260 protein-coding genes, 2 other RNA genes, 4 pseudogenes and 3 riboswitches (2 of these 269 cut by a window edge) are annotated in these 223568 nt (G+C 45.8%); of the genes and pseudogenes, 55 read left to right on the top strand and 211 right to left on the bottom strand.

Going from position 1 to position 223568, the window contains the following annotated elements; translation table 11 throughout:
- Positions 1 to 658: the 5' portion of an MBL fold metallo-hydrolase gene (locus tag AC2CGA_RS01540; protein ID WP_024085465.1), read on the bottom strand. 62 nt of this gene lie to the left of the window's left edge; only the first 658 of its 720 coding nucleotides appear in the window; its start codon is at positions 656 to 658; its stop codon lies off the left edge, out of view.
- Positions 659 to 882: 224 nt separating this feature from the next.
- Between AC2CGA_RS01540 and AC2CGA_RS01535 the strand changes: the two genes are divergently transcribed.
- Positions 883 to 1404: a CcdC protein domain-containing protein gene (locus AC2CGA_RS01535; protein WP_003153804.1), complete on the top strand. Its 522-nt coding sequence runs from the start codon at positions 883 to 885 to the stop codon at positions 1402 to 1404.
- A 29-nt stretch (positions 1405 to 1433) separates the two neighbouring features.
- Here the strand turns inward: AC2CGA_RS01535 and czrA are convergent, their stop codons facing one another.
- Positions 1434 to 1766 (bottom strand): Zn(II)-responsive metalloregulatory transcriptional repressor CzrA, encoded by a 333-nt coding sequence (gene czrA / locus AC2CGA_RS01530; protein ID WP_003153803.1) that lies wholly within the window; start codon positions 1764 to 1766, stop codon positions 1434 to 1436.
- Positions 1767 to 1957: 191 nt separating this feature from the next.
- On the opposite strand from czrA, the gene AC2CGA_RS01525 reads away from it, so the two are divergent.
- Entirely contained in the window at positions 1958 to 2623 is a 666-nt protein-coding gene (locus AC2CGA_RS01525; protein WP_003153802.1) for a lysozyme family protein, read from the top strand.
- A 64-nt stretch (positions 2624 to 2687) separates the two neighbouring features.
- On the opposite strand, the gene AC2CGA_RS01520 is transcribed toward AC2CGA_RS01525, so the two are convergent.
- Together AC2CGA_RS01520 and AC2CGA_RS01515 are read right to left on the bottom strand one after the other, a co-directional pair.
- Positions 2688 to 3224 carry a DUF420 domain-containing protein gene (locus tag AC2CGA_RS01520; RefSeq protein ID WP_003153801.1) on the bottom strand — a complete coding sequence of 179 codons (537 nt, stop codon included), beginning with the start codon at positions 3222 to 3224 and terminating at the stop codon, positions 2688 to 2690.
- Positions 3225 to 3368: 144 nt separating this feature from the next.
- Positions 3369 to 4151 carry a VLRF1 family aeRF1-type release factor gene (locus AC2CGA_RS01515; protein ID WP_003153800.1) on the bottom strand — a complete coding sequence of 261 codons (783 nt, stop codon included), beginning with the start codon at positions 4149 to 4151 and terminating at the stop codon, positions 3369 to 3371.
- 188 nt (positions 4152 to 4339) lie between these two features.
- Here AC2CGA_RS01515 and AC2CGA_RS01510 point away from each other — a divergent pair, with 188 nt between their 5' ends.
- Positions 4340 to 4843 (top strand): N-acetyltransferase, encoded by a 504-nt coding sequence (locus AC2CGA_RS01510; RefSeq protein WP_014305189.1) that lies wholly within the window; start codon positions 4340 to 4342, stop codon positions 4841 to 4843.
- A 64-nt stretch (positions 4844 to 4907) separates the two neighbouring features.
- Positions 4908 to 5885, top strand: a complete 978-nt coding sequence (locus AC2CGA_RS01505; protein WP_014305190.1) for a S66 family peptidase — start codon at positions 4908 to 4910, stop codon at positions 5883 to 5885.
- A gap of 31 nt (positions 5886 to 5916) precedes the next feature.
- Here AC2CGA_RS01505 and AC2CGA_RS01500 read toward each other — a convergent pair whose 3' ends face one another.
- From AC2CGA_RS01500 to gerPC, 7 genes are all read right to left on the bottom strand, one after another.
- On the bottom strand, positions 5917 to 6309 hold the full coding sequence (locus AC2CGA_RS01500) for a hypothetical protein (protein ID WP_031306618.1): 393 nt from the start codon (positions 6307 to 6309) through the stop codon (positions 5917 to 5919).
- A gap of 158 nt (positions 6310 to 6467) precedes the next feature.
- Positions 6468 to 7340, bottom strand: a complete 873-nt coding sequence (locus tag AC2CGA_RS01495; RefSeq protein WP_003153795.1) for a 3D domain-containing protein — start codon at positions 7338 to 7340, stop codon at positions 6468 to 6470.
- Positions 7341 to 7575: 235 nt separating this feature from the next.
- Entirely contained in the window at positions 7576 to 9354 is a 1779-nt protein-coding gene (gene recQ / locus AC2CGA_RS01490; protein ID WP_003153793.1) for a DNA helicase RecQ, read from the bottom strand.
- A gap of 107 nt (positions 9355 to 9461) precedes the next feature.
- Positions 9462 to 9647: non-coding RNA, 6S RNA (ssrS, locus tag AC2CGA_RS01485), on the bottom strand.
- A 214-nt stretch (positions 9648 to 9861) separates the two neighbouring features.
- Positions 9862 to 10488 carry an FMN-dependent NADH-azoreductase gene (locus tag AC2CGA_RS01480; RefSeq protein WP_003153791.1) on the bottom strand — a complete coding sequence of 209 codons (627 nt, stop codon included), beginning with the start codon at positions 10486 to 10488 and terminating at the stop codon, positions 9862 to 9864.
- Between the two features lie 144 nt (positions 10489 to 10632).
- On the bottom strand, positions 10633 to 11124 hold the full coding sequence (locus tag AC2CGA_RS01475) for a TraR/DksA family transcriptional regulator (RefSeq protein ID WP_003153790.1): 492 nt from the start codon (positions 11122 to 11124) through the stop codon (positions 10633 to 10635).
- An 83-nt stretch (positions 11125 to 11207) separates the two neighbouring features.
- Positions 11208 to 11588 (bottom strand): spore germination protein GerPC, encoded by a 381-nt coding sequence (gerPC, locus tag AC2CGA_RS01470; protein WP_044053333.1) that lies wholly within the window; start codon positions 11586 to 11588, stop codon positions 11208 to 11210.
- 92 nt (positions 11589 to 11680) lie between these two features.
- On the opposite strand from gerPC, the gene AC2CGA_RS01465 reads away from it, so the two are divergent.
- Positions 11681 to 11914 carry a hypothetical protein gene (locus AC2CGA_RS01465; RefSeq protein ID WP_014305194.1) on the top strand — a complete coding sequence of 78 codons (234 nt, stop codon included), beginning with the start codon at positions 11681 to 11683 and terminating at the stop codon, positions 11912 to 11914.
- On the opposite strand, the gene AC2CGA_RS01460 is transcribed toward AC2CGA_RS01465, so the two are convergent.
- Positions 11901 to 12383 carry an Hsp20/alpha crystallin family protein gene (locus AC2CGA_RS01460; RefSeq protein ID WP_003153787.1) on the bottom strand — a complete coding sequence of 161 codons (483 nt, stop codon included), beginning with the start codon at positions 12381 to 12383 and terminating at the stop codon, positions 11901 to 11903. The genes AC2CGA_RS01465 and AC2CGA_RS01460 overlap by 14 nt on opposite strands.
- Before the next feature lie 70 nt (positions 12384 to 12453).
- Here AC2CGA_RS01460 and AC2CGA_RS01455 point away from each other — a divergent pair, with 70 nt between their 5' ends.
- The gene (locus AC2CGA_RS01455) at positions 12454 to 12726 is read left to right on the top strand and encodes a hypothetical protein (RefSeq protein WP_003153786.1); all 273 of its coding nucleotides are present in this window, start codon (positions 12454 to 12456) and stop codon (positions 12724 to 12726) included.
- The gene (locus tag AC2CGA_RS01450; protein WP_003153785.1) at positions 12723 to 12956 is read left to right on the top strand and encodes a hypothetical protein; all 234 of its coding nucleotides are present in this window, start codon (positions 12723 to 12725) and stop codon (positions 12954 to 12956) included. The genes AC2CGA_RS01455 and AC2CGA_RS01450 overlap by 4 nt, the downstream gene beginning before the upstream one ends.
- 44 nt (positions 12957 to 13000) lie before the next feature.
- Here the strand turns inward: AC2CGA_RS01450 and AC2CGA_RS01445 are convergent, their stop codons facing one another.
- The 3 genes from AC2CGA_RS01445 to AC2CGA_RS01435 form a co-directional block, all read right to left on the bottom strand.
- Positions 13001 to 13345: a PH domain-containing protein gene (locus AC2CGA_RS01445; RefSeq protein WP_003153783.1), complete on the bottom strand. Its 345-nt coding sequence runs from the start codon at positions 13343 to 13345 to the stop codon at positions 13001 to 13003.
- Between the two features lie 292 nt (positions 13346 to 13637).
- Positions 13638 to 13778 carry a DUF4025 domain-containing protein gene (locus AC2CGA_RS01440; protein WP_003153781.1) on the bottom strand — a complete coding sequence of 47 codons (141 nt, stop codon included), beginning with the start codon at positions 13776 to 13778 and terminating at the stop codon, positions 13638 to 13640.
- Positions 13779 to 13843: 65 nt separating this feature from the next.
- Positions 13844 to 14047, bottom strand: coding sequence for a DUF6501 family protein (locus tag AC2CGA_RS01435; protein WP_025852320.1), 204 nt, complete (start codon positions 14045 to 14047; stop codon positions 13844 to 13846).
- A 182-nt stretch (positions 14048 to 14229) separates the two neighbouring features.
- Between AC2CGA_RS01435 and AC2CGA_RS01430 the strand changes: the two genes are divergently transcribed.
- From AC2CGA_RS01430 to AC2CGA_RS01420, 3 genes are all read left to right on the top strand, one after another.
- On the top strand, positions 14230 to 15717 hold the full coding sequence (locus tag AC2CGA_RS01430) for an aldehyde dehydrogenase family protein (protein ID WP_003153776.1): 1488 nt from the start codon (positions 14230 to 14232) through the stop codon (positions 15715 to 15717).
- A gap of 96 nt (positions 15718 to 15813) precedes the next feature.
- Entirely contained in the window at positions 15814 to 17697 is a 1884-nt protein-coding gene (locus AC2CGA_RS01425; protein WP_484480100.1) for a terpene cyclase/mutase family protein, read from the top strand.
- A complete protein-coding gene (locus tag AC2CGA_RS01420; protein WP_044053335.1) occupies positions 17694 to 18539 on the top strand; it encodes a superoxide dismutase in 846 nt (281 codons plus the stop codon). The genes AC2CGA_RS01425 and AC2CGA_RS01420 overlap by 4 nt, the downstream gene beginning before the upstream one ends.
- Positions 18540 to 18579: 40 nt before the next feature.
- Here the strand turns inward: AC2CGA_RS01420 and AC2CGA_RS01415 are convergent, their stop codons facing one another.
- Positions 18580 to 19917 carry a sodium-dependent transporter gene (locus AC2CGA_RS01415; RefSeq protein ID WP_003153770.1) on the bottom strand — a complete coding sequence of 446 codons (1338 nt, stop codon included), beginning with the start codon at positions 19915 to 19917 and terminating at the stop codon, positions 18580 to 18582.
- Positions 19918 to 20120: 203 nt separating this feature from the next.
- Here AC2CGA_RS01415 and AC2CGA_RS01410 point away from each other — a divergent pair, with 203 nt between their 5' ends.
- Positions 20121 to 21089, top strand: a complete 969-nt coding sequence (locus AC2CGA_RS01410) for a bile acid:sodium symporter family transporter (protein ID WP_057080762.1) — start codon at positions 20121 to 20123, stop codon at positions 21087 to 21089.
- Positions 21090 to 21116: 27 nt separating this feature from the next.
- On the opposite strand, the gene AC2CGA_RS01405 is transcribed toward AC2CGA_RS01410, so the two are convergent.
- The 9 genes from AC2CGA_RS01405 to cdaS all read right to left on the bottom strand — a co-directional run bounded on the left by AC2CGA_RS01405 (position 21117) and on the right by cdaS (position 33347).
- Positions 21117 to 21863, bottom strand: a complete 747-nt coding sequence (locus AC2CGA_RS01405; RefSeq protein ID WP_003153765.1) for an MBL fold metallo-hydrolase — start codon at positions 21861 to 21863, stop codon at positions 21117 to 21119.
- 72 nt (positions 21864 to 21935) lie between these two features.
- Entirely contained in the window at positions 21936 to 23183 is a 1248-nt protein-coding gene (odhB, locus tag AC2CGA_RS01400; protein WP_003153764.1) for a 2-oxoglutarate dehydrogenase complex dihydrolipoyllysine-residue succinyltransferase, read from the bottom strand.
- Between the two features lie 15 nt (positions 23184 to 23198).
- The gene (sucA, locus tag AC2CGA_RS01395; protein WP_057080765.1) at positions 23199 to 26033 is read right to left on the bottom strand and encodes a 2-oxoglutarate dehydrogenase E1 component; all 2835 of its coding nucleotides are present in this window, start codon (positions 26031 to 26033) and stop codon (positions 23199 to 23201) included.
- A gap of 227 nt (positions 26034 to 26260) precedes the next feature.
- Complete coding sequence (locus AC2CGA_RS01390; protein ID WP_069473454.1) at positions 26261 to 28177, bottom strand: vWA domain-containing protein; 1917 nt, start codon at positions 28175 to 28177, stop codon at positions 26261 to 26263.
- Positions 28178 to 28187: 10 nt separating this feature from the next.
- Positions 28188 to 29078, bottom strand: coding sequence for an AAA family ATPase (locus tag AC2CGA_RS01385; protein ID WP_003153758.1), 891 nt, complete (start codon positions 29076 to 29078; stop codon positions 28188 to 28190).
- 77 nt (positions 29079 to 29155) lie between these two features.
- Positions 29156 to 29746: a superoxide dismutase family protein gene (locus AC2CGA_RS01380; RefSeq protein ID WP_014305201.1), complete on the bottom strand. Its 591-nt coding sequence runs from the start codon at positions 29744 to 29746 to the stop codon at positions 29156 to 29158.
- Between the two features lie 83 nt (positions 29747 to 29829).
- Positions 29830 to 31071, bottom strand: a complete 1242-nt coding sequence (locus AC2CGA_RS01375; RefSeq protein ID WP_032857909.1) for a C40 family peptidase — start codon at positions 31069 to 31071, stop codon at positions 29830 to 29832.
- A 319-nt stretch (positions 31072 to 31390) separates the two neighbouring features.
- Positions 31391 to 32602: a macrolide family glycosyltransferase gene (locus tag AC2CGA_RS01370; protein ID WP_024085478.1), complete on the bottom strand. Its 1212-nt coding sequence runs from the start codon at positions 32600 to 32602 to the stop codon at positions 31391 to 31393.
- 118 nt (positions 32603 to 32720) lie between these two features.
- Positions 32721 to 33347 carry a sporulation-specific diadenylate cyclase CdaS gene (gene cdaS, locus AC2CGA_RS01365; RefSeq protein ID WP_014305204.1) on the bottom strand — a complete coding sequence of 209 codons (627 nt, stop codon included), beginning with the start codon at positions 33345 to 33347 and terminating at the stop codon, positions 32721 to 32723.
- 276 nt (positions 33348 to 33623) lie between these two features.
- On the opposite strand from cdaS, the gene AC2CGA_RS01360 reads away from it, so the two are divergent.
- Positions 33624 to 34985 (top strand): MATE family efflux transporter, encoded by a 1362-nt coding sequence (locus AC2CGA_RS01360; RefSeq protein WP_015388110.1) that lies wholly within the window; start codon positions 33624 to 33626, stop codon positions 34983 to 34985.
- Positions 34986 to 34998: 13 nt separating this feature from the next.
- Positions 34999 to 35847 (top strand): STAS domain-containing protein, encoded by an 849-nt coding sequence (locus AC2CGA_RS01355; protein WP_003153745.1) that lies wholly within the window; start codon positions 34999 to 35001, stop codon positions 35845 to 35847.
- 26 nt (positions 35848 to 35873) lie between these two features.
- On the opposite strand, the gene bshB2 is transcribed toward AC2CGA_RS01355, so the two are convergent.
- The 4 genes from bshB2 to rarD all read right to left on the bottom strand — a co-directional run bounded on the left by bshB2 (position 35874) and on the right by rarD (position 38146).
- A complete protein-coding gene (gene bshB2 / locus AC2CGA_RS01350) occupies positions 35874 to 36539 on the bottom strand; it encodes a bacillithiol biosynthesis deacetylase BshB2 (protein ID WP_003153744.1) in 666 nt (221 codons plus the stop codon).
- A gap of 17 nt (positions 36540 to 36556) precedes the next feature.
- Positions 36557 to 36907, bottom strand: coding sequence for a YojF family protein (locus tag AC2CGA_RS01345; protein WP_003153743.1), 351 nt, complete (start codon positions 36905 to 36907; stop codon positions 36557 to 36559).
- Positions 36904 to 37182 carry a hypothetical protein gene (locus tag AC2CGA_RS01340; RefSeq protein ID WP_014305206.1) on the bottom strand — a complete coding sequence of 93 codons (279 nt, stop codon included), beginning with the start codon at positions 37180 to 37182 and terminating at the stop codon, positions 36904 to 36906. The genes AC2CGA_RS01345 and AC2CGA_RS01340 overlap by 4 nt, the downstream gene beginning before the upstream one ends.
- Before the next feature lie 67 nt (positions 37183 to 37249).
- A complete protein-coding gene (gene rarD, locus AC2CGA_RS01335) occupies positions 37250 to 38146 on the bottom strand; it encodes an EamA family transporter RarD (RefSeq protein WP_003153740.1) in 897 nt (298 codons plus the stop codon).
- Between the two features lie 97 nt (positions 38147 to 38243).
- On the opposite strand from rarD, the gene AC2CGA_RS01330 reads away from it, so the two are divergent.
- Positions 38244 to 38708 carry a hypothetical protein gene (locus AC2CGA_RS01330; RefSeq protein WP_014305207.1) on the top strand — a complete coding sequence of 155 codons (465 nt, stop codon included), beginning with the start codon at positions 38244 to 38246 and terminating at the stop codon, positions 38706 to 38708.
- Positions 38709 to 38741: 33 nt separating this feature from the next.
- On the opposite strand, the gene AC2CGA_RS01325 is transcribed toward AC2CGA_RS01330, so the two are convergent.
- Complete coding sequence (locus AC2CGA_RS01325) at positions 38742 to 38981, bottom strand: hypothetical protein (RefSeq protein ID WP_003153736.1); 240 nt, start codon at positions 38979 to 38981, stop codon at positions 38742 to 38744.
- A gap of 201 nt (positions 38982 to 39182) precedes the next feature.
- Between AC2CGA_RS01325 and AC2CGA_RS01320 the strand changes: the two genes are divergently transcribed.
- Together AC2CGA_RS01320 and AC2CGA_RS01315 are read left to right on the top strand one after the other, a co-directional pair.
- Positions 39183 to 39572: a tautomerase family protein gene (locus AC2CGA_RS01320; protein ID WP_025852442.1), complete on the top strand. Its 390-nt coding sequence runs from the start codon at positions 39183 to 39185 to the stop codon at positions 39570 to 39572.
- A 54-nt stretch (positions 39573 to 39626) separates the two neighbouring features.
- Positions 39627 to 39995 carry a hypothetical protein gene (locus tag AC2CGA_RS01315; RefSeq protein ID WP_014305208.1) on the top strand — a complete coding sequence of 123 codons (369 nt, stop codon included), beginning with the start codon at positions 39627 to 39629 and terminating at the stop codon, positions 39993 to 39995.
- A 39-nt stretch (positions 39996 to 40034) separates the two neighbouring features.
- On the opposite strand, the gene yodB is transcribed toward AC2CGA_RS01315, so the two are convergent.
- Positions 40035 to 40376, bottom strand: coding sequence for a transcriptional regulator YodB (gene yodB / locus AC2CGA_RS01310; protein ID WP_003153729.1), 342 nt, complete (start codon positions 40374 to 40376; stop codon positions 40035 to 40037).
- 129 nt (positions 40377 to 40505) lie between these two features.
- Here yodB and AC2CGA_RS01305 point away from each other — a divergent pair, with 129 nt between their 5' ends.
- Positions 40506 to 41114: a nitroreductase family protein gene (locus AC2CGA_RS01305; RefSeq protein ID WP_003153727.1), complete on the top strand. Its 609-nt coding sequence runs from the start codon at positions 40506 to 40508 to the stop codon at positions 41112 to 41114.
- Between the two features lie 43 nt (positions 41115 to 41157).
- Here the strand turns inward: AC2CGA_RS01305 and AC2CGA_RS01300 are convergent, their stop codons facing one another.
- Together AC2CGA_RS01300 and AC2CGA_RS01295 are read right to left on the bottom strand one after the other, a co-directional pair.
- Positions 41158 to 41760, bottom strand: coding sequence for an alpha/beta hydrolase (locus AC2CGA_RS01300; RefSeq protein WP_032868766.1), 603 nt, complete (start codon positions 41758 to 41760; stop codon positions 41158 to 41160).
- 2 nt (positions 41761 to 41762) lie between these two features.
- A complete protein-coding gene (locus AC2CGA_RS01295) occupies positions 41763 to 42686 on the bottom strand; it encodes a ring-cleaving dioxygenase (RefSeq protein ID WP_139885605.1) in 924 nt (307 codons plus the stop codon).
- A gap of 185 nt (positions 42687 to 42871) precedes the next feature.
- On the opposite strand from AC2CGA_RS01295, the gene AC2CGA_RS01290 reads away from it, so the two are divergent.
- A complete protein-coding gene (locus AC2CGA_RS01290; RefSeq protein ID WP_003153716.1) occupies positions 42872 to 43072 on the top strand; it encodes a DUF3311 domain-containing protein in 201 nt (66 codons plus the stop codon).
- Positions 43072 to 44562 carry a sodium:solute symporter family protein gene (locus AC2CGA_RS01285; protein WP_015388101.1) on the top strand — a complete coding sequence of 497 codons (1491 nt, stop codon included), beginning with the start codon at positions 43072 to 43074 and terminating at the stop codon, positions 44560 to 44562. Before AC2CGA_RS01290 ends, AC2CGA_RS01285 begins: the two co-directional genes overlap by 1 nt.
- Positions 44563 to 44596: 34 nt before the next feature.
- Here AC2CGA_RS01285 and AC2CGA_RS01280 read toward each other — a convergent pair whose 3' ends face one another.
- Together AC2CGA_RS01280 and bglA are read right to left on the bottom strand one after the other, a co-directional pair.
- Positions 44597 to 46075: a glycoside hydrolase family 30 protein gene (locus tag AC2CGA_RS01280; RefSeq protein WP_058906119.1), complete on the bottom strand. Its 1479-nt coding sequence runs from the start codon at positions 46073 to 46075 to the stop codon at positions 44597 to 44599.
- Between the two features lie 147 nt (positions 46076 to 46222).
- Positions 46223 to 47665: a 6-phospho-beta-glucosidase BglA gene (bglA, locus tag AC2CGA_RS01275; RefSeq protein WP_003153708.1), complete on the bottom strand. Its 1443-nt coding sequence runs from the start codon at positions 47663 to 47665 to the stop codon at positions 46223 to 46225.
- 248 nt (positions 47666 to 47913) lie between these two features.
- On the opposite strand from bglA, the gene AC2CGA_RS01270 reads away from it, so the two are divergent.
- Positions 47914 to 48639 carry a GntR family transcriptional regulator gene (locus AC2CGA_RS01270; protein WP_003153707.1) on the top strand — a complete coding sequence of 242 codons (726 nt, stop codon included), beginning with the start codon at positions 47914 to 47916 and terminating at the stop codon, positions 48637 to 48639.
- Positions 48640 to 48699: 60 nt separating this feature from the next.
- On the opposite strand, the gene ctpA is transcribed toward AC2CGA_RS01270, so the two are convergent.
- On the bottom strand, positions 48700 to 50103 hold the full coding sequence (gene ctpA, locus AC2CGA_RS01265; protein ID WP_003153706.1) for a carboxy-terminal processing protease CtpA: 1404 nt from the start codon (positions 50101 to 50103) through the stop codon (positions 48700 to 48702).
- Between the two features lie 146 nt (positions 50104 to 50249).
- Here ctpA and AC2CGA_RS01260 point away from each other — a divergent pair, with 146 nt between their 5' ends.
- Positions 50250 to 50951: a class I SAM-dependent methyltransferase gene (locus tag AC2CGA_RS01260; protein ID WP_003153705.1), complete on the top strand. Its 702-nt coding sequence runs from the start codon at positions 50250 to 50252 to the stop codon at positions 50949 to 50951.
- Between the two features lie 92 nt (positions 50952 to 51043).
- Positions 51044 to 51298: a hypothetical protein gene (locus AC2CGA_RS01255; RefSeq protein WP_003153704.1), complete on the top strand. Its 255-nt coding sequence runs from the start codon at positions 51044 to 51046 to the stop codon at positions 51296 to 51298.
- 43 nt (positions 51299 to 51341) lie between these two features.
- Here AC2CGA_RS01255 and AC2CGA_RS01250 read toward each other — a convergent pair whose 3' ends face one another.
- Together AC2CGA_RS01250 and deoD are read right to left on the bottom strand one after the other, a co-directional pair.
- Positions 51342 to 52160: a M15 family metallopeptidase gene (locus AC2CGA_RS01250; RefSeq protein ID WP_003153703.1), complete on the bottom strand. Its 819-nt coding sequence runs from the start codon at positions 52158 to 52160 to the stop codon at positions 51342 to 51344.
- 83 nt (positions 52161 to 52243) lie between these two features.
- Entirely contained in the window at positions 52244 to 52942 is a 699-nt protein-coding gene (gene deoD, locus AC2CGA_RS01245) for a purine-nucleoside phosphorylase (protein ID WP_003153702.1), read from the bottom strand.
- 137 nt (positions 52943 to 53079) lie between these two features.
- On the opposite strand from deoD, the gene AC2CGA_RS01240 reads away from it, so the two are divergent.
- Positions 53080 to 53205: a hypothetical protein gene (locus AC2CGA_RS01240; protein ID WP_003153701.1), complete on the top strand. Its 126-nt coding sequence runs from the start codon at positions 53080 to 53082 to the stop codon at positions 53203 to 53205.
- Between the two features lie 54 nt (positions 53206 to 53259).
- On the opposite strand, the gene AC2CGA_RS01235 is transcribed toward AC2CGA_RS01240, so the two are convergent.
- From AC2CGA_RS01235 to AC2CGA_RS01225, 3 genes are all read right to left on the bottom strand, one after another.
- Complete coding sequence (locus AC2CGA_RS01235) at positions 53260 to 53580, bottom strand: YodL domain-containing protein (RefSeq protein WP_003153700.1); 321 nt, start codon at positions 53578 to 53580, stop codon at positions 53260 to 53262.
- A gap of 59 nt (positions 53581 to 53639) precedes the next feature.
- Complete coding sequence (locus tag AC2CGA_RS01230) at positions 53640 to 54251, bottom strand: phosphatase PAP2 family protein (protein ID WP_139885603.1); 612 nt, start codon at positions 54249 to 54251, stop codon at positions 53640 to 53642.
- 73 nt (positions 54252 to 54324) lie between these two features.
- Complete coding sequence (locus AC2CGA_RS01225; RefSeq protein WP_003153696.1) at positions 54325 to 54498, bottom strand: YozD family protein; 174 nt, start codon at positions 54496 to 54498, stop codon at positions 54325 to 54327.
- A 118-nt stretch (positions 54499 to 54616) separates the two neighbouring features.
- On the opposite strand from AC2CGA_RS01225, the gene AC2CGA_RS01220 reads away from it, so the two are divergent.
- Entirely contained in the window at positions 54617 to 54760 is a 144-nt protein-coding gene (locus AC2CGA_RS01220; RefSeq protein WP_012117771.1) for a hypothetical protein, read from the top strand.
- On the opposite strand, the gene AC2CGA_RS01215 is transcribed toward AC2CGA_RS01220, so the two are convergent.
- The 15 genes and pseudogenes from AC2CGA_RS01215 to cgeC all read right to left on the bottom strand — a co-directional run bounded on the left by AC2CGA_RS01215 (position 54757) and on the right by cgeC (position 66452).
- The gene (locus AC2CGA_RS01215; protein WP_003153690.1) at positions 54757 to 55437 is read right to left on the bottom strand and encodes a hypothetical protein; all 681 of its coding nucleotides are present in this window, start codon (positions 55435 to 55437) and stop codon (positions 54757 to 54759) included. The genes AC2CGA_RS01220 and AC2CGA_RS01215 overlap by 4 nt on opposite strands.
- Before the next feature lie 145 nt (positions 55438 to 55582).
- Complete coding sequence (locus tag AC2CGA_RS01210) at positions 55583 to 55942, bottom strand: VOC family protein (RefSeq protein WP_014305220.1); 360 nt, start codon at positions 55940 to 55942, stop codon at positions 55583 to 55585.
- 253 nt (positions 55943 to 56195) lie between these two features.
- Positions 56196 to 56420 carry a YozE family protein gene (locus tag AC2CGA_RS01205; protein ID WP_003153684.1) on the bottom strand — a complete coding sequence of 75 codons (225 nt, stop codon included), beginning with the start codon at positions 56418 to 56420 and terminating at the stop codon, positions 56196 to 56198.
- Positions 56421 to 56494: 74 nt separating this feature from the next.
- Positions 56495 to 56773 carry a YokU family protein gene (locus AC2CGA_RS01200; RefSeq protein WP_014305221.1) on the bottom strand — a complete coding sequence of 93 codons (279 nt, stop codon included), beginning with the start codon at positions 56771 to 56773 and terminating at the stop codon, positions 56495 to 56497.
- On the bottom strand, positions 56770 to 58191 hold the full coding sequence (gene kamA / locus AC2CGA_RS01195) for a lysine 2,3-aminomutase (RefSeq protein ID WP_139885602.1): 1422 nt from the start codon (positions 58189 to 58191) through the stop codon (positions 56770 to 56772). Before kamA ends, AC2CGA_RS01200 begins: the two co-directional genes overlap by 4 nt.
- A complete protein-coding gene (ablB, locus tag AC2CGA_RS01190; RefSeq protein ID WP_139885601.1) occupies positions 58188 to 59060 on the bottom strand; it encodes a putative beta-lysine N-acetyltransferase in 873 nt (290 codons plus the stop codon). The genes kamA and ablB overlap by 4 nt, the downstream gene beginning before the upstream one ends.
- Positions 59023 to 60324, bottom strand: coding sequence for a peptidase (locus AC2CGA_RS01185; protein ID WP_014305223.1), 1302 nt, complete (start codon positions 60322 to 60324; stop codon positions 59023 to 59025). The genes ablB and AC2CGA_RS01185 overlap by 38 nt, the downstream gene beginning before the upstream one ends.
- A complete protein-coding gene (locus tag AC2CGA_RS01180; protein WP_007612023.1) occupies positions 60296 to 60991 on the bottom strand; it encodes a 3-oxoacid CoA-transferase subunit B in 696 nt (231 codons plus the stop codon). Before AC2CGA_RS01180 ends, AC2CGA_RS01185 begins: the two co-directional genes overlap by 29 nt.
- On the bottom strand, positions 60976 to 61665 hold the full coding sequence (locus AC2CGA_RS01175; RefSeq protein WP_003153673.1) for a CoA transferase subunit A: 690 nt from the start codon (positions 61663 to 61665) through the stop codon (positions 60976 to 60978). Before AC2CGA_RS01175 ends, AC2CGA_RS01180 begins: the two co-directional genes overlap by 16 nt.
- Positions 61666 to 61671: 6 nt before the next feature.
- On the bottom strand, positions 61672 to 63003 hold the full coding sequence (locus tag AC2CGA_RS01170) for an aspartate aminotransferase family protein (RefSeq protein ID WP_024085487.1): 1332 nt from the start codon (positions 63001 to 63003) through the stop codon (positions 61672 to 61674).
- 260 nt (positions 63004 to 63263) lie between these two features.
- A pseudogene (locus AC2CGA_RS01165) lies at positions 63264 to 63638 on the bottom strand (AraC family transcriptional regulator).
- A 136-nt stretch (positions 63639 to 63774) separates the two neighbouring features.
- The gene (locus AC2CGA_RS01160; RefSeq protein WP_014418145.1) at positions 63775 to 63921 is read right to left on the bottom strand and encodes a YjcZ family sporulation protein; all 147 of its coding nucleotides are present in this window, start codon (positions 63919 to 63921) and stop codon (positions 63775 to 63777) included.
- A gap of 78 nt (positions 63922 to 63999) precedes the next feature.
- Positions 64000 to 64779 (bottom strand): GNAT family N-acetyltransferase, encoded by a 780-nt coding sequence (locus tag AC2CGA_RS01155; protein WP_014305227.1) that lies wholly within the window; start codon positions 64777 to 64779, stop codon positions 64000 to 64002.
- Between the two features lie 38 nt (positions 64780 to 64817).
- The gene (locus AC2CGA_RS01150) at positions 64818 to 66089 is read right to left on the bottom strand and encodes a glycosyltransferase family 2 protein (RefSeq protein ID WP_024085490.1); all 1272 of its coding nucleotides are present in this window, start codon (positions 66087 to 66089) and stop codon (positions 64818 to 64820) included.
- 63 nt (positions 66090 to 66152) lie between these two features.
- On the bottom strand, positions 66153 to 66452 hold the full coding sequence (gene cgeC / locus AC2CGA_RS01145; protein ID WP_003153667.1) for a spore maturation protein CgeC: 300 nt from the start codon (positions 66450 to 66452) through the stop codon (positions 66153 to 66155).
- A 209-nt stretch (positions 66453 to 66661) separates the two neighbouring features.
- Between cgeC and AC2CGA_RS01140 the strand changes: the two genes are divergently transcribed.
- Together AC2CGA_RS01140 and AC2CGA_RS01135 are read left to right on the top strand one after the other, a co-directional pair.
- Entirely contained in the window at positions 66662 to 67093 is a 432-nt protein-coding gene (locus AC2CGA_RS01140; RefSeq protein WP_014305229.1) for a hypothetical protein, read from the top strand.
- A 6-nt stretch (positions 67094 to 67099) separates the two neighbouring features.
- Positions 67100 to 68056, top strand: coding sequence for a CgeB family protein (locus AC2CGA_RS01135; protein WP_014305230.1), 957 nt, complete (start codon positions 67100 to 67102; stop codon positions 68054 to 68056).
- Positions 68057 to 68105: 49 nt separating this feature from the next.
- On the opposite strand, the gene phyC is transcribed toward AC2CGA_RS01135, so the two are convergent.
- A complete protein-coding gene (gene phyC / locus AC2CGA_RS01130) occupies positions 68106 to 69257 on the bottom strand; it encodes a 3-phytase (RefSeq protein WP_014305231.1) in 1152 nt (383 codons plus the stop codon).
- 314 nt (positions 69258 to 69571) lie between these two features.
- On the opposite strand from phyC, the gene AC2CGA_RS01125 reads away from it, so the two are divergent.
- Positions 69572 to 70597, top strand: coding sequence for an SDR family NAD(P)-dependent oxidoreductase (locus tag AC2CGA_RS01125; protein WP_484480099.1), 1026 nt, complete (start codon positions 69572 to 69574; stop codon positions 70595 to 70597).
- A gap of 40 nt (positions 70598 to 70637) precedes the next feature.
- Here the strand turns inward: AC2CGA_RS01125 and msrB are convergent, their stop codons facing one another.
- Positions 70638 to 71072, bottom strand: a complete 435-nt coding sequence (gene msrB / locus AC2CGA_RS01120; RefSeq protein WP_007409536.1) for a peptide-methionine (R)-S-oxide reductase MsrB — start codon at positions 71070 to 71072, stop codon at positions 70638 to 70640.
- Position 71073: 1 nt separating this feature from the next.
- Positions 71074 to 71607 carry a peptide-methionine (S)-S-oxide reductase MsrA gene (msrA, locus tag AC2CGA_RS01115; RefSeq protein ID WP_003153641.1) on the bottom strand — a complete coding sequence of 178 codons (534 nt, stop codon included), beginning with the start codon at positions 71605 to 71607 and terminating at the stop codon, positions 71074 to 71076.
- Positions 71608 to 71735: 128 nt separating this feature from the next.
- On the opposite strand from msrA, the gene AC2CGA_RS01110 reads away from it, so the two are divergent.
- On the top strand, positions 71736 to 72161 hold the full coding sequence (locus AC2CGA_RS01110) for a MarR family transcriptional regulator (protein ID WP_003153639.1): 426 nt from the start codon (positions 71736 to 71738) through the stop codon (positions 72159 to 72161).
- A 50-nt stretch (positions 72162 to 72211) separates the two neighbouring features.
- On the opposite strand, the gene AC2CGA_RS01105 is transcribed toward AC2CGA_RS01110, so the two are convergent.
- The 5 genes from AC2CGA_RS01105 to ilvA form a co-directional block, all read right to left on the bottom strand.
- Complete coding sequence (locus tag AC2CGA_RS01105) at positions 72212 to 72775, bottom strand: YpmS family protein (RefSeq protein WP_003153637.1); 564 nt, start codon at positions 72773 to 72775, stop codon at positions 72212 to 72214.
- A 9-nt stretch (positions 72776 to 72784) separates the two neighbouring features.
- Positions 72785 to 73540: an SGNH/GDSL hydrolase family protein gene (locus AC2CGA_RS01100; protein ID WP_014305255.1), complete on the bottom strand. Its 756-nt coding sequence runs from the start codon at positions 73538 to 73540 to the stop codon at positions 72785 to 72787.
- Positions 73541 to 73617: 77 nt separating this feature from the next.
- The gene (locus AC2CGA_RS01095) at positions 73618 to 74199 is read right to left on the bottom strand and encodes an SCO family protein (RefSeq protein WP_032861527.1); all 582 of its coding nucleotides are present in this window, start codon (positions 74197 to 74199) and stop codon (positions 73618 to 73620) included.
- Positions 74200 to 74297: 98 nt separating this feature from the next.
- A complete protein-coding gene (locus AC2CGA_RS01090) occupies positions 74298 to 74549 on the bottom strand; it encodes a DUF2535 family protein (protein WP_015388089.1) in 252 nt (83 codons plus the stop codon).
- Between the two features lie 92 nt (positions 74550 to 74641).
- Complete coding sequence (gene ilvA / locus AC2CGA_RS01085; RefSeq protein ID WP_063174280.1) at positions 74642 to 75910, bottom strand: threonine ammonia-lyase IlvA; 1269 nt, start codon at positions 75908 to 75910, stop codon at positions 74642 to 74644.
- A gap of 184 nt (positions 75911 to 76094) precedes the next feature.
- Here ilvA and AC2CGA_RS01080 point away from each other — a divergent pair, with 184 nt between their 5' ends.
- Together AC2CGA_RS01080 and trhA are read left to right on the top strand one after the other, a co-directional pair.
- Positions 76095 to 77087 (top strand): sigma-54-dependent transcriptional regulator, encoded by a 993-nt coding sequence (locus tag AC2CGA_RS01080; protein WP_139885598.1) that lies wholly within the window; start codon positions 76095 to 76097, stop codon positions 77085 to 77087.
- A gap of 16 nt (positions 77088 to 77103) precedes the next feature.
- On the top strand, positions 77104 to 77742 hold the full coding sequence (gene trhA / locus AC2CGA_RS01075; RefSeq protein ID WP_139885597.1) for a PAQR family membrane homeostasis protein TrhA: 639 nt from the start codon (positions 77104 to 77106) through the stop codon (positions 77740 to 77742).
- A gap of 41 nt (positions 77743 to 77783) precedes the next feature.
- Here the strand turns inward: trhA and AC2CGA_RS01070 are convergent, their stop codons facing one another.
- The 10 genes from AC2CGA_RS01070 to AC2CGA_RS01025 all read right to left on the bottom strand — a co-directional run bounded on the left by AC2CGA_RS01070 (position 77784) and on the right by AC2CGA_RS01025 (position 86236).
- On the bottom strand, positions 77784 to 78407 hold the full coding sequence (locus tag AC2CGA_RS01070) for a lysophospholipid acyltransferase family protein (protein ID WP_014305260.1): 624 nt from the start codon (positions 78405 to 78407) through the stop codon (positions 77784 to 77786).
- Positions 78408 to 78422: 15 nt separating this feature from the next.
- Positions 78423 to 78908: a dihydrofolate reductase gene (locus tag AC2CGA_RS01065; protein ID WP_012117807.1), complete on the bottom strand. Its 486-nt coding sequence runs from the start codon at positions 78906 to 78908 to the stop codon at positions 78423 to 78425.
- Positions 78905 to 79699 (bottom strand): thymidylate synthase, encoded by a 795-nt coding sequence (locus tag AC2CGA_RS01060; protein ID WP_003153622.1) that lies wholly within the window; start codon positions 79697 to 79699, stop codon positions 78905 to 78907. Before AC2CGA_RS01060 ends, AC2CGA_RS01065 begins: the two co-directional genes overlap by 4 nt.
- Before the next feature lie 99 nt (positions 79700 to 79798).
- The gene (locus tag AC2CGA_RS01055) at positions 79799 to 80407 is read right to left on the bottom strand and encodes a YpjP family protein (protein WP_003153621.1); all 609 of its coding nucleotides are present in this window, start codon (positions 80405 to 80407) and stop codon (positions 79799 to 79801) included.
- A gap of 263 nt (positions 80408 to 80670) precedes the next feature.
- Positions 80671 to 81441: a class I SAM-dependent methyltransferase gene (locus AC2CGA_RS01050; protein ID WP_007409525.1), complete on the bottom strand. Its 771-nt coding sequence runs from the start codon at positions 81439 to 81441 to the stop codon at positions 80671 to 80673.
- Positions 81442 to 81480: 39 nt separating this feature from the next.
- Positions 81481 to 81915, bottom strand: coding sequence for a BrxA/BrxB family bacilliredoxin (locus AC2CGA_RS01045; protein WP_003153619.1), 435 nt, complete (start codon positions 81913 to 81915; stop codon positions 81481 to 81483).
- Positions 81916 to 81996: 81 nt separating this feature from the next.
- A complete protein-coding gene (ilvD, locus tag AC2CGA_RS01040; RefSeq protein WP_007409524.1) occupies positions 81997 to 83673 on the bottom strand; it encodes a dihydroxy-acid dehydratase in 1677 nt (558 codons plus the stop codon).
- A 261-nt stretch (positions 83674 to 83934) separates the two neighbouring features.
- Positions 83935 to 85065 (bottom strand): conserved virulence factor C family protein, encoded by a 1131-nt coding sequence (locus AC2CGA_RS01035; RefSeq protein ID WP_003153614.1) that lies wholly within the window; start codon positions 85063 to 85065, stop codon positions 83935 to 83937.
- Positions 85066 to 85133: 68 nt separating this feature from the next.
- Positions 85134 to 85742 carry an HD domain-containing protein gene (locus AC2CGA_RS01030; protein ID WP_003153612.1) on the bottom strand — a complete coding sequence of 203 codons (609 nt, stop codon included), beginning with the start codon at positions 85740 to 85742 and terminating at the stop codon, positions 85134 to 85136.
- Positions 85743 to 85753: 11 nt separating this feature from the next.
- Positions 85754 to 86236 (bottom strand): glutathione peroxidase, encoded by a 483-nt coding sequence (locus tag AC2CGA_RS01025; RefSeq protein ID WP_014305264.1) that lies wholly within the window; start codon positions 86234 to 86236, stop codon positions 85754 to 85756.
- A gap of 229 nt (positions 86237 to 86465) precedes the next feature.
- Between AC2CGA_RS01025 and metA the strand changes: the two genes are divergently transcribed.
- From metA to cspD, 4 genes and pseudogenes are all read left to right on the top strand, one after another.
- On the top strand, positions 86466 to 87371 hold the full coding sequence (metA, locus tag AC2CGA_RS01020) for a homoserine O-acetyltransferase MetA (RefSeq protein WP_003153608.1): 906 nt from the start codon (positions 86466 to 86468) through the stop codon (positions 87369 to 87371).
- A 224-nt stretch (positions 87372 to 87595) separates the two neighbouring features.
- Entirely contained in the window at positions 87596 to 88738 is a 1143-nt protein-coding gene (locus AC2CGA_RS01015; RefSeq protein WP_139885596.1) for a diglucosyl diacylglycerol synthase, read from the top strand.
- Between the two features lie 94 nt (positions 88739 to 88832).
- A pseudogene (locus AC2CGA_RS01010) lies at positions 88833 to 88944 on the top strand (hypothetical protein); the annotation flags it as partial.
- A 15-nt stretch (positions 88945 to 88959) separates the two neighbouring features.
- A complete protein-coding gene (gene cspD, locus AC2CGA_RS01005) occupies positions 88960 to 89160 on the top strand; it encodes a cold-shock protein CspD (protein WP_003153604.1) in 201 nt (66 codons plus the stop codon).
- 51 nt (positions 89161 to 89211) lie between these two features.
- Here the strand turns inward: cspD and AC2CGA_RS01000 are convergent, their stop codons facing one another.
- Positions 89212 to 89394, bottom strand: a complete 183-nt coding sequence (locus AC2CGA_RS01000) for a hypothetical protein (protein WP_003153585.1) — start codon at positions 89392 to 89394, stop codon at positions 89212 to 89214.
- Between the two features lie 161 nt (positions 89395 to 89555).
- Here AC2CGA_RS01000 and AC2CGA_RS00995 point away from each other — a divergent pair, with 161 nt between their 5' ends.
- A complete protein-coding gene (locus tag AC2CGA_RS00995; RefSeq protein WP_007409519.1) occupies positions 89556 to 89813 on the top strand; it encodes a DUF2564 family protein in 258 nt (85 codons plus the stop codon).
- A 26-nt stretch (positions 89814 to 89839) separates the two neighbouring features.
- On the opposite strand, the gene AC2CGA_RS00990 is transcribed toward AC2CGA_RS00995, so the two are convergent.
- Positions 89840 to 90022 carry a zinc-finger domain-containing protein gene (locus tag AC2CGA_RS00990; RefSeq protein ID WP_003153581.1) on the bottom strand — a complete coding sequence of 61 codons (183 nt, stop codon included), beginning with the start codon at positions 90020 to 90022 and terminating at the stop codon, positions 89840 to 89842.
- A gap of 2 nt (positions 90023 to 90024) precedes the next feature.
- Positions 90025 to 90696 carry a ribonuclease H family protein gene (locus tag AC2CGA_RS00985; RefSeq protein WP_024085518.1) on the bottom strand — a complete coding sequence of 224 codons (672 nt, stop codon included), beginning with the start codon at positions 90694 to 90696 and terminating at the stop codon, positions 90025 to 90027.
- 81 nt (positions 90697 to 90777) lie between these two features.
- On the opposite strand from AC2CGA_RS00985, the gene AC2CGA_RS00980 reads away from it, so the two are divergent.
- Genes AC2CGA_RS00980 through sspL form a run of 3 tightly spaced genes read left to right on the top strand, consistent with a single transcriptional unit; the run spans position 90778 to position 92037 of the window.
- Positions 90778 to 91458 (top strand): queuosine precursor transporter, encoded by a 681-nt coding sequence (locus tag AC2CGA_RS00980; protein ID WP_003153578.1) that lies wholly within the window; start codon positions 90778 to 90780, stop codon positions 91456 to 91458.
- A 6-nt stretch (positions 91459 to 91464) separates the two neighbouring features.
- Positions 91465 to 91857, top strand: a complete 393-nt coding sequence (locus tag AC2CGA_RS00975) for a reverse transcriptase-like protein (protein WP_139885612.1) — start codon at positions 91465 to 91467, stop codon at positions 91855 to 91857.
- A 51-nt stretch (positions 91858 to 91908) separates the two neighbouring features.
- Positions 91909 to 92037 (top strand): small, acid-soluble spore protein L, encoded by a 129-nt coding sequence (sspL, locus tag AC2CGA_RS00970; protein ID WP_003153575.1) that lies wholly within the window; start codon positions 91909 to 91911, stop codon positions 92035 to 92037.
- A 5-nt stretch (positions 92038 to 92042) separates the two neighbouring features.
- On the opposite strand, the gene AC2CGA_RS00965 is transcribed toward sspL, so the two are convergent.
- The 7 genes from AC2CGA_RS00965 to AC2CGA_RS00935 form a co-directional block, all read right to left on the bottom strand.
- Entirely contained in the window at positions 92043 to 92930 is an 888-nt protein-coding gene (locus AC2CGA_RS00965) for a 5'-3' exonuclease (RefSeq protein WP_003153572.1), read from the bottom strand.
- A 95-nt stretch (positions 92931 to 93025) separates the two neighbouring features.
- Positions 93026 to 93169: a hypothetical protein gene (locus tag AC2CGA_RS00960; protein WP_003153570.1), complete on the bottom strand. Its 144-nt coding sequence runs from the start codon at positions 93167 to 93169 to the stop codon at positions 93026 to 93028.
- Positions 93170 to 93245: 76 nt separating this feature from the next.
- Entirely contained in the window at positions 93246 to 93503 is a 258-nt protein-coding gene (locus tag AC2CGA_RS00955) for a YpbS family protein (protein WP_003153568.1), read from the bottom strand.
- A 67-nt stretch (positions 93504 to 93570) separates the two neighbouring features.
- Positions 93571 to 97152 carry a dynamin GTPase gene (dynA, locus tag AC2CGA_RS00950; RefSeq protein WP_484480098.1) on the bottom strand — a complete coding sequence of 1194 codons (3582 nt, stop codon included), beginning with the start codon at positions 97150 to 97152 and terminating at the stop codon, positions 93571 to 93573.
- Positions 97153 to 97334: 182 nt separating this feature from the next.
- Complete coding sequence (fbpC, locus tag AC2CGA_RS00945) at positions 97335 to 97430, bottom strand: Fur-regulated basic protein FbpC (RefSeq protein ID WP_025284905.1); 96 nt, start codon at positions 97428 to 97430, stop codon at positions 97335 to 97337.
- 72 nt (positions 97431 to 97502) lie between these two features.
- On the bottom strand, positions 97503 to 98009 hold the full coding sequence (locus AC2CGA_RS00940; RefSeq protein WP_003153565.1) for an isoprenylcysteine carboxyl methyltransferase family protein: 507 nt from the start codon (positions 98007 to 98009) through the stop codon (positions 97503 to 97505).
- Entirely contained in the window at positions 98009 to 99109 is a 1101-nt protein-coding gene (locus AC2CGA_RS00935) for a type III polyketide synthase (protein ID WP_139885593.1), read from the bottom strand. Before AC2CGA_RS00935 ends, AC2CGA_RS00940 begins: the two co-directional genes overlap by 1 nt.
- 165 nt (positions 99110 to 99274) lie before the next feature.
- On the opposite strand from AC2CGA_RS00935, the gene AC2CGA_RS00930 reads away from it, so the two are divergent.
- Positions 99275 to 99883, top strand: coding sequence for a GNAT family N-acetyltransferase (locus AC2CGA_RS00930; RefSeq protein WP_057080439.1), 609 nt, complete (start codon positions 99275 to 99277; stop codon positions 99881 to 99883).
- A 29-nt stretch (positions 99884 to 99912) separates the two neighbouring features.
- On the opposite strand, the gene AC2CGA_RS00925 is transcribed toward AC2CGA_RS00930, so the two are convergent.
- Positions 99913 to 100221, bottom strand: coding sequence for an MGMT family protein (locus AC2CGA_RS00925; RefSeq protein WP_014305272.1), 309 nt, complete (start codon positions 100219 to 100221; stop codon positions 99913 to 99915).
- Positions 100222 to 100433: 212 nt separating this feature from the next.
- Between AC2CGA_RS00925 and AC2CGA_RS00920 the strand changes: the two genes are divergently transcribed.
- Both AC2CGA_RS00920 and AC2CGA_RS00915 read left to right on the top strand, forming a co-directional pair.
- Positions 100434 to 100697 carry a hypothetical protein gene (locus AC2CGA_RS00920; RefSeq protein ID WP_003153557.1) on the top strand — a complete coding sequence of 88 codons (264 nt, stop codon included), beginning with the start codon at positions 100434 to 100436 and terminating at the stop codon, positions 100695 to 100697.
- A 345-nt stretch (positions 100698 to 101042) separates the two neighbouring features.
- A pseudogene (locus AC2CGA_RS00915) lies at positions 101043 to 101613 on the top strand (DUF421 domain-containing protein).
- A 203-nt stretch (positions 101614 to 101816) separates the two neighbouring features.
- Here the strand turns inward: AC2CGA_RS00915 and AC2CGA_RS00910 are convergent.
- On the bottom strand, positions 101817 to 102383 hold the full coding sequence (locus AC2CGA_RS00910; RefSeq protein ID WP_069448833.1) for a cysteine hydrolase family protein: 567 nt from the start codon (positions 102381 to 102383) through the stop codon (positions 101817 to 101819).
- 352 nt (positions 102384 to 102735) lie between these two features.
- On the opposite strand from AC2CGA_RS00910, the gene AC2CGA_RS00905 reads away from it, so the two are divergent.
- Positions 102736 to 103011, top strand: coding sequence for a hypothetical protein (locus tag AC2CGA_RS00905; RefSeq protein ID WP_003153555.1), 276 nt, complete (start codon positions 102736 to 102738; stop codon positions 103009 to 103011).
- Between the two features lie 392 nt (positions 103012 to 103403).
- On the opposite strand, the gene pbuX is transcribed toward AC2CGA_RS00905, so the two are convergent.
- The 5 genes from pbuX to AC2CGA_RS00880 form a co-directional block, all read right to left on the bottom strand.
- Positions 103404 to 104708, bottom strand: a complete 1305-nt coding sequence (pbuX, locus tag AC2CGA_RS00900; RefSeq protein WP_003153554.1) for a xanthine permease PbuX — start codon at positions 104706 to 104708, stop codon at positions 103404 to 103406.
- The gene (xpt, locus tag AC2CGA_RS00895) at positions 104705 to 105289 is read right to left on the bottom strand and encodes a xanthine phosphoribosyltransferase (RefSeq protein WP_003153553.1); all 585 of its coding nucleotides are present in this window, start codon (positions 105287 to 105289) and stop codon (positions 104705 to 104707) included. The genes pbuX and xpt overlap by 4 nt, the downstream gene beginning before the upstream one ends.
- A 99-nt stretch (positions 105290 to 105388) precedes the next feature.
- Positions 105389 to 105488, bottom strand: a riboswitch (purine riboswitch).
- Between the two features lie 133 nt (positions 105489 to 105621).
- On the bottom strand, positions 105622 to 107124 hold the full coding sequence (locus AC2CGA_RS00890) for a carboxypeptidase M32 (protein ID WP_003153552.1): 1503 nt from the start codon (positions 107122 to 107124) through the stop codon (positions 105622 to 105624).
- 111 nt (positions 107125 to 107235) lie between these two features.
- Positions 107236 to 109155, bottom strand: coding sequence for an ATP-dependent DNA helicase (locus AC2CGA_RS00885; protein WP_003153551.1), 1920 nt, complete (start codon positions 109153 to 109155; stop codon positions 107236 to 107238).
- 103 nt (positions 109156 to 109258) lie between these two features.
- Complete coding sequence (locus tag AC2CGA_RS00880; protein ID WP_003153550.1) at positions 109259 to 109450, bottom strand: hypothetical protein; 192 nt, start codon at positions 109448 to 109450, stop codon at positions 109259 to 109261.
- A gap of 166 nt (positions 109451 to 109616) precedes the next feature.
- Between AC2CGA_RS00880 and AC2CGA_RS00875 the strand changes: the two genes are divergently transcribed.
- The gene (locus AC2CGA_RS00875; RefSeq protein ID WP_003153548.1) at positions 109617 to 109769 is read left to right on the top strand and encodes a YpzG family protein; all 153 of its coding nucleotides are present in this window, start codon (positions 109617 to 109619) and stop codon (positions 109767 to 109769) included.
- An 84-nt stretch (positions 109770 to 109853) separates the two neighbouring features.
- Here AC2CGA_RS00875 and AC2CGA_RS00870 read toward each other — a convergent pair whose 3' ends face one another.
- The 10 genes and pseudogenes from AC2CGA_RS00870 to AC2CGA_RS00825 all read right to left on the bottom strand — a co-directional run bounded on the left by AC2CGA_RS00870 (position 109854) and on the right by AC2CGA_RS00825 (position 118008).
- Positions 109854 to 110300 carry a hypothetical protein gene (locus AC2CGA_RS00870; protein WP_003153543.1) on the bottom strand — a complete coding sequence of 149 codons (447 nt, stop codon included), beginning with the start codon at positions 110298 to 110300 and terminating at the stop codon, positions 109854 to 109856.
- A gap of 351 nt (positions 110301 to 110651) precedes the next feature.
- Complete coding sequence (locus AC2CGA_RS00865) at positions 110652 to 111800, bottom strand: THUMP domain-containing class I SAM-dependent RNA methyltransferase (protein WP_139885590.1); 1149 nt, start codon at positions 111798 to 111800, stop codon at positions 110652 to 110654.
- Positions 111801 to 111896: 96 nt separating this feature from the next.
- Positions 111897 to 112278: RNase P RNA component class B (rnpB, locus tag AC2CGA_RS00860), an RNA gene on the bottom strand.
- 55 nt (positions 112279 to 112333) lie between these two features.
- Positions 112334 to 112633, bottom strand: coding sequence for a cell division regulator GpsB (gpsB, locus tag AC2CGA_RS00855; protein WP_003153541.1), 300 nt, complete (start codon positions 112631 to 112633; stop codon positions 112334 to 112336).
- Positions 112634 to 112712: 79 nt separating this feature from the next.
- Positions 112713 to 113261, bottom strand: a complete 549-nt coding sequence (locus AC2CGA_RS00850; protein ID WP_014305282.1) for an SLOG family protein — start codon at positions 113259 to 113261, stop codon at positions 112713 to 112715.
- 88 nt (positions 113262 to 113349) lie between these two features.
- On the bottom strand, positions 113350 to 113586 hold the full coding sequence (gene cotD, locus AC2CGA_RS00845; protein WP_003153539.1) for a spore coat protein CotD: 237 nt from the start codon (positions 113584 to 113586) through the stop codon (positions 113350 to 113352).
- An 83-nt stretch (positions 113587 to 113669) separates the two neighbouring features.
- A pseudogene (locus tag AC2CGA_RS00840) lies at positions 113670 to 113777 on the bottom strand (hypothetical protein); the annotation flags it as partial.
- Between the two features lie 121 nt (positions 113778 to 113898).
- Positions 113899 to 115137 (bottom strand): ribonuclease H-like domain-containing protein, encoded by a 1239-nt coding sequence (locus tag AC2CGA_RS00835; protein WP_139885589.1) that lies wholly within the window; start codon positions 115135 to 115137, stop codon positions 113899 to 113901.
- 19 nt (positions 115138 to 115156) lie between these two features.
- The gene (locus AC2CGA_RS00830) at positions 115157 to 117403 is read right to left on the bottom strand and encodes a DEAD/DEAH box helicase (RefSeq protein WP_003153537.1); all 2247 of its coding nucleotides are present in this window, start codon (positions 117401 to 117403) and stop codon (positions 115157 to 115159) included.
- 98 nt (positions 117404 to 117501) lie between these two features.
- Positions 117502 to 118008, bottom strand: coding sequence for a PTS sugar transporter subunit IIA (locus tag AC2CGA_RS00825; RefSeq protein WP_003153536.1), 507 nt, complete (start codon positions 118006 to 118008; stop codon positions 117502 to 117504).
- 138 nt (positions 118009 to 118146) lie between these two features.
- Here AC2CGA_RS00825 and AC2CGA_RS00820 point away from each other — a divergent pair, with 138 nt between their 5' ends.
- Positions 118147 to 118560: an alpha-crystallin domain-containing protein gene (locus AC2CGA_RS00820; protein WP_003153535.1), complete on the top strand. Its 414-nt coding sequence runs from the start codon at positions 118147 to 118149 to the stop codon at positions 118558 to 118560.
- Between the two features lie 29 nt (positions 118561 to 118589).
- On the opposite strand, the gene AC2CGA_RS00815 is transcribed toward AC2CGA_RS00820, so the two are convergent.
- Complete coding sequence (locus AC2CGA_RS00815) at positions 118590 to 119024, bottom strand: YppG family protein (protein ID WP_003153534.1); 435 nt, start codon at positions 119022 to 119024, stop codon at positions 118590 to 118592.
- A gap of 186 nt (positions 119025 to 119210) precedes the next feature.
- On the opposite strand from AC2CGA_RS00815, the gene AC2CGA_RS00810 reads away from it, so the two are divergent.
- Positions 119211 to 119393, top strand: coding sequence for a YppF family protein (locus AC2CGA_RS00810; RefSeq protein ID WP_003153532.1), 183 nt, complete (start codon positions 119211 to 119213; stop codon positions 119391 to 119393).
- A 38-nt stretch (positions 119394 to 119431) separates the two neighbouring features.
- Here the strand turns inward: AC2CGA_RS00810 and AC2CGA_RS00805 are convergent, their stop codons facing one another.
- Positions 119432 to 119800 (bottom strand): YppE family protein, encoded by a 369-nt coding sequence (locus tag AC2CGA_RS00805; RefSeq protein WP_003153529.1) that lies wholly within the window; start codon positions 119798 to 119800, stop codon positions 119432 to 119434.
- Between the two features lie 45 nt (positions 119801 to 119845).
- Entirely contained in the window at positions 119846 to 120091 is a 246-nt protein-coding gene (locus AC2CGA_RS00800; protein ID WP_349686269.1) for a DUF5446 family protein, read from the bottom strand.
- A gap of 205 nt (positions 120092 to 120296) precedes the next feature.
- Between AC2CGA_RS00800 and sspM the strand changes: the two genes are divergently transcribed.
- Positions 120297 to 120401: an acid-soluble spore protein SspM gene (sspM, locus tag AC2CGA_RS00795; RefSeq protein WP_003153525.1), complete on the top strand. Its 105-nt coding sequence runs from the start codon at positions 120297 to 120299 to the stop codon at positions 120399 to 120401.
- A gap of 43 nt (positions 120402 to 120444) precedes the next feature.
- On the opposite strand, the gene AC2CGA_RS00790 is transcribed toward sspM, so the two are convergent.
- A complete protein-coding gene (locus tag AC2CGA_RS00790) occupies positions 120445 to 121407 on the bottom strand; it encodes a DUF2515 domain-containing protein (protein WP_014305287.1) in 963 nt (320 codons plus the stop codon).
- Positions 121408 to 121448: 41 nt separating this feature from the next.
- Between AC2CGA_RS00790 and recU the strand changes: the two genes are divergently transcribed.
- Positions 121449 to 122057 (top strand): Holliday junction resolvase RecU, encoded by a 609-nt coding sequence (gene recU, locus AC2CGA_RS00785; RefSeq protein WP_003153521.1) that lies wholly within the window; start codon positions 121449 to 121451, stop codon positions 122055 to 122057.
- A gap of 38 nt (positions 122058 to 122095) precedes the next feature.
- Positions 122096 to 124879 (top strand): PBP1A family penicillin-binding protein, encoded by a 2784-nt coding sequence (locus AC2CGA_RS00780; RefSeq protein ID WP_284622484.1) that lies wholly within the window; start codon positions 122096 to 122098, stop codon positions 124877 to 124879.
- 76 nt (positions 124880 to 124955) lie between these two features.
- On the opposite strand, the gene AC2CGA_RS00775 is transcribed toward AC2CGA_RS00780, so the two are convergent.
- The 18 genes from AC2CGA_RS00775 to AC2CGA_RS00690 form a co-directional block, all read right to left on the bottom strand.
- Positions 124956 to 125447: a YpoC family protein gene (locus AC2CGA_RS00775; RefSeq protein WP_046559838.1), complete on the bottom strand. Its 492-nt coding sequence runs from the start codon at positions 125445 to 125447 to the stop codon at positions 124956 to 124958.
- The gene (gene nth, locus AC2CGA_RS00770) at positions 125444 to 126103 is read right to left on the bottom strand and encodes an endonuclease III (RefSeq protein ID WP_003153517.1); all 660 of its coding nucleotides are present in this window, start codon (positions 126101 to 126103) and stop codon (positions 125444 to 125446) included. The genes AC2CGA_RS00775 and nth overlap by 4 nt, the downstream gene beginning before the upstream one ends.
- A gap of 18 nt (positions 126104 to 126121) precedes the next feature.
- The gene (gene dnaD, locus AC2CGA_RS00765) at positions 126122 to 126820 is read right to left on the bottom strand and encodes a DNA replication protein DnaD (RefSeq protein ID WP_003153516.1); all 699 of its coding nucleotides are present in this window, start codon (positions 126818 to 126820) and stop codon (positions 126122 to 126124) included.
- 94 nt (positions 126821 to 126914) lie between these two features.
- Complete coding sequence (gene asnS / locus AC2CGA_RS00760) at positions 126915 to 128207, bottom strand: asparagine--tRNA ligase (RefSeq protein WP_003153515.1); 1293 nt, start codon at positions 128205 to 128207, stop codon at positions 126915 to 126917.
- Between the two features lie 134 nt (positions 128208 to 128341).
- Positions 128342 to 129523: a pyridoxal phosphate-dependent aminotransferase gene (locus AC2CGA_RS00755; protein WP_058906141.1), complete on the bottom strand. Its 1182-nt coding sequence runs from the start codon at positions 129521 to 129523 to the stop codon at positions 128342 to 128344.
- Between the two features lie 22 nt (positions 129524 to 129545).
- The gene (gene tseB / locus AC2CGA_RS00750) at positions 129546 to 130031 is read right to left on the bottom strand and encodes a cell wall elongation/penicillin-binding protein regulator TseB (protein WP_014305291.1); all 486 of its coding nucleotides are present in this window, start codon (positions 130029 to 130031) and stop codon (positions 129546 to 129548) included.
- Between the two features lie 9 nt (positions 130032 to 130040).
- Positions 130041 to 130211 carry a YpmA family protein gene (locus tag AC2CGA_RS00745; RefSeq protein ID WP_003153512.1) on the bottom strand — a complete coding sequence of 57 codons (171 nt, stop codon included), beginning with the start codon at positions 130209 to 130211 and terminating at the stop codon, positions 130041 to 130043.
- Positions 130212 to 130358: 147 nt separating this feature from the next.
- Positions 130359 to 133145 (bottom strand): ATP-dependent DNA helicase DinG, encoded by a 2787-nt coding sequence (gene dinG, locus AC2CGA_RS00740; protein ID WP_139885588.1) that lies wholly within the window; start codon positions 133143 to 133145, stop codon positions 130359 to 130361.
- A gap of 121 nt (positions 133146 to 133266) precedes the next feature.
- Positions 133267 to 133650: an aspartate 1-decarboxylase gene (gene panD / locus AC2CGA_RS00735; RefSeq protein WP_003153510.1), complete on the bottom strand. Its 384-nt coding sequence runs from the start codon at positions 133648 to 133650 to the stop codon at positions 133267 to 133269.
- 1 nt (position 133651) lies between these two features.
- Positions 133652 to 134512, bottom strand: coding sequence for a pantoate--beta-alanine ligase (gene panC, locus AC2CGA_RS00730; protein ID WP_025852668.1), 861 nt, complete (start codon positions 134510 to 134512; stop codon positions 133652 to 133654).
- A gap of 3 nt (positions 134513 to 134515) precedes the next feature.
- Entirely contained in the window at positions 134516 to 135349 is an 834-nt protein-coding gene (gene panB / locus AC2CGA_RS00725) for a 3-methyl-2-oxobutanoate hydroxymethyltransferase (RefSeq protein ID WP_032857093.1), read from the bottom strand.
- Between the two features lie 244 nt (positions 135350 to 135593).
- On the bottom strand, positions 135594 to 136571 hold the full coding sequence (locus AC2CGA_RS00720; RefSeq protein ID WP_003153505.1) for a bifunctional biotin--[acetyl-CoA-carboxylase] synthetase/biotin operon repressor: 978 nt from the start codon (positions 136569 to 136571) through the stop codon (positions 135594 to 135596).
- On the bottom strand, positions 136556 to 137746 hold the full coding sequence (locus AC2CGA_RS00715; protein ID WP_003153504.1) for a CCA tRNA nucleotidyltransferase: 1191 nt from the start codon (positions 137744 to 137746) through the stop codon (positions 136556 to 136558). Before AC2CGA_RS00715 ends, AC2CGA_RS00720 begins: the two co-directional genes overlap by 16 nt.
- A gap of 4 nt (positions 137747 to 137750) precedes the next feature.
- Positions 137751 to 138884 (bottom strand): N-acetyl-alpha-D-glucosaminyl L-malate synthase BshA, encoded by a 1134-nt coding sequence (gene bshA, locus AC2CGA_RS00710; protein ID WP_014305295.1) that lies wholly within the window; start codon positions 138882 to 138884, stop codon positions 137751 to 137753.
- Complete coding sequence (gene bshB1, locus AC2CGA_RS00705; protein ID WP_003153501.1) at positions 138881 to 139594, bottom strand: bacillithiol biosynthesis deacetylase BshB1; 714 nt, start codon at positions 139592 to 139594, stop codon at positions 138881 to 138883. The genes bshA and bshB1 overlap by 4 nt, the downstream gene beginning before the upstream one ends.
- Positions 139587 to 140000: a methylglyoxal synthase gene (gene mgsA, locus AC2CGA_RS00700; RefSeq protein WP_003153499.1), complete on the bottom strand. Its 414-nt coding sequence runs from the start codon at positions 139998 to 140000 to the stop codon at positions 139587 to 139589. The genes bshB1 and mgsA overlap by 8 nt, the downstream gene beginning before the upstream one ends.
- 23 nt (positions 140001 to 140023) lie before the next feature.
- Positions 140024 to 140827, bottom strand: a complete 804-nt coding sequence (gene dapB / locus AC2CGA_RS00695) for a 4-hydroxy-tetrahydrodipicolinate reductase (RefSeq protein ID WP_003153497.1) — start codon at positions 140825 to 140827, stop codon at positions 140024 to 140026.
- 8 nt (positions 140828 to 140835) lie between these two features.
- On the bottom strand, positions 140836 to 141171 hold the full coding sequence (locus AC2CGA_RS00690; protein WP_003153495.1) for a nucleotide pyrophosphohydrolase: 336 nt from the start codon (positions 141169 to 141171) through the stop codon (positions 140836 to 140838).
- 142 nt (positions 141172 to 141313) lie between these two features.
- Here AC2CGA_RS00690 and AC2CGA_RS00685 point away from each other — a divergent pair, with 142 nt between their 5' ends.
- A complete protein-coding gene (locus tag AC2CGA_RS00685) occupies positions 141314 to 142186 on the top strand; it encodes a YitT family protein (protein ID WP_003153493.1) in 873 nt (290 codons plus the stop codon).
- A gap of 23 nt (positions 142187 to 142209) precedes the next feature.
- Here AC2CGA_RS00685 and AC2CGA_RS00680 read toward each other — a convergent pair whose 3' ends face one another.
- From AC2CGA_RS00680 to AC2CGA_RS00510, 35 genes are all read right to left on the bottom strand, one after another.
- Positions 142210 to 143385: an oxalate decarboxylase family bicupin gene (locus AC2CGA_RS00680; RefSeq protein WP_015388073.1), complete on the bottom strand. Its 1176-nt coding sequence runs from the start codon at positions 143383 to 143385 to the stop codon at positions 142210 to 142212.
- Between the two features lie 29 nt (positions 143386 to 143414).
- Positions 143415 to 144197, bottom strand: coding sequence for a sporulation protein YpjB (gene ypjB / locus AC2CGA_RS00675; RefSeq protein WP_014305298.1), 783 nt, complete (start codon positions 144195 to 144197; stop codon positions 143415 to 143417).
- A gap of 67 nt (positions 144198 to 144264) precedes the next feature.
- Entirely contained in the window at positions 144265 to 144858 is a 594-nt protein-coding gene (gene lhaT, locus AC2CGA_RS00670; RefSeq protein ID WP_024085533.1) for a lipoprotein heptaprenylglyceryl N-acetyltransferase LhaT, read from the bottom strand.
- Positions 144859 to 144964: 106 nt separating this feature from the next.
- On the bottom strand, positions 144965 to 145732 hold the full coding sequence (locus AC2CGA_RS00665) for a menaquinol-cytochrome c reductase cytochrome b/c subunit (RefSeq protein WP_003153486.1): 768 nt from the start codon (positions 145730 to 145732) through the stop codon (positions 144965 to 144967).
- 31 nt (positions 145733 to 145763) lie between these two features.
- Positions 145764 to 146438 carry a menaquinol-cytochrome c reductase cytochrome b subunit gene (qcrB, locus tag AC2CGA_RS00660; protein ID WP_003153485.1) on the bottom strand — a complete coding sequence of 225 codons (675 nt, stop codon included), beginning with the start codon at positions 146436 to 146438 and terminating at the stop codon, positions 145764 to 145766.
- Position 146439: 1 nt separating this feature from the next.
- Positions 146440 to 146943 carry a Rieske (2Fe-2S) protein gene (locus AC2CGA_RS00655; RefSeq protein WP_003153484.1) on the bottom strand — a complete coding sequence of 168 codons (504 nt, stop codon included), beginning with the start codon at positions 146941 to 146943 and terminating at the stop codon, positions 146440 to 146442.
- 137 nt (positions 146944 to 147080) lie between these two features.
- On the bottom strand, positions 147081 to 147527 hold the full coding sequence (locus tag AC2CGA_RS00650) for a YpiF family protein (RefSeq protein WP_003153483.1): 447 nt from the start codon (positions 147525 to 147527) through the stop codon (positions 147081 to 147083).
- Positions 147528 to 147581: 54 nt separating this feature from the next.
- Positions 147582 to 148121 (bottom strand): ReoY family proteolytic degradation factor, encoded by a 540-nt coding sequence (locus tag AC2CGA_RS00645; protein ID WP_003153482.1) that lies wholly within the window; start codon positions 148119 to 148121, stop codon positions 147582 to 147584.
- A gap of 73 nt (positions 148122 to 148194) precedes the next feature.
- On the bottom strand, positions 148195 to 149466 hold the full coding sequence (locus tag AC2CGA_RS00640) for a tetratricopeptide repeat protein (RefSeq protein ID WP_003153480.1): 1272 nt from the start codon (positions 149464 to 149466) through the stop codon (positions 148195 to 148197).
- A 318-nt stretch (positions 149467 to 149784) separates the two neighbouring features.
- Positions 149785 to 151071 carry a 3-phosphoshikimate 1-carboxyvinyltransferase gene (gene aroA, locus AC2CGA_RS00635; protein ID WP_003153479.1) on the bottom strand — a complete coding sequence of 429 codons (1287 nt, stop codon included), beginning with the start codon at positions 151069 to 151071 and terminating at the stop codon, positions 149785 to 149787.
- An 11-nt stretch (positions 151072 to 151082) separates the two neighbouring features.
- Complete coding sequence (locus tag AC2CGA_RS00630) at positions 151083 to 152198, bottom strand: prephenate dehydrogenase (RefSeq protein WP_024085534.1); 1116 nt, start codon at positions 152196 to 152198, stop codon at positions 151083 to 151085.
- Between the two features lie 51 nt (positions 152199 to 152249).
- A complete protein-coding gene (gene hisC / locus AC2CGA_RS00625; protein ID WP_139885587.1) occupies positions 152250 to 153332 on the bottom strand; it encodes a histidinol-phosphate transaminase in 1083 nt (360 codons plus the stop codon).
- Positions 153333 to 153343: 11 nt separating this feature from the next.
- Positions 153344 to 154141: a tryptophan synthase subunit alpha gene (trpA, locus tag AC2CGA_RS00620; RefSeq protein ID WP_007612229.1), complete on the bottom strand. Its 798-nt coding sequence runs from the start codon at positions 154139 to 154141 to the stop codon at positions 153344 to 153346.
- Entirely contained in the window at positions 154134 to 155336 is a 1203-nt protein-coding gene (gene trpB, locus AC2CGA_RS00615; protein ID WP_014305305.1) for a tryptophan synthase subunit beta, read from the bottom strand. The genes trpA and trpB overlap by 8 nt, the downstream gene beginning before the upstream one ends.
- The gene (locus AC2CGA_RS00610) at positions 155317 to 155970 is read right to left on the bottom strand and encodes a phosphoribosylanthranilate isomerase (RefSeq protein ID WP_014305306.1); all 654 of its coding nucleotides are present in this window, start codon (positions 155968 to 155970) and stop codon (positions 155317 to 155319) included. Before AC2CGA_RS00610 ends, trpB begins: the two co-directional genes overlap by 20 nt.
- Before the next feature lie 4 nt (positions 155971 to 155974).
- Positions 155975 to 156727 carry an indole-3-glycerol phosphate synthase TrpC gene (trpC, locus tag AC2CGA_RS00605; protein WP_139885585.1) on the bottom strand — a complete coding sequence of 251 codons (753 nt, stop codon included), beginning with the start codon at positions 156725 to 156727 and terminating at the stop codon, positions 155975 to 155977.
- Positions 156720 to 157736: an anthranilate phosphoribosyltransferase gene (gene trpD / locus AC2CGA_RS00600; protein WP_043867246.1), complete on the bottom strand. Its 1017-nt coding sequence runs from the start codon at positions 157734 to 157736 to the stop codon at positions 156720 to 156722. The genes trpC and trpD overlap by 8 nt, the downstream gene beginning before the upstream one ends.
- Positions 157708 to 159255 (bottom strand): anthranilate synthase component I, encoded by a 1548-nt coding sequence (trpE, locus tag AC2CGA_RS00595; protein ID WP_014305309.1) that lies wholly within the window; start codon positions 159253 to 159255, stop codon positions 157708 to 157710. The genes trpD and trpE overlap by 29 nt, the downstream gene beginning before the upstream one ends.
- A gap of 223 nt (positions 159256 to 159478) precedes the next feature.
- Positions 159479 to 159862 (bottom strand): chorismate mutase, encoded by a 384-nt coding sequence (gene aroH / locus AC2CGA_RS00590; RefSeq protein ID WP_003153463.1) that lies wholly within the window; start codon positions 159860 to 159862, stop codon positions 159479 to 159481.
- Positions 159859 to 160947 (bottom strand): 3-dehydroquinate synthase, encoded by a 1089-nt coding sequence (gene aroB, locus AC2CGA_RS00585; RefSeq protein WP_044053373.1) that lies wholly within the window; start codon positions 160945 to 160947, stop codon positions 159859 to 159861. Before aroB ends, aroH begins: the two co-directional genes overlap by 4 nt.
- Positions 160947 to 162119: a chorismate synthase gene (gene aroC, locus AC2CGA_RS00580; RefSeq protein WP_003153459.1), complete on the bottom strand. Its 1173-nt coding sequence runs from the start codon at positions 162117 to 162119 to the stop codon at positions 160947 to 160949. The genes aroB and aroC overlap by 1 nt, the downstream gene beginning before the upstream one ends.
- Positions 162120 to 162190: 71 nt before the next feature.
- Positions 162191 to 162961 (bottom strand): protein-glutamate O-methyltransferase, encoded by a 771-nt coding sequence (locus AC2CGA_RS00575; protein WP_003153457.1) that lies wholly within the window; start codon positions 162959 to 162961, stop codon positions 162191 to 162193.
- 189 nt (positions 162962 to 163150) lie between these two features.
- Positions 163151 to 163597 carry a nucleoside-diphosphate kinase gene (gene ndk / locus AC2CGA_RS00570; RefSeq protein ID WP_003153455.1) on the bottom strand — a complete coding sequence of 149 codons (447 nt, stop codon included), beginning with the start codon at positions 163595 to 163597 and terminating at the stop codon, positions 163151 to 163153.
- Positions 163598 to 163717: 120 nt separating this feature from the next.
- Positions 163718 to 164680, bottom strand: coding sequence for a heptaprenyl diphosphate synthase component II (gene hepT, locus AC2CGA_RS00565; protein WP_003153454.1), 963 nt, complete (start codon positions 164678 to 164680; stop codon positions 163718 to 163720).
- A gap of 28 nt (positions 164681 to 164708) precedes the next feature.
- Positions 164709 to 165410, bottom strand: coding sequence for a demethylmenaquinone methyltransferase (gene menG, locus AC2CGA_RS00560; RefSeq protein WP_003153453.1), 702 nt, complete (start codon positions 165408 to 165410; stop codon positions 164709 to 164711).
- 5 nt (positions 165411 to 165415) lie between these two features.
- Positions 165416 to 166171: a heptaprenyl diphosphate synthase component 1 gene (gene hepS / locus AC2CGA_RS00555; protein ID WP_007409455.1), complete on the bottom strand. Its 756-nt coding sequence runs from the start codon at positions 166169 to 166171 to the stop codon at positions 165416 to 165418.
- 156 nt (positions 166172 to 166327) lie between these two features.
- The gene (gene mtrB, locus AC2CGA_RS00550; protein ID WP_003153449.1) at positions 166328 to 166555 is read right to left on the bottom strand and encodes a trp RNA-binding attenuation protein MtrB; all 228 of its coding nucleotides are present in this window, start codon (positions 166553 to 166555) and stop codon (positions 166328 to 166330) included.
- A 20-nt stretch (positions 166556 to 166575) separates the two neighbouring features.
- Positions 166576 to 167148: a GTP cyclohydrolase I FolE gene (gene folE, locus AC2CGA_RS00545; protein ID WP_003153448.1), complete on the bottom strand. Its 573-nt coding sequence runs from the start codon at positions 167146 to 167148 to the stop codon at positions 166576 to 166578.
- Positions 167149 to 167334: 186 nt separating this feature from the next.
- Entirely contained in the window at positions 167335 to 167613 is a 279-nt protein-coding gene (gene hbs / locus AC2CGA_RS00540) for a non-specific DNA-binding protein Hbs (protein ID WP_003153447.1), read from the bottom strand.
- Positions 167614 to 167987: 374 nt separating this feature from the next.
- The gene (gene spoIVA / locus AC2CGA_RS00535) at positions 167988 to 169466 is read right to left on the bottom strand and encodes a stage IV sporulation protein A (protein ID WP_003153438.1); all 1479 of its coding nucleotides are present in this window, start codon (positions 169464 to 169466) and stop codon (positions 167988 to 167990) included.
- Positions 169467 to 169651: 185 nt separating this feature from the next.
- Positions 169652 to 170386, bottom strand: a complete 735-nt coding sequence (locus AC2CGA_RS00530; RefSeq protein ID WP_015388066.1) for a hypothetical protein — start codon at positions 170384 to 170386, stop codon at positions 169652 to 169654.
- Between the two features lie 19 nt (positions 170387 to 170405).
- The gene (locus AC2CGA_RS00525; protein WP_044053375.1) at positions 170406 to 170609 is read right to left on the bottom strand and encodes a DUF2768 domain-containing protein; all 204 of its coding nucleotides are present in this window, start codon (positions 170607 to 170609) and stop codon (positions 170406 to 170408) included.
- 318 nt (positions 170610 to 170927) lie between these two features.
- Positions 170928 to 171965, bottom strand: coding sequence for an NAD(P)H-dependent glycerol-3-phosphate dehydrogenase (locus AC2CGA_RS00520; RefSeq protein WP_003153434.1), 1038 nt, complete (start codon positions 171963 to 171965; stop codon positions 170928 to 170930).
- Positions 171966 to 171982: 17 nt separating this feature from the next.
- Positions 171983 to 173293, bottom strand: coding sequence for a ribosome biogenesis GTPase Der (der, locus tag AC2CGA_RS00515; RefSeq protein ID WP_003153433.1), 1311 nt, complete (start codon positions 173291 to 173293; stop codon positions 171983 to 171985).
- A 192-nt stretch (positions 173294 to 173485) separates the two neighbouring features.
- Complete coding sequence (locus tag AC2CGA_RS00510) at positions 173486 to 174088, bottom strand: YphA family membrane protein (protein ID WP_003153431.1); 603 nt, start codon at positions 174086 to 174088, stop codon at positions 173486 to 173488.
- 76 nt (positions 174089 to 174164) lie between these two features.
- On the opposite strand from AC2CGA_RS00510, the gene AC2CGA_RS00505 reads away from it, so the two are divergent.
- Positions 174165 to 174296 carry a YpzI family protein gene (locus tag AC2CGA_RS00505; protein ID WP_003153429.1) on the top strand — a complete coding sequence of 44 codons (132 nt, stop codon included), beginning with the start codon at positions 174165 to 174167 and terminating at the stop codon, positions 174294 to 174296.
- Between the two features lie 34 nt (positions 174297 to 174330).
- On the opposite strand, the gene fni is transcribed toward AC2CGA_RS00505, so the two are convergent.
- The 17 genes from fni to AC2CGA_RS00420 all read right to left on the bottom strand — a co-directional run bounded on the left by fni (position 174331) and on the right by AC2CGA_RS00420 (position 190171).
- The gene (fni, locus tag AC2CGA_RS00500; RefSeq protein WP_015388064.1) at positions 174331 to 175380 is read right to left on the bottom strand and encodes a type 2 isopentenyl-diphosphate Delta-isomerase; all 1050 of its coding nucleotides are present in this window, start codon (positions 175378 to 175380) and stop codon (positions 174331 to 174333) included.
- Positions 175381 to 175394: 14 nt separating this feature from the next.
- Entirely contained in the window at positions 175395 to 176543 is a 1149-nt protein-coding gene (gene rpsA, locus AC2CGA_RS00495) for a 30S ribosomal protein S1 (RefSeq protein ID WP_003153426.1), read from the bottom strand.
- A 227-nt stretch (positions 176544 to 176770) separates the two neighbouring features.
- A complete protein-coding gene (gene cmk, locus AC2CGA_RS00490) occupies positions 176771 to 177445 on the bottom strand; it encodes a (d)CMP kinase (RefSeq protein ID WP_014305316.1) in 675 nt (224 codons plus the stop codon).
- Positions 177446 to 177523: 78 nt separating this feature from the next.
- Entirely contained in the window at positions 177524 to 177700 is a 177-nt protein-coding gene (locus AC2CGA_RS00485) for a YpfB family protein (RefSeq protein ID WP_003153420.1), read from the bottom strand.
- A gap of 46 nt (positions 177701 to 177746) precedes the next feature.
- Positions 177747 to 178403, bottom strand: a complete 657-nt coding sequence (locus AC2CGA_RS00480) for a flagellar brake protein (protein WP_015388063.1) — start codon at positions 178401 to 178403, stop codon at positions 177747 to 177749.
- Positions 178404 to 178489: 86 nt separating this feature from the next.
- Positions 178490 to 179839 carry a germination protein YpeB gene (ypeB, locus tag AC2CGA_RS00475; protein ID WP_015388062.1) on the bottom strand — a complete coding sequence of 450 codons (1350 nt, stop codon included), beginning with the start codon at positions 179837 to 179839 and terminating at the stop codon, positions 178490 to 178492.
- A gap of 24 nt (positions 179840 to 179863) precedes the next feature.
- Complete coding sequence (gene sleB / locus AC2CGA_RS00470) at positions 179864 to 180733, bottom strand: spore cortex-lytic enzyme (protein WP_015388061.1); 870 nt, start codon at positions 180731 to 180733, stop codon at positions 179864 to 179866.
- A 132-nt stretch (positions 180734 to 180865) separates the two neighbouring features.
- Entirely contained in the window at positions 180866 to 181522 is a 657-nt protein-coding gene (gene prsW / locus AC2CGA_RS00465; RefSeq protein WP_003153415.1) for a glutamic-type intramembrane protease PrsW, read from the bottom strand.
- Positions 181523 to 181617: 95 nt separating this feature from the next.
- Positions 181618 to 182601, bottom strand: a complete 984-nt coding sequence (locus tag AC2CGA_RS00460) for a YpdA family putative bacillithiol disulfide reductase (RefSeq protein ID WP_003153414.1) — start codon at positions 182599 to 182601, stop codon at positions 181618 to 181620.
- A gap of 105 nt (positions 182602 to 182706) precedes the next feature.
- Complete coding sequence (gene gudB, locus AC2CGA_RS00455) at positions 182707 to 183981, bottom strand: NAD-specific glutamate dehydrogenase (RefSeq protein WP_003153413.1); 1275 nt, start codon at positions 183979 to 183981, stop codon at positions 182707 to 182709.
- Positions 183982 to 184141: 160 nt separating this feature from the next.
- The gene (locus tag AC2CGA_RS00450) at positions 184142 to 184726 is read right to left on the bottom strand and encodes a genetic competence negative regulator (protein ID WP_003153412.1); all 585 of its coding nucleotides are present in this window, start codon (positions 184724 to 184726) and stop codon (positions 184142 to 184144) included.
- Positions 184727 to 184877: 151 nt separating this feature from the next.
- Positions 184878 to 185666, bottom strand: coding sequence for a metallophosphoesterase (locus tag AC2CGA_RS00445; protein WP_015388059.1), 789 nt, complete (start codon positions 185664 to 185666; stop codon positions 184878 to 184880).
- Positions 185667 to 185752: 86 nt separating this feature from the next.
- Positions 185753 to 186211, bottom strand: coding sequence for a YpbF family protein (locus AC2CGA_RS00440; RefSeq protein WP_007409443.1), 459 nt, complete (start codon positions 186209 to 186211; stop codon positions 185753 to 185755).
- A gap of 68 nt (positions 186212 to 186279) precedes the next feature.
- Positions 186280 to 187050: a LysM peptidoglycan-binding domain-containing protein gene (locus tag AC2CGA_RS00435; RefSeq protein WP_109567745.1), complete on the bottom strand. Its 771-nt coding sequence runs from the start codon at positions 187048 to 187050 to the stop codon at positions 186280 to 186282.
- Complete coding sequence (locus AC2CGA_RS00430; protein ID WP_014305323.1) at positions 187028 to 187615, bottom strand: CPBP family intramembrane glutamic endopeptidase; 588 nt, start codon at positions 187613 to 187615, stop codon at positions 187028 to 187030. Before AC2CGA_RS00430 ends, AC2CGA_RS00435 begins: the two co-directional genes overlap by 23 nt.
- A gap of 14 nt (positions 187616 to 187629) precedes the next feature.
- The gene (locus AC2CGA_RS00425; protein ID WP_003153405.1) at positions 187630 to 189120 is read right to left on the bottom strand and encodes a RecQ family ATP-dependent DNA helicase; all 1491 of its coding nucleotides are present in this window, start codon (positions 189118 to 189120) and stop codon (positions 187630 to 187632) included.
- The gene (locus AC2CGA_RS00420) at positions 189113 to 190171 is read right to left on the bottom strand and encodes a YpbB family protein (RefSeq protein ID WP_014305325.1); all 1059 of its coding nucleotides are present in this window, start codon (positions 190169 to 190171) and stop codon (positions 189113 to 189115) included. Before AC2CGA_RS00420 ends, AC2CGA_RS00425 begins: the two co-directional genes overlap by 8 nt.
- Before the next feature lie 268 nt (positions 190172 to 190439).
- On the opposite strand from AC2CGA_RS00420, the gene AC2CGA_RS00415 reads away from it, so the two are divergent.
- On the top strand, positions 190440 to 190688 hold the full coding sequence (locus tag AC2CGA_RS00415) for a ferredoxin (protein ID WP_003153403.1): 249 nt from the start codon (positions 190440 to 190442) through the stop codon (positions 190686 to 190688).
- Positions 190689 to 190827: 139 nt separating this feature from the next.
- Here AC2CGA_RS00415 and fmnP read toward each other — a convergent pair whose 3' ends face one another.
- Positions 190828 to 191400, bottom strand: a complete 573-nt coding sequence (fmnP, locus tag AC2CGA_RS00410) for a riboflavin transporter FmnP (RefSeq protein ID WP_484480097.1) — start codon at positions 191398 to 191400, stop codon at positions 190828 to 190830.
- A gap of 147 nt (positions 191401 to 191547) precedes the next feature.
- A riboswitch (FMN riboswitch) is annotated at positions 191548 to 191682 on the bottom strand.
- A 206-nt stretch (positions 191683 to 191888) separates the two neighbouring features.
- Between fmnP and serA the strand changes: the two genes are divergently transcribed.
- Positions 191889 to 193466, top strand: a complete 1578-nt coding sequence (gene serA, locus AC2CGA_RS00405) for a phosphoglycerate dehydrogenase (protein ID WP_003153401.1) — start codon at positions 191889 to 191891, stop codon at positions 193464 to 193466.
- Between the two features lie 46 nt (positions 193467 to 193512).
- On the opposite strand, the gene AC2CGA_RS00400 is transcribed toward serA, so the two are convergent.
- From AC2CGA_RS00400 to AC2CGA_RS00335, 14 genes are all read right to left on the bottom strand, one after another.
- Positions 193513 to 194613, bottom strand: a complete 1101-nt coding sequence (locus AC2CGA_RS00400) for a hypothetical protein (protein WP_014305327.1) — start codon at positions 194611 to 194613, stop codon at positions 193513 to 193515.
- Positions 194549 to 195133 (bottom strand): RNA polymerase sigma factor SigX, encoded by a 585-nt coding sequence (sigX, locus tag AC2CGA_RS00395; RefSeq protein WP_003153399.1) that lies wholly within the window; start codon positions 195131 to 195133, stop codon positions 194549 to 194551. The genes AC2CGA_RS00400 and sigX overlap by 65 nt, the downstream gene beginning before the upstream one ends.
- A gap of 190 nt (positions 195134 to 195323) precedes the next feature.
- A complete protein-coding gene (locus AC2CGA_RS00390; RefSeq protein ID WP_003153398.1) occupies positions 195324 to 197105 on the bottom strand; it encodes an ATP-binding protein in 1782 nt (593 codons plus the stop codon).
- Positions 197102 to 197824, bottom strand: coding sequence for a DNA-binding response regulator ResD (gene resD / locus AC2CGA_RS00385; protein WP_003153397.1), 723 nt, complete (start codon positions 197822 to 197824; stop codon positions 197102 to 197104). Before resD ends, AC2CGA_RS00390 begins: the two co-directional genes overlap by 4 nt.
- An 81-nt stretch (positions 197825 to 197905) precedes the next feature.
- Positions 197906 to 199081 (bottom strand): c-type cytochrome biogenesis protein CcsB, encoded by a 1176-nt coding sequence (gene ccsB, locus AC2CGA_RS00380; RefSeq protein WP_003153395.1) that lies wholly within the window; start codon positions 199079 to 199081, stop codon positions 197906 to 197908.
- A gap of 18 nt (positions 199082 to 199099) precedes the next feature.
- On the bottom strand, positions 199100 to 200728 hold the full coding sequence (gene resB / locus AC2CGA_RS00375) for a cytochrome c biogenesis protein ResB (RefSeq protein ID WP_003153393.1): 1629 nt from the start codon (positions 200726 to 200728) through the stop codon (positions 199100 to 199102).
- Positions 200725 to 201264, bottom strand: coding sequence for a thiol-disulfide oxidoreductase ResA (gene resA / locus AC2CGA_RS00370; protein WP_003153391.1), 540 nt, complete (start codon positions 201262 to 201264; stop codon positions 200725 to 200727). The genes resB and resA overlap by 4 nt, the downstream gene beginning before the upstream one ends.
- 84 nt (positions 201265 to 201348) lie before the next feature.
- Positions 201349 to 202083, bottom strand: coding sequence for a 23S rRNA pseudouridine(2605) synthase RluB (rluB, locus tag AC2CGA_RS00365; protein ID WP_015388055.1), 735 nt, complete (start codon positions 202081 to 202083; stop codon positions 201349 to 201351).
- A 93-nt stretch (positions 202084 to 202176) separates the two neighbouring features.
- Positions 202177 to 202713 carry a spore maturation protein SpmB gene (gene spmB / locus AC2CGA_RS00360; RefSeq protein WP_003153387.1) on the bottom strand — a complete coding sequence of 179 codons (537 nt, stop codon included), beginning with the start codon at positions 202711 to 202713 and terminating at the stop codon, positions 202177 to 202179.
- Positions 202714 to 202717: 4 nt separating this feature from the next.
- The gene (locus tag AC2CGA_RS00355) at positions 202718 to 203308 is read right to left on the bottom strand and encodes a nucleoside recognition domain-containing protein (protein WP_003153385.1); all 591 of its coding nucleotides are present in this window, start codon (positions 203306 to 203308) and stop codon (positions 202718 to 202720) included.
- Positions 203296 to 204447: a D-alanyl-D-alanine carboxypeptidase family protein gene (locus tag AC2CGA_RS00350; RefSeq protein WP_139885583.1), complete on the bottom strand. Its 1152-nt coding sequence runs from the start codon at positions 204445 to 204447 to the stop codon at positions 203296 to 203298. Before AC2CGA_RS00350 ends, AC2CGA_RS00355 begins: the two co-directional genes overlap by 13 nt.
- A 112-nt stretch (positions 204448 to 204559) precedes the next feature.
- Complete coding sequence (locus AC2CGA_RS00345) at positions 204560 to 205045, bottom strand: DUF3907 family protein (protein ID WP_046559849.1); 486 nt, start codon at positions 205043 to 205045, stop codon at positions 204560 to 204562.
- Positions 205046 to 205134: 89 nt separating this feature from the next.
- A complete protein-coding gene (gene scpB, locus AC2CGA_RS00340; protein WP_003153378.1) occupies positions 205135 to 205728 on the bottom strand; it encodes an SMC-Scp complex subunit ScpB in 594 nt (197 codons plus the stop codon).
- A complete protein-coding gene (locus AC2CGA_RS00335; protein ID WP_003153377.1) occupies positions 205718 to 206473 on the bottom strand; it encodes a segregation/condensation protein A in 756 nt (251 codons plus the stop codon). The genes scpB and AC2CGA_RS00335 overlap by 11 nt, the downstream gene beginning before the upstream one ends.
- Before the next feature lie 207 nt (positions 206474 to 206680).
- Between AC2CGA_RS00335 and AC2CGA_RS00330 the strand changes: the two genes are divergently transcribed.
- Both AC2CGA_RS00330 and AC2CGA_RS00325 read left to right on the top strand, forming a co-directional pair.
- The gene (locus tag AC2CGA_RS00330; RefSeq protein WP_003153376.1) at positions 206681 to 206770 is read left to right on the top strand and encodes a YjcZ family sporulation protein; all 90 of its coding nucleotides are present in this window, start codon (positions 206681 to 206683) and stop codon (positions 206768 to 206770) included.
- 87 nt (positions 206771 to 206857) lie between these two features.
- A complete protein-coding gene (locus AC2CGA_RS00325) occupies positions 206858 to 207379 on the top strand; it encodes a DUF309 domain-containing protein (protein WP_003153375.1) in 522 nt (173 codons plus the stop codon).
- A gap of 65 nt (positions 207380 to 207444) precedes the next feature.
- On the opposite strand, the gene ribT is transcribed toward AC2CGA_RS00325, so the two are convergent.
- The 9 genes from ribT to AC2CGA_RS00280 form a co-directional block, all read right to left on the bottom strand.
- On the bottom strand, positions 207445 to 207819 hold the full coding sequence (ribT, locus tag AC2CGA_RS00320) for a GNAT family N-acetyltransferase RibT (RefSeq protein WP_003153373.1): 375 nt from the start codon (positions 207817 to 207819) through the stop codon (positions 207445 to 207447).
- Positions 207820 to 207935: 116 nt separating this feature from the next.
- Complete coding sequence (gene ribH, locus AC2CGA_RS00315) at positions 207936 to 208400, bottom strand: 6,7-dimethyl-8-ribityllumazine synthase (protein WP_003153372.1); 465 nt, start codon at positions 208398 to 208400, stop codon at positions 207936 to 207938.
- 32 nt (positions 208401 to 208432) lie between these two features.
- On the bottom strand, positions 208433 to 209629 hold the full coding sequence (locus AC2CGA_RS00310) for a bifunctional 3,4-dihydroxy-2-butanone-4-phosphate synthase/GTP cyclohydrolase II (protein WP_003153371.1): 1197 nt from the start codon (positions 209627 to 209629) through the stop codon (positions 208433 to 208435).
- 14 nt (positions 209630 to 209643) lie between these two features.
- The gene (ribE, locus tag AC2CGA_RS00305) at positions 209644 to 210291 is read right to left on the bottom strand and encodes a riboflavin synthase (RefSeq protein ID WP_003153370.1); all 648 of its coding nucleotides are present in this window, start codon (positions 210289 to 210291) and stop codon (positions 209644 to 209646) included.
- On the bottom strand, positions 210272 to 211387 hold the full coding sequence (gene ribD / locus AC2CGA_RS00300) for a bifunctional diaminohydroxyphosphoribosylaminopyrimidine deaminase/5-amino-6-(5-phosphoribosylamino)uracil reductase RibD (RefSeq protein ID WP_014305330.1): 1116 nt from the start codon (positions 211385 to 211387) through the stop codon (positions 210272 to 210274). The genes ribE and ribD overlap by 20 nt, the downstream gene beginning before the upstream one ends.
- Before the next feature lie 131 nt (positions 211388 to 211518).
- A riboswitch (FMN riboswitch) is annotated at positions 211519 to 211665 on the bottom strand.
- Between the two features lie 119 nt (positions 211666 to 211784).
- Complete coding sequence (locus AC2CGA_RS00295) at positions 211785 to 212129, bottom strand: hypothetical protein (protein ID WP_057080508.1); 345 nt, start codon at positions 212127 to 212129, stop codon at positions 211785 to 211787.
- A 247-nt stretch (positions 212130 to 212376) separates the two neighbouring features.
- Positions 212377 to 212952, bottom strand: coding sequence for a signal peptidase I (gene lepB / locus AC2CGA_RS00290; RefSeq protein ID WP_032861567.1), 576 nt, complete (start codon positions 212950 to 212952; stop codon positions 212377 to 212379).
- A gap of 80 nt (positions 212953 to 213032) precedes the next feature.
- Positions 213033 to 213524: a CcdC protein domain-containing protein gene (locus AC2CGA_RS00285; protein WP_003153364.1), complete on the bottom strand. Its 492-nt coding sequence runs from the start codon at positions 213522 to 213524 to the stop codon at positions 213033 to 213035.
- 150 nt (positions 213525 to 213674) lie between these two features.
- Positions 213675 to 214106, bottom strand: coding sequence for a peptidylprolyl isomerase (locus tag AC2CGA_RS00280; RefSeq protein ID WP_003153363.1), 432 nt, complete (start codon positions 214104 to 214106; stop codon positions 213675 to 213677).
- Between the two features lie 284 nt (positions 214107 to 214390).
- On the opposite strand from AC2CGA_RS00280, the gene AC2CGA_RS00275 reads away from it, so the two are divergent.
- A complete protein-coding gene (locus AC2CGA_RS00275; protein ID WP_003153362.1) occupies positions 214391 to 215290 on the top strand; it encodes a DUF1002 domain-containing protein in 900 nt (299 codons plus the stop codon).
- A gap of 44 nt (positions 215291 to 215334) precedes the next feature.
- Here the strand turns inward: AC2CGA_RS00275 and lysA are convergent, their stop codons facing one another.
- From lysA to AC2CGA_RS00215, 12 genes are all read right to left on the bottom strand, one after another.
- Entirely contained in the window at positions 215335 to 216654 is a 1320-nt protein-coding gene (lysA, locus tag AC2CGA_RS00270) for a diaminopimelate decarboxylase (protein ID WP_014305333.1), read from the bottom strand.
- A 124-nt stretch (positions 216655 to 216778) separates the two neighbouring features.
- Complete coding sequence (locus tag AC2CGA_RS00265) at positions 216779 to 218260, bottom strand: spore germination protein (protein ID WP_003153360.1); 1482 nt, start codon at positions 218258 to 218260, stop codon at positions 216779 to 216781.
- Positions 218214 to 218822, bottom strand: a complete 609-nt coding sequence (gene spoVAEA, locus AC2CGA_RS00260) for a stage V sporulation protein SpoVABEA (protein WP_024085547.1) — start codon at positions 218820 to 218822, stop codon at positions 218214 to 218216. Before spoVAEA ends, AC2CGA_RS00265 begins: the two co-directional genes overlap by 47 nt.
- A gap of 3 nt (positions 218823 to 218825) precedes the next feature.
- Entirely contained in the window at positions 218826 to 219176 is a 351-nt protein-coding gene (spoVAE, locus tag AC2CGA_RS00255) for a stage V sporulation protein AE (RefSeq protein ID WP_003153356.1), read from the bottom strand.
- The gene (gene spoVAD, locus AC2CGA_RS00250; protein WP_003153355.1) at positions 219177 to 220193 is read right to left on the bottom strand and encodes a stage V sporulation protein AD; all 1017 of its coding nucleotides are present in this window, start codon (positions 220191 to 220193) and stop codon (positions 219177 to 219179) included. It abuts the gene before it with no gap.
- An 11-nt stretch (positions 220194 to 220204) separates the two neighbouring features.
- Positions 220205 to 220657 carry a stage V sporulation protein AC gene (spoVAC, locus tag AC2CGA_RS00245; protein ID WP_003153353.1) on the bottom strand — a complete coding sequence of 151 codons (453 nt, stop codon included), beginning with the start codon at positions 220655 to 220657 and terminating at the stop codon, positions 220205 to 220207.
- A 12-nt stretch (positions 220658 to 220669) separates the two neighbouring features.
- A complete protein-coding gene (locus tag AC2CGA_RS00240) occupies positions 220670 to 221095 on the bottom strand; it encodes a stage V sporulation protein AB (RefSeq protein ID WP_003153350.1) in 426 nt (141 codons plus the stop codon).
- On the bottom strand, positions 221085 to 221705 hold the full coding sequence (locus AC2CGA_RS00235; RefSeq protein ID WP_014305337.1) for a stage V sporulation protein AA: 621 nt from the start codon (positions 221703 to 221705) through the stop codon (positions 221085 to 221087). Before AC2CGA_RS00235 ends, AC2CGA_RS00240 begins: the two co-directional genes overlap by 11 nt.
- A 126-nt stretch (positions 221706 to 221831) precedes the next feature.
- Positions 221832 to 222599 (bottom strand): RNA polymerase sporulation sigma factor SigF, encoded by a 768-nt coding sequence (sigF, locus tag AC2CGA_RS00230; RefSeq protein WP_003153348.1) that lies wholly within the window; start codon positions 222597 to 222599, stop codon positions 221832 to 221834.
- A gap of 11 nt (positions 222600 to 222610) precedes the next feature.
- Positions 222611 to 223051: an anti-sigma F factor gene (spoIIAB, locus tag AC2CGA_RS00225; protein ID WP_003153347.1), complete on the bottom strand. Its 441-nt coding sequence runs from the start codon at positions 223049 to 223051 to the stop codon at positions 222611 to 222613.
- Positions 223048 to 223401, bottom strand: a complete 354-nt coding sequence (gene spoIIAA, locus AC2CGA_RS00220) for an anti-sigma F factor antagonist (RefSeq protein WP_003153343.1) — start codon at positions 223399 to 223401, stop codon at positions 223048 to 223050. Before spoIIAA ends, spoIIAB begins: the two co-directional genes overlap by 4 nt.
- Before the next feature lie 95 nt (positions 223402 to 223496).
- A protein-coding gene (locus AC2CGA_RS00215) for a D-alanyl-D-alanine carboxypeptidase family protein (protein WP_003153342.1) crosses the window boundary here: on the bottom strand, positions 223497 to 223568 show its 3' end. It continues 1098 nt past the right edge of the window; the window shows 72 of its 1170 coding nt (coding positions 1099-1170); its start codon lies off the right edge, out of view; it ends in the stop codon at positions 223497 to 223499.

Below are 223568 nucleotides of genomic sequence, written 5' to 3'. Positions count from 1 at the left end.
CGGGATTGCAGAGAACATTTCCATGTCCGGCGGCCAGACTGCTTGGTTGATGAGCGATAAGCGTTCTTGCTGTTTTTACAGCTTCTTCTTTATTCCACGTAGCAAAAGCCGGAAACGGAAATTTCCATTTCAGCTTCCCTGAAACAGCAAGGCCGCCCCGTACTTGAAAGGCATCTCCGACGATCAGCATATCATTTCTCATATCTTTAAAAGCGAGGCTTCCCGGCGTATGACCGGGAGCGGGAATGACAAGTAAAGATCCGATCTGCTCGCCGCCTTTCAGCAGGCGATCAGGTTCGGTCTGAACATTTTTCGGCACTCCCCCCTTTATCGGCGTTTGTGCTTCATGCTCAAATAATGAAGTGTCACCTTTCAGCAAGAAAGAATCCCGCTCAGAAATACAGACGGAGGCATCCGGAAATTCCGCAGCTAATGAGTCAAGCGAACCGATGTGATCCCCGTGCGCGTGGGTGAGTAATATGTCATTCAGCGGCTTCCCAAGCTGCCGCAATGCTTGTTTGATTCCTTTATGACTGTTAGGCAGTCCGGCGTCAATCAGGGTTACTCCTACTTCTTCTTCGACCAAATAACAATTCACCGGGAAAAGCGCTGGAAAAAAAGTCAGCTGCCAAACCCTTCCGTATTGTAAGATTCTCATCAACATCCCCCTAAAACTAATATCGTTAGTTTTATTATAACTAATACCGTTAGTTTATCAAGAGTTTTCTGTTTAAATCCTGAAAAAGGCGCGGGCGCTTCTCTTATGCAAAAAAAAGAAACGCGCATACTGTGATAAAAGATGCTTTCAGCCTGCGAATAAATCAGACTACTAAAACCAGCCGGATAAGCATACACTACTCAACGGAGGGGGAGTTTCACACCATGCATATCACACTTCAAAGCATCTGCCCTGTCTTAATGATTGCCTTTTTTCTGTATAAAAAGGTGAAACGGTCCGTCGGCTTTCAGCCTTTGAAACCCCGCTGGCTTTATACAAGAATGATTTTGTTTTCATTGCTGGCCGCAGCTCTGGCGTTTTTCAGCATCACACACCCGGCTTTATACGGCCATCTTATATTCGGCACTTTTTGCGGCTGGCTTCTGGTCCTGTTTGCCAAACGGAATATTTCTTTTGAAGAACGCCGCGGAAAAATGTATTTTCGCACTCACCTGTGGATTGAACTTATTCTATTAACATTTTTCCTATCGAGATTTGTTTATCGCGTTATTGAAATTTACCGGGTCACAGCGGACTTTACCCATCCGGAGGCATACAGCCAAACGGTCGGGGCCGATCCGCTGACCATCAGTATCTTTTATTTCATCGCAGTTTATTACAGCGGCTTCTCTTTTTATGTTTTAAAAACGAGCAGAGACCAAACCAATAACAGTCAGTACGGCTGACATCCCTGTCTAAAAAGCAGGGATGTTTTTTAATCGTGCCGCGTATGGTGAATCATTTGCTGAAGCACATCTAACACATGTTCATCCTCAGGAGAATAATAGATGGATGTTCCTTCTCTGCGTGATTTGACGAGGCGCAGATTTTTAAGAAAACGCAGCTGATGAGAAACGGTAGACTGCAGCAAATTCAGCTTTTCTGCGATATCATTTACCGCGTGTTCACCCTGTGACAGCAAATGGAGAATTCTGATTCTGGTCGGATCAGACAGCGCCTTAAAAGTCTGGGCAACCAAAAATAAAGTTTCCTCATCTAAATCGACAGCGGGGTCATTCGTCTTTCCGGATTCGTGAAATTCAGTCATATACCTCACCCTTCTTTTCTCAAGTAGCCCAATTATACCAAATGTCAATTGATGCAGGTACATCCTGCGCCTGACAAAAGAACCGTTATTTTAAATTTATGTTTCAAATACGGGTTTCCGCTTGGTTTCGCGCATTCATCTGTGTCATAATGAAAAAGTCATAATGCTCCTGAAATTGAGGGTGAAACACAGTGGAGAAAAAGAAAAAAGGCTGTTTCGCTGCCGCGGGTCTTATGATGATATGTGTTTTTGTCATGGTTTCCTTCTTCCTCATTCTGTTATTTTCAAATAATGAATGGCTCAAAAGCCTTCCGTTTGATGTCAAACCGATCGTGCTTGAACGGCTGACAGATTACAAACCGCTTGTTGAAGACGAGCTGGATGAAAAAGGACTCACCAAATATACATCGCTTGTACTCGGCATGATATATCAGGAGTCAAAAGGAAGAGGAAATGATCCCATGCAGTCTTCAGAATCTCTGGGTTTAAAGCGAAATGAGATTAAAAACCCTCAAACCAGTATCAAACAGGGAATCAAACAATTCACTCTCATGTACCAAACAGGCAAGAAAAAAGGCGTAGACTTGGATACGATTATACAAAGCTACAACATGGGAGCCGGCTATATTGATTTTGTGGCTGAACATGGAGGATCGCATACTGAGGAACTGGCAAAACAATACTCCGAGCAGCAGGTCAAAAAGAATCCGAAACTTTACACTTGCGGAGGGAACAAAGACAATTTCCGTTATCCCTACTGCTATGGTGATTACACGTACGCAGAAAAAGTAAAAGCAAAAACAAAAACCGTTGAACAATCCTTAAATGTAACAACACTTGAAACGCTTGAAGAGTAAAAGGCGCCCTGATGAGGCGCCTTTTTCCATCAATAGAAAAAAGCCGCGCAGAGCACGGCTTTTTTTAATAATACGGTGAGATCATTAAGTATACAATGACACCCGTCAGACTGACATACAGCCAGAGCGGCATCGTCCATCTCGCGATTTTTTTGTGGCGCTCCACCTGCATGCTGAATCCTCTGATCAGCGTAAACAGCGCAAGCGGCACGATAACGGCGGAAAGACAGATGTGCGTAATCAAAATAAAGAAATAAATCCCCCGAATGATGCCGTGGCCGCCGAATAAAGTATTCTCAGCTATCGAGTGGTACACGACATAGCAGATCAAAAACAGCAGAGTCGTCGTAAACGCCGCCAAAATAAAGCGTTTATGCGCTTGAATATTTTTTTGCTTAATCATAAAGAGCGCTGCCAGCAAAAAGATAAAAGTAAAGCTGTTAAAAATAGCATTTAACATCGGCAGAATATGAATATTGGCAATGCTGACCTGTCCCGATTTCGGCATAAAAAACAGCACCGCAATTAACCCGTTGATCAAAACGGTCAATGTCAGCACGATACCGGTATAACTTTTAGGTTTGTTTTCTGTCTGATTCATCTTATGACCTCTCTCAATTTTACTGACTATCCAAATGGTATGAGAATTCAGCTTTGATGTCAACGGTTTCGTCCGCTTCGTCAGAAATTAGACAAACTTAAGCCCTAAAAAGACCGGGTGTTTGAGACCCGGCCTTTCGTCATATTATGCTTCCTTCAACAGTTCTTCTATCACTTTATGTTCGTTTTCATTCAACAGATTTTTTGGAATGATCCGATCTATCGGTTTATTCATATGCTGATCGAGAATATCGGCTGTTTCTTTGTCCCCTGCGATTACGAGACGCTCCCATTGGTGTGAAGCGGCCTTTTGATCAAGGTTTGAAGCCAATCGTTTATACAGCCTGTTTTGGTTTTCTTCGACATGGACTTTGGCGGCGTCTTCGTCCATTGATGCGGAGCTTCCGCTTACATCCTGCGGTTTCCACGATTCATTGATGACGTCGTATTGATAATGCTCCACCCCTTCAATTTTTCCGAGTACTGTTTCTATGATCTTCACTTCATTCTGCTGGGTGAGAATAAAAGCCGTGCTTGGAAATTGTTCACGGAGAAGTTCTAATTGATCAAGGACAGCCGTTTCTTCCCAATAAAATCGTGTTTCGACAGGCACCTGCAATTCAATCGTCTCCCAGACACCGCCTTCCCCCGATGCAAAAAATACGAGGCTTCGCGGCATCTCTTTACCAAGCCCATCGATATATTGATAGACACGTTCCATGATGCGGACGAGAGATTTTTCTTCTTCCGGATCACTTACAGACAGATACTCTTTTAATCTCCGAAAACCGGTTTTCAAGGCGATTTTCCACTCTCCCCCCTGCTGATCCGGATTTCTCATATCCGTATTTACATATAAGGAAAGCATTTTATCAGGAGATTCCGTCATTACGTACTTCAATTTGCCGATGAGTGAGTCAATTGCCATTATAGATTCCTCCTTTTTCCGCTGCTCACTGTTCCTTTCCCTATCTGCACCGCCTTAAAAACGTCAATCCACATATAAACGGCAGACTTTTCTAAAAAAGTTTTTGCAAAACCCATTTACAAACCAAGACATCATTTACTACAATGGATACTTGTGTTTGACTAAGACTTTTACGCTGTGAAAGGAGTATGATTTTGTTTACTGCAGAAGAAAGAGATCAGAAAGAGCTGGAAAAAGAGCTTCATAAACTTGAATTTCAGATTTTCAGAATGCGGGAAAATCTGATAGATGTATCAAAAGACGCGCGAGTGCTTGGTATTGATCAATCGAACAATGATGATTGGATCATTGTTTCCTCGATTGATGATGGCCAAACATGTAAGATTATGCTGACTGATTGTGAATCAGCCTACCGGGGAAGAGGCTGTTTTTCACTGATCGCTTCTTATTATGACAATGCCATTCATATCGGGGATATTAAAGGCCCGCCGAACCACGGCTACGGCTCGATCTGCATGAAATTTTTAAAACATATCGCCAGAGAGCAGAATATCCCGAAAGTGACGGGCGACATCGCTAAGCGTGATTGGGATCATGTCGACCGGCTCGTTCATTTTTATGAAAAGCATCAATTTGATGTCTGGATTGACAATGATACGCAATCAGGCGGCATTAAATGGGTCGACCTGTAAAAAATGATAGATAAACCCTCGTTAATATGGTGTAATAGATTAAACCATTTAAGGAGGGTTTTTTTTGTATCCGGAAAAATTGAAAAAAGGCGACGGCATCCGTATTGTGTCTCCGGCCACAAGCATGTCCGCTATGTCAGATGAAAATATAAATGCCGCGAAGACAAAATTGGAGGAGCTGGGCTTTTGTGTCTCTTTTTCAGAGAATGCGAAAGAAATAAATGAATTTCATTCATCATCGATTGAATCGCGTGTACGGGATCTGCACGAAGCTTTCGCTGATCCTGACATCAAAGCGATTTTGACGACACTCGGCGGCTTCCAATCAAATCAGCTGCTCCGCTACCTTGATTATGAAAACATCAAGCGGCATCCGAAAATCCTTTGCGGCTATTCAGATATTACCGCTCTCGGCCATGCCATATATCAAAAAACCGGCCTTATTACATATTCCGGTCCCCATTTTTCTTCATTTGCCATGAAAAAAGGGCTGGACTATACGATTGACTCTTTCTTGGCCTGCTGTGCTTCTGACAACCCGTATGAGGTAAAACCTTCATCCGAGTGGAGTGATGATAAATGGTATTTGAACCAGGAGGACAGACGTTTTTATCGGAATCCGGGACCGCTCGTTATTCAGCCCGGATATGCGGAAGGAACACTGATCGGAGGAAATCTATGCACGCTGAATCTTCTGCAGGGCACCGAATACTTTCCGGAGATGGAACAAGTGATTCTGTTTATAGAAGATGATCATATGTCGGACATTCATATGTTTGACCGGGATTTGCAGTCACTCATCCATCTTCCCGCTTTTTCAGCCGTGAAGGGAATTGTCATCGGACGTTTCCAGCATGCTTCAAATGTGTCTGAGGAGGCTCTGCGTGCCGTCATCCGTACAAAAGAAGAACTGTCATCCATGCCTGTTATCGCAAATGCTGATTTCGGCCATACCTCCCCTTTGATGACATTCCCGATCGGAGGAGCATGCAGGATAGAAGCCGGCTCAGAAGGCGGACGGATATGGATCGATCGGCATTAATACATAAAGACGGGAAAACCGCCCCGTCTTTTTATTTTGACGCCTTATGCCGCGGCGTGCGAGGAGCGATCATAATTCGTCCGCCAGCCGCTGCCGTTACCCATACGGAAGCTCCTTCATAAAAACGGCTGATCTCTTCATTATATACGGCGTGTGTCAGTTCACGTTTATCATGCGTTCCGTCTTGGTTTTTTACGTTTAAAATAAGTACAAGCTCGTGCCTGCCATTCTTCATCACGCCAGTACGTCTCACCTTTTCAATAACGGCTGGCCTTCCTCTCCCTCTGTCAAGCGCCTGAAACAGCCTGACAGCAGGCATAGACAGTCCGATAACGAGCACAATGGCGAAAGCGGTGCATATACCTGCTTGAAACACCGGTGATTCCGTGGAGGCATTCCATAAACATATACATTCCGGCTCCATCAGATTCATCCCTTCCGATTCTTTTTTCACATCCATTCCTTATTATATTAGAGAAACGCTTTTTCTTTTTCCGCATATAACGATTATATACAGTCAAAAAAGGGAAGAAAAAAAGAACACAAAGCATTTCGCCTTGTGTTCTTCATCTCTATATGAAACTAGTCTAATACTTTAACATTTACTGTTCTGACGCCCCAGTTGTTAGCGTCACTTTTCTTTGCAACAAATACGTCAATTTTATTTCCTTTAATTGCGCCGCCTGTATCTGCTGCTGTTGCCACTCCGTAACCTTCAACATAAACCTTAGAGCCAAGCGGAATGACACTAGGGTCTACCGCGATGACTTTTGCATCAGGGTTTTTGTTTAAGTCAACACCGGTTGCCGTTACACCGGAAATGCCGCCGTCGTTAGCAGAGTAAGCAGTTGCAGTCATTGTCAGCTGCTTTTTAGGCTCTTGTTGGTTTGTATTTGATTGAACAGGCTGCTGTTTTGCTTCGACAGCCTTCGCTTCTTGTTTAGGTTGTTGTTGTTCTTGAACAGGTTCTTGTTTAGGCTGCTCGTTTTTGACAGCTTCTTGTTTCGGCTGTTCTGTCTCAGCAGCTGGTTTTTGTTCAGTTTGCGGCTGGCTGGCTTCTTGAGCCGGCTGTGCAGCCTGAGCCTGACCTTTCACATTTAACGTTGTGCCTGCGTAAATTATATCTGATTGCAAGTTATTCAAGCTTTTCAGATTGCCGACTGATGTTCCGAATTTCTGAGCAATTTTCCAGAGGCTGTCGCCCTGCTTCACTGTGTACTGCCCAGATGTGGTTGTTTCTACTGAAGAAATAGTCAGTTTCTCTCCTTCAATGATTAAATCAGAAGATAACTGATTCCATTCTTTTAAGTCCTTTAGGTTCACTCCGTTTTTTTGCGAGATCCCCCAGAGCGTGTCACCCTTTTGCACCGTGATTTCTTTAGCAGAAGCGTGAGCTCCAAATGCAGTTGTTGAAATTGCTGCAACTGCGACAAAGGACATAATCGTCTTCTTCATAAGTAAATCCTCCCTTGTTAGCTTTTTATTGGCGGCTAACAGGTGATATCGTAACATATGAAAATGTCAGTTCAATAACAAAACGATTTGAATTAGATTACAGTTCCTTTACATGAAACATTTCTCTCGCTTGGTAAGTCTTGCTGAAACCTTGATACAGCAAGGGTTTTCAAGCTTCTGATTTTTCCGGCGCCCATGAAAAACACAATGTGCAAATTTCTAAAAAAACTTTTTTTCACTCTGTTTCTCTTACATAATTTCGGATTTCTTCTAAAAAAACCGCTCCGTATTTCAATCTTTTTTGTTCCCCGACCCCTTTTACGGAAAGAAGATCCTGATCTGTTTTCGGAAGTTTCGCCGACATTTCTTTTAACGTCTGGTCTGAGAACACGACAAATGGAGGCACACCCTGTTCAGCTGCAATCTCTTTGCGGAGACGCCGGAGAAGCTCAAATAATTCATCATTTTCGGTAACGGCGGCGGCCTGTAAGGCTTCTTTTCTCGCGACTGCGCTTTTTCCAAGCAGAACGTCCCTGCCTTTTTGGGTGACCATAAGCGTGGGAAATGTGCCGTCCGCCATTCTGATATATTCATCTGAAATAAGAAATTCGATAAAATCACTGATTTCCGCTGCGGATTGATGCTTCATAATGCCGTAAGTGGACAGGCTGCTGAAGCCGTTTTCCAGCACTTTTTTATTTTTTGACCCGCTAAGCACCTGCGCCACCATCGTTTTTCCGAAGCGCTCATTCATTCTGATGATGCAAGACAATACCATCTGCGCTTCTTTTGTGACGTCATGGGCGGTCCTTGTATCAGTGCAATTGCCGCACGCTTCGCAAGCTTCCGCCTCATTCTCGCCGAAATACTTCAGAATAAACCGCTGCAGGCAATCTTCCGTATGACAGTAATCCACCATCTGTCTCAGTTTTTTGAGATCCTGCTTTTGTTTTTCTTCTCCGGCGGCCGATTGGTCTATTAAAAAACGCTGCACCATAATATCCTGCGGCGAAAATAAGAGCACACACTCGCTGTTAAGACCGTCGCGCCCGGCCCGTCCGGCTTCCTGGTAATAGCTCTCCATATCTTTCGGAATCTGCGCGTGTAAAACAAACCTGATGTTGCTCTTATCGATTCCCATTCCGAAAGCGGACGTAGCTACCATCACTTGTATCTGATCGTTAAGAAAACGCTCCTGCTGGTCTTTTCTGTCATCATCCGCCAATCCGCCGTGATAACGGCCGGCATTGATGCCGCTGCGTTTTAATTTCTCATATAAACGGTCGGTTTCTTTTCTTGTCGCTGTATATATAATGCCGGCTTCGTGTTTATTTTTTTCGAGGTACCGCTCGATAAACCGGTCTTTGTTTTCGCCCTTTACTACTTTAAACGTTAAATTCTCTCTGGCAAAACCGGTATATACAGTTTGTTCTTTCTTAATATGAAGCTGCTTGCAGATGTCATCATGAACCTCAGGCGTAGCCGTCGCCGTTAAGGCGATGATGACGGGCGGTTCTTTTAATTCATTAAAAAGGATTTCGATATTCCGGTAACTCGGCCTGAAATCATGTCCCCATTGCGATATACAGTGAGCTTCGTCAATGGCGACAAGAGGAACCGTAATATTCTGCAGGATGTGAATGAATTCAGAAGAAGTCAAACGCTCCGGTGTGATGTAAAAGAGCCGGTAAGCCCCTTGTTTCAAACCGGTCAGGCGCTCATGAATGTCACGGCTTGTCTGGGTGCTGTTAATATAAGCTGCCGCGATACCCGCTTCTTCAAGCGCGTCGACTTGATCTTTCATTAAGGAAATAAGAGGGGAAATAACGATTGTGGTTCCTTCAAACAGCAGTGCGGGAATCTGATAGCAGATTGATTTTCCGCCCCCCGTCGGCATAATGCAGACCGTGTTTTTTCTCTCCTCTGCAACTGATTGTATCGCCTGCTTTTGGCCCGCGCGAAGACTGTCGTAGCCAAAATAATGCGCCAGAAGGGATTGGGCTTTATCCAGCATATGTTGTAAAACCTCACTTTGTCTTTGATTCTTTCATTTTATCATACTGATAAAGTACGCTGCTCAAGGGCAATTCAAAATAAAAAGCCATCTCCGCAAGGGAAATGGCTTTCGCTACGTATGCCGTACGCAAGTAAGAAAGTTTTAAACCACCACTCCTCAAAGTGGGTGTTTGCAGAAGCGTTCCTGTCGTCCTCTGCAATGGAGGCATGACATTCCGGCTTCGATATAAAACTCCCTATTACAGCTTAAAGGTTAAAACTTAATTAACAATACGAACAATGTAGCTTCTCTTATATCCTACACCATCAGTCGTATTTTGGCAAGAGGGTTAATTCTTTTACAGAAAACCTTTTTTCTTTGTGAAAAATGCTTTATTCTACATAAAAATTGTTTTTTCGACAAAATATCAATATATCAATATAAGATTGAATCGAAAGCTGCCGCCAGTTTCTTCTATAATAGAAAAAACTCTCACACCCTGTAGGGGCGCAAGAGTTATGGCAATTAGAATTTTGCAGCCAGATCTTTCGCTTCTTGCAGTCCTTTTTCAATGATCGCTTGAGCGTTATCCGGTGCAGCATTATGACCTTCAACGACAACAGTGTGAAGATCTTGGACACCCCAGAAACCGAGAACGGTTTTCATGAAGTTTAATGACATTTCAAGAGATGCCATCGGTCCTTCAGAATATACGCCGCCGCGTGCGTTTAAGAGCGCTACTTTTTTATCTCCCATCAGACCTTTAGGGCCTTCAGGCGTGTATGTGAAAGTAACCCCTGCGCGAGACAGGTAATCAACATAAGTATGAAGCACAGCAGGCACTGTGAAGTTCCAAAGCGGGAATGCAAACACGACTTTGTCAGCTTTGACAAATTGATTTAAGTAAATGTCAGCAGTTGACGCTTGTTTTTTCTCTTCGTCTGTCATTTCAATTCCTTTTGAAGCTTTGAATGTTCCGTTAATCATATCTCTTCCGAGGTAAGGAAGGTTTTCTTTATGAAGATCAAGTTCGATCACTTCATCATTCGGATTGTTTTCTTTATAAGCAGCCAGAAACGCTTCGTATAATTTTACGGACACGCCTTCTTCAGCCGTACGGTCGCTTGATTTTACAAATAATACTTGAGACATTCTAAATTCCTCCCGGTAATCTTTTAATATTTACTTACAAATAGTATGTTACTTTCTTTTTTATATAAAGTCAATGATTTTATTTCGATTCTGAGATTTTTTATGGAATAAAAAAACAGGTACATATGAATGTACCTGCTGCTATTATTGTGAATCCTGCTCGCGATCCAGGATTTCGTAAGTTTGTGAGCTTTTTTGATCAACGGTTTCTTTATTTGAGAGGTCTTTCACCTGCTCGTGAAATTCCCTTTCATATGACGGAGCGTCTGTTTTCACATCCCCTTCTGTTTCTCGCTGCGCTTCGACGGTCATTCTGGCGTACGGTACGGCTTCAAGTCTTTCATAAGGAATTTCTTTTCCCGTTTTCTCGCAAATCCCGTATGTTCCTTTATCCATTCGTTCAAGCGCGGCGTTCACCTCATCTAAAAGATTCTGATCGACACCGTCCAGCGTCTGATTCGTGACCCTGTCCAAATAAATGCTTCCGTGATCAGCTAAGTGATTATCTACTCCGTTCGACAGTTCTCCTGTGTCTTCGCTCATTGAATGATTTTCTTTTGATTCTCCCTGAAGACTTTCCTTTAAATCGATTAATTTATGATAAAGGCTGTCCTGCTGTTCTTTTGATAATGACATATTCATCATCTCCTTTTTCGTCTGTATTCTTCGCTGCATCTGTTAATACATACCCTCGAAAAAGGAGGATGAAACAATGGGGGTCAATGCTTTCTCCCCCTGATGGTGACATTGGGTGTCTGCTGCTTTGTCTGTCTTTTTTCTTTCGCAGCATCATTTTGCGGGTTGTCCCGACTTTCTTCAGCGCAGGCTTGTTTGAGCCTGTGCGCCGGTGTATGGTAAGTGGCGCCGATATTCAGCATACCGCTCAGCTCTTCTATACTCAGCTGTTCAAAATCAATATTGTATTCAACCTTGTCCACTTTGACGTGCTCAATATGGACATATGTTTTTTCCCCTTCAACCGTTTGCGGCTCAAAATGACACTTATCCTGAAGCTCATCAAGCTGTTGTTCCACTTTCTTAAGCCGGTCTAATTCTTCTTCACACACTTTTTTGAACATCTCTTTCATTATTTTTTTCAAAGAAAATCACTTCTTTCCCCGTCACTCTTGGAAAGTTCTATGCGTCCCGTATTGCGAATATATAAACATGATATACAAAAAGGAGGCGAATCATGATGTTTTTTCCATCCGTTATCAACTTTGAGTATATAAAAATGAACGGAATCAGCGGCGGAGCGGCTTTTAACACCGGCTCTTCCGTTATGGTGAGAAACACAGCAGCCAATAAAAGAAATGAAGGGTACGGTGAACAAAACGGTGATTGCACCGTTGTCGCCATCCCTATCATGAGTATCGATGATTCAGATCTGATAGATGGCACAGCGAACAAGATCAGCCTTCGATAATGATCTGGCTTGCATCCCCCAGATGTTTAGCAATCGATATATATAAAATCCCGTCTTTGAATACCGCCTGCATTCCCTTCGTACCTTGAGCGGAATGCGGAAGATCGAGTTTTTTTTCAAAATCGCCGTATTTTCCGGTCTTCTGTTTAAAATCCTGTTCATTGAAAAAGGATTTTCTCGTGCCTTTTACGACAATATATTCTCCATAGGACAAAAGCTGAACATCTTGTTTCCGGTAGCCGGGCAGATACAGCAAAAATTGGAGCTCATCATGGGTTTCCACAATATCTATAAGAGGAAAAGCATCCTCATTTCTTCTCATTTGCCCATCTCCCTGTTGAAAGGGAAAATGAGAATGGCCGTTTTGAAATGATTTCAGTTGTTCATCATCAAAAACGTTTTTCCAAAAGTCGCCGCCGGACATGTTTTGCGCCATTTCCATCCATTGCTTCATCTTATCGAAATCCATTTTTATCGCCCCCTGTCTAAGCATACGGTCATAACAGCCGGCATACACCTGTATTAAAGGAGGTTTGCCTGTGGTTCAACCAACTCCATATATCAATATTAATATTTTCATGTTGAAAATTAATTCCTTTGAAAATGCTTCAGCGGTGAATGTCGGACAAAATTTACTGGCGGAATGGCAGAATTCTGATAAAAAGAATCAGGGATACGGACAGAACTTCGGAGATGCAAGCGGCTTCATCGGCACGAACGGCAAAGTGGATGACCGGGATCAAATTGATTCTCCATCAACCTTTGAGTCTGCATGCGACAAAATCCCTGCCGGAAAAGGAGGCCCATTATGATGTTTTCGCCGGTTTTGGTAAATGTAGGAGGCTTTAAAGTAAATGCGGTCGACCGCGGTTCTTCCATTACGATCGGCCCGTATCAGCAAATCGATTATTTTTTATCCAATAAGATCAACTACGGATTCGGTGAAGAAAATGGTGATTTGGCGCCGATTTATATTCCCATCAGTTCTATCGCTGATCCGGATCTCATTGATTCGAACTCCGGAAAAACAAGCATTATATAATAAAAAGGCCATCCGCATGCATTCGGATGGCTTTTATGTGATATTTAACTGCATAAGTATTTTGTTAAGATGGCTTGAACCTCAGTCAAGTCCGTTTCTTTTGCAAATTCCAATTCGAAAGTTTTTCCCCTTGTCATTAATACAAGCCCGGTATCGGGATCAAACATTCCCGCTTCTTGAATGGCGAAGCTTTCAATTGTTTTATATGGAAGAAATACGCGCACTTTCTTTTTGGAGAACATTTTATTATCAAAGAAAATCACTCGTTTATTCGTAAAGCATATTTGGTCAACCCGCAGTTTATAAATCGTTTCGATCCGTTCTCCCTCAACGAGCAAAGCCTCCAGCTTTTTTGTGTCGGTTGATCTGCTGACAGAAAAAATTCCCAATGAAGAACCCCACTTTCTGCTTCTATACTATTGTTTTATTACAATCATAAAAAATAAGTTCTTTATCCCTATATAAGAATACGACATAGACGGCATTTAAACCATTACGAACAGATTACATTTTTAGAACGTTCATCAAAAAAGCCCTTCGCGAAAGGTGCCGCTGTTATGAAGTAATACGATTCAGCGGAAGAAAAGGTTTCAAGAAAACGGTATTTTTTTCGAAAAGTCAGTTTTTTATTTTCGCCATAAAAAACCGCGGCTTCTCCAATGCCGCGGTTTCAACAAAACATCAACGATCCGTATCTTCAATTGTTCCTTCTTTATAGGTATCTGAAATTTGTTCCATCGTCGTGTCGGTGCCTTCTTCAGGTTGCACTTGCTGAAGCTGATCTGATGTTTTATTTTGTTTGTCTTGCTCTGTTTTTTTCATTTTGCAGCCACCCTTTATATGTAGTCTTTTTTAGTATGGCTCAGGCAAAATAAATTCATTCAGCTTTAAACTTCTTCAAAATACGCTTTGTAGAAGCCTCCGACTTTGTTTGTATTGTCTGCAACAAAAATGAATTCTTCTGTTTCATTTTTGACTTCATACTCTTTACCCGGCGTCAGCACATTTTTGACAATGTATTTTTTCGCATCTGTATGTACGCATTTGACCTTTTTGACGCTTTCTTTTGTCTGCCAATTATTATGAATCATTTATAAAACTCCTTTTCTTAATCGATAAGCTTATTGTAGCCGTTTTTTCTTGTGAATTGCAATAACGGTTATCGATTGATTTTACCGGGGGTGTTATTATAGAATGACTGTATGCGCTTACTTTGCGCGGACATCAAGATGCTCAAAACAGACCATAAAAAATTTCGGGAGGTTTGTTACGAATGAGTTCTTTAACGATGCAGATCACAAAAAGGCTGGAAACATTTTTACAGGGTACGAAGAAACTTTATATTGACGGAAAATTTGTTCCGAGCGCTTCAGGATCAACATTTGTCACACCGAATCCGGCAACCGGAGAAACGCTGATGACGCTTTACGAGGCACAGACAGAAGACATTGACAGTGCAGTGAAAGCGGCACGCAAAGCCTTTGATCACGGCGAATGGCGCACTATGCCGGCCGCTTCCAGAAGCAGGCTGATGTATAAGCTTGCCGATTTAATGGAAGAGCACAAAACGGAACTCGCGCAGCTTGAAACACTTGATAACGGAAAACCGATTAATGAAACGACGAATGGGGATATCCCGCTCGCAATTGAGCATATGCGTTATTATGCCGGGTGGTCTACAAAGATAACCGGACAAACGATTCCGGTCGCCGGCTCATATTTTAATTACACCCGCCATGAGCCTGTCGGCGTCGTGGGGCAGATCATCCCTTGGAACTTTCCGCTCCTTATGGCGATGTGGAAAATGGGCGCCGCCCTTGCCACAGGCTGCACAATCGTTTTGAAACCGGCGGAGCAGACACCGCTGACCGCCCTCTATTTAGCGGAATTAATAGATCAGGCGGGCTTCCCTGACGGCGTCATCAATATTGTCCCAGGGTTCGGCGAGACGGCCGGGGAAGCGCTGACCAACCATGACGATGTCGATAAACTCGCTTTTACCGGTTCTACAGAAATCGGCAAAAAAATCATGGAAAAAGCCGCAAAAAAAATTAAACGCGTGACACTGGAGCTTGGCGGAAAGTCACCTAACATCATTTTGCCAGACGCCAATTTGAAGAAAGCCATTCCCGGCGCTTTAAACGGGGTCATGTTTAATCAGGGGCAAGTATGCTGCGCAGGCTCCCGTGTCTTCATTCACAAAGACAAATATGATGAGGTCGTCAGCGAAATGGTTTCATATGCGAAATCGCTTCAGCAAGGCGCCGGCCTTCACCAAGATACACAAATCGGCCCGCTCGTCAGCCAGGAACAGCATGAGCGCGTGCTTTCATATATTGAAAAAGGAAAAGCGGAAGGAGCCAAAGCTGTCGCGGGCGGCAGCTGCCCGTTTGAAGAAGGGTATTTTGTCTCCCCGACTGTATTTGCGGATGTGGATGACAGCATGACCATCGCAAAAGAAGAAATTTTCGGCCCGGTCTTAGCCGCCATTCCGTATGATACGGTTGATGAAGTCATTGAACGGGCGAACCGCTCGGAATACGGTCTTGCAGCCGGACTTTGGACTGAAAATGTGAAAAACGCTCATTACATTGCTGACCGTCTCCAAGCCGGCACCGTTTGGGTCAACTGCTACAATGTTTTCGATGCGGCATCTCCTTTCGGCGGCTATAAGCAATCCGGCCTCGGGCGGGAAATGGGCTCTTACGCGCTGAATAATTATACAGAAGTGAAAAGCGTCTGGATCAACCTGGAAGATTAAATCAAACAAGAAACTGCTGCCTGTCAGCAGTTTCTTTCTTTTGTCATGCCGCCTTTTACATATGAATATATATGCTTCTGAAGGAGTTGAGCGAGTGTGAGCACAATTCATGAAAACGTCAGAAGCCGCCAAAAGAAAACCATCTCCCTATTAAGAGAAACGCAAAATGCGGACGGCTCATGGTCATTTTGTTTTGAAGGTCCGATTTTGACAAACGCCTTTCTGATCCTCCTTCTCACTTCTCTTGGAGACAATGATAAAGAACTGATCGCTGAGCTTGCAGAAGGCATTCGCGCTAAACAGCGCCCGGACGGAACTTTTGCCAACTATCCTGATGACCGGAAAGGAAATGTGACCGCTACTGTACAGGGCTATGCCGGCTTGCTGGCTTCCGGTTTATATAGCCGTTCTGAGGCGCATATGATTCAGGCTGAACGCTGTATCATCTCAAATGGCGGCTTGCGCAACGTACACTTCATGACAAAGTGGATGCTTGCGGCAAACGGCCTTTACCCATGGCCCGCGCTGCATCTGCCATTATCTTTCTTAGTCATTCCCCCATCCTTCCCGCTGCATTTTTACCAGTTCAGTACATACGCTCGTATTCATTTCGTACCGATGGCCGTGACGCTTAACAAAAGATTTTCGCTGAAAAATCCCAATGTTCCGTCTCTCGCGCATTTAGATCGGCATATGACTAAAAATCCGTTTACATGGCTTCGTTCCGATCATGATGAGAACAGAGACCTCTCTTCTCTTTTCGCGCACTGGAAGCGGCTTTTGCAGATTCCTGCCGCTTTTCACCAGCTCGGTCTGCGTACGGCCAAAACGTATATGCTTGACCGGATTGAAGAAGACGGCACATTATACAGCTATGCGAGTGCCACTATTTTTATGGTGTACGGCCTGCTCGCTCTCGGTGTATCGCGCCACTCCCCCGTTATCAGAAAAGCGCTTGCCGGCACGAAAGCTTTGCTCACGTCTTGCAGCGATATACCGTACCTGGAAAATTCAACGTCGACCGTTTGGGATACGGCGCTTCTCAGCTATGCGCTTATGAAAAGCGGCATCTCAGATAACGATCAAATGATAACCGGAGCCGCCCGGTTTCTGCGTGAACGGCAGCAGACGAAAGTCGCTGATTGGGCCGTTCACAACCCGCATGCTGAACCGGGAGGATGGGGTTTTTCAAACATTAATACAAATAATCCTGATTGTGATGACACAGCCGCAGTGCTCAAAGCCATCCCGCGAAAACGTTATCCCGCCTCATGGGAACGCGGACTGAGCTGGCTTTTGTCCATGCAAAACAGTGACGGCGGCTTCTCTGCTTTTGAGAAAAATGTCAATCATCCGCTGGTCCGCCTGCTGCCGCTGGAATCGGCTGAGGAAGCTGCCATCGATCCTTCAACAAGCGACTTAACCGGACGGGTGCTGCACTGTTTAGGAGAAGCGGGGCTTTCTCCTGATCACCCTCAGATTGAAAAGGCCGTCCAATGGCTGATCCGCCATCAAGAAGAGGACGGATCGTGGTACGGCAGATGGGGTGTCTGCTATATTTACGGCACATGGGCAGCGCTGACAGGGATGAAGGCTTGCGGCGTGAGCCAAAACCACCCGGCCGTGAAAAAAGCGATCCGCTGGCTGAAGTCCATTCAAAACGAGGACGGAAGCTGGGGAGAATCCTGTAAAAGCGCAGAAGTCAAAACCTATGTTCCGCTTTCTTACGGGACGCTTGTACAGACGGCTTGGGCGGCCGAAGCTTTGCTGCAATACGAAAAACCTCATCATCAAGCCGTCACAAAAGGCATATCTTTTCTTATTGAAAACCGGCATTACGAAGGAGACGCTTTCAGCTATCCGACCGGAATCGGCCTGCCGAAACAGTTTTACATCAGGTATCACAGCTACCCGTATGTGTTTTCTTTGCTTGCGCTCAGCACTTTTATGAAAGTGAGTGAAAAGGAGGAAGAAAAATGAAACGGCACGCTTATCAAACCGAAATGCTGAATTGGTGTGAAACCTTGAAGGAACAAGTCATACAGCAAGGTCGGTTCGATCGCTTCGCGGCACAAATCGACCGGATTTTTCACACCCTTCAGGATGATGGATTAACGGAGGCGGAATGGTACGAACAGGCATCAGCACTTTACCGGGACATTACCGAACCGGAAGAGCCGGATGAGCGCAGAGCCTATGTGCCGATCGGCAAGCATGTCCTCCCTAAACTGCCATACAGTTATTCCGCACTGGAACCGTATATTTCAAGAGAGATTATGAAACTCCACCATACTAAACACCATCAGAGCTATGTTGACGGTCTGAATAAAGCAGAACTGGAGCTCAAAAAAGCGAGACAAACGAAACAGTACGACTTAGTGGCGCATTGGGAGCGGCAATTGGCGTTTCACGGTGCCGGCCATTATTTGCACAGTATTTTTTGGTTTTCCATGAATCCAAACGGAAAAAGACGGCCGACGGGTGCGCTCTTTCAAATGATTGATGTGTCATTCGGAAGCTATTCCGCTTTTAAAGAGCAATTTTCTCAAGCAGCAAAAAAAGTCGAAGGAGTCGGCTGGGCTATCCTTGTCTGGGCGCCGCGCTCCGGGCGGCTGGAGATTTTGGCCGCTGAGAAGCATCAGCTCTACAGCCAATGGGACGTCATTCCTTTGCTTCCGCTGGATGTATGGGAACACGCCTATTATTTACAATATAAAAACGACCGCGCGGCTTACGTGGATCAATGGTGGAATGTCGTTGATTGGCGGGAGGCGGAGAAACGGTTCGAGCAAGCGCACCGCGTGATGTGGCCGCTTTATTAAAAAAGGCCCCCGTCTTGAACGGGGGCCTGCTTCTTTTGGTCTAAAAAATACCAAGCACGTGCAGAAAAACGATAATAATGGCTACAGGAGCCACATAACGGATTAATAGGAGCCAGACTGCAAACCATTTTCGTTTTATACCGGAACCGCTTTTCAGTTCGTCAAACAGCATCTGTTTCGGAATTTTCAGCGGTACGAACACGGCAATTAAAAGCGCGCCCAACGGCATTAAGACATTGCTGACCAGAAAATCCGCAGCGTCAAAAATACTGCGGTGAAAAATAGAAACATCACTCAAAATGCCGTACGACAGCGCCGAAGGGACCCCGACAATAAATATAGCAAGTCCCCCGATCCATGCATACCGCTTCCGTTTTGCCGAATCGCCTTTTGACAAAACAGCAACTAAAATTTCAAGCATTGAAAAAGCCGATGTCAGCGTCGCAAATAAAAACAGCAGCAAAAAGGCGAGTAAAAACACGATGCCCAACGGCATTTGGTTAAAGACGGTCGGCAGCACGTTAAATAAAAGCTGCGGACCTTGATCCGGCTTGAGACCGAATGCAAATACCGCCGGAAAAATCGCCACTCCCGCCATCACGGCAACAAGGACATTTAATACCGTCACCGATACGGCGGATTGAACAATATTTTCTTCTTTTTCTAAATATGCGCTGTATGTAACCATTACGGACACTCCGACGCTTAACGAGAAAAATGATTGACCCATCGCATATAAAATGGTATTGGCATCCATCGCGCCAAAATCAGGCATGAAGAAGAATTTTAATCCCTTCGCTGCATCATGCAGCGTAACGGAGCGGATCATTAAAAGAATAAACAGAATAAACAGAGCCGGCATCAGCACCTGGCTTACCTTTTCGATGCCGCTGCTCACCCCTTTTGCCACAACTAAAATCGTCAGCACGATAAACAGCAGCTGACCGAAAACCGCTGCATAAGGGTTTGAAATGGTATCGATAAATAACGTATCAAATCCCGAAGAAAGCGTTAAACCGCCTGTAAAGCCTTTTATAATGTAGATTAATATCCATCCCCCCACTACGCTGTAGAAGGATAATAGAATAAAACACGTAATGATTCCGAGATATCCGATCCAGTGCCACTTTTTCCCCGGCGCCAGCGCCTTATAGGATTCAACGGCGTTTTTTTGTGTTTTTCTGCCGATAATAAATTCAGCAAGCAAAAGCGGCAGTCCGATTAAAACAGTAAATAAAATAAAAACAAGCAGAAAAGCGCCGCCTCCGCTGGTTCCCGCTACGTAAGGGAACTTCCATATTGCGCCGAGCCCGATTGCAGAGCCGGCCGTAGCTAAAATAAATCCCAGCTTAGATGACCATTGATTAGCTTCTTTCACTTCAGCACTCCCAATTCATTTCAGTATAAAAATCAATTGTAAGAATATATGTCTGAATAGTCAAGAAGATATTAGTTTACATAATAATTTTATCGAAAACTTATATTTAATATTGAATTATTCAGAATATTATTTATAATGGAGTACAGAAAAGTCAGTCATATTTTCTGACTGATTGATTGGATGTAAAAGGAGCTGTGTTTATGGAATGGCTGAAAAAAATAAGCGGGTTTGCGGGCCAAACCTTTGGCTTGTGGGTTATCGTCTTTGCCGGTTTGGGATTCGCCTGCCCTGATTTGTTTTCTTGGATCAGTTCTTATATGACGATTTTCCTTGGTATTATTATGTTTGGGATGGGGCTTACTCTTCAAGCAGACGATTTTAAAGAATTAATCAGAAAGCCTTGGCATGTCGTGATCGGAGTCGCTGCCCAGTTTACGATTATGCCGCTTGCGGCTTTCTGTTTATCAGTCGGGCTCCGCCTCCCCGCAGAACTCGCCGCGGGCGTCATTCTGGTCGGATGCTGTCCGGGCGGTACGGCATCAAATGTCATGACGTTTTTGGCGAAAGGCAATACGGCGCTTTCTGTTGCGGTCACCACGATCTCAACATTGCTTGCTCCTATTGTAACGCCGGCACTTATTATGCTGTTTGCGAAAGAGTGGCTTCCCGTTTCTTTCGGTTCACTGTTTGTTTCCATTATGCAAGCCGTGCTTTTGCCGATCGTCCTCGGGGTGATTGTGAAGCTGTTCTTCAAAAAACAGGTCGGACAAGCCGTGCACGCACTTCCTCTCGTATCGGTAATCGGCATCGTAGCGATTGTATCCTCTGTCGTCAGCGTAAATCGTGAGCATCTGCTTCAATCCGGACTGCTGATTGTGTCTGTCGTCATCTTACATAACGGAATCGGATATTTGTTAGGATTCCTGACTGCAAAGCTGTTCAGAATGGATTATGCTTCACAAAAAGCGATTGCGATAGAAGTCGGAATGCAAAACTCCGGACTGGGCGCAGCGCTTGCGACAGCGCATTTCTCCCCTTTGTCAGCCGTGCCGAGCGCAATTTTCAGCATATGGCACAATCTGTCGGGGTCTGTTCTTGCCACCTACTGGTCTAAGAAAAAAGAGAAAAACAGCGCCGAAGAAGAAACGGCAAAGATTCCGTTTTCATAACTGAACAAGGATAGGCTGCCGCCGCTCCTATCCTTGATTATTCTGCAGATCACGAAACAGGCGCAAAAGCGCTTTTTTTACATCCCCCTGAAATAAACCTCCATGATAACAAATCAATTGGCGGATATCGTAATCAAGCAGCCGCTGCACAGATCGGACCGCATCATCCATATGTAACGTATAGTCAGGATTAGCAAGTTTCAGCTTTCCGTCTTCAATGACGACCGCATCACCTGTGATCATTGTTTTTTCGGCAGGCAGATAAAGACTGATATGGCCGGGTGTATGACCCGGCGTGGCTACAACGCGAATGCCTCCGCACCAAGGCAGCAGCTCACCGTCAGTAACTGTCCGGTGAACTGGAGCCGATTCGACTGATTGAAGCGAGCAAATGAACTGTTTTGCATAAGGCTTTGCATCCTCTGGCAATGAACTAAACGTTGATTCAGCCTGCTCAAGCCGTAAAGATTTTTTAGAGCCGTCAATATACGGCGCTTCACGCTCATGTACTGTCACGCTGATATCCGGGTGCAAACGATGTAATGCAGCGAGTGAGCCGATATGGTCTATGTCGTGATGCGTTACAATGATTTTTGTCAATGAATGAAGCGACATTCCATGCCGGGCAGCAGCATGTTGAAGATGGTTTGTAAAACCGGGATATCCGCAGTCTATTAATATCGTGTCATGTTCGTCTTGCAGAAGAACCGGAGTGATAGAATGCAATTCTTCATTATATTCAAATTCGATCTCAAGCGGATAACAGCTTTTCATATAAATTCTCCCCTTCGCTCAATAAAAAAGTACACTGCTTGTAAGGGCAGTGTACTTTTTGTCTGTTTCAAATTATCCTTCCAGCAGCAGCTGTTCCGGATCTTCAAGCAGGTTTTTAATGGTGACAAGGAACCCGACCGCTTCTTTACCATCTACAATTCTGTGATCATATGATAAAGCGATGTACATCATCGGACGGTTTTCAGAGCGCTCCGCATCAATTGCTACTGGGCGCAGCTGAATTTTGTGCATACCTAAGATCCCGACCTGAGGGCTGTTTAGGATCGGTGTTGACATAAGCGATCCGAATGTACCTCCGTTTGTGATCGTGAAGGAGCCTCCTTGCAGCTCACCTAATGTTAATTTATTGTTTCGCGCTTTCTTCGCAAGTTCGCCGATCTCTCTTTCAATGCCGGCAAACGTCAGGCGGTCAGCGTCACGTACGACTGGAACGACAAGCCCTTCTTCAGCCGCGACAGCGATACCGATGTCATAGAATTTTTTCACGATCAGCTCATCGCCTTGAATTTCAGCGTTAAGGAGCGGGAATTTTTTCAATGCAGCCACGACGGCTTTTGTAAAGAACGACATGAAACCGAGTTTTACATCGTTTTGCTCAAGGAATTGGTCTTTACGGCGTTTTCTTAGATTCATAACGGCCGTCATGTCAACTTCGTTAAATGTAGTCAGCATCGCAGAAGTCTGCTGCACTTCAACCAATCGTTTCGCGATCGTCTGTCTGCGGCGGGACATTTTTTGCACTTCGACAGGTTTGTCAAAGCTTTGCTGTGTTTTTTGAGCCTGCTGTTTCGGCTGTGCCGCAGGTTTTGAAGCCGGTTTTTCATAAGCTTCCACATCTTGTTTGCGCACGCGGCCAAGCGGGTCCCCCGTCGGAATTTGTGATAGATCAATCCCTTTTTCCCTTGCCAGCTTGCGTGCAGCCGGAGACGCTACCGTTCTGGATTTCGCTTCTGATTGTGCTTCCTGGCTGACTTCTTGTGCAGCAGGTTCAGCTTTTGCTTCCTCTTTCGTTTGTTCATTGGCTGGAGCACTTTCTGAAGGGGCGGGTGCAGAACTTTCGCCAGCGCCTTCTGTAATGGTACCGATAATTTCTCCTACTTGGACGGTATCACCCGAATCTTTCAATACCTCTTTTAGAACACCCGATTCTTCTGCTGTCAATTCAACATTTACTTTGTCCGTCTCCAGTTCAAGCAAGTACTCACCCTGTTCTACATAATCACCGGGCTGCTTTAACCATTGGGCTATCGTTCCTTCTGAGATTGATTCTGCTAATTCAGGTACCTTAATTTCCGCCATTTTTACATTTCCCCCTTAGTTTTTGCGAGTCAAGCTATCAGATACAATGCGTTCCTGTTCTTTTTTGTGGACTGTCGGATCTCCTTCTGCGGGACTGGATCGTCTTCTTCGGCCGATGTATTGGACATTTACTCCTTTTGGCGCAATTTCCGTCAGATACGGGCTGATATAACTCCATGCCCCCATGTTCTGCGGCTCTTCCTGAACCCAAACGATCTCTTGCAGGTTCGGCAGTTTGGCGAAAAGCTCCTTCGTATCTTTTGCCGGGAACGGATACAGCTGTTCGATTCTGGCAATATGAAGCCAATCCTTATCGCCTTCCATTTTGTTGAAGTGATCGCTGATATCAATTGACACTTTTCCGCTTGATAATACGACGCGAGTCACTTTTTCGTAAGCATGGGAAAGACCGGACTGCTCATAGACAGGCTTGAATCGGCTTTCGCTCAGTTCCTGCACTTCAGATACCGTATTCGGGTTGCGCAGCAGGCTCTTCGGCGTCATGATCACAAGCGGGCGGATTTCCTCACGAAGCAGCATTTTCGCTTGTCTTCTTAAAATGTGGAAATACTGAGCCGCACTTGTCAGGTTGGCCACCGTCCAGTTGTTTTCCGCCGCCAGCTGCAGGAACCGCTCGACGCGGCCGCTGGAGTGTTCAGGGCCCTGTCCTTCGTAACCGTGAGGCAGCAGCATGACCAGCCCTGATTTTTGTCCCCATTTTGCCCGTCCTGCAGATATGAATTGATCAAAATAGACTTGAGCCGCATTGGCAAAGTCCCCGTACTGCGCCTCCCACAACACAAGCGTTTCAGGCGAATACACGTTGTATCCATATTCAAAGCCGAGAACCGATCCTTCAGAGAGCGGGCTGTTATGCACCGTAAATGAAGAAGCGCAGTCGTCTAAGTGATGGAGAGCAACAAATTCTTCTCCTGTTTCGCTGTCATGCAGCACAAGGTTTCTTTGAGCGAACGTTCCGCGCTCTGAATCCTGCCCGGTCAGCCGGATCGGCGTGCCGTCTTTCAAAATGGAAGCAAACGCAAGCGATTCAGCCAATGACCATTCAACTTTACGGTCATCATCAAACGCTTTTGCACGTCTTTCCAGGATTCTTTTCAGCTTGCCGAACACGTTAAAGGATTCCGGCCAGTTGATAAGTTCGCCGTTCAGCTTGCGGAGAACATCAAAATCAATGGCTGTGTCAACGTCTGGAAAACCGTTGGACACAGGCTCCGGCAATTCAATTTCCCGTACGGCGTCTTCTTTTTTGGCGGGCACCTTTTTATAGGCGTCTTCAATTCTTTTTGTCACTGCCGTTTCGATGTTTTGCGCTTTTTCCTCGCTGATCAGTCCTTCACTTACGAGTTTTTCCGCAAAGATCCGCTTGACAGTCGGGTGTTTTCTGACGGCATCATACAGCATCGGCTGTGTCGTTGACGGCTCATCCATTTCATTGTGGCCGTATCGTCTGTACCCGATTAAATCGATTAAGAAATCTTTATTGAACCGCTTCCGGTATTCAACCGCAAATTTAACGGCTGACAGGCATGCTTCCGGATCATCCGCGTTGACGTGAACGATCGGAATTTCATAGCCCTTCGCCAAATCACTGGCATATTTTGTGGATCGTGATTCATCGCTTTCAGTTGTAAAGCCGATCATATTATTGGCGATGATATGAATGGCCCCGCCCACCTGATAGCCTTTCAGTGAGCTTAAGTTCAGCGTCTCGGCGACAATGCCTTCTCCCGGGAACGCTGCGTCACCGTGAATTAAAATGGCGAGCGATTTTGTTTCGTCTTGAACCGGGTACCCCTTTTGCGTTCTTGTTTCCTGTGCCGCCCGCGTGCTTCCTTCCACAATCGGATTGATGAATTCCAAGTGGCTCGGGTTATTTGCAAGCGTAATCCGCGCGCTTTTGGTTTCAGCATCCTGAAGCTGTCTGTCTGCACCGAGGTGGTATTTAACATCGCCCGTCCAGCCGTAGCTGATGCCGGTCGATCCTTCAGACGGCACAAGGTCTTTATTCGGCGCGTGCTGGAATTCTGAGAAAATAATCTCATACGGTTTGCCGAGCACATGCGCAAGCACATTTAAACGGCCTCTGTGCGCCATCCCGATATTGACATTGGTTGTGCCCGCCTTCACAGACTGGGCGATAATGTCGTCAAGAACCGGCACAAGCGCGTCTAATCCCTCAATTGAGAAACGCTTCTGACCGACGAATGTCCGGTGTAAAAATTGTTCAAATCCTTCTACTTCCGTCAGTCTTTCTAAAACGGCTGACAGTTTTTCCGGTGAATTTTTCCGGAACAGTTCGCCGGATTCGACCATTTTTGTAATCCATGCGCGCTCTTCGAAATCATGCACATGGTCAAACTCGAAAGAGATGGTTCTTTTATAGGTATTGCGTAAATGCTGGATGGCTTCTAAGCCGTTTGTTATATTGGCAGGTGCGTCTTTACAGATGACAGACGCGGGTATTGCTTTCATTTCTTCTTCTGTAAGCCCGTACTCGGATAACGGAAAGAGCTCGCTCTTTTTCGGATCCTTTCTGAGCGGATTGACGGAAGCGTTCAGATGGCCATAGGTTCGAATATCTTCTGCAAGTTTAACTGCTGCTGCGATCTTTTGAATCAGATCTGCGGTGACGCGTCCCTGTTCCTTTGTTTCCGATGCCTCTTTTATTTGGCTTGGCGGAGCGCCGAGTTCGTCAAACATGTCTTTCAGATCCGGATCAATGCTGTCTGGATCTTCAGCATATTGGTCGTACAGCTCCAGTGCGTAGCCGAGGTTCGGTCCGTAAAAATCTTCCCAATTCATTCTTTGTTTCATATTATTTTGAAACATTTGAATATTACCCCCAACCTAGATAATCAAGTGATCAATTCACTATCTTGAAATAACTTTTGAACGCTGTGCCCAAAATTATGTAATAAAAACGCTTCCAAGGATATTTTACCACTGATTGCGTTTGGATTCTACCTTGATTGTTCACAAAATAGTAAAAAAAACAGATCAATACCGAAAAAATTAAATCATTTTAAAATAAAAAGCGAAAAAGCATAGGAAAAAGCCTATCCTATGCTTTTATGAAGCAGTTTTTTCAAGAGCGGATACAGCACATCGGGCAGCTGATCGACATCCGGAACAAAAATACTGTACTTTCCGTACATATCCTGAATGGTTTTCATCTGGGATTCTTCTATCGCAGTATTGGACAGAAAAACATTTATGACTTCTATCCCTTTTTTTCTCGCTTCGATGACAGCCTCGCTCGTATCGACGATGCCGTTTTGTTCGTATCCGAATGCTGCCGGCTCTCCGTCTGAAAACACGATTAAAAATTTTTGCGCCTCACTCCGCCGCATCAGCTGTTTCGTCATTTGTCTGATGGCGTATCCGTCTCTGTTATCTTCTTCGGGCGCAAGCTGCATGATCAGCGGACCCGCCGCCTGCAGCAGGGACTCTTCAAACGGAATGACGGTATTGAAGAAATTCGGCTGGCTCGTTTCGGTCGCTTCGTTTGTATCCTCCCAAAATCCGACGATTTGATGCGGTACGGACACTGATTTCAAGGCCTCATGAAAAAGAACGATCCCTCTTTTTGTTTCATCCATTTTGTCGAACATGCTGGCCGAACAGTCGACAAGCAATGTAAAAACGGCGTCAATGTCTGAAGACGGGTCCTGCTTTTTATAGAAAAGGCGCGGGTTCCGTTCCGTAAAATAGCGGATCAGTTTGCGATTCAGCCGGCCTGCGTGAAGGTCGGTCCGCGGGAGCGTTTTTTTGTGCTCAAGTGTTTTTTGTATCATCTGCTTCAGGCGTTTTTGATATGATTCTATCGTTTTTGCCTGTTCTTTATAAGACTGCTCCTCTTCAGGAGACGCTTGATGAGGCGTTTGATAAACCGGGAAGGCAAATTTGTTTTCTTTTCCGTCAGCCAGCCCGGCGCCCTCATGTTCATCCTGAATGGATTCAAGCGCTTCCAGTTTGGAGTAATCCTCTCTTTTCGTCTGACGTGCGGAACCTTGAACGGAGCCGAGCGCCTGGTCACCGTCATCGCCTTCTCTGGCCGCGTCTTTCCCAAGATCTGATTTCGCGCCGTGCTCAATATCAAATTGAAGGAAGCTTTTTGACGGCGCTTCGGTTTCCCGGTGCCACGTATTCATTTTCTCTTCAAGGATTTCTTCATCTCCGTCGGAAGACTCAGGGAGCGTGAGATCGTCACTTAACGAAGGCGCTTTTTTTACGCTTTCGAATAAAGGCTCTTCAGCCGCTTTTTCGTAATCAAGTTCCGGCAGAAAAAAGTATGTGTTCAGCATATCTTTCTCAAGCACTTCATCAAGGCCTTCCATGAGGTCTTCCGTTATTGTTGCGATTTGTTCCGTAGAATCCGCCTCATACACCCGGATGAGCTGACGTTCAATATACGGTATCATCATATCAATATTTTCATGCATGGAAGGAATGCCTTCTAGCGGAGACTCAGCCGTCAGCTTGACAAACATCGCGCAATACAAAGCGTCGGTGAAAATGCTCCGTTCTAAATTCAATGTCAGCTGCGTCGTGAAATATTTCCTGTACATCTCTCTCCGCTTCTGAAAAACACGTTTCGTTCCCGGCCGTTCTTTTTTGATCAGCTCTTCAATTCTGATATCCTCAAGCAGCATAAACAGCTGCTTGGCAAAGCTTTGGCGGGTGAAGTGCCGGTGAACGTCATTTAAAAACCCCGCAAATACCCGAAATGAGCTGCTGCGTGTTCCGACAGCGCGCAAATACACATCGCTTTTCAGGCCGGCTTCCATATCCCCGGCTGATCGGTCTTTCCAAAAGTGGCTCATGTAAATTTTCTTTTCAAAGGGATTGTAGTAAGACTGCACGCCGTATTCCACTTCAACTTCACTGCTTCTGGTCAGTGTTTTGGCCAGATCAGTCAGCATCATGAACAAAAACGAATCAATCGTGCTGTCGTTAAATTTGATAAACTTCATTGTATATCCCTCATTCGAACAGCGTTTCTGCAATATTTCTGACAGCGGCTTTTTCCCTGTCGTCGTCAAGTTTTTCCACGATGCCTCTTTCAATCGCCCGTTTCGGCGGGATGTATGCAGCCAAGTCGCACGTATCAATGAGAGCCCTGATGGACGCCGCTTCTTCTGACACTTGTCCGTTATGCGCTTGTGCGATTAAATCAGAAGACAGCGTCATAAAGCGCTCAATTAATTTCTCATCTTTTAAGACAGACTGAGAGGTCAGCACCTGTTTCAGGAGGCTTCCTTTAATATACGGAACATCAATGATGACAAAACGGTTTTTAAGGGCTTCGTTCAGCGGAACGGTGCCGACGTAGCCTTCATTAATCGCGGCGATAACACCGAATCCTTCGCTTGCCTTAATCACTTCTCCTGTAAAGGGATTTGTCATCATTTTTCTGTAATCAAGCACGCCGTTTAGAATCGGAAGGGTTTCAGGCTTTGCCATATTGATTTCATCAATGTATAAAAAATGTCCCTCGTTCATTGCGGTTGTTACAGGTCCGGGAACGAATTCAATTGTCGCCTGCCCCTGTTCATTTTCAATCGTTTTATAGCCGACAAGCGCTTCTGCATCGAGGTCTACGGAGCAGTTGACGCTGTGCATCGGTTTATGAAAATAGTTCGAAAGCGTTTCCGCCAATTTTGTTTTTCCCGAACCCGTCGGTCCTTTTAATAAGATATTTTTTCCCATTGTCAAAGCGATGACGGCATCGAATACAATCGCTTTATCTTCGGCCTCATAGCCTGATGATCCGATTAAATCCCGGAATTCTTGGGAAACGGGATGATTTTGATAAGCCTGCAGTTTGTTTTGTATATCTTCCGGAAGTGATAGGTGCTGTAATTCTGAAGTCATAGGTGATGTTTCCTTTCCATTTGTATTCCATAACCGAGTATACTAAAAAAGCCCTTGTATACTCAATACAAAAGGGCTCATTCCCTGCGGGCGCTTTTTGTCAGGGGAGCGCAGGCGATTCTGGCTCCGGAATTTCCGCTCGGGTTTGTTAAATAATCGTCCGTATGTTCATGAATGACGAACGCGCTTCCGTCCCGGTCGAGCAGGCTGAGTCTGCTCCCTTCTTTTAATGAAGTTTGCGGCGCGTTCATAATGACATCCACTTTACCGTCAGCCCCCACTTCAAGATTGGGGAGATCTCCGGCGTGATGACCCATCGGATTGTTGAAGCCGTGTTCTTTGTTCAAAGGGTTGAACGGACCGCCGGCTGATTCGAAATCAGGTGCCTGACATGTCCCTTTTTCATAAATATGAAATCCGAGAGAAGCGCCGGGCGGCAGATGTCCCGCTGATATATGAATGTCTGATCCTTCATCATCAGATTCCCTCACTTCGATATATCCGATCGTTTTTCCGTTTTGATTGATGAGTCCGGCATGCTCACGGTATGCAGATGCTTCCAATGCGCGGCTTTCCCCATGTTTTTTGGGCGGAACAGGAGCGGGTCTCGCCCCGCAGCCGCAAAGCGTAATTGATGCGAGCATGAGAAAAAGCAAGAGACGATTCATGTTTCCTCCCCCTTATTTTTTTACCCATCAGTCTTGTCAAAACGTGAAAATGGTAAACAAAAAAAGCCCCGAAAGGCTTTTTTTTAAAAATAACTGCGCGCTCCTAAATAAGCTTTTTTCCAATATGGATTGCTTAAGTTTGAAATTTCAACCCCGGAGGAGCTTGCGTGAATAAAATCTCCTCCGCCTAAATACATTCCCATATGAGAAGGGCCCGCTTTATATGTCGTAAAGAAGACAAAGTCGCCTGCTGACGGCTGGCTGATATGTTTCATCGTATTCCAATATCCAGCCGTGCTCAGACGTGAAACAGAGCTTACCTTATTTAAAAGGTAATAGATGTAACCGCTGCAATCGAAGCCCGCAGGCGTATTGCCTCCCCAGCGGTAAGGCACGCCGACATGTTTTTTCGCCTCGCCTATCATTCTGTCAATCTTTGACCCTGTCACCGGAGGTTCGGGAGTATTTGGCTTGTTTGGCTTTGCCGGTTTGTTACCCGGCTGCCGCACAGGATCTTCTGTTTTTCCCGTTCCGTTAATCAACAGAACCTGTCCGATTTGAAGCACATCAGTTGTCAGTTTATTTTTTTCTCTGATGAGCTGAGCGGTGATGCCGAACCGATTAGCAATTTTCCAGAGGGAATCGCCTGCTTTTACTTTGTAAGTGGATGGCTTCTCAGAAGGGTTTGAATGAGATGGCGGTTTTGTGCCGCTGTTTCCGTTATGTGAAGAACCTTTGATCTTTAATACTTGATTCGGATACAGCATGTCTGATGTTAATTGATTCAGCTTTTTCAGTTCGGCGATGGTGATGCCGGTTTGATTGGCGATTTTCCACAGCGAGTCACCCGGCTTCACAGTGTAAGTCCCTGATGCGCCTTTATCAGGCTTTGTCTGTCTGCCGCCTCCGTCCGTGCCGCCGGCAGACCCTTTAATTTTCAGTTTTTGGCCCGGATAGATGACATCTGAACTCAAACGGTTCAGGCTTCTCAGTTCAGAAACGCTCATTCGGTATTTTTTAGCGATCACCCATAATGAGTCTCCGTATGTAACTGTGTAAGCACCAGTGTTTCGTTTTCCTTTTTGCCCCGTTTTATGTGTGCCGCTGCCGTCGGGAATGTGCAGCCGCTGTCCTGGGTGGAGTATCGTTGATTTCAGTTTATTTTCCGCCTGCAGGGCTGAAATACTTGTATGATATTGCCGGGAAAGCTTCCAAAGAGAGTCGCCGCTTTTTACTTGAATGGTTTTTGCTTCAGCGGGATGCACGGCGAAGGTTGAAGTCATTACTGCAGATACAGCCAGTCCGGCTGCGATTTTTTTCTTCATATAACGAAAAACCTCCTATTTATCATTGCTGAAAGGGACGTTCCTTTTCTTTGGACGCCTCCTGTTATGCAGGATTCATTCAGAAGTCGACATTAATTCCGATTCATTTGTCTTAGATCATCACCAATGCCACACATTTTACATAAATTGAGAACATTTCACAAAAGACTTTGGAATCATTTTCATAACATGGCTTTTTTCCGCGACATTCCACCTTTCTTGTCTGTTTTTCATACAATTCTCTTCACGGCGTGAAAATCCTCCCGAAAAACAAACAAAAAAAAGCCCGCTTCCTATAAAGGAAGCGGGTGACGGCTGATTACAGAACCCGGGTCTCGGCAGTTTTCACGTCTTCTGCTATCAATTCCGCTGCACGCTGTGCTCCGCCGGCCGCTTTCAGGGATTCTCCGATTTCAGAAGCTTTTGTCTGATATTCAGGATTTTCGCTCAATTCTTTTATTGCTTCAGTGAGCAGTTCCGCTGTTACATCTTCTTTTTTAAACATCTTGCCCGCGCCCGTGTTTTCCACTTGGCTTCCGACGGCGAACTGATCTGCTCCCATCGGAATGACGATCATCGGGGTTTTGTAGTAAAGCCCTTCGCTCGTACTGTTCATTCCGCCGTGAGTGATAAATAAGTCCGCTCTCTTCAGGATCTCAAGCTGCGGAACATAAGGCTTTACAATAACATTCTCAGGAATTTCATCAAGCTCCGCCGGATCAAGATGTTTGCCGATTGACATGACGGCTTTTCCGTTAAAGTTCCTGACCGCTTTTAAGCATTTATTAAACAATTCCTTCTGATTGTTAAAAATCGTGCCCATTGAAATAAACAGGACTTTTTCTCCTTCAAGCTGGTCAAACGGGAAATCCTGAGCCGCCGGCCTTTCAGTTATGGACGGACCGACAAAGAGATAAGAATCGCCAAACTCTTCTTCTTTCGGCTGAAACGCTCTTGAAGTAAATACGATGGTTTTTCTGCCGTCATTTGAGAAAATATCATACGGCGTTTTAATGTCTGCGCTGAATTCTTCATTAAGCCGGCTGACCGCTTCGGTATAGGCCGGATAATGAGATGATTCCTCTGATATAAGGTTTGTATTTGAAAACACTTCTTTAATAAATGCTTCATTCATTGCAAATGTTGTGCAAAGTGAATATGCCGGCAGTTTCAGCTTATTTCTCACAAGCCTTCCTGCCAGAAAATGATGATCATAAAGGATGTAGTCGTATGATTCATCTTTTACTTCCTCAAGAATACGGAGTGCGGCTTTTTCGGAAGTCTCAATCATTAACAGTAAAAACTCGGTAGCATCCCGCTGTTCATCACCCGTTGCGTTTTTTCCGAATTCATCTTTTCGGAAATCTTCACATTCACGGAATTCCGCTCCGCTTGACGCGATTTTGTGCTCATATTCCTTCACGCCGTAATATACGACATGTTCCCCTTTTGCCTTCAGTTCTTTTACGACGCCTAAAGACGGATTGATATGGCCTTCTCCCGGAAAGCCGATCATCAATACATTTGCCATCTTTCCACTCCCTATTCTTTTAAATTTTATGTATATTTAAACGATAACACCAATACAGAAAAAGGTAAAGATGTTCACCTTATTAATATTAAATGGGTACAATATTCCCATTTTCTTATTATTTCGTATGAAGCGCCCGCGGCGAAACAAGCGGATACAGTCCGCCGTCTTTAGCAAAAGACATTTTTCCCGTTTCTTCTGAAACAACGAGCACGAGTGCATCAGTCACGGCCGAAAGTCCCATCGCGGCCCTGTGGCGCGTCCCGTATTTGAGATCGACATGTTTTGTTGTGAGCGGAAGCACATTGGCTGCTGATACAACCCGGTTTTCTCTGACCAATACGGCTCCGTCATGAAGCGGATTGCCGGGATAAAAAATACTCTCAATTAAAGCTGAACTGATCTCGGCATGCAGGCTGGTCCCTTTTTGTATCATTCCGTCCAGCGGATCTGCACGTTCAATCACAATCAGCGCTCCGTGCTTTTCTTCCGCCAGATGCTGCACGGCCCTCGCCAGCTCTGTATAGGAAGGCGTAAAATGTTCGATATATGACTGCAGGTAAAACGACGAAGCGACAGCCTGCATTTCCTGAAACGTATGTCCCAGTTCATCTAATTCGCAAAGAAGGCATTGGTCTTTTTCATCCAATGTCCGCAGTATCATTCCGGCATCCTCGGTAATTTGTTTCAAGTACGTTTGAACGGCAGCCGTAAACGCGCTTTCCGTCATTTGAGTGTGGCGCATGTCACATCATCTCCTTTCCTTTATTTTCTGCATCGCGCGCATGGATATGCGCCGCTGTGTACACCATAATCATGAAAGGAGGAGACATCATATGGAATTCGCACGGCTGATGCAATATATCTGCACCTTTTTAGGGGTCATTTCACTTTCATTCATTTATGCCAAGATGTTTAAAAAGCCGAAACCGGACAAAAAAGAGTAGGCCGGCTTTCATTGCTTTTTATACATAAAATGTTATAATTTCTCTCGTTAAAATAAAGAAACGGGGAACCTAAATTGAGAGAAACGAACACGATCGGCCAAAAGGTCAGACAGCTGTTACATATCTTCATTCCGATTTTAATCACACAGGCGGGCCTTGCCCTGATCACCTTTTTGGACACGGTGATGTCAGGGAAAGTGAGCGCCGCCGATTTAGCCGGTGTTGCAATCGGTTCAAGCCTGTGGACGCCGGTGTATACGGGCCTTGCAGGAATATTAATGGCCGTTACGCCCGTTGTTTCGCAGCTGTTTGGAGCCGGCAGACAAAAGGAAGTGCCGTTTTCCGTCATCCAGGCCGTTTATGTAGCGGCCATTCTCAGTGCGGCGGTTATCCTGGTCGGCTTTTTCACCGTTGATATGATCTTGGGACATTTGGGCCTGGAACCTCGTGTCCGGACGATCGCCAAACACTTTTTAGGCTTTTTATCCCTCGGTATTTTTCCTTTGTTTGTGTACGCCGTTTTGCGCTCGTTCATTGACGCACTCGGCAAAACGCGAGTCACGATGCTTATTACGCTTTGCTCATTGCCTATTAATTTTGTTTTAAATTATGTATTTATTTTCGGGAAATTCAACATGCCGGCATTGGGCGGAGTCGGTGCGGGGCTCGCTTCCGCCCTGACTTACTGGTGTATTTGCGCCGTCAGCTTTTTTATCGTCTTCAGATTTGAGCCGTTTGCCGGGTACTCTGTATTTCGGAAACTGTACCGTTTTTCTCCGTCTGAATGCAGAAAACTTTTGAAAATCGGTTTGCCTATCGGTTTTGCGGTATTTTTTGAAACGAGCATTTTTGCGGCTGTCACACTTCTAATGAGCCATTTCCGGACGGTGACGATTGCATCCCACCAGGCGGCAATGAATTTTGCTTCTCTCTTGTATATGCTGCCGCTCAGCGTATCCATGGCCATGACGATTTTAGTCGGCTTTGAAGCAGGCGCAAAGCGTTACAGGGATGCCCGGTCATACAGCTATATCGGCATTGTGATGGCCCTTTGTTTTTCTTTATGCACGGCGGCTTTCATTTTACTGTTCAGGCCGCAAATCGCCGGAATGTATACATCAGATCCGGAGGTGCTCATGTTGACGCAGCACTTTTTAATCTATGCGCTGTTTTTCCAGCTTTCTGATGCCGTAGCAGCTCCGATACAAGGCGCCCTGAGAGGATATAAGGATGTCAACTATACACTCGGTGCGGCTTTTGTTTCGTATTGGATTATCGGGCTTCCGCTCGGTTACGCAGTCGGCACTTACACGAGCCTCGGGGCATACGGCTACTGGATCGGGTTAATTGCAGGACTTGCCGCAGGAGCTGTCGGTTTATTCTTCAGACTGATGAAGCTGCAAAAGCGTTATGTGAAAAAAATGATGATTTTATAAAGGAGGAGCAGCAATGCCAAAACATAAACTGCTGTACGATTATTTAACCGAACGGGCGGAGGACATCAGTCAGACATGGTTTGATACCCTTCATGATACGGATCCTGATTCTGTTTATGCTTCTACTGACCCGGCTGTTCTCACAAACCTGAAAAAACAAAATCTGGCGTTTAATTATCAACTCAATCGGATTTTTTCTGAAGAGAAGGAAGTATATACAGCGGCATTGGAAAAGTGGGCGTTTGAAGCCGCACGGGATAAAGAACATTTAAAAACTCCCATCCATTACATCATTCGCGAGTTTATCAGAGTTCGTGATTTGTATGTCGGTCATGTAAAGCAGTTTACCAGACTTCATTCAGACACCGTGACAGAAGAAGATGCCGAAGATATATTCCATACGCTGATTAAATCGTTTGATGTGGTCATTCATATTTTCATAGAGGAAATGTATAAAAACACAAACATTCAGCTTGAAGCGCAAAAAGAATTGATTACAGAGCTGAGCTCGCCGGTAATTGTGCTTTTTGACAATGTCGGACTGCTGCCGCTGATCGGGGATATTGACACGGCAAGAGCCAAAATGATTTTGGAGAATACGCTGCACCAGTGTTCAGAGAAGCGCATCACGCAGCTGTACATTGATTTATCAGGCGTAGCCATGATTGATACGATGGTTGCCCAACAGCTTTTCACCTTAATTGAATCACTCGGAATGCTCGGCGTGAAAGCGACGTTATCCGGAATCCGTCCTGAAATCGCCCAAACCGCGGTGCAGCTCGGACTGAGTTTTTCAAATTTATCAATACGGTCTTCGCTTGCGGAAGCGATCGCTTCCGACCTGACACAAAAAAAGGGATAAGGCATTTCAGCCTTATCCCTTTTTTATCAGTCTTTCCACGGATATGTCCAATACACTTCTTCTTCAAACCATGTCTGAAGAACCGGCTCGTTATTTTTTAATTTTTCTTCCAGCTCTCTCAGCATGCCTTCCGTTTGGGTGCGGTGCGCTTTTAAGGCATTCATTTTAATATCGGCAACCTCTTTAATATCAAGAATGACATCAGGCTTGCCGACGGCTTCCTCCCTGTTGCGGGTGATTGCCATGCAAAGCGTGCGCGGGCGGTCCTCTTTTTTCTTTCTGTAAAGCGCTCTGATGACCGCTTCGCCGCATGCATCATGATCCGGATGGACGCCGTGCTCCGGATAGAATGTGACAATCAGACTCGGTTTTACATCGTCGATAATCTCTTCCATCATATCCGCGAGCCACTCGTCATCTTCAAATTCAAGTGTTTTATCACGAAGCCCGAGCATTCTCAGGTCAGTAATGTCCATTGCTTTGCATGCGTCAATCAGCTCTTGCTTTCTTAACAGCGGCAGTGTTTCACGGTTCGCGAAAAAGGGATCTCCCATGTTCCGGCCCATTTCGCCAAGCGTTGCGCATGCATACGTAACGGGAATATCTTTTTGTCTGTGTAAAGCAATCAGTCCTGCCACTCCGTATGATTCATCATCAGGGTGAGGCAGGATGACGAGTACATGTTCTTTCATGATTTTCACCCTTTTCTTTAAACTGTAAACGGCTTTTCGCTGATTTGAAGCGAAATCGCCAATTTTCCGCCCGGCAGATGCCCCGCCATTAACAAACGGTCTTCTTCATCTACTGTATACTCAGTCAAACCTTCTGCGTAAATCCAGCCCTCTTCTGTTTTCAAACCGACGCGGTACGGGCCGTTTCCTTTGATTTTCGCCTGATGGTACGTCACTTTTGCATTGCGTATATAGGCTACAACCGTCATATTTTTCTCATTCAGATGCGCTGAATAAGAACCGGTCGTTGTTTCCAAATGGATATATACAGGACGATCGGCATATCGCTCTAAAGAAGTTTGCACATCTTCTTTTATGATCGCTTTCATAGCTGCTCCCCTCTTTCTTCTTTTAAAAATTGCAAACGCTTCGTATGTAGTTCAACCAATTCATATTTCTCAATCGGCCGCAGCCGGGAATCTACAATTCGCTGCACCGCCAGAGCAAACTTTTCCTCGGGTGACTTCCGGAGCCTCGGATGTGTTCTTTGATCAAGCAGTTCAAGATCAATCGCCTTCTCCGCTTCTTCAAGGGTTGAAGCCGGGAGAGTGCGGTTATTCCACAGTGCCTGATAGGCTTTTACTATGTCTTTATCAGTGCCCATTGTACAGCTCCTTTACATACTCGTAATGATTATACATAATTTAAGCTATCGCTGGAAAGCGAAAGGCTTAGCGGCTTTTTATCGGCCGCTTCCATTTTATCTGTGAAAAGGTAAACAAAAGCAATGCTGCCCATATACAAATGAAGGTAAACGCTTTTTGCCCGGAAAACGGTTCATGATACACAAATACGCCAAGCATAAGGGTGATGGTCGGCGCTATATATTGCAAAATGCCGACTTGATACAGCGGCAGACGCTTTGCCCCCTCTGCAAACAATAACAGCGGCAGGGCCGTAAATACGCCTGCGAAAAATAGGAGCGCCCATGTTCCTGCCCCCAAGGACCCAAAAGTGCTCCCGTCAGCTGTATATCCTAAATAAATAAGTGCAGCCGGGGTAATCAAAAGCGTCTCCAGCGTCAGTCCGATCGTGCTGGACATGCGGGTTCTTTTTTTACATAAGCCGTACAGACCGAAGCTGAATGCAAGCAGCAATGCGATATAAGGAACCGCGCCATATTGAAACGCAGATATGAGCACGGCCGCCCCGGCAATAGAAACGGCTGCTGTTTGCATCTTGTTAAGCTTTTCTTTTAAGAATAGGATGCCCAAAAGAACGGAAACGAGCGGATTAATGTAGTACCCGAGACTTGCTTCAAGCAAAAAGCCGTGATTGACGGCCCATATGTACACAAACCAATTAACGGAAATTAAAACGGAAGCGAAAAAAAGCGCCAGCAGGCCCCCTTCCGATTTCAAAAGACGCAGTTCACGCCATCCGGTTTTCCACTTCTTAAGCACAGTTAAAAGCACACACATGAAAACAAATGACCATAAAATCCGGTGAGCTAAAATGTCCAATGCGGGTATTTGTTCAAGAAGTTTCCAATAGACCGGAAACAGCCCCCACATGACGAAAGAACAAGCGGTATAAATGATTCCTTTTCTTACGTTATTCCCTTGCACGGCCTTCCCCTTCCTTTCTGTAAACAGATTATATTATATCACGGGAAGCTTCCGGCGGGCATATACTATGTTGTCCGTTAAGAAAGGGTGAGATGCCGTGTTTGATTGGAACAGATATTTTCCCTTCCAAAATCAGTTCTCTAAAGAAACGTTTAAAAATGCTGATCCGAAAGATGTCGAGACATATGTCAACCGAGTGATGGAAAGCGTATTCGGCGCCGGTTATGCCGGACAGTTCCCTTTTCGCGACCCGATGTCCAAAAAGACCGATCCGGTCGAAGCGGAACCGCCCAAGCCGGAAATTGACCTGTTTGAAACATCCGATCATGTTTTTGCGAAAATTCCCGCCGAACAAGAGGAACTCGACCGTATCAGGATTAAGCATACGTCACACAGCCTCGTTGTAGAGAACAGCAGCCTGGGAGAAGGAAAAAAAGAAATCGTACTTCCGAGCCTCGTCAAACGGAAAGGAACAAAAGCAGTCTATAAAGACGGGATGATTGAAGTTATGTTTTCAAAACAGGAAGACTACAATCTATCGGAAGTGGAGATTTTAAGATAAAAAAACGGCCCGCGCGATGCAGGCCGTTTTTTCTTAATAAAATGGCGGATAACCGCCGGCTCCCGGCCCGAAACCGCCGTATGGGACGCCTCCGTATCCGTAACCGGCAAACCCGTACGGATAGCGGGGTCTTGTAAAACCTGTGGCAATCACGCCTCCGAGAAGACCGCCTAAAAATCCGCCGAATAAAGGAGCGCCGAACAAAAAAGGACTTCTCGCCGGAAATCCGGCAGGACCGAAATTCCCGCGATACAATGCATGACGAGGGTACATGTTTTTCCTCCTTTATGTCTGCCTATTCTTAAGCGTATTCATAAAATGAGGAAATTGATTGGGCGGTTGTAACAACTTGTGCCTCTCTCTGATATTGCATTAAGATATAAACATTTTGGTTATAATTTGATTATATTTTGATTAACTGTTATACTTTTTTTACAAGTTGCGACATTATAAAACCATCAGGGGGAATAAAATATGCCATTACTTCGTTTTGACGTTATTGAAGGCCGGGATGACGCAGCATTAAAAAAATTACTGGATACCGCCCATTACGCCATGGTTAAAGCTTTTGACGTCCCAGTAACGGACCGTTATCAGATCGTTCACCAGCATCGGCCTCATGAGCTTATCATTGAAGATACCGGGCTCGGTTTCAAAAGAAGCAAAGATCTTGTCATCATCAGCATTGTCAGCAAAGCGCGCACCGAACATCAGAAAGAAACGTTATATCAACTGATGGCTGATCAGCTTAAAACAGAATGCGGCATATCACCCGAGGACGTCATGATTTCCATTACAGCAAACGGGAACGCCGATTGGAGCTTCGGGCTCGGTGAGGCTCAGTTTTTAACCGGGAAACTGTAAAAGGCCTCCCTGCTTGTTTTTTGGATGATTTCAAACTGAATAAAAGAGGGATGTATGTTGGTTAGTGAGTTGTATCCTTGTTTGATATGCGGATTTAAAGGATTAGAGACAAGTCCCGTTTATAACGGCGAATATCAAAAAACATTTGATATCTGCCCTTGCTGCGGGTTTGAATTCGGCTACAGTGAGGACCATGACGTAAGCTTAGGGTTTATTGTAACGCCTGATCATTTAATTGAAGCGGCATTTCAGTTATACCGGAAACAGTGGATTGAGGGAGGAATGGAACTATTTTCTCCAGATGATGTTCCGGCGGAATGTAAAAATGATCATTTCCTTACATTCGATGCTTTATTAAAGCAATTAAAAGGCTTGAACCTCAATCTGAACAATTTTGATATTAATGGTTTTTATGACGATTAAACATTATCATTAAGAAAAGGCTGCCTTGGGCAGCCTTTATTATTCATCACATGTGTCGTTGGCAGATCCCCCGGGCTCGCAAAAACTGTCTGCCCATTTTTGCATTTCCTGAAAAACGGCTTGCAGAGCCATGCCTTTATCAGTCAGTTTATAAATGACTTTGACAGGTGTTTCAGGCAGCACCTGACGCTCGACGATTTCATTTTGTTCCAGCTCTTTGAGCCGCTCCGCGAGCATTTTTTGACTGATTGTCGGTATCGTTTCGGTCATATCTTTAAATCGTTTCGGCCCGTCCATCAGTACATGGATAATGAGGCCGTTCCAGCGTTTTCCCAAAAGAGAAAAAGCGGATTCCATTTTAGGACACATTGTATATCCCACGTGAATTCATCCCTTCATCTATGAATTGACAAGTTTTTTGTGATCCATTAAAATTAGTTTTCAAGTTACATTTAGTAAGCTTCTAACTTTTCTATTATGATAACACGTTTATCCGAAGGAGGAAACATGATGACATCCGTATTAGACGTTTTAAAGGAACGCGCATCTGTTAAAGAATACGATAAAGACGCGGTCATTACAAAAGAGGAATTGACAGAACTCCTTGAAATCACAACGCAAGCACCTTCCGCCTGGAACCTTCAGCATTGGCATTTTCAAGTTTTTCACAGTGATGAAGCAAAAGCTGCCCTGCTTCCGGTTGCTTTTAATCAAAAACAGATTATTGATTCATCAGCAGTTATTGCCGTATTAGGCGACTTAAAAGCAAATGAAAATGGTGAAGACGTTTATGCTGAACTGGCTGAGCAAGGCAATATCACAGAAGAGATTAAACAAACGCTTTTAGGCCAGATTAACGGTGCATACCAAAATGATCAGTTTGCCCGCGATTCAGCATTTTTAAACGCTTCTTTAGCAGCGATGCAGCTGATGCTTGCCGCTAAAGCAAAAGGCTACGACACTTGCGCGATCGGCGGATTCAATAAAGAGCAATTCGTTAAAGAATTCGACGTGAGCGAGCGTTTCGTGCCCGTCATGCTGATTTCAATCGGTAAAGCCGTTAAGCCGGCGCATAAAAGCAACCGGCTGCCTGTATCTAAAGTGTCAACTTGGCTGTAAGATGAAAGAAACCCTTAGTCCGCTTAAGCAGACTAAGGGTTTTTTATAGGAATCGCTCACTGTACCAGGCTCGTGCCTGCTCGGCTTCCTGCTGTGTGAGCTGATGACCGCCCTCCTGCCATTCAAGAGCAACGGATGCATGAGCATCTGTCAGATACTGATAAAGCTCCTCCGATTCTTCTTTTGTACATAGGGGATCGCGTTTTCCCGCACCGATAAACACAGGCAGCCCTTCCATATCAGGCAGCTTCACTCCGCGTATCGGCACCATCGGATGATGCAGAACCGCTCCTTTCAGAACATCTTTATAATGAAACAAAAGACTTGCGGCAATATTGGCGCCGTTTGAATAGCCGGCAGCAATCACGTTTTCTCTGCTGAACCCGTACATTTGCGCCGCTTCATCAATAAAATTCTTTAATTCTTCCGTCCGTTCAATTAAATCTTTCTCGTCAAATACCCCTTCTTTCAGCCGCTTAAAAAAACGGGGCATGCCGTTTTCCGACACTGATCCTCTGACCCCCAGCAGACTTGCGTTCGGATCGATAAAACGTCCGAGCGACAGAAGATCATGTTCATTCCCTCCCGTTCCGTGCAAAAGCAGCAGAACATTTTCTGACGTTCCCTGTTCAAACATATGTTTCATCATCATTCTCCTTTCTCCATTTTGGGCAGAACAGCTGTAATCTGACTGCGATGCTCTTCCAGCCATTCCGGAAGCTTCAGCTCTGTTCCGAGATTTTCAAAGGATTCATCCGTCATAAAGCCCGGTTCGTCGGTTGCCATTTCAAATAAAATGCCGCCGCTTTCTCTGAAATAGATTGAAGTAAAGTATGACCTGTCAAGAATGTCAGATGAAGCAAGATGAGAATCAGCAAGAATATCCTTCCACTCCGCCTGCTCTTTTTCGCTCGTGCGGAAAGCGACATGATGAACTGTCCCGTAACCGCCGGCACCCGCTTCTTTCGGAGCAAGGTCAACATCTATAATATGTCCGATCCGTGCCTCCGATTGCAGCCTGACAATTTGATTTTCTTCTCCTGTCTTTGAATAACCGAAGCGTTCTATGAGAAATTGAATGGTTGCTTCAGGACGGTATGAGTACAGAAGAACACCTCTCATGCCTGTGATCGCTTCTTTTTCAGTAATGCCCGAAGGAGTCCATTCACTCTGTCCGCTTCTTTCATCTTCCATTATGGCAAGCGGCAGGTCTTCTGTATCATTAAAGAGAAGGACTTGTTCAGACAGCATGATCTGTTCTTTTACAGACAAGCCGTTTTCTTCAAGCCGGCGCTTCCAAAACGTGAGTGCTCCTTTCGGCACGGAGAAATAAATTCTTCCGGCCTGCCCTTTTCCCACGGTTCCCGGGCGGCTTCCCTGAAAAGGAAAAAATGTAATGATCGTGCCCGGCTCTCCGTTTTGGTTGCCGAAATAAAAGTGATAAGTGGCCGGGTCGTCAAAATTAACGGTTTTTTTAACGAGCCGCAAACCCAGCACTTCAGTATAAAACCGAAGATTTTCAGCAGGATCTTTTGCAAATGCGGTAACATGGTGCAATCCTTGTGTATTCAATGTATTCACTCCTAAATATCTTGATTTCGAGATATTAACTATTCTAATTTAATATGAATGAAGATGCAACTAAAGTGTTTCAGTTAAAAAAGTAATAGAATTCTTTTTTTTCTGAAAAATATCTTGTGATCTTATCTGACACCTGCTATGATAAGGAGCATTATCAAGTTTCAGGAGGAAAGTAAATGGTCAGAAAAGCACTAATTTTCGTTCTCATCTTAATCCCTTTCAGCCAGCTGGCCCTGCTGTCAGTCGCTAATCGGGTTCATCCGATCATTATCGGGCTGCCTTTTTTTCATTTCTGGCTGCTTTTATGGATCGCAGTCACTCCATTATGTTCGTTTCTTATTTATAGGCTGCAGAAGAAACAAGGAGGACTGGACTGATGCCCGCAAATATAACAGCATTGATCATTACAGCCGTCATCGTTTTAACCGTTGTCTGTATCGGCTTTATAGCCGGAAGAGACAAATCATCACGTACTTCTGTTGAGGAATGGTCTGTCGGCGGCAGACGGTTCGGGGGGCTCCTCGTCTGGTTTTTAGTCGGCGCGGATCTCTATACGGCTTATACGTTTTTAGGCTTAACAAGCACAGCCTACACAGGGGGAAGCGTTGCTTTTTTTGCAATCCCGTATTCTGTTTTGGCGTATTTTATCGCTTATTTCTTTCTGCCGAAGTTGTGGAAAGTGGCAAAAATTCACAAATTAACGACGCTTGCCGATTATGCCCGTGAGCGTTTTGACAGTAAACTTTTGGCCAGTCTTGTCGCCATTGTCGGCGTTCTTATGCTCATTCCTTATATTTGTCTCCAGCTGAGCGGGATTCAAGATACGCTTCAGGTGGCCGGAACGGGTGTCATTAATGTCAATATGGTCGTCATCATCTCTTTTATTCTTGTAGCGCTGTATACTTTTTTCAGCGGAATTAAAGGGCCGACGTTTACGGCGATTATTAAAGACATTCTGGTGTGGGTGATTATGCTGTTTATGGTCGTCTCACTCCCGCTGATCCATTTTCACGGCTGGACGCCGATGATTCACACTTTGGCTGAAAAAGCGCCGCAAATGCTGACGATACCGGACTCGGGGCCGAAAGGAATTCCTTGGTTTATCACAGCTTCCATCGTATCTGCGCTGGCGCTCTTTATGTGGGCGCATGCGGCAACCGGCGTATTTACGGCAAAAAGCGCAGATGCCGTCCGCAAAAACAGCATGTTTCTGCCGCTTTATAATATTGTTTTGATTCTTGTTATTTTTCTCGGCTTTATCGCGTTTCTTGTCCTGCCGGAAGATACCAATCCGCGGCTCGCTTTATTGAAGCTGATTCAAACGTCTTACGGCGGAGTCGCACAGGGATTTGCTTACTCCACGATCGCCCTTGCGTCATTGATTCCCTGCTCCATCATGGCCATCGGAGCATCAAACTTATTTGCGAATAACTTATATCGGGATTTGATTCACCCGAATGTGTCACCAAGCAAGCTGACGATGATCACCCGTTCAATGGTATTTGTCGTCATCGGGCTCGCGCTTTTATTCGGTATGCTGTTCCCGACTGCGCTCGTTACCCTTCAGCTTCTCGGTGTTTCCGGCATGGTTCAGATCTTTCCGGCTATCGCCGTCAGTCTGTTTTGGAAGAATCAAACGAAAGAAGCGACAATTACCGGTCTTCTCGTCGGTCTTATCGTGACATTCACGGTAAATATCACCCAATCCGCCCACGGTATATATGAAGGGTTTTGGGGTTTGACCGCTAACATGGCAGCCGTTATTATCCTTAACCCGTTTTTTGTAAAAAAAGCGTCTTCAAACGCCGTCAAAGACGGTTTATTCAATAAAGCGCCCTCTGATAAACTGAACCAAAAAGGCGCTTAACAGAAAAAAGCCGGCACATCGATGTGCCGGTTTTTTACTTTTTGTGCTGCCATTTGTAGGTGGCGACGGTTTTAGCCGGGATGACGGCTTCAAACTGCCGATTTTCTGAAACGACATGGAATTTTTGTTCTGAAGATGTCTGGTTGATTACGACTGTCACAATGGATTGATCAGGATTAAGGAACGATACATTCGAGACTGTGTTTTTGGAGCCGTAATTACTTTCTATCCGTTTGGCTCCGCGCTCGATAAATTTTGAAAAGTTGCCTGTCATATGAAAGATCGGGATATTCCAATAGCGGTCAGGGTTTTTAGCATCCTGAATAAACAGCGTCGGGTCCGGGGTGCCTATCCAATGATGCGTCTTGATTTGACTGTCGAGCATCGTCACCCACGCATTGTAGCTCGACGCGCCGTTGCGGAAATACTGTGCGATCCGATCCGCCCCTGCCGTCCCCCAGACAGACCGCTCCGTTAAGTGAATAGATTGATCAGGATATCTCTTTCCGATTTCCGACATGACGGAAAGGTCACCGTCATAATCGTGAAAAGCGATGCCGTCTGCCGCCCGGTTTCCTTTTTTATCATCTAAAATCGGCGGAATATAGTTCCACGCCCCGCTCGCATTGTGATCATAAATCCAAATTTTCGTGTCAATTATGTGTTTTTTCAATTCTTTTTTCACGGCTATCGCCAGTTTGCGCTGCTGAGACGGCGGCATGTACATGCTCGGATAGTCGATTTCCAGCAAAGGTTCATTTTGAAGGGTCATCGCATAAATCGGAATTCCCTGCTTTTCGTACGCCTCAATAAATTTGCGGAAGTAAACGGCCAGTGCGCCGATATATTTATCTTTCAGCTTTCCCCGCTTGAGGTTTTCATTCGTTTTCATCCAAGCCGGCGGGCTCCACGGTGAGGCAATGATTTTCAGTTCCGGATTTATCGCCAGCGCTTCCTTGATGGTTGCTGTAATGTGTAAATCAATATCCTTTTGGATCGAGAAATGACGGAGCTTAGGATCTGTTTGGCCTTCAGGCATATCGTCATACGTATAAAATTCCTGTGCCGTAAAATCAGATGTCCCGATCGTTATGCGCATAACGTCCATGCCGATACCATCTTTGGGATCAACCAGTTTTTTCAGCACTTCTTTTCTTTTTGCGGGTGTCATTTTTGATAAATTATGGATTGTGGATTCTTCCAGGGACGATCCTACGCCCAACACACTTTGATAGCGGCGCGACGGATCAATATACACGGCGGCGGAGTCAGAAGCCTTCTTTTTTGTCCATGTAAGCGGTGTTTGTTCGTCTAAGGCGTATTTCACTTCCAGCGGCCCGTCATACCACGTACGGGAAGCCGGATCTTTTTCAGAACTGAACCACACCCTTACTTTGTTTTTGTCTGAAGCCTTCCGATCAGCCGCATACACTTCGGCTTCCGTGCTGCTTGATATGAAAAAGAAAAACATAAGAAAAACCAGGGTCATGTGCAGACTTTTTTTAAAAAACATGAACCACCATCCCTTTCCTTATTTTTATAAGCGATTCTAAATGAAAAGCCGGACAGTCACCTCCTTCCCGTTTTAATGAATGCGCTTTCATAATTACTGATAAAAAGCCGGCTTCACACAACGGTGAAGCCTTCCCTTTTTACACCTTTAGGATACATATGCGCCGTTTGTTTCAATCACTTTTTTATACCATTCAAATGAGTCTTTCTTAAGCCGCTTCATTGAACCGTTGCCTTCATTATCCCGATCAACATAAATCATGCCGTAGCGTTTTTTCATTTCTCCGGTTGTAAATGACACAATATCAATAATTCCCCATGGTGTATAGCCCATTACATCCACGCCATCATATGTGACTGCTTTTTCCAAAGCTTTTATATGTGACGATAAATATTCAATTCTTGAAGCGTCATGAATTGAACCGTCCTCTTCTAATGTGTCAATGGCGCCGAATCCGTTTTCCACGATAAATAATGGAATCTGGTAGCGGTCGTATAAGCGGTTTAATGTGTACCGTAAACCGGTCGGGTCAATCGCCCAGCCCCAATCACTCGCTGTAATATAAGGATTTTCCACGCCGTTTGGCAATCCTCCGTTTACGACATCCCCGGTATTATCGTTTATCACGTCACTTTTTACGGTAGTGGACATGTAATAGCTGAATCCGAGGTAGTCCACTCGGCCATTTTTCAAAATCTCTTCATCACCGTCTTCAAAGTGTATCTGATAGCCTTCTCTTTCAAATTCTTTTAACGCATAGCTTGGATAATATCCGCGAACCTGGACGTCCGGGAAGAAAAAGCGCTGTCTCATCGTTTCTTCAGCCAGCATCACATCATCGGGGTGAGATGAGTACGGGTAAATCGGGACATGTGATACCATCGCGCCGATCCTGAACTCGGGATTGATTTCTCTTCCCTTCGAAACAGCCAATGCGCTTGCCAGCAGTTCGTGATGGCCGGCCTGATACATGACTTCTTTTGCGTTTTCGTTTTCTTTAACGGCGACGCCCGAGTTCGTCCATAAAAAGATCGGATTATTCACATCCATCTTATTATTGATTTCGTTAAACGTCATCCAATACTTCACCTTATGTTTATAGCGTTCAAAACACACTTCAGCGAATTTCACAAAAAATCCGACTGTTTTTCTGTTTCTGAAACCGCCGTATTCCCTCGCCAAATGCAGCGGCATCTCAAAATGTGACAAGGTAATTACCGGTTCAATCCCATGTTTCAGCAATTCATCAAACACCCGGTCGTAAAAAGCCAATCCTTCCTCATTGGGCTCCGCTTCATCACCTTTAGGAAAAATTCTGCTCCAGCCGATGGACGTTCTTAAACATTTCAGGCCCAGCTCGCTGAATAATGCGATGTCCTCTTTATAACGATGATAAAAATCGATCGCTTCATGATTCGGATAAAATTCCCGCTCTTCAATTGTATCTGTTATTTTCCGGGGCACACCATGCGCGCCTGCCGTCATGACGTCCACTACACTCGGCCCCTTGCCGCCTTTATTCCATCCCCCTTCAAATTGGTGGGCGGCCAGAGCGCCTCCCCATAAAAAATCTTTTGGCAATGTCCCCATCGTTTATATCCTCCTTTATTTGACTGCCGCTTGCATACCGAATAAATGCACTGCAGCAGCTTCAAGCACCGCTTCGCAGGTGTAGAAGAATTCCTGCCTTCATTTTCATATTATACGTTTACATTATAATTGTACCGGTATAATTTATCAATACATAAACAATTATAGTTAATTTACGAAATGGCTTTTAAAAACGATTATGCTATAATTCTGAAAGAAGCGGGACAATAAATGAATGAGGAATGGATATGTTAAAATACCAGCAAATCGCGATAGATATTGAAAAATACATAGAAGAACATCAGCTGCAGCAAGGGGATAAACTGCCTGTGCTGCAAACCTTAATGACCCGGTTTAACGTGAGCAAAAGCACGATTACCAAGTCCTTAGATTTATTAGAAAAAAAGGGGATTGTGTTTCAAGTGAGGGGAAGCGGCATTTTTGTCAGACGGAATAAAAGAAAAGGGTATATCAGTCTGCTTTCTAATCAGGGATTTAAAGAATCACTTGAAGATTTTAATGTCACTTCCAAATTATTAGCGCTGGAAGTGAGAAAACCCACGCCTGAGGCTGCCCAAAATCTGAATATGCCGCCTGACGGCGACGTGTATTATGTCAAGCGAATCCGATATATTGACGGGCTGACATTGTGTATCGAAGAGTCATTTTACAACAAATCCATTATTACGTATTTGAATAAAGAGATCGTGGCAGAATCAATATTTGATTATATTAGAGACGGTCTCGGGTTAAAGCGCGGTTTTTCAGATTTATATCTGTACGCGGGGATGTTAAATGAGGAAGAAGCGGAGTACTTAGGTCTGTTTACAGGAGCGCCTAAGCTTTGCGTTGAAACGATTTTTCATTTAACCAACGGCCAGCCGTTTGATTTCTCAAAAGTCACCTATCACTATGAGCAATCACAGTTTTTCATTCAGGCGAACAGCCACCTTTTTGAACAGGAAACGACATAAGACGGGCTTTTCGCAAATAAAAAACACCCCATGCGCGAGCGACGCATCGGGTGTTTTTTACTATTTCATATTCTTATTTAATGTTTCAACGGCTTGTTTCATTTGTGTATCGTTGTCCGCAAGCTGTTTTTGCAGATCCGTCATCAGTTTTGCCGTTGTGTCTCCCGTTAAAATACCTGTTTGTTTCAGCTTCTCTTTTGCTTGGAATTGTTTGACTGCTTGTTCAAATGCTTTATTATACGTGCCGTTTACATTCACGCTGTACCCCAGCGCTTTCAGCATTTTTTGCGCATTGGTGACGGTCGTTCCGGAATCCCCGTATTTGTATGTTTTTTTCGCATCTAAATACGGCAGGTTCGCATATTCAGGAAGCTTAACCTGATATTGCGGTTTGATGCCTTTTTTATGAATCCACTCTCCGTCCGCTGTCAGCCATTTTGCGATTGTCAGTTTAACGGTAGAACCGTCGCTGTAATCTTTTGCCGTCTGCACGGTTCCTTTTCCGAACGTTTTCTCGCCGATCAGCGGAATTCCGGATGATTCATGCAGCGCAGCCGACATGATTTCCGCGGCGCTCGCGGTGCCGTCATTGACGAGGACGACTGTCGGTTTTGTCACTTTGCGCTCTTTCGTCGCTTTCATGACTTCTTTCGTGCCGTCTTTGTATTCGACCTGCATGATATTTTTCCCTTTATCGATAAACATGTTGCTCATTTTGATGGCTTCATCCATCAGGCCGCCCGGGTTGCCCCTTAAATCGAGAATGTATCCTTTCGCTCCTTGTTTTTCGAGGCTGTCAATGGCTGAATTCAGCTCTTTTGCCGTCGATTCGGAGAAGGATGTGATTTGGATTTCGCCGATGTCTCCTTTTTTCATTTCAGAGTACACCGTTTCAACCGGGATGGTGTCACGTTTGATCGACAGGTTCAGATCGCCGACACCCGCTCTGTGCAGCACAAGCTTGACGTTTGTTCCCTTTTTGCCGCGGATTAATGCGACGGCTTCGTTTACATTAAGGCCTTTAACGCTTTTGCCGTTGACCTTCAAGATCTGGTCATTCGGTTTAACCCCCGCTTTTTCCGCGGGTGACCCTTTAATCGGCGATACGATCAGGATGCTGCCGTCCTTTTCTTCCACTTGTGCGCCGATGCCTTCAAACGAAGCGGAAATTGTTTCTTCAAACGACTTTCCTTCCTGAGGATCCATATAAGAAGAATACGGATCATCCAGAGAACTGATCATGCCTTTTATCGCTCCGTCTACTAATTTGCTGTCATCTGTTTTTTGATAGTAATCACTTTTAATCTGCTCATAGGCTTTATTGAATTTCTCAAATTTGCTGTTCGTCAAAGCAGCCGAGCCTTGTCCGAAAATGGTCGTATTGCCCGTGATAAACAGCGTAAGCGCCGAGGCTGCGACCGCAGTGATCAATATAATAAAAAACAGTTTAAATTGCCGCTTCAAGAAAACACCACCTTTTTATTCTTACATTATTATCATAGACGAACGCTCATTCGTCAACTTCAAACGTGAGGCGCCCTTCTTTCCCGTTTACCCAAACCTATGCTTTTCTCTTAACATATGCTGAGGAAAAAAGGAGGATTCGGCCTTTGAGCAAATATTTAGAAATGCTGTCCTTATTCGGAGTCGGAGGGGCTCACCCGGGCGGGCTCGCTTTTTCCAAAGCCGTTCTCGCAAAAGCGGCTCCTCCTCCTGGCGAACCGATTCTTGACGCCGGCTGCGGAACGGGACAGACGGCCGCTTATCTCGGCCACCTGCTGTATCCCGTCACCTGTGTGGATAAGGATCCTCTTATGCTTGAAAAAGCAGCAAAACGATTTGCCGCTGAAGGCTTAACCATTCCGGGCTATTTAGCGGAGCTTGAGCGGCTGCCGTTTGCTGAAAAACAATTTTCCGCCGTTCTTTCCGAATCAGTTCTCACCTTTTCAAATCTTGATTCATCGCTGTCTGAAATCCTGCGGGTCCTTAAACCCGGGGGCATGCTGATCGGCATTGAAGCTGCTTTACAAAAGCCCATGCCGGAAAACGCCATCACGCAGATAAAAGACTTCTACGGTTTTACCGTATTGCAGGATGAAACCGCATGGAAACAGAGATTGCTTCAGCAAGGCTTTCAGAAAGCGGATTTCATTCCCGCTGTCTATGAAAACAATGCGCAGGAGCCGACTACAGAAATGGATTTATCGCCCGTTATTCAGCCGGTTCACTACGATACGCTGACGGCTCATTACGAGCTTATGCAGACGTACCGTGAATATATGGGACACTGCGCTTTTGTCGCTTACAAGTAAAACGGCAATTGTCCTCCTGTTTTCGTCCAACCTTTTTACCGCACTCTATCATAAGCTGACATAGAAAGATAGGTTGGATAGGAGGAGAAAAGATGCAAAACTATTATCATCTTTGCCGGCAGCACCAAGGAAAAGTAGCAAGAATTACAGAACGAAACGGCAGAGTCCACGTCGGAAGAATCGTACGGGTGACTAACAGCAAAGTGTATATCACCCCTGTCGGCGGCCGTCACAGAGGGTACGGATTCGGTTATTGGGGAGGAGGCTGGGGAGGCTGGGGAGCAGCCTACGGTATCGGCCTTGGTTTCATTACCGGATTTGCGCTTGGAGGTCTGCTCTTCTGGTAATAAAGAAAGCCCGCTTTCTATTTTTCAAGCGGGCTTCTTCTCATTACACTTTCTTTACTTCATTAAAATATTCTTCAAGCGTTAATTGATGGTCATGGATGGCTTTTGCCGCTTTTTTGCCTACATAGCGTAAATGCCATGGTTCATACTCATACTTTGTAACATTTTCTTTGCCTTTAGGATAGCGGATGATAAAGCCGTATTCATACGCATGGTCTTTCACCCATTTGCCGTCCGCCGTGTTTCCGAACGCCTCATTCAGCTCATATCCGTTGCTTTTGCTTGAAATGTCCATGGCAAGCCCCGTCTGGTGTTCGCTTTGCCCCGGATATGCGACGGCTTCTTTCGCCTTTTTTTCACCTTTCAGACTGACTTCATTATCGAAAATAACTTTCTGTCTGTCATAAGAACGGTATCCTGAAACGGCAACCAGGTCATAACCTTCTTTTTTCCCGGCGCTGAATAGTTCCGCCAAAGCATCGGCGGCCGGTTTGCGGATATATCGTTTCTCGATTTTCTCAGTAAAAGAAAATTCGACTTTCGGGATTACGAGATCATTCGGTTTATAATCTCCCGGCAGCGTATATGTCTTATTTACGAGCGCAAGTGTATTTGTCGGGTTTTGAATGGTCTCAAGCCCGTTCACTTCTTTAATATCATTAAAATATTTGCTCTCTAATACAAAATCACTGTTTTCTGTCTTCGTTGTTTTTTTGCTTGATGTGTCATCTGATTGTTTTGTTTCAGCTGCTGTTTTTGTGTCCTTATGGCTGTCGCCGCCTGAAATGCTGCAGCCGGTGCCCACGATTGCGGTTACGCTGAGAGCGGCAGCGAGCGAGAACCATTTAGTGGATTTCTTCATTTTACCCTTACCTTTCTTTTTTTGAATCAGGGCGATGCATAAAGAAGAGGGCTGCTTTAATCAGCATAACCCTCATCTCAAGTTTACGATACAGTATGCAGCGCCAGTTTAATCATATCATGAAAAGTCGTTTGACGCTCTTCTGCCGTTGTTTCTTCTCCCGTTAATACGTGGTCGCTTACAGTCAGGATAGACAGCGCTTTTTTGCCGTATTTAGCGGCAAGCGTATATAAAGCAGTCGTTTCCATCTCTACACCGAGGACGCCGTATCTGGCAAGCTTTTCGATTTGGGAGTCTTCATTGTAAAACTGATCGGCGGTGAATACGCTTCCGACCGCTACGGGAAGATTGTTTTTTTGCGCTTCCTGGTACGCTTTATGAAGCAGTTCGAAGTCTGCGCAAGGAGCATAATCTACACTGCCGAAGGCGACACGGTTCATCTGTGAATCCGTTGAAGACGTCATAGCCAAAATCACGTCACGCACCTTCACGTCATTACGGATGGCTCCGCATGAGCCGACTCTGATTAAGTTTTGAACATCATAGCTTTGAATCAGTTCATTCACATAAATAGAGATAGACGGAACACCCATGCCGGTGCCTTGAACTGATACTTTTTTGCCGTTATATGTACCCGTAAAACCGTACATTCCTCTGACTTCATTATAGCATTCCACATTTTCAAGATACGTTTCCGCAATAAATTTCGCTCGGAGCGGATCTCCCGGCAAAAGCACTGTATCCGCAATTTGGCCTTTTTCTGCGTTTATATGTACACTCATTTCCTTTTCCTCCTGCCTATTCAAACTCCCACCCATTGTACACTGAATAACGGTAAGAGACAATCATCAGCATTGATCAGGGCAATCTTGGGCAGAATATGCAGGATGACAAGCCTAAAGAAAAAGGAGTGAACATAATGGGCAAAAAACAGCGCAACCGGGTGACCGGCCAGAAAAAGAACAATCACGTGCCCGTTTCAGACGTCATTGCAGCTGATGAAGCACATGGAAAAGAGCATTCCGCCGCTAAACGGAAGCCTTAACACTGTCTTTCCCAGACAATACGGAAGCCGGCTGAATCTTCAGCCGGCTCCGTCTTACCTCGGCTGGACGAGCAGCCGGTTAATTTTACTCCATCCCGCAGGGTTAAGCCTGTAATAGGTCTTTCCTTTTCTTCCTTCGTCTATGAGTATGACGTCTCCGGTCGCTATGAATCTGGCTTGATAGTCGTTTGGGACCGTATCAGGCACATTAAAAACAGAAAATGCCCTTTCCAGTGCGTCTTGATGATTGTCAGCGGCCAGCTCTGTCCGATAGACGACCCTGTATCCCTTTTTCTCGCCGTAGCGGGGTGTTTGAAAAATCGTCACATCATAGGCACAAGTCTTTTTTTTAAACACGGGCAGCGATAACAGCATCAAGATCCCTCCCTCTTATTTCTTAATAGTATTAGCGTTTTTTCTCATTTTTCCTGTCTCTATTTTTGTCGAAACGGATGATACTTTTCGTCAAAGAGCGCATAAAGCGAAACGAGGCAAAGTCCGAGACTGAATCCGGCAAGGACATCCGTCGGAAAATGCGCGCCCAAATAAATTCTGCTGAATCCGATCAGAATGACGAGAACTCCGGTAAAGACGGTGAGGGCCCTCTTTCTTTTCGTGAAAAACGGAACATGCTTGATCAAAAAGTAAGCGATGACGGGATACATCACTGCCGAATTCATGGAGTGGCCGCTCGGAAAACTGTATGAGGTTTCATGGACGAGCGGTTCAAAAGCGGGTCTGGCTCTTTCAATCAATTCTTTTATTTTTATGTTTACAATCCGTTCAATGAGAAAGAGAAGCGGCAAAAAAACAACATCCGGCGTTTTTTTGTACATATACAGAGCTGCGCCTGTCAAAAGAAGAAGCGGCAAAAGCACCGCGGTCGTGCCGAGCTCCGTTATCCATAACATCAATTCATTCAGCCAGACAGACCTGATCCTGACAGCCGCTTCTATCACACGCTCATCAAAAGCCCGGACGGCTTCTATCCGGATCGCTGCTGCGAGCAGAATAAACAATGTGAAAAGACTTGCTGGCTTGTACAACGTTTTCCCCCCATGTTTCATTCTCCCGAGCTGATTGAAAAAACCGAAGCTTTTTCACTTCGGTTCCGCAGTTTCAGTCTTCATCAAGCTCTTCGTCTATCATACATTTTTCTAATAAATAATCAAAGGTGATGTCGGCTATTTCGAAGATTTCCTCTTCACTCGGTATGTACCCGCGCATAGCAAGCTGACTGTAAAAATAATCAGCTATTTCTTCTGTGTCAATCACAAGATCTATTTCTTTCATGCAAACACCGCCTCCTTTTTTATGTTTTATGAAAAAACCGTTCAAATTATACCCGAAAGTTCTAAACGTTTTGTCCGCTCATATACTTTTAAAAAAACAAGCCCCGGAGGGAGAAAAGATAATGACGAAAATGATGGCTTTATTGGACGGAGATGGATTTGATATCGTATTGGAAAAAGTGCTGAAAGGAATGTCGTTTGTCATCTTTGCCGGCTGTCTGCCCTGGTTTTTATATGTCACCGTCCGTTTTTTTGCCGGCTAGCTGAAATGCTCCCGCAGGCTTTCCAGCACAAAATTCATCATATCTTTATATTCTTCGTCACCGAACAAATGATAAAGAATCTTATAATCGTTATAAATATCAAGCAGCTCATCTACAATCGATACCGCCAGCACATGCAGGGCATCGGGATCATCAGCATCGCCTTCAAACTGAAGAAGAGCAGACGCGACGGTATCCTCGCCGATCTCATGAGATGCTTCCCCAACATAGTGGACAAACAGCAGCTGATGCACAAACTGATCCATTTCATATTTTCTCAGAACCAGCGTGAGATCCTCTTCCTCCGTTTCAAGCCACTCTCCGTCTTTCAGCCGAGTCAGCTCATAAATAATATCCTCCCAGCCATCCTCTAAATATCTCCATATTTCAGTTCTGTGACCGATAACTCGGAATAATTCCTTTCCGTAGTCCTTTACATATACGACGTCGCCGATCAGAAATTCATATTCAATATCTAATTTTTCCATATCGACGATCACGCCCTCATAATCTTTATAAAGCTGGATGGACGATTCAAAATAAAGCACTTCATTATGATTGACTTCATAAAGATAATGTTTATCAATTTGATGAACCTTCGTAATGGTGCCGACGGTTCCGTACATCACGACGACCACGATGTCTCCCACTTGAAATTTCGGTTTATCTGGCTTCATGCTGTCTCCCCCTTGCCGCGGACTGTCATACGCTATCGTATGCCGGCCGCCATAATTTCGCATGGGCATGAAAACCACAGGAAATATCTATTTCTGCACCTGTTCAAAATGGCAAAAACCCCAACATGCTTGTGCGTTTTTTCACTTACCGTAACAGAAGCGTCTGATGGCATTGCGCTCTCGATCGAATGAGCAGTAACAATGACGAGACAAAAAGCGCCTGTTTTTGAATGAGTTTTTGTTTATTTCTCCATGACACAAAGATAAATACCCGGCCCGAAGGCATGTTGACAATATCACCGCCGTGATGTTCAAAATTTGCCGTGAAACACATCATCGAAGATGTATGGAGATCCAATTCCGGCTGCATATCTGCAATGGCTTGTTTATCATGAAGAACCAAACTCGTTTCGGCTTTCAATGAAGCCACAACTTCAATCCGCTTCAACCTTGTCACATAAAATTCCCTTTTCCGTCCAAACGTCAGTGCCTCACCATAGATCATTTGATTCCTCTCACTTCATTTAAATGTTTGATTATTTCTCCGTGAAAAGAGGCTCCTTACACGGGACCCCGCCGGCAGCAGGTCTGATCCGGTGAACTCTGCAGCTATACATTCTGCTGCCTTATGATCCGTGCCGTCAGGAAGATTTGTTTACGCGCTGATCAAAACGAAAGGCATTGCGGGATTTGATCATACGGCACCTCATAAGCGATTGATTTCAACAGAAAAAAACCGCACAATGTGCGGTTTTTCGTCAGGCGTGATGCACCTCGGTCTCATATTTTTCCCAAGCTTCATCAAATGTCGCCATCGTTTCTAAATAGTCGGCGCTCAGTTCTAAATAAGAACTGAGCTCGTGATAATCGCTTGACGTTTTCGGAAAGCCGTGATCTTCGTATGCCTGATTCGCAAACCGGCTGATTGCGTCCTGCGGTTTGGGATGCCTGTATTTCATCAAATAGTGATAAAAGGATTTCATGGGTTTCCCCTCCTGATGACTGTCTTTTGTTGTACTATTATACAATTCAAGTGTGAAATTACAACAAAAGAAGACTAGGAGAAGTCAAAATAATTCCGTTTCAAGATCCGTTCTGTCCCCATCAGCTCTTGATATGTGAGTGTTTCCGGTAATTTTTTTGCATCGACTAAAAAAAGCTGATTTTCGATTTCCGCTATGACCGCTTCCTCCTGATACGTCATGCCGCAGGAGGAGCAGGCGAATGCGGGTGTTTCTGTAATTTCTATGGCTCTCGTACCGTCAGGAAGCTCCCAGTACACAGCCGCCTGACAAGCTGACGCCTTCTGATTGCCGCACCACTCGCATGGCTTCACGGCGACTCACCTCCGACTTCCGATCCTGCTTTTTGCTCTTTCTTTTGCTGTGCAATAAATTTCTTTTCTTTCAATTCATCTCTCTTTTCCCTGCGGTCTTTCAGCGTTTCATGATCAGGGTTTGATGTAAACATTTTCCTCCTGTCGATCCTCGATACATTTTCCGGTGTGAACGAAACCTCTTTGTCCGCGAAAATGGCGCTCAGTCCGACAGGCTCGCGTTTGGCCATTGTTCCCGGAAAAACAGATTCAAAATAGTCGTCAGCTTGATTCGGGATATAGTTTTCCGGCTCGGGATAAGATGTAATCACCCCTTCGAAGTTTCTGATCACAACTTTCTCCGGACTTTGGGAGAGCAAGTAGTTCGGCTGCAGGGCGATTTTACCGCCTCCGCCCGGGGCGTCGACGACAAAGGTCGGCACGGCAAAGCCTGTTGTGTGGCCTCTCAGTCCTTCAATGATTTCCAATCCTTTTGACACAGGCGCTCTGAAATGGCCGATTCCCTCTGACAAATCACATTGATAAATATAGTACGGACGCACGCGGATTTTCACTAAATCATGCATGAGTTTTTTCATAATCGGCACCGAATCGTTAATGCCTGCTAAAATAACAGCCTGGTTACCGACCGGAACACCTGCGTTAACGAGCTTTTCACACGCCGCAACCGATTCTTCCGTCAGTTCGATGCTCGTATTAAAATGAGTGTTCAGCCAGACCGGATGATATTTTTTCAAAATCTGACAAAGGTTATCCGTTATCCGCTGCGGAAATACGACGGGCGCTCTCGTTCCGATCCTGATAATTTCAAGGTGGGGAATGTCACGCAGGTTTTTCAAAATATATTCCAGAATCTGATCGTTAATTAAAAGCCCGTCTCCGCCGGAAATCAGGCAGTCACGGATTTCCGGCGTTTCCCGGATGTAAGCGATTGCCGCATCGAGCTGTTTTTTCGGCACCCCCATTCCGATCTGTCCGGAAAAACGCCTTCTGGTGCAGTATCGGCAATACATCGAGCATTGATTTGTCACCAGAAAAAGAACGCGGTCAGGATAGCGGTGCGTAAGACCGGGAACCGGTGAATCTTCATCTTCAAACAGCGGATCTTCAAGGTCATATTTCGTTTTGTGCATTTCTTCTGACAGCGGCACGGACTGCATGCGGATCGGACATCTCGGGTTATCGGGATCCATTAAAGAAGCATAATAAGGCGTAATGTTCAGGGGAATGGTTTTTACAGACATCCTGACGCCTTCTTCTTCCTCTTCGGTCAAATGAATGACTTTTTTCAGGTCATCGACGGTTCTTACAGTATGGGTGAGCTGCCACAGCCAATCATTCCACTTTTCTTCCGGCACATCTTTCCACAATTCAATCTCCTTCCAGTGACGCTTCGGCTGAAACCATTTGTTTGTCAAACGAATTCCTCCTTATGAATGGCCAAACGTAAAGTTTTGCACCATATATTCATATTTTCGAGCCCTTCTGAAATGCGGCAGTTGTTCACAAGCCTGCCTCTGTAGCCGTATCCCGCATGATACAAAACGGCGTTCATCCCGTAAGACGCTGCACGGGCCAAGGAAAAAAGATGAATGATTCCCCGGCCAGCGAGTTCCTGCTCCAACGCTTTAAACAAGTGTGCCGTTACGGAGTTCCCCCTGTAATCTGACAGAACCGCGCAATCGGTCATTTCTGCGTGCCCCAAAACCGGATTGATATCTGCGCTTGCCGCCCCAATGAGACGATCCTGATCGAATGCGGCATAATAGATGGTGTTTTCTTTCATTGTTTTTTTAATATAAAGGGGATTAAAAACAGGAGTCGGATAGGTAAGAAAAACATGTTTATATAAGTGCGTTAAACGGTCCGCATCATCTTCGTCCGCTTTTCTGAACATCAGCGTGCTTTCTGTCTGAGTCATTCCCCGCCGCGGTGTCCCATATAAACGGTCAACAGCCGAATCTTCTGATACATATGAATCTGACCGTCTCCGTTCCTCTGATAAATAGCGCACCATCACAACAGCCTTATGCCCGTTGTAATACCCGTCTATGGCACCCTCAATAATAAAAAGATGCTTGACAAATTCCGGCTCATCGCCGCGCTTGGCAAAGAAAATCACCTTTTGGGCTCCCTCTTCCTTTGCTTCTGCCAAAACGGCCGGTATAAGCGCCTCGGGCTGTCCGTCATAACGAATGACCCTGATCCGCTCGTTGAAACGGTCTGCATCAATCTCGGCCGCTCCGCTTTCAGCCCTCAGTTCCTTTATCAGCGCTGTCACCCCCATCTGCCACCCCGCACCATTCCATGATAAAAAGAGAAATGATTTTGACGGCATCGATTAACGCCCGGACTTCAATGTATTCATTCGCCTGATGCGCCGCCTTGACTTCTCCCGGACCGAAGACGATGACCGGCGTCTGTCCCGCGTGCTGCAAAAGCCCTCCGTCCGTTCCCCACGGGGACGCTTCACGAACCGGTTTTGCCCCTTTCATTTTCTCAAAAGAAGATTCCAGAGCGGAAATCAGCGGATGCTCATCCGGGAGATCATTCGGAAGCCACTGAGCCCCAAACCATTCTATTTCCGCGGGGTGGTGTTTAAACCATTCATCCCGGTACTCCAAATCTTTCAGCCAGCTTGCCAGCTCTTCTTTTACTGCTTCGGGCGTTTCATCCGGCGCTATTCCGCACCTGCCTTCTATCACCACACGGTCAGCTACCGATGATGGCCACGTTCCCCCTTGGACGGTGCCGATATTAATGGGAACCGGAATCGGAACGTCCCGATAAAGCGGGTCTTTGATACGGGCGTTACGGACGTGTTCAAGCTCTTTAAGGGCTGTGATGACATGCAGGCTTTTTTCAATGGCGCTCACCCCTTCATAGCGGGTGCCGCCGTGTGCGGACAATCCTCTTACCGTAATGCGGAACCACATGGACCCTTGCTGCTTAACAAACAGCTTTAAATTAGTCGGTTCGGGAATAAGCGCCCCGTCAGCCTTGTAGCCCTTCATAACAGCCGCCAGTGTTCCCGCGCCGCCGCACTCTTCATCTACGACACTTTGAAACAGAACATCTCCTTTTAACGTAATCCCGCAGGCTTCAAGCGCTTCTAACGCAAACAAGAGGGCTGTATTGCCGCCTTTCATATCCGTTGAACCGCGTCCGTAAACTTTGCCGTCCTTTTCAACAGCTGTAAACGGTTCATACGTCCATGCGGCGGGATTTCCTTCCGGGACAACATCAATATGTCCGTTCAGTATCAGTGATCTTCCGCCCCCGGCCCCTTTCTTTACGGCTGTGATATTCGGGCTTTCATGGAAGTCTTCGCGTTCCGATACAAAATAAGGATGCTCTTTCAATTGTTTGACACTCGGCTCCCAGACATCAATATCCATGTCAAACTGTCTCAGTTTTTCTAAAACGACTGCCTGTGCGTTAAATTCATGGCCGAACGTGCTTTTTTCCCCGATCAGCCGTTTCAGCAGGCTTACCGCTTTTGCTGTGTTTTCTTCCGCCCACTCAGTGACTTTCTTTTCTAATTGATCCATGGACAGACCCCCTTTTAAGAAAACATTCTCCCAATCTGATTTCGGCATCCGTTGTTTGAATGACATCGTCTATGGTCGTGCCATTCAGCAGTTCCTCAAGAACAAAAGCCCCATCATCTATGCTGATGACGGCTTTCTCTGTAATGATGAGATCTGCACAGCCTGCTGCTGTAAGCGGCAATGAACAGCTTTCGACCAGCTTCGGCCGGCCTTTCTGATCGGTGTGGCTCATGACGACAACCACTTTTTTCGCGCCTTGGGCAAGCTCCATCGCCCCGCCCATTCCGGGCACCTTTTTCCCCGGCACGAGCCAATTGGCGAGATCACCTGTCCTGCTGACTTGGAGCGCGCCTAAAATGGTAATATCTATCAGACCTTTTCTGATCATGGCAAAAGACAGAGCTGAATCAAAATAGGAAGCACCCTTAACTGTACTGACAGGAAATCCGGCCGCATTGCATAAAAGCTCATCCTCCTCTCCGCGCTCCGGACTACCGCCGATCCCGAGGACGCCGTTTTCCGCCTGCAGCATTACCTCCATGCCGGCCGGCAGAAAGTTCGGCACTAAAGAAGGAATGCCGATCCCCAGGTTGACAATCATACCTGAGGTAATTTCACTGGCGGCCCGCCTCGCGATACTCTCTCTTTCCGCTATTCCCAAGCCCATCTCCACTTCACTCCTTCACTTTGCACGACACCCTCCACGAAAACGCCCGGCGTTACAATATGCTCGCTGTCAAGTTCCCCGGCAGGCACAATCTCTGCCGCCTCAGCAAATGTTCTTTCGGCCGCAGCAGCCATCAGAGGGTTCATGTTGCGCGCCGTTTTGTCAAACGTCAGATTTCCGAATTCATCAGCAATATGTGCCGACACAAAAGCGAAATCAGCCGTCAGCGCTTTTTCAACTAAATAGGACTTTCCGTCAATCGTTACGGTTTCTTTGTTTTCACAAACGGTTGCGTTATCAATGCCGATATCAGTTAAAATACCGCCTAGCCCCGCTCCGCCTGCGCGAATCCGTTCAGCAAGCGTCCCTTGCGGCGAAAATTCCACCTCAAGCGCTCCATCAGTCATTTGTCTGCCCGCGACAGGATTTGAGCCGATATGGGAAGCGATCAGCCTTTTTACCCGCTTATGAACGATAAGCGGACCGATACCGATTTCCGGAAATCCAGCATCATTGCAGATAACGGTCAATTCTTTAACGCCGCTTTCCAAAATCGCTTCGATTAATGACGGAGGTGAACCCACTCCCCCAAAACCGCCGAACATGATGACAGATTCGTCCTTGACATCGGCAATTGCTTCATGAATATCGATTTTTTTATGAAAAATAGACATATCAGCTCAATCCTTCTTCATCATTTTTTCAGCTTCTTCTGCGGACTGGGAAAATAGATCTGACAGCTCATCCAGCTCCGCATATGAAATCGTGAACGGCGGGGCGATGATGACGGCGTCTCCTTCTCCGCTGTCAATACCAGGCTTTGCTGGGTAAATAAGCAGGCCCCGTTTTTTTGCCGCTTTAATGATTTTTTCGGTGAAGGCCTGTTTTTTCGAAAAAACGTCCTTCGTCGTTTTATCCTTAACGAATTCAACCCCGATCAGGAGGCCTTTACCGCGGACATCCCCGATCACCCCGCTGCGGTCTTTGATTTCTTCTAATTTCCGCTTCAGCATTACGCCTTTTTCCTCTGACTGCCGAAGCAGCTCGTGTTTCTTGACATAGCGAAGCACTTCAAGCGCCGCCCTGGCACAGTATGGGTTGGCACTGTACGTATGTCCGCTCATAATGACCCCGGAGCCCCGCTTGATCGTTTCAACGATGTCATCAGACGCAACAGCTGCCGCAATCGGAGCGTAACCGGCGCCCAACCCTTTTCCGAGCACCGCGATATCAGGGGCAATCCCCCAATGCTCAGAAGCAAGCATCCGCCCTGTTCTCCCGAGCCCCGTCATGACTTCATCCGCAATAAACAAAATACCGTGCCTGCGGCAGACAACCTCAAGCGCTTCATAATAACCTGCCGGCGGAGTGATGGCCGCCCCGGCTGCTCCGACAATCGGCTCTGCGACAAATCCCGCGATAAATGAGGAACCGATCCGCTGAACAGCCGTTTCCAGTTCAGCCGCCGCAGCTTTCACAAATTCCTCTCCCTGCAGCTCTGAACGATACATATTAGGCGCTGAAACGGCCGGAAACCGTTCAAGCAGTTGGGTGAAGCGGTATCTCCGTTCATAGAACCCTGATAATGAAAGCGCTCCCAAAGTAATGCCGTGGTAACTTCCCCATCTTGATAGAAAGACGGATTTTTGGTATTGCCCTTTTTCCTGCCAATATTGAACGGCCATTTTCATCGCTGTTTCGACTGCCTCTGAGCCGCTGTTTACAAAAAATGACCAATTCAGTCCGCCCGGCAGATGATCGGCCAGAAATAAAGCCAGTTCTTCTGCCGGAGTACTGGTGAATTGCGAGCGATACACAAACGAAACGGAGTCAAGCTGCTCTTTTAAAGCTTGTATAATATCCTCCGTGCCGTGGCCGATATTGCAAGTGACCGCCCCCGATGCTCCGTCCAGATACTTGTTCCCCTCCTGATCATACACATATGATCCCTTACCATGACTGACTGACGGATAATTTGCGTCAAGCTCCGGTTTGATTAAATAGCTCCCCATATCTTTCCACCTCGAAAACCCATTTGCTTCATTGTATGAACAGATGAATAACCGCATTCTTATCCTTCAGAAAGTTTTTTGCAGAAAATACCTTTCTGTAAAACAGGCTGCCGGAGATGTCCCGACAGCCTGAAGAGCGTTCTGGAAATTCTATTCCTATTGTTAATTTTTTTCTTTCTTCGGTTCTGCTATTTATCTGCTCATCACATCATTTTTGATCTGAATCTGTATAAGCAGAAGGCGGAAAATTCCCGTCTTCTTTACTGTATGGGAATCAATATTTCACACAAATGATGATTCACCTTTTGTAAAGTATACCTTTCGATAATAGGCTGTTCTCTGATTGATAAATTATTTTTTTCGATCTCAGAAAAAACAGTGTTCCAAAATCAGCTGACTGCCTCTATGGTCTTGATTGATAACAAGACAAACATCATAGCGGCATTTCTCTTAGGAGTACGATTCGGATGATCTTGCGGAATTCCTAAAATGACAGAATAATCAAGCAGGCCATTCAATTGCGCCCAGTTTTTAAATGACTCCATCAGTTCTATGTTTTGCTTTCCGCCATACTCTCCGACGTTTCGGAAATAAGCAATTCTGGATTCGGGTAATTCTTCAATCGTTATGTTCACATTTTCTCCCCCTTCTCCAGAAAGGTAATATGTATTAAAATGTTTTTCAAGCTGATTTTTCAGCATGGAAATAACAAAAAGCCTGCAGAAAATGATGTTCTCTGCAGGCTGATTTTCATTATAGGATTTTTTCAGTCTAACAAATAAAAGCCGCACCGACGATGATTAATAAAATAAACAATACCACGATCAGCACAAAAGTGCTGGTTCCGCCTCCGCAGCCGCCGTGCCCGTAACCATAGCCAAAACTGCCGCAACCGTAGCCATATCCGTATCCGTACATACGCAAATCATCCTTTCTTCTTACGATATACGGCATTGTATGCGGGCCAACTCCCAATTGGTTTATGCGAATGCCCAACTATGTAAGAAAATAATGAAAAATTGTATGCACGCGCCGAAATCTTTTGAAGCCGAGTTTTTCATAAAAGCGGTTTACACCGTCCATCCCGGACGTCACAAGGTATACGGTTTCCATGCCGTTCAGCTTTGCCGCCGCCATCAGCTCATTCATCAATATCGATCCGTAGCCTTTTCGTTGGAATTGATCCAGAATTGCGACTTCTTCTATTTTTGCGGTTTTATCTGCTTTGTTGATGAAAAGCTCTCCGCAGCCGATCGGAATCGTTTGCGAGGCGTCGCTGTAGCACACGACAAGCATAACCGTTCCCTCCTTATACAAAGGATATTTCCGCTCAAGCTTTTGTTCGGCCGCCGCCTCGCCAATGTAAAGGGCATCATAGATGTTCATAATAGACGACCCATCGGCGAGGCTCTTTTCCGTCCCCCAAGCAGTGAGCGGGTGTCCGGCCTGCAGGTCCCCATTTTCCAGTTTCCTTGCAAAAAACAGCTCATCTTCCACTACGCAGCCCTGCTTTACCAGAGTTTGTTTCAGAAGAAGCGGAAATGCGTGCTCCGGAGACGCTTTCACATGAATATAATTGGCTTGAAGCATGCCCGGAACGGACGAAAGAAACGGCAGCAGTTTGTCTAACGGAAATGTACGGTGCAGCTGAACAAAGTTATGCGAAAAAATCTGCGGCAAAAAAGGGTCCGTATATACACTGAAATGCTCGAACCTCTGAATGCCGGAAGTAAGCTCTATATACTGCTTCTCGGTTTTATCAAATTGATCGGTCATAAAAGCTCTCCTTTTCCTTGCACATCCGACTGCATCTCTCAACCTTTTGTTATATTGAGATTTCTTATAATTTCATCGTACACCGGATAGAACGGCATTCCAATTGGTAATTGTTTAATTTGCTGAAAGGAAATGGGTATCGCCTTCTGATTCGCAAAAAAGCGTTTCGCTACGTCATGACTGATCGGATGGAGAACCCCTCTCAAATAAACATAAAATTTCCGTTCAATGCGAAACAGCATCCTCCCGGGCAAATGTTGAACACAGTCCGATGTCCACCGGCTGATCGGCGGACCGTCCGGAAGCGATTGTATTTCGGCCCGTTCTAAAGCCGGGATGCCATGCCGTTTAAATCGGTAAAAGCGAAATGCGCTATGATCAACCAGCCTTTTCTCCCCGTCTTCTATAAAATAAACATGAAACTGATCCCTGACGAGCTGAAAATTCGGAATACTTGCGGAGTCCTCTTCCTCATATTGAAATAAAAACGGATCCGGAATGACGACGGTCCGGCCTTCGTATAACGTATGCCAGCGCTCGTTTACAGGCTTCCTTTTATTTCGGTCAAGCTGATATACTTTCTGATCCGTCCCCTTTACAAAGGATCCGTCGATCAGGACAGACGGAAGCGATTGATACGTGTTCTGAAATGAGTGGGGTGTTTTATAGGTCGTATCCAACACTTCTTTTATCGGCAGAAATGATGTAAATGTGTTGAGCCTGCTCCAAAAAACAGAGTCTCCGTGATTCCAATGCATAACATCTTCGTCCCAAAAGCTGCCGAACTTCTCTTTCACACGCTCAAGCAATGATCTCCGGTGCATCACTGAACAGTGATCAACGAGAAAAGCGGCCTGATCAAGCACCTCTTCAGCAAAACGATAGAAGTGGAATTGTTCTGTTCCGCGCCCGTTTACATGTATCACCTTCTGGCTGGAATAGACGGCATCAAACTCGCTGCATTGATTAAGCGCTTCCGCCATGCGGCTGAGCCTATTCGGATGAAATACGGTGTCGTCTGTCAAATAAGTGATGTATTCGCCTTCGGCCCGTGAAAGCGCATCATTAATCAAAACGGCATACCGGGTCGACTTCAGCCGTTCGGCCGGATTGATAAAACTGTTGTCATAATATATGCGATGATCTTTTATATACGTACTGATGGCGGCCGAGGTTTCTTCATTTGAATGATCATCCATCACAAACAGCTCCCAATTGCTGTAGGTCTGATGCAAAACACTTTCAATCGCCTGTTTTACAAGATCCGGTTTGTTGTAACTCGTTAAGATAATTGAGACCTTCTTTTCCATCCCATCACCCCTTCTGTAAAACGTAAAAAACGGCTCCGAAAAAGACAGAGCCTGATATCGTTATTAAAAAGCCCCCCAGCTGACGATGCTTGAAATCGCGACGTTTGATCTCGTATTATTGAGCGGATTTTGAAAAACGGCCAAATCTGACAGCACTTCTTTGACAATTACGTTCTGCAGTGTGCTGCCGTTAATCAGATTGACGCGCGATACAGGAACCCCAAGCTCTTTTGCCATTACAAGCTGACGCCGCAAATCTGAATGATCTCCGGACGGCTGATGAGATAACAAAAGAAGAAGAAGCAGTACGAGCTGAAATTCCTCCTCAAAACCCCCGTGTTTTACAGTTTCTCCTGAATCCAAAATATTCCTCTCCTTCATTTTTTAATCTATACAACGTATGTCATACTCTTACAATCCGCATAGGCAAACAAAGCCTGATTCGAAAATTCAGCTGTTTGATTAATTATTGAAAAAAATGCAAGCAAAACGGCATTCGACTTATACCAATCTTTTCAATCAGGAATATGAATAAACGTGAGGTTGAAATTGTAAAGGAGGTGTATGTCCGCATGAGCGAGGATCGTTTGGAGCTTAAAAAGAAGTTATTAAAAACTCTTTTAGCCCCTGTATTTGACAACAGCGCTTTATCTGGCGGCACAGATGGAGGAGATAATGTGGAAAACAAAGTAAAAGATTTATTGGAATCGGCAATTGATGCAAAAGTGGATGAAGCAGCGGCGAAAGACAGTCTCAGCGCACAATCTGTATTGGGAAGCGGTATTTCATTAGCGGCGAGATGGATTTTTGCAAGAATTCAGCCCGGCACTGTCATCAGCATTGTGATGGATTCAGGAGACATGATCGGCCCGGTTCAATTTGTTGCCTTTGACGAAATTCACGGAATCGTTTTTGTTACGCAGGAAAATTCCGTTACACCGGCAGGCTCTGCTACAACATTGCTTGACGTCGACAAAGTTGAAAGTGTCACGTTCACTTCGTAACAGCATATGAACGTTTTATATATCCGTTCAGGATATAAAGGCATATACACGTATTTTGACCGCTGGATCGAGGAAGGCTTTTTACAGTCTTCCGTCCGCTTTTTTTCTGTTTCTGAGTTTGAGGAAGATACCATCCGCAGTATACGGGCATTCAAACCAGACATCAGTCTGATGATGACGGGAGACCGTATTCCGTCTGAATGGCTTCAATGGCTGAAGACAGAACAGATTCCCGTATATCTATGGATGACGGAGGATCCTTTTTATTTCGATGTGAGTATGACAATCGCGCCGCTTGCGGATGCCGTTTTAACGATAGAACAAAACGCGCTTGATGCTTACCGGCAAATGGGCTTACAGCACGTATATTATGTCCCGATCCCCGTTAATCAGCGGCTTTTTAAAAAACAACCTGCTGAAGCCTCTCTTCACACAAATCTGCTTCTGATCGGATACCCGTATCCGAACCGCGTTGAACTGGTGAAAGCAGCGGCGAAGCTTCCGTATACGCTTCGTATTATCGGGAAGGGATGGCGCAGACATCTGCCTAAAAAAATCGCCAGACAGCAAAATGTGCTCGTAATGGATGAATGGATTGAACCCGAACTTGCCGCATTATATTACAACAGCGCAGAGGTGGTCTTAAACCCTCACCGTTCTTATCGGTTTGCGCTCAATCAGAACGGACGCGGCATCGAAAATACCAGTTTAAATACGAGAAGCTTAGACATTGCGGCTTGTCAGGCCTTTCAGCTGACAGACCTTTCTCCCGCGCCCCCGTTTTCAACATTTGTTTCTTACAGCGGGTTTGCGGATTTTGCGGATAAGATCCATTTTTATATGACAAACCCGGGTGAACGTAAACAAATCGCGGCGCTTAATTATCAAGAGACAGTACCGGCGTACACGTATGACCGGCTGCCGGCTGTGCTTACGGCTATCCGTTCCAAGACTTTCTCATGAAACGCTCTTCACATCAAAAAGCAGCTTGGATAAGCTGCTTTTTTCATGTTTATTTTCCGCTTCTGTCAGTCAGTTTTCTCGGGTCAACCTGTTTATTGACCTGCGGATGAAAGCCGATTTTATCAGCGATTCTTTCCCATGGCACCATTTTAAAATTTTGATTGGCCTTTTGGCCGTGATCTATATTCTCTCCGTCCTGTGCGACAAAAAGGCCGAACGGATACTCAGGCCCCAGCCCGAAACCCAGAACGTCAATTCCGTCTGTATCGCTTGTGCCGTCTGTTTCAGGCCCGTCTGTTATCTGAAAGTCCGCAACATATTTGTTCTGTCCCTGTCTTTCATAAATCGCGTAGCTGCTGTTACCCTGGCTTGAGGCAAGCAGATAACCTTTCCCGTCAGCAGCGTAGTAAATCGTCAGTCCTTCAATATCAGGGGTTAAATGCCTGCCATCGGCACGATCGATAACCGTTCCGTTACTGCCGCCGTCCGGCTCAGCGCTGAACTTCCAGATGGCCTCATCTTCTTCTGCGATATAAAGACTGCCGTATTCATCGTCTGCTGCCATCCCTTCTGTCTGAGAATTCATTTTAAACGCCCTTACCTTTTTGCCGGATATGTATCCATTTTTATCCGCATTTAATTCGTATTGTTCAAATTCGCCTTCTTTCCCTGTCACCATCGCGTAATATTTTCCTGTTTTTTGACTGTGGTACAAGCTGAAACCGTATACTTCATCAATTGCTGATGCAATCGGGCGGTTTGGATCCGTAATGCTTTGTAATGTGCCGTTTTTCCCGTCAATGGCGTAAATCTCAATGGTATTCTTTCCTTCAGACCGATTGGATGCCGCCGCAATATCGACTTTTTTTCCGTTCAACGGAAAATCATAACGGATATCAACATTGTTCAGCTTCCCGGTATGATAGGAATGAAGCATCTTTCCCTCTAGGCTGTACACGACTAAGCCTGATTTTTTATTGGTTGTGATCAATTTGCTGTTCTGAGGATTCTTGGGGTCCAGCCAAATCGCAGGATCATCAGCTGCATCACCGGCTGTATCAACCGGCTCCGTTTCCGCCGCCGCATTCACGGTAAAATGATAAGGATCAGACAGCTTATGTTTGGCCTGGGAAGAAACCGCACCGCATGTGAGCATCAATCCGGCTGCCGCGGTTAACAAAAGTGTTTTTGAATGATTCATTTTCCATCCTCCTTTTATGAACGTGCACTTTAATTGTAAAATACATACAGGAAGTTCAGTGTTAAGTTTTTGTGAAGATTGTCCGAATGTGAGGATTTATGAAGAGAAAAAATTGACGTGAGCAAATATTAAAATGAATATTTAGTACAATGTTTTATTTGTAATTTCTATTCTATTAATCGGGTAACGCGATATGAAAGCGCATCAGATTAATGTTTTTCTCTAATTTTTGATTTATTGGTTTCTTTCATTAACTCGCTGAAATTGTTCAACATATGATGCATGGTAGAGAAACGAGAGTTGGAGGATAAGCCATGCCTAAACAGCAAGCAGTAGAGCTACAACCGTTTTTTCACGATAAAACTGTTCTCGTCACAGGCGGAACAGGATCAATCGGAAGCCAAATAGTAAAACGCCTTTTGCTCTTAACCCCTAAAGAAGTCATTGTGTTCAGCAAAGATGACAGTAAACAATATGTGATGAAGCAAAAATACACGGATGAACAAAGACTGTCGTTTGTGCTCGGCGATGTTCGTGACTACAGAAGAGTCAACCAAGTGATGAAAGGTGTTGATATTGTCTTTCACACAGCTGCGCTGAAGCAGGTTCCGACATGTGAGGATAATCCCTTTGAAGCCATTCAAACCAACCTTATCGGCGGACAAAATGTCGCAGAAGCCGCTTTGCTGCAAGAAGTAACGCATGTGATTAATATCAGTACTGATAAAGCCGTTTCCCCGGTAAACACAATGGGGGCTACGAAGCTGTTGTCCGAGAAGCTGTTTCATCAGGCGAATCATCATGTTCAAAACCGCGGTACGGTGTTTTGTTCGGTCCGCTTCGGCAATGTGCTCGGTTCACGCGGTTCCGTTATTCCTATTTTATTTGAGCAGTTGATGGCAGGCGGTCCGCTCACCATTACGGATAAAAACATGACGAGGTTTTTTATGTCGATCGATGACGCCGCAACGCTCACCCTGCAATCTGCGGCGATTACAAAGGGCGGAGAAACGTTTATTTTTAAAATGGAGTCCCTGAGGCTTGAAGAACTGCTTCACGGGTTTGAAGAATATGCGTTCCGGCACGGACTGCCGCAGCCAGCCGCTGTTGAAGTGGGAAAACGCCCCGGTGAGAAGCTTCATGAAGAACTGACCTCTCCTCATGAGACGGAATCTTTATATGAATGGGGCAATCTTTACGCGATATTGCCGGATCCCGCCAAACATCCGGAATTTCGGAAGGTCAATCTCCCCAGATATCAATCGGATCAGGCGCCGCTCATCACAAAAGACACAATCGTAAAGATTATTGAACGATTACATGAAGAAAAAAAAACATAGAAAAAAGGCCTGTCTGATAGGCAGGCCTCATTGCTGAGCTCTATTTTTCAAATAAATGCAGGCAGGCTTCATAGCCCTCTTCCTTCAGCTTGTCTTTCGGAATAAACCGGAGTGCCGCAGAGTTAATGCAATAACGGAGACCGCTTGGCCCCGGGCCGTCATTAAATACGTGGCCTAAGTGGGAGTCCGCTGTTTTGCTTCTCACTTCCGTCCGGATCATCCCGTGGCTTGTGTCCAGTTTTTCGTCAACCTCTTCTTCCTCAATCGGTTTTGTAAAGCTGGGCCAGCCGCAATGAGAATCGAATTTATCCAGAGATGTAAACAAGGGCTTTCCTGATACGATATCAACATACAGCCCCTCTTCTTTGTGATCCCAGAATTCATTTTGAAACGGCGGCTCCGTTCCGTTATTTTGCGTGACTTCATATTGCATGCGGTTTAATGATTTGATTTTTTCTTCTTTATTAAAAGCCATCTTATCTGTCCCTCCAATGCTCATCCAGAAAGCCTTGACGTCCGGAACCTACACGGTAGCGCCCGTAGTGATCAGGATTTTTCTTATAAAAGTGCTGATGATAGCCTTCCGCTTCATAAAAAGGCTCAGCCTTTAAAATGTCTGTGACGATCGGCTTTTTAAATATGCCGCTTTCTTCAAGCTGTTTTTTTGAGGCTTCAGCGATTTGTTTTTGCTCATCATTATGGTAATATATCGCCGCCCGATATGAACTTCCGCGGTCTGCAAACTGGCCGCCTGCATCAGTCGGGTCGATCTGCTGCCAAAACAGCTCGACAAGCTTTTCATACGGATAAATGTCAGGTTGAAATGTGATTTGAACGGCTTCTCTGTGTCCGGTCGTTTCACTGCACACTTCTTCATAAGTCGGATTCTCAGTATGACCTCCTGTATAGCCGGACACCACCTTTTCAATCCCGGGCTGTTCGTCAAACGGCTTCACCATGCACCAAAAACAGCCGCCTGCAAATGTGGCGATTTCTTTTTTTTCTGACATACGGGTGCCCTCCTTTGTTCATACGTGGTATTATTATATTATAGCATGTATAAACAGAATAAAAATAATTCTGCTCTCAGGGGAAGCTGAACGAATGCCACGCTGACTACATATTGGAGGTTCATGATTTGAAAGTAAGGACACAAATGATGTATGATATGGAAGCTTTGCTTCGAAAAGTGTTTAAACAAATCAGAAATGAAGTTAATGAAATTCTAGATAAAGAGCTGTCCAGGAACGAATTCACCATTTTGCGGATTCTCAGTGAACAAGGGCCTAAAAAAGTAACGGAATTTGCCCCCATTCTTGAGGTCTCCGCAAGCCACATTACCGCAGTGACCGACGCTTTAGTAGAAAAGGAATGGATCACCCGCATCCGTTCTAAAGAGGACAGGCGAATTATCAGAATCCATATTACGGAAGCCGGGGAGAAAATTGTCGATCATTTCAACCAGAAAAAAACAGAATACTTTTTTAAACGGTTTGACTGCTACTCTGATGAAGAGCTTGCAACGTTAATCAAACTGTTCAGCAAGCTAGACAAAAAACGCTGACACGAAAAAACACAAATCCCTGAAAGGATCTGTGTTTTTTTTATGCAAACTTATTGTTTCGGATGATAATAGGAAAATTCAATTTCATCCGTGTCGAGATTGATTTTATCCGCTTTTACATACATGCCGTTGTCTAAAGGCATTTCTGACAGACGGATCTCGATGCTTTTATCCCCGGAATGAACGTGCACAAATGACGGGAGTTCATAAAAGCTGTCCATATAATTCAGCACAAAGCTGATCGGCAGGCTTAATTCACCTAATGAAAACTTCGTCACTTTCAAAACCACATCTCCGTTCTCCTGTACGGACGGTTCAAATGTGACGACCGCGTTAATGGAGGTTGAGAATGCTTTGATTTTACCTGCCACGTGCACATCGTTATTGATGTCCACTTTGTAGTCAAGCTGATTCGATGCCTTCTCTTTTAAGTACGAATTCACAAACCTGGCAAGTGATTCTTTGGAGCTTGTGATATGAAAGCCGTACTCACTTTTTGTCTGATCTTGTATTTTCGCCTGTTCTCCCGGCATAACCAATAATGTCACAATTACCGCGGCGGCAATCACATTGAGTGCGAGAAGAACAAAAAACAGCGATTTCCATTTTTTCATCATTTCACCCTATTCTGCTGGTAACCCTTGTTTTTCTATGATGCCGTATAATCGGTCGGCGATGAGTGCATACCCTTTTGCGTTCGGATGAAAATCATCATCCTTTGAAATCCGTCTGCTGCCGCTTTTTTGACTGAACAAGTCTTCAACATTCACCGCAGCGGCGTGAGGATCTTTTTCCAGCTCTTTTGCGGCGATCTTGTTCCAATCCGTGACAACCCCATTAATTTCTTTTAATTCAGGCAGCGTAAACGTGAATGGATTATACATGCTGACATACACCAACTCTGCGTTTTCATTATATTTGCGGATTTTTGAAATGATCGTCTTGAACCGTTTTTCAAAAGGTTTCTCTTCCTTTTGGAACGGCTGAACCGTCAGCTGCATCATATTCTGGCGGAGCACCTTCATTAAGTCATTGCCGCCAATGGTAAAAAAGATATAGTCGGCGCTCCTTAATGATTTCTGCACTTTTTTATTATCAAGCTTTTTCAGCAGGTCTGACGTTTTGTCGCCCTGCACCGCATAATTTTTAATATCTACCGTTTTCACATGTCCCTTTTTCTTAAGAGACTCCGCTGTCTTGCCGACGTATCCTGAACCGTCAGGATCTCCTACTCCTTCAGTCAATGAATCACCGACCGCAGCTATGACAATATGATCTTTCGTTTTCGGTTCTTCAGCGTCAGAACCGGTGCGCTGGACAGAACAAGCTGATAAAAGCAAAGCCAGTCCGGCGATCAATGAGAACATTCGCAGCTTCAATCTGGTTGCTCCTTCCCCGTCTACTAGTGGAAAGTGTAACATGTTTTTTCAGTTTTGAAAATGTCTAATCTGCCAGTTTACTTGAGCTCCTCAGCCGCTTTGACATCTGACAGGATATCATCATACGGAACCTTCTGCACGCCGTCATAATCTTTAAGCACCTTGCCGTCAGGTCCGACTAAATAAAAAGAAGTTTGATGTATGACCTGGTCCTCTCCCTCCGGCTTTTTGACGATTGCTTTAAAGCTGTTCATCGCAAAATCTTCAATGTCCTTTTGGCTGTAACCGGTCAGAAAATCCCAGTTGCGAAGCGAAAGCGGATATTTGGAAGCAAAGGCTTTCAGCTGTTTCGGCGTATCATTTTCAGGATCTACACTGAATGACACAATCCGCACGTCCAGGTTCTCAGCCTTCAGTTTTTTTTGCAGTTCGGTCATGTGGGCCGTCATCGGCGGACAGACTGTATTACAGTTTGTAAACATAAAATCGGCAATCCAGACATGCCCCTTCAGGCTTTTCAGTGACACTGTTTTCCCGTCTTGGTTCTGATATGAAAACGGCTCAATCTGATAGTTCAGCGGGTCTTTTATCGTTTTCCCCCCGCAGGCGCACAAGAGCAGCAAACAAAAGACGGCAGCGAAGCTTTTCATTTTTTTCATTTCCATTCCCCCCATAGATAAAACGCTTACAGCGTTCATCATAAAAAAATTCCCGCACCCTCCCTTATCAAAAGGAAGGCGCTAAGGAATGTGCACCGTTATGCGTTATGTTTTAAAATCTCTTGGCTGAAAACGGCCTCATAATCTTTCCACTTCATACGGCGCTTGACATATTGTCGGAATGAATACACTGTTCCCACACTTTGTGAAGCAAAAACTTCTCTCAAATAAAGCTCAAGGTGCTGATGAATTTGAAAAAAATATTGTTCACCTTCCGTGACAACCGGTATTTCTGTCACTTTTACCTGAATCCCGTCCTGTCGTTTGAACTCTAGGCTTTTGAGTAACAAGATATCAATCCTTCTTTTTCGATTGTTTTCTTTTTATTATATACAATCTGAGAAAGCGTGTCTGTCATTTTGCGCGGCCGTTCTAAAAAAAGTCAGATTAACAGGTGGAACAGATCCTGATCTTTATTCACCTCTACGTAATGAAATCCTTTTTGATTCATCCGGGCAATGAGCGCGCCGTAATCTTCCCGATGCTTAAGCTCAATGCCGACCAATGCGGGGCCGCTGCTTTTGTTATTTTTTTTCGTGTATTCAAACCGGGTGATGTCATCATCAGGACCGAGCACCTCATCAAGGTATTCGCGAAGCGCTCCCGCCCTTTGCGGGAAATTAACGATAAAATAATGCTGCAGCCCCTCGTAAATCATGGAGCGCTCCTTCATCTCCTGCATTCTGCCGATGTCATTGTTCCCTCCGCTGACCATGCAGATGACGTTTTTCCCTTTAATCTCTTCTTTGTACAGATCAAGTGCTGACACGGACAATGCACCCGCCGGTTCAGCCACGATGGCGCATTGATTATATAATTCAAGAATCGTACTGCACACTTTTCCTTCCGGGACAAGCAAAACGTCATCGACGACGGTTTCGAGCGTTTGAAAGGTTTCAGCGCCGATTTTTTTTACGGCCGCCCCATCGACAAATTTATCAATTTTCTCAAGTTCAACCACTTGTCCGGCTTTTTTCGATTCAAAATAGGAGGCTGCGCCCTTCGGCTCTACCGCTATGATTTTTGTATCCGGCGAGATGTTTTTCATGTACGTGCCGAGCCCGGACAGGAGTCCTCCTCCCCCTACGCTTGCAAAAAGAAAATGCGGTTCGACGTCAATGTCATTTAAAATTTCGATGGCAGCCGTTCCCTGTCCGGCTATGACATCGGGATCGTCAAACGGATGAATAAACGTGCGGTTTTCTTTTTCACAGCATTCCGCAGAACTCTTATACGCATCATCGAAAGTGTCACCCGTCAATATGATTTCAACAAATTCTTTTCCGAACAGTTCCACTTGGGATACTTTCTGTCTCGGTGTGGTTGACGGCATAAAAATCTTGCCGTGAATGCCGAGGTGTTTGCATGAAAACGCAACCCCCTGCGCATGGTTTCCCGCACTTGCGCATACAATTCCGTTTTCAGTCTGCTCTTTTGAGAGCTGCCTCATTTTATTATAAGCCCCTCTGAGCTTAAATGATCTGACCACCTGCAGGTCTTCTCTTTTCAAATAGATATTGCAGCCATACCTCTCAGAAAGTCTGTCATTCCTCTGCAAAGGCGTATGTATCACAACGTCCTTTACGTTTTGGTGCGCTTTTAAAATGTCTTTTACCTGGATGAGAGAGTCTTCTTTAAGCAACGGTTTCATTTACAGAGTCCTTTCTTATTTAAATCCCTATTTAATATGCCATTATAACATGAATATTCAAACAATAAGATAATTATTTTAATTTTGTAAATAAAAATAAATGAACCGATACAAGAGAAAAAGATATTTTCGATCGCATAAACGTGTTATACTTAAACCAATTAGAACCAAAAGGAGCCAATTTATGAGTGTAATTGAACAAACTGATCCTTTTTATCAGCTAGCCGGCGAACATCACACCTTTTCAGAAGCGAAACGATTGGCCTCGCAATTTGCCTTATCTGATTTGCCGGTCTTCATAACGGGTGAAGTCGGAACCGGAAAAAAACAAATGGCCAGAGCGATCCATCATAAATCCCGCAGAAACAGCGAACTATTTATTACCGTTCACTGCAGTCAAAGCGAAGAGCGGCTCGAATATGAACTGTTCGGCGCTGAAGGCGCATTAAACAGGGCCCGCCGCGGAACATTATTCTTATATGAAACCGGAGACATGCCGCTCTCGGTACAGGCCCGCCTTCTTTCCGAGCTGGACGCCGGGCTTTCCGCCCGCATCATTGCAAGCAGCACGGCGAATCTTGGCGATACCGGCGCGGAAAACACGTTCAGCATAGATTTATTTTACAGGCTTCACGTGTTATGCCTTCCGCTCCCTGCTTTATCTGAACGAAAAAGCGATATACCGCTTCTTCTGCAGCATATGCTGACAGCCTCGGGGCAGCATGTTCATATCGATCCGTCCGTTTATCCGCTGTTTGAGCGGCACACCTTTAACGGCAACATCAGAGAACTTGAAAATGCGGCGCACTATATGGCCGCGGCAGCATCCGGCAGCACGATTTATCCCGAGCATGTCCCGCCGTATATCAAAAACAGCCAGAAAGCGAAAACCGCTAAGAAAAAAGAAAAACGGCTGACATTGATGGAGAAAGAAGAGTTTTTGTTTATTTTGGAAGCAATTAAAGACTTAAATACAAAAGGCGAACCCGCCAGCAGACGGAGCATATCCGAATTAAGCGAAAACAGCACAATGACATTAACGCCCCAGCAAGTCAGAAACAGGCTTGATTACTTAGAAAAGATGAACTATGTGACAAAAGGCCGGGGACGCGCAGGAACAAAAATCACATTAGAAGGGTTGACCTTTTTGCAGTCACTGCAAAAACAAATCCTTTAAAAAGGAGGACATTTGATTGTTTACAATAAAAGAAGAAATCGCAAATGCCGTCACACACGGAATCGGTGTATTGCTGTCGATTCCGGCGCTTATTTTTCTCATTATGTTTGCGGTGAAATACGGCTCGCCGACAGACATCGTCAGCTTTTCCATTTTCGGCGCTTCAATGCTCCTGCTGTATCTCAGCTCGACTCTTTTGCACAGCATCCAGCATAAAAAAACGAAAGACATTCTTGAAATTGTGGATCATTCCGCGATATACGTATTAATAGCCGGAACATATACGCCATTTTTATTAGGACCCCTTAAAGGGGCGCTCGGTCTGACCCTTTTAATTATTGTTTGGTCGCTTGCCATCGGAGGCATCGTGTTTAAAATCTTTTTTGTGAAGCGGTTTATCATTTTTTCAACGCTTGTCTATTTAATGATGGGCTGGCTGATCATCATCGCCATTAAACCGCTGTACGCTTCGCTGTCAGGTCCCGGTTTCGGCCTTCTTCTTTTCGGCGGCTTATTGTATTCCGCCGGCACAATATTTTATATTTGGAGAAAAGTTCCGTATCATCACGCCATTTGGCACAGTTTTGTTTTAGGCGGCAGCGCCTCGATGTTTTTCTGTATTTTGTTTTATTGCGTCAAAGTTCCCTTTATCTGAAATAAAAAAGCACAGCCTCTCGTATAGAGACTGTGCTTTTTTTATGCACGGAGCCGTTTCTGACCGGCCGGATAATAAGCGGGCTTTATATGTAATTCAATGTCAGCCGGTTTCAGCCGTTTCAATAACCTGCCCCGCAGCAGCCGGTCTGTTCCCGAAGTGCTGACGGGCACAATCGGGAGATCGAAACGAAGGGCCAGTTCCTCCGGATTGATTTTGCCGTCTTCGGACAGAATCAGACTTTGCCCTTTTTGCAGCCGGACTTCCGCCTCCTGAAGCACTGCATCCCGGCTGTCTCCGCCACAAATGACACCCATCAGACGCAGCCAATTTCCGAGAAACGGCATCCGGAAAGCTTTCTCGCCAGCGATAAAACCAGCCGGCTCTTCAAGATGTCCCGCAAGCAGCAGAAGATCAGCCGGGCGCAATCTGGGATGCACATACAATACGGGGCCGTCCGGTATCGGCTGATCATGATGAATGCCGATTGCCGATCCCGACACGTCAATGCAGCCTCTCATAAAGGCTTTCGGCCGCTCATACACCAGCCTCATCTGTTTTTGAAAAGAGAGCCGCGGGTCAAGCTCTTTTTGATTGATATATTCCTGAATATTTTTCATGAACATAAATACAACGTACATCACAAGGCAGCCGTAACGAATCAATTCTTGTCCCCCTGCTTAATTCTTTTTCTCGTATACAAGGTACTCATAATCGTAAGGGTTTTTTTCATCTTTTACTCCCTGTTTGCGGGAGGTCAATTCCCATTCAGCTTCATTAAATTCCGGAAAAAAACGGTCTCCTTCAAAGACATGGTGAATTTTTGTCATGTAAAGTCTGTCCGCATAGGGAAAGAGCGCACTGTACAGCTGGGCACCGCCGATTACAAAGCATTCTTCATCCGCCGGGATCAGCTTGAGCACTTCCTCAGCCGAGTCGGCGGTAATACAGCCCGGGAATGAAGATTCGTCCCGTGAGGTTACAACGATGTTCCGCCGGTTCGGAAGCGGGCGTCCGATTGATTCAAACGTTTTCCGCCCCATTACAATGGTGTGACCCGTCGTCACTTTTTTGAAATATGCGAGATCATCGGGAAGGTGCCAAGGCAGATCGTTATCTTTTCCGATCAGCCGGTTTTCATCCATCGCAAAAATAAACGAAATCATACGCTGACAGCTCCTTTTATGTGCGGATGCGGGTCATAATCCTCAATGATAAAGTCTTCAAACGTAAAATCAAAAATAGAATCAACATTTCGCGCAAACCGCAGTTTCGGCAGCGGACGGACATCCCTTGTCAGCTGCAAATTCACCTGCTCCACATGGTTTTGGTAAATGTGGACGTCTCCGAATGTATGAACAAACTCACCCGGTTCAAGTCCCGTCACATGCGCGATCATCATTGTTAAAAGCGCATAAGACGCAATATTAAACGGCACGCCGAGAAAGACATCCGCTGAGCGCTGATAAAGCTGACACGACAGTTTTCCGTCCGCGACATAAAACTGAAACAGGCAGTGGCAAGGCGGAAGCGCCATATGATCAATTTCGCCGACATTCCAGGCGCTGACGATTAAACGTCTGGAATTCGGGTTTGTCTTGATGTCATGAATCAGCCGGGAGATTTGATCAATGGTCTCGCCGTCCGCTCCGCGCCATGAACGCCATTGAGAGCCGTAAACCGGTCCGAGTTCTCCGTTTTCATCCGCCCATTCGTTCCAGATGCGGACTCCGTTTTCCTGAAGGTAGCGGACATTTGTATCTCCTTTTAAGAACCAAAGCAGCTCATGCGCGATGGACTTAAAATGGAGCTTTTTCGTCGTAAGCATCGGGAAACCTTCCTGAAGGTTAAACCGCATTTGGTAGCCGAACGTGCTGATCGTACCCGTTCCCGTACGGTCTCCTTTTTTTTCTCCGTTTTCTAACACATGACGGCACAAATCTTTATATTGTTTCATTTTTTTCATCCTTTTAAAGTAGTCTTTTAGTAGTGTAACACAATAAAAAATCATTTCTGCAAAATTTCTCAGAAATGATTTTTTTATTTCTTCTCGCTATTACACGCTCATCCAGTCAGGCGGCGTATTGCGGTCCCAGTAAATGCTGCCGAGCTCATGATGTGATTGAAATCCGTCTTCAGCGGTATGGTAATGAAAATTAAACCAGTAGCCGTCTTGCGGAGGATGATCCCGGCGGACGTGGAACCTTAAAAGATCTTCACCTGTCAGCCTGTTATACACATGAAAAATTTTTTCAGTTTTTCCGGCCGACGGTTTACTGGAAATAACCACATCCTGATACGCTTCATCATCTTGAAACTTGGCTAAATGTCCTGTGATGACATCTTCGATTTTCGGCAGAATTTCACTTCTGTAATCATCTTCAATGACCGGAGAGATTTTGCTGCCGAATTTTAAAAATGATTGATTTTCAGCATCACCGAGAAGCTGCTGCTGATACGATTGAAACAGTAATTCAGGCTCCCGCCCTGCCTTCGCTTCTCCCGTCAGGGCATGTTCATCATAAAAAGCGGTGTAATCATTCTGCTCAAGACTGCTCGACTGTCCTGAAGGCTTGTCTGTCATCAAAGCAGCCGGAGGAGACACGAGTCCGAACGTTACAATGGTAAACAGAACCACAAGGGTCTTTTTCATCCACAATTTCATGATAGATTGTTCCCCTCTGTTTTATTGTCCTCTTTTCCTTTATTTTAGCATAGATTAAAGCGCGGCGTCATGTCCGGCACCGTATTATCATGCAATATGGGAAATTGGTAACTGTGACCGAGTGGATAAACCGCTTACAATAAGAAGGAGATAAAAGGAGGGGATGAGATGATTAACGCTTTATTTGCGACTGTATCACTTCTCACGCTGCTTTATTTTGTCGTTATGGAAATCACTGATTAACGAAAAAGAAGCCCATGATATCATGAGCTTACATGGATGACACCGAAGTGGAAAAGCGCCGTCTTTCTTTTCAGCACCTTGAAGCCGTATCGTTCAAACCGCGGGCTTTTCCAATGGTCTTTAAGCACTACGCATTTTTTCGCCGCCCGGACGGCTTGCGTGATGCACTCTTCGTTAAAACCCTCTTCTGCCAGCGCGCGGAGCGGTGCAATGCCGTCTGACGTTTCAACAGGTTCGTGAAACATCGGGTCAAAATAAATGACATCTACCGATGAATCAGGAAGCTCCCGCAAATAATCGGCGCAGTCGGCATGTTTAACCTGAATGCGTTTCATGGCGGTTTGGAGCTGCTCCATTCCGGTTTCCCACGTTTGAAGTCCTGTTTCTACAAGCAATGAGACAAGCTTGTTTTTCTCCAGGCCGATGACTTGTCCGCTTTTTCCGACTGCCAGGCTTGCCAAAATCGCATCGGATGCCAGGCCGAGCGTACAATCTAAAAAGGAATCCCCCTCGCGTAATCCGGCTGCTTTTAACAACGGCTCGGCTTCCCCTCTCAAAAACCGCTTTGCGCGGAACATCGCTGTATTCGGGTGAAAAAAGAACTTCTCCCCTTGCTTCGTGTAAAGTTCGAACCGTTCCTTTCCGATGACTAAAAGATCGCTAGCGGCTCGTTCCAGCATTTTTTCAATGGGCTGTTTATTGCGGCTGCAGTAAGTGTCACCCAGCCTGACACTGAGTGACTGCGCTGTGTGTATCGTGTATTCGCTTGGTCTGTAACTCGTTGTGATCATCTTTTTCTCCAAAAAGAAAATGCCCGGAATTTGGGCATTTCAGCAGTGCGCATCGAAGGCATCCGTCAGATTTTTCATAATTTCCTCCATGTCATGCCCTTCGATTTCGTGGCGGGGAATAAAATGAACGACCTCTTTCCCTTTTAACAGCGCCATTGATGGCGAGGAAGGTTCCTGCCCCGTAAAATATTCACGCATTTTTGCAGTTGCGTCTTTATCTTGACCGGCAAATACGGTAACCGTATGATCAGGCGCTTTTTCATGCTGTAAAACAGCCTGAGTCGCAGCCGGACGGGCGAGACCGGCTGCACAGCCGCACACGGAGTTGACAACGACCAATGTCGTGCCCTCTGCCTGTTCCATAAAGCTTTCTACTTCTTCAGCAGTCGTTAATTCCTGAAAACCCGCACCTGTCAGCTCACGGCGCATCGGCACGACCAGCTGGCGCATATATTCTTCATAAGCCATTGACATAAAAAAGCCCCCTCTAAAATCCTTATATGAAGTCAAGGATACTATAGAGGGGGCCGGAATTCAATTGTTCAGGCCTCTGTTTTATATTTTCATGATTCCGCCTGTATTGGCGCTTGTTACGAGTTTGGAATACCGGGCCAGATATCCTGTTTTTACTTTCGGCTCGAAGCCTTTCCATTCGGCCTTGCGTTTTTCCCATTCTTCTTCAGGCACTTGTACGTCCAAAATCCGTTTTTCTATGTCAACGATGACATGGTCGCCGTTTTCTACGAATGCGAGCGGGCCGCCTTCAGCCGCTTCAGGTGATACGTGCCCGATTGAAAGACCCCGGGACGCTCCTGAAAAACGGCCGTCTGTAATAAGCGCCACTTTCGGGCCAAGCCCCATCCCGACAATCTGAGACGTCGGAGCAAGCATCTCCGGCATGCCCGGTCCGCCCTTTGGCCCTTCATAACGGATAATGACAACATCTCCTTCTTTTACTTTGCGGTTTATAATGCCTTCAAGCGCGGCATCCTGGGAATCAAAGACGACAGCGGGGCCTTCATGTCTTGTAATCCCGTCCTGTACGCCGCCTGTTTTGATAATGGCGCCGTCCGGAGCCAGATTCCCAAACAGGACCGCCAAACCGCCTTTTTCGGTAAACGGATTGTCAAGCGGATGAATCACGTCATAATCCTTTACTTCATGACCCGCAATTGTTTCTCCGAGTGTGCGGCCTGTTACAGTCAGCGCGTCAAGATGAAGCGCCCCTTCTTTTTTCGCCAATTCATTAAGGGCCGCCGAGACTCCTCCCGCTTCGTGCAGATCTTCAATGAAGACGTCCGAGGCCGGCGCCAATTTCGATAAGTGAGGCACCCGTTCAGCCACTTCGTTAATGCGTTCTAAAGAGTACTCAACCCCAGCTTCATTGGCAAGTGCAAGCGTATGCAGCACTGTGTTGGTTGAGCCGCCGAGAGCCATGTCTAACGCAAAGGCGTTGTCAATCGCTTTTTCGGTGACAATATCGCGCGGCTTAATGTCTTTTTTGATGGTCTCCATCAATTGGGCCGCTGATTTTCTCACAAACTCTCTTCTCTCCGGTGAAGTTGCCAGAATTGTTCCGTTGCCCGGAAGCGCCAGACCGAGCGCTTCAGACAGACAGTTCATGGAGTTTGCCGTAAACATGCCTGAACAAGATCCGCACGTCGGGCAGCCGAACTGTTCCAGCTCCTGCAGGTCGCTTTCACCGATTTTCCCGGCTTGATATGCGCCGACGCCTTCAAATACTGAAGAAAGCGAAATTTTGCGGCCGTCGCTTGTGCGGCCGGCTGCCATCGGCCCCCCGCTGACAAAAATGGTCGGAATATTAATCCGCATAGCCGCCATCAGCATTCCCGGCGTAATTTTGTCGCAGTTCGGAATGCAGACCATTCCGTCAAACCAGTGCGCCGAGACGACCGTTTCAACTGAATCGGCAATGATTTCACGGCTCGGCAGTGAATATCTCATGCCGATATGCCCCATCGCGATTCCGTCATCTACTCCGATCGTGTTAAATTCAAAAGGCACACCGCCCGCTTCCCTGATTGCTTCTTTTACGATTTTTCCAAATTCCTGCAGGTGAACATGCCCGGGAACGATATCGATGTATGAATTACAGACCGCGATAAACGGCTTGCCGAAGTCTTCTTCTTTTACGCCGGCAGCGCGAAGAAGGCTGCGGTGCGGCGCTCTGTCAATTCCCTGTGTGATCATGTTGCTGCGTAATTCTGCCATGGTGATCCCCCTACTGTTTTTAGACTGTGCAATATTTTTAAAATTTTCAGTTTATTCTAGGGCGCGTTCTGCAAATTACCTGTTTACAGCGTCTTTGCCCTGTCTCGCTTTTCTATTCTTTCTGTATTTCGATAAAAACCCTCCAACAATTAATATTGTACTTACTATATAGAGTTTTGAATCATTTTTCAACAATATTCTAAATAATTTTTATAAAAAGTGAATTCAAATAAAAAAGGTGCATGGCGCACCTTTTTGTTATCACTGTTCTTTTTTTCTGCTTTCAGTCATCTGTTTCCAGACTGAACCTTTCGCCTCTTCTCCGTGCTCAATCCGTTCAATCGCCATTTTGACTTGCAGGCTGACTTCGAATTCCGGATCGTCTTCCGCCGCTTTTAATGCTTCCAGCGCGCTTTCATCGCCGACTTCATATAAAAACATGGCCGCGCGCCAGCGCACGAGCTTGCTTGAGTCACTGAGCGATTTCATCATAGCCGGGATGGCGCTCGCATCGCCGAGATCCGACAGACAGTCACCCGCCGTCCTTCTGACCGTCACCGTTTTGTCTTCAAGCGCTTTGTATAACAGCGGAAGCACAGACGGCTTTTCGATCATTCCCAAATAAACGACGGCTTGTCTTCTGATCGAAGTCTTCGGATCATGCAGCGCCTTTTCCAATACTGGTAAATCGTCTTCATCCGGATCCATTTGCTCAAGATGGGCATAGCGCTGTTTCCAGTCTTCATCATCGAGCATTTCCAAAGTCACTTTATAAGCTTTCCGCTGCACTGCCGGTTTGGCCTCACCCTTTTGCTGTACGGCTGCTTCTGTCAGGCGTTTGAGCCGCTCATCACTGTAGGCGGCCTGAAGCTCTTCTGTGACATCGTGTCCGATTTCGGTAAAATCCCCGAAGCGCACGCCTTGTTCTTTCCAAGCGCGCTCAAATACAACATTTGAAGCTTCGGAACGCAGCTTTAAGATGGCTTCTTGGAAACGTTCCGGAAGGCCGAAGCGCTCTTCACGTTCGCCGTCCGTCAATTTGACCTGCATCGGGATTCCGCTGAACATTTGTACGAAAACCTTCACTTCACCGAACGATTCCTGTTCAGAACGGCTCTCAGACTGCTCCGTATGTTCCATTCCGAAAGCGGAACGGACCTGAGGCAGAATGTCCTTCCAGTCAAAACGGGCGTTTCTCTCCACAGCCAGGAAATCGGCAACGTGATAAACACCCTTTACTCCTTCAATGTTTAAAATATCACGTACGACGGCCGGAGCATCATCTGCCTGATCAGGCTTGTAATTGTTGCTTTTCCCCGCCGGAAGCTCTTCAGTCAAAATCACTTTCATCGTGTTCGGACTCGGCGTCGGTTCTATTGATTTAATCTTCATATTGGTCCTCCTATGCGCAATCTGACACTTATTCTAACATAGTCGGCACAAGCGTTCTATTGCGCCGCTTAGCTTTTGCCGATGCCGGCCTCTTTTTGGATACGGGCGGCGAACTGCAAAAGAAATTGATGCCGCTCCTCTGCTAAACCGGCTCCCGCTTTTGTATTCATTAAGCCTTTAAGCTTGATTAATTTATCCTCTATATGGGCCAGCACACTTGTTTGAGTTCCGTACATCGGGTGACCCTTCGCCCCGGCAAACATAAAAGCCCTGCCGATGCCCGCTGCGCCGATCGCATCAAGCATGTCTGCATCCTGAACAACTTTCCCCTCCAATGATAGCGGCCGCTTTATCAGCAGTTCCCTGTGTCTGAATGACATTCTCGTGATGATATCCGCGATCTCCTCAATGGAGCCAGCCGCAATGTTGAAAGCAGCCAGCCGTTCTGTCACTTCGCCTGCCGTCAGCCTTTCGCTTTTTTCGAGCTTGGCGTCAATCAGATCATGAACCAGCGCGGCCGTCTCAGTGATAAATAAGTCGGCGCCTTCTTCTTTTGCCATATAAACAGAAAGTGTTGCGACCCGGGAAATATGAAGCCAGTCATGGCCCGTACGTTCATTGATAAGCTTTTCTCTGACCCAATTCCTGACGCTTTCCAGCTGCTCTTTTTCGTTCACCGTATCACCTCTTATCGGGCCAAAAGCCTCTGCACCGTATCTTCAAGCTCTTTTGGGTTGACGTTCGGTGAAAAACGCCCGTTGACTTCACCGTTTCGGTCCACGATAAACTTAGTGAAATTCCATTTGACCGCTTTTGTGCCGAGCATCCCCTTCGCCTGTCCCGTCAGATATTTGAAGAGAGGATGAGCGTCTGCCCCATTGACATCAACTTTCGCAAACATCGGGAATGTGACTCCGTAGTTTTTCACACAGAACTCTTGAATTTCCGCTTCGTTTCCAGGTTCTTGGTTCATGAATTGGTTGCAGGGAAATCCCAATATTTCAAGACCTTCCTCCCGATATGTATCATAGAGCTCCTGAAGCTGCTTGAGCTGGGATGTAAACCCGCATTTGCTTGCTGTATTCACAATGATGATCACCTTGCCTCTGTAAGCCGATAGCGTCATGTCTTCGCCTGTTATGGTCCGTACGTTTATATCGTAAATTGTCATCTGCGGCCCTCCTTTTTACATTCTTCATTTATTTTACCTGTTTTACACTGCAAAACAAACGGCTCTTTACCCGTCATAATAAAAGAGCCGCTCCGAATTTATACCCATTTGCCGCTTTTATCCCTGTCATTATGCGTTAAATGCGGTTTATTACGCCGGGATGGATTGAAAAATGGCTTAAAAATTTCTATAATGAAGAAAATTAACGGGGAATAACGGAGGTGGCATGTTGCCTATTAATATACCAAATCACCTGCCCGCTAAGCAGGTGCTTGAAAGTGAACACATCTTTGTAATGGATGAAAGCCGGGCTTTTCATCAGGATATCCGGCCGCAGAAGATCGTGATTTTAAATCTGATGCCGAAAAAAATCCAAACGGAAACCCAGCTCCTCAGGATGCTTGGGAATTCACCTTTACAAGTTCACTTTACGTTCTTAATTCCGAGCACACATACTCCAAAAAATACGGCAAGGCAGCATCTGGATGAATTTTATACGGATTTTTCCAGCATCCGCCACAAACGGTTTGACGGAATGATTATTACCGGGGCTCCGATTGAGCACCTGCCGTTTGAGGATGTTTCTTACTGGGAAGAATTGAAGGAAATCATGGAATGGAGCAAAACGAACGTCACTTCAACACTCCATATCTGCTGGGGCGCTCAAGCCGGTTTATACTATCACTACGGCATTGAGAAAGTGGAGCTGCCGAAAAAAATCTTCGGTGTGTTTGAGCATACCGTTCTTAAAAAACATGAGAGATTGGTAAGAGGATTTGACGAGCTATACTATGTGCCACACTCACGGCATACAGATATTAATACGGAGCAGCTGCAATCGGCTTCGGATCTGGATGTGCTCAGCGTTTCAGAGGAAGCGGGGGTCTGTTTAATCGTTTCAAAAGACGAAAAACAGATTTTCTTAACGGGTCATCCGGAATATGATACCGATACGCTGCTTCAGGAGTATGAGAGAGACATAGAGAGAAATCTTTCAAACGTAGAAGCTCCTAAGCACTATTTTGCGCCCGGCGGGAAAGAACCTGTTAACCGCTGGAAAGCTCATGCAACGTTATTGTTTATGAATTGGCTGAATTATTACGTATATCAGGAAACTCCGTATGAATGGGATTAATTTTTGTTTTAAGTGATACGGTGACAAAAATATGATAAAATACTCTTGATTCAGTATGCGTATAACAAAACTTTAAAATAATGGAACATATCAATTAAATTTAGTTTAAATATGTTGGCGCGCTTATTATAAAATGATGCACTTGTGTTATGTTTATCTATAGACAATAACTCCTTACGATGCATGAAGCTTGCTTGTTGTTGATTACATTGAGGTGAATTTACTTGAATACCAATAAAAAAGTATTAATTTTGACTGCAAATTACGGAAACGGGCATGTTCAAGTGGCCAAAACGCTTTACGAACAATGTCTGCGTCTCGGCTTAGATGTGACGGTTTCCAATTTGTATCAAGAGTCAAATCCGATTGTTTCAGAGGTTACTCAATACCTTTATTTAAAAAGCTTCTCAATCGGGAAACAGTTTTATCGTTTGTTTTATTACGGAGTTGACAAAATCTATAATAAACGCAAATTCAATATTTATTTTAAAATGGGAAATAAACGTTTAGGCCAGCTCGTCGAAGAGCATAAGCCGGACATTATTATCAATACATTTCCGATGATTGTCGTACCGGAATACAGACGGAGAACCGGAAAAGTGATCCCGACGTTCAACGTTATGACCGATTTCTGCCTTCACAAAATCTGGGTTCATGAAAATGTTGATAAATATTATGTCGCCACAGATTACGTAAAGGAAAAACTGATTGAAATCGGCACTCACCCGAACAACGTAAAGATCACAGGCATTCCCATCAGGCCTCAATTCGAGGAATCGATGCCGAAAGAGCCGATTTATAAAAAATACAATCTCTCTCCCGACAAAAAAGTTCTTCTTATTATGGCGGGAGCGCATGGTGTGCTGAAAAACGTAAAAGAACTGTGCGAAAATCTCGTTCATGACGATCAGGTGCAGGTTGTGGTGGTATGCGGCAAAAACAGCTCGCTGAAAGAATCCCTCAGCAGCTTGGAAGGTGACAATGCCGACCGGCTGAAAGTGCTGGGTTATGTAGAAAGAATTGACGAGCTGTTCCGTATTACGGACTGCATGATCACAAAACCAGGCGGCATCACACTGACGGAAGCGACGGCGATCGGCGTACCCGTTATTTTGTACAAACCGGTTCCCGGACAGGAAAAGGAAAACGCCATTTTCTTTGAAGATCGCGGTGCGGCTGTCGTGGTCAACCGCCACGAAGAAATTTTAGAGTCTGTCACCTCCCTTCTTGCGGATGAGGAGAAGCTGAACCGGATGAAGAGCAATATTAAAAGCCTTCACCTCCCCAACTCTTCTGAAGTCATTTTGCAGGACATTCTAAAAGAATCTGAAATGATGGCCGGGAAGGCGGATATGGCATTATCGTAAAAGAAAAGCACACGAACGATTCGTGTGCTTTTTGTTTTTTTCCGGTTAAGCTTTGTTACTGGAAAAATAAAGATAAAAAATAGGGAGCGGCCGCTTGACGCCCGCTCCCATATGGTGTATAGTTGAACCATCATTTAACAACGTTTACATACGTACGGTTGGATGATGACAAAATTTTTTTTAGCACGAAGGTGCTACAGTACTAGGAGGAATTAAGCAATATGCAAAACGGTAAAGTAAAATGGTTCAATAACGAAAAAGGATTCGGCTTCATCGAAGTTGAAGGCGGAGACGACGTATTTGTTCACTTCACTGCTATCGAAGGAGAAGGATACAAATCATTAGAAGAAGGACAAGAAGTTTCTTTTGAAATTGTCGAAGGTAATCGTGGACCTCAAGCTTCTAATGTTGTAAAACTCTAAACTCAATACATGTTGATCAGATGACAAATAGAGGAGAGGCGTATGCCTCTCCTATTTGATTGCCGTCTGAATCTCAATTGCGACAAGATTCTGCTTACAGCGCTGCTCGATTTCTTCAATTTGCTTCTCCATTGACGGCATTCCTTTTTTCGCCATTTCCGCTAAACTTCCCAAATCACCGTATATTTCTTTAAATGTCTGCTGAAGGATTGTTTTTAAATCATTATCATTCACGGCTGGTTTTTCCCTTCTCTCCCAAGATACCCTGAATAATAGTAAATAAGCCCTAATTAATCAGGTTCAATAGTTATATCGGCTTATTTTCTATATTTTTTTCTATTTTCCGTACATATTTCTAAAAAAAATCTCCAAACTATTTGCGGAGGTGTTTTTTAATGGACTCTGAATTTTTTCCAAACGGACTGACGGATAAACGCCAGCTTGAATTAGCGGTGGAAACGGCCCAGAAAACAACGGGAGCGGCTACCCGGGGCCAAAATTCAACTTTGGTGGAATCTGCTTACCAGGCGATTCAGGATGCCAGAACGATGTCACAATCCAGTGAACTGCAAGCTCTCGACCAGGATTTTCTGCAAAAGCAGCGAATGCTTCTCGACGATTGCCAGCATCAGCTTGATGAATTCGAAAAATAAAACCGCAGAAGCTGCGGTTTTATTTTTTATTGATTTGTCAGCACCTTGCCGTAGGCTTTCAGCTTCTCCCCCACCGTGCATTGGTTGATGCAGAAAGAATGAGCGTGCGTTTTTCCAAACTCTTTGCGGAAATGCTTTTTTACGAAACAGTCTTTGCAATATTCATCCTGAAGCTCTGTCAATTCTTTATAAATGCTTTTTTTATCCAATATCAGTCATCTCCGTTACCTTCTAATGTTATGCGGCTTTCAATCTGCCGGTCCGAGAGAATTTTTCTGGCAAGGTCATCCGCTTCTTGATTTTCCTTTCGGTTTACGGCTTCATATGTCGGTGTCAGCTTTAAGGATTCGAGCAGCGCTTCAATTTTATCCAGCCATTCGTTTTGCGTTTCATCATAACACGGCCAGCTGCCGTCAAGCTGATGCAAAACGACGAGGGAATCCCCTCTTATCGTGATTGAATTTCTGCTTGCGCCAAGTTCCTGCACTTCCTTAAGCGCTTCGTACAAAGCGGCATATTCCGCCTCATTGTTCGTCTGAAGCGTTAAGCTTTTGTTTTTCCGTATGCGATGCCGCTTGCCGCCGAGAGAATAATACACGACAATTCCGAGTCCGGCGCGTCCGCTTGTTTTGTCAAAGCCGCCGTCGAAATACACTGTAATGTCGTCAGGTTCGTACGCAAGTTCTTCCGTAAGCTTTTCTAATTCTTTAAGCGTCCAGCTCGCGCCTTTTTCATCCTCAAAATAAATGTCTTTTATATAAGGAAAGCGGCTGACTTCTCTTGCAAGCATGCGCGCTTTCGGAACGGTCAGCCAATCTTCGGAAAAAAACGCGACAGGGCCTGTTCCTTTTGCTTCTATTTCGATATACGGCTTAAGATTCATTGAAATCACCTTACCATTCATTAGTTGACGGGCGTGTGCTATAATCAAACCATTCTCAAATTGAAAGGAAGTCAGCAGGTTTTGTTTAACGATGTGTTATGGATCTTATTTGCGGTCATTCATTTTATCATTGTTCTTCTGTTTTATAAAGGATTTGGCAAAACGGGCCTATTCGTATGGATCGGTTTCGCCACGGTGTGCGCCAACTTGCAGGTTGTCAAAACAGTTGAGCTGTTCGGGCTTACGGCGACACTGGGAAATATCATGTACGGCACCGTTTTCTTCGCAACGGATGTGCTGAACGAAAAATACGGTCCCCGGGAAGCGCGCAAAGCCGTCTGGCTCGGCTTTTCCACTTTGCTCGCTTTGACATGCGCCATGCAGGGGGCTCTTTTATATAAACCGGCTGCGTCAGATATCGCGCAGCCTGCCCTTGAGACGATTTTCGGTTTTCTGCCGCGTGTTGCACTCGGAAGCCTCTTGGCTTTTATTTTCAGCCAAACGATAGATGTTTATGTATATTCAGCCATTCGGAGAATCTTTCCTTCAGACAGGCTTCTCTGGCTCAGAAACAGCGGAAGCACGGCGCTCAGCCAGCTGCTGGATACATTTATCTTCACTGCCGTGGCCTTTATCGGCGTTTATTCCGCGGGCGTATGGTTCAGCATCTTTATTTCGACTTACCTGATTAAATTTGCGGTATCACTCATTTCTGTCCCTTATGCGTATGCGGCAAAACGGATGACACCGAAGGGAGAGTGACGGATGATGCCTGCTGAAATTTACGTGGACGGTGCAAGCGCCGGAAACCCGGGCCCCTCCGGTATCGGTATTTTTATTAAACATGACGGGAAAACAGAATCTTTCTCAATTCCGATCGGCGACCATTCAAATCAGGAAGCTGAATTTCTCGCTTTAATTGAAGGAATGAAGCTGTGTACCGCCCGCGGATTTGAGTCCGTGTCATTCCGGACGGATTCAGATATCGTGGAGCGGGCCGCGGAACTTGAAGCGGTTAAAAACAAGGCTTTCCAGCCGTTTGTGGATGAAATCATCCGCTTAAAGGCCGGATTTCCATTGTTTTTCATTAAGTGGATTCCCGGCAGACAAAACCAAACAGCCGATCAGCTCGCAAAAAAAGCGGTCCGGCTGAATAAATAACCGGAATGAAATTGCGTTTCACTGTTCATCCTACAAATGAGGTGAACAGGTATGAGAAAAGAAAATAAAGGCCGTCTGACCGGGGGCGTGAATCCTCAGGGAAATATGGAAGGAAATGCGCATAAAGACCCGAAATCAGCCCTTGAAAACAACGCAAAAAAAAGCAATACAAAACGCTAGAGGGATCAGCTGATCTCTCTGGCGTTCAGCTTTTCGAGCATTCTTTCAATTCCTTTTATCTGATGGCGTCTGAGCATTAAGGATGCTTCTTCCATCTTCAATGAAAAAATCGCTTCTTCAAGCGTACAGACTAACGGCACCTCGCAATGTATTTCAGCAAGCTGCCTTGACAGCTCCAATTCTTTCAAGCTTTGCTGAATTTTCGTTTGCTGGCCCTTCGGCAAGAGAGCGAGGCTTTCTAATAACCGTTCTATGTTTTCGTATTCACGGATCAGCTTGTACGCCGTTTTTTCCCCGATCCCTTTAACGCCGGGATAGTTATCGCTCGTGTCTCCCATCAGCGCCTTAATGTCAATCAGCGCTTTTGGCGGAACCCCCGTTTCTTCTCTGAATATCTCATCTGTATATACCTTATAATTGCCGATACCCTTTTGCAGCAGCGCTACCTGAACTTGATGATTCAGCAATTGAAGCAGATCTTTGTCGCCCGTTACAATCGTAATTTCCGCTTCTCCGGAAAATAGGGCAGAAAGCGTACCGATACAGTCATCCGCCTCATAGCCTTTTATGCCGATGTTTAAAAAACCGAGCTCTCGCGCTGCTTCTTTCGCTAAATCAAATTGCGGAATCAGCTCAAGCGGCGGTTCGCTTCTGTTGGCCTTATAATCTTGAAACAAATCATTGCGGTACGTTTTGCTTCCCATATCCCAGCAGCAGACGACATGTGTGGGCTGAAACGTATCAACCGCCGTAATGAGATGCTTTAAAAAACCGTTGACGCCGTTTGTCGGGATTCCGTTTTCATTTATCATAAAATTGCGATGAACGGCCGTCGCGAAAAATGAGCGGAACAAAAGCGCCATGCCGTCCACGAGCAGTAATTTGTTATTCATATATCGAAACTCCTTTTTTTATTCAATGTTCCTATTTTACCAAAGAAGGCGGTAAAAAAACAGCATCCCCCCATTTGGAAGATGCTGCCGTCACGTTACTCACCGTGTCTTTTATTGCTTGCCATCAGCTTTTCAGCTTCACGGCCGGCATAAGAATCAAATTTCTGTCCGAAACCGTTTTTCTTTTTGGCATTGTTATTCTGCTGAGCATTTCTGTTTCCCAGTTTTGTTCTGCCCATTGTCATATCCCCCCTTAGAGAAGATACGGATAGTATGTACAGCAAGCGCTGATGACACACGCGGCAGGTTCATCCATTACTGTCTGCTGACGAATTCTTTCACCATCTCTTCACTTACGAATCGTCTTTGCGGCACGATGCCCTTTTTCGCCAGCTGGTTCATTTTTGCGGTAATGCCATTGATGGCATCTGTCGTGAACGGTTCATTCTGTCTGCATTTTACAATGGCTTCTTCAATGGCCTGTTCACGCTGGTAGTCAAGCTGTACAAATGTTTTGACGTGCTGATGCTGTTTTGCGGAATGTGCTGAAATTGCTTTATGGACTTCTGACATAAAAGGTTTCATCTCGCTTTTTTCATTTTAGTCTACCACGACTGTTATCTGCCCGCCAACCGGATTTTTAAATTTTCAGCATTTCATCTTTCTTTTTCCATGCTTTTTCGGCTTCGTAAAGGTGTTCAATTTCCCTTGCACTCGTATTTTCCGCAAGACCTTGTAAATAAGTGTCCCGCTGCTCGCGGATCTGGGACAGGCTTTTATCCGCCATGTCTTCTTGCAGACGGCGCACCTGCTCAGTATATCGCTCTGAAAGGCTTTCTTTCTCCTGCTCAAGCCACTTTTCCGTCACTTTTTGCAGGCTGAGCCTGAGCCCTTCTACAAACGCTGCTTTTCCGTTCTGTTCAAAAAACTGCTTCGGCGATTTAACTTCTTTTATGTGATGTGTGAATGCCGAGACGTCAATGACCGGAGCGACTTCTTTCAGCTGAACGGCAAATTCGTTTTCGGCGCTCACATAAATGGAGAAATCTCCGTCTTCCATAAGCTTCTTCTGACAGTTTTCCATCCATTCCTCAGTCATATGGCGCTCAATAAAACCGGTCATCCGGATATCGAGCGTTTTCAGCTCTTGAATATATTCAAAACGGAATTCCTTGAGCGCTTCATTCAGCGCCGCTGCTATATTTTGTTTCCAATCGCCGTTTTGAAGGCCCGGATGGAAGGCGGTTTTCAGCATATCATTCGCATAAAACGTCAGGCGATGTTTAATGTGATAGAGCTGTTCTTCCGTATCTTTCATCACTTTTCGAATGATGACCTCAGACGTACGGCGCTTTGAAATGTCAGCGAGAGCTTTTTCATAGGAAGACTCCAGACGCTGTTTCTTTTTCTCTTTTTCTTCTGCCGACTGGTGAAGAGATTCGTGAAGCTGTTCCACCATATCGCACAATTTGTCCGCCTCTGTTTTCAGCTGGGCGCAGCTGGCCCTCATTACATCTTCCTCAATAAAGTGCTCAAGTCCGGTTCTTACATCAGAGAACCTGTTATAAAAAGCTGCTTTTTTACCCGCAAGCTCTTCTTTACTTGAGACATGATATAATTTCGGCCGGTTAATTCCCTCTTTTGAGAGTTCTGATCGGACATAGTCTTTGACGGTTTCCAGCTCGCTTTCGGTTTTGGCCAGATCGGCGGCGTTAATGACAAAAAACATTTTATCCATGCCGAATGATTCTTTGACAAGGCCGAGTTTCTTCAGAAAAGACCTGTCTCCTTTTGAAAAAGAATGCTGATAGTACGTCATATAAAAGAACGCGTCAGCATCTTTTATATATTGAAAGGCAAGTTCCGTATGGCGCTTGTTTATACTGCTTGCTCCCGGCGTATCAACAATTGTGATGCCTTTTTGCGTGAGAGGCGAATCATAATACACGGTAACTTCTTTTACGCAGCAGGCCGTTTTTTCTTCGGCAGCATACGGTTTTAAATCTTCCACCGGCACCGTCAGTGCCTGCCTTTGACGGATCTGTTCTTCATACGTATCAAACGCCTGCAGCATCGTCTGAATCACTGGGATAAGTTCATCCGGAACTTTCCCCTTTTTAATGGCATAATTCCATCTCTCTTTCAGTGAACGCCCCTTTACATCAGCGTCTTTCAGCTCAGTCAGCTGAAGCATTTCAGCGTCCAGATCCTCCTCCGTCTTAAAAACGATCTCCGCAGTTTTATGCGGTTTGCCGGCTTGCGGTTTCGTTATTTTGTTAATCGTAGCCGTTGTGGGCGTCGGTGATGACGGAAGCACGTATTCACCGACAAGCGCATTTGCAAATGATGATTTACCGGAACTGAATCCGCCGAATAACGCCAAGGTAAACTGGCGGTTTTCAAGCCGCTCAATCCTGCTTCGAAAGGCTTCTGCCTGTTTTCCTAATATGCTCGAGGATTCAAGAATCCCGGCAAGCTCATAGAACCGATCAGTCTGCTCTTTTATAGGAAGTTCCTTCATCGCATTTTTTTCTGGCTTGTTTACTTCATACTGTACAGTCTCTTTTGGTTTCTCTTTTTGGACGGGCGCTTTTGCAAGGCGTTTTTTTCGCGTATACCATTCGCCGCTTCCCGTATCACAGGTCAATTCTTCTTCCCACAAAGCGCGGACCCGGGCTGCTTTTTCCAAGGCATTGCGTTCTTCTTTTGCCGATTGCGCGAGCTCATCCCTTATCTTCTTTTCTTTTTCGAGCCGGTTTTTCAAGTTCTCAATGAGCGGTCCGTTTTTTGCCTGAACATAAGCGGTCAGCTCCTCAATGAGTTCCGCTGTCTGTCTTTTGGCTTCCCTTCTGATCATCTCAGCGAGGTCTTTCGTATAAGTTAATACGTATTCAGATGAAAAGGCCGCCCCCTGCTTAAGGGCCTGAGCGGTGATATCATCAGAAAGCGGTGTGCGGTACGCCTGGATTTTCTTGATCAGTTCGTCCGAATCCGCTTCATACCGCTTGGCCGCTTTCGTAAATGTGTCGATAATGTGCCAATCCGCTTCCCCTTCCGTTCTTTTTTTAATATCGGCAAAGAATTCAGCATGCCTTCTCTCTTTCTCCTGAGCCGTTTTCGCTTTTGAAAAGAATAATCCGGTTTTAAATGAGGGCTGCTGTGATTCAATATAAGCAGATGCAAGCTCCCTCATCTCAAAGGGTGTCAAATTAGCGTTTTGCAATATGTTCTGCACGTCTTTTCTGATGTCTTTCTCTGCTGTTTCAGCCTGTTGAACGGCTTTATTAAGTTCATCTTCAACAGAACGGACAAGTGCTTCTTGTTTGTCAAACTGCTCTCCGCTTCCGTTTTTATCATCTTTTACGAGCATCTCTGTATGCTCTTTGACTAAGTGTGCGACTTTTCTCTCCGTTAAGGACCATAAATTTGTTTTTGCCTGCTGTTTCAGCTTCTGCAGATGTTTTTTCAGCTGTTCCATGCCGTTTAAAGGATGGTCAGGCTCAGTGACAGACGTAAAGAAAAGCGATTCTTTCGGTATTCCCGCGCCTTCAAGCATATCTTCCACCTGCCTGCGGTACTCTTCAAACTTCGTTTCAGTTTCATCATGCCTGTCAATTTGGTTGACGATCAGAAACAAATTCGGAATACGGTCTTTGATGGAGCTGAGAAACAGCATATTTTCTTCTGAATGAACGTGATTATAATGAACGACGTAAAATAAAGCGTCAGCCTGATGGAGAACCGAAGCGGCAGATAAAAAATGCGCTTCGTCCGTCGAATCAATTCCCGGTGTGTCAATGTAGGCCGCATAAGGCTCTGACTCCTTAAAGCCGGCATAGACTTCCACCGTTTCAATTTGCTCACCGTCTTTACAGAATTGCTGCACTTGTTTTTTATCGTAACTTCCTTTAATTTCTGCATAAGCCCCGTCCGTCGTATGAAGCACGACTTTATCTTCACCGTGCCGGATGACAACGAGGTTGGCGCTTGTGGGAATCGGGCTTGTCGGCAGTATGTCTTCACCGAGCAATGTGTTTAATAAAGAGGACTTTCCGGCCGAATAATGCCCGGTAAACGCGATATAAACCTCTTCATCAGCCGCTTTTTTCATAATGGCCGCGAGCTGATCGGCCCGTTTTTCATCCTGGTGATCCAATAATTGTGCAAATAAGGCACCCGTTCTGCTGAAAATCTCCCTGTTATGGCGTTCTTCTTCTGTCATGTGTCTTAACCCCTTTGTGTCTGTCGCATCAAATGACGTTTTCATTTTTAGAAAGCTCTGAAAAAAACCTCTCCCCCATTTTACACAAGAATGGCCCACTTTTCTTCAGGAAACGTAAAAAAGCCGCCGATATCGGCAGCTGATAAAGTAAAAACACCCGCGGCATTAAAAACCGCAGATGTTTAAGAAGACATCGATTTATTCGAAACTTTTTTCAATACGAAACCAATTAAAACACTGTATGTACAAACGGCTGCAAATAAAAATAACATTGTCATTTTCGGCACCACCTTGAATGAGAATCATTTTCATATTTACATCTTATCATGAGTGAGAATGATTTTCAATCTCTATTTTGCGGTGTTTTCTTCTAGCGCTTTCTCTTCGGCGCGAATCCTCACAGTGAGCATGCAGGCATTGAGAATCGAAAAGAGAAACAGTGTCCAATACGCTCCGTATAACAGCGGCAGAAAAATAAATTCTAAGATGACGACCGCGTAGTTCGGGTGCTTCATCCACCTGTACGGCCCCTTTCTGACAAGCTCCGCATCCGGCACGACAAGAATTTTCGTATTCCAATACCGCCCTAATGATAATAGAGCCCAATACCTGATCCCCTGTACAAATAAAATAATACATATAATGGCGGCCCACCTTGGAGAAAGCGTTTTTTGAAACGCCGCCACCTCAGCTGTAAGAGAGACAAAAAAGAGCACGTGCATCAGGACGAGAAAGGGATAATGTCCTTCTCCGTATTCGACTGCGCCTTGCTTTTTCACCTTCTGCTCATTGCGCCGGGCCACGATCATCTCCGCAATCCGCTGGGCCGCAAGCAGCATGATAAACAGCCAAAACATTAAGAAGCCCCCTTTTCCCAGCTGAACAGCAAAAGCTCAGACGAAAATCCCGGCCCGAGAGCGCCGATCAGCCCTTTTTCGTTTTCTTTCTGCCGGCCGCGGAGCAACTGTTCTTTTATCACATGAAAAATAGTTGCGGAAGACATGTTCCCATGTTTTTGCAGCACCTTCCGAGATGCCTCCAGCTGACCGATGTCCATTGAAAGACTCGTTAAATAGGCGTCAATGACCTTTTTCCCGCCTGGATGGGCAAGAAAGGTTTTAATGTCGTGAGGACCGACACCATATTCTAATAAAAATTCATCAACATTGTCCTTCAGCCACTGTGAAACCAGGGTGGGAATATCTCTTGAAAAAATGACTTGAAAACCGCTGTCGGTGAATTCCCAGCCCATCACATCTTCCGCATCCGGCATCATCACCGATTGAGTGGCAAATATCCGCGGAAGAAGCGGCTGTTTGACGCCGTTTCGGTTCGCCTTTTCCCCTCCTATTAGTACTGCGGCAATGCCGTCCGCAAACAGGGAAGTTCCGATTAAGTTGCTTTTTGACTTGTCGTTCGGCTGAAACGTTAAGCTGCAGAGTTCAGCCGCGATGACAAGCACGTATGCTTCAGGATATGCGCGGCAGTATTCGTACGCCCTGGACAGGCCGGCCGCTCCGCCCGCGCATCCTAAGCCCCAGATCGGTATCCGTTTTGTTTTCGCAGAAAACGGCAGCTGATTCATCACTTTCGCTTCAATGCTGGGTGTCGAAAGCCCGGTGCTGGAAATAAAAAAGATCGCATCCACTTTTTCATAAGGAAAGGGATTTGTTAAACAATCCGGGTTTGTTAAACAATCAAGCGCCGCATCCGCACTGTGCTTAACGGTTTCTTCCGTATACAGCCGGTTCTTTTCTGAAAAACCCCGCGCCGTTTTATACCATTCAATCGGCCGGACAAACTGCCTTGATTCAATTTCGCCGTTTTGAAAGGCTTTTAACAGCCGGTCAATATCCTTAAATGAATCGGCAAACATCCCTCTCGCAAAATCCGCCGCCGTTCCTTGCGAGACATGATATTCCGGAATGCTGGTTCCGACCGATAACACATATGCCATGCCCATCACCTCTTCACATAAAGGTTTCCGCTTTTTTCCTGAATGTATGCATAAGTTTGAAGCGAGGATTTCACTGACATGCCATTTTAATTTAAAATTGGCCCTTTTGAATGATAAGCCGCTCGACTATACTTGATCCATTCATAAAAAAAGGTTGTGATAAGAATGCTGAAGCCCGTCATTCTTAAAGGGTCACTCGTTCAGTTAGAGCCGATGACGATTGATCACACTCAGGCACTTTGTGAAGCTGCTTCAGAAAATAGGAGGACTTACGCTTACACCCATGTTCCTGACGGAATCGAAGAAACAAAGCGTTATATTGAACGTGCGCTTTCCGATTATGAAAAAGGACTTGCATTGCCATTTGCAGTACGGAGTCTTGAAACAGAGCGAATCGTCGGAAGCACGCGGTTTATGGATGCGGAAGTGTTTACGCGGCCGGCGGACGCAGCCCCGGAAGTGTGTGAGATCGGCAGCACATGGTATGCCTCTGCCGTACAGCGGACCGGTGTCAATACGGAATGTAAACTTCTGTTGCTGACCCATGCGTTTGACGCGTGGCAAGCTGTCAGGGTGACGCTGAAAACCGATGTTCGCAACCAGCGCTCACGAACTGCGATTTTGCGGATCGGTGCCCAATTTGAAGGGATCCGCCGCGCGCATATTCCGGCTGTCGACGGCGGCCTCAGAGATACCGCCTACTACTCCATTCTTCGGGAGGAATGGCCTTATATCCGGCAAAACCTTTCTGGCCGGCTCGCAGCATATAACTGAAAAACCTGCCGATATATACGGCAGGTTTTTTACATATTCGGATCATGGACGTATAAATTGAGATCGATCCGTCCGTCTGACGTGACCGCTACGCCCTCAGCTTCAAGAGACAGCTTCTGTACAGAAAACATCTCTTCATCTCTTAATCCGATTTCACCCTTTGCATTGATGACCCTGTGCCAAGGAAGACGATGCTTTTTACTCATGGAGTGAAGAATCCTCACAACCTGCCTCGCTCCCCGCGGACTTCCCGCAAGACCGGCAATTTGACCATACGTCATCACTTTTCCTTCAGGAATCTGTTTGATAATGGCTACCGCCCGTTCCGTAAATGTCATGTAACTCCTCATTTCGCAAGTTTCGAGAAAATCATCTGCTTCCTGATCTTATTTTTATAGATGATAATTGCTTCATCATCATACTTATTACATCTCTGCGTTTAAATAGATTATCTGTTTGTTCACAAAAAATTAACAAAGATAGGCATGTACATGTTTAACATAATATGTAATAATACAATTGTATTAAAAAAAGAAAAGGAGTGTTTGCAATGAAAATGAAAAAAGCTTTAGCCGGCTCAGCCCTATCTCTCGCTTTACTCTGTTCTGCCGCCCCTGCTTTTGCCGCAGGTCCTGCTGATACACCTTCTGCAGAAAGCAAAACGAAGGAAGTATCTGCTTTGGCGACGTTCATACTTAATGGTTATGGCCCTGATTATCCTACTTCAATTTACCGGAATGGAATCACCTATTATTTAGACAACATCACCTTCCATGGTGCTGATGGCACTTGGACAGCCGTCTACAAAAGCTGATTTTTCATGACGGCGGAATGATTGTCTCAAGTAACAACTAAAAAGCTGCTAATATAAGGGGGCTTTGCCCCTTTTTTTAGTTTCACTCCATTTTATAATTGATCCAGCATATAGCACCTAGGTGCGTAATTTTATTACATCCGATGATCATTATTAGTTGTAATGTTTCTGCTTTTAGACGCAAAAACACATAAACTAAAATTCTCTCCCGCGTGTCTATCCAAAAGCCGAGTCTCAACTCTATCAATCCAGAACGTTTTATCGACGCCTGAGTTCCCCAGCTAACGTTAAGAAACCTCTTACTTGCTCTTTCATTTTTGATAAAACACAATCCAGGGTGATAACATGAGATTTGCTTGGGAAGAATTAATTATAATTGCATTCGGAATGATTTTACTGAGAATTTCAGGGAGAAAATCCATTGCACAAATGACCATCGCACAGACAATGGTGATGATTTCAATCGGTACGATTATCGTTCATCCCATTTTAGAAACCAGTTTATTGAAAACATTAATCGCTGCGTCTATCCTTTTAGTGCTTTAATGTTGATGGAATGGTTTCAAGTAAAAGTAAACTGGATTGAATTTTTTTAACCGGAAAATCTAAATTCGATATAGAAGACGGCCAACTCAATATAGAAAACTTAAAGAAGCTGAGACTGACAGCAGATCAACTCGAAATGCGTTTAAGGCTTCTTGGCATTTCAATTAAATATGCCACTTTAGAAGCTAATGGACAATTAGGCTACGAATTAAAAGATGACTGTAAGCCTTTAACCATCAAAGATCTTAAAAATGTGACCGACCCAAAAAGTCTTAACAAAGAGCCTCAGCCACAAAAAGATGATCAAGCCAATCTATTCGAGGAAATCAAAAGACACCAGACTCAGCACAAGCCAAAAAATCTTGAATAATTCGCTGATTAGTAAAATCTTTTGTTATTCAAAACCGAAGCCGAATCAGACCGTTAACCGCGCCGATCATTTTTTACCAGCCCGTTTTTCAAGAAACAAAAAAACATCTGAAGCAGATGCCATTTTTCAGACGAGATCCTTGTATGCGACTGAATATGCTTTTCAGCCGCTATACCCACCGCCGGCCTTAGCCATAATGTTAATCAGTTTGTTTTTATAAAATCATTGATTAATTGATCAGTCGTTAATATTGTGGCAAATTCGTCATGCAATGTAGCCAGAGATATATTGTGAATAGTCTCGGCATCATAATATGTATCATTTTGGTCTTTCATTCCGAAGGCTGCTGTCGCATCTGAAATGAGGTAGGTATCAAACCCTAAATTACCGCTCATTCTTGTAGTTGTTGAAACACAATGGGGCGTAGTCAAACCAGTTATTACGACAGTTGTTATATCATTTGATTTTAAAATCTCTTCTAGATTAGTCCCGATAAAGCTGCTGTTTACTTTCTTGGTTATAATGACCTCTTTATCCATAGGTTTAACGATTTCCTTTATAGCAACCCCCTCATTTTTTGGATAAAATAAAGAACCAGGTTTATCAGAAATATGTTGTATGTATATGACTGTCCATCCTTTTTCTCTCCATAATTTCAGTATTTTACTAATGTTTTTTTCCGCTTTTACGTTATTTCGTTCTCCCCATTTTTTATCATCGAAAGCTTTTTGTACATCCACAATGATTAAAGCTTTTTTCTTTTCTGCCACCAGATAACCTCCTATATTGAAAATTAGTATTTATAACATTTTAAATAAAGTTTTTACTTTTGTACAATTGTTTCACCTTTCCCGTTGGAAAAGCGCTGGAATAGCTAAAGCAAACACTCACTCAAAGGCTGCAGCTCACCAGAGGACAGCAATAATCAACTCTTTTTCTCTATATACATATCAGTATCCTGAAATAAGCTTCAACAGCGGATGAAAGGATTGCCCCCTTTGCCATCTACTCCCCTAACAAAATTCACGCTGCGCTCACAAAATATTAACAAATAATCCCTTGGTTATTTTTGCATTTCATGTAATAATACAAGTGTATCAAAAAAACAAAGGAGTGTTTAAAATGAAATTGAAAAAAGTTTTAACTGGTTCTGCCTTGTCTCTCGCTTTACTCGTTTCCGCTTCCCCTGCTTTTGCATCCAGCCCTGGCAATACAAATAGCGACTTAACTCAAACAAAAATTTCGACACAAGCGACCAAAGATTCTTTTACAATGGATTACCTTCATAGATGGGATATCCCAAATACAACTGTTAAAAATGGTGTTACTTATTACCTTAAGAAAGTAGAGATAATCGAAGGGTTCTATCGCGCAACTTTTGAAGGATGGATTAATTAGAAGAAGGGGCTTTCCCTTCTTTTACTCTCTTTTGTAAGGATCGGTGCACAAGACACTCCCCCTCAGCGCCCATTCTGCAGTTGCACTTCGGCATCGGGCATTTCATTCCATGTCTAAACCAAGTTTCGTGTCATCACCGTCCGAACAATGATATTCGTTTATGATATGATCCCCCATTCTCCTTTTTTTCTTACATTCAGTCATATGTTCACGTACATATAGTTCGGGACGGTTTTTCGGCGAAATAAGGCGTATGCCGCATCACTCAATTTATTTCTTTTCAAACAATGAAACTAATAAAAAAAGAGAATGCCTCACAAAAAGTTCAGCAAACTTTCGGAAGCATCCTCGATCTGGATAAAATAAGGTGTTATTTTAAAGAAAACGGAACACTAACCCTCTTGAACCCTTGTCACATCAAGGGTTTTTTTCGTTTTAGGAATCATATTATAAACAATATTCAAAAGGACAGCGGTAAAGCTTCCGGCGACGATTCCGTTTGTGGTCAGCAAATTTAAGTAAGACGGCAGGTGCTTAAACATATCGGGAACGACAGTTACACCGAGTCCCAATCCGACCGAACACGCGACGATCAGAAGGTTTTCCTGCTTTTTAAAGTCAATTTGACTGAGCATTTTAATGCCGTAGGAAATGACCATGCCGAACATGGCCACCATCGCGCCTCCCAGTACTGAAGACGGGATGATAGTCGTGAAGGCTGCGATTTTCGGAAAAAGGCCGAAGAGCATTAAAAGTGCGCCCGTGACACCGATGACTGCGTTTTTCTTAATCCCCGTCAGCTGCACGAGGCCGACGTTTTGGGAATAGGCCGTATACGGAAAAGCATTGAAAATGCCGCTGATGAACACCGCCAGACCTTCCGCGCGGTAGCCTTTTGCTAAATCACGTTCAGACAGGCGCCGGTTTGTCAGGTCACCGAGAGCGAAATAGACGCCGGTTGATTCAACAAGGCTGACAATGGCAACGATGGACATCGTAATAATCGGTGCCGCATGAAATGTCGGCGTCCCGAAATAAAACGGTTTAATCATTTGAATGGCGTCAGCATTCGCCACATTGTTAAATTGCACTTTTCCCATAAAATATGCGATGGCCGTCCCGATGACAATGCCGATTAAAATTGAAATGGATTTCAAAAATCCTTTTGTAAACCGATAAAGCAGCACGATAATGACGAGCACCGTAAATCCGAGGGCAAGGTTAGCCGGATCACCGAAATCCTTGCTGCCTTCCCCGCCGGCAATATGATTCATCGCGACCGGCATTAAGGTCATCCCGATAATCGTCACGACAGATCCGGTTACGACAGGCGGAAAAAAGGATACGAGCTTGCCGAAGAAAAACGACAGCAGAATGACAAGCAGCCCCGATGCCAAAATGCTTCCGTAAATGGCTGAAATCCCGTACTCCTTACCGATGGAAATAATCGGCGCTACCGCGGTGAACGTACAGCCGAGCACAACAGGCAAGCCGATGCCGAAACATTTATTCCTCCATACTTGAAGCAGCGTAGCCGCCCCGCACATAAAAATGTCAATTGATACGAGATATGTCAGCTGTTCTGCGTTCAGTCCCAATGCCGCTCCTACAATTAAAGGAACGACGACGGCGCCGGCATACATGGCAAGCACATGCTGGATACCGAGGGAAAGTGTTTTGGCATAGCCGTTTTTCATGAACGGACCTCCTGTACAAATGTCACTTTTCCGTCTTCAAGCGATTGAATTCTCGCCAGTGATTCGACCCGGCATCCTTTTTTCACCAGCTCGTCTCTTCCCGGCTGAAATGACTTTTCAATGACGATTCCGATCCCGCAAACCGCTGCGCCTGCTTGTTTTACGATGGACAAAAGCCCCTCTGCCGCCTGTCCGTTCGCTAAAAAGTCGTCAATGATTAACACGCGGTCTTCTTTCGAGAGATGATTTCCGGAGATTGCAATCTGACTTTCTGTTTTTTTCGTGAAAGAATAGACGGACGCCGTCAGCAGATCATCCGTTAACGTGAGAGACTTCCTTTTTCTCGCAAAGATGACGGGAACGCCGAGTTCAAGGCCGGCCATTACCGCAGGGGCAATGCCCGAAGATTCAATTGTGACGATTTTGGTTATCTCGTCTTTTTCAAAACGCCGCGCAAATTCCCGGCCGATCTGCTGCATGAGAACCGGATCAATTTGATGGTTTAAAAAAGAATCCACTTTCAGCACTTGATCAGAAAGAACGATTCCGTCTTCTGCTATTTTTCGTTTTAATGCTTCCACAATGATTACCCCCGCTTATAAAAAATAAAAAAAGCATTGCCCGCTCTCCAAAAAAAGAGCAAGCAATGCCGAATGATCTACACGTAACGGCCGAATAAAGCCGTTCCATTGCTCACTCATAGTCGGACATTTACGGTGACCGGTAGAAACTTGCGTGCCATATCCACGCGATTATATGAGTGTTCGTATGATATTAATCAAATTATAACAAGATACACTTCTTTTGCATAGTGAAATTTGAATATTTCCGAACTTTTACAAAGAATTAGTTTTCGATTATTCGTCTTTTTAGAATTTTTAGAAAAACACCCGGTGTATGCCGGGCGTTTCGTTTATAAATATAAATTTGAATATTTGCCGACGAGATACTCAATGAGATATTGAACGTTTAATTCTTCTCCCGTTGCATCTTTTATGATGTCAAGCGGCATTTTTCGTCTTCCGTGCTGATGAACCTTTTCTGTCAGCCATTGTTTGATCGGCTCAAAGTCCCCCCGTTCTATTAATTGATCAAATTCAGGCAGATCCTCAAGCATGGTATGCTTCAGCTGTGCCGCATACATATATCCGAGCGCATAGGAAGGGAAATAGCCGAAATCGCCGCCCGCCCAATGTACGTCCTGCAAAATGCCTTTTGCGTCAGATGGCGGCGTAATGCCTAAATAATCATGATATTTTTGATTCCACAATGCAGGCAGTTCTTCCACTGTCACTTCATTGCTGAAAATCGCTTTTTCAATTTCATAACGGATAATAATATGAAGCGGATATGTCAGCTCATCGGCTTCAATTCGGATAAAGGTCGGTTTCGCCTCATTTACGGCGCGTACAAAGTCCTCTCTTTTCACATCTTGAAATTGATCAGGCGAAGCCTCAACCATTTTTTCATAATAGGCGGTCCAGAAATGTTGATTTCTGGCGATAAAGTTTTCATAAAATAACGATTGGGATTCATGAATTCCCATGGATGCACCGTCAGATAAGTTCGTTCCGCTCAGCGCTTCGTCAATATTCTGCTCGTAGATCGCATGCCCGCATTCATGAATCGTTCCGAAAATCGCCGTGCGGAAATCGTTTTCGTCATATCTGGTCGTCACCCGCACATCGCCGCGGTTGATTGTCGTCGCAAACGGATGCACCGTCTCGTCCAGGCGGCCTCCGTCAAAATCATACCCGAACTCTTTTAAGAAATACAAGGAGAGATCTCTTTGTTGTTCTTTCGGAAACGTTTTCGTTATAAAAGAAGTGTCCGGTTTATTGCCGGATTCCGTCACTTTTTTGATAAGCGGAATGATCGCTTCCTTCAATTCAGAAAACAGCTGATCCAGCACCTTTACCGTAACACCCGGTTCGAAAATATCGAGCAATGCGTTGTATGGATGATCTTCATAGCCCCAGTAAGAAATAAACCGCTTATTAAAATCAATCAGCTTCTCAAGGTACGGAGCAAACATAGAGAAATCAGAGGCCGCCTTTGCATCCTCCCAAGCCGTTTCAGCTTTCGATGTTAAAATGACATATTCTTTATACTCATCTTCAGGAATTTTTTTATTATGATCATAATCTTTTTTCGCAAGTTCCGCCGCTTTCACTGTATCTTCAGAGAGCTCTTCTGCATGCGCGAGAAGGATGTCGATCAGCTCTTTCATCCGGTCGGATGTCTGGATTTGAAAAACGTCAGCCGACAGCTGTCCGATGCTTTCCGCCCGGTCATCAGAGCCTTTTTTCGGGGCTCCCGTTCTTAAGTCCCAATGCATGAGCGCAATGGCTTCTTCATAGTGGGATACTCTTTTTAACAGATCAAAAAACTCTTTTTCATATGTATGTACATCCATATCCGTTCCCCTCCCTTTTCACTATCAATTACAGGCTAATGGAACGCCGTCATAAAGTCAACTTCCCGGATTAAAAAAAGCCGCAGGATAAGATTCCTGCAGCTCTTGTTTTTATACGATTTTCGGTGTAACAGGCAAGACCTTTTTGACTTCGGCCAGGACCCGTTCACTTTCTCCGCCCGCATAAATGGATATGGTTCCGCTGTCCTGATTAGAACGGATGAGGCGGCCGATTCCCTGCCGGACTCTCAAAAGCATGTACGGCAGATCAACTTCCTCAAACGGATCTTTTTTCGCTCCGTTCCGCTTTGCGGTAAACACAGGATCATGAGGCGGATACGGCAATGCCCAAATGGTCACATTCCGGAGCGAGTCACCGGGAATGTCAAGACCTTCCCATAAGTGGACGGAACAAAGCACGGATTCTTCATCCCGTTGGAATTTTTCGACCAGACTGCTGATCTCTTCGTCACCTTCGTAGTAAATCGGATACGGCAGCTCCCACGCGGCAGCCTGCTCTTTAAATTCTTTCATGTCTTCAAAGGAAGGGAAAAGAACGAGGGTGCGTCCTTCATTCTCCTTAATGGTTTCAATCGTTTCGGCTGTTTTCTGCTCAGACGTCATGTCACCGTGAAGCGCAACAGACATTTGCTCCTCGTAATCGTACGGAGATTCAACGGTAAATGATAAAGGATCACGGATTCCGAGACTGTCAGCGATATAATCAAATGAACCGCCCTCAGAAAGAGTGGCCGATGAGAAGATATAAGGAATCTTTTTAGAAAAGACCTTTTCTCCCAAAACTTCGGCTACAGTTCTCGGCATAACGACAAACGTTGAGTCTGTACCCCGCGTTTCAAGCCAGCTGATGGCATCCTTTTGATACAGCGACAGCGAATATGCCATTTGTTCGACGTATTCTTCTACAACTGACAGCTCGTACTTATCAATCGTATACATTTCCGATTCAAATACGAGCGCCTCGCCGATTTTATCGAGCAGACGGCACAGTTCGTCAGCCGCACGCTTAACACGCTGGTCGTTTTGGATGTCCAATCGGTGAGAGCCGGCGATTTCCTTCGATTCCTCTGACAGCACATAGAAAAACTCATCGTTTGCGGCAAGGGCATCTTCAATCAGTTCGGCGAATTCCTCTCTGATGTCATTTTGAAGCAGACGCTCTAAAAACAGCTCAAGCGTCGACTGCTTCACACGATACGTTAACGCTTTTTGCGCGGCGAATTCCAGCAGATGTCCTTCATCAAACACGACGGCGCTGTGATCCGGCAAAAGCGGCAGCTGCCCTTCCCTTTTGCGTGATTCTTCCGTCCATACATGCTCCATGTAGAAATCATGGGAGCAAACAATCAGATCCGTTGATTTTCTGTAATGATCTCTCGAAAGTGTTAAACCGCATCTATGTCTCATATCACATGTTAAACAATCTTGGAAGGAATCATAGCTGACGCCTGCCCACTCCTCATTTGTCAAATCAGCGTACTGTTTGCGGTCGCCGTACGGATAAAAGCGCTGCATCGCTTGTGATTCGTGTACGAATGAAGGCAGCGACTCATAAAGATCCAGCCACTTTTCATCATCAGAACGCTGCATCGTTTTCTCCAGCTTTTTCAGACAGAGATACTGCTCATGGGATTTGGACAGCCGTGTATCAATCTGCAGATCCAAATGTTCTGTCAGCTTGGAAATGTCGCCTTCTTTTTTGACAAGCTGTTCAATTAACGTTTCATCGGCGCATGCGATAATGGCCGGTTTACCCGTATATCTTGCATAGCTGATGGCAAACAGCAGATACACCAGCGTTTTCCCCGTACCGACTCCTGCCTCAGCGAACATGACCTTTTTCTCTTTAAATGCCCGTTCAAGCTGAAACGCCATAAATACCTGCTCATCCCGAAGGTCAAAGCCTTTCTCGGGAAGGATATCGTAAAACACGTCACCAATCCAATTGTTCAATTCTTCGTAAAAATTCTTTTCTTTTGTTAAAGCAAAAGGCAAACGTGATGTTGTCACCCAACTCCAACCCCTAACTATTCGGCATTCAGACCATCTATAATATCATTTAACCCTTTTCAATACAACAAAAAAACTTGGCCTCGCCAAGTTTTTGTCATTATCATTTCCGGTTAATGATATGTGTACATAGGAACGGATGGTCTGTTGAATGTGTATGTTTTACCGCATTTTCAAGTTCTTCCTGTGCGTGTGTCATGGCGGAAGGACCGAACTCCGCTCCGGCTTCCTCCAGCCGGAAAGCAGTTGCGTCTAACGCCTTTTGTATTTTACTGAAGTGCTCGCTGTTCAGCATAAAATAAGATCACCTCTCAAATAGAAATAATCATCATTCTATGCCGATGCTTCACTTTCTATACATGCCATCCTGAATGATCCGCACCTGACCTGCACAAACTACAACAGATATTCGATCGAATATCCATCTTCACAAAATTATTCTATCCGGGAGTGATGGTTACATGAGTTATAAAGATCGATTAGATCAGCATTCTGAATTGTTTCATCACAATTGGACGCGGCCGAAACGCTCTAAATCGCAGGTGAACGGCCACACCGAAATGTCCCAGACCAACATTATTTTACGGAGCAACGCAAAAGCGCACCGCTGGTAATGGCAGAATAAAACGTAAAGATGCTTACAGGCTGTCGAATATCGACAGCCTGTTAAAATTATATCTACAGAAAAATTTTTCTGACTATTTTCTTTTCTCTACATAAATAGTTTTGGATTGAACTGCGTCTTTCATTTTCCCGCCTTTGTATAACTCAACATTAACCTGCCATCTCTCTTTAAATGTAGGTTTTAGTAGTTTACTGAAATAAAACTTTTTAACAGGTGTTTTATTCGAGAATGAACCCCTATGGGAAAAATTTCCGATATTGTATTCCCCATCTAAGGTGGTAACACCCATTCGATAGTTCAATGTCCCACATTTTCCGTTTGTTTGAGCATATACATCAATAGAAGTAGCTTTTCTTGTATATGTTGTTGCATCAGTCCAAACCCTAGCTTCACAACCTTTAATCCCTTGAACTGTTTGCCATGAACTCATTGCTGCTTCTGCTTTAGGACTGCAAATAAATGTAGAGCCTGCTATCAGTAATGCAGAAGCACCCATCAAGATTTTCGAAGTTTTTTTCATTAATTCCAACTCCTTCATATTTTTACATAAAATATTATAAATCGATATTATATATATATCAAGACTAGTAGGTAAATTTTATAAAATTATTAAACTATGGCTACTTACAATCTAAAAGGCGAATTCGTTAAGAATTTGCATTTATTAATAGAAATTTTATAAGTTAATTTATGTATGTATATTAAATCGTTCATAAAAACTTTATTCCCCAACAATATCCCAAAGATATTTATATATACTAAATAGCCGAAAAACAGGAATTTAAGTCCCTGTTTTTCGGCTCCAACTTGAAAATCTATTCATAACATATTTTCAAAATCAATATTGCCACAAAATCCACTATAAAAGGTACTATATTTTTGATAGTGTTTTTTTCTTTTTAGCCCAGTACTGATAATAATCCGTTTTGATAAAACCGTTAAAGAGCTTCCGTTTTTTTGTTGCTTTTCTTCCGTAGACCTCTTCAAATTGTTCATTTGACGTTAACATGTAGACAGACCATGTATCAAGAGATTCAAATGCCCGGCCCATTTCTTTATACATCTGCTCGACTTGCTTTTTTTCGCCGAGCCGTTCGCCGTACGGAGGGTTTCCGACGATAACGCCGAATTCGAGTTTCGTCGTAAAATCCTGCACTCGCATCTGCTTGCATTCGATCAGGTCCCCAAGTCCCGCTTCTTCTGCGTTTTCTTTGGCGATGTTTACCATCCGGTGATCCACGTCACTGGCAAAAATCTGCAGCGGCTGATCATAGTTCGCCTTTTCTTCCACTTCAAGGCGCGCCTTGTCCCACAGTTCTTTTCCGATCCATTCCCAGTCTTCTGAAGCAAAATCACGGTTAAAACCCGGAGCAATGTTTTGCCCGATTAAAGCGGCTTCGATGGCGATCGTGCCGGAACCGCAGAACGGATCGACGAACGGACGGTCAGGCTTCCAGTTGGTTAACAGAATTAACGCGGCAGCGAGCGTCTCTTTAATCGGAGCTCCGCCCTGATCAACCCTGTATCCCCGTTTGTGAAGGCCTGTTCCTGATGAATCCAGTGTAAGTACGGCTTTATCTTTTAAAAGGGAAATCTCCACCTTATACTCGGGTCCCGTTTCTTCAATCCATTCATTTTGTTTTCCTGATTGAAGTTTCAGCTTTTCCGCTATCGCCTTTTTGACGATCCGCTGGCAGTCGGGCACACTGGCAAGCACTGATTTCACGGACTTTCCGATAACGGGGAACTTTGCGTTTTCCGGAATGTACGCGCGCCAGTCAATCGCTTTTGTTTTTTCAAACAGCTCATCAAACGTTTTTGCCTGAAACTCGGCGACCTGTACTTTGATGCGGTCAGCCGTCCGCAGCCATAAGTTAGCGCGGCAGATCGCAAGCGCATCTCCTTCAAAAATGACTTTTCCGTTGTCTACTTTGCATTCATAACCTAAATCACGCACTTCTTTGGCGACGATCGCTTCAATTCCCATCGGTGCCGTCGCTATTAGTGTGTACTTCTTCATCGTATCACCCTGTCTCTTTTAAGCTTTCGTTTCATTCAAGATAAAAGCTCCCCTTTAAAGGAGAGCTCTAATTTGTCATATCAATAATGTTTAACGTTCTGTAAGCCATGTTTTGTTCCGTCGTACTGCAATCGGCTCATCACCTCGTACTCAGGCGGCAATCATCTATCTACAGAAAGTATTCTGTCCTTCTATCTGTTCAGTTCCTTCAAGAAGGTTCCCCTACCAAAATTTGGGTTTCTCGCTCGAGGGGTTTACCGCGTTCCACTCTCAACATTTCTGATGAGACTTCGTCACTGTGGCACTTTCAAGGATACTCAGCCATATCCGGAGACGTAGGCTTTTTTCCTGCCGTCAGCCTATCAAGGCTGCCCTAGCTTATTTCTTCGCTAGGCACGAACACTACGGGCATCTCAGCACCGTGCGAGCATGGACTTTCCTCTACAGATTCAAAGACCTGCAGCGATTACCCGAACGTTAAGAACACTTGTTCATTATAAAGCAACTTGTCTCATTTGACAAGTGCATCTGCCTTATTCGTCATAAAGTTTGCTGCCGAATACATGTTTCTCAAGGTTGGACAGCCTTTTCAGAATATCAAAGTTGGTCGTATTGGACTGCACCGGCTGTTTTTTGCTAGCTTCTTCAAGCTGTTTTTTCAGCTGCAGATTTTCCTGCTGCAGTTCTTCAATTTCTTGATGAAAGGTTTCATAATCCTTAATAATCATATCTAAAAATTTGTCAACGTCTTCTTGTCTGTAACCTCTAACGCCTGTTTTAAATTCTTTTTCCAAAATGTCTTTCGCAGAAAGCTTTACTTTATCAGCAAGCATCTTTTTCACCTCATATCGTGAATCATCATGTTATATTTTATTCAGAAACACGTCCCGTTGTCAAATATTCTCTGACGTGTTATGTAAAGAAATCTTCTTCCTCAACGGCGGCACGGAGATCATCCATCGTAATCGAATAAATCGGATATCCGTCTGTTTCACGGCGTTTTTCTGCCTGCTGCAGCATATATTTCGGCGATCCTTCCACCTCCGGATCATATAAAAGCAAAAGCGCATCTGACTTTTCAATAAAGAACGCGTTTTTCTGCCGGAATTGGAGCGGACTTTCGTACGGCCGATGCGTCAGGCTCTCCTCATAATCTGCCTGAGCAAGCACCGCTTCATACATTTCTTTATTCGGCTCCTTCCACTTTTCCTCCTGGCCGTAGAAAGGCGTGATAACGGCAACCTTTAATTCCGGATACTCTTCTCTGAGATCGTACGCCGTTTCTGCCGCCCAAAGCTCAGTCCCCAGCTGTCCGGATATGAGAATCCATTCCAAGCCTTCGTCAATAAAGCTTCTGAGTCTGGTTTCTATCGCCTTTTTTATATAAACAAGCGCCCGGTCATCCTGTTTAAAGATACCGAGCTCAAACGGCTTGTACCCCGTTACGGCTAATACTTTCAATTAATCACCTGCTTAAAAAATGGGGCTCCCCATCGGGCCCCATTTTGATTTGCTGATATCCTAACCGATCTTGCTTAAGCGTTCAATACTAATGATCGCAGCAAGGGCTTCCGCACTGAAAATGCTGGTGAGTTGTCGGGTCAACATTTGAAAAAGTGTGCGGATAGTAATGAACGTGCTCAAAGTTGTGGTGATTTACGTTAGTTGTATGTTGCGGATGAATATGCGGCACAACCGTGTTAGAAAAGCAATGGTGTTCACAGCAATGAGTCGGATGGACAATCGGCGGCATCACGTTTGGTCTGCAACAATGATGATGAAACATGCTAAATCCCCTCTCCATTAACTTTTATTACACTGTTAGGTTATGAAGAAAAGAGGGTGCATGTTCTAATTCAATCACCCAATTTAAAAGTGTGTCAGCAAACTGTCTTTAAAATTCGAAAATACAAACGCAATCAAAAAAACCACGACAAAGAACAAGTAAAAAACACCTTTATACATACCAACTCTCCCCTATAAATAACTAACGCTATTTTACAAGATGCGGCACCATTCTACAACAAAATCGATGCGGATTCAGAAAAAAATATTTTTGGCGAAACAGCTCGGCTTTTGCGCTTTCCCGGGCAATATTTCAAGAGGAATATTTCCTTTTGAGCCGGGCAATTCTCACATGGAGCTTCTCGGCTTCTTTTTCCGATATTTCCCCGTCTTCTGCCGCCTGCTGCGCGGCCTGCAGAGCTTTTTTGTAATCTTTTGCATGGTGCTCAAAATAGATCGCCAGCTCAACCGCTGAATGGTGTCTGCATGTGTGAAGATCAGAGTCCGTCAGTTTCTCCCAAAGGGGCACGGCGTCTTGCCTGCGGTTTTGTTTTTTATAAAGCATCGCTAAGTCAAAAAGGGCCCGATCCGAATCTTCAAAGTCTTTGCCTTGCAGCGCTTCCAGCTGCAAAACGGCGCGATCGGTTTCTTTATGAGCGATAAACCATTTCGCCATGGCGTATGCTTCCTGACGTTCTGACGTCTGATCAGAAGATGCAAAAATCTTTTTTGACATATGGATGTAAAGAGCGATAAGGGAAAGCACATCCTGTTCATTATGCGAGAGCACTCCCTTTAAAAGAGCCGGGTCCTCCGCCTTTAAAAATTGAAAATACAGCATCGGCGCCAAATAACCAGGGGTGTCTTCGTCCCTTTTAAAAGCAAGCTCTTCATTTTCAACCGCCGAAAGCGATACACGCTCTAATTTATGTTTCCAAAGCCGTCTCGCCCCGTGCAGAAGATCAAAGTGCCCGAAGTCAGGAAGTTTCGGAAGCCTGTCCCGCAGCAATGTATGCCTGGTTTTTACCTGCGGCCAGTCAAAGGCTTTTCCGTTATACGTAACAAGGGACGTAATGTCAACCTCACTTAAAAAGCTTTTGTAAAGAGCCGTCTCGTTTCCCGGTTTAGGGAGCAGATGCTGTTTAACCGCGACACGGTCTTCATACACTCTTGCATGGCCGAGCAAAAAGATCATATTGCCTGCCCCGCCGCCGAGGCCGGTCGTTTCAGTATCAAAGAAGAACAGCTGGCTTTTTTCGTATCCTTCTGCTGATAAAGTATGTGTCAAACCGCCTTTATTCCATAATGCCATGACGTCATCAAGTTCACTGAAGCTGTACCGTCCGTGGCGGTGCGAAAGCGGATAGACGGTTTCGCGGATAAGACAGTATTCATCCTCAAAAAAGAAAGGCTTCACTCCGAGTGCCTCCCATTCTTCTCTAAACGGGACTTGAATATCCGGGACCGAAAGTTGTGAAGCTGCCGGCTTTTTTTCAGCTTCCGGCACATTCAAGTGGTTTTTCATCCGCTTTAATTTATTTTTCAAGGACATCTTTCGTCCCCCTTTTCTTTTACACGTAATTCAAGAGCCGGAGTATCGCTTTCTTTGCATCTATTCCTTCTATTTCGGAGCCGATGCAGGAAGGACACCCGTCTTGACATGGACATTGTCGGATCAGGCGCTCAGCCCCTTCATTGATTTCATCAAATCGTTTATATACTTCATCGGCAAGTCCGATTCCGCCCGGATAATGATCATACAGAAAGATTGTCGGAAGTCCCGTATGTGCGGCTTTGATTTGCGGCACGACATGCACGTCATTTCGATCGCACATGACGTATACAGGCACGATATGCTGCAGGACGTGGGCAATGCCTAAAAGCAGCTGTTCAAGCGTTTTTTCGCCGATTTCCGAATCCGTTTCTTTTAATTCAAGCCAGGCTGCACTGGTATGCAGTTCTTCTTCAGGAAGATGAATCGGTCCTGATCCTATATTTTCAAATGTCGTCATTTTAATTTTTTTAAATATTGTCGGAAGTGCGTTCACGGTGACGTCGCCGAAATGTAAGGCCGTTTTCTTTCTGCTGTCCGTTCTGTCAATGTCCAGCACTTTCAGCTGCACCGCTAAATTGGCATCTGTATAATATTCGACATCGACCTTTCGCACGTACGCTTTTTTATGGTCCCAATCAAGCTTTTCAACCTGATACTGCACCCCTTCATGAAGATAAATCGCTTCATCATGAAGAAGCGTCATCGCGCTGAAGCGGTCCATTTCTCCGATGATTTTTACATCAGCCGTCTCTGACCGGTCAACGATGACCACGTTTTCCTGTGACGCCGAACGGAGACTGATATTGGAGGCGGGAAAAGATTCGCTCGCCCAGTGATAGCGTTCGCGGTTTTCGTGAAGCACCCCTTCTTCCTCTAAATACTCGAGAATGTCCCTCGCATCATTTTCTCCGAATGTTTCATCGGCTCTGAAAGGCAGCTCATATGCGGCGCATTTCAGGTGGTCGACCAATATAATGAGATTATCGGGATTAATCCTTGCAGATTCAGGCGAGCGTTTAAAGAAATAATCAGGATGGCGGACAATATATTGGTCAATCGGATCAGAGTTCGCCACCATCACGATAAGCGCCTCACCCTGCCGGCGCCCGGCCCGGCCCGCCTGCTGCCATGCGCTCGCGACACTGCCCGGGTACCCCGTCATCACGCAGACCTGAAGCTGGCCGATATCAACGCCGAGCTCCAGCGCGTTTGTGCTGACAACGCCGAGAATGCTGCCGTCTCTTAACCCCCGCTCTATTTCTCTTCTTTCTTTCGGAAGATAACCGCCGCGATAGCCTCTGACAGACTTCGAGCCGATTTCTTTTTTTACGATCTCCTGAATGTGGCTTAAAATAATTTCGACCCGGACACGGCTTCTGGCAAAAACAATCGTCTGGATCTTATTTTTTAAAAAAGTTTTGGCAAGTTCGTTCACTTCCACGGTGGCGCTTTTTCGAATATGCAGCGGTTTATTTACAATCGGAGGATTGTAAAAAGCAAAGTGCTTTCTTCCTGCCGGGGCACCGTTGTCGTCAATCAGGCGCACGGATTTTCCCGTCAGCTGCTCCGCCAACTCCCTCGGATTGGCGATTGTGGCGGATGTACAGATAAATGACGGCTTGCTTCCGTAAAAAGCGCAGATTCTCATTAAACGGCGGATGACGTTCGCCACATGGCTGCCGAATACGCCGCGGTACGTATGTAATTCATCAATGACGATATATTTCAGGTTTTCAAACAGACTCACCCATTTTGTATGATGGGGAAGAATGGCTGAATGAAGCATATCGGGATTTGTGATCACAATATGCCCGGCCTTTCTGACTTTCTGCCTGATAGCCGGAGACGTATCTCCGTCATAGGTGAAGCTTTTAATATCCATGCCCGTCTCGTCTATGATTTCATTCAGCTCGCTTTTTTGATCCTGCGCGAGCGCCTTTGTCGGAAATAAATAAAGTGCGCGGCTTGAGGCATCTTCCGCGATAGACTGAAGAACCGGAAGATTATAGCACAGTGTTTTTCCGGAGGCCGTCGGTGTGACGGCCACAATGCTTTCTCCGTTTTGAACCGTCTGAAAAGCGGAGTATTGATGTGTAAAAAGCCGCTCGATCCCCCTCTTTTCGAGAGCCGCCCGAATGTTCGGATCTACTTGCTCCGGCATCGGCATGGTTTTCGCCTCCCGCGGTTCCTCTTCATGCCAATGCACAATATTTTCATGATTTTTTAATTCCTGAATCAGTTCGCTCAGTGATTTTTTCTTCATCGTTCACACCTCTTTATGAGGTACAGTTTACCGAATATTTGTTTGCCTGGCTAGATGAAAATCCTGCACAAGAAAAAAAGCAGGGAATCAGCCCCTGCCTACTTCATTTTTATCGTAAAAAGCTCTGTTTGTCCTTTTTTCGCTTCATTTGCGCCTGCAAATTGCAAAGGTTCTGCGGCATCGCCATTCATAATCACCATAGGGATGACGGTGCTGCTTGCTTTTTCTTTTATTAAATCCAGCCGGCACGTTAAAAGCAGATCGCCTGTTTTCACTTTGTCTCCTTCTTTTACATGCGCTTCAAAGCCTTCGCCGTTCATATTGACGGTATCCAAACCGACATGTATCAAAAGTTCCGCTCCGGAAAGGGTGCGGATGCCGACAGCGTGTTTTGTATGGAACAGCTGAATCACTTCTCCCTCAACCGGTGAAACAATTTCTCCGTTTGCAGGCTCGACGGCGATCCCGTCCCCCATCATTTTTTGTGAAAATACAGGATCCGGCACTGAAGCCAAATCCATCACCGCTCCGTCAGCCGGAGAAAAAATCACTTCCTCGGCCGGCTTTTTCCGGCTGTCTCCCAATCCGAATAATTTTTTCAGCAATGTGTTGTGCTCCCCTTCCTAAATGTGAATCCGTTACCAGTTTATTCTCCACTATTTAACCATACTTTCTTTTTTCCTTCAATTCTTAACCATACGGCATAGCATCGCATAGTCTGTTTGTAAAAAGGCGGTGGTCATATGGATCAATCACAAAACGATAAACTTGATCCGCAAAGTAATGAGGACATCATCAGCCATGCGATGGACCAATTTTTTCACTCAGGTCCCTTCGCAGAATTGATGCAGGGTTTTCAGCACCTTGTCAATTCGGCTTTTACTGAAGCGCAAGTGACGATTGACGTCAGAGAAGAGCCGACGGGGCTCGCGGTTGATATCGGCGTTCCCGAGACGTTCCGTGACGGGGATATGCTGGTGGAAACGAAAGGGTGCTACCTTCACGTTACAATCCGCTACGATCATAAACAGGCTCAATCATCCCATGTGTCTTCAAGCATGACAAGAACCGTTGTCCTCCCGTATAAGGTAAGTGAAGAAGATATGGAAACATCCTGGAATGAACAGACGCTTACCCTCTTTTTCCCTAAAAAATAAGCATGAATGATGGATATCATTCATGCTTTTTATTTGAAGATACTGGTGAAGCCTTTCACCAGCGATCCGACCTGATTTACGGCGCTTACCATCTGCCCCGTTGTATCCATCATTTTATTAAAGTCAAACTGTCCGTTCGTTTTTTTAAACTGGGAGAGTATGCCTGAGAATTGGGAAGACTGCTGCTGATTCGGTCTGGGAACGGGGTAAGGATTCACAAACCCCGGCTGGCCCCCGGGCATGCCTGCCTGAGGAGGAGCAGGAGCAAACGGCTGCTGTATATGACCGTATTCCTGATTCGGATAAAATTGCTGCGGGTACTGCCCTTGCTGATGATATGGCGGCTGCTGCAATGGCTGTATCTGCTGCGGATACGGCGGCTGTAATGGCTGTATCTGCTGCGGGTAGAAATATCCCGCCGGCTGCTGGTACATATTTTGATATGGCTGCGCTCTCCATTGCATATGACATTCCCCCTTGTCTCTCACTAAGTTTCTGCTATATATGTATGAATTCCGCCTTGGTTATGTGCTTTCGGTGATTCTGCTCTTTGTCAAATGCTGTCGAAAGTCTTAATTTTTTAAAAACAGAAAAAAGTCGAATCGTTATGTTAACATAATCTCAACATACATGAGAGGGGATGCACCATTATGAACGTATCATACTTAAGAAAGCGTTTTGCTGAAGTGAAAAAATATGAAACAGATTGTGCAGATAAACTGATGGACTTTGCAAAATTCCTCTATATTCAAGGCCATCTCACCGCAACCGAATTTCGAAACAGTATGAAGGTTCTCGAAGCAAGTGGAGCAGAAAACCCGGCGTATGAATAACATACCCGACCCCTTTATATAAAAGAAGGCAGCCGTTTTCAGCTGCCTTCTTTTTCAATTTCATCCCTTAATATACGAAGCGTATATAAAACAGATTCAGTTAAATCCCTGTATCTTTTTTTATGAATATGATGAACATATGATTGGAGCATCAGCTCCCCGAAATTTTCTGTAACGGCCTGAATTTGTGCATGATGAACGTATTTCGGACGGTTTTCCTGAATAAACGCAAGCGCTGCTTCTGTCCAAAGCGCGCAAAGCCGGTCTCTTTTTTCAACATCGGGTTTAATCGTCTCAAAAAAATCATATGAACGGCCTGACTCTTTTCCATCCTGATACCTTTTTTCGGCTTCCAGAACCGCCTCTATCATTTGTTCTGTCAGCTCCAATAACGACTGTGTCTGCAAACGGACTCACCTCAGTACATATGGTACCAAAGTTTTTGTACAAAATCAGCTTATCCGGCAGACTCGCGGCAAATCCTTTTTACGCCGGTCAGTCAAAAACAGGTCATCAATACAAACATGAAGCTTCCGCGCCTCTTCCTCAAGACGGGAAAGTTTCTCCTGTCTGATTTCTTCAGCTTCCGCCTGACAGCATCTGACTGCTTGGGTAAGCGTTTTTTCAGCAGCAGAAATCCGGATTTCGATATCAGAAAGCAGACGGAGAATATCAGCCTTGCTCGTGTAAACAGACATTCATGTTCCTCCCTTTTATCACTTGCATCTCTTTCAAATATAATTCTCGTTTTCATACCGCTCTCCTCTGCACATGACAAAACTAGAAGCAGTTCGGCAAACAAACAGAGATTATCCTAAAAGGCGTGCCTTTCGACAAAAAAGTGCCGCAAACTTTGTATGAACCGGCACGTTAATGCAAACGATACAGTTGAGGAGGTGCCGTATGAAAACGAGACCGAAAAATGCAGGTAAACAGCAAAAAACCGAAGCAAAAACGACTGATACGCTTGATAAAAAATTAGGCGGCCCAAACCGCCCTTCCACGTAACACATCAGCAGCCCGAAACCCCAGCGAACGGTTTCGGGCTTTTTCATTTCTTCAGCCACTCTTTAACCGCGAAGAGCGCATGGAGCTCCCGTCTTTTCTGGAAGTACCAGTCCGTCAGTTCAAGCTGTTTCGGCATTTTCTCCTGTAAGAAAGCCCCTTTTCTTAACCTTTTTTGAAACCAATCCGCCCTTTCGCCGTCTAATGGGTGGGCAACAATGGGATAGGTTGTCCTAAGCATCGGTGATGTTCTTTTTTTGATGCCGATCATTTTCTCCATATCAAAGCGTGAACCGGTATGAGGAACGGTATCAAGAAAACGGTAAAAAGAAGCGTGAAGATCAGGGCTGAACAGAAGGCGGGCCAGCTGTTTTCCGAGCGTAATTCTCTCTTCGGTTTTTGAAAACCGTTTGACGGAAATTCCGTATAAATGTCCGTCAAATGAAGGGAATATCACCGTATTAAAGTGAAACCAATCACTTAAATAAAAAGGAATCGTGCCAAAAACATTCTTTTTAAACGAAGGATTTTGTATAATAGGTGCTTGGATAGTGTTTTGTTCATTTATAATAAGAGCATACATGAGCCGTTCCGTATCTCCGTCACGCCAAAAGCGGAACCATTCTTCCTGCATAAAAGCCGAGACGCGGAAATAAGGAAGATGACGGAAAAGAGGTTCGCCGATTTGTTTTGACCACTGGTAGACCAGAAGCTGAGGATAGGCATCAGAAAAAATCAGCCAATTCGCCCTTTCATACGAAAGGAAAAACCAGTTTTTCTGACTGCTGTCAAGGCCCTCCTGATAAAGGACGCCTCTTAAATCAGTCATCGACCAGCCCGCATTGCGGGACACAAAGGATGCCAAAAGCGGCCACTTGATCTCAGGATGGCGGTCATAATATGCTTTATAGGCATTCGTCCGGGAAATATTATCGGCATTTTTTATTTTCGTCTCTTTTTCGATCAGGCGAAGAATGGCGGTTACGGTCTGTCGTTTATGCACGTTCATTCACTTCCGTCACTATTAGTTTGATAAGGAGGATGGAAAAAGTGATTCGGTACCCGAATGGAAAAACTTTTCAGCCGAACAAAACGGTTTCATCCCAAAACAGCCAGAAACGGTCTCATTCATACAGTAATCGCGGCATGACCCTCGAAGACGACCTGAATGAAACGAATAAGTATTATCTGGCTAACCAAATTGCTGTCATTCACAAAAAGCCGACACCCGTCCAGATTGTAAACGTCCACTATCCGAAAAGAAGCGCCGCAGTCATTAAGGAAGCTTATTTTAAACAGTCTTCAACAACTGACTACAACGGCATTTATAAAGGACGCTACATCGATTTCGAGGCAAAAGAAACAAAAAACAAAACGGCATTTCCCCTGCAGAATTTTCATGATCATCAGATTGAGCATATGAAGCAGGTGGTCAGGCAAGACGGCATTTGTTTTGTTATTATATCCGCTTTCGGAAAGGTTTATTTCCTCGAAGCCGACAAGCTGTTTGTCTTTTGGGAGAGAAAGGAGAAGAACGGCAGAAAATCAATTCGCAAAGACGAATTAGAAGATGCTTCCTTTCCGATTTCCCTTGGATACTCACCGAGAATTGATTATATTAGTATTATTGAACAGCTTTATTTTTCGCAGGAACAGTAGACTGAGCGAAAGGTTGATAAACGAAAGGTTGAGATGTTATGTCAGATCAATTTACGAGCCGTGAAGAACGCCGTAAGGCAAGGCAGACGAAAAGCACTAAGCCCTCTTCACCGAAAAAAGGCAAGAAACAGCGTAAAGGCGGTTTATTCAAAAAGATTGTGCTGTCCTTGGTTATTCTGTTTGTCCTTGGCATAGTCGGCGGAGCGGCGGCATTTGCCGTTTTGGTTTCCGGCGCGCCGTCTTTGGACGAAGCCAAGCTGAAAACGCCTTACTCTTCAACGATTTACGATAAAAACGGAAAAGAAATCGCGGAAGTGGGCGGTGAAAAACGAACCTACGTCCCGATTAAGGATATACCCGATGTTGTGAAAGAAGCATTTATCGCAACTGAAGACGCCCGTTTTTATAAGCACCACGGTATAGACCCGATCCGGATCGGAGGCGCCTTGGTCGCCAACTTTACGGATGGGTTCGGTTCAGAGGGAGGAAGCACAATCACCCAGCAGGTTGTGAAAAACTCGCTTTTGACCCATCAGAAAACGATTAAACGGAAAGCACAGGAAGTGTGGCTTTCACTGCAGCTGGAGCGCCATTATTCTAAAGATGAAATTTTAGAAATGTATTTAAACAGAATTTATTTCTCACCGCGCGCCTACGGCGTCGGAAAAGCGGCTGAAGAATTCTTCGGCGTAAAAGACTTGAGCAAGCTTACGGTTGAACAGGCGGCGACGCTTGCCGGAATGCCGCAAAGCCCGACCGGATATAACCCGGTTAAAAACCCGAAGGCTTCCGAAAAACGACGAAACATCGTTCTCAGCTTAATGGAAAAACAAGGATTCATTTCAAACTCTGAATACCAAAAAGCGAAGAAAGTGTCCATGAAAGATGAAGGCGTCGTCAGCCAAAAGGAATACGATAAAAAGGACACAAATAAATACAGCGCTTTTGTCGAAGAAGTTATGAAAGAAATTGAGACAAAAGAAAAGAAAGACGTCAATATTTCAACTGACGGACTGAAAATTTACACGACTCTTGATACGAAAGCACAAGATTATCTTGATCAATTGATGAACGGAGACACGGCCGGCTTTACCGAAGGCATGCAGGGCGGCGTTACCCTCCTTGATACGACAAACGGAGAAATCCGCGCCATCGGACCGGGACGGAATAGAACTGCAGGCGGGTTTAACTACGCGACAGATACTCAACGCCAGCCAGGTTCGACGATTAAACCGATTCTTGATTACGGGCCTGTCATTGAAAATAAAAAATGGTCGACGTATGAGCAGATTGACGATTCGGCTTACACGTACTCTGACGGCACTCCGATACATGATTGGGACAATAAATACAGAAATATGATATCAATGCGAGAAGCCCTCGCGGATTCACGTAATATTCCTGCTTTAAAAGCATACCAAGCAGCAGGGAAAGATAATGCCGTCGACTTCGCAAATGACTTAGGATTGGGATTAAACAAGGATAGTGTAACGGAATCTTATTCGATCGGCGGTTTTGGAGCTGATAATCCGGGGGTTTCCCCTATGACAATGGCAGGCGCCTACAGTGCGTTCGGAAATAACGGAACGTACAACGAACCGCACGCGGTCACATCGATTGAATTTAATGACGGCACTAAGCTTGATTTAACACCGAAACCGAAAAGTGCTATGAGCGACTACACAGCGTTTATGATTACAGATATGCTCAAATCAGCTGTCGAATCAGGAACAGGTAAGCTGGCTCAGGTGCCGAACGTGGAAGTTGCCGGTAAAACGGGTACGACAAACTTTACTAAAGGTGATATTCAAAAATATAACATTGCTCCAGGCGGAGTTCCGGATTCCTGGTTTGTCGGATACACCCCTCAATATACTGCGGCGGTTTGGACCGGAGTTGAGTCTGGCAACAAAGCAGGCAAGAAATCACTGTCTTCAGCAGACCAGCAAGTCGCAAAACGGATTTTCCAAAAGCTGATCTCATACGTTGATGACGGTAAAGGAAGCTTCAAGCAGCCTGACAGCGTCGTAAAAGAAACAGTTGAGAAAGGCTCGAATCCTGCCGCTTTAGCCGGACCGAACACGCCGGATGATAAAAAAGTGACGGAGTACTTCGTGAAAGGGACGCAGCCAACTGCCGTTTCTAAAACGTACACGAAAGAAAAAGCCGATAAACCGACAGGATTGCAAGTGAAATACGACAAAGATAAAAAATCATTAACCTTAAGCTGGAATTATGACGGTGATGCAACATTCAATGTCAAACAATCCGTTGACGGCGGAAGCTACAGTGACATTCAAAACAGTTCGGCAAAAGAAGCCGTCGTCTCAGATGTCACGCCAGGCTCCACATACAGCTTCCAGGTGACAGCGGAAAACGATGACGGAAAAAGCGATACGGCATCAGCATCTTTCAAAGTCCCGAAAGATGAAGAAGACGATGCGGATAAAGATAAAGCGACTGACGATGAACAGAAGACTGATGAAGATAAAGATAAGGACAAGACGCAAACCGATGATTCAAACAAAGATGACGATCAGACAGATACGTCTGACGGATCGGATCAAACACCAACTGATGACCCGGATAAAAATCAGGATCAATCCGATAAGGATCAAACAGATAACAACAATCAGAATCAGCCCGGCAACGGGACCGATAACAACGGACAGCAAGATAACGGCTCTGATAATGATTCCGATTCCGGTTCAGACGGCTCAAATAAACCTGACAGCGGTCAAACGGATAAAAACCAAGACTCATCTTCAACTATCAACGGGCAGTCCAATTCGTCAACCATCCAGTCAAATCCCGCTCATTAGCGGACGAAATCCTTCACCCCAAACAGGTGAAGGATTTTTTCGTACAAAAAAACCTCCTTATGAGAAAAGGAGGTTTTTAACATTTGTTCATGGCTTCATATTTATGATATTGTTTCTTCATCTCCGTCATCAATTCATCCAGCTGAATAAACGAGTGAAATTGAGTCGGTTTTGTTAAAATAAACGCCATTCGCTCCGCCCAATTGATCGGTTCCGCGGGAAAATGCTTTGTTTCAAGCACAGTCCAGTCGAGTGATGTGACCCGCTCCCCTGCCGTCCAATGGAAAGCGGCAATCAGACAGGCTATTCCCTTCAGCATGTCATTTTGATCACATCTCGATTTTCTTGTTTGAAAAACGGGGAGCAGCGTTTCTTTCGTTTCATTCCAAATCTGAAACAGAAACGGGACATATTCGCCCCTTTCCCTCCATGGCTGCACTGTTGGCTGACCGCTGAAATCCATATACAGCGGATGGCGGCGCAGCGCCGCTTTGATCTCGAAGCTTTCCAAGTCCGTAAGGCTGCGCAGGTATGTTTCATAGCCTGCCAGAATGTCAATCGCCGTCACCGTTTCACCAGCCCTTTTTTGTCACGCTTCTGCCCTTCTCTGCATAGCGGAAGCAAAGGACATTCCGCACAGCGGGGAGATTGCGCTTTACAGTGATACCGGCCGAAAAATATTAATCTGTGATGCGTAACAGACCAATCCTCTTTCGGCACTTTTTTCATTAATGTTTTCTCTACTTCCAAAACAGAGTCCTTCCAGCGGCAGATGCCGAGCCGTTTAGAGACCCGCTCCACATGAGTGTCTACTGCGATCGCAGGTACGCCGAAAGCAACAGACACGACCACATTTGCCGTTTTCCGTCCGACACCCGGCAGCTTCACAAGCTCATCCCGGTCTTTCGGCACTTCTCCGCCGTACTCTTCGATGATCATTTTGCTCAGCTTTTGAATATTTTTGGCTTTATTACGGTACAGACCGATTGATTTAATATCCTGCTGGAGTTCTTCCAGCGATACGGCAAGATAATCTTCGGGCCGTTTATATTTTTGAAATAGCGTTTTTGTCACTCTGTTGACGAGAGCGTCCGTACATTGTGCGGATAATGCGACTGCCACAACCAATTCGAAAGGATTTGAATGGACAAGTTCACATTCTGCGTGCGGAAACATATCGCCGATTTTTTCAAGACAATATTCAATCTGCTTTAAATTTAACACGTTTCTCCCCTTCTCATGTTATTGTTCCAGCCAATTGTAAAAAGGCACCTGCCTCGTATACTCTTTTTGCGGATCATTCTGTTTCGTTTGAACACGCCGGAATTTTTGGCTGTGCGCCTTCGCCTGCTCAACCGTTTTGAAGCCGTTCTTTTTCCATTCAAATAAAATCCGGTCAATATAGCGAAAACTGAGTTTCCCAGATAAAACGGCTTCTTTTAAGGCGTGTTTAATCAGAATCGCATCATGCTGATCCTGATCCTGCCATATGGCCAGCGTCTCGCATTCAAGCGGCGACAGCGGTCTTCCGAACTCTTCTTCAAAGATGGTATACAGGCTTTTTTGTTCTCTTTCTGACGTTCTTTCCTGCGTTTCATTTTGAGAATGCTGCATGTAATCATACAGCTTCGCCCATAACGGCTGCAGAGAATATTTTTCAAACTTTATGCCGTTATGGTCTTCACATTCTTCAATAAACAGAAAACCTTTTTGAATAAACATTCTCAGGCAGCTTGTACATTCTTCAGCAGAGATGGACATGCCTGATTGAAGTTCAAACGGCGTCGGAAAATAAGAGCCCTTTTCCAAATGCATTTTAATCTTCAAAAGCAGGATCAATTCGGTTTCATTCAGCCCGAGCTGCCGGTAATGTGTCAGCAGCAGGTTGGGAATGCTTGAAATGCCGAGTTCCTGCATATCTATAAATTGCTGTTTTTTCATCCTTACACCTCTTATTGTAAAAGGTTATCTCCGGGAGCTTTCCCCTTTACTTAGAAAAAGTCTCCCTTGCAGGAGACTTCGTTTTTCATAACTATTACGGATACAGACGGTTCAGAAGTCTCGGGAACGGAATCGTTTCACGCACGTGAGGCGCTCCGCTGATCCAAGCCACTGTCCGCTCAAGTCCGAGGCCGAAGCCGGAGTGCGGAACAGAACCGTATTGTCTGAGTTCAGCATACCATTTGTAAGCATCTGAATCCAGACCGTGTTCTTTTAATCTTTCTTCCAATAAATCCATATCATGAACGCGTTCTGAACCGCCGATGATTTCCCCGTAGCCTTCCGGAGCGATTAAGTCGGCACATAACACGACATCGTCACGATCTTTGGCAGGCTGCATATAGAACGGTTTTAATGACGTCGGGTAATGAGTGATAAACACCGGTTTGTCATAACTTTCTGCGATCGCTGTTTCATGCGGCGCACCGAAGTCATCTCCCCACTCAATATCGTCAAAGCCTTTTTCTTTCAGGAATTCAATCGCTTTATCGTACGTAATGCGCGGGAATGGCGCTTTGATTTGTTCAAGCTTCGATGTGTCTCTTCCTAATGTGTTCAGCTCGATCTTACAATGTTCCAGCACACTTTGTACGATGTATGCAACATAATTCTCCTGAACTTCAAGGTTTTCTTCAAATTCAACAAATGCCATTTCAGGCTCAATCATCCAGAATTCGATGAGATGGCGTTTCGTTTTCGATTTTTCCGCTCTGAACGTCGGTCCGAAAGAGAATACTTTTCCGAGCGCCATTGCAGCTGCTTCCATATACAGCTGGCCGCTTTGAGACAAGAAGGCGTCTTCATCAAAATATTTCGTCGCGAACAGCTCAGTCGTGCCTTCGGGAGCGCTTCCCGTCAAAATCGGCGGATCAACTTTCACGAAGCCTTCTTTGTTGAAAAATTCATAAGTCGCACGGATGATTTCGTTACGGATTTTCATAATCGCGTGCTGGCGTTTCGAACGGAGCCATAAATGTCTGTGATCCATTAAGAATTCCGTACCGTGCTCTTTAGGCGTAATCGGATAATCAGTCGCTTCGTGAATGACTTCAATGGATGTAACAGCAAGCTCATAGCCAAGCGGTGAACGCTCGTCCTCTTTCACAATTCCTTTTACATAAAGTGACGTTTCCTGCGTCACTGATTTCGCGATTTGGAAGATGTCTTCTTCTACTTCAGCTTTGACGACAACTCCCTGAATGAAACCGGTACCGTCTCTCAGCTGTAAAAATGCGATTTTACCGCTTGAGCGTTTATTAGCGACCCAAGCTCCAATCGTTACTTCCTCGCCTGTGTGTTTATACACTTGGTTGATTGTTGTTTTCAAACTCTTTCCCTCCAGAACAAGAAAGACATTCAGGAATCTGCCTGAATCTCTTTTTTCATCACTTTATTATACCCGTTCTACTCTAACGGGGTCAATGCAAGTGAAAAGCGGCTTTAAAAGCCGCTTTTTCAGAATCAGCTGTGTTTTTCCGTAAAGCGGCGGATTCTCTTGACCGCTTCTTCTAAAAGATCGAGTGACGTTGCGTAAGATAAGCGGACGTTGTCCGGTGAACCGAAACCCGAGCCCGGCACGATGGCGACTTTTTCTTCTTCCAGAAGCGCCTTGACGTATTCATCGACATCTTTGAATCCGCAGTTTTCTGCGGCCGCTTTGGCGTTAGGGAACAAGTAAAACGCCCCTTCAGGTTTGACACAGGTGAATCCGGGAATCTCACTGAGCTGAGCGTAAATGGTATTCAGTCTGTCCTCAAATGCCTGTCTCATCTCTTCAAGCGGCTCAGCCGGCCCGTTATAGGCCGCAATGGCGCCGTATTGAGCGATGGACGTCGGATTGGATGTGCTGTGGCTCGCAAGGCTCGTCATCGCTTTAATAATCGTCTCCGAACCCGCCGCATAGCCGATCCTCCAGCCCGTCATGCTGTGAGATTTCGAAACGCCGTTAATGATGATCGTCTGCTCTTTCAATTCATCTGAAAGCTGTGCGATTGAGACGTGTTTTTTTCCTCCGTATGTAAGCTTCTCATAAATCTCGTCAGAAACGATCAGAATGTCATGCTCCAGACACACTTTTCCGAGTTCCGAAAGCTCTTCTTTCGTATACATAACACCTGTCGGGTTGCTCGGTGAATTGATAATGAGCGCTTTTGTTTTCTCGGTGATAGCCTGCTTCAGCTGCTCCGGTGAAATTTTAAACTGATTGGATTCCAGCCCTTCTGCATAGACGGGACGCCCCCCTGCCAGTTTCACCTGCTCAGGATAGCTGACCCAGTAAGGAGTCGGTATAATCACTTCGTCCCCTTCATCGAGAATGACCTGAAATAATGTATACAGAGCGTGTTTCGCTCCGGTGCAGACAATGATTTCTGACGGCTTATATTCAATCCCCTGATCGTTTTTGAATTTTTTTGCGATACTGTCTTTCAAGGCCGGCAGACCGCCTGAAGGCGTATATTTTGTGTGGCCTTCATTCATGGAACGCACCGCGGCATCTATAATGTGCTGAGGCGTATTAAAATCCGGTTCTCCTGCTCCGAGGCCGATGACATCATGGCCTTCCGCTTTCAGCTCTTTCGCTTTTGCGGTAATTGCAAGTGTTGCAGACGGTGTTAATGCGGATACTCTTTTTGCCAATTTCAACTTGAACTCCCCCTAATACGTCTCACGGTGTGATGTTTTTGAGAATCTTGCCGCTTGTAAAGTCCACATAGCTAAAGCTATACTGCCCGCTTTTGTTGATATAGGTCACTTCCCATAACGGAACATTGTTTTCTCTCGCCGGGTGAACGCCATTCAGCTTGGAAACAAGCCCTTCGTCCCGAACGATCTTGGCAGCCTTGCCGCTTGAAATGCCGTCACTGGCTTTTTTTGAGAGAATTTTTGCTTTTTTGTCGGCCGGAACCCATACATACATATCTTTTCCATGTTTATCCGTTCCGGTAACAACATAATATTTCTGTTTGCCGACAAAGGTCTCCACTTTCTCAGCGTCTGTCAGATTCGTTTTTTCTTTAGCGGCTGCGGCAGCTGTTTCGTGGCCTTCTTCTTTTTGAGCCATTGCAGATTTAAAAATGCTGGCCGAAAATAAAAGAACTGCTAAAAAAATAATACCAAATACGGCTGTAAATATTAATGCTTTTTTTCTCATCTTTTTCACCTATGTGCGATAAATGGTGAAGACCGCTTCATTTTGATTTTCTTCGTCGAGCGCAAGGCCGAACATCAGGTTGTCCCGTTTCAAAGTCCGGTTTAATGTATCGACGATTTTATATAAATCATCTGAATGCTCCACATTAATCGTTGACAGAATTTCAATTTTGCTTTCCATTTTTATACCCTCCATCGGTCGAACAAATTTTGTTAGTCATAACGGGATGCGCCCGCGGCATAATAAAATCACAAGGCGGCATGAACCCGCTTTTACTATAAAAACAATTCCTCATCCCACACCACGAAAGCCGCGTTTATGCGGCTTTTATTCCGTTTGGCTGACATAAGCCCCGAGTTCGGCATCCGTCAGCTCCAATAGGGATGAAGTCGGGAGCGCTTCAAGAAACAGCCGTCCGTATCCCGCCGTCTTTACACGCTGATCTAAAAGAACGATCGTTCCCTTGTCTCCCGCCGTACGGAGCAGGCGCCCGATCCCCTGTCTGAACGTTAACACGGCCTCAGGCAGGGAAATCGTCTGAAACGGATTTTTCCCCTGCTTCTTGGCAAATTCGCATTTTGCGGCGTGAAGCGGATTATCAGGCGCCCTGAAAGGAAGTCTTGCGATCATGACGGTTGACAATTCATCCCCCGGAAAATCAACGCCTTCCCAGAAATGATTCGTCCCGAGCAAAATCGCCCGGCTTGCCGTTTTAAAGGTTTTCATTAATTTACCGGGACTCCCGCCTGAAATACCTTGGGCGAGAAGCTGAATGCCTGAGATCTCCATACTGAGTTTCAGTTCCTGATACACTTTTTTCAGCATATCATGAGACGTAAACAGGACAAGGATCTTCGGCTGTTTTCCCTTTGACATGATTTCTGCATACTTGGCAATATGCTCAATGACTTCCCGCTCCCCGTCATATTTAACGGATTTCATCTCTTTCGGAATGATGACGTTCATCTGATCATCGTAAGAAAAAGGAGACGGGATGCTTTTGGTGCGCGGATAAAAATCCGCAAGTCCGAGCCTTTCAATCATAAATTGAAAAGACTGCTCCACCATTAAGGTCGCTGATGTGAGCACAACGCTTTTTTTGCGGGCGAAAAACTGGTCTGCCAGCATTTCACCGGGCTCCAAAGGCTGCGCATAGATGCTGACTGCATTTTTTGCGCCCTTCGCATCAATTTCAACCCAAACGGCTTCTTTCTCATCATTTTCAAACAGCAGCCTGCTGAACGTATCGCGATATTCTTTCAGCCCCCTGATACACTTTACATATTCGCCCGCTAAAAAAGCCGCTCCGCTTTTCATCTGATCAAGCTTTTGATGTAACAGTTTCTCCTGTACGGAAAACATGTCAAGCAGCTGATCAAGCATCGCACAAAGCCGCTCCGCTCCGTCCGTTATCATGTGAAACCCTTTATCCTGGCTTTTATGATTGAGACTATAGACGAGACGGTTCAGATCGTCTTTAGGTTTTCTTCGTTTGACAAAAGAATGCACTGAACTGAAAAATGCGTCGCTTTCCGATTGAATATGCTTCATCCACTCATCGGCGTCAAAAAAACTTTCCGCCGGCAGTTCATACGTATAAAACAGTTTTCTCATCCGCTTTAACAGTCCGTGTTCCTTTAAGGTCCCGATTCGGCTGAGCTTTGTGTGCAGTCCGATGTATGAAGCTCTCTTCCCCAGGTGCTCGCTGGCGGCGCGTTCGAAATGATGCGCTTCATCAATGATGACCGTTCCGCTTGCAGGCAGTTTTTTCGTTTCACTGCTTTGATCTGAAAACAGCAAAGCATGGTTTGTGATAATCAGATCTGCGGCCTGCGCTTTTTCTTTAGCCCGTTCATAAAACCCCGCAGCCGAGTCCTTCCCTTTTTTCATAAAAGAATTCTCACCGTAAGCCATGCGCTCCCACAGCAATCTGCCGCCTGATGGAAGATTCAGCTCAGCGGCGTCGCCCGTTTCAGTCTCCGTCAGCCAGACGAGAAGCTGCGCTTTCGTCAAAACCGCATCATAGTTGTCATCTTCCTCATGCAGAATATGTTCAAACTTCGGCAGGCACAGATAATGTGATTTCCCTTTTAAAATAGCAGCTTTGACCGGCCAAGGAAACATACGCTCCAAAAGCGGAAGATCTTTAGACATGATCTGCTGCTGCAAAAGAGTAGAGTACGTGCTGATAATGACGGGAGTTTGTTCCGCTTTGGCAAATAAAACAGCCGGAACGAGATAACCGATTGTTTTTCCGATGCCGGGCGCCGCTTCAATCAGCGCATGCTCCCGATTGCAGAAGGCGCCAAGCACTTCATCCATCATCGTAAGCTGTCCTTTCCGCTTTTCATAGCGGGGGATGATGCCGGACAAGATCTGTTCTTTTTCTTCGTTCCACTTTTCAAGGTCAATGGCCGCATTCACCGGACGGGAAACCGGAATGTGATCGGGCTCTTTAATTGAAAAAGAGGCGTATGGAATGCAGCTCTTTTCTTCCGCCGGCCTGCTTTCATGTATAAAAGAATCCAAAAGCAGCGTCAAATCGCTGATAAAATGCTGTGAAAGCCTTCTAAGCTGCTTTAACGTCGGTAAAGGCAGATGTTTCAGTTTATGTAAAATGTCTAAAAAGACCAGGCCCGTAACCTCCGCATCGCTGTCTGCGCGGTGAGGGCGGTCATGAACAATATTCAGCTCTGCGCACAACTCACCGAGCTTATATCCTTCAAACCCCGGGAAAACAATACGCGAAAGCTCAACCGTATCAAGCACTTCACAATCCGGCAGCTCATAGCCCGCTTCGCTCAGTTCATGCCGGACAAATCCGAGGTCGAAATGAATATTGTGGGCAACAAAATACGCGCCGTCAAGCAGATGAAAAATCTCCTCTGCGACCGCTTCAAACGGCAGTTCATTTTCAACCATTCCGGACGAAATTCCGGTCAGCTGTTCAATAAACGGCGGGATGGCCTGATTCGGATTGATATATTTTGAAAACCGCTCAGTTATTTGTCCATTTTCAATGACAACCGCTGCGATTTGAATGATTTTATCGCCCTTTTTCGGCGAATTTCCTGTTGTTTCGACATCTATGACAACGAACCGTTGTTTGTTCATTAAAATGGACACCTCAATTCTTGCATACGAGAAAAGTGTAACACGTTTTGTTGGGAAATGGAGCGGAAAAACAGCTTTTGCCCCTAAATCTTAAAAGAAAACCCCCATGAAGGGGGCTCTTTTACAAAATCGTGTGTGCCGGCTCCTGGCCCAGCATCTGCTCGATTTTATTCTGATCATCCAGAACGGCCACCTTCGGCTGATGGCTTTTTGCTTCCTGATCAGACATCATTTGATAAGAAATAATAATGACTTTATCTCCTTCTTGGACGAGACGGGCGGCAGCTCCGTTTAAACAGATGACGCCGCTCCCCCGCTTACCGGGAATAATATACGTTTCAAGTCTCGCTCCGTTGTTATTATTCACAATCTGAACTTTTTCATTAGCGAGCATTCCGACGGCATCTAAAAGATCTTCATCAATCGTGATGCTGCCGACATAGTTTAAATTGGCTTCCGTCACGGTAGCGCGGTGCAGTTTTCCGGCCATCATAGTGCGGTACATATTATGATCTCTCCCATTCATCAATATCAATAATGATATTATCAATCAGTCTGGCTTTAGAAAATTGGACGGCGCAGGCCAGAATGACCTTGCCGTTTAATGTTTTAAGCGGAGTCAGCTCCGGATAAGCGTACAGTTCGGCATAATCAATGACGCCGCTTGTGTTTTCGATGATACCGGTGACGGTTTTTATAACGGTTTCCGGATTTCTTTCACCGTCTCTGACCAGTTCGGCACCTTGCTGCAATGCTTTATAGATCATCGGCGCTTCTTTGCGTTCCTGCTCAGTCAGATAGACGTTGCGAGAGCTTTTGGCAAGTCCGTCTTCTTCTCTGACCGTGTCCACTGCAACCAATTCGATATCCATAAAGAAATCCTCAATCAATCCGTCCACAACCGCTGCCTGCTGGGCATCTTTCAGGCCGAAGTAGGCGCGGGTCGGTTTAACGAGATTGAAAAACTTCGTCAGCACAGTGGCCACTCCGTCAAAATGGCCGACGCGGGAGGCGCCGCACAACACGTCAGTTCTCCTTTTCACTTGCACGGCAACATTTTGCTCGCCCTTATACATGTCACTCGGAGACGGCGTAAACAAAACATCTGCTCCCGCCTGTTCTGCAAGCCGGGCATCGCGCTTTAAATCTCGCGGATATGCTTCGTAATCCTCGCCCGGTCCGAATTGAGTCGGATTGACAAAGATGCTCATCACGACAATATCGTTTTCTTTGTTTGCTTTTTCAACCAGGGTCAGGTGTCCTTCATGAAGAAAACCCATTGTCGGGACGAATCCGATCGTCCGGCCTTCTGAGCGGTATTGTGCAATTAATTCTTTCAGCTGTTGAGTTTCTGTCAGTTGTTTCATCGCTTACTTTCCTCCGTACAAGCCTTGCAGCACAGTTTGGTTTATCTGAAAGGAATGCTTTTCTTCCGGGAAAACCCGTTCTTTCACATCACGGACATAATCGCTGAGGGCCGACTCAATCGTGCCGTCGATTTTGGCGTATTGCTTCACGAACTTCGGTGTTCTGTCCACGCCGTGGCCGACGACGTCATGATAGACAAGGACTTGGCCGTCCGCTTTTGAACCGGCTCCGATTCCGATGACGGGAATGGATACTTCTTCTATTATTTTAGCAGTCAGTTCAGCAGGCACACATTCAAGCACGAGCATCATCGCTCCCGCCTGCTCGCATTTGATGCTGTCTTCAATGAGCTTTTTCGCGCTTTGCTCATCTTTTCCCTGCACTTTATATCCGCCTAATACGCCGACAGACTGCGGTGTGAGGCCTAAATGGCTGACGACGGGAATTCCGCCGAGAGTCAGCGCGCGGATGGATTCGAAAACGCCGTCTCCGCCTTCCAGCTTTAACGCGTCCGCGCCGCTTTCCTGAATAATGGCCGCGGCGTTTTTCAATGTATCCTCTTTTGAAAGGTGGTAAGACATAAACGGCATGTCAGTTACGATAAACGTATTTTTCGCACCGCGTTTTACCGCTTTTGTATGGTGAATCATGTCCCTGACCGTTACGCCGACGGTTGAATCGAGTCCGAGCACGACCATTCCGAGCGAATCCCCGACTAAAATCATGTCGACTCCCGCCTGTTCCGCAAGCTTTGCCTGCGGATAATCGTAAGCGGTCAGCATCACGATCGGCTCTCCGTTTTCCTTCATTTTCATGAAATCCAGTTTTGTTTTCATTCTGTTTCTCCTCCTCTAAACGGTGAGGAGATGAGCCGCCAATTCTTCGCAAGCAAAAAAGCCTTCTGTAAAATAAGAAGGATTCCCACTTGTTTAACGTTCGGCGAATGTCATCCCTCTGTCCCAGTCCTTTTTTGGATCAAGGCAGACTTTTCGTAATCTCTGTTCTGCTGATCAGGTGCAGTTCATTATGATACTGCCCATAGGAAGTATACCAAATTCACGAGGCTTGTACCAACTAAGATTAATTGAGCTCAATATCAGCAGAATAGATCTTCTTTATACCGTCTCTCGTTTCCAAAAGAAGAACTCCCTCATCATCAATGCCGAGCGATTTCCCGTAAAACGTTCCTTGCAGCGTTCTCGCTCTGAGCTCGTTCCCCAGTCCGACCGCATAGCTTTCCCATAGCAGCTTGATCGGTGTAAAGCCGTGGTTCAAGTAATCCTGATAGCGTTTTTCAAAAGTCAGCAGAATCTCTTGTATCAGACCCGCTCTGTCAATTTTTTCACCGGCTTCCATGCTCAGGCTCGTCGCAATGTCCTGAAGCTCGCCGGGAAAATCGGTTTCCTGCTGGTTCACGTTGATGCCGATCCCGAGAATAACCGAACGGACACGGTCCTCTTCCGCCTGCAGCTCAGTTAAAATCCCGACGGCTTTTTTGCCGTGAATCATTAAATCATTCGGCCATTTAATGGCGGCCTGTACGCCTGTAAAAGCCTCGATGGCCTGTACGACCGCAACGGCGGATAACAGGGTGAGCTGCGGCGTTTTTTGCAAAGGAACGTCGGGTCTCAGAATGAGGCTCATCCAAATCCCGTTTCCCTCCTGTGAATGCCATACTCTGGCCATTCTTCCTCTGCCTGCCGTTTGTTTATCGGCGACTACGAGGGTCCCTTCCGGCGCGCCGTCATTGGCAAGTTCATGAGCGGTTTTTTGGGTGGACGGCAGGACGTCCCGGTAATGAAGCTGTTTGCCCAGAACCTCTGTTTTCAGCCCGAAACGGATTTCGGATTCACTGAGTTTCCCCGGTTTTTTAATGAGCCTGTACCCTTTTCGTCTGACCGCCTCAACCTCATAGCCCTCTTTGCGGAGCTCCTCTATATGTTTCCAAACGGCGGTTCTCGAGCAGCCGAGCGCGTCACTTATTTTCTGCCCGGAGATAAAGCCGTCACCCGCCTCAGAAAATAAATCAATTAATCGGGTTCTTAATGTTGATCCCATGATGCGAGCCACTCCTTTATGTCATGTTTTCGGTTAGGAAGCTTCCCTGCCAATACCGCTTCTTCAATCCGGCGAAGTTCTTCGGCCACCCATTTACCCGCGCGGCGGTTTCTGAGCTCCATCAGATCAGCGCCTGAAATGTCGAGGTCTCGAAGGCTTTTGATCGGCAGCTGCTCATACAGGCTCTGAACCTCTTTCAGCTTTTGTTCATCAATCGTCTTATGCTGTTTCAGCATCCCGATTTTAACGGCTGAAAACAGCGCCTCTCCCGCTCGGTACATCGCTTCTGCTTCCAGCTGCGCCGGATAAACGCTTATGATCTGCACCGCTTTTTTTATGACCTTTCCCGGCAGTTTCCATTGTTTTAAAAACGCCTCGGCACTTTTCGGACAAAGACCGAGAAACAATAACAGCGCTGCCCAGCGTTCTTCGCGTGCATCTAAAGAAGAAAACGGAAAGCCGCTTGCTTCAAGCATTTGCTGCTCATAACCGGAAAGGCCGGGCAGCTCTTGTATCAGACCTGTCTGCACCATCGTTTGAATCGCTTCTTGTGAGAAAGCGCCCTGCATCAGCTTTTCAAACTCGACGGTCTTTCGTTCTACTGATACATGTGCCAAAAGCTCCCTGTCTTTTATGACGGCCTCTCTTGTTTCTTTTTCTAACAGAAAGCCGAGCTGACTCATAAAGCGGACGGCTCTCATCATCCGCAGAGCGTCTTCCCGAAAACGGTCTTCAGGGTTACCCACCGTACGGATCAGCTTTTGTCCGATATCATGTGCGCCTCCGAAATAATCAAGCAGCTCTCCTTCGGCAGACATCGCCATCGCATTAATCGTTAAGTCTCTCCGCTTTAAGTCTTCTGATAAAGAAGTAATGAACCGCACAGCTTCCGGGCGCCGATAGTCCTTATATTCTGATTCGGCACGAAAAGTGGTGACTTCATAGGTTTCATCTTCCCACAGGACGATGACGGTGCCGTGCTCTTTTCCTACATCGACAGTCCGCTTAAAGAGGCGCTCCACCTCATTCGGCGAAGCGCTGGTTGCGATGTCCACATCACCTATTTTTCGTTTCATATAGCTGTCTCTGACGGCTCCCCCGACAAAGTACGCCTGATGGCCCGCCTTCATCAGATGATGAAGGATGGGGAGGGCTTTGACAAATTCCTGTTCCATAAGATCACTCCGGTCCTGCCAATTCGTCATAAATCCGTTCATACTGACTGACGATTCTTTGCGAAGAAAAGGAGGTCTCCACCATTTTCAGCGCATGATCAGTCAATCGTTTGCTGAGCTGTTTATCTTCTAAAACGGCAAGCGCTTTTTCAGATGCCGCCTGAATATCGCCGACTTCCACCAGAAAACCGCTTACTTGATCTTTAATCACTTCCGGGATGCCGCCGATATTTGTTCCGATGCACGGCACGCCGCAGGCCATCGCCTCAAGGAGGACGAGTCCGAAACTTTCTTTTTCAGACAGAAGAAGCTTAAGATCGCTGATGGAATACAGCTCTTCCACCCTGTCCTGATTTCCGAGGAGCAGCACTTGATCCTGCAGTCCGTATTTTTCGACAAGCTGCCAAGCGACGCACTTTTCCGGCCCGTCACCGACAAGCAGGAGCTTCGCCTTTGTGTTGGCTGCGATATTACGGAAAACGCGGATGACATCTTTAACACGTTTTACTTTTCTGAAGTTCGAAACATGGATGACGACCTTTTCATCCGGCAAAATACCATGTTTCTCTTTTATACTCTCTGTATTTTTCTTAAGATAAACACGTTCATCAATAAAGTTGTAGATGGTCTCAATTTTTTTATCCGGCTTGATTAAGTCATATGTTTCTCCGGCAAGCGCGGTTGATACCGCCGTCACTCTGTCGGACGCTTCGATGGCAAAACGGATTAAATCTTTTAATGACGGATCATATCCTAAGACGGTGATGTCTGTACCGTGAAGCGTCGTCACGATCCCGATGTCACGCTTGAGCATCTGTTTGGCTAGATAAGCGCATACCGCATGCGGCAGCGCATAATGCGCGTGAATGATATCAAGATTTTCCCTCGCGGCCACCTCGGCGATTTTGCTCGCCAGCGTAAGGTCATAAGGCGGGTGTTTAAATACCGCGTATTGGTTGACTTCCACCTCATGAAAATGAATATTCGGATGATATGTATTTAATCTGAACGGGATGCTTGATGTGATGAAATGAACCTGGTGCCCTTTTTCCGCAAGCAGCTTGCCGAGTTCCGTCGCAATAATACCCGAGCCTCCGACACTCGGGTAGCATGTAATCCCTATTTTTAATGGTCTCATTGTCCGCCCCCAAAAACATCATCATTCAAAACGGGAAGCTGTTTTGAAAAGAAGCCTTCAGCATACCCCGTCCCGGCTTCTTTGCCATACAGTCTTTCCCGCGCTTCCACCATTTCGATATAACCGTTGGTCAGCGGTGTGTTCACTGACTGCGCCGTAGGAATAAACTGGCTTTGATAGGCGTGCAGGCTTTCTTTTTTCAGATCGATGGTTTCCGTTATGTCGATTACAAAGTCCGGACGGTGAAACCCGTTGATCATATAATAGTATACGCGCTGAGCCTTATGAGCCGGCAGTTCCTGATGATCTCTGTATTTATGAATCCCCGCCGAGAACACCGCCTCTTCGACCAAAGCCGCCGCATTGCCGTGGTCAGGATGGCGGTCTTTCGGATAAGGCATGAAAACGGTTTTCGGCCGACAGGCTCTGATGACACTGACAATCCGGCGGATGCCGTCCTCACTTTTCAAAAGCCCGCGGTCGGGAAGCGTAAGCTGGATTCTCTCTTTTACGCCGAGAATTCGTGCCGCCTCTGCCGCTTCTTCTTTTCTTATCCCTACCGTTCCGTTAGATGATAGTTCGGCCTCGGTCAAATCGCATATCACCGCGGTTTTTCCTTGAGCCGTAAATTTTGCGATCGTGCCGCCCATACCGATCTCGACATCATCACTATGGGCGCCGAACGCCAGGATATCAACGTGTTCAGACATTCGGCTCTCCTCCGCGCACAAGATTGCGGAAATCAAATGCCCCGCCGTCCAGCGTCCGGACGAGGATTTCCGCTGTTCCCATATTTGTGGCGAGCGGGATCGCGTATACGTCACACAGCCGGATCAGCGCGGAGACATCCGGTTCGTGAGGCTGCGCAGTTAACGGATCGCGCAGAAAAATGACGAGATCCAGGGCGTTTGCCGCAATCAATGCGCCGATTTGCTGATCTCCGCCGAGCGGGCCGGATTGAAAACGTTCAACGGACAATCCGGTCGCTTCCTGGATTTTTAAGCCTGTCGTACCCGTCGCGTATAACTCATGATGGCTCAATATATCTTTATATGCGGTCGTAAACTGAACCATATCCTGCTTTTTTTTATCGTGAGCAATCAAAGCAATTTTCATTTGATGTTCTCCCCCTTGCCGATTCAGTCGATAATATTTTCGAGTCCGTATACAAGCTGGTCGATTTTCATCACTTGCTCCACTGACAGCTTCACTCCAGACATAAAGGAAGCCCGGTTATAGGAGTCATGGCGCAGTTTCAGCGTTTGGCCGTCCATGCCGAACATGACTTCCTGGTGGGCGATAAGGCCCGGCAGACGCACGCTGTGAAGGCGGATGCCGTTTAATTCAGCACCGCGGGCGCCCGGCAGAATTTCTTTTTCATCAGGATGGCCCTGCTGCTTTTCTGTACGGACGCTTGAAATCATTTCCGCTGTTTTCAGCGCCGTTCCGCTCGGGGCATCCAGCTTTTGATCATGATGAAGCTCAATGATTTCTACATCTTCAAAATAGTTGGCGGCCATTTGTGAGAACTTCATCATCAGCACCGCGCCCAATGCAAAATTCGGAGCGATGATGGCGCCGATTCCTTTTTCTTCAGTCAAGGCTTGAAGCTCCTCTAAATCCGCTTCAGAAAATCCGGTCGTTCCCACAACGGGACGGACGCCGTGTTCAAGAGCGGCTTTCGTATGTTTTTTGCCGATTTCAGGCGTTGTCAAATCGATCAGCACATCCGGTTTTGTTTCTTGGAAACATGCGCGGATATCCGTATAAATAAGAGCGTCTGAATCAGCTGACATCACTTCCCGCAATGTTTGCTGATCGTATGTATGGTCAATGGCGCCGACAAGCTCAAAATGAGGCGTGCGGACGGCAAGTTTTACGGCCTCCTGGCCCATTCTGCCTCTCGGTCCGGCAATGACGACTTTAATGGTTTCATTTGACATGGTTTCTCCTACTTTCCTTCTTCTTTTCTAGTCCAGCGGTCTTTATCACGTGTATTAAATTTATGCATGACGCGGTTATGAGCTTCCTCCAATGAAATATCAAGGGAGTTGGCGAGGCAGATCAGAACGAACAGCACATCGCCCATTTCCTCTTCCATGCTTTTCTCATTTTCCGTCGTTTTCTTCGGCTTTTCCCCATAATAATGGTTGACTTCTCTTGCAAGTTCGCCCAGTTCTTCCGTGAGACGGGCCATCATGGCAAGCGGGCTGAAATAGCCTTCTTTGAATTGGCCGATATATTCATCGACCTCAGCTTGTAAGTCTTTCATCGTTTTGTCACTCACTGTGCGAATACCTCCTGTCATCTCTTCCATGTTAGCTAATTCAAGTACATTTGACAAATGTTAAAAACGGCAGTTTGCTGTTTTCTTTTGTATCCACTATAATATTTACGCAATCTTATGGAAGGAAAAGGGGTTTGATGCAATGCTTGGAGAAATCAGAATCAAAAACATTTGCTTTATTTTAATCGGCGCCGCTGTTTTTTCATTCGGACTGGTTCACTTTAATATGCAGAACAATTTGGCGGAAGGCGGATTTACCGGCATTACGCTGCTTTTATATGCGTTATTCCACATCAGCCCTTCTATTTCCAACCTGGTATTAAACATTCCTATCTTTTTCATCGGCTGGCGTATGCTCGGCCGGACGATGTTTGTCTATACCCTGATCGGCACCGTCTCTCTTTCCGTTTTTCTGAGTGTTTTTCAGCGCTACGAAATTCATATGCCGCTGTCGCATGATTTAGCGCTGGCCGCCTTGTTCGCCGGTGTTTTTATCGGCGCGGGTCTCGGCATTATTTTTAAATACGGCGGCACGACGGGCGGGGTCGATATCATCGCTCGGCTGATCAACAAATTTTTCGGAATCCCGATGGGCCGGACGATGTTTGCCTTTGACGCCTGTGTCATTCTGCTTTCTTTGTTTACGTATCTTTCTTACAAGGAAGCGATGTACACGCTTGTAGCCGTTTTTGTCGCTGCGAGATTGATTGATTTTATACAGGAAGGCGGCTATGCCGCAAAAGGGGCAACGATTATTTCTTCGAAAAACGATTTGATCCAGCAAAAAATCATTGAAGAGATGGAGCGCGGCGTCACCGTTTTAAAAGGACAGGGATCATATACAAAAGAAGACAGGGACGTTCTTTACTGCGTCGTTCCGAAAAACGAAATTGTGCTTTTGAAAAGCGTCATCACTTCCGTTGACCCGCACGCCTTTGTTGCAGTAAGCGACGTCCATGATGTGCTCGGCGAAGGATTTACGCTTGATGAAAATAAAAATCCGATCAGACGATAATAAAAAGGCGGCTTTTGCCGCCTTTACTGTTCGTGTTTCCATTTGACAACCGGTGATTTTTTCTTTTTCAATCGGCGGGCGAATGCCGGACTGACATTGAGCGTCTGCTCGACGAAGCGCTGCGGCGTCAGTGCCAGCCATTGGTTTAAGGAGACGTCTTCGAAACGGTCGCTTTTGAAGATTTCCAGAAAGCGAAGCACGGTGTCACCGGTATTCTGAACATAATGTCCCATTGCAACAGGAACATATCCTACGTCACCCGCTTGATAGTTAAATGTCCGCGCTCTTCCCTCCGCCGCAAACACCGTCATTTTCGCTTCTCCTGAAAGGTAATACTGCCACTCGTCCGTATTCGGGTGCCAATGCAATTCTCTCATGCCTCCGGGTTCGACCTCCACAAGAGCTGCAGCAATCGTTTTTGACACCTTAAACGTTTTTGAATCGACAATCTTTACTCTTCCCCCGCTGGTAACAAGAGGCTCCTGCCGGGAAAGCTTGTAGCTGAACGGCTCTAAAACGGGGCCTTCCGGGGAAGAGACTGCTGCCCGCTCAATTGGGGGCGGCGGTTCCAACTGGAACATATAACGCTCTTTCTTGTGAATGTAAGCCAGCTCATAACCCGGAACACCGAAGTTCGCCTCCAGCACGCTGCGCGGGGTGTGGGCAAACCAGTCCGTTACTGAAAAGGTGCTGTTTTCTGAAAAAGAGCCGTCATCAAAGACGAGCAAAAACTCACTTCCCTGCTCTAATCCTTGAATGGAATGAGGAATGCCGGAAGGAAAATACCACAGGTCCCCTTCACTTACGTTATCAATAAAATTCCGCCCATTTTGATCGACCGCAGTTAAACGTACTCCTCCGTTAATCACATATCCCCATTCGGCTTCTTTATGCCAATGAAGCTCCCGCACAGCTCCCGGTTTCAGCCTCATGTTCACCGCCGCGATGTTTTTGGATACCGGCAGTTCCCTGACCGTCACCTCTCTGGACCATCCGCCGTCTTCAAGCCTCATATGCGTATCAGAAAATGAGAATTTCAAGTTTTGAACCGTTCCTGCATCCGTTGAAGGCGGAACGAGCATGTCAGGATTCTGGAAGTCACGCGCGAGGTTTCGCGGTCCTTCGTCAGTCGCCCCTTTTCTGCCTCTGATCGGCTGCGGGAGGTGTTTTGAAGCCAATTGCTGGATGAGTTTTTTCACTGACTTAGCTCCTTTACAGCAATTTGTGTTTATTTAGACTTAGGATACTCACGCTTTTTCTCTTTCTTTTTTTCCGCTCTGTATTTTCGGTAGCCGACATATGTCAGCGCAGTAATAATGATACCGCCTGTTGTCAGAATGACCCAGAGCAGCGAAGGGTCAGCGTCATCCCGCTCCACCTTGTCAAAAACCCGCTTTAAATCCTGCTGCAGGAGCGTCAGACGCTCAAGCTTTGTTCCTTTTGTCATCTGCTGAAACCCTTCCTGCTCAATCACCTCGATATGTTTCGCCACCGTATCAAGCTGGCCGGCCGACACATCCATTGTCAGGCTGGGATAAATTAAATCATATAATGATATAAATTCATTCCACTTTTCATTGAAATTTCCACTTCCGTTTCCGCTGACATCTTCTTTTAAGGCGCTGAATGTCGCCATAATCGGTCTTTCAAGCGAACCCCACAGCGGATCGGAGTGGTCTTCCATCGCATCCATTACCAACCTGAACTGGGCGGCTGCCCGGATTTTTTCGGTATCTGAGGCGTCTGCCTGTTTCAGGACGCGCACTAAATCATTGAAACCCAGAGTCACCTGCCTGACTTCGGCGCCGCTCAGTGAGTTTACGTGTGTCATTTTTTTCTTAAAGTAGCCAAGCACTTGCAGAGCCTCATCATACTGCGAATGCCGCGTCATTTGGAAAACGGTATCCGAAAGGTCGTTCAGTTCCTTGAGACCGCCCTCATCTTCAGCTTTGGCAGTTGTGATGAAACACATAAGAGCAAGTAAAAGACAGATCGTCAGCTTTCGTTTCATAGAGGTCCCTCCCACTCCTTCTCTTTACAGAATATGAGGAGCGGGACAAGGTTAGACCAAGATTCTATCAGTGTAAGTCAAGCTTTATCCGTCTTTTAGAAATCACCAAATAGTATGCAAGGCCGAGTGAAAATATGCTCAGCCAGAATGTAGCATAGCCGATCTCTTGCATATAGTCATTGAGCATTGAGTAGCGGGGCATCATGCCGAAAAGATAATCAATGACGTCATTATGAAGCGTCCAAACAGCGGCAACGGCAAGATGCCATAACCGGAACCGAAAATACGGGCTGTATAAAACGCCTTGAACGGCCATGGCAAAATGTGAAGCAATCAGCATGTACCCTTCCCAAGGCATCTGCCCCATTTTGACCAGCACAAAGACATTCATTCCGACCGCCCACAGCCCGTATTTTACAAGGGTTACAAGAGCCAGCGCTTCAAACAGCGGCGCGTTTCTTCTCATGAGAAATGCCAGAAGCACAAACAGGAAGAAAAACGTCGCCGTCGGGCTGTCAGGCACAAATATCAGAAATCGGAACGGCGTGTCCGCAAGCTGCGGCACATACCAATAATAGCCGTACACCGTACCGATAAAATTAACGGCAAGAACAAGCAGAAGCATGCCGCGCAACCCTAAAAGATAAGAAATCCACCTCATACCATCAACTCTCAGTCCGTAAAAAGTATGTATCATGCAAAAAAAGCTGACATCCGGTCAGCTCTTTTCATAAAGTATATCCTGCTGTTGTCTACTTCACAATACGTTATTTCGCTGTCGTTTCAGAAATGAACTTCGCCAGCTGATCAAGCTGTTTGTCATTCCCTTTAAAAATACCGGCTGGCATCTGCCCTTTCCCTTTGACGGCGATTTTTTTAATTTCTTCCGGGCTCAGCCCGTTATCGACCAGGGACGGACCGGCGCCCCCCCCTTGAAGATTATCCCCGTGACAGGAAATACAGCCTTGTTCTTTAAATACCTTATAACCGTCTGATTCAGTATCAATGGCGGCTTCTTTTTTAATTTTCCCTTGCTCCTCCGCCTTCGCCCAGTCATGTGTCGCGACTGACTGCCACGTTAAAAAGACCGTAGCGCAAAGCGCCAAAAGCATCATCCCGACGGCAACCGGACGCTTCCACGGCCTTCTTTCAGACCCCCTGTCGAGAAACGGAGCCAAAAGCAGCGACCCGAAGGCAAGCCCCGGTATAATCATCGCTCCGATAACGGTGTAGCTCCCTGCGGCATATTCATATTTTAAAAGCTGGTATAAAAATAGAAAATACCAATCCGGCAGCGGAATATACCCTGTATCCGTAGGATCCGCCACCCGTTCCAAAGGCGGCTCGTGCACAATCGTTAAAACGAGAAACCCGACGAGGAAAACGGCCCCGACCATCCATTCTTTCAGCAGAAAGTTCGGCCAAAACGCCTCTGTCTTTCCAGGATACTCTGAATAGTCTTTCGGTATATTCGGTTTTTTTTCAGCCGGTATCCTTGAATCTCCTACAAACTTCATTCCTTTCCCCCGGTGCATGTCATCCCCTCCCTTTTATATCAGATTTGTATTAAAGCGGTCCTGAAATTCCCTGCTTGCGGATCATAACAAAGTGGGCGCCCATGAGCGCAAACAAAGCGGCAGGGAGAAAAAATACGTGAATCGCAAAAAATCTCGTCAGCGTTTGAGCGCCGACAATATCGTGGTGGCCGGCAAGAAGAGTTTTCACCTGCGCTCCGATCAATGGCGTCGCCTCGGCAATCTGAAGACCTACCTTTGTCGCAAACAGCGCCTTCATATCCCACGGAAGCAAATACCCTGTAAATCCGAGACCGAGCATCACAAAAAAGATCAGAACACCGACGATCCAGTTCAATTCCCGAGGCTTTTTATAAGCTCCCTGAAAGAAAACCCGCAGCGTATGTAAAAACATCATCACGATGACTAAACTTGCGCCCCAATGGTGCATACCCCTTACAATCTGCCCGAAAGCGACTTCATTCTGCAAATAATACACAGATTCCCACGCGTTTTTTATATCCGGCACATAATACATCGTTAAAAACATCCCGGAGAGCACTTGGATAACGGTTACAAAAAACGTCAAACCGCCGAAACAATAGACAAAAGCCGAGAAATGGTGAGCGGGATTTACATGTTCCGGCACTTCATGGTCGGCGATATCCCGCCACATCGGCGTAATATCGAGACGTTCATCCACCCAGTCATAAATTTTATTCAGCATGTCACCCTTCCCCCCTAGGCTTTGCTTTTCCAAGATACAAAAAGCCGTCCTTTACTTTTTGCTCATAACGGTCAAGAGGCGCGAGCGGCGGCGTGCCCGGAACGTTCGTGCCGTCTTTTTCATACAGCCCGTAATGGCAGGGACAAAAGAATTTGTTCGGATTTTTAGGATCATTGTTCCAGTTTACGGTGCAGCCCAAATGCTTGCAGATCGGAGAAAGCGCTATAATTTCATCCCCATGCTTGTAAACCCAGGCTGACCTGGATTCTTCCGATTCGTACCAGGCGTCGACTTGATGAATTTTAAAGTCAAACCGCTTCGGCTCCTTCGTCAGCTCATCCACACTGACAACCTGCACCATTTTTTGATCTCCCGTCGGTTTTAATACCGGATCCAGCGCAAAACGGACCATAGGCATAAGCGCACTGGCGGCCATAAATCCCCCCACGCCGGTGAGCGCATAGTTTAAAAATTGTCTTCTTGATATATCTTGTTTTCCGCCCATCTCTTCCCCCCCTAAAGATTGACCAAAAATTAACTAAAATAGAAAATAATTCTGAGATTTGACACCCTCATAATATATGAATCTTTCAGCAAGGTCAACAGAGGCAAAACGGGTGTTTTGCAGGATGCCTGGAGTTTTTAAGAATTGTTCCACTTCTGTAACAAAACGTTCAAAATTTCTCCGCACTTGTCATCCGCAATTTTTCTCTTTAAAGAGTCTTTCATATGTTCAAACGGAACGGCAGGTATGTATATGACATCAGACCCTATTTCAGAATCCTTCCATTTTTCGTCTGCCGTCAGGAACAAGGCGTGCCTGAAGTTGGTCATCACCTCTTCTTTGAGTTTTTGAAGCAGGGCGATTTGTGATTGGTCTATATCAACATATGTATAAGAGGGGAATAAATATACCCGTCCCTTCAATTGGCGCTCAAGCTCTTCAGAAAGCAATTGGGTGCTTTCCCCCTGTTCAACGGCCTCTTTTAAGCCTCCTGAAGACGTTATGGAAATTAACGGAATGACAGCGGTATCAATGTAATCCGCAGATTGTAAATAGGCATCGGCATCAGCGGCCCTCCATCTCATGTCTCGTTCCTCCTCTTTACGCAACAAGCCTTGCATATTCTGCAAGGCTGTCATTTATGTGAGCTGATTCAATTGGCGGGAAAGCTTTTCAAATGTTTCTTTGTCGTGGCGGTCCAGCGCCTCGTCGATATCTTTAAGCAGCTTTTCCCGCTGGAAAGTGGAAATGGCATGTTCTAATATTTTTTCAGCCATCCCCTGATCCTGTTTATTTTCAAACAGGTCTTTCGGCAGATGCGGATTTGATTCAAGAACAGCGGCATATTCCGGTGAGCTGTAGGCCGAACGGAAATTCAGCTGGATAAATAAATCCTGCTGTTTATTTAACCGGATGTCGTGAAAAGATTTTTCCGCGTCCGTAGTCATGACATTTTCTTTGTAAAACCTAAACGGCACCTCATCAACGCAATGAGTAGACATGATAATGCCTCTCGGGCAAAATTCGGCTTGTTCTACAAAATGGACTTTTTCCATTAATGAATCATGACTCATTAAATAATTTAAAATCCAGACGCACTCCCGGCGTTTAAGCTGATAATGATTTAAAAACCAACGGATAAAATCCTTTTTTTCATTGACAGAAACAGGGGTCTGCATGTAATTCCCTCCTCTATCGATCGTATAATCTGACATCACTTATACATTCAGCAAGCATGGTCCAAAATCCTGCTTATCTTAAAAATTCATCCTCTATCCGTAAGATTGTTTCTTCAAGCTCTTCGTTTGTTCCATCCATTGAAAGCACTTGTTTTAAAAGCGGCAGCGCTTCTTTCTGGAGACCCTCTTCCAATAAGAAGTGAGCGTATTCATATAAGAAATCCCGATCATCCTGATAATGGAGATACGCAGCTTCGAAGCTTTTTTTCGCTTCAGCGTATTGCTCCAGGCCTGTATAGGCCCCCGCCAAATACCAATTGTATTTCGGATCTTCTTCTCCGTAGCCGCGGACTTCCTGAATCAGATCAATAATCTCTTCAAAGCTTTCTTCTTTATGATAGACGGCTAAAAGCGTATGGAGCGCTTCCACGTAACCCGGATCGAGCGCCAGCGCTTCCTGAAGAAGCTTTTTGCCTTCCTCTTCGCTGCCGAGCTTTAACGCCATTTTCGCCGCATAGAGAAAAAGCTCTTTATTGTATTCATCGTAAGTAATACCTTCTTTAGCGGTTTTTAATGCATCTTCATACATGCCTTCTGCCTCGTAGCTTTTTGCAAGCGGCATATAAAGCGATGAATAGGAAGGATCAAGCCCTTTTAAATCAGACAGCTGCTTGATGGCTGTTTTGACCATTCCCGCCTGATAGGCTGTGAACCCGTACCCGAAAATCGTATTCGGTTCTGTATGTTCTGCCGCCGCTTTTTCATACCATGAAATCGCTTCCTCAAATTCACCCGCCGCGCTCAATGACTCAGCCAGCCTCTGATGAACGTTTACGCCGCCGATTTCGTGCCGTTCTTTTGCCGTCTCTTCATAGTAAGGAACGGCTTTTGCATATGATCCCTGAGTGAAGTATAATTCCCCCAGAGCGAAATCAATAACAGGTTCATCTTGTAACATCGCTTTCGCCTGTAACAGCTTTTGCTCACTTACTTCAAATAAGCCCTGCATCTGATACAGATCAGCCATTAAAAGGAGGCTTTCCGCGTAAGACGGGTCTTCCGGAGAAATCGTCTCCAGCACCTCAAGAGCTTTTTCTTCTTCATCAATATCTATTAACAATTCGGCGTAAAAATTCGTCAGCTCAGACTCACCCGGATAGAGGTCATGCAGATCACTGATCAGCGCTAACGCTTTTTCGGCGTTTCCCCATTCATAGTAGAGCTGGGCTGCAATGGCTTTGTCTTCGTCATGAAGCTCTGTTTCAGCTTTTGAAAGCGCTTTGAGTCCCTTTTCGGTTTCACCTGCTTCAACTAATTTTATGGCTTCTTGAATCAATGTATTCAAATCAGACCGGTCCTTTCTTTTCCTATACCTCATCAACCAAATGAAAAGGGTTTTTATTCGGGTTATTCTTATCATAATTCAGACAGGGCCTGCCCGCAAATAAGATGCTTCACCCGGCATTATAGTTTATCAGAAAATGGTTAAGAGGAAAACGGCAAAAAAGGGGACGGCATCTTTATACGCAAACAGCGCAATTTGTTCCGGCTGTTTCTGTAACGAAAACGCATTCCCCCTTTCTTTTAGTTTTCTGTTTAAGACAAGCTATGTCAAAGCCCAAGATTTTATGACACATGAAGAAAAAAGCCCGAAGAATCGTCTTCAGGCTTTTTTGGCTAATTGATCTAAATGCTCAAAGAATGTCGGATATGAGACATGGATCGCCTCTGTATCACGGATGTCGATCGGCTCTTCTGTCAGGCATGAAGCGATACCGAGCATCATGCCGATGCGGTGGTCGCCGTGGCTTGACACATCGGCTCCGCCCGCAAGCGTTTTTTTGCCGTGTATTTTCATGCCGTCTTCAGTCGGTTCAATGTCTGCGCCAATTTTCCGGAGCTCTGATACGACGGTGTCGATCCGGTTCGTTTCCTTCACCTTCAGCTCCGCAGCGTCTTTAATGACAGTTGTGCCTTCAGCCTGCGTTGCCAAAAGGGCGATAATCGGGATCTCGTCAATTAAACGGGGAATGATTTCTCCGCCGATTTCTGCCGCTTTCAGAGCTGAGGTTTCAATAACCAGGTCTCCGTAAGGCTCCGCACTGTCCGCTTCTGAAGGAATCACTTCAAGTGAAGCCCCCATTTGCTTTAAGACATCAATCATTCCCGTGCGTGTCGGGTTCAGGCCGACGTTTTTCAGCACAATCCGGCTTCCGGGAACGACAGCGCCTGCCGCGAGGAAAAAGGCCGCTGAAGAAATATCGCCGGGCACGAAAATATCGGCTCCCCGAAGCTTCTGACCGCCCGTTACGGAAGCGCTCGTCTCCGTTTCCGCAAGCTCGGCGCCAAAAGCGTTCAGCATCCGTTCCGTATGGTCTCTTGATTTATGAGGCTCAGTGACGGTCGTCGTCCCTTCAGCCTGCAATCCGGCAAGCAGCACGGCAGATTTGATCTGCGCGCTTGCAACAGGGGAGACGTAATCTATGCCTTTCAATTGTCCGCCTCTTACGGATAAAGGCGTAAACCCTCCGTCCGCTCTTCCGTCAATCGCGGCTCCCATCTGTTTTAAAGGCTCCGTCACCCTCTTCATCGGGCGCTTTGCAATACTTTCGTCACCCGCTACCGTACTGTGAAATGGGCGTCCGGCTAAAATGCCGAGCATCAGGCGGATGGTCGTGCCGGAATTTCCGACATCAAGAAGGCTGTCAGGCTCACAAAGTGCGTCAATGCCCTTTCCGTATATCGTTACATCACTTCCGTTTTGTTCAATGGAGACACCCATTTTTCTGAAGCAGGCAATGGTGCTCAGACAATCGGCTCCGGGCAAAAAGTTTTTTACCGTTGTCGTTCCTTCCGCAAGCGCTCCGAACATAACAGAACGGTGGGAGATGGATTTATCCCCCGGAATATGAATTTCACCGTTTAAAGACGTCACTTTTTCTCTTTTCAATGTTTTCCACCTCAGTCAGCGTAAAATGTGTCATATTTGGCGCGGGATTGAATGCAGGTTTCCGCGCGCTTCCGGTCATCATCAGTCTGGAAACTGATTCTGAGAATTCCGTTAATATCTTCTCTTGTTTCGATAATGCGGATGTTGGTGATACTGATTTTTTCTTCTGCCAGTATCGCCGTAATTTCCGAAATGACCCCCGGATGATCGGGAACATCGACATAAAGGTCATAAAAGGACGGGATCGCTCCTTTTTGACGGAGCGGCAGGCCGTCGCGATAATCTTTCGCTTTTTTAAAATATCCGAACAGGCTGTCCGCATCTTCATTTTCTACATAAGATTCGATCGTGTCAATCTCCCGTTTCCATTCTTTGAAGCGGTCAAGCAGTTTATCTTTGTTATGAAGAAGTATGTCTCTCCACATCGCCGGACTGCTTGAGGCGATTCTGGTGATGTCCCGAAAACCGCCGGCTGCGAAACGCTTCAAAAACGGATAATTTTCTTCAGAATGATGAGCCTGATGGACGAGGCTTGCAGCAACGATATGAGGGAAATGGCTGATGACGCTCGTTACGCCGTCATGCTCCTCGGGAGTCATCTCCACAAAGTGGGCGTTTGCCGCTTTCAAAAGCTCCTTCAGATGCGTTACTGACTCTTTAGAAGTTGATTTTCCGGGTGTTAAAATGTAAAACGCATTTTCGAATAAAAATTCTTTGGCGGCAGCGGCCCCGGATTTATGAGACCCCGCCATCGGATGGCCGCCGACAAATTGATAATGAGCCGGAAGCACTTTATCGGCGTAGCTGACGACTTTCTGTTTCGTGCTGCCCACATCCGTAATCAGGAGTTCATGGGTGATGTCTGATGCGGCCAGCATATCGAGCATTTTCAGCGTTTGGGCGACAGGCGTGGCGATAATGACAACAGACGCTTGCTGCGCCCCTTCCGTCAATGAGCCGGCCCGCTCGTCAATAATTCCGAGCTTCAGCGCGGCAGTGAGCTGTTCTTCCGAAATATCCACACCGATAATCCGTTTATGCGGATGCTCCTTTTTGATGGCCAATGCGATCGATCCGCCGATCAGCCCGATCCCCGCAAGCAATATAGTATCCTTCATTTCACTCATTTCCTTTTTCAACTATTTTAATAGAGCAAAGAGGTGATGCTTGATCACCTCTTATAATATTTCAGCTAAGATTGTGAGAATTTCCTCATTCTGCTCTTTCGTACCGACCGTAATCCTTAACGCTGTCGGAAATCCGAGCGCCTGTCCTGAACGGACGATATATCCTTTTTCCAACAGGACTTGGAACAGTTCATCCGCCGGACGGTTAAAATCAATGAGCACAAAGTTGGTTTGTGAAGGATAACAAGTTAATCCGTGAGTTTCCGCAAAATCATAATACTGCTTGAGGCCCGCTTTATTTTTCTCGACGCATTCCTGAATAAATGTGTGGTCGTCAAGCGCTGCCAGTGCCGAAGCCTGACCGATTCTGCTCGTATTGAACGGCTCTCTCGCCGGTTCAATCTGGCGGATCAGCGCTTCGTCCGCAATGCCGTATCCGACACGCAGCGCGGCAAGTCCGTACGCTTTAGAGAAGGTGCGGAGGATCATGACATTCGGATATTGCTTTAAAAGCGGAATGCTTTCAGGGTAATCGTCCGCCGTAACATACTCGTAGTACGCTTCATCAAGTACAACGAGTATATGCTCGGGGACTCTGTTTAAAAAGGCAATTAGCTCTTGCTCAGAAGTATATGTCCCCGTCGGATTATTGGGGTTGCATACCCATATGACTTTCGTCTCGCCGTCAATTGCTTCCAGCATCCGGTCCAAATCATGAGCGCCGTCACTGCGGAGCGGCACCTCGCGCACCTCAGCGCCTTCAATCACCGCATTGTGTCTGTATTGCGGGAAAGTCGGGGCGGCGGTAATCGTGTTTGCCTGATCATTTAATAAAGAACGGCAGATAATCTGCACTAGCTCATCAGAGCCGTTGCCGAAAATGATCGAAGATTCACTGACCTGCAGATGCTCACTGAGCCGCGTTCTCAAAGCGGCACTGTAACCGTCGGGATACAGCGCAAGCTGCTCAATCTCCTGATGCAGCGCATCTTTTGCGGCCTGTGAACAGCCGAACGGATTTTCGTTAGAAGCGAGTTTTACTACTTTTTCAAGCCCGTATTCCATTTTCACTTCTTCTATTGGTTTGCCCGGCTGATACGGTTTCAGCTGCCGCAGCTGTTCTTTAATCTGCAAATCCAGTCACCTCATTTTACACTGTACAGTCGTCCGAACGTCTTCGCGTATTCTTCAAATTCAAGAAGCGCATCAGCTCTTGTGCCGGGATTCACAAGCTTTGTTTTAAGCTCTTCAACTTTTTTGACAAGCGCGCTGCCGACAACGACACCGTCAGATATTTCATTCATCCCGTCAACCTGTTTGCGGTTTGAAATGCCAAAACCGACCGCCACCGGAACAGAGCTGAATTCTTTCACCTTACGGATGAAAGAGTATACAGACGGATCGAATTCGCTGCGTACGCCCGTCACTCCTAAAGAGGATACACAATACACAAAGCCGCAGGCCTGTTCAGTAATTATTTTCAAACGGTCTTCACTTGTCGGCGCAACCAGCGAGATATAAGCGATGTTCTCCTTTTTGCATGTCATTTGCAAAAGGGCGCTTTCCTCTAATGGAAGGTCGGGTACAAGCAGGCCGTCTATGTCGTTTTCCCGCAGTAAAGCGAAAAAGTATTCTTTTTCTAATTGTAACACAGGATTATAATACGTAAAGAGGATAATTGGAATATGAACGCCGTTTTTTTTCATTTTGCCGCCAAGTTCAATGGCTTTTACGATATTCATTCCGTTTTCCAGAGCCCGTTTTGAAGCCCGTTGTATGACGGGTCCGTCCGCAAGCGGATCTGTGTAAGGAACGCCGATTTCAAGGGCAGAAGCGCCTGCATTCTGTAATGATATTGCCAGTTCAACAGAAATGTCAGGAAGCGGATCGCCCGCTGTGATAAAAGGGATAAACAATTTTTCAGAATCTCGCAGATTAAACATGTGTCTCCACCCCGTTTTCCAAAACATTCATCAGCGTATGAACATCTTTATCTCCTCTTCCCGACAAACTGACGAGAATGATTTTGTCTTTATCCATGTCCTTTGCCATTTCAAACGCTTTTGCCAGGGCGTGGGCAGATTCAATAGCCGGAAGAATACCTTCTGTTTCAGAAAGCAGACGTAACGCGGCAATCGCTTCATCGTCTGTCACGCTTTCGTACGTTACACGGCCGCTTTTGTGCAGATAGGCGTGCTCAGGGCCGATCCCCGGGTAATCAAGGCCTGCTGAAATGGAATACGGTTCGATAATCTGCCCGTATTCATCTTGTATTAAATAGGTCATTGATCCGTGAATCACCCCGAGCGTCCCTTTTGCGATCGTTGCCGCATGCAGCGGCGTATCAATCCCTTTTCCGGCCGCCTCGGCGCCGATCAGCTCAATGTCTTCGTCTAAAAAGGCCTGAAATATGCCCATCGCATTGCTTCCGCCGCCGACACATGCAACAACCTTGTCCGGGAGCGTTCCTTCAACCCGGCGGAGCTGTTCTTTCGCTTCCTCGCCGATGATTTTCTGAAATTCACGAACGATATACGGATATGGGTGCGGACCCACTACAGAACCGATAAGATAGAAATGATCTTCACAATGCTGGACCCAATACCTGATTGCCTCATTCGTCGCATCTTTCAGCGTGCCGTTGCCGCTTGTGACCGGCACCACTTCCGCGCCGAGCAGTTTCATCCGGAATACGTTCAGCGACTGGCGCGCAACGTCTTCTTCACCCATAAAAACCGTACATTTAAAACCGAATTTTGCGGCGGCTGTCGCGGCAGCCACACCGTGCTGTCCCGCACCGGTTTCGGCGATGATTTTCGTTTTGCCCATCTTTTTAGCAAGCAGAATCTGGCCTAACGCGTTGTTAATTTTATGAGAGCCGGTATGGTTTAAATCTTCTCTTTTCAGATAGATTTTCGCCCCTCCCAAATACTCTGACACCCTGTCTGCGAACGTTAATGCAGTCGGTCTTCCGGAGTAATCAAACAATAGTTTTTTATATTCGGCATGAAAAACAGGATCATTTTTTAATTCTGTGAAAGCCGTTTCGATTTCCTCAAGGGGCCGCATCAATGTTTCAGGGACAAATTTGCCGCCGAATTCGCCGTATCTTCCGATTTCATTTGGATATGGATACATAGTGGTTCATCCTTTCTTCTAAAAGCCGGATCAGTGTTTGATCCTTGTGTCCGTTTTTTTCAATTCCGCTGGCAAGATCTATACCGCACGGACGCGATCTCAGTAAGCCGGTAATCGTTTCAGGATTAACACCGCCCGCAATAAAACAGCGCTTGCTTGCATTTTGAGCCTGCTTTCGGTACAAGGGGACACGGGCCCATGAAAACGCGATTCCCGTTCCGCCTCTCATTCCTGTCACTGAAGAATCAATGACATAGCCGTCGACAGCAGGTGTAAATTGAGCCATCTGACGGAGCGTCCCTTCCCCGTGATGGAGCGCTTTCCATATTTCCGAGCGCACAAGCGGACGGAGGCGAAGGGCATCCTCAGGCGATTCATCACCGTGAAGCTGGATGACGTCAAGTGCCAGATCAGATGCGATTTGCGCGATGTTTTCTATCGTTTCATTTACAAATACTCCGACATGTTTCTTGTCTGTCCGGACCTGCTCTTTCCATTTCCGGACCTCATCCGGCGTTACTCTCCGTTTGCTTGCGGCAAAAATAAATCCCAGATAATCCGCTTCTGAAGCTGCCGCAAGTTCATAATCACGCTTCGATCGTATTCCGCAGTACTTTAACTCAGGCTTTTTCATATCGTCACTCTCCGAACAGTCCGCGGATCGCCTTTTGCTGCGAATCCTCTCTCATTAAGGATTCTCCGACCAATACAGCCTGCGCCCCGTGCTTGTTGACGAATTGCAGGTCAGCCAAAGAACCGATGCCGCTTTCGCTGACCAGCAGGCAGCCGTCCGGCACAAGCTGCGCTATTTTTTCCGTTTGCGAAACAGAAGTACGGAACGTTTTTAAGTCCCGGTTGTTTATGCCGAGAATGTCCGGCTGAAACACTTGTAAAATCCGTTCAAGCACAGTTTCATCATGAACTTCAACGAGAACGTCCATGCCCTTCCCGCAGGCTTCCAGATAAAGCTCATGAAGCTTTGAAGGTTCCAGCGCTTCCCCGATCAGCAAAATGGCATCGGCGCCGATCCTGAACGATTCCTCCACCTGAAGGGAATCAATAATAAAATCTTTTCTCAGCACGGGAAGAGACACGGTTTGTTTAACATCTGTCAGAAATTGATTTCTCCCCTGAAAAAAACGGGAATCCGTGAGAACCGAAAGGACGTCGGCTTTAGCCGCTTCATAATCCGCCGCAATCGTTTCCGGAACAAAATGCTCTTTAATCAATCCTTTAGACGGCGAAGCTTTTTTCACTTCGGCAATCAGCCCGATAAAACGGTTCGGGTTCAGGAGCGCTTCTTTAAAGGATCTCCGTTCAATTTGACAGGTTTCCGGCAGCACGATGGATTTGATTTCTTCTTTTTTCTGCAGAATGATTTGATCAAGCATACATTTCTTCCTCTTTCTGTTTCAGACGTTCGAGCTGCCTTTTGGCATCTCCGTTTTGAATCGCTTCTAAGGCTGTTTTCGTTCCTTCTTTCAGATCGTTTGCAAGACCTGCCGTATAAATGGCCGCGCCCGCATTTAAGGCGGTAATATGCAGTGCGGATGACGGAGCTCTATTTGCAAAAATATTCTGAATGAGAAGCGCGCTTTCTTCTGATGAACTCACTTGAATATCCTTCAATGAACCTTCTGCAAAACCGAATTGTTCAGGTGAAACGGAATATTCCAGACGTTCACCGTTTTTCAGCTCAATGATATCGGTCGGTGCTGTGATGGACAGTTCATCTAATCCGTCACGCGCCGACACAAGCATGACGTGTCTGACATCAAATTGTTCCAAAGCGCTTGCCATCAGGCGCGCTTTATCAAATGAATAGACGCCGATCACCTGCCGCTTCACCTGCAGCGGGTTGCTGAGCGGGCCCAGCAGATTAAATACGGTTCGGAAGCCAAGCTCTTTTCTTGCGGCGGCGACGTGCTTCATTGACGAATGAAACAGCGGCGCAAACAAAAACCCCATTTGTTTCATTTCAATGCTGCGTTTGACGCTTTCTGGAGTGGCTTGAATGGAAACCCCCAGCTTTTCCAGCACATCCGCGCTGCCGCTTTTAGACGAAACGGAGCGATTTCCGTGCTTGGCAACTTTAGCTCCGGCGGCAGAAGCTGTAATCGCCGCTGCCGTGGATATGTTAAACGTAGAAATCCCGTCTCCGCCTGTTCCGCACGTATCAACGACATCCGCCAAGCCACCCGCCGTCTGTGCCCGCGCCCGCATCACTTTTACAAATCCGGCAAGCTCCTCCGCCGTTTCACCCCGGTGGGCTAATACCGATAAAATCCCCCCGATCTCAGACTGCGACATGGCCCCGTTCATCATCATCTCCATCAGCTTTTCGGCTTCTCCGGTTTTCAGCGTGCGGCCATTAACGCACGATTGCAGAAATTTGTTCATCCGTCTTCTCCTCCCCGCCAGAAAAGATGTCTTCTGCGATTTGAATCGTTTTTAAAAGCGCCCCCGCTTTGTTACAGCTCTCTTCATATTCGGCTTCCGGGACGGAATCAGCGACTATTCCCGCGCCCGCCTGCACCGACGCCGTACCGTTTTTGACACTCATGGTGCGGATGGTGATACACGAATCAATTGACCCGTCAAATCCGATATAAGCGATACATCCGCCGTAGGTTTCTCTGGAAGTCGGTTCTAATTCATTTAAAAGCTGCATCGCGCGGATTTTCGGAGCGCCCGAGAGTGTTCCTGCCGGGAATGCCGACATCAGCGCATCAACCGGATGGACGCCCTGTTTTAAACGGCCGGTTACAACAGAGATGATGTGCATCACATGTGAAAAAGAAACGACCTTTGTGAATTCCGGAACGGCTACGGAACCGTACTCCGCAACTCTGCCGATGTCATTGCGCGCAAGATCGACGAGCATATAATGTTCAGCTTTCTCTTTTTCGTCATTCATCAGCTCTTTTTTGAGGCGATCGTCCTCTTCTTTTCCGGCGCCCCTTCTTCTCGTTCCGGCAATCGGATGAATTTCCAGGTGTCTGTCATCCACGCGGATCAGACGTTCAGGCGAACTTCCGACAATGTCTCTGTCAGGCAGTTTGATATAGTACATATAAGGTGAAGGATTGACGATGCGGAGCACCCTGTACAGCTCAAATGAATGTCTGGATACCGGAATGTCAAACTTTTGCGAAAGCACCCCTTGAAAAATGTCTCCGGCTTTTATATATTCTTTCAGTTTATCGACGCCGGCCATAAACTCTTCTTTCGTATAATTGGATGTCACATCGGCAAAACTTGGCGTTTCAAATGTTTCTTTAGAAAAAAACGGCTCTTTCATATCTTTCGGTTCTGTCAAAATACCGATAAGCTTACGAAGCTCCGCGCAATTTTCTTTAAAAACGGCCCGCTTTTCTTCCTCCGTCTCCCGGCCGTTAAGCGCCGCATATTGAATGAAATGCACTTGTTTCGTTTCGTGGTCGTACGCGATGATTTTCCGGCAGACAAACAGCATGCATTTTTCGAAATCTGTTTCTTTCGCGTGGCTCGGCACGGAAGGCTCAATCAAAGGGATCATGTCATAGCTCAGATAACCGACGGCCCCTCCCGAAAACGGGATATCAAGCTCGGGTGTTTTAATGCGGAAGCTTTCATTCATCCAATCAAGCACGGCTTTTAATTCTCCGGCTTCAAACAGCGTATGCCCGTTTGGATCAGCGGCAGTGAATGTGTGATGACTCTCTTTAATCGTGATAAAAGGATCGAGGCCGATAAAAGAGTATCTCGACCAGCTTGACGACTCATCCTTGCTTTCTAAAAGATACGTAATGTTTCTGTCCAGTTTTTCAACCATCTGAATGGGTGTGATCGTGTCGACCGTAAAAGTCTCTGCGATTGGAATGGTGCGGTGTGTCAGACTGTCCTTTAAAAATAAAGAAACATCCGATTGTAAATTCATGATTCTCCTCCTTACGGTAAGGAGAATGAGATGAAGAGTGAGAGGAGTCTTGCGTATAAGAAATAAACCCAAAAGAAAGGCTTCTTTTGGGCAGAATAAAAACGTGTTTATCTCAGCTCAGCTAAACTCATTCTCTGCTACCCTATTCTAAACTCAACTGTTCAATATCTTACTTACCAGCTCTATACACACTCTTGTGTATTTCTAAGCTTTGTTTATCGTATTACATGTCAGTATTTTTTGTCAATGATAAATCCGGCCTTAACACAACGGCTTTTTCTAAATAGACATGCTTGATTTCATCCTGAGGCGTATCCGTCTGAACCGTCATCAGGACACGGATACACTTTTGCAGAGCGCCGGTGACATCCATTTCCTGCATGCACGTCACCGGGACGTACTGCCACCCGGAAAGGCGGCGGACCGCTTTTGCCGGAAATACGGAATGGATATCAGGCGTGGCGGATAACAGGATCTGTACAACGTCTTCCGGCTTGCATCCATTTTGTTCAATGATTTTTTCAAGCAGCTGCTGTGTTTTTTCTAAAATTTCTTGTTCGGTGTCTTGTTCCACCGTTGTTGCTCCGCGAATACCGCGTATCATCATGCTGTTTCCTCCATTCGCCATTTGTTCAGCAAATTTTCGAGCTCATCTTTTGAAAGCATGCAGTCCCGCGCTTCGCCTAATTCCTTTAACACGATGAACTGTGTCATGCCTCCGCGCGTTTTTTTATCATTCATCATCCGGGCGGAGAGAACCGGCGTTTCAATATCTTGTCTGATACTTCCCGGGTAGCCGAGCCCAATCAGCCATTGTGTGAGTTCTTTCCTGTTCATCTTGCAACCCGCAACCTGTTCACTCACGTAAAGGGCAAACTGCATGCCGAGGGCGACCGCATCTCCATGAGTAATCCGGCCGTAGCCGTATTCCGCCTCAACGGCATGGCCGAGCGTATGGCCGAAATTCAGAAAAGCTCTTATCCCCTCTTCCTTTTCGTCCTCACGCACGACGGCCGATTTGATTGAAATTCCTTTATAAATCATTTCATTCAGCTCAGCGCTTGTCAGTCCTTGCAACGTGTCAAACGTGAGAAGTTTTTCTAAAAAAGCATGATCGGCGATAAACGCGTGTTTGATCACTTCAGCCATGCCCGATCTCAGCTCTTGTTCCGGCAGGGTTTTCAGAAGCTCCGTATCGTAAATCACCGCTTTCGGCTGATAAAACGCGCCGATTAAGTTCTTTCCGAGTTTATGGTTGACGGCCACCTTGCCGCCGACCGCGCTGTCATGGGCAAGCAGTGTCGTCGGCATTTGAATGAAATCAATTCCTCGCATAAAAGTCGCTGCGCAAAAGCCGGTCAAATCACCCGTCACGCCGCCTCCGAAGGCGATCATACATGAGGAGCGGTCCATATGGAAAGCGATCGCTTCCGTTTGAATCCGTTCATACTCTTTTAGAGACTTCGCTTCTTCTCCGCTTGGAACGATTACTTTTTTCACGGGCCATGTTTCGTTTAAAAGCCGGAACATCTCATCGCCGTAAAGCCGGTCAACTTCAGCATCGATGACGAGAAGGATCTTTGTCAGCGGCCTGTTCAGTGAAGACAAAAGAGCAGCGGCCTGTTTCCTTATGCCTTCACCGATATACACGGGATATGCGGAGGAAGCTGTCCGAACCTCAAGCTCTTTCATCAGAATTCCCTCGATAGTTTTTTCATGTTTTCAACATTTTCTTTAATGCGGTCGATCTGGTCAAGCCCGAATTGTTCTACGACGGCATTTGCGATTTCCCAGGCCACTGCAGCTTCAGCCACTACGCTTGCTGCCGGAACCGCGCAGCTGTCTGAACGTTCAATGCTCGCTGTAAACGGTTCTTTCGTTTCAATGTCGACGCTTTTCAGCGGCTTATACAAAGTAGGGATCGGTTTCATGACGCCGCGGACGACAATCGGCATTCCCGTCGTCATACCGCCTTCTAATCCTCCGAGCCTGTTTGTGGCGCGTGTATAGCCTTTCTCTTCATCCCATACGATTTCATCATGAACTTCACTGCCGTTTTTGCCGGCCGCTTCAAAACCGATGCCGAACTCTACGCCTTTAAACGCGTTAATCGACAGAACGGCTGCAGCGAGCTTGCTGTCCAGCTTACGGTCATAGTGGACATAACTTCCGACACCGACAGGCATACCTTCGACGATCACTTCAACAATTCCGCCGATCGAGTCGCCGTTTGCCTTCGCTTCATCAATGGCTGCCATCATTTGACGGCCTGCTTCTTCATCGTAGCATCTGACCGGTGATTCTTCCGTTACCCGTTTGAGATCCTCAATGGATGTGTAATCGGTTTTCTCTGCTTTTACGCTGCCGATTTGCAGGACGTGTCCGGCGACTTTAATGCCAAGCTCCGCTAAAATCTTTTTAGCGACGGCTCCGGCAGCCACTCGAACCGTTGTCTCACGCGCGGAAGATCGTTCTAACACATTTCTCATATCGCGGTGATTATACTTAATAGCCCCGTTCAAATCTGCGTGTCCCGGTCTCGGTCTTGAAATCTGACGTTTCATTTCACTTTCTTCTTCTTCTGTAATCGGTGCTGCGCCCATGATTTTTGTCCAGTGAGTCCAATCTTTATTCTCTACAACGAGCGCGATGGGTGAACCGAGTGTCCGGGCATGCCGCACGCCGCTTGTGATTTTCGCTCTGTCCGTTTCAATCTGCATGCGGCGTCCGCGGCCGTGCCCTTTTTGACGTCTGGCAAGCTCAAAATTAATGTCTTCTTCAGTTATATAAAGCCCCGCAGGCACACCTTCTATAATTGTCGTCAGCTGCGGGCCGTGTGATTCTCCGGCTGTTAAGTATCTCATTTCTTTCTTCTCCCTTCATCGCATTAACGCTTTTAAGTAAAACTATACCACAAGTTTTCATTAAATGTCTTCTATCTTTTTTGATAAAAAAATGTATCAGTGCTCTCAAGGCCGAATTTTTCCGGGCTGAAAATCTGCTCTGTGCTTCCGACAAACAGAATTCCGTTCTTTTTCAGACTGCCCGCCATTTTCACATACAGCTCTTCTTTTGCTTTTTCAGTAAAATAAATAAAGACGTTGCGGCAGACGATCAGATCAAAATCCTGTTCATAGCTGTCGGCGAGCAGGTTGTGCCGCTTAAACCGGATGTTTTTTTGAATCTCTTGTTTTACTTGATAACTGTTGTCAGCCTGCTTGGTGAAATAACGGCTTTTCACGGAAGCCGGCACCTCTTGCAGCGAGCGTTCCTGATAGATGCCCCGCTTGGCTTTGCCAAGCGCCTTTTCATCAATATCTGTAGCCAATATATCAAATCCGGCCAGCCCCGTCTGCTGATTGAGAATCATAGCCAAAGTATAGGGTTCCTCCCCCGTTGAACAGGCCGCACTCCATATTTTTAACGGTTTGTTATGCTTTATTAACGGAAGAATTGAGGTTTCAAGAACTTCCCACCGTTTATAATTTCGGTAAAATTCAGAAACATTGATCGTCATCCTGTCCAATGTTTCATTTAATAAAAGCTTGTCTTTCTCCAAAGCGGCGGCAAATTCCTGAAAATCTTTGAATCCCTTTTTTTCATAAAGGGACGTCAGCCGTCTTTTCATCTGTGCTTCTTTGTATAAAGATAAATCAACGCCGGTTATTTGTTTCCACTTGGTGATAAAAATTTCGTAAGGCTCCATTGCTTCTCTCCCAATCTCGCTGTCTTTTGTCCTAGTATAGCCTGTTTTCTTTCTAATTTGTACGATTTCAATAAAAAAATCAGCCCGCAGGCTGATTTGTGAGAAATGAAAAGACAGGGCAGCGCAGCCTCTGTCTTTCTTAAAATATGTAAACCTTTTCATAACAAGAGAAAAAGAAAGGCTGACGGCTTAGTACACCCAGTCGGCCATTAATTTTTGATACGGTACAAGCTCTTCCTGTTTGAAGAAAATGTCAATTTCCCGCTCAGCGCTTTCTAAGGAGTCTGAACCGTGAATGATATTTTTGCCGACAAACATGCCGTAGTCACCGCGGATCGTGCCCGGCAGTGCATCTTTCGGGTTCGTTTTTCCGATCAGCTGTCTTGTGATCTCTACTACATTTTCCCCTTCCCATACCATTGCAAATACGGGTCCTGATGTAATGAATTCCACAAGCTCGCCGAAAAACGGCTTCCCTTTATGTTCAGCATAATGGTTTTCAGCCATCTGTTCTGAAACTTGCATTAGCTTGGCTCCTGCCAATTGTAAGCCCTTACGCTCAAATCTGGATAAAATCTCTCCGATCAGCTGGCGCTGTACGCCGTCCGGTTTTACCATGATAAAAGTTTTTTCCATAAGATTCTCCACCCCATCATTATGTATAGGCTTTCAAGTTGCACACCGAAATCGTAACATCTTTCTGACAATTAATCAATCCAGGGCGGAGAATGTTCACATCTTGTTCGTAAAAGGAATTTAAAATTTCCGTTTGCCGATATATTTGGCGATGGCGGCCAATGATGAGCGCGCCCGTCCTCTCGGCAGTGTATTCAGTTTTTCAAACGCTTTTTTTAAGTACCTGTCACTGACGGCCATTGATTTTTCAATTGCGTCTGTGCGTTTAATATTTTCAATAATGGGGGCGAGCTGCTCCTGTGTTGTTTCACTGTTAATTAATTTCAGCTGATTTTTCAATTCAGGCTGACGGAGCGCGTACAAAACGGGCAGAGTGACATTTCCTTGCAGCAGATCCCCTCCGACCGGCTTTCCCAGTTCCTCTTCCGTTGAAGTGAAATCAAGAATGTCGTCAATAATCTGGTAGGACATGCCCACGTAATAGCCGAACCAATATAATGCTTTGTGAATCTTCTCATCAGCTCCCGAAGCGATGGCGCCGAGCTGGCAGCTGACGGCAATGAGAAGAGCCGTTTTCCGTTTGATGCGGCGCAAATAGGTTCTGAGGTTTTGTTCCATATTGTATTTATCTCTGATCTGTTCAATTTCTCCGAGGCATACTTCTACGATGGTTTTGGACAGGATCCGGTGGGCTTTCGGCTCATCCAATCTCGTCATCATCTCAAGTGAGCCCGCAAGCATATAATCACCGGTATACATGGCGATACGGTTGTCCCACTTGGCTTTGATGGTCGGTTTTCCTCTCCGCAGCTCGGCGTCATCAATGACGTCGTCATGCACGAGGGACGCCATATGAATCATTTCCAGCGTCACCGCAACATATTTTATTTTATTAATGTCATAGTCGCCGAACATGCCGGAAAGCAATACGAAAACAGGGCGGATCCGCTTGCCTCCCGCCTGGAGCAAATGGAGCCCGGCTTCACTCAGCAAGGGATAGTCTGACCGCACCGTTTGCTCAAGCTCCCTTTCGATCACATCAATATCGTCATTTAAAAAAGAATAGGCCATTTTAAATTTCATATCATTCACCCAAACATCTGTATATTCATCATTTCCAACCGATATGCGTAGCGGCCACTCCGCCGGTAAACGAATGGTATTTGACATTCGTCAGGCCCGCTTCTTCAAACAGACGCGCAAGTTCTTTCATACCGGGAAATTCTCTTGCCGATTCTTGAAGCCAAGAATATTCTTTATAGCTCTTCGCAAACATTTTTCCGAAGAAAGGCATGATGTATTTAAAATATAGAAAATATGCCTGTCTGAATCCGAACATTTCCGGCTGGGATGTTTCCAGACATACGACCTGCCCGCCCGGTTTAACGACCCGCCGCATTTCTTTCAGCACGGTCAGATAGTCGGGAACGTTCCGCAGCCCGAAGCCGATGGTGACAAAATCAAAAGAATCATCAGCGAAGGGAAGCTCCATCGCATTTCCGTGCAAAAGCTCAATTTGGCTGTAACCGCCCTCTTTCACTTTTTTCTCGCCGATGCTCAGCATATTTTTGCTGAAATCCAGTCCTTTGATTTCGCCGCTTTTTCCGGCTGCTTCTGCGAGGGCAATCGTCCAGTCAGCCGTTCCGCAGCAGACATCAAGCGCTTTTGCGCCTTCTTTTACATTCATAATCTGCATCGTTTTATCGCGCCATTTTTTATGCTGCTGAAAACTGATAACAGAGTTCATTTGGTCATAATTTTTATAGATTTTTTCAAACACGCCGTGTACGCGCTGTTCTTTTGACTCCTGCATGTTGATTACCCTTCTTCCACTTTCTGATGATATGTTTTGTCCTGGCTGATCGCTTTGAGCCGGTTCAGCATGAGGTTTTGGATTGGTGAATTGAGCGGCAGCAGCGTTTCAATGCTTTGCTTTGCCTTTCGGAAGCTATCTTCCATTATGTCAGCCTTTGATTTCCCTGACTTTACAATATTGCCGATGACATCGAGAAATATAGCATTGCCGTTCATCAGCCGCTTATATACAAAAAAATCACTCGCCAGCTCTTTCCAGCGCGGAAGATTAAAGTGGTCTGACACTCTGTGAAACAGGGCCGCTTCCACAATCGCCATGCTTTCGATCAATTGATTCAAGTCATTGACAGACCGATCGTACAGACGGATTTTATGCTCATTGATTTCTTTAATTGCCGTAGCGAGCGTCCGAATCATATAGATATCCTTCATTTCAGATAAAAGCGAATAATACAGTCCGCTGAAATAGTCGCCGGCAAGCACGGTGAGCTGCCGGTTTTTATTTTCGTCTCGCTTTAACGCTCTGGCTGTTGTCACTTCATCGTGGGTATCAAGGGCGCTTTGGACAAGCATCGCAGTTACTATGTAATTTTCTCTGTCGTTGTTCTTAATGTCCGCCTCTTCAAACAAAGCGTGAAAAAGAAGAAGCTTATCCTCATCGATTTTAGGCGCGGAAATATGTTTCGCTAAATAAGGATGAGACAGCTTTTGTTTTAATTTCGTATTTAGATTCGCTAAAGTTCCGTAGATGTCTTGCAAAAATATCACCCTTGTCCCCAAATTCACATTTATTCTAATATGTATGAGATTTACTCGTCATTATTATACGCAGGTATCATTATAGCATAAAAAAAAGAAATTGGCTGTATTCTCCCGCCGTTTGCGGGCATTTGGCAAAAGCGGGAAACAGCCGGCTTATTTTTTTTCGCTGTTCATTTCTCCGTAAGCGGTCTGGATGAGGGCGTTGCCTCTCACTTTGATGGCAGAGGTATGCTCAGTAAACTGAGCGATAATCACTTCGCCTTTGTCCAGTTTTTCGGAATGGTGAAATTTCGTATCCGTTCCTCTCGTTAAACCGATGACGTTCACGCCGTCCTCGACCGCTTTAATGACGACAAAATCACTTGAATGCTTTGAATTCATATCTGCACCCTCTATCATTATTAATCCGCACGTTTAATATGTTCTAACACTTCGGAACGCGCCGCTGCGTCATCTTTAAAAATACCTCTTACAGCGGAAGTCACTGTTTTTGCGCCAGGCTTTCTTACGCCCCTCATCGTCATGCACATATGCTCAGCTTCGACGACAACCATGACGCCGTGGGGATCTAAGGTCTCTACGATGCTTTCTGCAATCGTTGAAGTAATGCGCTCCTGCAGCTGCGGGCGTTTTGAGACGGCTTCCACCGCCCGCGCCAATTTACTCAGGCCCGTCACTTTGCCGCCGCGCGGAATGTAGGCAATATGCGCTTTTCCGTAAAAAGGAACAAGGTGATGTTCACACATGGAATGAAACGCGATATCTTTTACAAGAACAAGCTCCTCATGGTCTTCTCCGAAAACGGTTTTAAAGTGTTCTTTCGGGTCTTCATTTAATCCCGAGAATACTTCCGCGTACATTTTTGCCACGCGTTTCGGCGTATCTAAAAGCCCTTCCCGGTCCGGATCTTCTCCAATCGCCTCTAAAATCTGGCGAACCGCCTGTTCAATCTGTTCTTTATTAACTTCTTTCATTGTCTGTGTCCTCCACCATTGAATACATTTAATTTCGATTCTAGCACATTTGCCGCGCCAAAAGCAAAACGAAAGTCCTGCCCGGTGACCGGGGCTGCTTAAATATGAAAAGCCCCTTTATCAAGGGGCTTTTCTGTGAAGAAACAAAGTGTATGTATCAGATGCATACACGATCTATATTCACAATTATTTTCCTGCAACAGCGTCTTTAAGAGCTTTACCTGGTTTGAAAGCAGGTACCTTGCTTGCAGGGATTTCGATTTCTTCACCCGTTTGCGGGTTACGTCCTTTACGTGCAGAACGCTCGCGCACCTCAAAGTTACCGAAACCGATCAGTTGGATTTTATCACCGTTTTTAAGTGCATCTAAAATCGTATCAAAAACAGAATCAACTGCTTTTGTAGCGTCTTTTTTAGACAATTCGCTTGCTTCAGCAACCGCATTGATTAGTTCTGTCTTGTTCATGCCTTTCACCTCCTCCCAAAAGGGTATCAAATCAGCAGTTTATTATCATTTCTTCACAGTTCAGCCTGATTCTAAACCTGTCTGATAAAAAATCAAAGCAGGGAAGAACAGACAAGTAAACGGCTTTTCATAAGAAAACAGACACTTTGAGGAATGTTTGTCCAACAAAGTGAAGATTTTCTGTATGTAGAGTAACACATATAAAAAGCCATATCAAGCATTTTAAAGCCTCAATCCCTTGCTCGTCAAGGTTTTCACGTGTTTTACCGAACAAATATTCCTTTTTTTGCTTTTTTCCTCCTAATCCTTGATTGATTTCCAGTATCTAAAAAGAATAAAAAAAGACCCCCCGTTTCAGGAAGAGGTCCTTCAGCTTACAAAATAATGGCGATCAGGCCGCCTGAGCCTTCGTTAATAATTCTCTCCAGCGTTTCTTTCAGTTTGTATCTCGCATTTTCCGGCATGAGTGACAGTTTTGCGGAGATTCCTTCTCTTACGATAGAGCTCAATGATCTGCCGAAAATATCGGAATTCCAGATAGAAAGCGGATCATCTTCAAAGTCCTGCATTAAGTAGCGGACAAGCTCTTCACTTTGTTTTTCTGTCCCGATGATCGGTGCGAATTCACTTTCCACATCCACTTTGATCATATGAATGGACGGAGCGACCGCTTTCAGCCTTACTCCGAACCTTGATCCCTGCCTGATGATTTCCGGTTCATCAAGGCTCATATCGGTTAAGGCCGGGGCGGCAATGCCGTAGCCGGTCTGTTTCACCATTTTCAGCGCATCTGATACCTGATCATATTCTTTTTTCGCGTGGGCGAAGTCCTGCATTAATTCAAGCAGGTGGTCTTTCCCGCGGATTTCAACGCCGACCACTTCTTTTAAAATCTGGTCATATAAATGATCCGGCGCATACAAATCAATTTCTGCGACACCCTGGCCAAGTTCGATTCCGGCCAATCCGGCGCTTTCAATAAACTCAAATTCACTGAAGTGGCCGACAACCCGGTCGACATCGCGCAGGCGTTTAATATCTTTTACGGTTTCTTTCACTGATTCCTGGTAGCTCTCTCTGAGCCAATGATTTTCTTTCAGCACCATGACCCAGCTCGGAAGGTTGACATTGACTTCCAGCACAGGGAACTCGTAAAGCGCTTCTCTGAGGACGCTTAACACATCTGTTTCCCGCATGCTTTCAACACTCATGGCGAGGACGGGAATATCATATTTCGCGCTTAATTCAGCTCTGAGCGCTTCTGTTTCCGGGTGGTACGGTTTTACCGAGTTGATGACCATAATAAACGGTTTGCCGACTTCCTTCAGCTCGTCGATGACTCTTTCTTCCGCTTCCACGTAATCGCCCCGCGCAATATCGCCGATTGAGCCGTCTGTCGTAATGACGACCCCGATTGTGGAGTGTTCCTGGATGACTTTTCTCGTACCGATTTCCGCAGCCTCATGAAAGGGAATCGGTTCTTCATACCAAGGTGTATTGATCATTCTCGGACCGTTTTCATCCTCATATCCCTTCGCCCCGGGAACCGTATATCCCACACAATCCACAAGACGGATGTTGACATCAAGTCCTTCCGCGACATGAACGGACATGGCTTGATTCGGGACAAATTTTGGTTCTGTGGTCATTATCGTTTTTCCTGCTGCGCTTTGCGGAAGCTCATCCTGCGCCCGCGCTCGGTCGGCCTCATTGCTGATATTCGGGAGCACCACAAGCTCCATAAATTTTTTAATGAATGTAGATTTCCCTGTACGGACAGCGCCAACGACTCCTAAGTATATATCGCCTCCTGTTCGTTCAGCGATATCCTTGAAAATATCGACCTTTTCCAAGTGATCCCCTCCCGGACTTCCTATCCTTATCATTTTTCATTCACCATTCTCCAATCAAATACAGGACACTATATGTGTATGACGTTGTCCTATTTCAATATGACATCTTTAGAAAATTTTCAGGCAGTCTTTTCTATCAAAATCAAAAAAACCTTTCTCCCTATTTGTATGCGCGGGAAAAAGGTTCATTCCTGTTTCGTTTGACTTTCTAAAAAAACGGGTTCCTGTTTTTCATTTACGGTGTAAGTGACTGAAAAGGCCGGGACGAAAGGAGTCTCTTTCCATAAAATATCCTGAATTTCCGCGCCCGGTTTGATTTTCTTTTTGTTTTTCTTCAGGCAGCGGGCGAGATCGACGCGATAGTCGGCATAGATTTCTCCGTCAGCGCCGATTAAAAGCGGCAGAGACGTGCCTGAAACCGGACTTTTGACTGAAGGAGAGTCTTTCATGCCGAGCTTTTTTTTATTTAAAGTGAACAGGCCTTTTGAAACAGCGTCCTCATAGGGAGGATATGTATGCTTTTCCTGATACATTTTGACACGCAGCTTCATGTCGCGGATTGCTTCCGCCATTTGGAGATCGACCAGCTTGACGGTAGGCTTATTTTCCACATCGACAAGCACGTATTGGTACATTCCTCCGCTTTCATAAGCTGAGGCCGGCGGCTCCTCGATGTATCTGGGCGCGAGCCGCTTAAAATCTATCGGATATTTTTGATAGAGCGGTGTTTTCATATCTTTTGTCTGAATCGGCAGAAGTCCGCCGTTCGCCTTTTTAAATTCATCCACTGCCGCTTGCACCTGCTGAAGCTGATGTTTGTAAGATACTTTATTTTCAGTTTTTTTTGCTTCAGGGTACAGACAGCCCGACAGCAGAAGCACCGCCATTGCCGTTATGACGGCCATTTTTAACTTATGCATTCCGCGCCCCCTTTTGGCTTTATTCATTGACAGGCCCGCTGAAAACGACCATTAACACGATCAATCCCGAGATGACCATGCAGGCATAAGCGAGTGAAGAAACCGCTGTTTTTATCAGTTTGTTTTTCACTTTGTACCTGCTGACATAAATAGAGGCGACCGCAACAAACATTAATCCCATAGCACCAAGCGCAAACCACATTTTCATCAATGCCACACTCAAGTTCGTGCCCCCCGTCCCATCATTGTAAGCGTTATATTTCATTTTAATATACAAATGTTGAAAAGATCAACAGGTTTTCCATCTATTGAAAAAACAAAAAAACTGAAGCAAAGAGGGGGACTTTGCTTCAGTCAAGTTGACTATATTCACCTGTACGTCTGAGATACACTCTCTTGGACTTCGATGCTATAGTATGCGTAGATGCGTACGTCTGCATCCTCTTCTGCCTAAATCAGCAAATGTTTTAAGCGATTTCAGCCGGAGAGTTCTGCGTTTTGGACTTTCGTCACTTCAGAATATGCTGACGGCATGTTATTGTCACTTCACCCGGTTTTCGAATGTGTTGACCAAGTCTTCCATCTCATGGGTTTTCACTCTGGCCATTAAGGATTCTACGGCCGTTTCTACCTTCTGCCCATTAAATAATACTTGGTGAAGCGCTTCTGTGATCGGCATTTTCACCTGATATTTTTGAGACAGCTGATACGCAGCTTTCGTCGTCCGCACGCCTTCAACAACCATCCCCATCTTATCCAGGACAGCTTCCAGCTTATATCCTTTGCCGAGCAGGTTGCCGGCGCGCCAGTTTCGGGAATGAACGCTTGTACACGTCACGATTAAATCGCCTACGCCGGTCAGGCCGGAAAAGGTGAGCGGATTTCCGCCCATCTTTGTGCCGAGTCTGGCGATTTCAGCAAGACCTCGGGTGATTAAGGCCGCTTTTGCATTATCTCCGTATCCCAATCCGTCTGTAATCCCCGCTGCAAGAGCGATGATATTCTTTAACGCTCCCCCTATTTCAACACCGATCATATCGGGATTTGTATAGACGCGGAAATGCTGGTTCATGAATAAATCCTGAACCGCTTCTGCAGCCTTGATATTTTTTGAAGATGATGTAACAGTCGTCGGGTGTCTTAATCCGACTTCCTCAGCGTGGCTCGGCCCTGAAAGCACGACGATGTCTTTTCTGTACTCCTCAGGCAGCTCCTCCTCCATTAATTCTGAAATGCGGAGAAGCGAATCCGGCTCAATTCCCTTGCTGACATGAACAAAAATCGATTGTTTCGGGATGTACGGCAGAGCCTTTTTCAGCACTTCCCGAATGGCTTTTGTCGGTACTGCCACAATGATGAAGTCAGCTCCTTTTAAAGCCTCGCTTAAATCGGCTGTCCCGATGATAGAACTTGATAGCTCCACACCCGGCAGGTAATCTTTGTTTTCATGCAGTTCGTTGATTTGATCGATCAATTCGGCACGGTGTCCCCACATCATGACTTGATGTCCGTTATCAGCCAGCACTAAAGAAAGTGCAGTGCCCCAGCTTCCCGCTCCAAGCATTGCCACTTTTTTCATCTCTGTATCACACCTTTTTATTTTCTTGCTCTTGCAAATATTTTAATTGGCGTACCTTCAAATCCGAAAGCGTCCCGGATTCGGTTTTCTAAAAAGCGTTCATAAGAAAAATGCATCAGTTCCGGATCGTTGACAAAAACAACGAAGCTCGGCGGCTTAACAGCGACTTGAGTCGCATAATAAATTTTCAGACGGGAGCCGTTGTGCGTCGGAGTCGGATTCATGGCCACCGCATCCATGATGACATCATTTAAGACATTTGTCTGCACGCGGAGAGAGTGATTTTCACTCGCTTTAATAATCGCAGGCATGAGTGTATGAATCCGCTTTGTCGTCAGTGCCGACATAAACAGCACCGGCGCATAATCGAGAAATTGGAAATGCTCCCGAATATTCTGTTCAAATTCTTTCATCGTGCGCTCGTCCTTATCAACGGCATCCCATTTGTTTACGATAATGACGACGGCTTTCCCGGCTTCATGGGCATATCCGGCGATCCGCTTGTCCTGCTCAAGGATGCCTTCTTCTGCATTCAGCACAACGCCGACGACGTCTGAGCGGTCAATGGCTTTTAACGCCCGCAGCACACTGTATTTTTCTGTTGTTTCATATACTTTACCCTTTTTTCTCATTCCCGCCGTGTCAACGATTACAAATTCCTGCTGATTGTAAGTGAACGCCGTATCCACAGCATCTCTAGTCGTTCCGGCTACGTTGCTCACGATAACCCGCTCTTCGCCGAGCATCGCATTGACAAGGGATGATTTTCCGACATTCGGGCGGCCGATCAGGCAGAATTGAACGACATCATCACTGTACTTCGTCTCCGGAATGTTTTTAAAATGCTCGGCACAAGCATCGAGCAAATCTCCCAATCCTAAACCGTGTGTCCCCGAAATCGGATACGGTTCTCCAAAGCCGAGCGCATAAAAGTCATAGATGTTCGCTCTCATTTCGGTATTATCTAATTTATTAACGGCTAATACGACCGGTTTTTTCGTCCGGTACAGTATTTTTGCCACTTCTTCATCCGCAGACGTCACACCTTCGCGGCCGTTCACCATAAAGATGATCACATCAGCCTCGTCCATGGCGATTTCAGCCTGCTGGCGGATCTGTGTCAGAAACGGCTCGTCTCCGATATCAATTCCGCCCGTATCAATCAGGTTAAAATCATAATTCAGCCATTCCGCCGAACTGTATATCCGGTCCCGCGTCACTCCGGGGGTATCTTCTACTATTGAAATTCTTTCACCCGCAATCCGGTTAAAGATTGTGGATTTTCCCACATTCGGTCTTCCGACAATGGCTACGACAGGTTTACCCATAGTACCCTTCCTTTCAATCCAGCCGCTTACATTTTCACAAAAAATTGTTCAACCGGTTATTAAAAATCATCTTCGCTATGAAAAGAACCCTTCAAACAGAAGGGCTTAACTCATTTATTATATCAGTTTTCACTGAGATCACAATGTATTCTTCAAAATGTTTCGCATTCATGTAACAGTCTCCGTCTGTTTTCAAGACATTTTTGTCGCTCCTTTGCCCTGCTTTTTGCTTTTTTGGCTGATGCGCGCCGCAAGCTGTTCATATGTAGTCAGCCCGACGAGAAGAATCACTCCCGCCGAACAGCCTGAAAGCCATTTATAATCACCGACGGCTGCTGCACCCGCAATGTTGCGGATGACCGCAGCATACAATAACTCCCCCTGGCACATGCCGAGAACAAAAAGACAAAGCCTCTCAGGGAACCGCCCCTCAACAGAAAGCGTAATAACGGTAAGCAGTATAACCGCCGCCCATTCAGGTTTTATGATAAACCAAACAGGGTCATATAATGCAAAAAGAAAAATAAAGCCGTACGCCGCAGCCGCCGTCAGATGAATCACAATATGACGGAGCCGTTTATGCATGCCGAGGCTTCCCGCATAAACAAATGCCGCAGCAAAAAACATGACATATGCCGCGTTCAGCGTAAAATAAGCCGTTATCTGATGTATGCTTGCCATCATATTAGTCAAAATAAAGACTGATACGTAAAAACGGCTTTTTGTTTTGGCAAAAATAAAAGTCGCAAGTATCCATAAAAACCACATTGACCAGTAATAATAAAACGGTTCCATAATCGCTCCTCCTCTGACCAGTATGGAGCGGGAACGCATTTTTTAAACCAATTATGCCTGAAAGGAGCGGATAAAAATGGGAAAAGACAGACAGGAGAAAAAACTGAAAGCCTCCCGCCGGGTGGAATCTGATCGCGATGATTCAATTCACCATAAAGGAGCGACGAGCCTTGAACAAAACGGTGAATTCCGAAAAAGAAAATCGTAAAAAACAGAGAAAGGCATGCGGGTTCGCATGCCTTTTAACGTCTGCTGAAACGGGATGTGTCAATCCCCCGTTCCGAAAGCCAGTGATGTGTGTCACCTTTTATGACCAAAGGCGCCTTTTGCAATTGGGCAACCGATTGGCATCCGAGGGCGGTCATAATCATTTTCAGCTCTTGTAAAAGCGCCGTCATCTCGTCAAACAGCCCCTCTTCTCCTTTGGAGGTGAGAGCTTTCAGGAAGGTGCCGGCCATTCCCGCGCCAGAAGCGCCGAGGGCAATCGATTTGGCGACATCCAGGGCACTTTGCAGCCCGCCGGATGCGATAATTGATTGATCAGCGGAGAGCGAGTGGATTTCCGCTAAGCTTGCGGCAGTGGAAATTCCCCACGTATTAAAAAATTGAAGCGCCTTCTCTCTGCGCATATTTTCAATCTTAGAGAAATTTGTACCGCCGTATCCGCCGGCATCAACTGCTGCCGCACCGGCATCAAATAACTGCCGTGCCGACTCCCTGCTCATTCCGAAGCCGACTTCTTTGACAAAAACGGGAACTCCCGCTTCCGCCGCAATCCGCTCAATACGGCCGAGAGCGCCGGTAAAGCTTCTGTCTCCCTCTGGCATGACGATCTCCTGAATCACATTTAAATGAATCTGGAGGGCATCCGCTTGAATCATATCAATTGCTCTTTTTGCCTGCTCGGCATCCGCCTCGCTGCCTAAATTGGCAAATATCAGCCCGTCCGGATTCTCTTTTCTGACGATCTCGTAAGAATACCGTTCGGAGGGATCTTTTAAAGCCGACATTTGCGAACCGACAGCCAGCGGCATGCCGGCTTTGCGCGCGGCTCTTGCCAGCGATCTGTTAATTTCGTATGTAAGCTGTCCGCCGCCGCCTGTCATCGCATTGATAAAAATCGGCGAACTGCTTGTGAGTCCGCCGATTTTCGTTGATATATCCACTTTTTCCAATGCTAGGTTCGGTAGGCTGACATGAACAAACGTAATATCATCAAGCCCCGTTTCCCGGTTTTGGCCGGTAGACAGCGCATGATTTATATGTTCTCTTTTTCGTTCTGCTCGTGTCACGTTTTATCACCAATTTATTTTAATTTATTAAGCTTGTCTCCGATTAAATCGCCAAGCTGGAAGCCGGTGCTCGGCTCTTCTTTCGCCTGGTATTGACGGAAGTCCTCCTGATCGGCTTTCGGCGCTTCTTCAAGCTCACGCATGCTTAAGGAAATGCGCTCTTCGCTTTCGTTCACGTCCAGCACTTTCACTTTAACAGTCTGTCCTTCTTCAAGCACTTCATGCGGGGTTCCGATATGTTTATTGGAAATTTGCGAAATGTGCACAAGTCCTTCCACGCCCGGAAGAATTTCAACGAAGGCGCCGAAGCTTACAAGGCGCTGCACTTTTCCTTCAAGCACATCTCCCTGTTTTACCTTTTCGCCGATCTGGCTCCAAGGTCCCGGCAGCGTTTCTTTAATAGATAAAGAAATACGCTCGTTATCGCGGTCTACGGACAGCACTTTCACTTTTACGTCCTGACCTTCTTCCACCACGTCAGACGGTTTTTCGACGTGTGAATGAGACAGCTGCGAAATATGAACAAGCCCGTCAATTCCGCCGATGTCGACAAATGCGCCGAAATCAGTCAGACGCTGCACTTTTCCTTCAAGCACGCTTCCAACTTCAAGCGTTTGGAGAAAATCATGCTTTTTGGCTGTCTGTTCTTTTTCCACTACAGCCCGGTGTGACAGAATCACCCGGTTTTTATCACGGTCGAGTTCAACGACGATAAGAGAGAGGGTTTTCCCTTTATAGTCAGTGAAATCCTCGACGAAATGAGCTTCGACAAGTGATGCGGGAATGAAGCCGCGAACGCCGATATCAACGACGAGACCGCCTTTCACCACATCTTTCACTTCAGCTTCAAACACTTCTTTTGTGTCGAATTTTTTTTCAAGGTCTTCCCAAGCGCGGTCAGCATCAACGGCACGTTTAGATAAAATCAAAGCATCGTCTTCCACTTTTGTTACTTTCAGGTCAAGCTCGTCGTCAACTTTTACGACATCCGATGCTTTCTCTACATGAAGACTTGATAATTCACTGATTGGAATGATTCCGGACTGTTTGACATTGACAATTTCGACATCTACATGCTTGTCCTCTACCTTTGTCACAATCCCTTTTACTACATCTCCAACCTCTGGCACTTGAACATCAATTTGATTCATTTCCTCTGTCATTTGAATAACCTCCTTGGTCCAAACCTACACAGCTTAATTAATACGGTTTGAAAGCTGAACATGTGAATGTCCGCTTTTCAGCCGAATATGTATTAAAGAATCATCCAAAAAAGATTTTGAATGATCAATAAAAAGTTTTATTAGTATTAACTTCTAATAAAAGGACTGGTTTGTCAAGCAATAACATCTTGTCTTTTGAAAAAAATTAAAAAGCGCTCCGCCCGAAGTTAACGTGATTTCTGTTCGACGATCTCCAGAATTTTTCCTGCGACTTCGGCAATGCTGAGTGACGTCGTATCGATTTCAATCGCGTCTTCCGCTTTGCGCAGCGGGGAAACTTCCCTCTCTGAATCGAGTTTGTCGCGTCTGGCAATTTCTTCAATGAGCGTCTCGTAATTCACGTCATAGCCTTTTTTCTTATTCTCTTCATATCGGCGCTTCGCTCTTTCCTCTACGGACGCGAGCAGAAAAATTTTCACTTCGGCATCAGGCAGCACGTGAGTACCGATATCACGGCCGTCCATGACGACACCGCCTTTTTGTCCGAGCTGCTGCTGTCTTTTGACCATTTCTTCTCTGACGCCTTTATGCTTGGCGGCGATGGATACTTGGTTGCTGACTTCGTCTTTTCGGATTTCTTCTGTCACATCTTCTCCGTTTACGAGAACGATTTGTCCTTCCGGAGCGGATACAAGCTCAATTTCCGTACGCTTCAAAAGCTCTGTAAGCGCGGCTTCATCGGTTAAATCGGCATTCTGCTTGAGCGCCGTATATGTAATGGCACGATACATCGCCCCTGTATCAATGTACACATATGATTTTTTCTCAGCTACTATTTTAGCAACGGTGCTTTTTCCGGCAGCGGCCGGCCCGTCGATCGCAATTGATAATTTCTTGTCCATAATCTCTCTCCTTGCTCTTTACTCCTCTATGGATTGTATCATGAACTGCCGGAAAAGGGGCGAAAAAATTGAGCTGATTTACCGCTTTACCGTTTCAATCCATTCTTTTTTCTCCATTTTATCAACTCCCTCATATTTCACAGCTTTCGAAATATAAGGTTCAATAGGCTGATAATGAAGCAAAAACTGCACCGCGCCCAAAATTATAAGCTGAATGCAGACCAATTTGACCAGCAGACGTTCAAACGTTTTCATACACGCGCACCTCCATTAGGATTAGTATGGAAAAGTGCGCTGCTGTTTATTCCGACAGACTGTTTCTTCTCTGCTGCAGCTGCGCGCGCATACAATATTGGAGTAAAAGCTGCTGCGCTGCGGGGCCGATTTCTGTAAATTCAAGCGTCATTTTTTGTTTATCCGCCTTTTCATCATAAAAAATCCGCTGGGTAAGAGCCTCGGCCGTTATATCCGCCTCATTTTCCTTGCCGGGAAGAGAAAATGAGACATACAGCTTTTCACCTGGTTCCGCGGAAATATGCTCAGGCATCACAACAGCGATTCCGCCGGCGCTGATATTAGAGGAAACCGTTTGAAAAGCGGTTTTTTTCGCTTCCATTTTGACGGATACATCCAATACTGCGTCTGCACGGACGTATCGGCGTCTTTGAATCCGCTTCATTTCCTCCTGAGGTGGGATGTCCAATCCGATCATCGGGATGGGTTCTTTTTTCTTTCCTTTAATTATGCTTTTAAATTGATACGGTACTTGGCCATTCCCCATAAATTCCGCTGTTATTTCCAATCCTTTATGCAAAAAGACCGTCCGTCCCGAATCCAGATCGACGGGATATGAGATGTGGAGTTCGCCGTTTTCAACGCTTACTGCTTTGCTCCTCGCTTTTTTGGGCTCATTGTTCTCTATGTATTCAATCCAAATATAATCTCCGACAGCTATCATGGCCTTCACTCTTTCATTATTTATGCTTTTATTAAAGCATGTAATGAAAAAAAGGAAAAGACTTTTAGTCCTTTCCTCCTTTATTTTTATAGGTCTTTATATATAGGCTCTGCACTTTTTAATTTTTCTATTTTTTCCTCTTTTCCGTCATCCGCATTAATGAACATTTGATACGTGTCTTTCCCGATCGTCCCGAGCATTTCGTAGCAAAGCACTTCCTGACCGAGTTCATTCGTGATCAGCGCCTGCCGGGTCTCCCGCACTTCAACATTTTTATTCAGCTTCGCTTTCGCTTCATCAGCTGACAAAGCGGGAGCCGGAATCGTTCTCGTGCGGTGCGCCGCCAGGTAATCACGCGCGGAAAAACCGACGACTTCACCATCATCCAGCGCCACTTTCATTCGGATGGCTTCCGGATAAATGCGGACGTTTTTCTCCACGGGAATAAAAGAAAAGACGCCGATGTTATTATATTGCGCGCTTTCATCAATTTCGAGGCCTTTTGTTTCATATCCGTTTTTCTTTAAAAACGCGACAGCCCGGTTAGATGCTTCATTGAGGCTGATCTTTTGTTTCTTCACGGCCCGTTTTTGAATCAAATAGACAGGATGTCCCCCTTTTTGGGTAATATCCATATAGATAAAAGATTTGTGATCCGCGTCATTCATGCGGATACTGTATACATCCCGATTCGTCTTCCGGCCGCTTTTGACCACTTTAATGGAATAATTATGATCAGGCGCAAACCCTTGTGCGATTTTTACCGCTTCTTTTTCCGTAATTTGTTTTCCTTTCAGATGCGTAAAACCTTTTCGTTCTGTATTTGCTCCCGTAAATGTGGGGCTGATGCTGCCTTCAGAAAAAGCGCCTACATTTTTTTCGACTGTTTTAAAGCTGTCGACGATCGTATTATCGCTTTGTTTTTTGTCAGAGGCGAGCGCCATTTCAACATCCATCCACCGTAAATTTTTGCTCATGACGAGATGCTGAACGCTGCGAAGCTGGTTTTGAATGTTCTCCGCCTGTTTGTACAGGCTGTTCAGTGTTGTATATTCTTTCTTATCAAGCGGTTTTTGGTCTAAATCCCGGACGGATGTTTTATAGCTGAAATCTCCTATATTGGATAAAAACTCCTCCGTCTTATTAAAAGGCATGAGAGTCAGGGGCAGCTGGCTCACATTGTTATGCGCTTCAGATGTAATTCTCCATACATCAATGAGCGCCGGAGACAGAGATTTTTTACTGTTCATCGCAAGCGTCGTCCCGATTTTGTCGTGAAGCTGATCAACATGGTACGTCAGTTCATGAAAAGCCCTCTGATAATTATTTTCCGCGTGCAGAAGGACCGCATCTTTTTCCTGATGCTCTTTATATCCCCAGTATCCGGTTGCGGCGATCGCGACACCGAGAACAGCGATAATGATTCCTCTAATCATGTTAACACCTCATTTTGCGTACTTTTACTCACAGAAAATGTGCTTTCCGATTCTTTTAATCTGCGGACGTCCCCAAATCCATTTGCTTGTCGCCGTATCAGGATTGAAATAATAAAGCGCGTTTTCAGAAGGGTCCCATCCGTTAATCGCATCAAGAACCGCTTCTTTTGCTCTTTCATTCGGCTGCATGTATATTTGGCCGTCGGCAACGGCGGTAAACGCGAGCGGTTCGAAAATGACGCCGGCCACCGTATTCGGAAATAACGGGCTTTTAATACGGTTTAAAATAACCGCGGCAATGGCAACCTGTCCTTCAAACGGCTCACCGCGCGCTTCCCCGTACACAGCCTGCGCCAGAAGATTGATGTCGTTGTTTGAGAAACCGCCAGGCATATTGGCCGCTGTCGTATTTTGCTTTTGATTTGACTGACCGCCTGTATTGTTTTGCGGCTTTTGAGCAGGCTTATTCGTTCCCGCCGGCTTCTGCGCTCCGGCTCTCGGTTTTGTTTGGTTTTCCAATGGGACGTTGCCATAATGAGTGAACGTATTCCCTTTTTGGATCTGCTCCATTACATATTCACGGTAATATTTTGATTTTGAAATCAGCACCTGTTTGGTTTTCGCCCCGACGAGGCCGTCAACCGGCTTCATGCCGAATTTCTCCTGAAAATTTCTCACGGCCCAGTATGTGGTCCAGCCGTAAACACCATCGATTTTCCCGTTATAAAATCCGTTATATTGAAGACGGGCCTGCAATTCTATAACATCATCACCCGTTGCGCCTCTTTGAATCACTTGATTTGAAAACGCATGAACCGTTTCATGATGATCGAAGAAAGCGGCGGCGAAAGAAAATAGAATGAGACATGCCATAAAGGCTCCTTTGCACTTCATCTCTTCAAGCCTCCTACTGCAAAATTTAAAGTGTACCCGTATTGTCTGTCACGCGGATATTTTTATACACCGTTTCCTTCTTATCCCTCATCAAGGCATAAAAAAAGAAACCGCACGCGATGCGCGGTTTCTTCACACTTGGATCATATTGACGGAGCGTGCTTTTTTTGCCTTTCGCAGCCCGAACCACCATAAAAACAGCATAAACGGCAGCATATAATATACCCAATGATTGAGGGCGGTAAGAATAAAATCGTAAGAACCGTGCAGACATGAAGGCACGGCCAGCGAAATCACAAGCCATTTGACACGGGCTTTTTTCTGCGAAAAGCGGGCTTTTCCGAGATAAAATCCCATAATCACTCCGATCAGCGCATGGCAGGAGACCGGCAGAAGCGCTCTTATAAAAGCATGCTCAACGCCGTGGCCGAATAAATACAGAATATTTTCAAGTGTGGCAAAGCCTAAAGACACACTGGCCCCGTAAACGATTCCGTCATAATGCTCATCAAAATGAGCATGCGGGTACACACTGATCATCAGAACGAACCATTTCACCGATTCTTCCAAAAATCCCGAAGACAAAAACGAAACGAAAAAGCTTCCTCCCCCCACATGCTCTTTTTCAAGAACATATTGGATAAACATGGTCGGAAACACAAGGACAACCCCGAGAAAAAAAGACCTCAGCACCATATGTACAGGTTCATTGTCATACTGATCTTTTAAATAAAAATAGCTTAACAGCGCAATGCCGGGAGCAATTCCTGCAGAGATGATTGCAAACATCAGGCAACCTCTTTCCTTTATATTCCTATATCTATGGTACCATGTTGTTCATATTTTTACATCTTTCAATTTTTTAAAAAAGAGCATATGAATGATCATATGCTCTCTGCACCCAGCCGTTTTGATATTTCGTTTGCGATCAAGCCGCCGTGAAAACGGCCGTTCTCGATAAAAATTTCATTGGCGTTATTTCCAGCCGCAATGACTCCGGCGATAAAAACACCGTCAACATTTGTTTCCATCGTTTCTTCCCGGAAAAACGGCCGGCCTGATTCAGCATCAATCTGCACCCCGATTTTTTCGAGGAAACCGTGATCGGGATGGTACCCCGTCATGGCAAATACGAAATCGTTTTTCAGCCGGACCGTCTCATTTCGGCCGGAGCGGAAAATGATTTCATCTTCCGTCACTTCTTCAAGACAAGCGCCGAATTCCATCCGGATTGTGCCGTTTCTGACAAGGGCCTCAAACTCAGGCAGAATCCACGGCTTGATGCTCGGGGAATACTCATGTCCTCTGTAGAGCACCGTGACGCGCGCACCGGACTTCACGAGTTCCAAAGCCGCGTCCACACTTGAGTTTTTCCCGCCGATCACAGCAACATCTTTATCAAAATAAGGATGGCCTTCTTTAAAGTAATGAAATACCTTAGGAAGCCCTTCACCCGGTATGTTCATATAATTCGGATGATCATAATATCCTGTCGCAATGATACAAAACGGAGTGAGGTAGCGGTCTTTTGACGTTTCTACAAGAAAACGGCCGTCTTCCTGTTTCGTTACGCGCTCCACCATTTCAAAGGCGTTTACGCGCAGCTCTTTTCTTCTGACAACCTCTCTGTAGTAAGAGAGAGCCTGTATTCGGACCGGTTTTCTGTTTTCCGTAATAAAGGCGACATCGCCGATCTCCAATTTTTCACTTGAACTGAAAAAAGTTTGGTGGGTCGGATAGTTATAAATGCTGTTTACGACATTCCCTTTTTCGATCACAAGCGCGTTCACGCCAATTTGCTTCAGATGTATAGCCGCCGATAATCCGCAAGGACCTCCGCCTATTATAATTGCTTTTTCTTCTGTCATGTCCTTCAACTCCTGCGATTGGCATTTCCATCATAAGTTTCCACTCATATAAAAAATCTCCTATATTATCATAGGAGATTTTTTTTGTTTATGCAAACGATTGGTTTATATCCAGCCTCTGAAACGCGAAGCCTCAGCCATTTTCCGCACGCCGACCATGTAAGCCGCAAGCCTCATGTCAATCCGGCGGTTTTGGGACATTTCATAAATATTATTAAACGATTTTATCATCATATTTTCCAGTTTTTCCTCGACTTCTTCTTCACTCCAGTAGAAGCCCTGGTTGTTTTGAACCCATTCGAAATAAGAAACCGTTACACCGCCGGCGCTCGCCAGAACATCGGGAACCAGCAGCGTTCCTTTGTCTGTCAGGATTTTCGTTCCTTCCAGTGTCGTCGGTCCGTTTGCCGCTTCTACCACGATTTTCGCTTTGATGCGGTCAGCGTTTTCTTCTGTAATTTGGTTTTCGATCGCCGCCGGGACAAGTATATCACAGTCCAGCTCAAGCAGCTCCTGATTCGTAATGGTGTCATTGAAAAGCTTCGTCACCGTTCCGAAGCTGTCTCTGCGGTCAAGCAGATAATCAATATCAAGACCGTCCGGATCGTAAAGGCCTCCGTACGCGTCAGAAATTCCGACAACTTTCGCGCCGGCGTCATGCATAAACTTGGCCAGATAGCTGCCCGCATTTCCGAAACCTTGTACGACGACACGCGCGTTCTGAATATCGAGACCTTTTTTCTTAGCCGCTTCTTTTATGCAGATGGTGACGCCTTTTGCCGTCGCTGATTCCCTGCCGTGGGATCCGCCGAGTACAAGCGGTTTTCCCGTAATAAAGCCGGGTGAGTTAAATTCATCAATTCTTGAATATTCATCCATCATCCAAGCCATAATCTGTGAGTTTGTAAATACGTCAGGTGCCGGGACGTCTTTAGTCGGTCCGACAATCTGACTGATTGCTCTTACATATCCCCTGCTCAGCCTTTCAAGCTCTCTGAATGACATATTTCTCGGATCACAAACAATTCCGCCTTTACCACCGCCATAAGGAAGATCAATAATTCCGCATTTTAAACTCATCCAGATGGAAAGTGCTTTCACCTCTTTTTCAGTTACATTCGGGTGAAAACGAATGCCGCCTTTTGTCGGACCTACGGAATCATTGTGCTGCGCACGATAGCCTGTAAATATTTTCACAGACCCGTCATCCATCCGAACAGGAATTTTAACCGTTAATAATCTGAGCGGCTCTTTCAGCAGTTCATACACTTCTTCTGGATACCCCAATTTTTCCAGAGCTTTATGTATTACGGTTTGGGTTGATTTTAATACATCATGTTTGTCTTCTTCATTATGACCGGTGAATCGATCGGCTGCCATTTGAGTTAACCTCCTAAAATCTTCTGTTTCTCTCATGCTCCCTTTCAGTGACTAGTATACACCTTCAATATCTCCGTGCATAGAAGAAAGACAATGATTTTTCCATTATTTCGCTTAAAAAAAGACGGCCGCTGAAAACAGCTGCCGTTTCAAATCTTTTTTATGAAAAATGTTTCTGGATGGTTTCCACAGCATTGCCGTCCATGATGAGTTTTCCGTACTCATGGAGCCTGTAAATCGTAATTGTCGCCGGGTGTCCGTATTCAGCCAGCACCGCGATGACACCTTCGGCGGAACGGGAGCCGAGGTCTTCAAGGCTTACATAGTATTGGTTCTCATAATGGTAGACGGTGCCGCCGGTAATCCCGATGCGGTGAAGGCTTCCGGCAAGCTGAATGATATCTTCAAACGAATGGAACTGATAAATAATATCCGGGCTTTCGTCAAGTTTGACCTGCATCTCGATATAATCATCGTCATATTCGTCATCTTCTGCGTCCGCGTCATGATTTTTCGTTACAATCACAACCATACCTTGTGCCTGAAGAGAATATACTTCCACCGCGATCGGACCATTCGCTTCAAAGCCGAGCTCTGTATTTGCTTCATTCATCATATCTTTAAATAACTGGTGGACTTTAAACGAGTCCTTCCAGAGGTCTTCTTTTGTCAGTCCCCGATCAGTCAGATCGTCGAGGGTTAAAAAGATTTTAATCTTATTATAGTTCAGACGCTCAAGCCGCATAATGTTCCCTCCTGCCTCTTCTTGCACACAAATCATATAACACAGTATATGAATAAATGAGTCATAGGTTCTTAATTTGTTATCAGTTTACACCGTGTACAGCGGGAAGACAAGCAGAATGCCGTTTTTTATCACCGCGGCCGGATTTGTTTCAGGAAAACGGCTCATCCGGCCCGCACAGCGTAATCATATGCGTCTCCGGCTTCGCCCCGAGCCTCAGCGGAACTTTTGTCGTCCCGTAGCCGTTGCTGATCAGATAATGCGCTTTTTTTACCGTTCCCGCCCCGCCCAATTCGTACGGCCCGAACCGGCCGAAACGGATTTGGCCGCCATGCGTATGGCCGCTGAACACAGCGTCAATCCCGTCTGACTCCCTCATCTGCTCATGGATGTCGGGGTTATGGCAAAGCAGAAGGTTTACTTTATCAGCATCCGTATATCTGATTGCAGCTTCGTAATCATCCATCATCATCCTGATATCATCCACCCCGCAGATCGTAACGGTTTCCCCTTTATAAGCAAACTGAACCGATTCATTTCTCAGCGGAATCACTTTGTATGCCCGTAAAAGTGAGAGCAATTTTTGCTGGCTGACCTCGTAATCATTATTTCCCCACACATAAATGACAGGCGCGAGAGCCGTCAGACGTTTGATGTTTTCTTCAATTCTGGCGTAAGGAACTCCGCCCTCCGCCAAATCACCGCCGAGCAAAACGGCATCCGGCTTATAAACTGCCGCTTCGCGGAGAAGCTTTTCATCAATTAAACGGCGGTGCACGTCAGATATAAAGAAGATGGTGAGCGGCTTCATCCCTTTCATTTTATCAAGCGTAAATGTATGTGTTTTCAGATGGCTGCCGTTTGCCGTTTTGTACATGACGGCCGCCATAACCGCAGCCGCTCCCGCCAATGAGCCGAGAATTCCCGCTGTTAGCTTCATAAACGCACTCTCCATTCTGTCATTGTCTTACATTAGACGGACAAACAAAAAAAGACGTTTCTATCCTTTCCGGAAAACGCCTCATTTTATTTGCTTTCAAAATAAAGATTGATATCATACCGATGTTTCATCAAGTGAAAAACAGATTCTCTCGCCCTCCATTTTTCAGGCTGGGGCCATAAATCCGTGCTTTTTTGGATAATTTCACATCTCAGTTTATGAAATTCACCCTCAGCTTTTTCTTCCTTTTTTTTAAAATAATAAGAAGTGCAATACGCAAAAGCGGAAGCCATAATCCAGCACAAATAAACCGTATGGCCTAATATTTCCTGCAGGATCAGCTGCGGAGAGGCTTGGGGGGCGTTAAAGCTTTTAAACATCAGCAGTATGCACATCAGGGAAAAACAAACGAGGGACGCCCACTGCCATCTTCGGCACTGTGCGGCATAATTTTCGTATTTTAATTTCCGTTTCACCAGCGCCTGAAGCATTTGTTTCGTCGGTCCGTCAGCAAATCGGTCTAATTGCTTCCATAAAGAATCCATGCGCTTCACACCTTGTCCGTTTTCATTGGTACACTATATGAAAAACGCGGTGAAAACATGCATTTATTTTAATCAGACAGCGGAATGTTCAGAACCTGGCCGGTGTACACGTCGTTTCCGTTTAATCCGTTGTAGCTGCGGATTTTTTCTTCGCCCGCCCGGCTTTTATAATATTTCATTGAAATACGGTAAAGCGTTTCTTTCGGCTGTACAGTATGCTGTACGGTCCGCACTTTTTTTGGGACAGTCCCGGCTTGATCACTCGCCTCAGCCGGAGCCGCTTTTTCACGGACAGCCGGCGGAGACTGCTGTTTTGTCTCCGCGTATTCGGTGTCTGTCGGCTTTACTTGTTTTTCTGAGGGCGGTTCCGTTTTTTCAGGTGTTTTTTCACTTGGTTTTTCTTTCGTTTTTTCAGGTGCAGCCGCTTCTTTCTTATCTTTGTCGTCAGACTTTTTTTTCGGTTGTTCTAAAAGAGCGGTTTCTGACGTTTCTTTCTGAGCGCCTTTCGGAATAACGGCAGGCGCGCTTTCACTGTGGTCTATGAAGACATCTTCATAGTCCTTCGGGTCAAATCTGCTGCTGTTCGTCATATAAAGAAGACCGAAAAAGACACCGATTGTTACGATAATGAACAGGACGGTCAGAAAAGTGAACAGCGGCGTTTTTGTTTTGGTTTTTTCCTTCACCTGCTCTTCCTTTTTTTTACGCTCCTCTTTTACAGATTGTCTTGTCGGGAGGCTGTCTTCAAGATATTCAATTTGTTCATCCGCGGCCGCGGCAACCTGCTGCTCGGCACGCAGCTGAGCTTTTCTTCTTTCAACTCTTGACATTTCCGTCATGCAAACCCCTCCTAACATATTGAAAACGGATCTGACAGGCAAATACCGCATCAATAATAAAATGCGCTGTAACCGGAACGAATAAATTGCCGGTCCATTCATAGATAAGCCCCAGCAAAAGACTGATGCCCGCAACCATCATAAACAGAAGCCACTTCGCCAAGTATCTGAAATGAAGCACGGTAAAAATGAAGCTGGCGGCCCATAAGCCGATATGTGTCTGCAGAACGCCTCTGAACAAAATCTCTTCGCTGAACGAAATGAGAAGCGTCAAAAACAAAATGTGCAGAACCGGCCTGTTCTTAAAAAGCAATACATTAATGCCGCCGTCATCATATAAATGCGAAGGACACCATTTCATCACCGCCAGATCGGCAAAAATGACAAGGACGGCAAGAGTTACACCGTACCATATGATATTATCGTCACGTATATGCCACAGCTTTAAAAAATCGTGAATGTCGGTGAAAAAGAAAAAGCCGATAACAGCTGAAACCGCCAATATGAGCAATTGGGTGGCATACAGCTGTATCACAATCTCCCGGTCTGAGAGCTGCTGGATCAATTCGCTTTGCCGTCTCAGCTGAACTCACCCGCAGACTCTGAACCGAAAATCCGGCCTAATTCCAGCTTCCAATCTTCAAACCGTTCCATGTTTTTCCGTTCTCCTTTTTGCTCGTACGGAGCCAGATCAAGTCCGCAGCTGCTGCAGCATTGTCCGGTTTGGCCTTCAGGCTCATACGATTCATCAAAATAAGACAGCAGCGCTTTTCTTATACATTCTTTCCGCTCTAATAACGCCGAAAAACGGTTCATTTTACGCAGCTTCTTTTCCACGCGGTATGTCAGTTCTTCCTGCAGCTGCTCTTTTGTGGTTTTTCCTTGCAGATACAGATGGACGGCCGTTCGCGCCTGTGTTTCCTGGACGCCTTTATTGATCAGAACGTCCCGAAGCTTTCGCTCATCATCCGTACCGGCATCCCGTATGACGGCCAAAATGCCTTCCAGATCATAATCAGACAGGCTTTCTGTCTGAATAATCTGCTGCTGAAGCTCGGTATCGCCGGGCGCCCTCAGCAAAATACTGACACTCGGGCTGCCGTCGCGTCCCGCTCTGCCGATTTCCTGCATAAAGGCCTCAGCCGTTTGGGGAGGATAAAAGTGAATGACAAAGCGGATATCTGACTTATCCACACCCATGCCGAACGCATTGGTACAGCAGATGCAATCAAGCTGGTTATGGATAAATTGCTGCTGGATCAAGATTCTGTCCCCTGTATCCATACCGCCGTGATAATAATCCGTCCGCTTTCCCGTTTTTTCATTCAGCTCAGCCGCAAGCTCTTCCGCCCATTTTCTGGTCGGACAATATATGATACCGGGGCCTTCAAGCTTTTCGGCAAGCTCCGTGAGCCTGCTTATTTTTTCGGCATTATCAGCCAAATGTTCTGCCGCCAGGAGAATATTCGGCCGGTTGACTGAATAAAGATGACGCACCGCATGCTCAAGTCCGAGCACATCCGTCACGTCTCTGAGCGTTTCTTTTGTCGCTGTTGCAGTCAGCGCCAATACAGGCGGCTTTCCGAGTGCCTGTCTGAAAGGCCCGAGCTTCGAATAATCAGGCCTGAAATCATGTCCCCATTCCGATATGCAATGAGCTTCATCAATAACAAATAAACTGACCGGAACGTTTTTCAAACGGTTCAGTACATAAGGTGAAGAAAGGGCTTCAGGAGACATATAGAGAAATTTATACCGGCTGATGTTGCTGAGAATAAAATGCCGCTCTGCGGAATTCAGCATGCTGTTTAATGCCGCAACCCGCTTTTCTCCTTTTGCTTTCAGCTGCTGCACCTGATCTTCCATTAATGAAAGAAGCGGTGAAATAATCAGCACCAGCCCGTCCATCATGTAACCCGGGAGCTGATAGCATAATGATTTCCCCCCGCCGGTCGGAAGCATGGCGATCGTATCCTTTTTTTGGAGCACGCTAGTCATAATCTCTTCCTGCCCTTTTTTAAAGGAATGCAAACCAAAATACCTGGATAAAGCTTTATGCAGCTCAGTCATGCTGATTCACCGTCTTTGCCAGCGCCAGCCTGATCTGGAAATAGCTGAAGCGCATCTGCATTCCTTCGCGAATCCGTTTAATTTTATTTGTTTGATGCTGTTTTGCAAATGCCGTTATCATACGCTGTTCCTCTTCAGAAAGATACTGTTCTATAAAAAATGCAGGCTGATGCAATGATATTTCTACGATATGATCTTCGATTGTGGCGGTTTTTAAATTTCTGACCGCGGCGATCCGTTCAATCGGAAACCCTTTTTCCAACAGCTCAAAGGTTTTTCTGGCAGACTGTGTCAGCGCGCTTTCCGCCTGCAGATCGGACAACAGCTCGCGCAGAGCGGGATATGCACATTGCGGAAGCGATTGAATAACATAATGTACCGCTCCCCAAAACTGGACGGACACATACCATTCATCTTCGTTCAGCTGGAGAGCGAGCTGCTTATTCGTTTTGCCGATTCTGTTGAATGAAGTTAAAGAATAGACAAAAATAAGCGCCTGCCGTTCACTTACGCCTTGCAGAAGCTGAAACAGCGCGTCATGCATTTGGACGGAAAGCTCTTTAGCATCTCTGTTTTTCCGCATGAACCATTTGACCCATCTCAGCGTCTGCACATCGTTAGTAACCGGGATATATTGACTGCATTGATGCTCTTTGTTTGACAGGACTTGAATGAGCAGAGAAAGCCGCCTCCACAGGATGACGGCAGGCGTTTGATAATTTGCGCCGTGGCAGTGCTTCGGCCAAGGCCGCTCAGCAAACGCCCGTTCAAGCCTTTGAACGCCGCGCGCAGTCACTTTCCGCGTTCCCTCTTCTTTTCCGGCTGTGATGTATGAGTTCTCGGTGAGTCTATGCATAGAAGCCGCAATATCGCCGCGTTCACACTGTGAAGCCATGCCGAAATATTTAGCGATCTGAAATAAGCCGGCATCCTGAATGGTTTGAGACGACTTTTTTCCTTTTAATAAATGAAACACAGCACTCGGAGTCCGTTCGCCGTCTATTTTGTCCAGACAGTCGAGAACCACGGTATCAAAGTAGTTTATCGCCAATCTAAACACACCTACATTTCTTTTGTGACAAGTTTCGTTTTTTGGTTCTTTTTATTTTAACAGATTTTCATATAAATTTGACGTTTAAAGTCATCTTTTAGGGGGAAGTGCTAAAGAGAATCCCTTATGTGATAAGCATTCTCAATCATTTTTCTGTTGAAATTTGACACTAACATCATTACAATAAGTAAGAGGAATAGGTGTTATATTTAAAAATATATAAGGTAAACCATTTGTTCCAACACGAACAATCTGGGAGGTTTTATTCATGGCAAAGTACACAATTGTAGATAAAGATACGTGTATTGCATGCGGCGCCTGCGGAGCTGCGGCACCAGACATTTATGATTATGATGATGAAGGCATTGCGTTCGTTACGCTTGACGAAAATAAAGGTGTCGTCGAAGTTCCGGAAGTTCTGGAAGAAGATATGATTGACGCATTTGAAGGATGCCCTACTGATTCAATCAAAGTTGCGGATGAACCGTTCGAAGGCGACCCGCTGAAATACGAATAAAAAAGCCCTCCCCGTGAGAGGAGCTTTTTCGTCCTGAATAAGACTCCGGCTGTTATCGGCCGGAGTCTTATTTTTTTGCCGATCAGCACAAACAAAAAAAGCGTCCGGCTGTTCTTCACAGAGCGGACGCTTTAAGCCTTTATTGTGTTTGGATGCTGCGTTTTTGTTCAATCCAAGGTTTCAGCTTCGTAAAGATGAACGTAAAGACGATGGTGATGATAATGCCTTTTACAATGTTAAACGGCAGAATTCCTGCGACAACCGCCGTTTTCAACTGGCTGTTTGACAATGCCGGTAAATGTAAAAACCAAGTATACGCGGGCAGGATAAGAATATAGTTCAAAATACTCATCAGCACGGTCATCGCCGCGGTTCCGGCCAGCAGGCTCACTGCAAGCCCTTTTGCAGAATTGAGCTTTTTAAACATAAACGCCGTCGGCAGAATAAACAGCGTCCCCGCGATAAAATTGGCTGCCTGCCCGACAGGCACGCCGGCCATGCTTCCTTGAATGATATACTGCAGAATATTTTTAATCGCTTCAACCGCAATCCCCGCCGCAGGCCCGTAAACCAAAATGGCGATAATTGCAGGAACGTCACTGAAATCAATTTTCAAGTAATCCGGCAGCCCCGGAAACGGGAAATTTAACAGCATAAGCACAAACGCAATACTGCTAAGCATACTGATGACAACTAATTTTTTTACTTTCACAATGCTCTCTCCTTTTCGATCAAATCTCTCGAAAAGAGGAAAGGTTCTTTTGCGCCCCAATAAAAAAACCGCTTTTGTTAAAAAGCGGGAGCTTACTAAGGCTTGGCAAAGAAACGTTTGATATAAGCATCAAAACGTCTGCTGAACCTCCATCTTCTCCCATCCAGACTATACTGTCGGCTCCGGAATCTCACCGGATCCTGCCGCCGAAGCAGCTCGCGGGCTTAGAGCGTGACGCTCATCACCGCCGGTAGGGAATTTCACCCTGCCCCGAAGATTGATCTTATGAATTTATTCACATTATATATGATCAAATTGTAATTGTATAGAGAACTGCTCAAATTTAAATAAAATATTGGGGAAGCCCAATTTCAGCTGATTCAGCGGTTTCCTTTTCTCCTTTACTGCGTCAATACACATTGACACTCTATTGAGAATATGATAAATTATCAGATATTTAGTCAGCTAAACTAGGAGGAAATCTAACAATGTTTCGAGTTTTGGTCTCAGATAAGATGAGCAATGACGGCTTAAAGCCGCTGATGGAATCAGACTTTATAGAAATTGTTCAAAAAAACGTCGCGGATGCAGAAGATGAATTACATACCTTTGATGCCCTGTTAGTCCGCAGTGCCACAAAAGTAACCGAAGAATTGTTTAAAAAGATGACTTCTTTAAAAATCGTCGGCAGAGCCGGTGTCGGCGTAGACAACATCGACATTGATGAGGCCACAAAACATGGAGTTATCGTGATAAACGCGCCGAATGGAAACACCATTTCAACGGCAGAGCATACATTCGCGATGATTTCTTCATTAATGAGACACATCCCGCAAGCCAATATCTCAGTAAAATCAAGAGAATGGAACCGGACGGCTTTTGTCGGGGCGGAGCTCTACGGAAAGACTTTAGGCATTGTCGGTCTGGGCCGGATCGGAAGCGAGATTGCCCAGCGCGCCAGAGCGTTCGGAATGACGGTTCATGTATTCGATCCTTTCTTAACCGAAGAGAGAGCCGGCAAAATCGGCGTAAACAGCCGGACATTCGAAGAAGTGCTTGAAAGCGCGGATATCATTACCGTCCACACGCCTTTAACCAAGGAAACAAAGGGACTGCTTAACAGAGAAACCATTGCCAAAACGAAAAAAGGCGTCCGTCTTATCAACTGCGCAAGAGGCGGCATTATTGATGAAGCGGCGCTTTTGGAAGCGCTGGAAAGCGGCCATGTCGCAGGCGCTGCCCTTGATGTGTTTGAAGTGGAACCGCCAGTTGAATCAAAGCTTCCCGACCATCCGCTGGTGATCGCCACACCTCACTTAGGCGCTTCAACGAAAGAAGCACAGCTGAATGTCGCGGCACAGGTTTCTGAAGAAGTGCTGCAGTTTGCAAAAGGTCTGCCTGTCATGTCAGCGATCAACCTGCCTGCGATGACAAAAGATGAATTCAAAAAAATCCAGCCTTATCACCAAATTGCCGATAAAATCGGAAGTCTCGTGTCACAATGTATGAAGGAACCCGTCAAAGATGTTGCGATTCAATATGAAGGCACCATTGCCAAACTTGAAACATCATTTATTACAAAAAGCCTGCTGTCCGGTTTCTTAAAACCGCGTGTAGACTCAACGGTCAATGAAGTAAACGCCGGCGGTGTAGCAAAAGAACGCGGTATCAGCTTCAGCGAGAAGATTTCCTCCAATGAATCAGGATATGATAACTGCATCAGCGTAAAAGTAACCGGAGACCGGAGCACATTTACGTTAACGGCTACGTATATCCCTCACTTCGGTGAACGAATCGTTGAACTGAACGGCTTTAATATTGACTTAAATCCTGCCGGCCACCTCGTTTATATCCAGCACCAGGATACGACTGGTGTAATCGGACGCGTCGGACGCATCCTCGGCGATAACGATATCAATATCGCTACCATGCAGGTGGGCCGTAAAGAAAAAGGCGGAGAAGCCATTATGATGCTTTCTTTTGATAAACATTTAGATGATAAAGTCGTCAATGAGCTGACTTCGGTTCAGGATATTGTTTCCGTTAAACTGATTGACCTTCCGTAACCAACAGAAAACCCAAAACATTCATATGTTTTGGGTTTTTTTACGTTTAATGGGTCGGAAGCGGATTAGGCGCGGCAGGCACAGCAATCGGTTTTGTCACATCATAATTACCGATTTTCTTTGCGTGCGCATGTGTGAACAGCACCTCAGAATAACCGAATTCCTTCGCGGTTAACAAAAGCCCTTCGATCATTAAAATGCCTTCCAGCGAATCTTCAACTTTATGTTTTTCGGACAATTGGATCCGCAGCTGCTCGCCGTCTTCCCTTTCCGATACCGATGCAATCGCATCTGCTTCTATAATGCTCGCGGTCTGTGCGCCTCCGTCTGTTGTCTTCATCCCGTCAATAGCCTGATATACTGAATAATAGGTTTGTTCAGACGGGATGAGATACTCTTGTCCCAGACTGTCGCTGTAAGAAAAATACGCCCGGTTTGTCTGTTTATGTACGGACATCTCAGCGGAAATGCCGTAAGATTTATAAAAATCCTGTCCGTCTCCGTTTTGAACCTTTTTCAATTTAATCCGCTCGTAAGGACTCCATGTCAAAGTCTCTTTCAGCATCTTTTTCAATAAATCAGAATCGGCAGCTGATTCGATAGAAAGACGTCCGTTTACCTGCACAAGCAAATCCTTCTTATCCGCCGTTACCTGCACACCGTCCAAAAGGTTCGGCACAGAGAGGAAAGATTCGGGCACTTCTAAGTTTTCTGCATCAGATAATGCCTCTGAAACCGATTCGTCAGGCTTCTTTTTTTCAAAACTGACCGGAATGACGGCGGATGTATCTGAATCGGCAAACGCCAAAGTAATGTAATTGTTTTTGTTTTCGTTAGAAACGACAAACGTCTTCTGATCCGGCTTGACAGCAGCTGACTGACTGGCTTTTTCAGCTTGACCGCTGTCAGCTGTAAGATCACCGGCAGATTTGTTTGTCATCAGGTGAGGAGAAATAATCAGAGCGATGCACAATGCGCAGATGCCGGCTGCGGCGGGGCCGATCCAGCTTCGGGCCGGTTTTTTCCTGTACGGTTTACCCGTTTCAATATTCCGGTAAATGGCCTCGGGTGAACGATGATCTCTAACCGCCGGAAGTTGTCTTAACAACTCCTCTACTCTTTCTTCGTTCCAATATGACTTCATCATCCATTAGCTCCTCCCTCAAAAGCTCCATCTGTTTCCGAAGTATTTTGAGCCCTCTGTGTTGGGTCGTTTTGACTTTGCTTTCCGAGAAGCGGAGAGCGGCGGCTGTTTCCTGAATGGAATATCCCTGAATAAATCTCAAGATAATAACAGCTCTTTGATCAATGGTGCAATGATCAAGCGCGGTGTAAATTTCCCGGACATTTTCATGCTGTACGGCGAGTTCGTCCGGAAGCAAATGCTGATCTCTGACATCTTGTGTATCCCAATCAAACGTACCCATAATACGCTGTCTGATCGTCTGCTGCTTGCGGAACCAGTCAATCGCCACATGGCGTGCGATGGACAACAGCCATGTTTTTTCACTGCTTCTTCCTTCAAATGTATGATAGGAATTCAAGACGCGGATATACACTTCCTGCGTCAAATCTTCAGCCTGCGACTTATCTTTTACCATATAAAATAAAAATTGATATAAATCTTGATGGTATGCATCGTATAATATCTGAAAGGTTTCTTCCATGGGAAACCCCTCCGTTCACTTTTTTGTCGTAAAAATGCGTTGAAAAGTTACATTACAACTATATTACGAGAAACTGGAATTTGGAAGGGAATTTATATTAACATATTCTTAAATTTTTAAAGGAGAAAAAAACAAAAAACACCCGCATGTTCTGCGGGTGTTTCGTATGGAACAAGATTGTTCGTCAATTTCAGACGTCATCCTGCGCTTTTGTCGGAATATAAAATGTAAACGTCGTCCCTTTGTCGATGCTGCTGTGAACCGCAATTGAGCCGCCGTGGGCTTCCACGATATTTTTTACGATGGCGAGCCCGAGTCCGGTCCCCGCCCTGCCTCTTGTTCTTGCTTTGTCCGCTTTATAAAAACGTTCAAAAATAAAAGGCAGATCCTCTTCCGGTATTCCCGAGCCGGAATCTTTGATATCGATTTTCAGTCCGTCTTTTACGGTATGAGCCGCGATATGAACGTTTCCGCCTGACTCCGTATGGCGCAGCGCATTATCTATAAGGTTGGTAAACACCTGTTCCATTTTGTCTTCGTCAAAGACACACTCCGGCTGAGACACCGAGATGTCCTCTGTGAGCGAAACGCCTTTTTCCTTCGCTACACCGGAAAATTTGCGGGAGATCTTCTCCAGAAATTCATGCAGGTTTACCGTTTCATAGCGCAGACCCGTATGTCCGGATTCCATTCTGGCCAAATCCAGTAAATCATTGACGAGCCGGCCCATGCGAAGAGATTCATCATAAATGATCTGCGCGATTTCTTTTTTCTCCTCTTCGGTGCTTGCAATGTCGTCCACTATCGCTTCACTGTATCCCTGCAGCATAGAAATCGGGGTTCTGAGCTCATGACTGACATTGGCAATGAAGTCTTCACGCAATTTATCCAGCCTGCGCTCTTCGGTCATATCACGGAGCACGGCCACGGCGCCGCGGACGTGTGATTCCGCATAAAGAGGCGACATCAATAAAACCCATGACCTTCCTTGAAGCGTCATTTCAATCATTTGCTCTTTTTCCGTGTTCACTGCATTTTGAAACAGCTCTTTTGCTTCAGGGGGAAGGTTGTCTCCTTCTTTAATGTTCATGTTCTGCTCATAATACCATGCCTGCAGAAAACGTTCGGCCGGCGGGTTGGTCACCAAAATGGTGCCGTCGATATTAATGGTGATGACCCCGTCTGCCATACTGCTTAAAATATTGGACAGCTGTTCTTTTTCCTGATTCAGCGCGTTAATATGGAAATTGAGCTGCCGTCCCATCTGATTAAAGGCAATGGCCAGTTCCCCGATTTCATCTTGGGTCAGAATCGGAATTTTTGTATCAAACTTTCCTTTCGCCAAGTCTTGGGCGCCTTCCCGCATTTTCCGAAGGGGATATGTCACCCTGCTGGATAAAAAGAATGCGAAAAACGTTGTCAAGACGATGGCAATGCCCGCCGCAAGAAAAATATAGCGTGTCGTATGTTTCGTCGTATCTTTGACGGCAAGCAGCGATTGGGATAAAAAGACCATGCCTTTTTTGCCGTCTTTTTCATAGGGCACTCCGACGATCAGCCGTTCGTTATCCGAACCGGCATTTTTGGGGACCGCGCGTTTGCTTACTTTATTGCGGTCTGTCAGCGCCTTGTGCAGATCCCGGTCATGTTTAATCTGCTCTAATGTAATAGAGGATAAATGATTATCGTCATTGGGCGAATACCAGACATGCTTATCATCCTGAATGATCGCGATGCTCGTTAAATTGTCCGCCAGTTCCCACGTGATGGATCTGGCAAGCGGCTGGTCTTCATGATTTTCTATTATGACCGCAATTTTATCGGCAAGCTGCGTTAAATCTTTTTCCGCTTCTTCAACGTGGTAATTTTCTATAAATTCCAGAAGCAGCACCGTTAAAATAAATAAAACAATTAACACGAGTGAAAGAATGGTAAACCAAAGCTTTCCTACTACGCTTTTCCAAAACTTCATTCAGCGCCTACCTCAAATTTGTATCCGACTCCCCAGACGGTGACGATTTTTTTCGCCGCTCCCGGGGACACTTTATTTAATTTTTCACGGAGCCGTTTGACATGAGTATCCACCGTTCTGAGGTCTCCGAAAAATTCATACTGCCACACTTCTTTTAAAAGCTTTTCCCTGTCGTACACTTTGTCCGGTGTTTTCGCCAGGAAGTACAGCAGTTCATATTCCTTCGGCGTCAGGCTCACCTCCGTGCCGTCCGCAGTCACCCTGTGAGCATCATGATCAATGGATAGATGCGAGAAGACGAGCACATTTTTTGTCGGGGTATTGGCTGTCAGATAAGATGTTTGGGAAGCCCTTCTTAAAAGCGCCTTTACCCGAAGCACCACTTCTCTCGGGCTGAAAGGCTTGACGATATAATCGTCCGTACCCGCTTCAAACCCTTGGACGCGGTTGGCTTCTTCCCCTTTTGCCGTCAGCATGATAATCGGGGTCGCTTTTTTTTCTCTGAGCTGCCGGCATACTTCTATTCCGTCCGTTCCCGGCATCATTAAATCCAAGAGCACCAGATCATAATCTGATGCCAGCCCCATTTTAATGGCCTCGTCTCCGTTTTCCGCTTCTTCAATCACATAGTTTTCCCGTTCAAGGTACATTCTTAAAAGGCGTCGAATTCTGGCTTCATCATCTACTACTAATATTTTAGTTTCATTTGTTTGATCCATCGTTTTCCCCCTGCTTTCCTTCTGTTACTTTCATTTTAACAAACTGTGCGGCAGCTTGAGAACTGTATCGGCTTTTTGCATCTATGCGTACGAATGAAGTCCGGCAAGCACGAGATTCACAAAAATTAAGTTAAACATAATAATGGCGAAGCCGATGACGGCAAGCCACGCGGACTTTTCGCCATGCCAGCCTCTTGACAGCCGCAAGTGCAAATACGCTGCGTAAAATAAAAAGGTGATCAGCGCCCATACTTCCTTCGGGTCCCAGCCCCAAAAACGCGTCCATGCAAGCTGCGCCCAAATCATCGCAAACACAAGCGCGCCGAGTGTGAATACCGGAAAACCGATGGAAACAGCGCGGTAGCCGACTTCATCGACCAAGTCCAGATTCACATTTTTGACGAGCGGGCTTATAAGAGCGCTGATTCTCTTTCTGAATATCAGCCTGAGCGCCCCGTATAAAACGAGACCTGCGCCAAACGACCAGATCACCGTATTGACCTTTCTGCCTGAAAAAATGGCCGGAAGCTCAATAAGCGGCTTCATTGCGCCTTCCGTAAGCAGTTCTCCGTCATGCGGGCCGACAAGCGCAGGCATATCATATATCATCACGCTTTTAGCCTCTTTTTTATCCACCCAATTAAATTCTGCTTTGTAGTCCGCCAGCCGGAATGCCGACGTGACGGCGATAAATGCCACGGTCGTCACGAGTATAAACATGATGACTTCAAGCCAGAACGTTTTTTTGCCCGGTCTGGATTGGTCGACATGCTTTAACAGGAAAATGACGCCGGCTACAAAACTGATCGCAAGAATCGCCTGCCCGAGCGCCGCAGTCGTGACGTGAATGTACAGCCAATTGCTCTGCAGTGACGGAATAAGCGGCGTGATGTCTGTCGGAAACATGCTTGCATATGCGATAAGCAAAAGCGCGATAGACAATGTGAACATGCCTAATGAAGGCAGTCTGTAAATAAAGTAAATAATAATAAAAGCGAGAACAAGCATCATGCCGAATGACGTCGTAAATTCAAACATATTGCTGACAGGCGCATGTCCGCTTGCCGACCATCTCGCAATAAAGTAGCCGAGATGACAAAGAAATCCGAAAATGGTTAACGTGATTCCGATAGCCGACCAGCGGCCCTTACCGTCCTTCGCACCTTTTGTTCCCCGGATGGCGCCGCCGAAAACCGGGACGGCAATTAAATAAATCAAAAAGGCAGCATAAAGAAAATTTGCGCTCAGCTCCGCCATGACACCACTCCTTTTTCACTAGGCCTGATTTTTGGCCAATTCTTTTTGATCGGCCGGCTCTTGAATCCCGGTCCCGCTAAGAACAAATTCGATATCCTTTTTCAGACCGAACCAGTTTTTGTTCGTATGTCCCGCCACAAGCACTTCATGATCACCTGTTTTGATCCAGATCCTTCTGTGCTGCCAGTACATCCCTTGAATGACGCCGATCATAAAGATCGCGCCGCCGACGGCAAGCACCCATAAGGTTAAGTCTTTTCTGACGGTGAGTCCTGTAATGTTTTTCGTTTCCACATGGTCGAATTTTAATTTGTACTTGTTACTTTCGGAACCTTCAACAGTCTGCTGAATCGCAACAAAACTTTTCTCCCCTTTCGGCTTGTCGGGAGCCGTGATTTTAAAGACAAAAGCCGGATTGTTAGGAACCTTCGTTTTCGTGCTCGGTTCTCCGTCTTTGTTAAAATAAAAATCAGGAAGATAACTGGCGATCTGCACTTTGTAACCGTTACCAAGATCGTAGTCCGTGTCGGGATCAAGAAGATTGATCTTCAGTTTGCCGAATGACTGTTTTGTTTTTTGGTCGATCAGCTGAAATACCATCTGATCGAGCTGGTTTTCTTTATAGTCCACCTGATACACAGAATAGGAGTCAAAGCGCAGCGGTTCATTGACGCGAATATTGTTTTCTTTGACTCTTTTAAGCTTCGGCTTTTCACCGAATACAATGTCGCCTTCCCTCTTGTACAGAACCGCGTCCGTAGTGAAGGATTTGGCGACTTTGCCGTTTCCGGCTCTGTCAATGGCGTCGGCGAATACTTTTTTCTCAGTGTCTTTGTTATATGTCTGCATCGTGAACCGGTTGTTTTTTAAGTAATATTTGCCGTCTGTACCGGGGATCTGGGCGGTTTCGCCTTCACGGACCCAGAGCGTTTCATCGACATACATACCGGGTACAAATCTCAGCATGGCTCCGATCAGAAAAATGATCAGGCCGATATGATTGACATAGGGTCCCCACCTTGAAAAACGGCCTTTTTCCGCCAGGATGCTTCCCTCTTGTTCTCGCACTCTATAATGCTTTTTTTTCAATCGTGTTCTGAGGCTATCAGCCGCATCCCCGCTCAGCTCGGTTTCTGTCCGGCTGTATAGACGCTGCCTCTTCAAAAAGACCGGATTCCGCCGAACTCCTTGATTTTTAAGCGCCCTGTACAAAGGAATCACCCGATCCAGGCTGCAGATGACCAGTGATATGCCAATGGATGCGATCAGGAGCATATACCACCATGAGCCGTACAGGTGATGAAACCCCAGCAAATAATACAGTTGGCCGATTATGCCGTACTGCTGTTCATAATATGTATCCGGCTGGGCGCCCGGAGGCAGATAAGCTTCCTGCGGAAAAACCGTGCCGAAAGCAGACGCCGCCAGAGTAATGACGATCAGCCATATTCCGACTTTTACGGAAGAAAAGAAGTTCCATACCTTATCTACGATTGTTTTGTTATATGTTTGCGAACGCCTTGCGCTGCCGTCGTACCGCATATCGGCAAGCGGCGATTTTTGATCATCAAGCGGCTTCCCGCACGACTCGCACAAAACCGTCCCGGCTGGATTCACGTGCCCGCACTCACATTTGACCTTTTTCATGAAGACGCCTCCGGCTTAATTAAATTCATATAGTCATGAACCATGCGTTCTGTCATCGTGCCGGTCACCACTTTCACGACCTTTCCGTCGGGATTGATTAAAAATGTCGTCGGAATAGGTGATACGCCGTACGCGTCCAGCACTTGCCGGTCAGTATCGAGCGCAACCGGGAAATTGACGCCGTATGTTTTCATAAAATTATGTACTGCAATTTTTGATTCGCCGACATTTACCGCAACCACCTCGACACCGAGGTCTTTAAAATGCTTGTATTGATTCTCCATGTAGGGAAATTCCTGCTTGCACGGCTCACACCACGTTCCCCAGAAATTCAGAAAAACACCTTTCCCTTTTAACTGACTCAGTTCTATGAGTCTGCCCTCTGTATCTTTCAGCGCGAAATTCGGGGCTTTGGACCCCTCAGATATACGCTCTCCGTTTGTGTAAACGGCATTATAGATGGTATATCCGAGCGCGCAGAGTAAGATGAGAAGGATGCCGGTCCGAATGAATAAACGCCGCCGTTTTTTGTTCATTGTACACTGCTCCCCTCCCCTGTCTGCAAATCCATTCAATTATATCATCTACACGTTTTGTAATTTTTGAAGGTTATGTGAAAATTAGAAAGCGTTTTTACCGTGTTCAGCTAAAGCCCGCAGCCTTTTCACCTCATGCGGCGTCAATTCTCTTGCGTCTCCTGTGCGCAGACCTCTTAAATCTAAAAATGCGTATTCTTCACGTTTGAGTTTCAGCACGTCATGACCGATCGCCTCAAACATGCGGCGGACCTGTCTGTTTCGGCCTTCATGAATCGTCAGCTGAATGATGCTCGTCTGCTTTCTTTTGTCCAGGGAAAGCATTTTCGCTCTGGCCGGCGCCGTCTTGCCTTCTTCAAGCTGAATGCCGCGCTCAAGCTTTCTCAGAAGTTCCTTGGAAGGAATCCCCTTCACTTTGGCGACGTACGTCTTATCAATTTCGTATTTCGGATGCATGAGTTTGTTGGCAAACTCGCCGTCATTTGTCAGCAATAAAAGTCCGCTCGTATCATAATCAAGCCTGCCGATCGGATAAATGCGCTGCGGCACTTCTTTGAAAAAGTCGGTCACCACTTTCCGCCCTTTGTCGTCATCAGCTGCTGAGATCACTCCTCTCGGTTTATAAAGCAGAAAGTACACGGGTTCTTCCCGCTCCACCTTTAATCCGTTTACTTCAATCTGATCAGAACCGGTCACTTTTACGCCGAGCTCTGTTATTACTTTTCCATTCACCTTTACTTTTCCTTCTTTTATCAGCTCTTCCGCCTTTCTGCGTGATGCCACGCCGGCATGAGCAATAACTTTTTGCAGTCTTTCCATGTCGTTCACCTCAAGTATAATCTTACTTTTTTCCCCTTGAACAAACAAGCTTTTTCAAGGAGAGTTATTCTGATATATAAAAAGCGCCTGATTTCAGGCGCTTCCAAATAATAACGTAACTATGATGATTGATGCAACCACCCCGATCAGATCAGCAAGAAGACCGACCTTTAAAGCATCGCCCATTTTTTTGATGCCGACCGCCCCGAAATACACCGTCAGGACATACAGCGTCGTATCAGTCGATCCCTGCATGACCGAGGCCAGTCTGCCGATAAATGAATCAGGCCCGTACACGGCGATCAGATCTGTCGTCATGCCGAGCGCCGCCGTCCCCGAAATCGGGCGGATCAGAGCAAGCGGCACGACTTCTGCGGGAATGCCGAGCGCTGTAAAGAAAGGCTTGCACAGCCCCATGACAAAATCCAGCGCGCCTGAGGCCCGGAATACGGTAATCGCCACCAGCATCCCGACCAAATACGGAATGATGGAAAACGCAATCTCAATTCCTTCTTTTCCGCCTTCAACGAATGATTCATACGTCGGCACTTTTTTGATCGTGCCGTATATCAATATACCGGCGATAATAATCGGAATCATGGCTAAAGACAGCCAATTCACCATTTCCATTCGCTTACCTCCCTTTTCTTTTGCGGCGGTACCAGAAGTAGCGGTCAATGAAAATCGCGCCGATTCCCGAAATTAAAGTCGCTAAGATGGTCGGCCCGACGATATCGGTCGGTGATTTCGCCGAATAAGCCATGCGCACGGCAATGACGGTTGTCGGTATCAATGTAATACTCGAAGTATTTACCGCCAAAAAGGTAATCATGGAACGGCTGGCCTCAGACTTACCTCCATTCAGCTTTTTCATCTGCTCCATGGCTTTAATGCCGAGCGGTGTCGCCGCATTTCCCAGTCCGAAAAAGTTTGCCATGAGATTTGATAAGATGTACCCCATGGCCGGATGATCAGGGGGAATATCGGGAAACAGCTTAGAGATAAACGGGCGGCACATTCTGCTGAATATATCCAAAAGGCCGGACTGCTCGGCTATTTTCATCAGGCCGAGCCAGAAGACGAGCACGCTCATTAATCCGAACGAGATCGTAACCGCTTCTTTTGCTCCTTTAAAAACAGCTTCATTCACATCCTGCAAGGTACCGTTAAACATCGCAAAGACAAGTCCGATTACCGTCAGACATACCCAGATTAAATTGACCATGACGAACCGCCCGCCGCGCTCATAAACAGGCTCGTAAACGTCTCAATGAAATGCTTTTTCGGTTTTTTATGGCGCTCGTTTTCATAATAGACGGGAATCTTGGCGATCACTTTCCCATCATGCATAACAGTCATCCGGCCGATGACATCAGGAATGAGAGAGGCGTCCTTTTTCCAGGCTTTTTTCGGTTTTATTAAGGTTGTGCGGATTTTTACATCGTCGATTTCATCCTCTTTTAATAAATATTTGACATCCCGGGCAATAAAAGCGTGTTTTCCGTAAAACGTCTTTTTCAGCTTCGGAATGCCGCCTTTTTTAGCGACGACATAGGTTTTATAGTGTTCAAAGACATAATTAAACATATTCATATGGTCATCCCAGTCATCCGGATCATTTATGGTGACCGCGATGAGATCCGTTCCGTCTTTTGAAGCCGTCGAAACGAGCGTCCGTTTCGCGATTTTTGTGTAACCCGTTTTTCCGCCTGTGCTGTAACGGTAGAGCCCAGTCAGAAGCTTGTTTTTATTTTTCCATACCCGGTCCATCGTTTCCGCCTTATACACTTTTGTGCCTGAAACGGTCCGGTATTCCTTGATTTTCATTGCGTATTTAGTCAAAAGCGCCATGTCATACGCCGTTGAATATAAATTTTCATGGTCGTCCAGTCCGTGCGGATTTTGAAATTTTGTATTTTCCATCCCGATTTGCTCGGCTTTTTTGTTCATCATAAATACAAAACCGTCAAGGCTTCCGCCGACATATTCAGCTATTGCCGCAGCGGCGTCATTTCCTGATCTCAGCATAAGCCCGTATACAAGATCTTTCAGCTTTACTTTTTGTCCCGGCTGAAGATAAATGGCTGAGCCTTCCGTTTTTACAGCATTCGGGGAAACCGTCACGGTCTCTTCCATCTTTCCTGATTCAATCGCCAGCACCGCCGTCATGATTTTCGTAATGCTTGCAATCCGCCGCTTATGATGTTCATCCTTGGCGAATAACACCCTGCCAGATGCTCCGTCGATAATAATCGCGCTTTTTGCGCTGACATGTATTTGGGCATGTGCCGTATTGCCGTCTGTAATGGAAAAAAGAATAACAAAAGTCAAAAGAAATACGGCAGCTTTTTTGAGAAAGCGCATGAATGCTCACGTCCTTGTTGTGGGTTTGTACAAGTTTATGCGCCTGTCCATGACTTATGAATACCAATTGCATCACTTTCACATAAAAAAACTCTCCCAAAAGGAAGAGTTTTTATCTGACTGATGCCATATTTGAGCCTGATGCTTCATATTGCGCCAATTCTTCCCGCATCCGCAGAAATTCACTGCTGAGCGAAAGCAGAAGGCTCCGCAGCGAATCCGGCACTTGCTGGTAGAATTCAATCGCGCTTTGGCCTGTATAAGCGGCGCGGCTGTTTTCGTACCATGTATCCTTTTTTGGCATGAAAAATTCTTCCACGCACTGATGATACACTTTATACAGCGTTTTTTCCGCTCTCACCTCATGAAACGGCTCCTGCATTAAGAGCCGCCGGCAGGCTTCCTGGGCGCCTTCGCAAAAGACGGTCATCCTCCTCAGCACACTGAACACGTCGCGGCAGTATGCCTCATCCGCCTCTCCTTGAGCCCGCATCTCCGGCAATGTTGTATGATTTAAATAGCTGCTGACCATCGTGACAACCTCGGCTAAAAATTCACCAGTTTCTTCAGTATGGGCCCTCACAATCGAATTTCCCATTTCCGTCCGTTTCCTTCCTCTCTTGTACGTCGTCATTTGCGTCATTCATCAATGGCCTTTCCCTACTATCGTATGATGAAAAACGATTATTATTTAATATCCTCAAAAGTTTGGTTGAAGTTTTCAAAGAATAAATCGGCTTCCTCCTGGAGAACGTCTTCCTCCGCATTTTCAGGAAGCGGCGGGAGCTCCTCCAATGTTTTTAAGCCGAATTGTTCAAGAAATACCGGTGTCGTGCCGTATAAAATCGCCCGGCCGGGACCGTCGGCGCGGCCCACCTCACACAGCAGCGCTTTTGACACGAGGCTGTGCAGAATCCGCTCAGACTTCACGCCCCGGATATCTTCAATTTCCGCCCGTGTGATCGGCTGCTTGTACGAAACGATCGCCAGCACTTCCAAAGAAGCCTGCGACAGCCCTTTTGACGGCACTTCGATTAGTTTTTTCAAATAAGGCACGAATTCTTTTTTCGTTCCAAGCATATACGTATCCGCATATTCGGTAAGCTCGATGCCTCTGTCGTCTTCCTTGTACTGAGCGGCCACTTCTTCCATGATTCCGGCCAGTTCCGCTTCTTCTATTTCAAGCACCGTCACCAATTGCTTTTTGGTCAGTCCTTCATCACCCGCCGCATACAGCAGGGCTTCCACAATCGCTTTCCAATTCACGATATCAAACGCCATGAATGGATTCACTCCCCGTAATGTATATATCTGAAAAGTTTTCTTCCTGTTCAATGATAATCTGCTGATTTTTCATCAGTTCCAGGACTGCTAAAAACGTCACGACGAGATGGTCCCTTTGCCGAGAAGGAAAAAGCTCCGTGAAGTTTATTCTTCTCCCCGCCGTTTTTAAGCTTTTTACGATTTCTTTCATTCTGTCTTCAATCGGTATTTCCTGTCTTGTAATGGTCGTTTCTTTCGGCCGCGTGATTTTTTTACGCTGAAGCACCTTTTGAAACGCGCCGATCATGTCATAAACGGTCACCGACAGTTTCTGCTCGGTCTGTTTGATTTCTTTTGCATACTCACTTAAATCACTCGGCGGCTTTGTAAATGACTTTTGTCTTTCTTCTTCCCGCTCTTTTAAATCCTTCGCAGCGGTTTTATATTTTCTATACTCAATCAGCTTTTCAATCAGCTCGTCCCGAGGGTCTTCTTCTTCAAGCATTTCGTCTTCAAACAGCTCTTCCTCTTGTTTCGGAAGCAGCATTCTGCTTTTAATGCTGAGAAGCGTCGCCGCCATGACCAGATATTCACTGGCGACATCAAGTTCAAGCTCTTGCATTGTATGTACATATAATAAATATTGTTCAGTAATGGTTGCCACGGGTATGTCATATATGTCGATTTCAAGACGGTTAATCAGATGAAGCAGCAGGTCCAATGGGCCTTCAAACGTATCAATTTTCACTTGATATTCTACCATTATCTCACCATTTTCAATATCACTCTCATTGCCGGAAAAACTGGCTACCCTTTAGTATAATCCACCGAAATGCTCTCGTCCAATACTTTTATACACGTCCTCCGTTATTTAGAAAATACTGAAAAAGAAGATATACGCCTATACCTTTAAAGGCGGATGCACATAGGATAGCCGTGTAAACTTGAAACAAAGGGAGGCTGATTTCACATGAGCGGAGCTTGTTTCGGCGGAGGTTTTGCATTAATTGTCGTTCTGTTTATTTTGCTCGTTGTCGTAGGAGCATCTTACATCTGCTAGTTCCTCAGGCTTCAGACACCAAGCCGCTCTTTTTTCCTTTTCAAAGCGCTGTGGTACACTGGTTTTAGCATAAAAGGAGGAAGCGGCTTGTATCCTAAAGCTTATATCGGCTTTTTGGCCGAATTTCACGCATCAAGAGATTATTTTGAGTGTCATGAACTGTTAGAGGAATATTGGAAAGAAAGCCCGGCTGAAAAGCGGAGCATTCATTGGGTCGGCCTGATTCAGCTTGCCGTCGCTCTGTATCACCAGCGCAGGGGAAATGAAGCCGGGGCGAAACGGCTGATTGCCAACAGCTTACGTATTCTCCGGTCTGAAAAGCAGGCGGTCTGTTCTCTCGGTCTCAGCCATCCGAAGCTGATTGAGCTGATAGAAACGCTGTCAGACGATATAGAAGCGGGCCTGCCTTACAGAAGTGTTATGCTTCCGATTACAGATGAAGCCCTGAAAGAAGCATGTCTTGCCGAATGCCGCCGAAAGGGCTATACATGGGGGCAAGACGGCGTATCAGATACCTTTCTTATTCATAAACACCGCCTGCGGGACAGGACGGATGTCATTAAGGAACGCGAACGGGAAATTGAGAGAAGAAAAAAAAGCAGAGGCTGACGGTCAGCCCTGCTTTTTCTATATCAAAACAGCTCCCGAAACCGTGAAGATTCCGGGAGCATTTGTCAGTTATTATATGAGATATCCTGATCTTTTTGATGTTGACAGCGTTCAAAAAAGCTTTGCGTTAATTCATTCGGAACGAGTGCCTCCGTTTTGAACAGACGTTTTAAGGCGTCCATCATTTGCTTTCCGATTCCTTGATGGCGGTGAGAAGGATTCACGCTGATATGCCGGATTTCAACCTCTGAGTCCTTTTTTTCGACTCCGATCGCTCCGACGATATCTTCATCCTCTTTCCAAAGAAAGAGCTGGCGGCCAGTATCCGTTTCATAGTCCTTTATTGTCTGCTGAAGCTGCTTGAGATCTTTTTCATTCGGCATAAATGACAGAAGACCCATCGCAATCTTTTCAAACGATTTTTTATAACGAATTAACATAAAAACCCCTCTATATCCAAAATGTCCATTCATGTCCTATCAAACGGATACATAAAGGCGATCCGTTTTCTCACATTATATCATTTTCGCCGCGGTTTTAAACGCTTTTCAACAAATTATTCAAATGAACGGTTTAAATTTGCCATTTCAATGGCAGATACTGCGCAATCCGCTCCCTTATTTCCGGCTTTTGTTCCGGCTCGTTCGATGGCCTGCTCAATGGTTTCAGTCGTCACGATGCCGAAGATAACCGGGACGCCCGTCGCCGTTCCCGCCTGGGCGATGCCTTTTGCCGCTTCATTGCAGACATAGTCATAATGCGTTGTCGCTCCTCTGATAACCGTGCCGAGCGTAATGACGGCATCGTATTTTTTCGTTTCCGCCATTTTCTTTGCCGCAAACGGGATTTCAAACGCTCCCGGCACCCAAGCGACGTCAATGTCGTTTGATTCTACACCGTGGCGAAGCAGCGTGTCTTCCGCTCCGCTTAACAGCTTGCTCGTTATAAATTCATTAAATCTGCCGACGACGATTCCGATTTTAAGTCCTGTTCCTACTAGGTTTCCTTGTATGATATTCATATGTTATCCGTCCTTTTTTGTGAGATTTGTTTTTAGAAATGAAGCAGATGTCCAAGTTTTTTCATTTTGGTCTGTAAATACTGCTTGTTATGCTCACTCGCTTCCATTTGAAGCGGCACCCGTTCCGAAATGCTGAGACCGTATCCTTCGAGGCCGGCGATTTTCCGGGGGTTATTGGTTAAAAGTTTCATATGCTGAACCCCTAAGTCGCGGAGAATCTGGGCGCCGATGCCGTAGTTGCGCAGATCAGGCAGAAAGCCGAGCGCTTCGTTCGCTTCAACCGTGTCGTACCCTTGTTCCTGCAATCGGTACGCCTTCAGCTTATTGATTAAACCGATTCCTCTGCCTTCCTGGCGCAAATACAATAGAACGCCGCGGCCTTCTTCAGCAATTTGCGCAAGCGCGGCATGAAGCTGAGGTCCGCAATCACAGCGATGGGATGCAAACACATCGCCCGTCAGGCATTCTGAGTGCACTCTGACAAGAACGGGTTCGCTGTTAAACGGGACATCCCCCATGACAAAGGCGAGATGTTCTTTTCCGTCAACCTCGTTTGTATATCCGTAAACTCTAAACGTGCCGAAGTCAGTCGGCAGCGTAATATCAACTTCTCTGTTCACAAGTGTCGTAATGTTGTAACGGTACTCTATTAAGTCTTTTATCGTAATCATTTTCAGCTGGTGACGTTCGGCGATTTCGGCTAACTCCGGCACTCTGGCCATTGTGCCGTCTTCATTCATAATTTCACAAATGACGCCCGCTCCCTGAGATCCGCAGGCTTTTGCAAGGTCAACGGCTGCTTCCGTATGGCCCGCCCGCTTCAGGACGCCTCCTTTTTTTGCGATTAAGGGGAAAATGTGGCCCGGACGCTGAAAATCGTCAGAGACAGATTCCTCGTTCAACAGCGCCTGAATGGTAAAAGAACGTTCTTGAGCGCTGATGCCCGTTTTTGTCAGCCTGTGGTCAATACTGACCGTAAAGGCGGTCTCATGTGAGTCCGTATTATGATCGACCATCGGGTGAAGATCCAGCCGGCCGGCGATGTCTTCAGACAGCGGCGTGCAGATCAGGCCTCTCCCATGGGTCGCCATAAAATTCACCACTTCAGGCGTGGCATGCTCAGCCAGCGCTACGAAATCTCCTTCGTTTTCTCTGTCTTCATCATCGACAACAATGATGACTTCACCTTTTTTCAGCGCCTCTAACGCCTCTTCTATCGGATGAAACATATCGATCTTCCTTTCTAAAAGCCGTTCTCGCTTAAAAAGGCTTCCGTGATAGTTTGATTGCTTTTCGTTTGTTCTGTTTTGTGCAAAAAGCGGTATAAGTATTTGCCGATCATGTCACACTCAATATTTACGGTCGATCCGACTGTTTTCGTCTGAAAAATCGTTTCTGAGATGGTATGCGGAATGATGGATACCGTCACGCTTTCATCTGATAGACCGAAAATCGTCAGGCTCACGCCGTCTACCGTAATTGAACCTTTCAATACGAGCGTTTTTGTCAATTCCGGCGAAAGTTTTAAATCGTAATAGACCGCGTTGCTTTTTTTCTCGATCCGCGTAATTTCCGCCGTTCCGTCCACATGCCCTGATACAAAGTGGCCGCCGAACCGTCCGTTGGCGGACATCGCTCTTTCCAGGTTTACTTTACTGCCTTTTGACAAGCCGTTCAGCGAAGTGGATTTCACTGTTTCCGGCATGACATCAACCGTAAATTGATTGTCAGAAAATCCGGTTACGGTCAGGCAGATGCCGTTTACCGCAATGCTGTCGCCAAGTTTCACATCACTTGTCACTTTTGAAGCGGCGATGGTTAATGCCATGGAAAGGCCTGTCTTTTTGATTGCTTGGATCGTGCCTGTTTCTTCAACGATTCCTGTAAACATCGTCACCATCCTTTCCATCTTTGGGTATGGCCGTCAGTTTTATATCCGGCCCGATTTGGGTGATTTGTGTGAATTGCAAATGGGGGACATCTTTCATTGATTGAAAACCTTCACCGGAGATCAAGCTGGGAGCAAGCGTTCCTCCGATTAATTTAGGGGCGAAATAGAAATGAAGCTCTTGGAAACAGCCTTCCTTCACAAAACTTCCGTGTACGGATGCTCCGCCTTCCACATAAACGGACATTATTCCGTTTTCAGCGAGAACACTGAGCACCTCAGGGATGTGAATGCGGTCTGTTTCCAGCGGAAAAACTTTTATTCCGAGTGCGGTCAGCCGGTCTTTCTTTTGCACGTCTGCACCTTTGGCCGTAAATATCCATGTCGGCGCAGCGCCGTCAGTGAGCACATTTGCCGTTTCAGGAATGGTCAGCTTTGTATCGAGAATCACTCTGACCGGCTGCTTCACCGCATCAGGAAGCCTGCAGGTCAGGCTCGGATTATCGGCTTTGACTGTGCCTGCTCCGACAAGAATGCTTTGATGCGATTTCCTGTATTGCTGGGCATCAAGCCTTGCCGCCTCTGATGTAATCCATTTGCTGTCACCGGTTTCGGTCGCTGTTTTCCCGTCAAGGCTCGCGGCCGCTTTCAAGGTGACATACGGAAGTCCGGTCCGCATGAAGTGAAGAAACATTTTATTCAGCTCTTCTGCCTGCTGCCTGAGAAGGCCGGTTTTCACTTCGATGCCCGCTGCTTCCAGCATTCCGATGCCTTTTCCGGCTACAAGCGGATTCGGATCTTTCACAGCAATGAACACCCTTTTTATCCCCGACTTTATTATCAGTTCGGCGCATGGCGGTGTTTTTCCGTAATGGCTGCAAGGCTCCAGCGTCACATACAAATCGGCGCCTTTTGCGTGTCTGCCGGCCATATTAATCGCGTGAACCTCGGCATGCGCTTCTCCGTATTGCAAATGGGCGCCCATTCCGACGATCTGTCCGTTTTTGACGACGACAGCGCCGACAAGAGGATTGGACTGTGTCTGTCCTTCACCGCGTCTGGCAAGTTCTATTGCCGTATTCATATAATATTCATCCATTGTTATCCCTCCCTTCTTCCACGCAATTTGGCGTCAAAAAAGCCCCGAATGTTTACACAGTTCGGGGCTTTGCCAGTTTTAATCCATAGGAAATAAGACTATACAGTAAGTTTATTTTTTGCATAGCTTCTCTCATCCTTCTCCCATCCAGACTTTCACTGTCGGCTTCAGCTTTTCACTGAATCCACCGTATACAGATGCATACGGGTCACGGGCTGTAAAGCGCAAAGCGCCTTATTACCGCCGGTCGGGATTTTCACCCAGCCCCGAAGGATACAATCAATATTTTTTTGTCCTTATCCGCTATTATAACATCCTTTGCGGCAGGCGCAATGAATTTGCACCTCATTATTCAGAAAAATAAAAAGCGCCCTTTTCCCATAAAAGGCGTCTTTATTTATTCGTTCACTTTGACGACCTTCAATAAGCCGTCAATCCGGTTTGATTTGCTGAAATACGCTTTAATCTTATCACCTTTTTGCACATCGGAGAGATCCTGCTTCAGCTTGTCGCCGTTAAAAATAATTTTTGTGCCGTTCGCTGCCGTACCGTGGTACTCAGTTCCTTCGATTTTCGTAATTTTATATGTTTTGACTGTATATTCTTCTTTTTCCTGGGACAGGGTTTGTCCGATTGCAGTCGGCACGTCTTTCAGTTCAATATCGTTTATGACCATATAACCGCCCGCTAATAACAGCAGCAGTACAAGTAAAATGGCTGCTTTTGTTTTAATTCTTCCCATTTTTCTACCTCCAGCCCGTATCAATCTATTCATTACTATGTCATATTCCTTTTTTTCATGAATAGAAAACCGTTCTTCCCTGCGTGAGTTATTCATATAACGTTTCATAAAGGGAAGATGTTTCATGTATCTGTAAAACTTTCTATCTATTAAATAGATATACGAATTTATGTTCTGTTTTTGAGGGTGGAGAGATAAATTTATATAAAAAAAGCAGTTTTCTCATGAAGAAAACTGCCTGTACGGTTTATTTCGTCTTGCGAATTTCGTTAAACGGGAAGAAGACGAATTTTGATGTGCCCGCTATTTGTTTTTTCGTAAAAAGACCGAGGCCGTTGCGGCTGTCCATAGATTCTCTGCGGTTATCACCCATGACGAAATATTTGTCGTCCGGCACTTTCACCGGGCCGAAGTCTTCTGTCAGCCGGTCATAGCCGTCTTGCTTCGCCTTGTGCTTATTTGCCGCTAAATACGGTTCGGACACTTTTTTGCCGTTGATATACAGCTGATCGTTTTTCATTTGCACCGTGTCGCCGGGAAGTCCGATAATCCGTTTGACATAGTGCTCATTTTCTCCGTTCAGCACGACGATCTGGCCGCGTTTGAAGTCGCTTATGTATTTGACCGTCATATTGACAAAGATTCTCTCGCGGTCATGCAGCGTCGGATCCATTGATCTACCATCAACGAGATAAGGGGCAAATAAAAAGTTTCGGATGAGCAGTGCCAGAACGACAGCGATGATAATGGCTTTCGCCCAATCAAGTACGGCGCTTTTTTTAGAAGTTTTTTCTTTTTCTGATTTCAAGTGATTTCCTCCCATTAGCCATGGTCATTTTTATTTTACCATGAATCCCTGCACAGAGGGCAAATAAGCCCCGCACCCCATCCCTTTTTTTCATTTTATAAGCCGGATCTGCTGATTTTACGGTATTTCACGAAGCTTCCGATCCGCCAAATGCACAAATACACAAAAGCAAGCTCCATCGTTAAAACGGCGAATTCCGCCGCGTCAATGCTTTTGAAATATTGGCTGAGTGCGATACGGATCGCAATAATCGCGATAATGACATATTTAAAGTTTTTATTCCGCTTGGAGTAGACAAAGCCGTCTTCCCGGATTTCATAGGCAGTTTGCGACAGCATGATGACACCGAATACCGCGCCTAACAGTCCGGCGATGGCGAGCTCCCAAAGAGCGGGAAAATGAAACGGCTTTCCCGGGATATTCATGAGCTGGCTGATACTGAATGTGAAAATGACGGCGATAATCAAAAGCGGGAGAATGATGCCTAAGCCGCCGCCTTTAATCGGCCTGTTTCCCTTTTTTACCCTGAACCAAATCATAAGTGCGAGAATGATAATGACAAATAAAACGGTTGCCAATTGAACCAACGTTTCTACCTCTTTTCATTGTTGTAATCGGTCTTTTTCACTATACCAGAATGATCACCGATGTTCATATATGTATTTTTTCATGATTTACACATGAGAATTTTCATATACATAAAAAAAACCCGCCTGAAAAAGGCGGGTTTTCCGTCATTATCCTTCTACACGGATTTCTTTCATTTTGTCTCCGTTAGACATGTTTTTCGCATGCTCTAAACCGCTTGTCACTTTTCCGAATACAGTATGAACGCCGTTTAAATGCGGCTGCGGCTCATGTACGATGAAGAATTGGCTTGAACCCGTGTCTTTACCGGCATGCGCCATTGATAAAGAACCGGCTTCGTGTTTATGCGGATTGCCTTCTGTTTCACATTTGATCGTTTTTCCGCTTCCGCCCATGCCTGTCCCAGTCGGATCTCCGCCTTGGCTGACAAAGCCCGGAATCACGCGGTGGAAAATAACGCCGTCATAAAAGCCCGTATTCGCCAGATTTTCAAAGTTAGCGACTGTATTAGGCGCTTCATTCGGATAAAGTTCAAATTCGATTCTGCTGCCGTTTTCCATTTCGATGTAACCAGTTTTCATTCTCATTCCTACTTCCGTATTGTTTTTTGTCAAAGCCTTCTTTAATATGAATTTCAATTGTAAGCCGGCTTTCTTTTTGATATTCTTTTGAAGGAAGAGGCCTCTGCTCTTCTTTTCGCGGCTATTATACCACACCTTCAGCCGGAAAACGAATCTCCCCGCTTCCGCAGAAAGAAAATGAAACCAGAACAGCTTCACAGCCGTCTATGTATCGGAACTGCTTCACGCAGGTCCTCACAAACCGCTTCAAAACGGCATTTGTGAAAAGAAGGAGGTTAACCGCTTTGAAAAAAATGTGGATTGGATTGCTGGCGGCGGCCGTTGTATTGTGCACAATACCGAAAATCAGCCTGGCCGATGCCGCAGTCGGAGATGTCATCGTCACGCTGGGGGCGGATCTGTCAAACGAAAACCGTCAGAAAGTGCTTGACGAATTAAATGTCCCTGATAACGCGACAAAAGTGACGGTCACAAATAAAGAAGAACATGAATATCTGGGAAAATATATATCGAATGCCCAAATCGGCACAAGAGCCATCTCTTCGTCATCCATTACGGTGGCAAAGAAAGGGTCCGGGCTTGACGTTAAGACCCATAATATCGATTCCATTACGGATGAAATGTACTTAAACGCCCTGATGACAGCAGGAGTGAAAGATGCGAAAGTATACGTGACGGCGCCGTTTGAGGTATCAGGCACCGCAGCATTAACGGGAATCATCAAGGCATATGAAGTCTCATCAGACAAAGCGATTTCAGAAGATGTAAAACAGGTCGCCAACCAAGAGCTTGTCACCACTTCAAATCTCGGGGATAAAATCGGGGATAAAAACGCCTCCGCGCTTATCGCAAACATTAAAGATGATTTCGCGAAAAACGGTGTGCCCGATACAAAAGAAGGAATCGAGAAAAAGGTCGATGATGCGGCTTCAAACCTTAACATTACACTGACTGACGCTCAAAAAGACCAGCTCGTTTCATTGTTTAATAAAATGAAAAATGCAAAGATTGATTGGGGCCAAGTCGGCAGCCAGCTCGATAAGGCAAAAGACAAAATCACGAAGTTCATTCAATCCGATGAAGGCAAAAGCTTTGTTCAAAAAGTTATTGATTTCTTCGCTTCGATTTGGAATGCGATCGTGTCTGTATTTACAGGAGACAGCGGATCAAGTTCTGACAGCTGAACGCAAAAAGAGACCGGACGCCATTGTTCCGGTCTCTTTTTTATTTATTGTTTGACCCCCGTCTTAAACGGCAGATCCAGTTTTACAATGTCTTCATAAGTTTCTCTTCTAATGACAAGATGCGCTTCGCCGTCTTCCACAAAAACGACGGCGGGACGCGGAATACGGTTGTAGTTGTTAGCCATGCTGTATCCGTACGCTCCCGTGCAGAAAACGGCGAGAAGATCGCCTTCTTTCACTTCCGGAAGGTCTATATCCCAAATGAGCATATCCCCGCTTTCACAGCACTTACCCGCGATGGATACCGTTTTATCGTGGTGTTCTCCGATTCTGTTTGCCGATACGGCTTCATATTTCGCCTGATACAGCGCAGGACGGATATTATCGCTCATGCCCCCGTCAACCGCTGCATATTTACGGGTGCCGGGCACTTCTTTTTGCGAACCGATGGTATAAAGCGTCGTTCCGGCATCTCCGACGAGCGAGCGTCCCGGTTCAATCCAGATCTCCGGAATGTCAAAAGCGTGCAGCGCTGCGTTTTCTTTTACCGCTTCGATAATTTTTTCCACATAAACGGCGGGATGAAGGGGTTCATCCTCTTCCGTGTAGCGGATGCCGAAGCCCCCCCCTAAATTCAGCACTTCAGAGACAAAGCCGAATGATTCTCTCCATTCATTGAGTTTTGCAAAGATTTTTTCTGCGGCCAGCACAAAGCCCGCCGTATCAAAAATTTGCGATCCGATGTGGCAGTGAACGCCGAGAAGGCGGATATGGTCTGACTGCAATACTTGTTCAATCGCCTTTTCTATTTGCCCGTTATGCAGATCAAAACCGAATTTGGAATCTTCCTGCCCCGTTGTAATATAATCATGCGTATGGGCCTCTACCCCCGGAGTGATCCGGAGAAGCACATCCATTGTGCGCCCTGATTTGCGGCACAGTTCCGCGAGTAAGGATATTTCATAAAAATTATCAACGACGATGCAGCCGATTTGATGATCGAGCGCCATTTTCAACTCTTCTTTGCTTTTGTTGTTGCCGTGAAAATGAATCCTGTCAGCCGGAAAACCAGCCGCAACCGCCGTAAACAGCTCTCCGCCGGATACAACGTCCAATGAGAGCCCCTCCTGCTCAGCGAGCTGTATCATCGCAACGGAAGAAAACGCCTTGCTCGCGTACGCGACCTGCGCCTTTAAATCCGCGTCAATGAATGCCTGTTTAAAGCTTTTAGCGCGCTCACGTATTAAAGCCACATCGTAAACATAAAGAGGCGTGCCGTAATGCTCCGCTAAATACAGCGCGTCCACACCTCCGATTTCCAAATGACCTAGTTTGTTTTGTCTGCTTGTGCCATGTAAGAACAATGCTCATTCCCTCTTTCTGATCCGCCTATGGGTGAAAAGGACAGCTTCTTTTGAGCTGTCCTTATACAAGTCCCGTATAAGTTAAGACATACAATATCATAATCTTCTGTCGGTTTCAATGCGATTATGAACCGCTTGGCTGTCTTTGACGGTCTTTCGGGTGAACAATGCTCGGTCTGACTTTCGCTCCCGGCACTGTCGTCCGGACGAGCACCTGCCACAGCGCCTTGCCGTTAAACGGTAAAAACGGCCATAAATACGGCGTATGAAACGAACGGATATTCGCCATTATGATCAGCAGCAATGTAAAGCCTATCACAAAGCCTTTCACTTGGAAAATGGCCACGAGCACCATTAAGATGAGGCGTATCATTTTATTGGCGAGGCTGAGCTCATAGCTCGGCGTGGTAAATGATCCGATGGCGGCGATCGATACGTACAGAATCACTTCTGCTGAAAACAGCCCCACCGCTATGGCGATTTGACCGATCAGCACCGCCGCAATCAGACCCATGGCGGTGGATAAAGCGGTCGGCGTATGGATCGCGGCCATTCTGAGAAACTCAATCCCCAAATCGGCTAAAAAGATTTGCAGAATGATCGGGATGTGCGTATTTTTATTTAAACCGATAAAATCCAATCTTTCAGGCAGAAGAGACGGTTCGAGAACAAAGAGAAACCAGATCGGAAGCAGAACCGTTGAAGCGATAATACCGAAGAACCTGATCCATCTTAAAAATGTTCCCACTGAAGGCGCCTGCCTGTATTCTTCCGCATGCTGAACATGGTGAAAAATCGTTGTCGGCGTTATGATCACGCTCGGTGACGTATCAACGACGATGATGACGTGCCCTTCCAAAATGTGATTGGCGGCCACATCCGGCCGCTCCGTGTATCTGACCATCGGAAACGGGTTGTAGCCCTGTTTGACGATGAATTCTTCCACTGTTTTATCAGACATCGTCAATCCGTCAATGTCAATCGCATTCACTTCGTTTTCGACGATGCTGACAAGGTCCGGGTCCGCGATGTCTTCTATATACACAATGGCAAGATCGGTCTTAGAGCGCTCGCCGACTTTCGTAATTTTGACGCGGAGCCTTTCGTCCCTGATTCGTCTTCTGATCAATGCTGTATTAATGACGATATTTTCGATAAAACCGTCTCTTGCCCCGCGGACGACCTTTTCCGTATCCGGTTCTTCCGGTGTGCGTCCGGGGTAACTTCTGACGTCAACGATAAAGGCGAAGCCCGCGTCTTCAACGATAACGGCCACAAGTCCGGAAAGCACTTGATCTGTTGCTTCGTCGAGCGTTTTGACTTTTTGGACCTGCTGATTGACAAGCCTGTTTTCAACAACGTCAATCGCTTCATCCGCATTCTCATCATAATTATTGACGTCGACGAGCTGTTCCATTAAATGAATGATAAACAAAGTATCGGTTAATCCGTTGACAAAGTAAATCTGGACTTCCCGGTCTAATACTCGAACTTTGCGGACGCCGACATCATAGCTCGTTCCCATACCGACGCGGTCTTTAAAAAATTGTTCATTTTTTCTAGGATCCCGGTATACCTTGATCATGTTTTCCGGTTTTTCCGGCATGACTTTCGCTCCTTTCTAAAATGAATTCGACCGCCTTCATCGTAATCGGCGAGCCTTTGGATATGTCATCTTTTCTCCCCATCTTTCCTATGTCGCCGATGCCCACAATGAGAGGAACGTCCAATTTATCCAGACAATACACCGTATCTCCGTTCATTCTGTGCTCGTCCATTTCTCTCATTCCGGTTTTATCGACGCCATACTCCGTCACTTCTCCATCACGGTCAATGGAGACATCGACTTTCGTCCATTCAGCCTGATGGGTCTTAGAAGCGACCGCAATCACCCCCAGCACTTCAATGTCCTGATGTGAGGCGACATATTTCAGCGCCGTTTCGCCCGGCCCTTCCCCTTGCAGGCCTGAATCGTCAAACATGACAAACACCGGGTCATTCGGCGCGGCTTTAATCAGCTGAACAAGTTCGGGGCCGCTTCTGGTTGACGGATTGCCCTTTGATTGGGAAATACACCGCCCGCCTGCTTTTTCCGCGGCATATTCAATTGTTTTGGCGGCGTATACGTCCCCGTCTGTCACAAGAATGACCTTCCGTTTCGTCATCAGGCATTATCCTTTCGGTTTAAAAATAATGGCTACAAGAAATGCGAATAAAATCGCTGAAGATATACCGGCGGAAGTAAGTTCAAAAATCCCCATGGCGATCCCGATAAATCCATGCTCGTGAGCTTGATGCATGGCGCCGTGCAATAAGCTGTGACCGAAGCTGACAATGGGAACCGTCGCGCCCGCACCTGCAAATTCGATAAATTTGTCATATATTCCGAACCCATCCAACAAAGCGCCGATGACGACAAAAGTTGTCATCACATGGGCGGGTGTCAGTTTAAAAATGTCGAGCAGCAGCTGACCGATAATGCATATGATTCCCCCGCAAACAAAAGCCAACAGATATTCCATTTATGATGCACCTCCCGCCCGCTCAAATACCACACCGTGCGCGATGGTCGGAATGGTTTCTTTCTGCTGGATCATTGTCGGACTTAAAAGCGCTCCTGTCGCGACAACGAGCACCCTGTTCAGAGCCCCTGATTTTAATTGATTAAAAATATGTGTGTACGTAACAAGCGCGGAGCAGGCGCAGCCGCTTCCGCCCGCAAACACCTGCTGGTCCGGCGTATAGATGAGAAGACCGCAGTCATCGTGTTTCGTTCCGGCGGGATAGCCTTCTTCTTTGAGCAAATCTTTCACGATCGGCGAGCCGACGCCTGAAAGGTCTCCCGTTAAAATCAGATCATAATCATCCGCCGTGCGGTTTAAGTCCTGCAAGTGCTGTTTGATTGTGTCGGCGGCAGCGGGCGCCATGGCGGATCCCATATCGAACGGGTCCGTAATCCCGAGGTCGCTTACTTTTCCCACTGTTGCGCTTGTAATCTTGATATCAGAAGGGTTTTGGCTGATGATGACCGCCCCGCCCCCCGTGACCGTTGAAGTGGCGGTATCCGGTTTTTGCCCGCCATACTCCGTCGGATTGCGGAATTGCCGTTCTGCCGTCGCGTTATGGCTGCTCGTGGCTGCGATCGCCCGGTTCGCAAAACCGCCGTCAATGAGCGCGGATGCGACGGCAATCGTTTCCATTGATGTCGAACAGGCGCCGAACAGACAGAGGAACGGAATTTTCAGATGTCTGGCGACGTAGTTGGCGGTCACATTTTGATTTAAAAGATCCCCCGCGAGTAACAAATCAATATCGCTCTTTTTCAAATTCTGTTTTTGCAAAGCTGAGTTGATGGCATCTTCCATTAACTGACGTTCCGCCATTTCCCAGTTTTTCTGATTGCAATGCATTTCATCGTATGTCTTATCAAACAGCGAACCGAGCGGGCCGTCTTTTTCTTTCGGTCCGGCTGCCGTCCCCGCCGCATTTACAAATAACGGGTTTTCAAACACCCAGGTTTGCTTTCCGGTTAATTTCATTTTTTCTCCTCCTACGAAAACAGTTTTTCACAAGCAAACCGTATCAGGCCTACGATATAGGCTGCCACGACGCCGAATACAATGACGTTTCCCGCCAATTTAAACATGTTTGTCGCTACTCCGAGCACGAGTCCTTCACTTCTGTGTTCCAGAGCCGCGCTTGTCATACTGTTTGCAAAACCCGTCACCGGCACGGCTGAACCCGCTCCGGCAAACTGCCCGAGTCTGTCATAAATGCCGAATCCGGTCAAAAGGGCGGAAATTAAAATAAGAGTGGCGGCCGTCGGGTTGCCCGCTGTTTTTTCATTAAAATTAAAAAAGTGGATGTAAAAATCTTGAAGAGCCTGTCCGATCAGACAGATCAAACCGCCGATCAGAAAGGCTTTGACGCAATTCCAAACATATGGCGGTTTCGGCTGATAGTCTTTCACTTTTGTTTTGTAATTTTCTTTTAAGTTTGTCACGTCGGTTCCTCCTTATGAATGATGGATAAAATACAGCCAATGAAATAAAGAGCCGGCTATTTTGCCGAACACAATGGCCATCAGCAATATAATGATTTTGCTGCCGAAGCCGATCCGTTTGGCAAGAATGGGAAGCACATTCAGCACTTCTGTAAGCGCGGCGGCCAGCATGCCGATAAACATGCCGGCCAAAAGCCCGACCGGAACGGCCAGCCATTCAGATAAAAAAAAATGATTCATATTTAAGGTTTCCCAGCCGCCGAACACAGCTCCTGAAATAACAGCTCCTTCGTAGGCCTGTACAAAGCGCATTGTTTTTGTCAGCTGCATAAGGCGGGGGACGATTCCCATAACGGTTAAAAAAGCCACAAAGCCCGCGCCCACGGTCAGCCCTCCGCCAAGCCCGACAAATATAACGAAAAGAATGCTAACGATCATGCAGATCTTTCATCGTCTCTTCATTTTCGTGCATTGCGACATAATGATCGAGATCAAGCTGATAATTAAACATCTCGACTTCCAGCGGGCTTGGCTCTTCATTCAGGCGTTTTTTGAAGATGTGATTAAAAAAGACGATCATACCGAGACCGAGGCCGATGCTGTATGGAATCTGAAGCAGATACGGGTATTCATTCCGTTCGCCCGTTATGATTTCATATAAGGCGATATGAACTTCTCTCATACTGACATCTTCATGAAAATTCATAATGGCAAGACATGAACCGATAAAAAGCAGGAGCCAGACACCGACGAATAAAACGGCTGACAGCTGCTTTTTCTGGTAATGGATTTCCACTATCGTTTCAGCGCCGCCGACGGCCTGTACATCAAGCGCGGGAAAAGCGGTATGAATGGTTTTCAGCACTTTTATGATGTCCAGCACGACGATATTTTTGTCTTTTTTCGTGACCTTATACAGCGGCAGTGCCGACAGTTTTTTTTTCAGCTTTTGCTGTCCCGCAATCTGCGCGGCGTCGCCGACTGTGATGATATCTCCGGTATGAGCCTTCACGCGGTGGCGAAGTCTGAGAAATATTCGTCTTTCCATCTTGCATCACCATCTTTCGGGTGGTTATATATGTAGTATGTGGTTCACTTTTGTTCTCATTCATCAGCGGCAAAAGACCATAAATTACCACCGATGCACAAATAAAAAAAGCCGGCCCGTAAAAGGTCAGCTTTCCGTATGATCCATCTGCACTTTAATCTGCTTTAATATTTTTTTCTCCAGCCTCGATACCTGGACTTGGGAAATCCCGAGCCGTTCGGCTACTTCCGACTGTGTCTGATCTTTATAATATCTCAGATAGACAATGAGTTTTTCCCGTTCTTCCAAATCACTGATCGCTTCCTTGAGGGCGATTTTGTCAAACCACTTCTCTTCTGAATGATCGGCGATCTGATCAAGCAGGGTGATCGGGTCTCCGTCATTTTCATACACGGTCTCATGAATGGATGAAGGCGCCCGCACCGCTTCCTGCGCAAGCACCACATCCTCCGCATCAATTTCTAAATGATCCGCGATTTCCTGGACGGTCGGCACTCTTCCGTATGTTTTTGACAGTTCATCTTTCGCCCGGCGTATTTTATTGCCGAGCTCTTTTAAAGATCTTGATACTTTGACGGTTCCGTCATCACGGATGAAGCGCTGGATTTCTCCGATAATCATCGGCACGGCATAAGTTGAAAAACGGACATCATAGGACAAATCGAATTTATCAACGGATTTTAATAATCCGATACAGCCGATCTGAAACAGATCGTCCGGCTCATAGCCTCTGTTTAAAAACCTTTGAACGACGGACCACACAAGACGCATGTTTTTTTCTATGAGGAGGTCTCTTGCCTGCTGGTCGCCCTCTTGGCTCTTTTTGATTAATTCTTTGACTTCATGGTCCTTGAGCTGCGCGTTTTTGCTGTTTTTCTTAACCTCCACATCCATAACAAATCTCCTTAATTACAAAGCGCTTTGCTTTTTGATAGGTGTTTTGTTAAGCGTATCGTCGTTCCCATCTCCGGCGAGGAATCAATCGTGACATCATCCATAAAGTTTTCCATAATGGTAAAGCCCATTCCGGAGCGCTCAAGCTCGGGTTTTGTCGTAAAGAGCGGCTGGCGCGCTTCCTCAAGATCCGTGATCCCGAGGCCTTCGTCACGTATGGTCAGATAGACGACATGATCCTCCAGCGTAACGGAGATGTACACCTTTCCGTCGCAGTTTTCTTCATAGCCGTGGATGATTGCGTTTGTTACCGCTTCTGATACGACGGTCTTGATTTCCGTCAGCTCATCCATCGTCGGGTCGAGCTGCGCGATAAAAGAAGCAACCGTTACGCGCGCAAACGATTCGTTCTGACTGAGGGCTGAAAATTCAAGATGCATCTCGTTTTTCATGATGCCACCCCCAACGTTAAAAGCGCTTTTTGTTCCGATTGTTCGAACCTGATGATTTTAAACAGGCCGGACATGTCAAACAGACGTCTCACCGCTGGCGAAATCGCGCACACGACCATTTCTCCGCCGAGCTGTTTAATTTGTTTATAACGCCCTAAAATCACGCCGAGGCCGGAGCTGTCCATGAAGGTAAGATCTTCAAGGTTCAGCACAATGTGACGGATGCTGTCAGCCTCCAGCGATTCAGTAACCTTTTGTTTTAATGATTCTGCCGTATGATGGTCGAGTTCACCTGTTAATCGAATACAAAGCACGGATTCTTTGACATGAAAGTCAATTCCAAGGCTCATGCTCATTCCTCCTTGATATGATCGGATAATGAGTGTTTCGATTTTCGGGAAAGCAATTCCTTCACTATGACAAAACTAGTGCCCGTTCGCCACGATTATTTAAATTTTGTCCAATCTCCCATCGTCCGCTTCAGAAAAGTGAGAAAACCCGCTTTTTCCATGTCGTC

This window comes from Bacillus sp. SYZHCR11 (assembly GCF_057196865.1).
The sequence above is the reverse complement of the archived record's forward strand: the minus strand, read 5'-3'. Positions and strand labels throughout refer to the sequence as shown.

Excerpts from the sequence above, each read along its gene's own strand:
- AC2CGA_RS01535 (WP_003153804.1), top strand. The coding sequence starts at position 883 with ATGCATATCACACTTCAAAGCATCTGCCCTGTCTTAATGATTGCCTTT.
- czrA (WP_003153803.1), bottom strand. The coding sequence starts at position 1,766 with ATGACTGAATTTCACGAATCCGGAAAGACGAATGACCCCGCTGTCGAT.
- AC2CGA_RS01520 (WP_003153801.1), bottom strand. The coding sequence starts at position 3,224 with ATGAATCAGACAGAAAACAAACCTAAAAGTTATACCGGTATCGTGCTG.
- AC2CGA_RS01515 (WP_003153800.1), bottom strand. The coding sequence starts at position 4,151 with ATGGCAATTGACTCACTCATCGGCAAATTGAAGTACGTAATGACGGAA.
- AC2CGA_RS01510 (WP_014305189.1), top strand. The coding sequence starts at position 4,340 with ATGATTTTGTTTACTGCAGAAGAAAGAGATCAGAAAGAGCTGGAAAAA.
- AC2CGA_RS01500 (WP_031306618.1), bottom strand. The coding sequence starts at position 6,309 with ATGGAGCCGGAATGTATATGTTTATGGAATGCCTCCACGGAATCACCG.
- AC2CGA_RS01495 (WP_003153795.1), bottom strand. The coding sequence starts at position 7,340 with ATGAAGAAGACGATTATGTCCTTTGTCGCAGTTGCAGCAATTTCAACA.
- recQ (WP_003153793.1), bottom strand. The coding sequence starts at position 9,354 with ATGCTGGATAAAGCCCAATCCCTTCTGGCGCATTATTTTGGCTACGAC.
- AC2CGA_RS01480 (WP_003153791.1), bottom strand. The coding sequence starts at position 10,488 with ATGTCTCAAGTATTATTTGTAAAATCAAGCGACCGTACGGCTGAAGAA.
- AC2CGA_RS01475 (WP_003153790.1), bottom strand. The coding sequence starts at position 11,124 with ATGTCATTATCAAAAGAACAGCAGGACAGCCTTTATCATAAATTAATC.
- AC2CGA_RS01465 (WP_014305194.1), top strand. The coding sequence starts at position 11,681 with ATGATGTTTTTTCCATCCGTTATCAACTTTGAGTATATAAAAATGAAC.
- AC2CGA_RS01460 (WP_003153787.1), bottom strand. The coding sequence starts at position 12,383 with ATGGATTTCGATAAGATGAAGCAATGGATGGAAATGGCGCAAAACATG.
- AC2CGA_RS01450 (WP_003153785.1), top strand. The coding sequence starts at position 12,723 with ATGATGTTTTCGCCGGTTTTGGTAAATGTAGGAGGCTTTAAAGTAAAT.
- AC2CGA_RS01440 (WP_003153781.1), bottom strand. The coding sequence starts at position 13,778 with ATGAAAAAAACAGAGCAAGACAAACAAAATAAAACATCAGATCAGCTT.
- AC2CGA_RS01435 (WP_025852320.1), bottom strand. The coding sequence starts at position 14,047 with ATGATTCATAATAATTGGCAGACAAAAGAAAGCGTCAAAAAGGTCAAA.
- AC2CGA_RS01430 (WP_003153776.1), top strand. The coding sequence starts at position 14,230 with ATGAGTTCTTTAACGATGCAGATCACAAAAAGGCTGGAAACATTTTTA.
- AC2CGA_RS01420 (WP_044053335.1), top strand. The coding sequence starts at position 17,694 with ATGAAACGGCACGCTTATCAAACCGAAATGCTGAATTGGTGTGAAACC.
- AC2CGA_RS01410 (WP_057080762.1), top strand. The coding sequence starts at position 20,121 with ATGGAATGGCTGAAAAAAATAAGCGGGTTTGCGGGCCAAACCTTTGGC.
- AC2CGA_RS01405 (WP_003153765.1), bottom strand. The coding sequence starts at position 21,863 with ATGAAAAGCTGTTATCCGCTTGAGATCGAATTTGAATATAATGAAGAA.
- odhB (WP_003153764.1), bottom strand. The coding sequence starts at position 23,183 with ATGGCGGAAATTAAGGTACCTGAATTAGCAGAATCAATCTCAGAAGGA.
- sucA (WP_057080765.1), bottom strand. The coding sequence starts at position 26,033 with ATGTTTCAAAATAATATGAAACAAAGAATGAATTGGGAAGATTTTTAC.
- AC2CGA_RS01390 (WP_069473454.1), bottom strand. The coding sequence starts at position 28,177 with ATGAAGTTTATCAAATTTAACGACAGCACGATTGATTCGTTTTTGTTC.
- AC2CGA_RS01385 (WP_003153758.1), bottom strand. The coding sequence starts at position 29,078 with ATGACTTCAGAATTACAGCACCTATCACTTCCGGAAGATATACAAAAC.
- AC2CGA_RS01380 (WP_014305201.1), bottom strand. The coding sequence starts at position 29,746 with ATGAATCGTCTCTTGCTTTTTCTCATGCTCGCATCAATTACGCTTTGC.
- AC2CGA_RS01375 (WP_032857909.1), bottom strand. The coding sequence starts at position 31,071 with ATGAAGAAAAAAATCGCAGCCGGACTGGCTGTATCTGCAGTAATGACT.
- AC2CGA_RS01370 (WP_024085478.1), bottom strand. The coding sequence starts at position 32,602 with ATGGCAAATGTATTGATGATCGGCTTTCCGGGAGAAGGCCATATCAAT.
- cdaS (WP_014305204.1), bottom strand. The coding sequence starts at position 33,347 with ATGCGCCACACTCAAATGACGGAAAGCGCGTTTACGGCTGCCGTTCAA.
- AC2CGA_RS01355 (WP_003153745.1), top strand. The coding sequence starts at position 34,999 with ATGCCAAAACATAAACTGCTGTACGATTATTTAACCGAACGGGCGGAG.
- bshB2 (WP_003153744.1), bottom strand. The coding sequence starts at position 36,539 with ATGAAAGAACATGTACTCGTCATCCTGCCTCACCCTGATGATGAATCA.
- AC2CGA_RS01345 (WP_003153743.1), bottom strand. The coding sequence starts at position 36,907 with ATGAAAGCGATCATAAAAGAAGATGTGCAAACTTCTTTAGAGCGATAT.
- AC2CGA_RS01340 (WP_014305206.1), bottom strand. The coding sequence starts at position 37,182 with ATGGGCACTGATAAAGACATAGTAAAAGCCTATCAGGCACTGTGGAAT.
- AC2CGA_RS01325 (WP_003153736.1), bottom strand. The coding sequence starts at position 38,981 with ATGTACCCTCGTCATGCATTGTATCGCGGGAATTTCGGTCCTGCCGGA.
- AC2CGA_RS01320 (WP_025852442.1), top strand. The coding sequence starts at position 39,183 with ATGCCATTACTTCGTTTTGACGTTATTGAAGGCCGGGATGACGCAGCA.
- AC2CGA_RS01315 (WP_014305208.1), top strand. The coding sequence starts at position 39,627 with ATGTTGGTTAGTGAGTTGTATCCTTGTTTGATATGCGGATTTAAAGGA.
- AC2CGA_RS01305 (WP_003153727.1), top strand. The coding sequence starts at position 40,506 with ATGACATCCGTATTAGACGTTTTAAAGGAACGCGCATCTGTTAAAGAA.
- AC2CGA_RS01300 (WP_032868766.1), bottom strand. The coding sequence starts at position 41,760 with ATGAAACATATGTTTGAACAGGGAACGTCAGAAAATGTTCTGCTGCTT.
- AC2CGA_RS01290 (WP_003153716.1), top strand. The coding sequence starts at position 42,872 with ATGGTCAGAAAAGCACTAATTTTCGTTCTCATCTTAATCCCTTTCAGC.
- AC2CGA_RS01285 (WP_015388101.1), top strand. The coding sequence starts at position 43,072 with ATGCCCGCAAATATAACAGCATTGATCATTACAGCCGTCATCGTTTTA.
- AC2CGA_RS01280 (WP_058906119.1), bottom strand. The coding sequence starts at position 46,075 with ATGTTTTTTAAAAAAAGTCTGCACATGACCCTGGTTTTTCTTATGTTT.
- bglA (WP_003153708.1), bottom strand. The coding sequence starts at position 47,665 with ATGGGGACATTGCCAAAAGATTTTTTATGGGGAGGCGCTCTGGCCGCC.
- AC2CGA_RS01270 (WP_003153707.1), top strand. The coding sequence starts at position 47,914 with ATGTTAAAATACCAGCAAATCGCGATAGATATTGAAAAATACATAGAA.
- AC2CGA_RS01255 (WP_003153704.1), top strand. The coding sequence starts at position 51,044 with ATGCAAAACTATTATCATCTTTGCCGGCAGCACCAAGGAAAAGTAGCA.
- AC2CGA_RS01250 (WP_003153703.1), bottom strand. The coding sequence starts at position 52,160 with ATGAAGAAATCCACTAAATGGTTCTCGCTCGCTGCCGCTCTCAGCGTA.
- deoD (WP_003153702.1), bottom strand. The coding sequence starts at position 52,942 with ATGAGTGTACATATAAACGCAGAAAAAGGCCAAATTGCGGATACAGTG.
- AC2CGA_RS01240 (WP_003153701.1), top strand. The coding sequence starts at position 53,080 with ATGGGCAAAAAACAGCGCAACCGGGTGACCGGCCAGAAAAAGAACAAT.
- AC2CGA_RS01235 (WP_003153700.1), bottom strand. The coding sequence starts at position 53,580 with ATGCTGTTATCGCTGCCCGTGTTTAAAAAAAAGACTTGTGCCTATGAT.
- AC2CGA_RS01225 (WP_003153696.1), bottom strand. The coding sequence starts at position 54,498 with ATGAAAGAAATAGATCTTGTGATTGACACAGAAGAAATAGCTGATTAT.
- AC2CGA_RS01215 (WP_003153690.1), bottom strand. The coding sequence starts at position 55,437 with ATGAAGCCAGATAAACCGAAATTTCAAGTGGGAGACATCGTGGTCGTC.
- AC2CGA_RS01210 (WP_014305220.1), bottom strand. The coding sequence starts at position 55,942 with ATGATCTATGGTGAGGCACTGACGTTTGGACGGAAAAGGGAATTTTAT.
- AC2CGA_RS01205 (WP_003153684.1), bottom strand. The coding sequence starts at position 56,420 with ATGAAATCCTTTTATCACTATTTGATGAAATACAGGCATCCCAAACCG.
- ablB (WP_139885601.1), bottom strand. The coding sequence starts at position 59,060 with ATGGGGGTGACAGCGCTGATAAAGGAACTGAGGGCTGAAAGCGGAGCG.
- AC2CGA_RS01185 (WP_014305223.1), bottom strand. The coding sequence starts at position 60,324 with ATGGATCAATTAGAAAAGAAAGTCACTGAGTGGGCGGAAGAAAACACA.
- AC2CGA_RS01180 (WP_007612023.1), bottom strand. The coding sequence starts at position 60,991 with ATGGGCTTGGGAATAGCGGAAAGAGAGAGTATCGCGAGGCGGGCCGCC.
- AC2CGA_RS01175 (WP_003153673.1), bottom strand. The coding sequence starts at position 61,665 with ATGTCTATTTTTCATAAAAAAATCGATATTCATGAAGCAATTGCCGAT.
- AC2CGA_RS01170 (WP_024085487.1), bottom strand. The coding sequence starts at position 63,003 with ATGGGGAGCTATTTAATCAAACCGGAGCTTGACGCAAATTATCCGTCA.
- AC2CGA_RS01160 (WP_014418145.1), bottom strand. The coding sequence starts at position 63,921 with ATGTACGGATACGGATATGGCTACGGTTGCGGCAGTTTTGGCTATGGT.
- AC2CGA_RS01155 (WP_014305227.1), bottom strand. The coding sequence starts at position 64,779 with ATGACCGATCAATTTGATAAAACCGAGAAGCAGTATATAGAGCTTACT.
- AC2CGA_RS01150 (WP_024085490.1), bottom strand. The coding sequence starts at position 66,089 with ATGGAAAAGAAGGTCTCAATTATCTTAACGAGTTACAACAAACCGGAT.
- AC2CGA_RS01140 (WP_014305229.1), top strand. The coding sequence starts at position 66,662 with ATGAGCGAGGATCGTTTGGAGCTTAAAAAGAAGTTATTAAAAACTCTT.
- AC2CGA_RS01135 (WP_014305230.1), top strand. The coding sequence starts at position 67,100 with ATGAACGTTTTATATATCCGTTCAGGATATAAAGGCATATACACGTAT.
- phyC (WP_014305231.1), bottom strand. The coding sequence starts at position 69,257 with ATGAATCATTCAAAAACACTTTTGTTAACCGCGGCAGCCGGATTGATG.
- AC2CGA_RS01125 (WP_484480099.1), top strand. The coding sequence starts at position 69,572 with ATGCCTAAACAGCAAGCAGTAGAGCTACAACCGTTTTTTCACGATAAA.
- msrB (WP_007409536.1), bottom strand. The coding sequence starts at position 71,072 with ATGGCTTTTAATAAAGAAGAAAAAATCAAATCATTAAACCGCATGCAA.
- msrA (WP_003153641.1), bottom strand. The coding sequence starts at position 71,607 with ATGTCAGAAAAAAAAGAAATCGCCACATTTGCAGGCGGCTGTTTTTGG.
- AC2CGA_RS01105 (WP_003153637.1), bottom strand. The coding sequence starts at position 72,775 with ATGAAAAAATGGAAATCGCTGTTTTTTGTTCTTCTCGCACTCAATGTG.
- AC2CGA_RS01095 (WP_032861527.1), bottom strand. The coding sequence starts at position 74,199 with ATGAAAAAAATGAAAAGCTTCGCTGCCGTCTTTTGTTTGCTGCTCTTG.
- ilvA (WP_063174280.1), bottom strand. The coding sequence starts at position 75,910 with ATGAAACCGTTGCTTAAAGAAGACTCTCTCATCCAGGTAAAAGACATT.
- AC2CGA_RS01080 (WP_139885598.1), top strand. The coding sequence starts at position 76,095 with ATGAGTGTAATTGAACAAACTGATCCTTTTTATCAGCTAGCCGGCGAA.
- AC2CGA_RS01065 (WP_012117807.1), bottom strand. The coding sequence starts at position 78,908 with ATGATTTCGTTTATTTTTGCGATGGATGAAAACCGGCTGATCGGAAAA.
- AC2CGA_RS01060 (WP_003153622.1), bottom strand. The coding sequence starts at position 79,699 with ATGAAACAATATAAAGATTTGTGCCGTCATGTGTTAGAAAACGGAGAA.
- AC2CGA_RS01055 (WP_003153621.1), bottom strand. The coding sequence starts at position 80,407 with ATGAAATTGTGGATGAAAAAGACCCTTGTGGTTCTGTTTACCATTGTA.
- AC2CGA_RS01050 (WP_007409525.1), bottom strand. The coding sequence starts at position 81,441 with ATGATCACAACGAGTTACAGACCAAGCGAATACACGATACACACAGCG.
- AC2CGA_RS01045 (WP_003153619.1), bottom strand. The coding sequence starts at position 81,915 with ATGTCAATGGCTTATGAAGAATATATGCGCCAGCTGGTCGTGCCGATG.
- ilvD (WP_007409524.1), bottom strand. The coding sequence starts at position 83,673 with ATGGCAGAATTACGCAGCAACATGATCACACAGGGAATTGACAGAGCG.
- AC2CGA_RS01035 (WP_003153614.1), bottom strand. The coding sequence starts at position 85,065 with ATGAAGATTAAATCAATAGAACCGACGCCGAGTCCGAACACGATGAAA.
- AC2CGA_RS01025 (WP_014305264.1), bottom strand. The coding sequence starts at position 86,236 with ATGACAATTTACGATATAAACGTACGGACCATAACAGGCGAAGACATG.
- cspD (WP_003153604.1), top strand. The coding sequence starts at position 88,960 with ATGCAAAACGGTAAAGTAAAATGGTTCAATAACGAAAAAGGATTCGGC.
- AC2CGA_RS00995 (WP_007409519.1), top strand. The coding sequence starts at position 89,556 with ATGGACTCTGAATTTTTTCCAAACGGACTGACGGATAAACGCCAGCTT.
- AC2CGA_RS00985 (WP_024085518.1), bottom strand. The coding sequence starts at position 90,696 with ATGAATCTTAAGCCGTATATCGAAATAGAAGCAAAAGGAACAGGCCCT.
- AC2CGA_RS00975 (WP_139885612.1), top strand. The coding sequence starts at position 91,465 with ATGCCTGCTGAAATTTACGTGGACGGTGCAAGCGCCGGAAACCCGGGC.
- sspL (WP_003153575.1), top strand. The coding sequence starts at position 91,909 with ATGAGAAAAGAAAATAAAGGCCGTCTGACCGGGGGCGTGAATCCTCAG.
- AC2CGA_RS00965 (WP_003153572.1), bottom strand. The coding sequence starts at position 92,930 with ATGAATAACAAATTACTGCTCGTGGACGGCATGGCGCTTTTGTTCCGC.
- AC2CGA_RS00960 (WP_003153570.1), bottom strand. The coding sequence starts at position 93,169 with ATGGGCAGAACAAAACTGGGAAACAGAAATGCTCAGCAGAATAACAAT.
- AC2CGA_RS00955 (WP_003153568.1), bottom strand. The coding sequence starts at position 93,503 with ATGTCAGAAGTCCATAAAGCAATTTCAGCACATTCCGCAAAACAGCAT.
- dynA (WP_484480098.1), bottom strand. The coding sequence starts at position 97,152 with ATGACAGAAGAAGAACGCCATAACAGGGAGATTTTCAGCAGAACGGGT.
- fbpC (WP_025284905.1), bottom strand. The coding sequence starts at position 97,430 with ATGACAATGTTATTTTTATTTGCAGCCGTTTGTACATACAGTGTTTTA.
- AC2CGA_RS00940 (WP_003153565.1), bottom strand. The coding sequence starts at position 98,009 with ATGTTTTGGCTGTTTATCATGCTGCTTGCGGCCCAGCGGATTGCGGAG.
- AC2CGA_RS00935 (WP_139885593.1), bottom strand. The coding sequence starts at position 99,109 with ATGGCATATGTGTTATCGGTCGGAACCAGCATTCCGGAATATCATGTC.
- AC2CGA_RS00930 (WP_057080439.1), top strand. The coding sequence starts at position 99,275 with ATGCTGAAGCCCGTCATTCTTAAAGGGTCACTCGTTCAGTTAGAGCCG.
- AC2CGA_RS00925 (WP_014305272.1), bottom strand. The coding sequence starts at position 100,221 with ATGACATTTACGGAACGGGCGGTAGCCATTATCAAACAGATTCCTGAA.
- AC2CGA_RS00920 (WP_003153557.1), top strand. The coding sequence starts at position 100,434 with ATGAAAATGAAAAAAGCTTTAGCCGGCTCAGCCCTATCTCTCGCTTTA.
- AC2CGA_RS00905 (WP_003153555.1), top strand. The coding sequence starts at position 102,736 with ATGAAATTGAAAAAAGTTTTAACTGGTTCTGCCTTGTCTCTCGCTTTA.
- pbuX (WP_003153554.1), bottom strand. The coding sequence starts at position 104,708 with ATGAAAAACGGCTATGCCAAAACACTTTCCCTCGGTATCCAGCATGTG.
- AC2CGA_RS00890 (WP_003153552.1), bottom strand. The coding sequence starts at position 107,124 with ATGGATGTACATACATATGAAAAAGAGTTTTTTGATCTGTTAAAAAGA.
- AC2CGA_RS00880 (WP_003153550.1), bottom strand. The coding sequence starts at position 109,450 with ATGCTGAACAGCGAGCACTTCAGTAAAATACAAAAGGCGTTAGACGCA.
- AC2CGA_RS00875 (WP_003153548.1), top strand. The coding sequence starts at position 109,617 with ATGAGTTATAAAGATCGATTAGATCAGCATTCTGAATTGTTTCATCAC.
- AC2CGA_RS00870 (WP_003153543.1), bottom strand. The coding sequence starts at position 110,300 with ATGAAAAAAACTTCGAAAATCTTGATGGGTGCTTCTGCATTACTGATA.
- AC2CGA_RS00865 (WP_139885590.1), bottom strand. The coding sequence starts at position 111,800 with ATGAAGAAGTACACACTAATAGCGACGGCACCGATGGGAATTGAAGCG.
- gpsB (WP_003153541.1), bottom strand. The coding sequence starts at position 112,633 with ATGCTTGCTGATAAAGTAAAGCTTTCTGCGAAAGACATTTTGGAAAAA.
- cotD (WP_003153539.1), bottom strand. The coding sequence starts at position 113,586 with ATGTTTCATCATCATTGTTGCAGACCAAACGTGATGCCGCCGATTGTC.
- AC2CGA_RS00835 (WP_139885589.1), bottom strand. The coding sequence starts at position 115,137 with ATGTCCTTGAAAAATAAATTAAAGCGGATGAAAAACCACTTGAATGTG.
- AC2CGA_RS00830 (WP_003153537.1), bottom strand. The coding sequence starts at position 117,403 with ATGAAGAAAAAATCACTGAGCGAACTGATTCAGGAATTAAAAAATCAT.
- AC2CGA_RS00820 (WP_003153535.1), top strand. The coding sequence starts at position 118,147 with ATGGATCAATCACAAAACGATAAACTTGATCCGCAAAGTAATGAGGAC.
- AC2CGA_RS00815 (WP_003153534.1), bottom strand. The coding sequence starts at position 119,024 with ATGCAATGGAGAGCGCAGCCATATCAAAATATGTACCAGCAGCCGGCG.
- AC2CGA_RS00810 (WP_003153532.1), top strand. The coding sequence starts at position 119,211 with ATGAACGTATCATACTTAAGAAAGCGTTTTGCTGAAGTGAAAAAATAT.
- AC2CGA_RS00800 (WP_349686269.1), bottom strand. The coding sequence starts at position 120,091 with ATGTCTGTTTACACGAGCAAGGCTGATATTCTCCGTCTGCTTTCTGAT.
- sspM (WP_003153525.1), top strand. The coding sequence starts at position 120,297 with ATGAAAACGAGACCGAAAAATGCAGGTAAACAGCAAAAAACCGAAGCA.
- AC2CGA_RS00790 (WP_014305287.1), bottom strand. The coding sequence starts at position 121,407 with ATGAACGTGCATAAACGACAGACCGTAACCGCCATTCTTCGCCTGATC.
- AC2CGA_RS00780 (WP_284622484.1), top strand. The coding sequence starts at position 122,096 with ATGTCAGATCAATTTACGAGCCGTGAAGAACGCCGTAAGGCAAGGCAG.
- dnaD (WP_003153516.1), bottom strand. The coding sequence starts at position 126,820 with ATGAAAAAACAGCAATTTATAGATATGCAGGAACTCGGCATTTCAAGC.
- tseB (WP_014305291.1), bottom strand. The coding sequence starts at position 130,031 with ATGAGAAAAAAAGCATTAATATTTACAGCCGTATTTGGTATTATTTTT.
- AC2CGA_RS00745 (WP_003153512.1), bottom strand. The coding sequence starts at position 130,211 with ATGGAAAGCAAAATTGAAATTCTGTCAACGATTAATGTGGAGCATTCA.
- dinG (WP_139885588.1), bottom strand. The coding sequence starts at position 133,145 with ATGAACAAACAACGGTTCGTTGTCATAGATGTCGAAACAACAGGAAAT.
- panD (WP_003153510.1), bottom strand. The coding sequence starts at position 133,650 with ATGTACCGCACTATGATGGCCGGAAAACTGCACCGCGCTACCGTGACG.
- panC (WP_025852668.1), bottom strand. The coding sequence starts at position 134,512 with ATGAAACAACTGACAGAAACTCAACAGCTGAAAGAATTAATTGCACAA.
- panB (WP_032857093.1), bottom strand. The coding sequence starts at position 135,349 with ATGAAAACAAAACTGGATTTCATGAAAATGAAGGAAAACGGAGAGCCG.
- AC2CGA_RS00720 (WP_003153505.1), bottom strand. The coding sequence starts at position 136,571 with ATGGGATCAACATTAAGAACCCGATTAATTGATTTATTTTCTGAGGCG.
- AC2CGA_RS00715 (WP_003153504.1), bottom strand. The coding sequence starts at position 137,746 with ATGGAACAGGAATTTGTCAAAGCCCTCCCCATCCTTCATCATCTGATG.
- bshA (WP_014305295.1), bottom strand. The coding sequence starts at position 138,884 with ATGAGACCATTAAAAATAGGGATTACATGCTACCCGAGTGTCGGAGGC.
- bshB1 (WP_003153501.1), bottom strand. The coding sequence starts at position 139,594 with ATGTCTGAACACGTTGATATCCTGGCGTTCGGCGCCCATAGTGATGAT.
- mgsA (WP_003153499.1), bottom strand. The coding sequence starts at position 140,000 with ATGAAAATTGCTTTGATTGCTCACGATAAAAAAAAGCAGGATATGGTT.
- dapB (WP_003153497.1), bottom strand. The coding sequence starts at position 140,827 with ATGTCAAATGAAACCATTAAAGTCGTCATTGCCGGACCGAGAGGCAGA.
- AC2CGA_RS00685 (WP_003153493.1), top strand. The coding sequence starts at position 141,314 with ATGCTTGGAGAAATCAGAATCAAAAACATTTGCTTTATTTTAATCGGC.
- ypjB (WP_014305298.1), bottom strand. The coding sequence starts at position 144,197 with ATGAAACGAAAGCTGACGATCTGTCTTTTACTTGCTCTTATGTGTTTC.
- lhaT (WP_024085533.1), bottom strand. The coding sequence starts at position 144,858 with ATGAGGTGGATTTCTTATCTTTTAGGGTTGCGCGGCATGCTTCTGCTT.
- AC2CGA_RS00665 (WP_003153486.1), bottom strand. The coding sequence starts at position 145,732 with ATGCACCGGGGGAAAGGAATGAAGTTTGTAGGAGATTCAAGGATACCG.
- qcrB (WP_003153485.1), bottom strand. The coding sequence starts at position 146,438 with ATGCTGAATAAAATTTATGACTGGGTGGATGAACGTCTCGATATTACG.
- AC2CGA_RS00655 (WP_003153484.1), bottom strand. The coding sequence starts at position 146,943 with ATGGGCGGAAAACAAGATATATCAAGAAGACAATTTTTAAACTATGCG.
- AC2CGA_RS00650 (WP_003153483.1), bottom strand. The coding sequence starts at position 147,527 with ATGAGATGGAGGGCCGCTGATGCCGATGCCTATTTACAATCTGCGGAT.
- AC2CGA_RS00645 (WP_003153482.1), bottom strand. The coding sequence starts at position 148,121 with ATGCAGACCCCTGTTTCTGTCAATGAAAAAAAGGATTTTATCCGTTGG.
- AC2CGA_RS00630 (WP_024085534.1), bottom strand. The coding sequence starts at position 152,198 with ATGAGTGAAATGAAGGATACTATATTGCTTGCGGGGATCGGGCTGATC.
- trpA (WP_007612229.1), bottom strand. The coding sequence starts at position 154,141 with ATGTTTAATCTGCGAGATTCTGAAAAATTGTTTATCCCTTTTATCACA.
- trpB (WP_014305305.1), bottom strand. The coding sequence starts at position 155,336 with ATGTATCCATATCCAAATGAAATCGGAAGATACGGCGAATTCGGCGGC.
- AC2CGA_RS00610 (WP_014305306.1), bottom strand. The coding sequence starts at position 155,970 with ATGAAAAAGCCTGAGTTAAAGTACTGCGGAATACGATCGAAGCGTGAT.
- trpC (WP_139885585.1), bottom strand. The coding sequence starts at position 156,727 with ATGCTTGATCAAATCATTCTGCAGAAAAAAGAAGAAATCAAATCCATC.
- trpD (WP_043867246.1), bottom strand. The coding sequence starts at position 157,736 with ATGAACAAATTTCTGCAATCGTGCGTTAATGGCCGCACGCTGAAAACC.
- trpE (WP_014305309.1), bottom strand. The coding sequence starts at position 159,255 with ATGAATTTACAATCGGATGTTTCTTTATTTTTAAAGGACAGTCTGACA.
- aroH (WP_003153463.1), bottom strand. The coding sequence starts at position 159,862 with ATGATGATACGCGGTATTCGCGGAGCAACAACGGTGGAACAAGACACC.
- aroB (WP_044053373.1), bottom strand. The coding sequence starts at position 160,947 with ATGAAAGAGCTTGAGGTTCGGACAGCTTCCTCCGCATATCCCGTGTAT.
- aroC (WP_003153459.1), bottom strand. The coding sequence starts at position 162,119 with ATGAGATACTTAACAGCCGGAGAATCACACGGCCCGCAGCTGACGACA.
- AC2CGA_RS00575 (WP_003153457.1), bottom strand. The coding sequence starts at position 162,961 with ATGGAGCCTTACGAAATTTTTATCACCAAGTGGAAACAAATAACCGGC.
- ndk (WP_003153455.1), bottom strand. The coding sequence starts at position 163,597 with ATGGAAAAAACTTTTATCATGGTAAAACCGGACGGCGTACAGCGCCAG.
- hepT (WP_003153454.1), bottom strand. The coding sequence starts at position 164,680 with ATGAAATTTAAAATGGCCTATTCTTTTTTAAATGACGATATTGATGTG.
- menG (WP_003153453.1), bottom strand. The coding sequence starts at position 165,410 with ATGCAGGAGTCAAAAGAACAGCGCGTACACGGCGTGTTTGAAAAAATC.
- mtrB (WP_003153449.1), bottom strand. The coding sequence starts at position 166,555 with ATGAATTCAAAGCATTCAAGTGATTTTGTCGTCATTAAAGCGGTCGAG.
- folE (WP_003153448.1), bottom strand. The coding sequence starts at position 167,148 with ATGAAAGAAGTTAATAAAGAACAGATTGAACAGGCGGTTCGCCAGATT.
- hbs (WP_003153447.1), bottom strand. The coding sequence starts at position 167,613 with ATGAACAAGACAGAACTAATCAATGCGGTTGCTGAAGCAAGCGAATTG.
- AC2CGA_RS00530 (WP_015388066.1), bottom strand. The coding sequence starts at position 170,386 with ATGCATAAGTTAAAAATGGCCGTCATAACGGCAATGGCGGTGCTTCTG.
- AC2CGA_RS00520 (WP_003153434.1), bottom strand. The coding sequence starts at position 171,965 with ATGAAAAAAGTGGCAATGCTTGGAGCGGGAAGCTGGGGCACTGCACTT.
- der (WP_003153433.1), bottom strand. The coding sequence starts at position 173,293 with ATGGGTAAACCTGTCGTAGCCATTGTCGGAAGACCGAATGTGGGAAAA.
- AC2CGA_RS00510 (WP_003153431.1), bottom strand. The coding sequence starts at position 174,088 with ATGGAACCGTTTTATTATTACTGGTCAATGTGGTTTTTATGGATACTT.
- AC2CGA_RS00505 (WP_003153429.1), top strand. The coding sequence starts at position 174,165 with ATGGGAAAAGACAGACAGGAGAAAAAACTGAAAGCCTCCCGCCGGGTG.
- rpsA (WP_003153426.1), bottom strand. The coding sequence starts at position 176,543 with ATGACAGAGGAAATGAATCAAATTGATGTTCAAGTGCCAGAGGTTGGA.
- cmk (WP_014305316.1), bottom strand. The coding sequence starts at position 177,445 with ATGGACAAGAAATTATCAATTGCGATCGACGGGCCGGCCGCTGCCGGA.
- AC2CGA_RS00485 (WP_003153420.1), bottom strand. The coding sequence starts at position 177,700 with ATGAAAACGTTTGAACGTCTGCTGGTCAAATTGGTCTGCATTCAGCTT.
- AC2CGA_RS00480 (WP_015388063.1), bottom strand. The coding sequence starts at position 178,403 with ATGATAGCTGTCGGAGATTATATTTGGATTGAATACATAGAGAACAAT.
- ypeB (WP_015388062.1), bottom strand. The coding sequence starts at position 179,839 with ATGATTAGAGGAATCATTATCGCTGTTCTCGGTGTCGCGATCGCCGCA.
- sleB (WP_015388061.1), bottom strand. The coding sequence starts at position 180,733 with ATGAAGTGCAAAGGAGCCTTTATGGCATGTCTCATTCTATTTTCTTTC.
- prsW (WP_003153415.1), bottom strand. The coding sequence starts at position 181,522 with ATGTTTGCAATCATCTCTGCAGGAATTGCTCCCGGCATTGCGCTGTTA.
- AC2CGA_RS00460 (WP_003153414.1), bottom strand. The coding sequence starts at position 182,601 with ATGACAGAAGAAAAAGCAATTATAATAGGCGGAGGTCCTTGCGGATTA.
- gudB (WP_003153413.1), bottom strand. The coding sequence starts at position 183,981 with ATGGCAGCCGATCGATTCACCGGTCATAATGAAGAAGACAAACATGAT.
- AC2CGA_RS00450 (WP_003153412.1), bottom strand. The coding sequence starts at position 184,726 with ATGCGGCTTGAGCGTCTGAACTATAATAAGATTAAAATCTTTTTAACC.
- AC2CGA_RS00445 (WP_015388059.1), bottom strand. The coding sequence starts at position 185,666 with ATGAAGCTAACAGCGGGAATTCTCGGCTCATTGGCGGGAGCGGCTGCG.
- AC2CGA_RS00440 (WP_007409443.1), bottom strand. The coding sequence starts at position 186,211 with ATGGATTCTTTATGGAAGCAATTAGACCGATTTGCTGACGGACCGACG.
- AC2CGA_RS00435 (WP_109567745.1), bottom strand. The coding sequence starts at position 187,050 with ATGACGGAAATGTCAAGAGTTGAAAGAAGAAAAGCTCAGCTGCGTGCC.
- AC2CGA_RS00425 (WP_003153405.1), bottom strand. The coding sequence starts at position 189,120 with ATGACTGAGCTGCATAAAGCTTTATCCAGGTATTTTGGTTTGCATTCC.
- AC2CGA_RS00415 (WP_003153403.1), top strand. The coding sequence starts at position 190,440 with ATGGCAAAGTACACAATTGTAGATAAAGATACGTGTATTGCATGCGGC.
- serA (WP_003153401.1), top strand. The coding sequence starts at position 191,889 with ATGTTTCGAGTTTTGGTCTCAGATAAGATGAGCAATGACGGCTTAAAG.
- AC2CGA_RS00400 (WP_014305327.1), bottom strand. The coding sequence starts at position 194,613 with ATGATGAAGTCATATTGGAACGAAGAAAGAGTAGAGGAGTTGTTAAGA.
- sigX (WP_003153399.1), bottom strand. The coding sequence starts at position 195,133 with ATGGAAGAAACCTTTCAGATATTATACGATGCATACCATCAAGATTTA.
- AC2CGA_RS00390 (WP_003153398.1), bottom strand. The coding sequence starts at position 197,105 with ATGAAGTTTTGGAAAAGCGTAGTAGGAAAGCTTTGGTTTACCATTCTT.
- resD (WP_003153397.1), bottom strand. The coding sequence starts at position 197,824 with ATGGATCAAACAAATGAAACTAAAATATTAGTAGTAGATGATGAAGCC.
- ccsB (WP_003153395.1), bottom strand. The coding sequence starts at position 199,081 with ATGGCGGAGCTGAGCGCAAATTTTCTTTATGCTGCCTTTTTGATTTAT.
- resB (WP_003153393.1), bottom strand. The coding sequence starts at position 200,728 with ATGAAAAAGGTCAAATGTGAGTGCGGGCACGTGAATCCAGCCGGGACG.
- resA (WP_003153391.1), bottom strand. The coding sequence starts at position 201,264 with ATGAACAAAAAACGGCGGCGTTTATTCATTCGGACCGGCATCCTTCTC.
- rluB (WP_015388055.1), bottom strand. The coding sequence starts at position 202,083 with ATGGAAAGACTGCAAAAAGTTATTGCTCATGCCGGCGTGGCATCACGC.
- spmB (WP_003153387.1), bottom strand. The coding sequence starts at position 202,713 with ATGGAAATGGTGAATTGGCTGTCTTTAGCCATGATTCCGATTATTATC.
- AC2CGA_RS00355 (WP_003153385.1), bottom strand. The coding sequence starts at position 203,308 with ATGGTCAATTTAATCTGGGTATGTCTGACGGTAATCGGACTTGTCTTT.
- AC2CGA_RS00350 (WP_139885583.1), bottom strand. The coding sequence starts at position 204,447 with ATGCGCTTTCTCAAAAAAGCTGCCGTATTTCTTTTGACTTTTGTTATT.
- AC2CGA_RS00345 (WP_046559849.1), bottom strand. The coding sequence starts at position 205,045 with ATGGGAAATTCGATTGTGAGGGCCCATACTGAAGAAACTGGTGAATTT.
- scpB (WP_003153378.1), bottom strand. The coding sequence starts at position 205,728 with ATGGCGTTTGATATCGTGAATTGGAAAGCGATTGTGGAAGCCCTGCTG.
- AC2CGA_RS00335 (WP_003153377.1), bottom strand. The coding sequence starts at position 206,473 with ATGGTAGAATATCAAGTGAAAATTGATACGTTTGAAGGCCCATTGGAC.
- AC2CGA_RS00330 (WP_003153376.1), top strand. The coding sequence starts at position 206,681 with ATGAGCGGAGCTTGTTTCGGCGGAGGTTTTGCATTAATTGTCGTTCTG.
- ribT (WP_003153373.1), bottom strand. The coding sequence starts at position 207,819 with ATGTTAATTCGTTATAAAAAATCGTTTGAAAAGATTGCGATGGGTCTT.
- ribH (WP_003153372.1), bottom strand. The coding sequence starts at position 208,400 with ATGAATATCATACAAGGAAACCTAGTAGGAACAGGACTTAAAATCGGA.
- AC2CGA_RS00310 (WP_003153371.1), bottom strand. The coding sequence starts at position 209,629 with ATGTTTCATCCGATAGAAGAGGCGTTAGAGGCGCTGAAAAAAGGTGAA.
- ribE (WP_003153370.1), bottom strand. The coding sequence starts at position 210,291 with ATGTTTACAGGAATCGTTGAAGAAACAGGCACGATCCAAGCAATCAAA.
- ribD (WP_014305330.1), bottom strand. The coding sequence starts at position 211,387 with ATGGATGAATATTATATGAATACGGCAATAGAACTTGCCAGACGCGGT.
- AC2CGA_RS00295 (WP_057080508.1), bottom strand. The coding sequence starts at position 212,129 with ATGGGAAGAATTAAAACAAAAGCAGCCATTTTACTTGTACTGCTGCTG.
- lepB (WP_032861567.1), bottom strand. The coding sequence starts at position 212,952 with ATGGGAGGAAATCACTTGAAATCAGAAAAAGAAAAAACTTCTAAAAAA.
- AC2CGA_RS00280 (WP_003153363.1), bottom strand. The coding sequence starts at position 214,106 with ATGAAAACTGGTTACATCGAAATGGAAAACGGCAGCAGAATCGAATTT.
- AC2CGA_RS00265 (WP_003153360.1), bottom strand. The coding sequence starts at position 218,260 with ATGCCGGAAAAACCGGAAAACATGATCAAGGTATACCGGGATCCTAGA.
- spoVAE (WP_003153356.1), bottom strand. The coding sequence starts at position 219,176 with ATGGAATATCTGTTGGCTTTTGTTTGCGGGGGAATCATATGCATTATC.
- spoVAD (WP_003153355.1), bottom strand. The coding sequence starts at position 220,193 with ATGAAATTAACCGGAAAGCAAACCTGGGTGTTTGAAAACCCGTTATTT.
- AC2CGA_RS00240 (WP_003153350.1), bottom strand. The coding sequence starts at position 221,095 with ATGATCGTTAGCATTCTTTTCGTTATATTTGTCGGGCTTGGCGGAGGG.
- AC2CGA_RS00235 (WP_014305337.1), bottom strand. The coding sequence starts at position 221,705 with ATGGAAAGACGAATATTTCTCAGACTTCGCCACCGCGTGAAGGCTCAT.
- sigF (WP_003153348.1), bottom strand. The coding sequence starts at position 222,599 with ATGGATGTGGAGGTTAAGAAAAACAGCAAAAACGCGCAGCTCAAGGAC.
- spoIIAB (WP_003153347.1), bottom strand. The coding sequence starts at position 223,051 with ATGAAAAACGAGATGCATCTTGAATTTTCAGCCCTCAGTCAGAACGAA.
- spoIIAA (WP_003153343.1), bottom strand. The coding sequence starts at position 223,401 with ATGAGCCTTGGAATTGACTTTCATGTCAAAGAATCCGTGCTTTGTATT.